We start from the raw sequence: 190,202 nt of genomic DNA, 5'->3' as shown, positions 1-190,202 counted from the left end.
GAGCGGTCGAGACAAAGCGACGAAGGAGCAAGTATCGACCACTCGGACGCGAGACTCGACGGGCCGCGAACCCCGCCGTGCCGAAGGCACGGCCAGCAACACCGTCCGATTTCCGCTAGCACGGGTTGGCGCGAGCTGACATTGTTGATTGCGTGACAATCACGGCATTGGACTTCGAGCGGTGCTATCGGGCGGTGTCGACGCGGGATTCGCGATTCGACGGTCAGTTCTTCACGGCGGTGCGAACCACCGGGATCTATTGCCGCCCTTCGTGCCCTGCCATTACACCCAAACGCTCCAATGTCACGTTCTTACCCACCGCGGCGGCCGCCCAGCACGCGGGATACCGCGCCTGCCGCCGCTGCCTGCCCGACGCCGCCCCGGGCTCCCCGCTGTGGAACACCCGCGCCGATCTCGCCGCCCGCGCCATGCGCCTCATCGGGGACGGGGTGATCGAACGCGGCGGCGTGCCCGCGTTGGCGGCCACCCTCGGCTATTCGCAGCGGCAACTCACCCGGGTACTGACCACCGAACTCGGCGCCGGACCGCTGGCGCTGGCCCGCGCGCATCGCGCGCACACCGCGCGCCTGCTCATCCAGACCACTTCGATGCCCATGTCGGACATCGCCTTCGCGGCCGGATTCGCCAGCATCCGGCAATTCAACGACACCGTGCGCGAGGTGTTCGCGGTCAGCCCGACCACCATGCGCACGGAGGCGCAGCGGGCCCGCCGCGACACCGCCGCGGTGCCCGCGACGAACGGTTCCCTGACCCTGCGGCTGCCATTCCGTGAGCCGATGGATCGTGCTTGGCTGGAATGGTTCCTGTCCTCGCATGTGGCACCGGGCATGGAACTGTGGGACGACCACGTCTACACCCGGACCCTGCGCACCCCGCACGGGCACGCCACCATACGGATGAGCTTCCAACGCGATCACGTACGCACCGAACTCGCCCTGCACGACATGCGCGATCTGGCCCCCACGGTGGCGCGGCTGCGTCACCTGCTCGACCTCGACGCCGACCCGGTCGGCATCGACGAGGTGCTGGGGGTGCTGCCGCGAAATGTCGACTCCGAACCGCTCGACGGCGAACAACTCCCCGACGCGGGCACCGCGCCTGCCACCGATGATCTGCCACCGGCGAGCGGGGCGCGGCGGCCGCTGTTCAGTCCCGGTATCCGGGTGCCCGGCTGCGTCGACGGTCACGAACTGTTGCTGCGCACCATGATCGGGCAGCAGATCTCGGTGGCGGCGGCGGCCACGCACACCGCCCGACTGGTCGAAGCGCTCGGGGAATCGGTGGAAGGCCCGGTGCCGCGCTTGTTCCCGACCGCGGCGGTGGTGGCCGAACGGGGCGCGGAGGTGCTGACCGGACCGGCCCGTCGCATCCGATCCATCGTCACCGCCGCCGCGGCGCTGGCCTCCGGCGAGCTGCACCTGCATCAGGGCCGCACCGCCGCCGACCTGCGGCGCGATCTGCTCGCCCTCGACGGTGTCGGTCCATGGACCGCCGACTACGTGACCATGCGGCTGCTGGCCGACCCGGATGTCCTGCTCGGCACCGATCTGGTGGTGCGCCAGGGCGCCGCCCAGCTCGGTGTCGACCTCGCCGACACCGCGCGCTGGGCGCCGTGGCGGTCGTATCTGTCCATGCACCTGTGGAAGGCCGCACTGGCCGGGCGCACGGTGCGCTGACTACCCGAGAAAGCGAGAACCACCATGTCCACCGCCACGCATACGGCGGATTACACCACCGTCGACACCCCGATCGGCCCCTTCACGGCCATCGCCGACGCCGCGGGAGCGATACTCGCCTCCGGCTGGACCAGCGACGCGGAGAATCTCCGCGGCCTGGTCCACCCGCGCCTGCGTCCCGCCGAACTGCGCGAACGTCCCGACCTCGGCGCGATCACGCGCGCGATCACCGAGTACCACCGGGGCGACTTCACCGCCATCGACCCGATCCCCGTCACCCAGCACTCCGGGGAATTCCTGCTGCACGCCTGGGGGGTACTCCGCAAGGTTCCCGCGGGCGACCCGGTCACCTACACCGAGTTCGCCGCTATCTCCGGCCGACCCGCCGCCACCCGCGCCGCCGCCAACGCCTGCGCCCGTAATGCGGCGGGTCTGTTCGTCCCTTGCCACCGAGTCCTGCGCATAGGCGGCGCACTGGGTGGCTTCCGCTGGGGACTCACGACCAAACGCTGGCTCCTCGAGCACGAACATGCCGCGTAACGGCGGCGCGGGCGCGAATCCGATCCATTCGGAACCGAGAGCGGAGGCTTTCGCATTCGGCGGGAGTCTCGGGCCGAAGTGTGCTGGCCAGGTGCCTGCGGTCAGGCGACGGTGGCGCGGACGTGGGAGCCGGTTCGACCTCGGATGACGTGGAGGCGGCTGGGAATGCGTTGGCGCATTTCGTCCACGTGGCTGACTATGCCGACGACTCGGCCGCCCGCGCGCAGTTCATCGAGGACGCCCATGACGGCGTCCAGCGTGTCGGCGTCGAGGCCGCCGAAGCCCTCGTCGATGAAAAGGGTGTCCAGGACCAGGCCGCCGGATTCGGCCGCGACGGTGTCGGCGAGGCCGAGGGCCAGGGACAGGGAGGCCATGAACGTCTCCCCGCCGGAGAGGGTCTTGGCGGGGCGGACCGCGCCGGTGTAGTCGTCGCGGATGTCGAGGCCGAGACCGCCGCGGCGGCCGTGTTTGCCCGCGCGGTCGGTGTGCACGAGTTCGTAGCGTCCGCCGGACATGCGACGCAGCCGTTGCGAACCCGCGACCGCCACCTCCTCGAGACGGGCGGCGAGCACGTAGGAGCGCAGCGACATGCGGCGGTTGTTCTCTCCGCGACCCGCGACCACTTCGGCCAGCGCGGCGAGTTCGTCGTGTGCGCGTTGCAGCGGCGCGATCACGTCGAGCGCCGCCCACAGCTGACCGCCCAGATCCTCGAGCAAGGTCACCCTGCGGATCGCCTCGGCGTGCGCGGCGACGGCGGCATCGCTCGCAGCGCGCGATTCGGCCACCCGGCGGTCGATCTCGGCGAGGTCCTCGGGTTCGGCGGTCGCGGCGGCCACTGTCTCCGGCTCGGCGAGCACCGCCTCGGCGCGCACCCGATCGTGGTCGGCGTCGCGCAACTCGGCCTCGATCTCGCTGCGGCGCCGCGCGGTCCGCGCCGCCGCCGTCACGACCTCGGCATGCGTGGTGAGTCGCGCGACCACTTCGTCCGCGGACCGCGGCGCACCTTCCGATTCCTCGATCTCGGCGAGCAAACCCGCTGCGCGCGCGAGACTTTCGACTCGCGCGGCCACCGCGACGACCTGTTCCCTTGCCGAATCCGCCTCGGTTCGGGCATTGCGGAACGCCGTCGCGCGGCGCACCAGCCCGTCGATACGGCGGCGGCGGTCGTCGATGGTGGCGTCGGCGCCCGCGGCCGTGCGCAGCCGTTCGGTGAGTTCGGCCAACCGGGCCTCGGCGGCGGCGATGCGGGCGGTGACCGTGCTGCGGCGGGAATCCGCGTCGCGCAGCTCGTCGTTGACGCGCGTCTGCTCGGTGCGCAGCCCGCCGAGTTCGTCGGTGTATACGCCCACCAGATCGGCGATCTCGACGGCGTCGGCATGCCGATCCGCGGCCGCGCGGCGACGATCGGCCAACTCCACCGGATCGGCATCACCGCCCGCCGCCTCGAAGGCCGCGATCTCTTGTTCCAGTCCGGCGACCTGATCGCGGACGCGGTCGCGAGCGCTCTCGGCCTTTCGCTCGGCCGCCACGGCCTCGTTCTCGGCGCGTTCGGACACCGACCGCTCCGTGGGCCGCGCTGGGTCGGGATGTTCGGCCGCACCGCACACCGCGCACGGTTGGCCGTCGACCAGCTGACCGGCCAACTCGGCCGCCATACCCGCCAGCCGGCGCTCCCGGAGTTCGAGCACCCGCTCCCTCGCGTCGTTGTGGACGGTGCGGGCCGATTCGAATTCCACGCGCGCGTGATCGAGCGCGGTACGGCGGCGGGTCAATTCGACCGCCGCGGTGGCGGCCCGTTCGAGCCGTTCGAGTTCGACGGTGAGCGCGGGCAGCCCGGCCGCCACATCGGCGGCTTCGCGGAGCCGGACCTCGGCGGCGGCGATGGTCGCGGGAAGTTCGTCGCGACGCCGGGTCAGCTCGGCGACCCGCACCGCGAGCCGCTGGTCCTCGTGGCGCAGATCCGCGAGTTCGTCGGTCAGGCGCGTGGCGGTGGCCGCGTCCCCGCGCACCTCCTCGAGCGCGCCGACGCGGGCGCTCCACTCCCGGATGGCCGCGTCGACATCGGCCTCGCCGCGCACCGCGTCGGATTCGGGGTCGAGCAGCTTGGCGCCGTGGAGGTCGGCGGCCTTCGGGTCCCGCAGCGCGTCGGCGAGTCCGGTGGCCGCCGTGCGCAATTCGTTGTCGCGACCCCGGCTCACCATGACCGCCGCCCTGGCCTCGTCGATCGCCTCGGCGACCGGCTGGGCACGGTGCGCCGCTTCGAGTTCGGCGACGAGGGCGGCGCGGTGGTCGGAGGTCGCGGTGTAGTGATCCAGGGCGGCGCGCGCCTGCCGCATGCGGGCGCGCACCTCGTGCAGGCGACGCTGCTTCTCCGCGTGCGCGAGGACCAGCGACGATTCCCGCTGCGCGCGCTCGGTTTCCGCGGCGGTCACGACCAGTTCGGATTTGGCGGCGGCGAGTAGATCCTGCGACCACACCACCGCGTCGGCCGGTTCCACGGTGTCGGTGACGCTGTGTCCGGCGGCCATCGCCACATTGTCGATGAGGCGCGTGATGGCCTCGGTGCGCAATTTCATCTCGGCGTCGGAGGCCCGGCGTTTGTCCGCCAGCCATTGTTCCGCGGTGCCGAACCGCTGTGTGTCGAAGAGCTTTTCGAGCAGCCGTTCGCGTTCCTCGTTCTCCGCGCGCAGGAAGCGCGCGAAATCGCCCTGCGGCAGCAACACCACCTGGAAGAACTGATCCGCGCTCATGCCGAGCAAGCGAATGATCTCGTCGCCGATATCGGTCAGCCGCGACAGATCGACCCCGCGCCCGTCCAGCCATTCCAGTGTGGCGGCGGGATTCTCCTTGACCCATCCGCTCTTGGCGCGCTTGCTCGGCCGCAGGAATTCCGGTGTGCGGTTCAGCCGCACCCGCCTGCCGCCCAGGGTGGCTTCGAGCACCACGCGCGGCGGGGTCTGCTCGTCGGCGTGATCGGAATGCAGACGTTTGCTCTCGCCTCGCGCGCCCGGCACGCTGCCGTAGAGGGCGAAGGCGATGGCGTCGAGCACGGTCGTCTTGCCCGCGCCGGTCTGGCCGTGCAGCAGGAAGAGCCCGTCGGCCCCGAGTTCGTCGAAATCGATCGCGGTGGTCTCGGCGAACGGCCCGAACGCCGTCATCTCCAGCCGGTGCAGTCTCATGCGGCGCTCCCCCGGTTCACGCGCTGAGATCCGCGGCGCGCGGCGGCCACTCGTCGGGCGGCGCGGCGGCGACCCGTTCCGATTCGCGTACGGCGGCGGCGAGCGCCTTGTCCAGCCAGGCGATCTCCCCCGGACTCGGTGTGCCGCGCACGTCGGCGAGGAAACTCTGTGCCACCTCGATATCGCGTCGACCGTGCACGCGTTCACGGTAGCGCAGCTCCGCATTGCCCTCCGGGCGTGACCATTCCACGTGCACGATATGCGGGAAGCGCTCACGCAGGACGCGCAGCGCGTCGACCGGGCGGGCGGTGTCGGTGAGGGTGGCCGAGACGTAGTGTTCCTCGGCGGCGGCGTGCACGGGATCGGCGAGCAGTTCCTCGAGTGTGCCGGTGAGCCTGCTCAAGCCGCGCACCACGGGCAGGTCGCGGCGGCGCACGTCGCGCAGTCCGCATTCGTCCAGATCGATGATCCACACGGCCTTGCGATGGGAGTTCTCGGCGAAGGAATACGGCAGCGGCGAACCGGAATAGCGCACCGACTCCGAGAGGGTCTGCGGCGAATGCAGATGTCCGAGTGCCACGTAGTCGATGCCGTCGAAGGCCGAGCGCGGGACCGTCTCGACGCCGCCGACCGAGATCGAGCGCTCCGAGCCGGTGGCCTCGGCGCCGACCACGAAGGCGTGCGCGAGCACCACCGCGCGCACCCCGTCGAGACGGGCGATATCGGCACGGATTCGCGCCATCGCCGCGGCGAGGATGTCGGCGTGCGAACGTGCCTGCGGCACATCGAGTTCGGCGCGGGTGATATCCGGTTCCAGATAGGGAATGCCGTAGAAGGCGACCTCGCCGTGCTCGTCGCGCAGCAGCACCGGCTCGTGCGCGCCCGCGACCGTGGTGCGCAGATGCAGCCCGCCCGCCGCCGCGAAACGCGCACCCGCGCCGAGCCGGGTGGGCGAATCGTGATTGCCGGAGGTGGCGACGATCACCGCGCCCGCGGCGCGAATGGCCTCGAATCCGCGATTGCACACCGCGATCGCGTCGGCGCTTGGAATCGAGCGGTCGTAGACATCGCCGGGGACGACGACGACGTCGACCGACTCCGCGCGCACCATATCGGCGATGGCGCGCAGCGCGTGCTCCTGGTCGGACAGCAGATCGACGCCGTGGAAGGTACGCCCGATGTGCCAATCCGAGGTGTGCAGCATCCGCATGGGCCGAAACCGTAGGCGCACCCACCGACAGAATTCAATTGCCCGGCCCCTCGTGTCGGATATGCCACCTTTGTCCCGGCGTGTTCGACGGCGTTTCGTCGCAGGCCCCGCGTGGGTCCGTGATCGGGTCGGCAGGTGACGGACCGGACATGCCAACGGCGCGAACGCCATTCGGGACAATGCCGCGATCGCCATTTGCCCGACCGCCGCCGGGCGCCCGTACGGGCGGGTATAGACCGACGTCACCGCGTATTCGCCCGGTAGGCGCCGACAGATAGCGGGCGCGTTCGGAACTGTCGGTGCCGTAGGGCACTATCTGCCCTATGACCGCACCGATGCTCGTCGCACTGATGCTGGTATTCGCCGCCGGAATCGCGCTCGGCCGGCTCGCCCACACCGCGCGCACCGGTCACCGGGCCGTCGCCGCGGAGGCCAGGCTGGCCGCGGCCGTCGACAACGAACGGCTGCTGCGCCAGTCGCTCGGCGCCGCGAACGAGGACGCGGCGCGCAGGCATTCCCACGCCGTCGGCGCCATCGTGGAACCGCTGCGCGAGGCGGTCGGCGCGCTGAGTCAGCACATCAGCCAGGTCGAGCACGATCGCATCGACGCCTATTCCGGTCTGCGCGAACAGGTCGCGGGCATACAACGCGCCTCCCACCAGTTGGCCGGCCAGACCGGGCAACTCGTAGCCGCGCTGCGCGCCCCGCAGGTGCGCGGGCGGTGGGGTGAGATCCAACTCGAGCGCGTGGTCGAACTGGCGGGCATGACCAAGCACTGCGACTTCGACACCCAGGTGACCAGGACCGCACCCGGCGACGGCGAGCGGGTCGGGCTGGTGCGTCCCGATATGGTGGTACGGCTCGCGGGCGGCCGCCAGATCGTGGTCGATGCCAAGGTGCCCTTCACCGCCTATCTCGACGCCGGTCTCACCGATGACCCCGACGCGCGCGCCGACCTGCTGCGCCGCCACGCGAAACATCTGCGTGCGCACGTCGACCAGCTCGCCGACAAGGCGTACTGGTCCTGCTTCGATCCTTCTCCCGAATTCGTGGTCCTGTTCGTGCCGGGCGATCCGTTCCTCGATGCCGCGCTGACCACCGACGCCGGCTTGCTGGAGTACGCGTTCGGCCGGAATGTGATCCCGGCGACGCCGACGACGCTCATCGCGCTGCTGCGCACGGTGGCGCTCGGATGGCGCCAAGAGGCCATATCCCGTGATATGGCGACGATTCAGCAATTGGGAAGGGAGCTTTACACCCGCCTCGCCCTGACCGGTAAGCACCTGGACAAGCTCGGTGCGCAGCTCGGTAAGACGGTCGACTCCTTCAATCAGACCGTCGCGTCGGTGGAATCGCGGGTGCTGGTCACCGCCCGCAAACTCCATGAACTCGAGGTCGCCCAACAGGAGGTGCCCGCCGTTCGCCGGGTCGATTCGTGGCCGCGCGCGGTGGGCTTCGCCGATGCCGAGGACCAGCCGCGCTGAACCCCGACCCGACCCGGTCCGCGGGCCGTGCCGTAACACCGGCCGGCGCGACGGCGGTTACTGTTCATTGCGTGGCTGCTTCCCAACGTGTGCGATCCCGGGTGCCCGCGCCGCAACGGTCGATCCTGCCCTCGGTGTCGGGCATCCCGGCCGGGGCCGCGGTCCTCATCGCTGTGGCCTGCACGTTTCTCGGGTTCCTTATCGACGCAGGCGGCGATGGCGCGGAACTGACCGGCACCTTCGCCGCGCTGTACGTCGCGGGTTGTGTCGCGGCGGTGCTCGCCGTTCGATATCGCGGGCTCTTCAGCACGATGGTGCTGCCGCCACTGCTGTTGTTCATCGCGGTTCCGCTGTCCTATCAGCTGCTCACCGGTCGCGCGTCGACCGGTCTCAAGGACATACTGCTGAATCTGGCGATTCCGCTGGTCGACCGGTTCCCGACGATGATATTGGCCACCGCCCTGGTACTTGGCATCGGCGGGCTGCGCATCTATCTGCACCGGCGCGCGAACGACGAAGAACGCGGCACCGAGGCCCGGCGCGGTTCGAGTTGGGGCCGCGACGCCACGGCCGAGCGGCCCCGCAAGGGCAGGACCGCGGCCAAGGCGGCGGCCCGATCCGCGGCGAAATCCGTGCGTCCCGAGGACGCGCCGCTCAAACGGCGACCCCGGCGTCCCAAGCCGGAACCCATTGTGGATCTGAGCGATCAGAAGACCGACAAGTACGAACCGCCACGTCCGGGTAGCAGGCGACCGACCGACGAGGTGGCCGACAAACCGCCGCGGGTCGCGGCCAAGGGCCGTCCGCGCGAGGGCCGCCCGGCCCCGAATCGGGCCGCGCGGCCCACCGCCGCCATGCCGAGGACCGAATCCGACGCGCCGCGGCAGAATCGCGGACGCGGCGAGACGCCGCAGCATCCGCGGCCCAATGCCCGCTACCGCGATCCGCAGCGCACCGAACGCCGCAAGCCGGAGAAGCGCTAGCCGCGCGCCGCGCGCAATTCGCGCGGCAGGGCGAAGACGAGGGTCTCGTTGGCCGTGGTCACCGGCTGTACATCCGCGAATCCGTGCTCGGCCAGCATATCGAGCACGCCGCGCACCAGGATCTCCGGCACCGACGCGCCCGAGGTGATGCCGACGGTGCGCACGCCTTCGAGCCAGGCCGGATCGACCTCGCGGGCGTAGTCGACCAGGTACGCCGCACGCGCGCCCGCGCCGAGCGCGACCTCGACCAGCCGCACCGAATTCGAGGAGTTGCGCGATCCGACCACGATCACCAGATCGCATTCCGGCGCCATCGCCTTCACCGCGACCTGGCGGTTCTGCGTGGCATAGCAGATGTCGTCGCTGGGCGGGTCCTGCAATGCCGGGAAGCGCTCGCGCAGCCGCTGGACGGTCTCCATTGTCTCGTCGACGCTCAGGGTGGTCTGCGACAGCCAGATGACCTTGTTCTCATCGCGCACGCTGACCTTGTCCACCGCGCCGGGACCGTCGACGAGTTGCACGTGCTCGGGCGCTTCGCCCGCGGTGCCCTCGACCTCCTCGTGCCCTTCGTGGCCGATGAGCAGGATGTCGAAGTCGTCGCGGGCGAAGCGTTTGGCCTCCTGGTGCACCTTCGTGACCAGCGGGCAGGTGGCATCGATGGTGTGCAGGTTCCGGGTGGCCGCCGAGGCGTGCACGGCGGGCGACACGCCGTGCGCCGAGAAGACCACGACCTGGCCCTCCGGCACCTCGTCGGTCTCGTCGACGAAGATCACGCCGCGCTCGCGCAATGTCTGCACGACGTGGCGGTTGTGCACGATCTCCTTGCGGACGTAGATGGGGGCGCCGTGCTTCTCGAGCGCCTTCTCCACGGTCTCGACCGCGCGATCCACGCCCGCGCAGTAGCCGCGTGGCTCGGCTAGCAGCACCCGTTTACCGCCATCGGCGTCGACGGTGCCCGACCCCGCCGAGCGGGTTATTCCGACGTTCAAGGGGATGGCCGAAGACATGCGCCCAGCTTACTTGCGTGTCGACGCCCGCAACCGCCCGGTGGGATACGCGAGAATCTGTCTGTGACACGTCGTCTTTGCATAACCACGCGTATCGGGCAGGCTAGGACCATGTTCCGACCTCCGTACCTGGCCCGGGTCGCAGCCGGCGCCGCCGTTTACGCCCTGGAAGAGACGCGCCGGCTACCAACGGCGGCGATGAACTTCCCGATCACGGCGATCAGTCAGCTGCTACAGACCTCCATGCACCTCCAGCAGTTCGTGACCAGCCTCGCTCTCAAGGGCGACGCGGTTTTCGACCGTCTGGGCAACACACGCGAAGCGCAGCCGGAATGGGCGACCTTCGATGAAGACCTTGACTCCGAGCAAATCCCCGGCACAGCCGACCGGCCCGCCGCGCGTACCAGCGCGTTCGACCTGTTCGAGGCGGCGGAGGCCGAGGCGAGAGCCGAGACCAACGGACACGCGGTAAGCGCGCCGTCCTTCGCCGCGGCGGAATCCGCCGCGACGGAGACGGACGTCACAGCCGCGGGCACCGAGCCGGCCGCCGCGGCGGAACCGGAGACCGACCAACCGCAAGCCATTGAACCGCAGTCCGGCGAACCGCAGGCCGAGGAGATCATCGAACCCGAGGTCGCGACCCGCTACGACTACGCGAATATGACCCTCGCCCAACTGCGCGCCCGGCTGCGCATGCTGACCATCGGCGACCTGACCGCGCTGCTGGACTACGAACGGCGCACCCGCGACCGCGCGCCGTTCGTCACCATGCTGACCAACCGGATCGCGACCGTCCGGTCCCAGTGACCCGGTCCGATTCGCGCGCACCGACGGGTCGGTCGGCATGTACCGGCCGATCCGGTGCGCACCTGTCCGACCGTGGGCGTATATCTGGCGTATGACTCAGGACGGCCCCGCCAACTCCGCCGAACATCCGTGGCCGGTGCGCACGGTCGCCCTCAAGGTCTCGCAGTGGATCGATCGGCTCGGCAGCGTGTGGGTCGAGGGGCAGATCACGCAGATGAATCTGCGCCCCGGCACCCGCACCGCCTTCCTGGTGCTGCGCGATCCGTCCGTGGATATGTCGCTGTCGGTGACCTGCGATCCCGAATTGATCCGCCGCTCACCCGCCCCTCTTCAGGAGGGCAGCCGGGTCGTGGTCTACGGCAAGCTGTCGTTCTTCGTCGGCCGCGGCACGATCTCCTTGCGCGTCATCGAGATTCGCCCGGTCGGCGTGGGCGAGCTGCTGGCCAGGATCGAACGGCTCAAGGCGCTGCTCGACGCCGAGGGACTGTTCGATCCGCGCCGTAAGCGGGCGCTGCCGTTCCTGCCCGGCACCATCGGACTGATCACCGGCCGGGCGAGCGCCGCCGAGCACGATGTGCTCACCGTGGCCAGGAATCGTTGGCCCGCGGTGCGTTTCGAGGTCCGCAATACCGCGGTGCAGGGGCCGACCGCGGTGCCGCAGATCATCGCGGCGCTGGAGGAACTCGATCGGGATCCGGTCGTCGAGGTGATCGTGCTCGCGCGCGGCGGCGGCAGCGTGGAGGATCTGCTGCCCTTCTCCGACGAGGCGCTGTGCCGCGCCGTCGCGGCGGCGACCACCCCGGTGGTGAGCGCCATCGGTCACGAACCCGACTGTCCGCTCAGCGATCTCGTCGCCGACGCGCGCGCGGCGACCCCGACCGACGCGGCCAAGCACATCGTGCCCGACGCCGCCGCCGAATTCGCGGGCGTGCGCGAACTGCGATCCCGCGCCGCCGCGGCGCTACGCGGCTGGGTCGAGCGCGAGACCCGGGCACTGGCCCAATTGCGTTCGCGCCCGGTGCTGGCCGATCCGCTGCGCGAGATCGGCCACCGCGCCGAGGAGGTCGAGCGATTGCGCGTCTCGGCGCGGCGATGCGCCGAACACCTGGTGGAGGGTGAGGCCACCCGCACGCGGCATCTGCGCGAGAAGCTCGTCGCGGTGGGTCCGGCCGCGACACTGGCGCGTGGCTACGCTGTGGTGCAACGGGTCGCGGGCCGGGAGCGGCATGTGGTGCGCACCATCGAGGACGCGCCCGCGGGCAGTCAGCTGCGAATCCGGGTGGCCGACGGCGCGGTGACAGCGGCCGCGCTCGGCGCGCAGCAGTTGGGCCGAAGCATCGTGGACCGGCAAAGCGATGTGGACCGGCAAAGCGATGTGGACCGAGCACATTCGCGCGAGGACAACAGCGGCGAAAGGAACCGACGGTGACCGAATCCGGCAATGATGCCGACAGCTATCTGGCCGAGATCCGCGACTTCGGCTACGAGCGCGCCCGCGACGAATTGGTCAACGTCGTGAAGATGCTCGAACAGGGCGGTATGGATCTCGATGACTCGCTGGCGCTGTGGGAGCGCGGCGAGGCACTGGCCACCCGCTGCGAACAGCATCTCGCGGGTGCGCGCAAGCGCGTCGAGGACGCGATATCCCGATCCGAAGCCGAGGAGCAGGTCTAGGAGGAGTACCGATGGGCATTCGTCGCGCCACCTTGGATATACACACCGACGATATGGAGCGCAGCCGGGAGTTCTACCGGCTGCTCGGCTTCGAGGAAGCCATGGACCTGGGATGGGCGGTGAGCATGGTCTCGCCGGACAATCCCACGGCCCAGGTGCTTCTGGTCGGCGCGGGCGCCGAGAGGGTCCGTCCCGATATGAGCGTCGAGGTCGACGATGTCGACGCGGTGCACGCGGATCTGGCGGCGACGGGCGCCGATATCGTCTACCCGCTGCGCGACGAGCCGTGGGGAGTGCGGCGCTTCTTCGTGCGCGATCCGAACGGGACCGTGGTCAATATCGTCGCCCACCGCTGACGGCGGGCGGACTCAGCGGCTCAGCGGCCGGGCCGAGGTGACCGCGCCGGCGAGAGTGGTGAACGCGGCGGCGTCGCCCGCGCCCTTGATCAGCACCCGGCTCTGCCCGAAGTCGGCGATCCAGGCCGTCTCCTCGGTCGGTTCGGCGTAGACCGTCCAACGCTGTTCGCCGACCTGCTGGACGCCGCTGGCGTAGCGCGAGCCGAGAACGTGGCGGGCCAGCATCTCCTCGGTGGCGCCGGTCTGCGTGAGCTGCATGTACGCACCCGCCGGGGTGATGTAGCCGACCGTACTCACCGGGCCGCCGCCCGGACCGGTGATGGTGTCGCGACTGCCGGAATTCGGTGTCCAATCCCCCGGCATCCCGGGATCGCGGACCGGGAACGGGAGGGTGCGCGCGTCCGCGATGAGCGCGGATCGCACGTCGAAATGCGGGATCTTGCCCGCGGTCGGCCCGGTGGCAGCGACACTGCACTGGCTGGCCAGTCCCGCGAAGACCACGGCTATCAGCACCAGCGGGATCAGCGAGAAGAACAGATCCTTGTAGTCGTGCAGTACGCGTGGCTTTTGGTAGGACACGCTCTCAGTATCCACTCGCCACCGTCTCGCGCCCTCGCCACCCCGGCCCATCTGGTGCGAGGTCCCGCGATCACCGAATGAGACAATCGTACGGAACGGAACTACGAGGGAGGCACCCGCCATGACGGCAACTTCGCCCGCACCCAGCCGCCGCGAGGCCCCGGACCGCAACCTTGCGCTCGAACTGGTCCGGGTGACCGAGGCGGGAGCCATGGCGGCAGGCCGCTGGGTCGGCCGCGGCGACAAGGAGGGCGGTGACGGCGCCGCCGTCGACGCCATGCGCGAACTGGTCAACTCGGTCTCCATGCGCGGCACCGTGGTGATCGGCGAGGGCGAGAAGGATGAAGCGCCCATGCTGTACAACGGCGAGGCGGTCGGCGACGGCACCGGTCCCGAAGTGGACTTCGCCGTCGACCCGATCGACGGCACCACGCTGATGTCGAAGGGCTCGCCCGGCGCGATCGCGGTGCTCGCGGTCGCCGAGCGCGGTTCCATGTTCGACCCGTCCGCGGTGTTCTACATGCACAAGATCGCGGTCGGCCCGGACGCCGCCGATGTGATCGATATCTCGGTCCCGATCGCCGAGAACATCGTCCGGGTCGCCAAGGCCAAGAAGCTATCGAAATCCGATCTCACCGTCTGCATCCTCGACCGGCCGCGGCACGCCGAGCTGATCCAGCAGGTCCGTGACGCGGGCGCGCGCATCCGGCTCATCTCCGACGGTGACGTGGCGGGCGCGATCGCCGCGGCCCGGCCGGATTCCGGCACCGACATCCTGGTCGGCATCGGCGGCACCCCCGAGGGCATCATCGCCGCGGCCGCCATGCGCTGTATGGGCGGGGTCCTCCAGGGCATGCTCGCCCCGAAGGACGACGAGGAGCGCCAGAAGGCGATCGATGCCGGTCACGATCTGGACCGGGTGCTGAGCACCGAGGATCTGGTGGCCGGTGACAATGTCTTCTTCTGCGCGACCGGCGTCACGGACGGCGATCTGCTGCGCGGCGTGCGCTACTACGGCGGCGGCGCGTCCACCCAGTCGATCGTCATGCGCTCGAAGTCGGGCACGGTCCGCATGATCGATGCCTACCACCGCCTGACCAAATTGCGCGAGTACTCCTCGGTCGATTTCATCGGCGACGAGGACGCGGTTCCCCCGCTGCCCTGATCGGGGCGGGCATGATCCGAGACGCGTATGCCACCGGCCGCGCGTCTCTTTCGTCTCCCCCATCCGCGGCCTGCGGCATGTGGTGTCCGGCTCCATGCGTGGCCCCCATCGGACACCGGTCGCATAGGGTCGAAACCATGACCGAGGAGACGCAGTACCGCATCGAGCACGACACAATGGGCGAGATCCGGGTCCCGCTGCACGCCCTGTGGCGAGCGCAGACCCAGCGCGCCGTGGAGAACTTCCCGATCAGCGGACGCGGTCTGGAACGAGCGCAGATCCGGGCGCTCGGACTGCTCAAGGCCGCGTGCGCCAAGGTGAACCGGGATCTCGGCCTGCTCGAGGCGACCAAGGCCGAGGCCATCATCGCCGCCGCGAACGAGATCGCGCAGGGCCGCCACGACGACCAGTTCCCGATCGACGTCTTCCAGACCGGTTCGGGCACCAGCTCGAATATGAACGCCAACGAGGTGATCGCCTCGATCGCCAAGGCCAACGGCGTGGAGGTGCACCCCAACGACGATGTGAACATGTCGCAGTCCTCCAACGACACCTTCCCCACCGCGACCCATCTGGCCGCCACCGAGGCCGTCATCAAGGATCTGGTGCCCGCGCTGGAACATCTGCGACTGGCGTTGCTGGACAAGGCGACCGCGTGGCGCACGGTGGTGAAATCGGGCCGCACCCACCTCATGGACGCCGTACCGGTCACTCTCGGTCAGGAATTCGGCGGCTACACCCGTCAGATCGCGGCGGGTATCGATCGCGCGATGGCGACCCTGCCGCGGCTGGGCGAGCTGGCCATCGGCGGCACCGCCGTCGGCACCGGACTCAACGCGCCCGACGGTTTCGGTGCGGCGGTTGTCGCCGAATTGCGCCGTGCCACCGATATCGACGCACTGACCGAGGCGCAGGACCATTTCGAGGCGCAGGCCGCGCGCGACGGTCTGGTGGAGGCGTCGGGCGCGCTGCGCACCATCGCGGTGAGCCTGACCAAGATCGCCAACGACATCCGCTGGATGGGTTCGGGTCCGCTGACCGGACTCGGTGAGCTCCGGCTCCCCGACCTGCAACCGGGCAGCTCCATCATGCCCGGCAAGGTGAATCCCGTGCTGCCCGAGGCGGTCACGCAGGTCGCGGCGCAGGTTATCGGCAATGACGCGACCGTCGCGTTCTCCGGTGCGAGCGGCGCGTTCGAGTTGAACGTCTACATTCCGGTGATGGCCCGCAACCTCCTCGAGTCGATCCGGTTGCTGGCCAATGTCTCTCGCCTGTTCGCCGACCGCTGCGTGCGCGGACTGGCCGCCAACGAGGAGCATCTGCGCGTACTCGCCGAATCCTCGCCCTCGATCGTGACGCCGCTGAATTCGGCCATCGGCTACGAGGAGGCCGCCGCGGTCGCCAAGGAAGCGCTGAAAGAGCGGAAGACCATCCGCCAGACCGTGATCGACCGCGGTCTCATCGGCGAACGGCTGAGCCTGGAGGAACTCGACCGGCGTCTCGACGTGCTCTCGATGGCCAAGGCCGAAGAGAAGGACTGACCCGAGCGGGTCGGCCGGCGCGTCGGGCGGGACGCGCCGGCCGGTCGATCAGTCGCGCAGATGCGCGAGTTCGGCGCGCGCCCGCTCGCCGTCCTCGCCGAGATCGGCGCGGTCGAAGACGTTCCAGCGCTTCAACAGCGGGGCGAAGACCAACTCGTTCTGCCGCGCCGGATCGTAGATGCCCGCCGCGGCGAGCACGTCGTCGCTGCTGCGGCCGTCGGCCAGTGTCACCGAGGGCACCGCGAAATCGGCCACGCTGTCGGCGATCGCGCGCATGGTCTGGTCGGGGGCGATACGGAATCCGGCGGCGACGAGGTCGGCGAAGAATTCCGACTGGAGTTCGTCGTCGGCCGCGATCCGTTCGGAGATGGCGGTGACCAGCCGGTTCTCGTCGAGCGCCGCGGTGTTGCGGTGGCGGATGGCGGCCGCGGCCTCCTCGAAGGCGCAGGTGGCCAGGACCGCGAGCAGATGCTGGGGCGGCCTGCGGAAGCCCTTGGTCATGTGATCCATCCGCAGCCGTTCCAGCTCGACCGGATCGACCGATCGGGTGACCATGAGGTAGTTGCGGATCATGATCTCGTGCCGGTTCTCCTCGGCCGTCCATCGGCCGACCCAGCGCCACCACGCGCCGGTGCGCAGGTACTTGCCGACCTCGCGGTGATACGACGGCAGGTTGTCGGCGACGAGAACGCTGACCGTCAAAGCCAGTCTGGCGACCTCGCTCAATTCGGATTGTTCGGGCGCCCAGTCGGTTCCGCCCAGAAATTCGAAATTACGGCCCGCGTCCCACGGCACGAAGTCGTGGGGCTGCCACCCGTCGGCCACCTGGGTGTGCCGACGCAGATTCAGTTCCACTTCGTCCGCGAGCGATTCGAGCAACTCGCGATCGGTCAACAGATTTTGCACACCACAACCTAGCTGTTGTGCCCGCGACGCGGGGAGGACGACAGATTTGCCGGACGGCGTCCGAGACCGGTGCATCCTCTCATACGGCCCCGGACGCCGAGCCCTTCAGGATGTCGGTGTCACGGTGATCTGCCCATCGACCCAGGTGATGGTGCCGCCGGTGAAGGTGGACTGCTTGCCCCCGGGGATATCGGTTTCGTCGGAGGTGGGATAGCCGAGTTTGCCGTTGGCGCCGCCGTTGTCCTCCCACGCCGTGCGGATCTCGCCCCAGACGATGTGCGGATCGCCGTCGGGCGCCTGGTAGATCGTGCCGCCGACGAAGTCCTGGTACTTCCCGCCCCCCGGGCCGACCTGCTCGGCCCCGAGCGGGACGCCGAGCATGCCGGTGGGACCCTCTGTCGCCGCGTACTTGTCGTAGATGTCGCCGGACACCGTGACCTCGGCGCCGCCCTGGGTGGCAATTCTGGTGGTCTCGGTGGCCGTGCCCGCGTGCGTCTCCTCGGTCGCCGATACGGGCGCGGAGGTGGTCCCGGAGGCGGCGGGCGCCATCTTCATGCTCGCGGACTCGGTCTCGGCCGCGCTCGCCGTATTCGACGCGGCATTCGAGTCGTTGTCGTCGTTGTCGCCGCATCCCGCGGTCACCAACAGGGCCGCGGTGAGCAGCGCCGTGGAATATCCAGCCGTTCGTCGAGCGAAGTGGTGCATTTCCATCCTCTCGCGCGTAGCCAAGGCCGTTCTCCAGCAAGAACCCGGCGAATCACATGAATTCGCCGGGTCACGAGCCGAACAGCTATCACGCGAACATTACCCGGTCAGATGTGGGATGAAACACACGCTGACCGTTTGCTGTCACCCGATTACGCGGTAGGTCCGTACTCCTCCAGCATCTCGGTGACCAGCGCCGCGATCGGCGAACGCTCGCTGCGGGTCAGGGTGATGTGAGCGAAGAGCGGATGCCCCTTGAGCTTCTCGATCACGGCCGCGACGCCGTCGTGCCTGCCCACGCGCAGATTGTCGCGCTGGGCCACATCGTGGGTGAGCACCACCCGCGAACCCGAGCCGAGCCGGCTCAGCACCGTGAGCAGCACATTGCGCTCCAGCGACTGCGCCTCGTCGACGATAACGAACGAATCGTGCAGCGACCGGCCGCGAATGTGGGTCAGCGGCAACACCTCCAGCATGTCGCGGCTGAGCACCTCCTCCATGACCTCCGCCGAGGCAAGCCCGTCGAGGGTGTCGAAGACGGCCTGAGCCCACGGGCCCATCTTCTCGCTCTCGCTGCCCGGCAGATAGCCGAGATCCTGACCGCCCACCGCGTACAGCGGCCGGAAGACCACGACCTTGCGCTGGGTGCGGCGTTCCAGCACCGCCTCGAGTCCCGCGGTCAACGCCAGCGCCGACTTGCCGGTACCCGCCTTGCCGCCCAGCGAGACGATGCCGACGCTCTCGTCGAGCAGCAGGTCGAGGGCGATGCGCTGTTCGGCGGAGCGGCCGTGCAGACCGAACGCCTCCCGCTCGCGCACCAGTTGCACGCGCTTGTCCGGGGTGACCCGGCCGAGCGCGCTGGAACTGCTGCCGAGCAGCCGAATGCCGGTGTGGCACGGCAGATCCCTGGCCTCGTCCAGGTCGATGACTGAGTCGGCGTAGATCTGGTCGACCTGGGCGGTCGCCACGTCGATCTCGACCATGCCCGACCAGCCCGAGGTGACCACGTCCTGGGCGTGGTACTCGTCGGCGCGCAGGCCGACCGCGCCCGCCTTGACGCGCAGCGGGATATCCTTCGACACCATCACGACGTCGCGGCCCTCCGCCGCGAGATTGAGCGCACAGGCCAGGATGCGAGAGTCGTTGGTGTCGGTGCGGAAACCGACCGGGAGTACCGCGGGATCGGTGTGGTTGAGTTCCACCTGCATCGTTCCGCCCTCGGTGCCGATCGGCACCTCCTGATCCAGCCTGCCGTAGCGCAGGCGCAGGTCATCGAGGTTGCGCAGGGCTTCCCGCGCGAACCAGCCCAGTTCGTGGTGGTGCCGTTTGGCTTCCAGTTCGCTGATCACGACCAGCGGTAACACGACGGCGTGCTCGCCGAAACGGGTGAACGCCCAGGGATCGGAGAGCAGGACCGAGGTGTCGATGACGTAAGTCCTGGGACCGGCGGCGACCGTACCTGTCGTGCGGGTATGCGCCGAGGGAGCGGAAACGGAGCGTGCAGCAGTCACGGTGGGCTCCTTTGCGTCCGTGCGGCACCCGCGCGGACGATCTCGCTGGACCGGTCCGTCCTGATGGGATCCGACGTAGTCAGATGCCACTAGGGCCGGGTGCCGGCCCCTTCGTACTGAATGGCTCAGTCACGGTCAGGACCTCCCGTACGAACCACAACGACGCGGTCCGCATCATCGAAACTACCTTCGACCACCGGGTCCGCGCTCGGGGACTGCGAGGCGTGTCGGTGAAGATCCCGTTAACGCGCATCGGCCCCCCTTGCCTCGTCGCGAGCCGCGGCGGCCCGTTAAAGTCGACGTCATGGCCGGTAACGAGGAACTGGACAAGCTGTCGTCCAAGGAGCTGCACGACCGTGCGGTGAAGCTGGCGGTGCGCCACGGTGACCTGAGATTCCTGTGGCGACTGCTCACCTCCATCCCCGCCGCGGAGGCCGCGGCGGGCAATATGGGCGAGAGCGAGGCCGATATCAAATGGGTCCTGCCCATGCTCGACGACTACGTCCACGCCGGTGACGGCGATATCGCCGAGGTGCTGCGCCCGGTCTACCTGGAGTATCTGACCGAGCACTCCTGAGCCGGAGTCAGAGCCGGTGCGCGCCCGAGCGGTCGAAGACCGCGCGGAACAGGCCGACCAGGGCGCCCTTGAAGAAGTTCTCGAACGAGAAGTGATCGTGCCACAGCACGATGCGGCCCTCGCGCAATCGGAAGGTGCCGGTCACCCAGAACGAGATCCGCACCGGGCCGAAGCGCAGGTGATCGGTGCGGTCGGTGAGCACGATATCGGCGCCGTCGGCGGCGATGTGGTGGATGTCGACGGCGAAGCCGAGTCCGTCGCGATCGAGACCGCGCAGCGCCCGGCCGACCCGATCGAGGCCGCGCACGTCGGGCAGTCCGGTGTTCTTCCAGACGATATCGGGATCGAGCAATCCCAGCGCCTCGCCGGTGGCGCCGAGTTCGAGCGCGGACAGGAATTCCCGCACCGTGGTGGTCGAGTCCTGCTTCAGTTCTTCGGTCATGGTCCGACGATAGGCCGATTCCCGGCGTGGCGGCGCTCGATGTGCACACCGATGCCGTCCAGTATCCGGTCGATGCCGTAGCGCAGCGCGCCGTCGCCGCCCGCCACCGAACCGGCCTCGGCGAAGGCCGCGCGCGCGGCGGGAAAACGCCGCGCCGCCACCGACGCCGGGTCCATGAGCTGCGCGGCGATTCGTTCCTGGAAGTCTTCGGGCGCGCCCGCGCGCACCTGTTGCACCAGCGCGCGGGCGTGGCCGGTCAGCAGCACGATGGTGTCCAGCTTCTCGGCGGCGCTCAGACCGCTGTCGGCGAGCAACCGCAGCGCGACTTCCATCCAGGCCATCTCGTTCGGGCCGATGGGTCGCGCGCCGATGGCGAGTTCGAGCCCCCACGGGTGAGCCTGGAAGCGTTCGTGAATGGTGTGGCACCACAGGCTGAGCCCCGCGCGCCAGGGTCGAGGATCGGCCGGGTCCGCGGTGATGTCGGGCGGAGCGCCGAGCCCGGTGTCGAGCATGAGCGCGGTCAGCTCGGCCTTGCCGGGCACGTACCGGTACAGCGACATCTTGGTGAATCCGAGGCGTTCGGCCAGGCGCTGCATGGACAGATTGGCCAGACCTTCGACGTCCGCGAGCTCGATGGCCGCGGCGACTATCCCCTCGAGCGTCAGCGCGGGTTTCGGGCCGCGCGTGGGTCGCTTGGGAGTGCCCCACAGCAGTTCGACGGTGGTGGGCGGTGGCATCGGAGAAACCTCCCTCGGCATCTTGACGTCGAAACTGTGTCTACCATACTCTAATTTGCGTCCATCGGATACAGATTACGTCGGACACAGAGCCGAGGAGCCCACTTGACCACCAAGAACGTCCTGATCAGCGGCGCGAGCATCGCCGGGCCCGCACTGGCCTACTGGCTGGATCGCTACGGATACGCGGTCACCGTCGTCGAACGCGCCCCCGCCCTGCGCACCGGCGGCCAGGCCGTCGACTTCAAGGGCGCGACACACCGCGCGGTGCTCGAGCGCATGGGTATCGCGGCCGAGGTGCACGCCCGGCGCACCGGCGCCACCGACACCGTCTTCGTCGACGAATCCGGGCGGCGGCTGGCCATGCTGTCCGGCGACTTCACCGGCGGCGACGTGGAGATCCTGCGCGGCGACCTGTCCCGCATCCTCTACGAGCGCACCGCCGCGACCTGCGAATACCTCTTCGACGACACGGTGCGCGCGCTCGCCGACACCGGCGAGGGCGTGCACGTCACCTTCGAACACGCCGCACCGCGCACGTTCGACCTCGTCATCGGGGCCGACGGCATCCATTCGCGAGTCCGCGCACTGGTGTTCGGACCGGAACGGGATTTCGTCACCCACCTCGGTCACTACTACTGCGTGGCGGGTGCGAGCCCGTGGAGCGGGCGCGACGGTGAACCGGCCACCCGGGCGTGCGCCACCGGCTACAACGCACCGGGCCGCCTCGCCGTCAGCGGCGGCCCGAAGGCGCAACAGCTCTACCTGTTCGCCGCGCCGCGACTCGACTACGCGCGCTCGGACGTCGCGGCCCAGCGCGAGATCGTCGCGCGGACCTTCGCCGGTCTGGGCTGGGAGGTGCCGCGCATGCTGGCCGAACTGGATTCCTTCGACGACTTCTACCTGGACTCGATAAGCCGGGTGGACATGTCGAAGACCGGATACACCAAGGGGCGGATCGCACTGCTCGGCGATGCCGCCTACGGCAACACCCTCGGCGGTTTCGGCACCGGACTCGCGGTGGTCGGCGCGTACGTCCTCGCGGGCGAACTGGCCCGCCACGACGGCGACCATGTGGCCGCCTTCGCCGAATACGACCGCGTCATGCGCCGCTACACCCGAATGGCGGGCCGCGGCAACGCGGGTCGCTTCCTCGCGCCCAAGACCCGACGCGGAATCGCGCTGCGCAACTGGCTGCTCGGCTCGCGACTGTGGACGCTGATGCTGAAGTACACCGACACCGCGAGCAACGACATCGAACTGCGCGACTACCCGACACCGTTCGCGCCGAGTCGAATCGGCGGTAGTTTCGATGGAACCGCTGCGAGCGGAAGTGCGTCTATAAGTTCAGACGGCACTGACGGAAGGGGCCCAGCATGAGGCGGCGACTGCCATGAGACCGACCGACGGCCGGGTCATCACGAATCCCGAGAACGCGCACAGCTTTTCGCACGCCGAGATCAAACAGGCGGCCGACCAGATGAATACGGACGCCCTATCCGGTCCGCTGGAGGCATGGGCGGCCATCGCGACCGCGGTGACAGACGCGGGCAAACGGTTCGAGGCGGCGATCCGTAGCGCCGTCTCCGAGCGGTGGGAGGGTGCCGCGGCCGATGCCGCCGTGCGCGGCATTCGCGAATTCACCGCCGCGGTCGCCGAACTCGGTGAATCACTGGCCCAGCAGTCGACGCCGCTGTCCGCGGCGGGCAGCGCCGCGTCCCGATTCAAGGCCGCGATTCCCGAGGTACCCGACTCCTCGACGGCCTCGACGTCGCCCGAAATCCGCAACAGCCGGGAGGAGCAGGCGCGCGACGATATGGTCACCTACTATATCCAGCCATACGGCATGACCGCGCCGGAGATCCCCACCCTGCCCGCGCCGGTACCGCTCACCGCCAACGGCTCCGGCGTCCCGGTGCCGACACCGGGCAACGCCGTGCCGGTCACCCCGATCCACGACGACCACGCCGCACCCTCGCCCCGCCCGGCCGCGCCCGGCGAATCCAGCGACGCGGGCACCCCCGCGCCCGGCGACACCCCCTCGGAATCCGGTGCGGCGAAACCCACCGCACCCGAAACCGGCGGCGACACATCGGAGAATCCGGCGGACGACGGCGCGGCCACACCGCCGCAGGCCACCACGCCCCAGCAGGCCGCCGTGCCCACCACTGCGTCCGCCTTCTCGAATACGCCGTCGTCGCATTCGAGCAGCCCGATCTCGTATTCATCCGCCGCCCAGGTCGTTCCGCAGAGCGCGCAGCCATCGTCCGGCGGCATCCAACCGGCCGCCGCATCCGCGGTCGGCGTCCCGGTGCGAGCCGATATCCCCGCCGCCACCGGTTCGTCCGCGCCCGCTCCGACGCAGGCGCCGCGCCCCGGTACGTCGGTACCCGCCCAACCCGCCGCGCAATCGGCCGCACCACCGCCCGCGGCGGCGCAGGCACGTCCAGGCGTCCCGGGCGGCACCGGGTACTCGGGCATGGTCCCGCCCGGTGCGCGCGGGCGCGGCGACGGCGACGGCGAACACCGCTCGCCGAAATATCTGCGATCCGAGGAGCACGCGGCGGAGCTGCTCGGCGAGGTGAAGCCGACGGTGCCGCCCGCATTGGGAGCCGAATGATGGCGCAATGGACGCTGTCCGCCGAACAGTTCGCCGCGGCCTGGTTCAGCACCGGACTCGACCGGATGCCGTTTCCGTTCCGCTTCACCAGCCGCTTCCACGGACTGCACGAATACCACGCCTATCAGCGACAATTCCGCTCCGAACTCGACCATCCCGATCACGCGCCGCTACAACGCGCGCTGCGGGTGCTCAGCACTCCGCACTGGCGGATCGAACTGTTCGGCATCGACTCGCGGCGCGGCGGCACGGAAATACGCGGCATCGGCTGCGCCGTAGGCGACAGTGGCGTTGTGGCGCTACAGAATCCGGCCGCCGATGGCGGCCGGGTCCGCATGCGTCGCTGCCGCGCCCAGCAGCTGCCCGCCGAATTGATCCGTCTGCTACCCGATCCAGCGGCGGGCGAGGCATCGGAGAAGAGTTATCTCCTCGACGATCTCACCACCGACCGGCCCGACCCGTTCGACAACGACCCGGCCCGCGCGGTGCAGGAACGCTACCGCCGCTTCTGGACTCAGCCCTGCGCCACGCGTGGAGTAGTGAGCGTCCTGGTCGGTCCGCGCAACAGCGACGCACTGCGCATCGGCCGACTGCGCTGGATCGATGCCGAGGACGGTCGCTACTGCGAGATGCCCGCCAATCGCGCGCTCATGATCCGCCCCGGCACCAGCGCCGACATCATCCGCTACGTGGATGACGCGATCGTCCGGGCCAGGGCGAGGATCAACTGAATTCGACCGCTCAGCCGAGCAGACGCCAGTCCTCGAGTCCGTCGTAGAGCGGCACGGCCCGCGCCAGGGCCGAAACCCGACCCCGCAGCGTCGCCGTGTCGGAGCCGCCCGCCAACGCGGTGCCGATGATGTCGGCGACCTCGGTGAACTCGGCCTCCCCGAATCCGCGGGTGGCCAACGCGGCGGTACCGATCCGCAGACCCGAGGTCACCATCGGCGGACGCGGGTCGAACGGCACCGCGTTGCGGTTGACCGTGATACCGATCTCGTGCAGCAGATCCTCACCCTGCTGACCGTCGAGCTGCGAATTGCGCAGGTCCACCAGCACCAGGTGCACATCGGTGCCGCCGGTGAGCACGCTTATGCCCTTATCGGTGACGTCGGCGGCGGTCAGCCGCTCGGCGAGGATCTTCGACCCCGCCAGGGTGCGTTCCTGCCGGTCACGGAATTCTGCGCCCGCCGCGATCTTGAACGCCACGGCCTTCGCGGCGATCGCGTGCATGAGCGGTCCACCCTGCTGACCGGGGAATACCGCGCTGTTGAGCTTCTTGGCGAATTCCTGCTTGGCCAGGATCAGACCCGAGCGGGGACCGCCGAGGGTCTTGTGCACGGTGGAGGACACCACATCGGCGTAGGGCACCGGCGACGGATGCAGACCGGCGGCGACCAGACCGGCGAAGTGCGCCATGTCCACCCACAGGTGCGCGCCGACCTCGTCGGCGATCGCGCGGAACGCCGCGAAATCCTGGTGCCGCGGATAGGCCGACCAGCCGGCCACGATCACCTTCGGCTTGGCCTCGAGTGCGATCGTGCGCACCTCGTCCATGTCGATGCGGTGGTCTTCCTTGCTCACACCGTAGGAGTGCACGTCGTAGAGCTTGCCGGAGAAGTTCAGCCGCATACCGTGGGTCAGGTGACCGCCGTGGGCGAGATCGAGTCCGAGCAGGGTGTCACCGGGCTCCATGAGGGCCATCAACACCGCGGCATTGGCCTGGGCGCCCGAATGCGGCTGCACATTGGCGAATTCGGCGCCGAACAGTTCCTTGGCGCGGTCGCGGGCCAAGGTCTCCACGACGTCGACGTTCTCGCAACCGCCGTAGTAGCGACGCCCCGGATACCCCTCGGCGTACTTGTTGGTCAGCACACTGCCTTGGGCCTGCAATACCGCGCGCGGCACGAAATTCTCCGAGGCGATCATCTCGAGGGTGTCGCGCTCACGGGCGAGTTCGCCCGCCATCGCGGCCGCGAGCTCGGGATCGAGCTCACCGAGGGACTGGGTATTGACAGAGGCGGTCGTCTGCGTCACGACCATCAGTCTATGGGCCGGTAACCCACCGTCGGGCAGCGGGCGGGAGTAGACGGCCGACCGGCCAGGTTACCCGTTGCGCGTGCCGCGCGCCGGACAACCGCCGATCCGGGTTCACGGGAGGGTGCGCAGCAGCGGCCCGACCGCGGTCTCCACGTCGGTGAGCGGGCGGGTCGACTTGAGCGCGCGCGATTGCACGATCGCGCCCTCCAGTGCGCTGAGCACGAATCCGGCCAGGGTGCGGGCGCGTTCGGTGGGCAGCCCGGACCGTCGCATCGCCGCGGTGAGCAGTTCGGTCCACTCGGCGAAGACCTCGCCCGCGGCGGCCTGGACCGCTGGTTCGGATTCGGCCAGTGCGGCACCGAGTATCGGGCAGCCCGCGGTGTAGTCGCTGTGCTCGAGCCCCGCCTTCCACCATCCGATCAGCGCGGACAGCCACTGCTGCGGGTCGCCGGTCGCGGTGGTCTTGGTGATCACCGCGGACATCCGCGCGCCCGCCACCCGGGTCGCCGCCTCGACCAGTTCCCCTTTGCCCGACGGGAAGTGCTGGTAGAGCGAGTTCCGCGAGGCCCGGCTGCGGTCGAGCAGCGCCGCGAGTCCGGCGCCGTGTACACCGTGTTCGCGGACGAGTTCGATCGCGCCGTCGATCAGGCGGTCGCGTGGTCCGGCGGTCATCTCTCCTCCATTCGACTCCCGGTCGGGTGCACGACCCGCTTGCATGAACCGATCGGTTCATGCTCCAATCATGACAGACGTGGACCGATCGGTTCACCGAAGGAAGGGTCGCGTCGTCGACGACCGGGGTCACCTCGTCGCCCACGGCACCACCACCTGCGTACTTCTTCGCTGACCCAAGGATCGGAATGCCATGAGCGACAACGCCACCCTGCGCAAATTCAGACGCGAACGGTTCATCGGCCGCTATCTGGTCAATCCCGCGGTCGGATTCCTCGACCGACTCGGCATTCGCTCCGCGCTCATCGCCGAACTCGAGACCGTCGGCGCCAGAACCGGACTGCCGCGCCGTGTGCCCGTCACGATCTCGATCGACACCGAGGGCGCGTGGATCATCTGTCAGCACGGCATGCGCTCGGGCTGGGCACGCAATATCACCGCCGATCCGCGTGTGCGGCTGCGACATGGCGACCGCGACTACACCGGCACCGCGGCCTTCGTCCCCGAGGACGACGTGGTGGCCCGCGCCAGAACCTTCGGCCGGAGCAGGATCAGCCGGTCGGCCACCGCGTGGGCGGTGAAGGCGCTGGAGACCGATCCGGTCTCCGTCCGCGTCACCTTCGTCTGATACGCGCGGGTGTCTCCCGCCCCGGATTCATGGGGCACGACGACGGGTAACGCCGACGCGCCGCGGACCGGTCTCACCCATGACACTGTCCAGCGTCCGTGAGGAACCACACATGCTCACTCCGGTATCTGTGCCGAGCAATCCGATCGAAGCCCTGCTACGCACCCTGTCGCTCGTCCTGTGCAGCCTGTCCTCGGGCGAAGGATGCGCGGTCATCCAGTAGCCGAGTTACTCCGCGAGGTGACCGCATTCGCACTCTCCTACCGCGCGGTTGTCCGCATATGACAAGATGGCCGCTCAGATGGACGGCACGGGTCCATGCTGACACTCGAGGATACGAAATGCTGCTCAACTTCATTGCCGCGTCGCCCTTCGAGGCGCTGCTCAAGGCACTGCTCCAGTCCGCCTGCACCCTGTCTTCCGGCGGCGCCGCCTGCTCGAACTGGTGAATTCGGACCGATAGCCGCACCGGCCCCGTCGCAGTCGCGGCGGGGCCGGTGTCGTTCGAGGATCACATGGCGCGGATCGCGCCGGGGGTGAGCGGTTCGTCGAGGAGACGGCCGAAACGCTCGGCCCGATCGGTCGCGTCGGCGGCCTTGTCCAGCCAGCCCCCGAGCAGGCGGTAGCCCTCCACGTAGGTGCTGATGTAGGCCCGCCACAGCGGCGAGGACAGGAATCGCAGTGACTGCCGGGCCCGTTCCGTAGTCAGCAGATTCCAACGCTGGAGGAATTCGGCCACCTCGGTCTCGTCGCGGTGGCGGTCGTGCAGCAACAGCGCGGCATCCTGGCGCACGCCGAGCAGTTTCGCCGAGGCGGCCGAAAGCCGCTGCGCACGGTCGCCGTCGAAGCGGAGGCCGAGGTCGGCGTAGATCTCCTGGGCCCAGTGACCCCAGTCGGGTCCGACGATGGAACGCAGCGCCAGATCCGCGAGACCCTCGGCCATCAGGCACTGCGGGGTGTTGACCAGGAACAGCGTCTGTTCGGCCTGCCCCGCGGCCACCAGTCCCGCCTCCTTGCGGCAGTGCTCGGTGTGATGTCCCGGATACGCCTCGTGCGCGATCAGATGCGGCAGGTTGGCCATGTACTGCCGCAGATCGGAGTTGATCGCGACCTTGGAGTGGTAATCGCCGAGGTAGTAGTTGAATCCGGACCACGGCTTGTCGCCGACCACTTCGTAGGTCACGTGTTCGCCCTCGGGCAGCGGATACCGTTCGCGCACAAGATCGCGCAGCGCGCCGGAGAACGCCTCGACACACGCCCGCAGGCGTTCCGGCGGTATCTCGTCGGCCTTGCGGTGCGCGCCGAGACGCTCGGCCAGCGGCCCGTCGCCCGGCAGCACCTCGTCCATCGCCCGGTGCGCATCGCGGTAATCCTCGGTGTCGCCGGGGGCGATCTCGACATCGAAGTAGGCGTACACCTCTTCGACGAAACCGATGGGCTCACCGGCGAATTTGCGACCCGAGCACGCCAGCGCCCGCAGGTGCGCGTCGAGGAATTCCGCGCGGCGCGGCGCGAGTCCGGCCCGCGGGAGTTCCGCGCGCAGGTCGGCGGCGCGACGGGCCAGTTCCCGCGGCTGCGGTGCGGGCGCGTTCTGCACCTCCCGTCGCAGCACCGGATCTCCGGTGTACGCGTCGACGAAACCTTCCTCCAGCCGATCGAAGGCCAAGCCGAGTCGCAGGTACTCGGTCACCAGTGGATGCGCTTCCATAGCCTTCACGTTAGTGGCACAACGCCGGGTATCGACTCGGTTACCTACGGGTAGCGATACCCCGCGTGCCGCATGCCCGGAAGGCGGAGGAGAATTCGCACATGCGGCGAGAGCAGGACCGGATCTCGAAGCGCCAACGCGGGTTGTGGGCGTGTTTGCCGAAATGGAGCGTCGGGTAAGTGGGACGAATGAGCGAGCCGAGCCCCTATGTGGAATTCGATCGAAAGCAGTGGCGAACGCTACGCAAATCGACGCCGCTGGTGCTCACCGAGGAAGAACTGATCGGGTTGCGCGGTCTCGGCGAACAGATAGATCTCGAGGAGGTCGCCGAGGTCTACCTGCCGTTGGCTCGACTCATCCACCTCCAGGTCGCGGCTCGCCAGCGACTTTTCGCGGCCACCGCGACATTCCTCGGAGAAAAGCATCCCGATCGGCAAGTGCCCTTCGTGATCGGCGTCGCGGGCAGTGTCGCGGTCGGAAAATCCACGACGGCGCGCGTGCTCCAGGCATTGTTGGCGCGCTGGGATCATCATCCGCGTGTGGATTTGGTCACAACGGATGGATTTCTTTATCCGACCGCGGAACTGAATCGGCGCGGCATAATGCACCGCAAAGGATTCCCGGAAAGCTACGACCGGCGGAAACTCCTGCGATTCGTCACGGAGGTCAAATCCGGCGCGGCCGAGGTGTGCGCACCGGTGTATTCGCATATCTCCTATGACATCGTGCCCGGCAAGATGCATTGCGTCCGCCAGCCCGACATTCTCATCGTCGAAGGGCTCAATGTCCTGCAAACCGGGCCGCGCCTCATGGTCTCGGATCTGTTCGACTTCTCCATCTACGTCGACGCGCGCATCGAGGATATCGAGAAGTGGTACGTGCAAAGGTTTCTCGCGCTGCGTGCGACCGCGTTCGCCGATCCCGACGCCCACTTCCACCACTACGCCGCGCTGGCCGACGAGCAGGCCAAGGTTGCGGCACAGGACATCTGGAACTCCACCAACCGGCCCAACCTGGTCGAGAACATACTGCCCACCCGCCCGCGCGCGACCCTGGTGCTGCGCAAGGACGCCGATCACGCCATCAACAGGCTGCGCCTACGCAAATTGTAAACTGTTGCGGCCCTGCCGAACCCATGCGACGAACCGGATTAGACGCCGAAGCGGCGGTGCCTGGCCGCGTAGTCGCGCAGCGCCCGCAGGAAGTCGACGCGGCGGAACTCCGGCCAATAGGCTTCGGTGAACCAGATCTCGGAGTAGGCGCTCTGCCACAGCAGGAAGCCCGACAGCCGCTGCTCGCCGGAGGTGCGGATCACCAGATCGGGATCGGGCTGGCCCGAGGTGTAGAGATGCTGGCCGATGGCGTTGACAGTGATGGACTGCACCAGATCCTCGCCGGTCTCCCCCGCGGCGATCTCCTGGCGCACCAGACTGCGCACGGCGTCGGCGATCTCTTGGCGCCCGCCGTAGCCGACCGCGACATTCACGTGCACGCCGTCGCGGCCGATGGTGCGTTCGGCCGCGGTGCGCAGCCGTTTGGCGATCAGTTCCGGGAAGCCGTCGAGCGTGCCGACGATGCGCACACTCCAGTTCTGCTCAGGAGCCGACAACTCCTCCACGACATCGGTGATGACCTCGAACAGCGTTTCCAGTTCTTCGGGATCGCGGCGCAGGTTCTCGGTCGACAGCAGGTAGACGGTGACCATCTCGATGCCCTCGTCGGCACACCAGCCGACTAGTTCGGCGATCTTCAGCGCGCCGACCCGATGACCGTGGCTCACGTCGGTGAACCCGTTCTCCCTGGCCCACCGCCGATTGCCGTCACACATCACCGCGACGTGCCGGGGATGTTGTTTACCGGACAGCTGCTTGGACAGCCGCGCCTCGTAGATGCGGTAAGGCAGACCACGCACCGGACTCGGAACCTCCACGGCGTCCAACAGTACGCCCCGAAAGCGCGAACACGGCATCGACCACGAATCGCGACGCGCCGGTCCGATTCCATAAACTTACGATAGCGTAGGTTACCGACCGGTCAATCAGGAGGTATTCCGTGTCCGAATCAGTCGGCGCCCCCGAAGCGGCGCCGATCGCGCCTTCCCCCGGTGACAGCGCCGTCGAACTGGTCGCCACCGCGCTCGGCAAACCACGGATGCGGGGCTGGATCCACACCTGGGCCGTAGGCGTCGCGGCCGTGGCGGTCACCGCGTTGGTGGCCGTCGCATCGACCGTCTCGGCGACCGCCGGCTGGTCGAGCCTGATCTACGGACTTACCGTCTGCGCCCTGTTCGGCGTCAGCGCCGTCTACCACCGGATCACCTGGCGTTCGCCGCGCGACCGTATCAGGATGAAGCGCGCCGATCACTCCATGATCTTCGTCTTCATCGCCGGTAGCTACACCCCCTTCGCCCTGATGGGCCTGCCGGGCAGTACGGGGCGCACCTTGCTCGCGGTGGTGTGGGCGGGAGCACTGGCGGGTGTCGCGCTCAAACTGCTGTGGCCGACCGCGCCGCGCTGGGTCGGGGTGCCGCTGTATCTGCTGCTCGGCTGGGCCGTGGTGCCGGTGGCCGGGCAACTGCACGCGCAGGTCGGCCTCGTGCCGCTGATCCTGCTCGCCGTCGGCGGCGTCATCTACAGCGTGGGCGCCATCCTCTACGCCACCAAATGGCCCAATCCGTGGCCGGAGGTCTTCGGTCACCACGAGTTCTTCCACGCCGCGACCGTGCTGGCCGCGCTGAGCCACTACATCGCCATCTGGTTGGTGGTCCTGCGCTGACCAGAGTCGAATAGCCGACCGCGACGCGACCCTCGTCCCGCGTTCGGCGGACAAAGGTCACATGATCGGCGTAATCCCCCTGCCCTACTCGCACGGGTTCTATGCTGGCGCTTCGAGTAATCGACGCCGCCCCCGGTCCGGCGCACCGAATCGCGGCGGCAACGCGGGAGGGAACGTAGGCACATCGTGATCGCCAAACTCACGCTCTGGGGCCTCAAGGCGCGTTGGGGTCTGGCCGTCGTCGTGATCACGGCCAATCTCAGCGGACTCGCCGTCATCGTCACCGAACTGTGGTTGAGCGGCTTCTTCGGCCGACTCGGCGCGAGCCGGCCGCACTCGCTCATCCAGATCGGCATCTACCCGACCATCGGATTCCTGTGCGGAATCGTCCTCGCCCTGCGCGAACGTAGTTCATATTTCGACTGGTTGGACAAGCAGCGCAGGCCAACGCCCGAAGAGGCTCGCCGGGTGCTGCGCTTGCCGGTCGCCATCACGGTGCGTGTGCTCGCCCTGTGGATACCCGGCGTCATCGTGGCCTCGTGGCTGTTCGCGCACATGACCGAGCACAACGACAGGGCCGTCACCGTCTCGATATTCGTCCTCGGCGCATTCCAGTCGGCGGCGGTGACCTTCCTCATCGTCGACCGCATGATCTGGCCCGCGATTCCCGAGGTCTCCGAGGTGCTCGGGGCGACGACACATTGGAGTGCCTCGGTACTGGTGCGCGTCATCGTCACGTGGGGCGTCTCGGGCGCGCTGCCGCTGGCCATGCTGATCGTGGTGCTCGCCGATCCCGCCGCGCGCGACCCCGACCGCATTCGCACCGCGCTCTACTTGTCCGCCGTCGGCATCGGCGTCGGCGCGCTGGCCACCACCTTCCTGGCCCGTTCGGTCGCGATCCCGCTGCGCACCCTGCGCCTGGCACTGGACCGCATCACCGACGGCGATCAGGAGGTCCGGGTTCCGGTGGGCAGCACCAGCGAGATCGGACTACTGGAGCATTCGGTCAACGAGCTGTCGATCACCCTGCGGGAACGCGAACGCATGCGCGATCTGTTCGGCCGCCATGTCGGCGCGGACGTCGCCGAACGCGCGCTCACCCGCGGCATGGACCTCACCGGCGACGTGCGCATGGTCTCCGCGCTGTTCGTCGACGTGACCGGCTCGGTGGCGCTGTCCAACGGCCTGGCACCGCACGATTTCGTGGCCAAGCTCAATCGTCTGCTCGCCATCGTGGTCGCCGCCACCGAGGACAACAACGGTCTGGTCAACAAATTCGAGGGCGACGCCGCCCTGTGCATATTCGGCGCGCCGATCGCCCTCGCCGACAACGCGACTCCCGCCCTGCGCGCCGCCCGCCGCATTCGTGACGAGGTCATCGCGGGCGGCGAGCTCGATATCGGCATCGGCGTGGCACGTGGGCGCGTCTTCGCGGGCGACGTCGGCACCGACACCCGCCTGGAGTTCACCGTCATCGGTGACGCCGTCAACGAGGCCGCCCGTCTCACCGCCAAGGCCAAGGCGGCTCCCCGCCGAATCCTGGTGAGCAGCACCGTCATCGACGCCGCCAATGCCGCCGAACGCGACCTGTGGACCCTCTACGACCGCATCCATCTGCGCGGCATGCCCACCCCCACCGCCTGCTGGACCGACACCGACCCCGCCGATCTCCCCCCGACCCCGCCCACCGAACGATCCGATCCACCCAGCCCGATCCCCGAAGTCCACTCCGCCGCAACCGATTCCACCGCCAGCCACTGACCGCGTCACGGGAACTTCTTCGCACGCGGACGCTACGGCGCCTGAGCAGGTCGACGAATACGGCGTGCGTGCCGGCGGGACACATGTCACGGATCATCGGGAGGTCGAGCCGTCGGCGCGCAGGTCAGTGGGCGAGGGCCGCGGTCAGGTCTCCGGGGGTGGTGACCGGAAGGTCGCAGACCGCGCCGCGGCAGACGTACGCGGCCGCTTCGTCGCCGACGGGTGGACGTTCGGACAGCAGCGGGACCGTGCCGGGAGCTGCCGCGATCACCACGGTTCCGCCGGGCGCGTTGACTCGCGCCGAATCGACCAGTTCTCTTGTCGCGGCGGATAGTTCGAGCGCGGGAGGAAGCGCGATGGCCACTTGGAGCGGGCCGCGCAGCGCGGCTTCGGCCACGGTCAGCCATTGCCCCGCCGAACGGGGTGCTCGGGCCAGCACTATCGCGCCGCGGCGCAGGGTTCGGTCGGCGAGAAGGCGATAGCGTTCGGCGTGCGCGGGGTCGCTCGCGGCGGCGGCCGTGAGCAGCGCTTCGGCGAGTGCGGAGGCGCCCGCGGGCGTCGCGCCGTCGATGGGGTCGCGGGGGCGAGTGACGAGCGTTTCCGCGTCGTCGGCGGTGTCGTACCAACTGCCGGGGGATTCGGGATCGGCGAAGTGGTCTATCGCGGCATCCAGGAGACGCTGGGCGTGTTCCAGCCAGACGAGGCCACCGGTGGCCTGGTGGAGGGCGAGCAGTCCCACCGCGAGCCAGGCGTAGTCCTCGAGGATGCCCGGTGCCGCGCCCACCGTGCCGCCGAGTGAGGCGCGGCGGACGCGGCCGTCGATCACGTGCGCGTCCAGCAGGAAACGCGCGCAGCGCACTGCGGCTTCGACCCACTCCGGTTGTGCCAGAGCGGTTCCCGCCTCGGCGAGCGCGGTAATGGCCATACCGTTCCAGGCCGTGACGACCTTGTCGTCACGCGCGGGCTGCGGCCTGACGTCGCGGGCCTCGGCCAGTGCCGCGCGCACCCGCGCGAGGCGGGCTTCGTCGTCGGGGTCGGTGTACCGGGTGAGCACCGACGCGCCCTGTTCGAAATTGCCCGCCGTGCTCACGCCGAAGACCTCCGCGGCCCAGGCACCGTCGACCGGGCCGAGGATGCCGGTCAGCTCCGCGGGCGTCCACACGTAGGTCGCGCCCTCGACACCCGGACCGTCGGGTTCGAGATGGGTGTCGGCGTCGAGCGCGGAAGCGAACCCGCCTTCCGCGGTGCCGAGATCGGTGAGCAGAAACCGCACCGTCTCCGCCGTGATCCGCGACGCGAGCGGTGCGACAGCGCGCCGCGCGAGATGGGCATAGCAGCGCAGCAATTGGGCATTGTCGTAGAGCATCTTCTCGAAATGCGGCACCACCCAGGCTGCATCGACCGAATAGCGTGCGAAACCACCGCGCAACTGGTCGTAGATGCCGCCGCGCGCCATCGCCTCGGCCGCGCGCCGCACCACCGCGGCCGTCTCCGGCGCACCGGTGCGCTCCCAATCACGCAACAGCCCCTCGAGCAGCGCCGAAGGCGGGAATTTCGGCGCGCCGCCGAATCCGCCGTGCTCGGCGTCCTCATCACCCAGCACCGCGGCGACCGCGTGATCGAGAAGTTCGGCGCTCACCTCGAATTCGGCGTCGGGCAGCCCCGCGGCCTGCGCGCGCAGCGACTCCGCCACCTGCGCGGAAACCTGGTTCACCTCCGAACGCCGGTCACGCCAGGTCTCGGCGACCGCGGTGAGCAACTGTGTGAACGATGGCATTCCGCCGCGCGGCACCTTCGGGAAGTAGGTGCCGCAGTAGAAGGGCTCGCCCTCGGGGGTGAGAAAGCAGGTCATCGGCCACCCGCCCTGCCCCGTCATCGCCACCGTCGCACTCATGTAGACCGAATCCAGGTCGGGCCGCTCCTCGCGATCGACCTTCACGCACACGTAGTGCTCGTTCATCAACGCCGCCGTGGCCTCATCCTCGAAAGACTCGTGCGCCATCACATGACACCAATGGCAACTCGCGTACCCCACCGACAGCAGAATCGGCACATCCCGCGCTGCCGCCTCTGCCAGCGCCTCCGCATCCCATTCCCGCCAGTGCACCGGGTTGTCGGCATGCTGCCGGAGGTAGGGCGAGGTCGCGCTGCCGAGTCGGTTCATCTCTCCAGCCTTCCATACGTGTCGACCGCCCCGATCAGTTCACGGTTCACCGAGGACTCCGCCACTGAGGTCTCCTCTACTCATATTTGCGCGGACCTCGCCGGGTCGGCGATCACGTCGTCCAGATCAGGCACAACCGCGCCCAGTTCCATCACTCCGGTGACCAAGCCATCAGCAAGCGAGGCACGGGCTGACGCTCCGGCCTCCGCCAGCGTGTGAAGCGCGGCGATCTGGTCGTCGATGGCGACCATAGCCACGCCCATTCGACGTTGTTCTTCGAAGGATGGCAGAGCGATCAGCTGGCGACCTAACGCCTCCTTGCTCAGGTTCGGCACCGTGGTGCCCGTCGCACGGGTGGCCAACTCTTGGAGAATCCTCGGACTGGACAGGTACGCCAGGCGAAGTTGTCGTTGTGCAGTGAAGGATCACCGAATTCCCAGCCCGTGACGGGAAACTCGGCAAAACGCTCGGTTCGGTTGTTGAAGGGTGGATTCGTCAGTACGAAGTCCGCGCGGACGCCCAAGCCGCCCGTGTCGTTCCACGGCGCTGGGTCACCTACGCGAAACTCGCCGAGCCGTCCTGCGATAGCTGACGAACGTCTTGGCCTCGCGGTCCCACAGCGGCACCCGCGACAAGGTCACCGCCGGACGCTGGATCGTCGAACGGACCCCGGCCCTGCTCCACCAGTACGGCCGCCTCGCCATCCGCTGGGAACGCCGCACCGACATCCACCACGAATTCCTCAACCTCGCAGCCGCCCTCATCTGCTGGCGACGACTCAGCAACCGAACCTGATACGAGCTCTAAAGTCTGCCCGGAATGTAATGGCTCCACGACGATTGCCGGTTGCCTGCACGGATGTCATCGATTCGTTGCCGCAACCGGTGGGCGTGCTCGACTGATGTTGTCGCTCGCCGGAGTGGGCCGGTTACCTGAACAAGGTCACGCATGTCCAGCAGTACCCGGTGCCCCGACCACTCCGACAAGTCGTAGCCGTACTCGTTGATGAAGTTCCGAACCCATGTCTCGTCACGTCCATACCGCACCGCGGCATGCCATGTCGGTATCAAGTCCACTTCTCGTGGGCCGATACTGACCCAGTCCCAATCTCCGAGAATCGATCGCGCTGAATTAAACCTGTTGTCCCACAAAAGATTTCCGGCCCAGGCGTCACCATGGATCAGCCCGATGCCTAATGGCCAATCTAGTTCGGACAGTTCCTTGCGGACCTCGTCAATTCGGCTCAGTAACCACGCACGTTCGTCCTCGCTGATGACGCCCACCGTGCTGTCCATATGTAGCGCTCCGTGCAGCGATTCCAACGGCGTCCACTGTTGAAGTTCGATGGGCGGCGTAGGCAAGTTGTGCAGCGATCGCAGGAGACGGCCAAGTTCCCTCGAGGTCAGCTCCGGGCTATCGGCCGCCTGTCGATAATACTGCCAGAATCCAACCGTGTACCCGTTGACCCGCACCGGTTCGACGCCGGGGAGCGGAGCCGTCGCGCCGAATTGATGCTTCGCGGTTAACCATTCGGTTACTGCGTAGGTCCGTCTCGGCCTATCGGCGTCCGCCTCGTTGGCGCTTACCCGTCCAACAGCTCCGTGACGCGGCAGGACATAGACAGCGTTGCTCGAGTGGTGGATCAGTTCCGCCCCAGTGGGATCGAGCCCGCAGACTTGGCATGCAGCGGATAGCGCGGCGTACTCCTCCAACGACATGCCAGCCCTATCCGACTAGTGCGACTGTGGATCGAAACTCGTTTTCGACCTGCTGAACGATAGCCAGATCAGCGTACGGTGCCAGGCGACGACGAACAATGTTGATCGACTCGATACCGCGAGCGCTGGTCAGGCCACGAGCAACAATCATCGTGTCCAGGAGCACCCGACATGCTTGCTCGACCTCCACACTTTGGCCCGCTGTGGCCTCGCCGGCTTCGGGTACGTACGAGGCCGCCAACGTCGCCGCTACCAACACTTGTCGACGCTCCATCCCCACAGAATCCGCCAGAACCACAGGTGCGCGTTGTTGCACATCCACAGCACGTCGCCCATCGTGCGCCACATACATGAACTCGGCCGACAACTGCCGCTCAGTGAAGAACCGAATCCAATCCGGCTCGTCATCCGGACGTGCACGGTTCAACCGCCGCTCTGCCTCGAGCATCGCTTGTACGCCAGCGGTCACGTCGCCATTCAACGCATGCGCACGCGCCAGCACAGCATTGCATCGAGCGGCACTGCTTGGTGAACCCGATTGCTCTGCCGCGCGTACCGCCGCCGCGCCGAACCACAGCGCATCCTTCGCACGGCTCAGGTAGTGCGCCTGCATCGACATGTCTGTGAGGATATGCGCCCCCAACGCGGCATTGCCGCTTACCTTCGCGAGCCGCAGAGCCTGCCGAAAGTACTTCTGTCCCAACCCCTGTCGAGCTGAATCAAAACACATAAAGCCGCTGAGGTCGCACAGTCGCGCCGCGACTGCGTACAGCTCGGACGCGGTACGACTGTCGTAAGAGCTACGCAGTGCCGGTCCGACTACGTCATCAAGAAACCGCGCCAGAGTCGCGCGTGCGTAGCCCCCGCCGAGATGGTGGTCCGCATTGGAGAACACGTCGCACATCGACCACATGACCTCGATATCGGCGGTGCCAACACGCCGATGGTTTTCGCCTGTGGCAAAGACCGGAACGGTCTCGTCCAACCATTCGCGAACAGGGTCGAACACGTCGCAGCCGACCCATGGTGCGTTAGGCTCGTCAGCTACCAACTGAATTATCGAATCCTTCTGTAGTGCTGGCGAATTCATGTCTACCCACATGCGTTCGAGAACACCGCCGGTCTCCAGGGCTTCGTCCATTCGCTGTGCGAAATCTCGTCCCGGACGTCGTTGAGCCTTCTCTATCTTGCCGATGAGCGAACCACTGTCGTGGCTGACAGCGCCGAGCTGGCTCAGCGACATCTTCCGCAACAGTCGCCAATGCCGCAGTTCCGCGCCGAAGAACTGTTGTGCCGACTCCATGGCGGCCAGCTCGCGCGGTTGTTGGGCCATCGGTTCATCCTCTTTGACCTGGTCGTGTGGGACCGGTTTCGACGCCGCCTCGGATGCGGACAGATTTTCTGTCCGCACCAAACATATCGATCTCCGTGCACCTGGTCACAGACTGAACCTGCGTCCGATGCCGACTCCTACCTACAACATTCGCAGCACTGAGGGGGCACGATGTTGAACCCAGATTTGTCGCTTGATGTCAGTGGCCCGCACCGTTCGCGGGACGAACGAGTGATCACCGAGTTGGCGCAGCGACGCGGCTATGCCCTGACCGGACTGGTCACCATCGGTGACGACACGTTCATGCCGACAGCCCTCATTGTCGGGACGGCACGCGGCAAGGGAGCGGCAGCGGTCATCGCGCCTGACATGGCCCACTTCAGCAGCCGCGTACGGGCTATCGCTCGAGCATGTGACCTGATCACGCCAACCAGGCTCTGGCCTGTACCAGCACCGACCGATTACAGGAGAGGTCATGAGTGAACAGGCTTCCCCGCTGCCGGGCGAGGCAGACGTTCATCTGAGCGTCTACCTGCATGGTGCACGGTTCGACTTCGCCGCCTGCCTCACCGCCGCACTCCTGTTCATTCAGGACTTCCGCGCCCACCACTGCCCAGATGCGGTACAGGTCATCCCCGGTGACACCGCTGAACTCACCAAGTTGCCCAATGAACGCCTCTATCTCGAGCCGTAGCCGCCCTCACCTCGACCGACCACAATCCCCGACCAAAGGCCAGCGGCGCACAATGATCGGTACATCGAATTCCTTTGCCCACCAACAGAAATCCGAGGCAAGCTACCTCGACGTTGCCGCCAACGACCACGGCCATGAGAAGGGGTTACTCGTTCAACGTGCCCTGGCTCGGGTTGCCGATGCCGCCCCGCACGTCGTCGAGATCGGCCCCGGTGGCGGCGCGGCCGTCACGTTCCTGGCATCCCAGCTGGAGGCCGAGCCCCACGATGTTCGTCTCACCCTCATCGAGGCACCTGGCATAACATCCCACACTCTCACCCAGGCCATCGACCGTTTCAATACTGTCGGTACGTGCGCACTGGTACGCGGGTGGGCACAAGACATCGCGACGCTGGTCAGCGAACCTGTCGATGTCATCAGCGCGTCGGCGCTGCTGCACGAGGTCTACTCCTACGGCGGTGCCTACAGCGGCCTTCACACGATGATCCGGACCTTCCCGAGTGTGCTGAAACCCTATGGATTCTTCGTCTACCGCGACGTGTACGCCGTCGACGCGCCCTCCCTGCACGAGCCCGCAGTCCAGTCCTACAGTGCCCCGTCGTGGTTGCAGTTCCTGCGCCTGTTCCTGCCGCACTACCTCCATCACGGCACCCACCCGTACCACCATCACGACGACGAAGTTGTCGTCCGCCAGAACTCCCGCATCGTCGCAGCACCAGAACTCGACCCCCGCGTCTGCGCCGTCATCCACGCCCCGATCGGGCTGTTCCGTGAAGCGCAACGCCACTACATCACGCTGCGTGACCATGTATGGCGTTCGGGCATTCTGGGATTCACGCCGATACTCGACGGCCAACTCTCGGGGGACTGGATCGATTTCCGCACCGGTCACAAGCGGGTGCACTTCGCATTCACCGATAGCGCGTGGATGTCGACCAACGACCGCGCCAACATCCAGGCAGTCAGCGAAACCTACGGCGACCATCACGTCATCGACGGCGACATCTTCGACGCGGTCACCGATGTCGCGCTGAACCTATTCCTCGCAGCCGTCGAACGCGGCAACGACGACTGCGGCCACATCTGGGGCAGCTGGCTCGAGCGCGAGGGCCGAGAAACCTACGCCTACCTCACCACCGACGAGCTACTGACAGCGTTCGCCGTCCAGTCCGCCGAGACCGACACGGGCATGCCTTCCGTTCTCATGCCGGTACAACCCACCGATGTCTTCGTCCGAGAACGCCACTACTACAACCGATTTCTCGGCAAGAACCTCGCCAACCCACTCAGCGACGCCAAGCAGATGGTGTTGTTCCAGAACATCCCCATCACCGACTCCGACGCCCTACAGCAGGGACTCGAAACCATCCGCCAACATTGCTCCAAACCCGGCCTTGCCCGCGTCCACACTGCCATCCACACGAGAGGATGATTCAACCCATGCACGTGATCGAGGTCGAGCGTAAACGCGAACTCCCCGACCCCAGTACCCTCCGCCAGCGGCTTGCCGAACTCGGCTACCACGAGGCCGGACACCTCACCGAAGTCGACACCTACTTCAGCCGCCCCGATGTCGACTACATGAAAACCGTTGAGTGCCTCCGTATTCGCCAGCGAGACGGGTTCGCCGAAATCACTTACAAGCCACCGTCGAATGCCGGCACCCACAGCGACACCGACGTGATCGCCAAACGCGAAACCAACGTATCTCTCAGTGGTCCTGACCAAGCCTCAGCGGCCAACCAACTGCTCGCCGCAATCGGCATGGTCGAACTCGTTCGCGTCGAGAAGGCGCGCACCATCTACGAGCACCCCGAACACGACGACATCATCGTCGCTATCGACGCCGTCACCCACGCCGGAACCTTCGTAGAAACCGAGGTCACCGCCGCAGACACCGACGCCGCCACCATCCATCTCGAAGAGGTCGAAACCGAACTCGGCATAGCCGATTACTTGGTCGTCGGCCTGCCCTACCGCGATCTGGTCATGGCCGCAGCCCACTGATAACAAACCTGAAGAGGACTTCCGCGCACTCACCCTCGTCACGAAGGCGGCAACTACCAAACCTCGGTGTCAGTTCCCGCAGACACCAAGGTTTTCGCAGATGGCGGTCCTGCGTCGTGCCGGATTCAGCTTCCCCGATCCTGGGTTCCGCACAATTCAGTTTGGATAGAGCCCCGATTCATGCTCTGAACTGCCCAGACATAGATGAACACGTCGAGAGACCGTGTCTCTAGGCGCGCGGATTCCCGCTGGTCAGGGTGCCGGGGTCAGTTCGACGATCTGCTTCGGGACCGGGACGTCGAGCCCAACGAAAATTGGTCGTTCTCGACGCGCATATCGCAGACTTCGATGCGTGTCAGGGGACTGACGATCAGTTCGTGGCCGCGCCAACAGAGCAATCACCTGACGCCCGCTCGTCTCGCCCCAGGCCGGACTACAGCGCCGGAAACCACGGCAGCTGTTTCATCCAGATCCACGGACTCGCCAGGTAGGCGCTCACGCCCGGCGGGTTCGCCTGAACGATCCGCGTCCATGTCCCCAGGCTTCGGGCGCTTCGATAGAGTTCGCCGGTGATAACCGGAGAACTGCGCACCAAGATCGACAGCCTCTGGGATGCCTTCTGGTCCGGCGGCATCTCCAACCCCCTCGAAGTAATCGAGCAGATCACCTACCTGATCTTCCTGCGGCGACTCGATGACATCCAGACCGCCAAGGAGCGCAAGGCGAACCGCACCGGTCGCCAGATCGACCAACCGATCTACATGGATGAGACCGATCCATTGCGGTGGTCGAAGCTGAAGAACCTCCACCCGGACCTGATGTTCCCCAAGTTCCGTGACGAGGTGTTCCCGTGGCTGCGGAATCTGAGCGGCGCGGACGCCAGTGACGAATCCACTTACGCCCACCACATGCGCGATGCCCGCTTCACGATTCCCACCCCGGGCTTGCTCGGCAAAGTGGTGGACCTGATGAACGACCTGCCACTCGACGCGGGCGACACCAAAGGCGACCTGTACGAGTACATGCTCGGCAAACTCGCCACCGCGGGTCATAACGGCCAGTTCCGCACACCCCGCCACATAATCGGTCTGATGGTGCGCATGTTGGCCCCCGGCCCCCACGACGAGGTATGCGACCCGGCCTGCGGCACAGCCGGATTTCTCGTCGGCGCGGCCGAATACATCGCCGCAACTCACCACGAGGATCTCCTCTCCCCGGCCACCCGTAAGCATTTCGACAAGGGCATGTTCCACGGCTTCGACTTCGACCGCACCATGCTGCGCATTGCCAGCATGAACATGCTCATGCACGGCGTCGACCAACCCGATATCCGTTACCGGGACTCACTCGCCGAGAGCTCAGCGAATGAGGCCGACAAGTACTCCGTGATCCTGGCCAACCCCCCTTTCGCCGGCAGCCTCGACTACGAGACCACCGCGAAGGATCTTCACGCCATCGTCAAAACCAAGAAGACCGAACTACTCTTCCTGGCCTTGTTCTTGCGCCTGCTCAAACCTGGCGGTCGTGCCGCTGTAATCGTCCCCGACGGCGTGCTGTTCGGTTCCACCAAGGCGCACAAGGAACTTCGCAAGATGCTAGTGGACGACCACAAGCTCGACGGCGTGGTCAAACTGCCCAGCGGAGTGTTCAAGCCCTACGCGGGCGTCTCCACCGCCATCCTGTTCTTCACCAAAACCAATAGCGGCGGAACCGATTCCGTCTGGTTCTACGAAGTCACCGCCGATGGCTTCAGCCTCGATGACAAGCGCACCCCGCTGCTGCCCGACACCAAACTCGGTGCGGCCCCCATCACCGCCCTCTCCGACGAAGAGCACACCAAGAACAACCTTCCCGACGTCCTGGCCCGCTGGGCGCTGCGCAACGGCAGCGAACACGACAGGCCCCGCACCGCCCAGAGTTTCTGCGTGCCCAAGGCAGACATCGCCGCCCAGGACTATGATCTTTCGCTCAACCGGTACAAGCAGATAGTCCACGAAGAGGTCGAGCACCGGCCGCCGATGGAGATCATCGAGGAGTTGACGCGGATCGAGACAGAGATCCAGCAGAGCATGTCGGAGTTGAAGGGGATACTGGGGTGAGCGCACCGATCGTGACACCACTCAGGGAAGTCATCGCCGAAGCACAGCCCGGGTTCGCGTGCGGTGACGAAGTTTCTGATGGCATATTTCAGATTCGTATGAACAATATTACCCGTGACGGACTGCTCGATACCAACAAAAAACGGTTGGTCCCCAGAAGTCACAAAGGTGTCCGAAAGGCACTCCTCCAAGATCGTGACATCCTGTTCAATGCCACCAATAGCCCGGATCTCGTCGGCAAAACTGCGCTCATCCGGAACCCATTAGAGCCAACGGTTTATAGCAATCATTTTTTACGATTGCGCGTAAACGGCGATATAGTCGACCCCTCCTACTTGCATAGATGGCTCAACTCCGAATTTCAACGCGGTGTATACAAGGCCATGTGCCGCCAATGGGTCAACCAAGCAACACTGAGCCGCGATGCACTCTTGAGCACCACAATCCCCATCCTTCCCCTAAAGGAACAGCAGCGGATTGCGGAGGTGCTGGATCGAGCGGATGCGCTGCGGTCGAAGCGGCGGCAGGCCATCACTCTCCTCAACGACCTCGCCCAATCCCTCTTCCTCGATATGTTCGGCGATCCAGTACAGAACCCGATGAACTGGGATCGAATGAACATTGGCCAAATCGGCAGAGTGATCACAGGAAATACTCCACCCAGAGCCGACGAGTCAAATTACGGACATACAATAGAATGGATCAAGTCGGACAATATAATTCCAACCCAGTTGTTTCTTTCCAAAGCCGCCGAAGGACTCTCCGAAGCAGGTGCCAAGCGGGCTCGTATTGCCGATTCAGGATCACTCTTGGTCACTTGCATCGCTGGAAGCCCTGCGAGCATTGGCAATGTTGCCATCGCGGATCGACAGGTGGCATTCAACCAACAGATCAACGCAATTACAAAGCCCGTTGCCAATAAATTCTTCCTTTTTATGCAGTTAGTTGTCGGAAAACGGCTGGTACAGGATCAATCCACCGGAGGGATGAAGGGCCTCGTCAGCAAGTCTCGATTCGAGTCGATATCGCTTATCTACCCACCTATGGATTTACAGAACGAGTTCGCCACCAGGTTCGGAGCGCTGCGTGACGTCATGGACCACCAGCGAGACCATTTGGCTACAGTAGAGACCCTCTTTGCCTCCCTCCAGTCCCGAGCCTTCCGCGGTGAGCTGTGGCAAGATGATCTCGATCACCGTGAGGGGGAGAGACTTCCGTGAGCAACTTCGCGTTCCTGCGGGCAGAGTGGCCGAATCTGTTCGAGGAGGCGGTGCGGGCCGAGCGGGTCGGGGTGGCCGATCCGCGGGTGGCTTGTATCTGTGCCCGCAGGACGCTGGAGTTGACGGTCGAGTGGTTGTACGACGCGGACTCCACGCTGAGGAAGCCGTACTACAACGACTTGAACGCCAAGATCAATGATCCGTCCATGGTGGCGCTGGTCGGCGTCGACATGCGCGCGAAGATGGAACTGATCCGTAGGGTCGGCAATGATGGCGTGCACGGCAAGAAGCCCGTTACCACGCAGTCCTCGATGGCGATTCTGGGTGAGCTGTTCCAGGTCCTGTATTGGGTGGCCCGGCGTTATGCCCGCAGCCCGACGAATCTCCCCTCGGCGGCATTGGGTTTCGACCCGAACCTGGTACCTCGACCGGTTTCCGCGGCCGTACAACGCAAGAAACAAGCCGAGATTCAGGCGATGCTGGCCGAATTCGAGCAGCAGCGCAAGGATCTCGCCGAGCAACGGGCGGCCAATGCCGATCTCGAAGCGGAGCTGACCGACTTACGGGCGCAGATCAAGACGGCCAAGCAGGCCAACCGGATAGTTCCCGACACGCACGACTACACCGAGGATATCACTCGGAAGTTGTATATCGACTTGCTGTTGGCCGAAGCCGGGTGGTTGCTCGACAAACTCGAGGATCGGGAGTATCCGGTCACCGGACTGCCGACGCCAAGTGGTAAGGGCCGCGTCGATTATGTGCTGTGGGACGACAATGGTAAGCCGCTGGGATTGGTCGAAGCCAAACGCGCATCGAAGGATCCGGATATCGCGGGCAAGGAGCAAGCCCGCCAGTACGCCGACGCACTGGAGCGGCAGACCGGTCAGCGTCCGATCATCTTCTACACCAATGGATTCGAGACCTGGATGTGGGATGACCTGCGCTATCCGCCGCGCCGGGTCCAGGGCTACTACACCAAGGACGAGCTGCGGCTGCTGATTCAGCGCCGCGCCGGCCGCAAGAAGCTCTCCGCTGAAACCATCAACGAGCAGATCGTCAACCGACACTACCAGACTCGCGCCATTCGCCGCATCGCGGGCAGCTTCGAGGCCGATAATCGACGCCAGGCTCTACTGGTGATGGCGACCGGAACAGGCAAGACCCGTACCGCCATCGCGCTGGTCGATCTGCTGGCCCGGGCGGGCTGGGTGAAGCGGGTGCTGTTCCTGGCCGACCGGCAGGTGCTGGTCAACCAGGCGGCCAAGGCGTTCAAGACCCACGCGCCAGGACTGACCACGGTGAACCTGCTGGACGACAAGAAGGCCGTCGGCCGGGTGTACGTGTGCACGTATCAGTCGATGATGGCGTTTGCCGACGAGACAGACTTCAACGGGATAAAGCGTTTCGGACCAGGCCATTTCGATCTGGTCATCGTCGACGAGGCGCACCGGTCGGTGTATCAGAAATACGGAACGCTCTTCACCTACTTCGATTCGCTGCTGGTCGGTTTGACCGCCACCCCGCGCGACGACATCGACCACAACACCTACCAGCTGTTCCACCTCGAGGACGGGGTGCCCACCGACAACTACGACCTCGACGAGGCCGTAGCCGACAAGAACCTGGTGCCGCCCACCGTCGTGGACGTGCCCCTGAAGTTCCCACGCCTGGGCATCAAGTACGACGAACTCTCCGCCGAGGAACAGGAACAGTGGGAGTCCACGGACTGGGCTGCCGATGACGGCGACGTCCCCGACATGATCGACGCCGACGATCTCAACAAGTTCCTGTTCAACGCCGACACCATCGACAAGATGCTCGAAACCGTGATGGAGTACGGGTTGAAGGTCGATACCGGCGAACACATCGGCAAGACCATCGTCTTCGCCCGTAATACGAAGCACGCCAAGCTTATCGCCGAGCGCTTCGACAACCTGTACCCGCATTTCCGGGGCGACTTCGCCACTGTCATCACCAGCCAGGCCGACAACGCGCAAAGCCTCATCGACAAGTTCGAGAAGCCGAACAGCGCGCCCTATCTCGCGATCTCGGTCGACATGCTCGACACCGGATTGGACGTGCCCGCCGTGGTGAACCTGGTGTTCGCGAAGCGGGTGCGGTCGAAGACCAAATTCTGGCAGATGCTCGGACGCGGAACCCGGCTGTGCGAGAACCTTTTCGGTCCGGGACAGCATAAGACCGGATTCGTGGTGTTCGACCTGGGCCAGAACGTCGAATACTTCAACCAGAACCTCCCCACCACAACGGGCCGAGCGACACTCTCGCTGCGCGAGAAGCTGTTCCGGCAACGTGCCAACCTGCTGTTGGAGTTGGACCAGCTGGAGCATCCCGGCGATACGCCCGCTGAGATCCCGACAGGTGAACCGGAAAGCACCGGCGACGTGCGCTGGCAGTTCGCGCAGACGCTACACCAGCAGGTGGCCGGAATGAACCCTGACAGCATCGAAGTACGCCACAAGTTGCGACAGGTGGAAGCCTTCGTCGATCCCGCCGCCTGGCAGCGGATCACTCCGCAGAAGCGCAACGACCTCGATGAAATCGCCGGACTGCCTACCGAGTTCGTCGAAGATGGCAACAGCGCACAGGCCAAACGCTTCGACTACCTCATGCTGCGGTTGGAGTACGCATGCCTCACTGGCGAGCCCAGCTTCGCGGCGCTACAGGAGCAGGTGCGCGACATCGCCACCGAATTGCTCAGCCCGGACTTGCAGAACATACCCGCAGTAGCGAAACATCACGACTTCCTCGAAGATATCTGCTCTGACGCCTGGTGGGAGGATGTCACCCTGCCGATGCTCGAGACCCTCCGCCGCCGCCTGCGCACCTTGGTCGCCAACATCAAGCCGACCCGGCGCAGCCCCGTTTACACCGACTTCACCGATGAGCTCGGTCAACTACACATCCAGGAACTCACCGCGCTGAGCGGCATTCGTGGCAAGGCCCGATTCGAAGCAAAGGTCCGCGCCTACCTCGCAGAGCATGTCGACCAGATCGCGATACAGAAGCTGCGCCGCAACCGGCAGATCACCACCATGGATGTCGCTTTCCTGGAGAATATTTTCCTGGCGGAAGGATTCGGCACAGCCGAGGATGTGGAGCAGGCCAAGTCCGAGCATGACGGGCAGCTGGGCCTGTTCGTACGCGCGATCGCGGGACTCGATGAAGAAGCCGCCATCGCCGCGTTCGATAAATTCCAGGAGAGTCGCACGCTCTCGGCGAATCAGCTCGACTTCATCAAACTGTTGATCAAGTCGATCACGATGAACGGCATCGTCGAAATCGGCGCGCTCTACGATCCCCCGTTCAGCAGGATGGCCCCCCGTGGCCCCGAGGAGTTGTTCTCCGACAAGGACCTCGACGCGATGCAAGAGGTACTCACCCACCTACGCACCACCGCCATTCCCATCGACGCGCAGACTGCCTGACCGATTCTCGCCTCGGCACAGCCGAAAGCAGCAGCGCACATGTGGCCCAGCCCGCATGGTGATCTGCCCACCCCGCGCCTCGCGAGCCTCGGCAATGTCGAGGAACATCGTGTCCGCTGGCTGAGATAGACCGGCTACCGCGAGCACAGCGGCACGTTCCACGGGTTCGACTTCAAAGCGCACCAGCCGCCTCGTCCGCTGAACGTTTGTCCCTCCGGCTACGGGAGGGTAGAGGATCGGGGCATCCCGAGACAGGAGGTCCTCCATGAAGCTCGATCTGGCGAAGAGCGACAAGCACTACTACTCCGCGCCGACACAACCCGTGCGGCGCACCTTCGACACCTACGGGTATGCGACGGTGACCGGAATGGGGGCGCCGATGGGGGTCGAGTACGGCGAGGCCGTTTCGGCGCTCTATCGGGCGGTGTACGGGGCGAAGAAGGTGGCCAAGGCGGCGGGGGCCGACTTCGTGGTGCCGAAATTGGAGGGGTTGTGGTGGGTGGAGTCGGACGAGCCGCCGCTGACCGTGCCGCGCGAGCAGTGGCACTGGACCATGATGATCCGTCTGCCCGACACCGTCACCGCGGACATGATCACGGGTGTGACCTATGAGCGGTTCACCGAGGGTGACGCGATCCAGGCCATGCACGTGGGGCCATATGCCACCGAGCCGGAGACCCTGGCGCGCATGGACGCCTTCATGCGCGCCGAGGGCCTCACCATGAACGGCCGCCATCACGAGATCTATCTCTCCGACCCGCGCAAGGCGAAGCCGGAGACGATGAAAACGATCCTGCGCCATCCGGTTCGGCCGATCGCCGACTGAACCGGAGCGGTGTCAGTTCCAGGTGCGGCCCACGTAGGCCATCAGCTTGCGGTGCGCGGGTGCGTCCGCGTCGACCGGCAGCGCGGCGCCGAACAGGCCGGGCTGCCGGAACGGTTCGACACCGCCGGTCTCGTGCATGACCTCGAGCAGTTCGGCGCTCAGCGCATCGTCGGCGAGATCGGGACGGTCCAGCGCGAGCGCGATGTCGATGCCGTGTACGACCACCTCGGTGAGGTGGACCAGCGCGGCCTGGGGCGCGGACACCTCGCCGAAGCGCAGGCGCACCGTCGCCTCGGGCACGTCGAGGCGATGCCATGCGGCACGGTCGATTTCGGCGGCCGCGGCGAAGGCGGCCTGCGGATCGGCGCCGAGCCAGTCGTCGTCGTGTGCCCCGACCGGGTCGGTGCCCGCCAACTCGGCGGCGAACAGCCGCATACCGCCCACGGTGTGATTGAGCACCTTCCGCACATCCCATCCGGCGCACGGCGTGGCCGCCGACAATCGGTCCGGCTCGACCGCGTCGACAATCTTGCTCGTCATATCGATGGCGCGGTCGATCCGCCCGATCACAGTCTGCATGGGAGTCCTTCACTGGAGTGGGTACTGCATTCGTAGCACGCGGGGGTGACAACCGGCGCGGTACGCTACTGACGAGTACCCTTTGTCACCATTGCCGAAAACGCTTGCGCGTGAGGCGGAGTCCCGATATGTCGACTCGATTCCGCGACCGATTCATTCCAATTGTCCGAATCCGCCCGAGCCGGACGTCATCGGCCGGTAACGACGGAAATCCGCGGCCCCCAATGTCATTATCGAGTGGGGGGCCGAACACCCGCCATTCTCACGTCGTTCAGCGGCCGTTCGCGGAATCCCCGGGTTCGGCCCGACGGGCGATCCCGGGTTCGGTGCCATCGTCGGCTTCCTGATCGGGTTCGGGATGCTCCGGCTCGAAGGTCGCGGGCAGGTTCTTCAGGTGCCGGTTCATCGATCGCACCAGCAACACGGTGCCGACGAGCAGCAGCAGGATGATCGCCAGACCCAGCGGCGACGCCTTGCCGAACTCGGGACCCGTCGGCGTGCCGGGGGTCTGCGCGAGAATCTCGAGAATCACCGGCGGTCGTCCTCGATCCCGGCGAACAGGTCGTTCTCCGGCAGTGCGGTGGTCACGCGGGTCTTGGCGAGTTCGAACTCCTCGGTCGGCCACAGCCGCTGCTGGAATTCGATCGGTATCGCGAAGAACGCGCCGTTCGGATCGATCTGGGTGGCGTGTGCGCGCAGTGCGTCGTCGCGCTGGGGGAAGTACTTGCCGCATTCGATCTGGGTGGTGACCCGCATCATCTTGTCCCCGCGATGGTCGGCGTACTGCCGCATGCGGTCCAGCCATTCCTGGAGCGGGAAGGGCTCACCCATGCGCTCGTACTCGGCGGAGAACGTCTCGAGCCGCTTCAGGCTGAAGCCGTGGTCGTAGTAGAGCTTGAGTGGCGTCCACGGCTCGCCCGCGTCGGGGAAGCGCGTCGGATCACCCGCCGCCTCGAAGGCCGCCACCGACACTTCGTGGCAGCGGATGTGATCGGGATGCGGATAGCCGCCGTTCTCGTCGTAGGTGGTGATGACATGCGGTTTGAACTCGCGGACCACCCGGACCAGCGCCTCGGTGGACTCCTCCAGCGGCACCAGCGCGAAGCAGCCCTCCGGCAGCGGCGGCGGCGGATCGCCCTCGGGCAACCCGGAATCCACGAATCCGAGCCAGGTCTGGCGCACGCCGAGCGCGCGGGCGGCGGCCGCCATCTCCTCGCGCCGGACCTCCTCTATGCGCTCGAGCACACCGGGGGTGTCCATCGCGGGATTGAGGATGCTGCCCCGCTCGCCGCCGGTCAACGTCACGACCAGGACATCGTGTCCCTCGTCCGCGTACCTGGCGGCGGTCGCCGCGCCCTTGCTTGATTCGTCGTCGGGGTGGGCGTGCACCGCCATGAGGCGAAGGCCACTCACGTCTTGTTCACCATCGCTCTCGGTCGCGGGTGTCCGGTCTTCGTCTCTTATAGTTCCATCCGACCCACTTTTGTTCCGACGTGCCCCCCGGGAGTGCCGAGCCCCATGAATCAGATCCCGTGAATCAGCCCGAACCGGAGTCGAGCGGCACTGTCTCCGCCGATGCCGCCGCCCGGCGCGCGGATCGATACGGGACCCGCGGACCGGGCGCCGGGCCACGCGCGGACCGGCGGTGGATTCCGGCGGTGATCGGCGCGATCGTGCTGCTCGCGGGCCTCGGCGTCGCCTACGTCGGCTTCCGTAATTACGGTCCCGACGCCATCGACGCCGAACAGCTCGGATACACCGTCGTCGACGATTCCACCCTCTCGATCCGCATGAAGGTCACCCGCGACGATCCGACGCGCCCGGCCGTATGTTTCGTTCGGGCGATGGATCGCGATGGCGCGGAGGTGGGTCGGCGGGAGGTTCTGATCGCCCCGTCGCCGAGCGGCACGGTCGAACTCACCACCGTCGTGCGGTCCTCCACCCGGCCTTCGGCGGGCAATATCTACGGATGCAGCGACCGGATTCCCGAGTATCTCCGGGCGGGTTGACGGCCCGGACAAAGGTCACGAATCGACGGCGAGCCGGTCGGCAAAATTAACTCCGACCTGCGTATTTGTGAATCATGCTAAAATGGGGAGATACACGGTTCCGGGGCCCGGAGCCGTGTTTGCTGCATTGGCGGCCAGCGCTGTGAGTTCCGGGTTTTCGGGTTTGCCCGGGGCGCCTGTCGGGGTTCGAAGAACTTCCCAGGATCGCTCTAGCCGTCGGCTGATGCGTGCCCGCCTACGGGTAACGCGCATCGGTATGGAATCCCGGTGCGCCGGGAACAACTACTAGGGAGTGATCGAGATGACCGAGACGCAAGTGACCTGGCTGACCCCGGAGTCGCACGACAGGCTCAAGGGCGAACTCGACGCGCTCATTGCCAATCGTCCCGTCATCGCTGCGGAGATCAACGAACGCCGGGAAGAGGGCGACCTCAAGGAGAACGGCGGCTACCACGCCGCGCGCGAGGAGCAGGGCCAGCAGGAGGCGCGCATTCGTCAGCTCCAGGAGCTGCTGAACAACGCGAAGGTCGGTGTGGCCCCCACCAAATCCGGCGTCGCGCTGCCGGGTTCGGTGGTGAAGGTCTACTACGACGGTGACGAGTCCGACACCGAGACCTTCCTGATCGCGACCCGCGAAGAGGGCCTCAACGACTCGAAGCTCGAAACCTACTCGCCGAACTCCCCGCTCGGTGGCGCGCTGATCGACGCCAAGGTCGGCGAGACGCGCGAATACACCTTGCCCAACGGCAATACGATGAAGGTCACGCTGATCAGTGCGGAGCCCTATCACAGCTGATCCCTTCGTCACGAAACCCGGCTCGAGCGGCCGCCCCGGCGACGGGAGCGGCCGCTCCTCGCGTTCAGCTCGCCAACGCCTGCTCGATATCGGTGAGCAGATCGCTGACATCCTCGATGCCGACCGAGAGCCGTACCAGATCCGCGGGCACCTCGAGCACCGATCCCTCGGTGGAGGCATGGGTCATGGCGCCCGGGTGCTCGATGAGCGACTCGACCCCGCCCAGCGATTCGGCGAGGGTGAAAACCTTGGTGCGCGAGCAGAATTCGTGTGCGGCGGCACGCCCGCCGTGCAGTCGGACCGAGATCATGCCGCCGAATCGGCGCATCTGCTTGTCGGCGACGACATGGCCCGGATGATCGGGCAGACCCGGATAGATGACCTGTGAGATCGCCGGATGCCGGGTAAGGAATTCGGCGAGGGTCTCGGCATTGTCGCAATGGCGTTCCATGCGCAGCGCCAAGGTCTTGGTGCCCCGCAGGGTGAGGAAGGCGTCGAACGGTCCCGGCACCGCACCCGCGCCGTTCTGGAGAAATCCGAATGCCGCGTCCAGTTCGGGATCGTTGGTGACCAGTACGCCGCCGACGACATCGGAATGTCCGCCGAGATATTTGGTAGTCGAATGGGTGACGACATCCGCGCCGAGCAGCAGCGGCTGTTGCAGGTACGGGGTGGCGAATGTGTTGTCGACCACGAGTTTCGCGCCCGCGGCGTGCGCCACATCGGCCAGCGCCGGAATATCGCCGATGTTCAGCAGCGGATTGGTGGGCGTCTCGACCCAGATCAGTTTGGTGTTCGGTCGGATGGCGGCGCGCATCTCGTCCACGTCGAAGACGTGCGCGGGGGAATGTTCTATACCCCACTGACCGAAGACCTTGTCGATCAACCGGAAGGTGCCGCCGTAGGCGTCATCGGGAATGACGATGTGATCGCCGGGGCGCAGGATCGCGCGCAGCGCGCAGTCGGTGGCGGCCATGCCGGAGGCGAACGCGCGGCCGTACGCCCCCGATTCGAGGGCGGCGAGGTTCGCCTCGAGCGCGGTGCGGGTCGGATTGCCGGTGCGGGCGTATTCGAAGCCGCCGCGCAGGCCACCCACCCCGTCCTGGGCGAAGGTCGAACTCGCGTAGATGGGCACGTTCACCGCGCCGGTCTGCGGATCCGGCTCGAATCCGGCGTGTACGGCCCGTGTGGAGAATCCCAGCTCGGTCATGGCCCCAGCCTAAATGCCGTCGATCCCGGGCAATCGCGCGCCGTACCGGAAACCACGGTATCGGCGCCGATGCCGGAGCGACGTCGGCGATCGCGATGACGCGCGCGACCGCGCATCTAGGCTGAAGCCCATGCTGACCGTCGACGAACTCTTCGCCATCGATGACATGCTCTCCGCCGAGGAACAAGAGATCAGGGATACCGTCGCCGCCTTCGCGGCGCGGCGGCTGCGACCGCATATCACGGAGTGGTTCGAGGCGGGCACGCTGCCCGCTCGCGAACTCGCACCGGAACTCGGCGCACTGGGTCTGCTCGGTATGCATCTCGACGGCTACGGCTGCGCGGGCATGTCGGCCACCAGTTACGGTCTGGCCTGTCAGGAATTGGAGGCCGTGGACTCCGGCGTGCGCAGCATGGTCTCGGTGCAGGGGTCGCTGGCAATGACCGCGATCCACCTGTTCGGCTCCGAGGAACAGAAACAGCGGTGGCTACCGGACATGGCCGCGGGCCGGACACTGGGCTGTTTCGGTCTGACCGAACCCGATTTCGGTTCCAATCCCGGCGGTATGCGCACCCGCGCCGTGCGCGACGGCGGTGACTGGGTGCTCAACGGCGCGAAGATGTGGATAACCAACGGTTCGGTCGCGGATGTCGCGGTGGTGTGGGCCCGCGCCGAAGACCGAATCCGTGGCTTCCTGGTCCCGACCGATACGCCCGGGTTCACCGCGCGGGAGATGACACGCAAACTCTCGCTGCGCGCGTCGGTGACCGCCGAACTCGATCTCGATGACGTGCGACTGCCCGCCGAGGCGGTGCTGCCGCAATCCTCGGGTCTGAGTTCACCGCTCGCGTGTCTGAGCGAGGCCCGATTCGGCATCGTGTTCGGCGCGCTCGGCGCGGCCCGGGACTGTCTGGCCGCGACCGTCGACTACGCCCGCACCCGCGAGATCTTCGACAAACCGCTGGCCGCCTACCAGCTCACCCAGGCCAAACTCGCGGATATGGCCCTCGAACTCGGCAAGGGTCAACTGCTCGCCTTGCGGATCGGCAGGCTCAAGGATCGGCACGAGGTGCGGCCGGAGCAGATCAGCGCGGGCAAGCTCAACAGCACCCGCGAGGCCATCGCCATCGCCCGCGAATGCCGGACGATCCTCGGCGCGAACGGCATCACACTGGACTATCCGGTATTGCGGCACGCCAACAACCTGGAATCGGTGCTGACCTACGAGGGCACCGCCGAAGTGCATCAACTCGTCCTCGGCCGGGCGCTCACCGGCGCCAACGCCTTCCGCTGACCGGACAGCCCGGTCGCGACCAGGCCGAGCACCAGCACCGCACCGACCGCGGCCGGCACCGTCGCGAGAATCGGCCACGTCACCGAAGTCGAAACGCCGACTCGATCGAGGGCGACGGCCGAACCGGCTCCCCAGATCGCCAGCGCGGTCAGCCTGCCGAGCTTCGCGAGAGATTTGCCGATCCGCGACAGCGCGGCGACCGAACAGAACTCCGGCCGCCGTCGGATATGCGAGTCTCAGTGCCCGATCGAACCGGTGCTCAGGAAGCCGAGCAGATCGTGGCGGGTGATGACGCCGACGGGCTTGCCGTCATCGACCACCATGAGCGCGTCGGTGTCCGAGAGCGCCTTGGTCGCCGCGGAGATCGGCTCACCGGCGCCGATGAGCGGGAACGACGGACTCATGTGCTGTGCCACCGAGTCGGTGAGCTGGGCGCGACCCTCGAAGACCGCGGACAGCAGATCCCGCTCGGTGACGCTGCCCGCCACCTCACCCGCCATGACCGGCGGCTCCGCGCCGACCACCGGCATCTGCGACACGCCGTACTCGCGCAGGATCTCGATGGCGTCGCGCAGGGTCTCCGACGGGTGGGTGTGCACCAGGTCCGGCAGCTCACCGGATTTGCCGCGCAGGACATCGCCCACCAGCGGTTCGACAGTACTGCCGTCGAGGCCACTCGGCAGGAAGCCGTAGGAGCTCATCCACTGGTCGTTGAAGATCTTGGAGAGGTAGCCGCGTCCGCCATCGGGCAGCAGGACCACGACCACCGAGTCGGGGTCGCGGCGCGCGACCTCGATCGCGGCCACCACCGCCATACCGCACGATCCGCCGACCAGCAGTCCCTCTTCGCGCGCCAGCCGCCGCGTCATCTCGAAGGAGTCGGCGTCGGAGACCGCGATGATCTCGTCGGGCACACCGGGGTCGTAGGCCGAGGGCCAGAAGTCCTCGCCCACCCCCTCCACCAGGTAGGGCCTGCCGGTGCCGCCGGAGTACACCGAGCCTTCCGGGTCCGCGCCGACGATGCGCACCGAACCGCCGGACACCTCCTCGAGGTAGCGGCCGGTGCCGGTGATGGTGCCGCCGGTGCCGACACCGGCGACGAAATGGGTGATCTTGCCCTCCGTGTCGCGCCAGATCTCAGGACCGGTGGTCTCGTAGTGGCTGTCCGGGCCTGCGGGGTTGGAGTACTGGTCCGGCTTCCACGCGCCGTCGATCTCGCGCACGAGGCGGTCGGAGACGCTGTAGTAGCTGTCGGGATGATCGGGCGGCACCGCCGTCGGGCAGACCACCACCTCGGCGCCGTAGGCGCGCAGCACATTGCGCTTGTCCTCGGAGACCTTGTCCGGGCACACGAAGACGCATTTGTAGCCGCGCTGTTGCGCGACCAACGCGAGTCCGACGCCGGTATTGCCGGAGGTCGGCTCGACGATGGTGCCACCCGGCCGCAGGGCTCCCGACTTCTCGGCGGCGTCGATCATCTTCACCGCGATCCGGTCCTTGGAGCTGCCGCCGGGGTTGAGGTATTCGATCTTGGCCGCGACCAAACCGGCGTTCGGACCGACCACCGAGTTCAATCGGACCAGGGGTGTGTTGCCGATGAGGTCCACGACGTGATCCGCGATGCGCATAGCCCCATCGTTGCAGAAGCCCACGCGGCGGTCGCGTCGACGGGTGCCGTCGCGGTCGGGACGCGCCGCGACGACATCCACGGCCGCGGACTCGCCCCCAACCGCGGTCCGCCCGCATAGGATCGGGAAACATGAAGCAGCCCAACATCGCCCGTGCGGCGACAGTGCTCGCGGGTACGGCGGCGGCGGTCGCGCTCGCCGCCGGTGCGCAGGCAGACGCGGCCACCGTGCACTTCGCCGACGTTCCCACCCTCGCCCACGGCGGCGCCTGCTGGACCAGCATCCAGACCTGGGCCGACACCAGTACGGATTGGCCGGGACGCGCCATCCTGAACGTGCGGGCCACCCCGGTGCGTGGCGTCGGGCCGGGCGACTACCCGTTCGCGCCGCTGTGCGAGGTGCCGACGGTGGTGTCGTGGCGCAATCTCGACACGGGTGCGACCGGCCGCTACGACAACAATGTCGTCACCGGTATCTACGGGAGCATCCAGTACTCACTGTTCCAGGACACCGGCCCCGGCCGCATCGAGGTGACCGTCAGCACTGATACCGCGAATATTCCGGCACGCGGAACCTTCGACGTCCCCGCCTGAGCTCTCCGCACATCCCATCCGAGCCCGTACTATTTACAGTCGTGGCACCTCGGATGAACCGGCGCACCGCCGCGGTGACAGGGCTGGCCACCCTGCTGGCCGGGTCCGGCGCGGGCACCGCGTCGTGGGCCGCCTACCGACTGCTCATGGCCCAGGCCGGCGTCGCGCGCGGCGCGATCGGGCGCGACACCTCCAAACCGCCGCAGGCCGACGGCGTCTTCACCGCAGGCTGCGCGGCCCCGGAAGCGTGGCGCCCCGGAAAACCGGTCGACGTCCACCTCATGGTCTTCGGCGACTCGACCGCGGCCGGGCTCGGCTGCACCGACTGTGAGGAGGTCCCCGGTGTGCGCATCGCCCGCGGTCTCGCCGAGGAAACCGGGCTGCGGGTGCGATTGAGCACCAAGGCCATCTCCGGTGCGACCTCGAAGGGCCTGGCGGGGCAGGTGGACGCCATGTTCGTCGCGGGTCCACCGCCGGACGCCGCGGTGATCTTCATCGGGGCCAACGACATCACCAAGAAGCATTCGATCTCGGCCTCGGCGAATCGGCTCGGGGCCGCCGTCGCGCGACTGCGGGCCGCGGGCAGTGTCGTCGTGGTCGGCACCTGCCCGGATCTGGGCACGGTGATGGCGATACCGCAGCCGTTGCGCACCATCGTGCACAACTGGAGCGCCCGGCTGGCGAAGGCGCAGATGTCGGTCACCCACGCCGCGGGCGGGCATCCGGTGTCCATGCGCGATCTCGGTACGGAATTTCTCACCGCGCCCGACCGGCTGTTCGCCGAGGACGGTTTCCATCCCTCGGCCGACGGATATCAACTCGCGGCGGCCCACGTGCTGCCGGTCCTGGTGACGGCGCTCGCTCAGCGCAGAGCCGAGTCACCGCAGGCCCGCTCGGCCCAACGTCGGGGTATCACCGCCCGGTTGCGTGGACTCGTGGAATCACCGGGGTGGCGACTGCGCCGCTCGGCGGATTCGGTACACATAGAAGTGCCAGTACAAAACTGAGCACGGAGTACACAAGGAGCCCTCATGCCCGAGGCAGTTATCGTTTCCACCGCTCGCTCCCCGATAGGCCGGGCCGCAAAGGGTTCGCTGGTCGATATCCGACCCGACGATCTCACCACGCAAATCGTGCGCGCGGCGCTCGACAAGGTTCCGGCGCTCGATCCCACCCAGATCGATGACCTGATCCTCGGCTGCGGTTCGCCCGCGGGCGAGCAGGGCTTCAATCTGGGCCGTGTCGTCGCCGTCGAGCTCGGCTACGACTTCGTGCCCGGTACCACCGTGCACCGCTACTGCGCGTCGTCGTTGCAGTCCACCCGGATGGCCTTCCACGCCATCAAGGCCGGTGAGGGCGACGTGTTCATCTCCGCGGGTGTGGAGACGGTTTCCCGCTACAAGAACGGTTCGGCCGATAGCTGGCCCAACACCAAGAACGCGCTGTTCGCCGACGCCGAGGCCAGGACCGCGGCCACCGCGGAGGGCGGCAAGGGCATCTGGCACGACCCCCGCGAGGACGGGCTGGTCCCGGACGTGTACATCGCCATGGGCCAGACCGCGGAGAATGTCGCCTCCTACGCGGGCATCTCCCGCGAGGACCAAGATCACTGGGGCGTGCGCTCGCAGAACCGCGCCGAGGAGGCCATCAAGGCGGGCTTCTTCGAACGCGAGATCACCCCGATCACGCTGCCGGACGGCACCGTGATCAGCACCGACGACGGCCCGCGCGCGGGTGTCACCTACGAGAAGGTCAGCCAGCTCAAGCCGGTCTTCCGCCCGGACGGCACCATCACAGCGGGCAACTGCTGCCCGCTCAACGACGGCGCCGCGGCGCTGGTCATCATGAGCGACACCAAGGCCGAGGAACTCGGCCTGACCCCGCTGGCGCGCATCGTCTCCACCGGTGTGTCCGGTCTGTCGCCGGAGATCATGGGCCTCGGCCCGATCGAGGCCGTGAAGCGGGCGCTGGCGCTGGCGGGCAAGACCGTCGACGATATCGACCTGTTCGAGATCAACGAGGCGTTCGCGGTGCAGGTGCTCGGCTCCGCGCGGGAGCTGAAGATCGACGAGGACAAGCTGAACGTCTCCGGCGGCGCGATCGCGCTGGGCCACCCGTTCGGCATGACCGGCGCCCGCATCACCACCACGCTGATCAACAACCTCCGTACCTACGACAAGCAGTTCGGTGTGGAGACCATGTGCGTCGGTGGCGGCCAGGGCATGGCGATGGTGCTCGAGCGGCTCAGCTGATCGCCCTGTTCCCGGTTCCCATGGCGTCGCCACAGGGCCGGGAACGGTGTACGGACAAGACGAAGGGGCGGTCGCCGTGGCGACCGCCCCTTCGTGATCGGGTCTCGATCAATCGTTGTTGAAGTAGCTCAGCAGTCGCAGGATCTCGACGTAGAGCCAGACCAGGGTGACCGTCAGGCCGAGCGCCACGCCCCAGGCCGCCTTCTCCGGCGCCTGCGCGCGGATCAGCTGATCGGCGGCGTCGAAGTCGAGCAGGAAGCTGAACGCGGCGATGGCGATGCAGACCAGGCTGAACACGATGGCGAGTGCGCCGCCGTCGCGCAGGCCGAGACCGCCGGAGATGAAGAAGCTCGCGATCAGGTTGCCGACCGCGAGCACCAGCACGCCGATGAGGGCGCCGACCACCATGCGCGTGAAACGCGGCGTGACCCGGATCGCTCCGGTCTTGTAGACCACGAGCATGCCCGCGAACACGCCGAAGGTGCCGAGTACGGCCTGGGCGATCAGCGCGCTGCCGCCGACCCCGCCGAATTCGACATTGGTGAACATGAACGACAGCGCACCGAGGAACAGACCCTCGGCGACCGCGTAGGACAACACGATGGCCGGGTTGTCCATCTTGTTGGCGAAGGTGGCGATCAGCACCAGCACCAGGCCGACCAGGCCGCCGACGATGACGAACACCGGGGCGAGTGCGGTATTGGCGTTGGTGAGGCCGTAGGAGATGATCGCCGAGATGGCGAGCACGGCCAGAGTGATGCCGGTCTTGGTGACGACATCGTCGATGGTCATGGCCCGGGTGGCGGTGGCGGGCTGATACGGCTGCTGATAGGGCTGCGGCTGTCCGTACTGGTTGCCGAACTGACCGGCGCCCGTCACCCCCGATCCGAAGTTGGCGTAGCCGCCGACGCCCTCCTGCCGTGGCAAGTTTCTGAAGACCGGATTGCTGGAGCTCCGCAAAGCACGCCTCCTGTTCGAGTGCCGATGCAACGGATGCTACCGGCAAAGTTCGTCCAGTTCAGTCTGGGGACTGACCGTTATGCACCATTCAACGTACGGACAAGGACCGTTGGTTCCGCATACGGGCGCGAACTTCGTCACCCGCGTTGGATGTCGTGCAGACCCCGCACCGAACGGGTCACCGTGAACTTGCGATTGCAGCCGACCACGTCGGTCTGGCCGACCATCCGCTCCACCACGCCCCGGTAGTTCAGATGGGAGTTGTACACCGTCCACAGCTCACCGCCGGGACGCAGCACCCGGCCGGTCTCGGCGAACATCTTGATGGCCGAGCCGGTGTGCACGGCCGCGCCGACGTGGAAGGGCGGATTGCAGAGCACGAGATCGGCGCTGTTGTCCGCGGCCGAACTCATGGCGTCGTCGCGCACCACGCGCACCCGGTCGCCGACATCGTTGGCGGCGGCGGTCGCCAACGCCGAGGCCACCGCGGCCGCGGACTGATCGGTGCCGACGACCCGGATGCCGGGCCTGGCCTTGGCCAGCGCCACGGCCAGGATGCCGGTACCGCAGCCGAGGTCGATGGCGTCGCGGGCATCCGGTTTCATCCGCGTGAGGTGCTGGAGCAGGAATCGGGTGCCGATATCGAGGCGCGAACCCGAGAAGGCCGCACCGTGCGCGACCACCTCGAGGTCGAAGTCCTCGAGCCGATCGCGCATCGGGAACTGCGGTTCGCCCGTGGGCTTCGGTCCCGCGACCAGCAGCGTGCGCGACTTCTGCCGTCCACGGCTGGCCCGCACCTCTGAAAAGAACTGGGCGAGGGTGTCGTTCATCGACTTGGTCAGGTACTTGTCGCGCCCGCCCGCGACCACCGTGACTCCCGGATGGGCGTATCGCGCGATGGCCTCGGCGATCTCGGCCAGTCCCGCCAGTGCGCGCGGCAGCCGGAGCAGCACCACTTCGACATCATCGAGCAATTGTTCGGAGAGCGGATAGGCGGTGTAGCGATCGGCCAGCCCGAGCGCGCGCGCGTTGTTGGCGAGGGCCAATTCGCCGGTCAGCAGGTCCTGATGGACGCGCACCTCGCGCAGATCGTGCGCGACGACGGAGCCGAGGGTCAAGGCGCCGTACGCGTCCCCGATAACCGCAACTCTTCCGCTACCCGCGGCGGCGGTGGCTTCCCCGGCGACGTCGAGGATCAGCCGATCGGCGGCATCGACGGCATAGAGGTTCAGCGCCTCCACATCCGGATACCGGCGCAGCCGGGCTAGTACGTCCTCGACATCTCCCACGGCTCAAGTGTGCTAGATCGTTGCCCGATAGTCGCGACTGGCCCGGAATTTCTCATCGATTCCGGTCGCGACACACCGGGAGACACACGGGCGCAACGACTTTCGCACGGTCCGCGCGAGACACGCGCGGCACCGATCCGCCGACTCCGCGAGCGAGCCCGACCGCACGTCGCCGGCCGCGCCGGAAGGCGCGCGGGACCGCGGGATTCGCGTCCACGACGGCATCGAGCGTCCGGTCACCGAGGCCCGCCGCCACCCCGCGCGATAGCTACAGGTTACGGCCGTATTCGGGTACTCAGGGTACCGCCGCACGCATACTCCGGGGCTATCGCCGGTTCGGCGACACCGCGACCCGCCCAGCCGATACTCCCTGGTCGAAACACCTTGGCCGACAGACAGATTGTCGACCCCGGTGAGCAAGACCACACTCCCACTGTTCGAGGATACGATCCGTCATCCGAAACCCCGCCGGACGGGACGGCTTCCCGTACCGCCGAATGAGTCCGAAGCGATACCGAATTCGCTAGGTAGCATCTTTTTGGCAAACATATCTACCGGTCGGTTTATGCCGAATCACCGTGCCGCCGCGAGTTCCTGAGTTCCCGGCATTCCGTCAGTAACATCGATCACATGCGTACCAGGACTGTGCTGACACTCGCCGTCACCGCGGCGCTGCTCGCAGGCTGCGGCGACGACAGCGATTCGACGCCGTCCGGCACTTCCGCGACCAGTACCACCAGCACCTTCGCCGAATCGCCCGCCCAACTCCCGGTCGACGCGCTACCCAAGCGCGGCGCGCCATCTCGGGACGCCGGCGTCACGGTGACGGACGTCCGTATCGGCGCGCAACCCGGATTCGACCGGGTCGTCTACGAACTCGGCGGTACGGGCACTCCGGGCTGGATCGTGCAGTACGCCGACCGCGCGGTCCAGGACGGCAGCGGCAAGGTCATCGATATCGCGGGCCGCTCGATCCTCGAGGTCGAGATCACCGGATCGGCCTATCCGTTCGACAGCGGCGTGACGCCATACTCGGGTGCCGATCCCGTCGTGAATCCGGCCGTTCCCGCCGTTACCGGGGTCTATCGCACCCTCGTCTTCGAGGGCACGACCCAATCGTTCATCGGCCTCGACGCCGACCGTCCGGCCTTCTCGGTGACCGCGTTGAGCGCACCGACCCGCCTGGTCATCGATATCGCCCGCCCCTGACATCGCCCGAAACCCGGACCCGACCGCACACCGTAGGCGGCCGCGAGAGATCATGCCGTCGTTCGGTATCGATCCGAGCACGCCGAGCTGCCGCACCGGGGTAGAGCAAGTACGGTCGGAGGTCCGATTCGGCGTCGCGAATCGGATGCACAGCGGGAAGAAGGGCGAACCGATATGCGACGACTGGAACGAGTGGGACTGGCCGCGGCCGCGGGCGCCGCCGTCACCGGCATCCTCCTCGTCGGCGCCTGCTCACGGCAGGTCAGCGGCATGGCAGAGGTCAACCGCACGGATCTGGCCGCCTACAACTCCGATGTCACGGCCTCCTCTGTCGCCGCGTCGAGTTCGCGGGCCGCCGCCGCGCACGCCGCCACCGAATCGGCCTGCGATGCCTTCTTCGCGGCCAACGAGAGCTCGGTGGCCGGGTTCAACGCCTATATCGAGGCAGGCAACAAGAACGCGCCGGACGCCAATGCCAAGGCCGACGCCGCGGTCACCACGCTGCGCGCCGGCGCGCAGACGGTCGACCGGGCGATCACCAGCCAGGTGAACACCGATATCGCGCAGAAGCTGCACGCCTACCGCGACGACACCAACGCGCTCGCGGGCACACTGGAGCGACGCGCCGACGTGGACACCCTCAACGCCGCTATCGACAAGTTCAACGCCACCAAGAACACCGCGCGCGACTCCTGCCGCGCGTTCTGAGACCTCAGACGGCCAGATCCGCCCGCACCGGCGAACTCGCCGAAAGCGCCGTGTGGCCGTCCAGGAAATAGACCAGCACCCAGTTCCTGCGGGCGCGGCGGTCGATGACGTCGAAATAGCGCCGTCCCTCGGCGGTGTGCTCCCAGGCGCCGAAATCGCCGAGGACGAAGATCCGGTCGCAGCCCTGACGCACCGCGGCCCGCACCGACGCCAAGGCGTGACTCGTATTGCCGTGCAGGTCACCTGTCATCAGAACACTCCCCATCCCCCATGCTCGCAGCCGGGGGCGCCCGCGGCATCCGCACAACTACCCGGTTGGGTAGGTGGTCCCGCGCCCGCGGACGGGAGATTTGGCCGAAAATACCGATCGAATGTCCGGGTATCTCTCTCGGCGCCGATCGAACTCCGGGAAAGCTGAGATGCGGAACACACTTCGGCGGAAGGACGGTTATGAGCGGTAAGTCCCACCACTACGACGTGCTGGTGATCGGTTCGGGATTCGGCGGCAGCGTCACCGCGCTGCGCCTGACCGAGAAGGGTTACCGGGTCGGGGTGCTGGAGACGGGCCGCCGCTTCGCCGACGGCGAATTCGCCAAGAACTCCTGGCATATGCGCCAGTACCTGTGGGCGCCGAAATTCGGCTGCTACGGCATCCAGCGCATGACCCTGCTCAACGACACCTTCATCATGAGCGGATCGGGCGTCGGCGGCGGATCGCTGGTGTACGCCAATACTCTCTACGAACCCCCGGAGACCTTCTACCGCGACAAGCAGTGGGCCCATATCACCGACTGGCGCGAGGAACTTGCGCCGCACTACGACCAGGCCTCCCGCATGCTCGGCGTCACCACCAATCCGGCGACCACGCCGTCGGACCGGGTGCTCATGGCCGTCGCGGAGGATATGGGCATCGGCGACACCTACCGCCGCACCCCGGTCGGTGTTCTGTTCGCGGACAAGGACTCCCGGCCCGGACAACAGGTCGCCGACCCTTACTTCGGTGGCGAGGGCCCCGAGCGCGCGACCTGCACGCACTGTGGCGAGTGCATGACCGGATGCCGCCATGGCGCCAAGAACACGCTGGTCAAGAATTATCTGTACCTGGCGGAGAAGGCCGGGGCCACGGTCCATCCCCTGACGACCGCGGTCACCGTGCGCCAACTGCCCACCGGCGGCTACGCGGTCGACACCGTGCGCACCGGACGCTGGATCCGCAAACGGCCCACCACTTTCACCGCCGACCAAGTCGTGTTCTCCGCCGCCGCGCTCGGCACCCAGCAATTGCTGCACAACCTCAAGGACGACGGCATCCTGCCGAACATCTCCGATCGACTCGGCGAACTGTCGCGCACCAACTCCGAGGCCGTCCTCGCGGCCAAGGCGCGCGGCAAGGACACCGATTTCACCAAGGGCGTGGCGATCACCTCCTCCATCCACCCCGACGCCAGCACCCACATCGAACCCGTGCGCTACGGCAAGGGCAGCAATGCGCTGAGTCTGCTCACCACAGTGCTGGTCGACGGCGCGGACGGCAAACGGCGCTGGGTGCTCGGCCTGCGCGAACTGTGGCGGCAGCGGCGCGATCTCATCACCATCCACAATCCGCGGCACTGGTCCGAACGCATGATCGGCCTGCTGGTGATGCAGAACGTCGACAACTCCATCGTCACCTACAACAAGCGCGGACTGTTCGGTCGCCGCATGACCACCCGCCACGGTGACGGCGCCGCGCCGCCCGCCTGGATTCCCGTCGGCAACGACGTGACCCGCCGGGTCGCCGCCAAGATCGACGGCATTCCGCAGGGCAGCTGGACCGAGATGGTGAACATCCCCATCACGGGGCACTTCATCGGCGGTTGCCCGATCGGCGACTCGCCCGCGACCGGTGTCGTCGACCCTTACCAGCGCCTGTACGGCTACGAGGGTCTGCATGTGGTGGACGGCTCAACCATTTCGGCGAATCTCGGCGTCAACCCGTCGCTCACCATCACCGCGCAGGCCGAACGCGCGATGTCGCTGTGGCCCAACAAAGGTGAGACCGACCCGCGACCCGCACTCGGCGCCGCCTACAGACGGCTCGAGCCCATCGCGCCCAAGAATCCGGTGGTCCCGCAGGCCGCGCCCGCCGCACTGCGCCTGCCCATCACCCCCGTCTGATCCGGCGTGTTCGCCCGTGGCTGACCAGTGACGGTGGCGCGCGGGCGGAATCCGCGCCACACTCGAGGCCATGACCCGGAACTCGTTCGGAGCGCGCGCGGGCCGGGGCGGTGCGCGGTGACGGCACTGTCGCGCGGTGAGAACCGCCCCGCGCCCGGTGACCGGCTGACGGTCACCGTCACCTGTTCCGCGCCCGTCGACGTGTCCGCCCTGCTGCTCGGCGCAAACGGCAAAGTGCGCTCCGACGCCGATTTCATCTTCTTCAACCAGCCCGCGGGCCCCGGGGTGACCTACCGGCACGGACGGGGCGCGGGCGATGCCGTCGACGTGGTGACCGGCGCGCTGCCCGCCGACGTCGACAAGGTCGTCGTCACCGCGAGTCTGGACGGCAGCGGGCCGCCCACCTTCGCCGCTGTGGGTTCGTTGCTGGCCACCATCGGATCGCTCTCGGGGACACTCACTTTCCCCATGACCGGGCTGAGCACCGAGACCGCCGTGGTGTGCGTCGAGATCTACCGGCGCGGCGGGGCATGGAAGGTGCGCGCGGTCGGTCAGGGGTACGACAACGGACTCGCGGGCATCGCCACGGCGTTCGGCGTGGATGTCGAGGCCGAACCGGAGCCGACGCAGGCACGGTACTCGCCGCCCGCGCCACCGCGGCAGCCCGCGCCGGGAAACTACGCACAGCCCGGATATCCGCCCTCGCCCCCCGGTTACCCGGCCGCGGCAGCCTATTCACCGCCCGCCCCGACGTCAGCACCACAGCAAGGAGCACGGCCGATGCAGAGCGACCTGTTCAACCCGAACTTCGCCGAGGCCAATGGCGTCGGCATCCAGAAGCAGGGCGGCAAGATGATCAAGGTCGCCGTGAACGGCGAGACGATGGCGCGGGCGGGGGCGATGGTCGCCTACCAGGGCGAGTTGCACTTCCAGGCGCTCGGGTCGGGCGGTATCGGGCGCGCGATCCAGGCGCGGCTCACCGGTGAGGGCGTGCCGCTGATGAAGGTCTCCGGCCGCGGCGATCTGTTCCTCGCCAATAACGCCGCCGATGTGCACACCATCGACCTCGACGGCAGCGACGGCCTCACCATCAACGGCTCCAATGTCCTGGCCTTCGACCCGACCCTGCGCTACGACATCAGGCGGGTGCAGGGCGCGGCCGGATACGCCAGCAACGCGGGTCTGTTCAACTGTGTGTTCACCGGTGTGGGCCGCATCGCGATCACCACGCACGGCACCCCGGTCGTGCTCGATGTCGACCAGCCCACCTACGCCGATCCGCAGGCCGCGGTGGCGTGGTCGTCCAGTTTGCAGACCGGAATGAAGCGCAACGACTCCTTCGGACTCGGACGGCTCATCGGCCGCAGCACCGGAGAGGGTGTGACACTGGCGTTCTCCGGCCGCGGCTTCGTCATCGTGCAGCCCTCCGAACTGCCCCCCGGCGGTCTCGTCGGCGGCACCGGCGGCGGGGAACAGGCGGGCCAGCGGGGCGGCGGGGTATTCGGCGGCATACTCGGCTGAAAGCCCGGGTCCGGCGCGGCGGCACGTATTCCTCGGCGCTCGGACCGCGCCGTTGTGCGCGAAGGTTGCGCCGGAAACCGACAACCGCCCGCCTCGCCCATTGTCGGTCCGCCTTGGTAGAAAGTCGTGACGATCACGGGCACTGCCGGAAGGGGCGGGCAAATCACATGACCATCGGCGACCATCTCCAGGAGTTCGGCGGGTTGCCCGCCTACACCTTCCCGGATGCCGAGACCGAAGAGAAGAAGGCGGTCACGCTGCCCGCGGCGGACGCGGTCGCGTGGCGGCTGAGCGTGGAACACTACGACGGCCAGGAGACCTGGGGCGAATGCTTCACCCGGTTCCTGTACGCCGTCGACACCGCGAACGTGACGGCCCTGATCGTGGGCACCTGGAAGGACGTGTACGACACCGGGCCCGACGAGGTCGTCGAGGCGCTGTGCTCGGCCGCGGACCGGCTGCCCGCCCTGCGCGCGCTGTTCCTCGGCGACATCGTCATGGAGGAATGCGAAATCTCCTGGATCAACCAGGGTCTGGTCACCCCGCTGCTCGAAGCCTTTCCCGGTCTGGAGGTCTTCGGGGTGCGCGGCGGGCAGAACCTGCGGTTCCCGGCATTGCGGCACGAGAAACTGAAGTCACTCATCGTGGAAAGCGGCGGCCTGCCCGCCGATGTCGTGCGCGGTATCGCGGCGAGCGATCTGCCCGCGCTCGAACACCTGGACCTGTGGCTCGGCACCTCCGAATACGGCGGTGACAGCGAGGTGGCCGATCTCGCGCCGATCCTGTCCGGTGACCGGCTGCCCGCGCTCGAACATCTGGCCCTGCGCAACAGCGAGACCCAGGACGACATCTGCGCCGCGCTGGCCGGGGCGCCGGTGGTCGCCCGGTTGAAGAGTCTGGACGTGTCGATGGGCGTGCTCACCGACGACGGTGTGGCGGCGCTGCTTTCCGGTCAGCCGCTCAGTCACCTGAACGTGCTGGACATGCACTACAACTACCTGTCCGAGGGTATGCGTGGTCGTCTGCGCGAGACGCTGGAACCCGCGGGCGTTCGTCTCGAACTCGACGCAGGCGACGCCGAAGAGGACAGCGGCGACGACGACGCCACCGTCTGGCGATACGTCGCGGTCGGCGAGTGAGTGAGCCGTGTTCGAATCCGCACCGTCTCCACATCCGCCGCGCTGGGTGATCGTCGGTAACGGCGAGAACCGGCGCGTCGCACTGTTCCTCGACGCCGCCCGCGCCGCGGGCGCGGCCACCGTGCGCGTGGTCGAATGGCTGGACGTACTGCGCGCGGGCGGCCACGATTTCGCCGACGACGAGATCGTGCGTCTGGATTCTCCCGGTGAGAACGCCGAGGTGGACCGACTCTTGCGCGCCCAGACCGACCCGACGCGGGTGGAGGGTTCGGCGCGCTGGTACGCGCGCTTCCTCGACGCGGTACGGACATTGCGCGGCGGATTCCGCCTCGACGACACCGAGGATCTCGCCGCGCTGTTCGACAAGCGACGCTGCCACGAGCGATTGACGCGGGCGGGCGTTCCGGTGCCCGCCTCGCCGACCTCGGGCGGTGCCGTGCCGGTACGAGGCTGGACCGACATCCGCGAACAGTTGCGCGAGATGCCGCGTCTGTTCGTCAAACCCGCACACGGATCGTCGGCCTCGGGCGTACTGGCGATCGAATCCACCCGCTCCGGTCTGCTGCGCGCGACCACGTCGGTGGAGATCGCACACGACGGCGCATTGCACAATTCGCTGCGCGTGCGCCGCTACACCGGGGAACGCGAGATCGCGACGATCGTCGACCGCCTCGCACCCGACGGTCTGCATCTGGAACGGTGGATTCCCAAGGTCTGTCTCGGCGGTCGGTCCGCCGATCTGCGCGTGGTGGTGATCGGCGGTCGCGCGACCCATGTGGTGGTCAGAACCAGTCGCGGGCCGCTCACGAATCTGCATCTCGGCGGCGCGCGCGGCGATCTCGCGGCCTTCCGCGCCGCCGTGGGCGAGCACTGGAGCACCGCTCTGTCGATCTGCGAACAAGCGGCGGCCTGCTTCCCTGCGACCCTGTGCGTCGGGGTGGACCTGCTGCCCGCGGTCGGGTGGCGACGTTTCGCGGTCGGCGAGGTCAACGCCTTCGGCGATCTGCTGCCCGGACTCACCGGACTTCCCGAGGCGCCCGCCGCCGGACTCGACACCCACACCGCACAGGTCATCGCCGCGGCGAGCCGGTATCACGTTGCCCAGCAATCCTTTCCGCGTGAGTTGGCCGGTGCGCTACGCGGAGCGCCGCTGTGACCGCAGCGGCGCCCCGGCTGGATATGAACACCGTGGTCGGCAGCGACGATCTGCTGCTGCTCACCCTCGACACCCTGCGCTACGACGTGGCGGTCGAATCGGCCGCGGCGGGCCGGCTGCCGAATCTGACCGCCAACCTGCCCGGCGGCGTGTGGGAGAAACGCCATGCCCCTGGCAATTTCACCTACGCCGCACATCACGCCATCTTCGCGGGTTTCCTGCCGACCCCCGCCGCGCCGGGTCCGCATCCGCGCCTGTTCGCGGCCCGTTTCGCGGGCAGTGAGACCACCGCCGACGGCACCTTCGTCTTCGACGAACCCGACCTGGTGACCGCGCTGGCCGCGCGCGGCTATCACACGGTCTGCGTTGGCGGCGTCGGCTTCTTCAACAAGCGCGGCGCGCTCGGCAATGTATTGCCGGGTCTGTTCGCCGAAAGTCATTGGGAGTCGGAGTTCTCCGTGGCCTCGCCCACCTCCTTCGAGGCTCAGGTGGCCCGCGCCGAACGGGTGGTGTCCGAACTGCCCGCCCAACGGCGGCTTTTCCTGTTCGTCAATGCCTCGGCATTGCACCAGCCGAATTGGTTCCACCTGCCCGGCGCGATCCGCGAGGCGGGCGACAGCCGCGAAACCCACGCCGCCGCATTGGAATACATCGATCGCCACGTAGGCCGGCTGTTCGACGCGATGCGTTCGCGGCGGCGCTGTCTCGCCATCGTGTGCTCCGATCACGGCACCGCCTACGGCGACGACGGCTATACCGGTCACCGGCTCGGCCACGAGGCCGTGTGGACCGTGCCCTACGGCCACTTCTTCCTGGAGCCGCCCGCATGACCGGCGCCATCGCCCGGCCACGGCCGTATCAGAACTACGTATACGCCTATCCGCACAAGACCGCCTATCACCCGCTGCGACCACGGCCCGCGCTGGCCGATCTGTGGGCGGGCGAATCGCGGCGGGCGCTGTCGCTGTACTCGCACATCCCGTTCTGCGAGGTCCGCTGCGGCTTCTGCAATCTGTTCACCCGCGTCGGCGCGCCCGATGGCCTCACCGGCCGCTATCTCGACGCGCTGACCCGACAGGCCGAGGCCGTGCGCGCGGCACTCGGCGACGCCGAACCGCCGCACTTCGCCACCGCGGCCTTCGGCGGCGGCACCCCCACCTTCCTCGAACCGGAGGAGCTGATCCGGCTCTGCGATATCGCCGAGGCCGTCATGGGCGCGGACCTGCGCGCGATCCCGCTGTCGGTGGAGGCATCGCCCGCCACCGCCACCGCCGATCGGCTCGCGGTCCTGGCCGAACGCGGCGCGACCCGGCTGAGTCTGGGGGTGCAGAGTTTCCTCGAGGAGGAGGCGCGCGCCGCCGTGCGTCCGCAGCGCCGCGCCGATACCGAAGCCGCTCTCGGACGAATTCGCGACGCGGGGATTCCGGTGCTCAATATCGATCTCATCTACGGCATCGACGGTCAGACCGCCGCGACCTGGCGGCAGTCCCTCGATGCCGCGCTGGCGTGGCGCCCCGAGGAACTCTACCTCTACCCGCTCTACGTGCGCCCGCTCACCGGACTCGACCGCAACGCCGATCACGTTGCGGCCGAACGAGAGTGGGACGGGCAGCGGATGCGCCGCTATGCCGAGGGCCGTGATCGTCTGCTGGCCGAGGGCTACGAGCAGGTCTCCATGCGCATGTTCCGCCGCACCGACGCGCCACCACGAGGTCCCGACGACTACGCCTGCCAGACCGACGGCATGATCGGACTCGGCTGCGGCGCCCGCTCCTACACCTCGGGCACCCACTACTCCTTCGACTACGCCGTCGCCCCGCGCGAGGTCCGCGCCATCGTCGACGCCTACACGGCCACCACCGACTTCACCCGCGCCGCCTATGGTCGGCATATCGACGGTGACGAGGCCGAGCGGCGCTACCTGCTGCAATCACTGCTCCAGGCAGAGGGTTTCGCGGTCGCCGACTACCGACGGCGGTTCGGCCACACCCCCGCCGAGGGTTTCCCCGCCGAACTCGGGACCCTCGCCGACCGCGGCTGGCTCGCCGAGCCGTACACCGACCATCTGCGCCTCACCCCCGAAGGTCTGGCCTACTCCGACGCCATCGGCCCCGAATTCTTCTCCCCGGCGGTTCGCGCCGCCATGTCCGCCTACGAACACCGGTGACCGGCGGTGGATCTCACCATTCTCTACCGCGGTCCGCTGGCCTCCTGCGACTACGACTGCCCGTACTGCCCGTTCGCCAAGCGCCGCGACTCCACCGCCGAACTCCGGGCCGACCGCACCGCCCTCGAACGGTTCACCGACTGGACACGCGGACAAACCGGTGACCGGCTCTCGATCCTGTTCACCCCGTGGGGCGAAGGGCTGGTGCGCTCCTGGTATCGCCGCGCCCTGGTGGAGTTGTCGCACCGGCCGCAGGTCCGCCGGGTCGCCATCCAGACCAACCTGAGCTGCCGCACCGACTGGCTCGCCGACGCCGACCCGGACACCGTGGCCCTCTGGTGCACCTACCATCCCGGCCAAACGCCCTACGACCGCTTCCTGCGCAAAACCATCCGCCTCCACGAGTCGGGCATCCGCTTCAGCGTTGGCATGGTCGGGCTCCCGCATCACCTCCCGCACGCCCGCCGCCTGCGCGCCGACCTGCCCGCCCATGTCTATCTGTGGATAAACGCCGCCGAGGGGTACACCTACACCGACACCGAAGCCGCCGACTGGACCGCCATCGACCCGCTGTTCCCCTACAGCCGCCACCCCCACCCTTCCGCGGGTCTGTCCTGCCGCACCGGCTCCTCGGTCATCTCGGTCGACGGCGAGGGCACCGTCCGCCGCTGTCATTTCGTCCCCACGCCCCTCGGCAACCTCTACGACGACACCTACCGCGCGTCCCTAACCCCTCGCTCCTGCCCGCTCACCACGTGCGACTGCCACATAGGTTATGTCCACCTCGAATCCCTCCCCCTCTACGACGTATTCGCAGGGGGTGTCCTGGAGCGCATTCCATCGGAGATTCCGAGCAGCCGACTGCGCGCCGACATCGCCCCGGTCACCGGGTGATCCTCCCCATTTCGACCCGAATCGCGCTCGTATCGACGGCCGGTCACGGGGGAAAACCGGCGACCGGTTGTCTCGAGGCGGACGAAAGCGGACGACCGTCAGAGCGTGCGCGGTACAAACGGACTTATCGCCCCAGCAAACCGGTGAGGATCGGACGTCCTCCCTGTTCACGAGTGCCCCCAGTCGGACTCGAACCGACACTGGGCGGATTTTAAGTCCGCTGCCTCTGCCAATTGGGCTATAGGGGCGTGCGGGTCAGCCTACCGACTCGTACGGCTGTACCGGAATCCCGATAGGCCCCCGGGGGTCGAAACGGCCGATCGGGTCAATCGGGGGTTCGCGGTGTGTCTTCGGAGGTCAAGGCGGACAAAGGGATCGAACGGGAGGAGTCGGCGGCGGCGCGGTTCGGCGTCGAGAGGGCGGATGGACAGGCGCGCGGGGCCGCGACGCGAGGGGGCGAGACGCCTGCGGGCACGGCGCGGACAGGGTGTCACGGACCCACCGATTCGCACCCGAAACGCCGAAAGATGCGTACGGTGCGCGGCGTGTCGGCTGCCGCCGGGAGGCTCCGGCGGGACCTCCGCGAGATTCGGCTACTATCTAGCAACCCGCCTCGGGTGATGGTTGCCCGAAGCGGCGTCGACGGTGTGCCGAGAGGTCACGGCAGCGGAGGGGACTGCCGTGACCGTGCCTGCGACCTGCCGACCACCGAATGACGGCGGCCGTAGGCGAAGTAGACGACGAATCCGATCGCCATCCACACCAGGAAGCGCAGCCAGGTCTCCACCGAGAGATTGAGCATCAACCACAGGCAGGCCAGGACGCCGAGGATGGGAACGAGCGGCGCGAAGGGAACCCGGAAACCGCGCGGCAGGTCGGGACGGGTGCGGCGCAGGATCACCACGCCTATGGACACCAGCACGAAGGCGAAGAGGGTGCCGATATTGACCATCTCCTCGAGCGTGCCGAAATCGATGAATCCGGCGAGCACGGCGCAGCACACGCCGACGAGGACCGTGAGCCGTACGGGTGTCCCGGCGCGACCGGTACGGGCCAGCCCGCGCGGCAGCAGGCCGTCACGGGACATGGCGAACAGCACGCGGGTCTGCCCGAGATAGAGCACCATGACGACGGTGGTCAGACCGGCCAGCGCGCCGACGGAGATGATGTTCTTGGCCCAGTCCGCGCCGTTGAGCGCGAAGGCGGTGGCCAGGGTGGCGTCATCGCCCGCGAGGTCGGTGTAGGGCACCATGGCGGTGAGCACCAGCGAGACCGCGACATAGAGCACGGTCACGATGAGCAGCGACCCGATGATGCCGCGCGGCACATTGCGCTGCGGATCCTTGGTCTCCTCGGCGGTGGTGGCCACGACATCGAATCCGATGAACGCGAAGAACACCAGACTGGCCGCGGCGAGCAGCCCGTACCAGCCGAAGGTGCTGTGGCCCGCGCCCGTCAGATACGAGAACAGCGACTGATGGATGCCCTCGTCGACCGCACCCGCCCGGGACGGCGGAATGTAGGGGCTCAGATTCGAGCTGTCGAAATAGCGCAGACCCACGACCAGCACGACCGCGATGACACCGAGTTTGATGGCGACCGCGATGGCCGAGACTCGCGAGGAGAGTTTGGTGCCGACCGCGAGCAGTGTGCCGAGGATCGCCAACAGCAGCACGGCTCCCCAGTCGAAGGTGACACCGCCGATGTCGACCACCGCCGCGCCGCGCCCCATGACATCACCGAGGTATTGCGACCAGCCCTTCGCCACCACCGAGGCGGCGAGGGCGAATTCGAGGATGAGGTCCCAGCCGATGATCCAGGCGGCGAGTTCGCCGAAGGTCGCGTAGGAGTAGGTGTAGGCACTGCCCGCGACGGGAACTGTCGAGGCGAATTCCGCATAGCACAGCGCGGTCAGACCGCAGGCGATGGCGGCGAAGACGAAGGCGAGCGATACCGAGGGCCCCGCGACATTGCCCGCGGTGCGCGCGGTCAGTGTGAATATGCCCGCGCCGACAACCACGGCGACGCCGAATACCGTCAGATCCCAGGCGGTCAGATCCTTGCGGAGCCTGGAGTCCGGTTCATCGATATCGCGAATGGACTGTTCCACCGATTTGGTGCGGAACAGGCCGCGTCGTACGGATGAGCTGTAGGTCGCCACGCTGCACTCCTTTTCCCACGGTCGCCGGGTATCTACCGGGTGTCCTTGGTGGATGCCCGCCACATACGACTTACCCAGGGCGCGAGCACGGCAACAATCACGACGGCGGCAATCGCGCCACCGGACCGGCGCTGCCGGAGTAGGCGAACCCGGGATGGACGCGCCATCGGTCACCGAGCGGTAGCGATGGCGCCCGGGGATGTCGAGCATTCCGTAGTACGAGGGTGTTCCCGGAATTCGGCCCCGAACGGATTCGCCGATCCGATGGAATGGTCGGACAGGGTCCGACCGGAACAGGGCAGGTCGGCGACCGCGCGGTGCGACATATCTCCGACAGTGACACAGGTCGCAACCGTGCGGCAAACAACTCGCCGACGAACGCGCGCGGCGACTAGCGCCCGATCGGTCCCACGAACGGCAGCACCACCGCGCAACTCGCGGGTCCGGCGGCTATGGGATCGAGGGCGTCGAGCACCGCGCGCACCGCGACCGGATCGGCGGTCAGTTCGTAGTGCTCGGTGTAGTCGGTGGCGCACAGATCCTGAAGGACGACGTTGTGCACGTTCGGACCGTCCAGCATGCCGGTCGAGTACGGTGTGGCGATTTCGTCGTAGCGGGTGACGATGGTGGTGAACCGGATATCCGGGGCGATGGCCGGATCGGGGTTGAGGGTACTCAGGAACGGCGAGCCGTAGGACACCTGACAGGGTCCGCAGCGGCTGGTGATCAATGCGTCGACGGCGGGTTGTTCGAGCAGTCCCGTGAACATGGACTGGATACCGCTGAGAGTGGTGCCGTGCAGCGGTGCGCCCATCGCCACGTAATCGTCGATCTTCGGGATGCCGCCCAGATGGTTCAGGTAGTAGAACGGAACCGCGCCGCCCATGGAATGGCCGACGATGTCCACCTTGGCCGCCCCGGTCACGGTCAGTACCCGATCGATGAACGCGCCCATCTGCGCCGCGCTCTCCTCGACCGGCGTGATCGCGCCGATCGGCCCAAGCGGCCCGGTGCCGTAGGTGGTGGTGAAGACGCAGAATCCGGCCGCGTTCAGAACCGGTGCGAGCGTATTCCAGGTGATGGTGTCATTGCTCAGCCCGTGGAACAGCACAACCGGATTCGGATGGGCCGCCGAGGGGCGGCACGACCAGTCGTTGGCTCCGGGCGGCGGCGTCCCCGGGGCCGCCAGTTGCGCGCCGACCCCGCCCAGGTAGCTGAAGGAAGGGGCCGCCGCCGGTTCGTCGGCGGCGGCGATCCGCGTGGCCGCACCGGCCGAAAGGACAAGGGCGGCAAAGACTCCGATCAGACGCATCGACCAACACGGCATGATTCTCCTCATCGACATCCACGGGGGTCGGCACTCGATCCGCGAGCTATGACCGACCGGTCGGTCACAGAGTACCCCGGGTGTCCCCCGCCGCCAAGACATCGGGGAAGATCGGATCATGCCCAAACCGCCCGAACCCGGTCGCGCCGCCCTTCTCGACGCGGGCGCGCGCGTCGCCGAGGACAGGGGGCTGCGCGGGCTGTCGGTCAATGCGGTGGTCGAGGCCGCGGGCATGGCGAAAGGCACCTTCTACCATCACTTCCCGGATCGGCGCAGCTATGTCATCGCGTTGCACCGCCGCTACCACGACACCCTCGCCGAGCTGATCGGCGCGCACATCGCCGATATTCCGCCGGGCGCGGCGCGAGTGCGGGTCGGGGTAGCGGCCTATCTCGACGCCTGTCTGCGGACTCGCGGCACCAAGGCATTCCTCGCCCAGTCGCGCACCGACACCGATCTGCTCGATGAGGTGCACGACCGCAATCAGCAGTTCGCCCGGCTCATCGAACCCGATCTGCGCGCGATGGGCTGGACCGATCCGCACGCGGTCGCGCTGCTGCTGGTCGCCATGGTCGCCGAGACCGCGCTCGCCGAACTCTACGGCGAGGGTCCGCGCCCGGATCTGCGCGCGGCAGTCATCGCCCTGGTCGAGCGCGCGCGAGAGTGAGCCGGATCAGGCGATCGACATGGCGATACCGTCGAGGATGTCGTGCTCGCTGACGATGAGCGCGGAAATATCGGCGCGGCGGGCCAATTCGTAGGCCAGCACCTCGGTAATCACCGCGCCGCCGCCGATGACGTCCACCCGGCCCGGATGCATCGGCCCGAGCGCGGCGCGCTGATCGTGGTCCATCGCGAGCAGCCGATCGCACACCGCCCGCACCTGATCCAGGGTGAGGCTGGTGAGATGCACACGCTCGGAATCGTATTCGGGCAGGTCGAGCGCCACCGCCGCCAGCGTCGTCATCGTGCCCGCGACGCCGACCCAGGTGTGCGCGTCCTCGACCGGCACCTTGGCGAACGCCTCGGCCAGCCGCTCTGTGGCGAATTCCCTTGCGGCGGCGATCTGTTCGGGAGTCGGCGGATTGCCGGGCAGACAGCGCTCGGTGATCCGTACGCATCCGATATCGGCCGAGAACGCGGCCCGCACACCGTCCGCGTCGCCGAAGACCAGTTCGGTGGAGCCGCCGCCCAGATCGACCACAACGAAAGGTCCTGCTGCGCCCGCCAATTCACCGATGGCACCGCTGAACGACAGCCGCGCCTCCTCGTCGCCGGTGATGACCTCGGCCTCCGCACCCGGAACGACGGTGCCGAGTTCGGCGCGCGCCATACCGAAGAAGTCCTCGCGGTTGGCGGCGTCACGGGTGGCGGAGGTGGCGACCATGCGCACCCGGTCCACCTCGGCCTCGCGCATCAGCGCGGCGTAGTCGGCCAGCGCGACGCGGGTGCGCTCGATCGCCTCGGGCGCCAGCGCGCCCGTGGCGTCGACGCCCTGACCGAGCCGCACGATACGCATTTCGCGATGCACGTCGGTGAGGCGGCCGTCGGGCCGGACGTCGGCGATCAGGAGCCGGATCGAATTGGTACCGCAATCGACCGCCGCGACCCGAAGTCCGGCGCGGTCATCCGTCGACGCACCGCTCATGAGTGCTCCTTCGTCCGTTCGTAGGTCGGCCAGTCGGCCGGAATCGCCGTGCCGCGCAATCCGTTGTCGGCCGCGAGCGCCACCGCTTCGTCTCCGAACGGATTGACCCCCGGCCCCTTCGCCAGGGCGTGCGCGATCAGCACGTGCAGGCATTTCACCCGATCCGGCATGCCGCCGCCGGTGAATTCGGTGCCGAGCGACTCGATCTCGTCGCGTTCGGCGAGATAACTCTCGTGCGCGGCGCGATAGGAGGCCGCCAGCTCCGTATCCGCGCCGAGACGTTCGGTCATCTCCCGCATCACCCCGGCCGACTCCTGACGGCTCGCTTCGGCGGTCAGCCGCGGGTCGGTGAGGTAGTACAGCGTGGGGAACGGGGTGCCGTCCGGCAATCGAGGCGCCGTCTTCACCACCGCGGGCAACCCGTCCGGTGTGCGGTAGGCGACGGCGAGCACTCCGCGCGGGGCGCGGCCGAGTTGCTCGGCGATGATCTCCAGATCACGGTCTGTCGGTGCGGTCACCTTGGTCCTTCCGGGGCCTGCGTCGGGGCGGTCGCGGGTGTCGGCGCGGGCGAGGGACCGGGCTGCGGCTGGGAGATCGACTCCCACAGCTGCGTGTACCAGGGATCGGGTGTCTTCGACCGGGTCGGCGCCGCGGGCCGCGGGGGCTCCTCGATCCCGGGCACCTGCACGATATAGGGCGTCTCCCCCGGCATCACCAGCCGCAGTCGATCACGGGCCTCGGCCCGGATGAAGGCCGGATCCTGCTGCTGGGCGCGCCGATCGCGCAGTCTGGCCAGATCGGCCTCGAGTTCGCGACGCTGTTCGGCCAACTGCGCCGCCTCGGCGCGCTGCGCGAAATACGTGCGCATCGGCACGGCCAGGGTGAGGGCCAGGGCGCACACGACGACCGCAAGAATGACGGCCTTACCGGTGGACAGGCCGAGAATGGTCTTGTCGTGGCGGTCGCCGGACTTCCTTGCCGCGATCTTGCGGGGCTTGGCGCCGCGTTCGGCCTCCGCCCGGCGGCGAGTGACGCGTTTGGCCGCCGCGGGTCTGGCGGCGGTCTCGGTATCGGCGCCCGCTCGCGGACGCGATCCGGCGATCCGGGAGGTGCGGCGCTCACCGCGCCCGCCCGGACCGGCGCCGCGCCCGCGTCGTTCGGTCATGCCGACTCCCGGTCACCGGTGCGCGCGGATCCGGCGCGGCGACCTCGGCCGCCGCGGATCCGCCGACCCGCGCGCACCGCGAGACTCACCCCTCGAACGCGAAGCGCGGGAACGCGACGTCCCCGGCGTACCGGGCGGAATCGCCCAGCGCGTCCTCGATGCGCAGCAACTGGTTGTACTTGGCGACCCGCTCGCTGCGGGCGGGAGCGCCGGTCTTGATCTGGCCGCTGCCGACAGCCACCGCCAGATCGGCGATGGTGGTGTCCTCGGTCTCGCCGGAACGGTGCGACATCATCGTCTTGTAGCCGTTACGGTGCGCGAGTTCGACCGCGTCCAGTGTCTCGGTCAGTGTGCCGATCTGGTTGACCTTCACCAGCAGCGCGTTGGCCGCGCCCTTGGCGATGCCCTCCTCGAGGCGCTCCGGGTTGGTGACGAACAGGTCGTCGCCGACGAGTTGCACCTTGTCACCGATCTGGTCGGTGAGCGCGACCCAGCCGTCCCAGTCGTCCTCCGACAGCGGGTCCTCGATGGACACCAGCGGGTAGGCGGTGAGCAGTTCGGCGTAGAACTGCGCCATATCGGCGGCGGTCCGGTCGGCGCCCTCGAACTTGTAACCGGTTCCGGCGGTGTAGAACTCGGTTGCCGCGACATCGAGCGCGAGCGCGACGTCGGTGCCGAGCTTCAGACCGGTCTTGTCGATGGCGACGCTGATCAGGTCGAGCGCCTCCTTGGTGCCCGCCACGTCGGGAGCGAAACCGCCCTCGTCGCCGAGTCCGGTGGCCAGGCCCTTGGACTTCAGCACCGCCTTGAGCGAGTGATATACCTCGGCGCCCCAGCGCAGCGATTCCTTGAATGTCGGCGCACCGATCGGCGCGACCATGAATTCCTGCACGTCCACACCGGTGTCGGCGTGCGCGCCACCGTTGAGGATGTTCATCATCGGAACCGGCAGGACGTGGGCGTTCGGTCCGCCCAGGTAGCGGAACAGCTCCAGACCCGAGGACTCCGCCGCCGCGCGGGCCACCGCGAGCGAGACGCCGAGCAGCGCGTTCGCGCCGAGGCGCGACTTGTCGGGAGTGCCGTCGAGATCCAGCAGCACCTGGTCGACGGTGCGCTGTTCGACCGCGTCGAGCCCGATGACGGCGGGGGCGATCTCGTCGAGGACGCCCTCGACGGCCTTCTGCACTCCCTTTCCCAGGTACCGGTCGCCGCCGTCACGTAGTTCGACGGCCTCGTGCTCACCGGTGGAGGCACCGGAGGGCACGGCCGCCCTGGTCAAGGTGCCGTCGTCGAGGGCGATCTCGACCTCGACAGTGGGGTTGCCGCGAGAATCCAGGATCTCGCGTGCGCCGACCTGCTCGATGATGGCCACGAAAACGACACTCCTTCGCTGCTGGCACGGTGGGTCTCACGGGGTGGGCCGTGCGGTGCCGAGCCTAGCGCAGGACGGACCGGCACAGGCTCCGGCACGGCCGGTCCCGGTCACCGCGCGGGCGGTGCGGGCGCCGGATCACGCGCGGCGACCTACGCTGTAGGCCGCCGCGCGATCGCGGACGGTGAGCAGGTATGCGGTCGAGCGGTTGTAGGTGAGCAGGGCCTGCTGCCAGCCGCGCTCGGAAGTGAGATCACCACCGCTCGCGCACAGGTACCGGGCCGCGGTCAGTGCCGCGTCATCGATGTTCTGCGGATCGGCGACGCCGTCGCCATTGGCGTCCACACCCCAGCGCCGCCAGGTCTCGGGAATGAATTGCAGCGGGCCGACCGCACGGTCGAATTCGGTGTCGCTGTCGAGAGCCCCGCCGTCGGTGTCGCGGATGAGTGCGACTCCCGTTGCGCCGTCGAGCGCGATGCCGATGATCGGCGGGCGCACGACCCCGTCGCCCGCCAGCGTCGAATCGCCGTGCGTGCCGTGACGGCTCTCCACGCTGGCGATGCCCGCGAGCGTCGTCCACGCGATACCGCAGTCCGGTCTCGACCGCGCCATGACCGCGGCCGCGTAGCCGTATGCCTCGAGCGCGACCGAGGAGATCCCGGTACTCGACTGCTCACTCGCCCAACCGCGCAATTGCACGGCGGTACGACCCGGGCCGTCCAGATCGATGACGGGCAGCACTGCGCCGGGTCCGGGCGGGATTCCCGGCGGAATCGGCGGCAACGACGGACCCCCACCGCATCCGGCCAAGACCAGGCTCACCAGGACGGCGGCCACCGCGCCGGACTTCTTCGACAACACGATTCCATCATCCAGATCCGCCGAGCGCGCCGCCGATTCGCGAGCGCCGACCCGCCGGTCTCGCCGGGTCGCGGCGCCTTTCGTCCCATGGGTCGCGGAAACCAATTGGCATGTCTTATTTCACGACTCGCTTAGGTAAGGCTTGCTTAACGCGGGCGGACCCATTAGCTTCGCAGATCGGATCGTCACCCGTTCCCGACCCGACCCGAAGAAGGGATCCTTGGTGAAAAGCGTTCTCTCCGAACGTAGCAAGCTTCACCCGCTGGATATCGAACGACGTGAACTGCCCGCCGAGGCCGGGTACGCGGTGCGCGCGCTGGCACACGAAATCTGTACCGAACTGGATGCCGCGCCCGCGCGACCGGATCGCGCGCGCACGCTGACCGATCCCGTTCTGGTCGAACGGATCGACGCCCGCGCCCGCGAACTGCCCGCCGAGGTACGCCGGGCGCTGCGCCCGCCCGCCGGACCCGCGGGAGCGGCGATCGTGACCGGGCTGCCGATCACCGACGCGGAATTCGGCCCGACACCGTCGGATTGGCGCGAAGCGGCGGGCTGGAGCTGCGATCCGGCGCGGCGCGCGCGCTCCTTCGAATTCGACATCGTGACGCTGCTGCTCGGGCGCTGCGCCGGTGAACCCTTCGGCTGGCGTGGACAGCAGGACGGGCGGCTGGTCAACAACATCGTGCCCGCCCGCGGCCACGAGGCGGAGCAGTCCGGGGCGAGCAGCGAGACGCTGCTGTGTCCGCACACCGAGGACGCCTTCCACCCGGCCCGGTCGAATCTGCTGATGCTGGTTTGTCTGCGCAATACCGACGGTGTCGGCACCACCGTCTCCTCGGTGCGCCGCGTCGAGCTGACCGGCGAACAGCTGCGCCTGCTCGCCGCGCCGACCCTGCCGATCCTGCCCGACGTGTCCTATGGCGGCGGCCATGAGCGTTTCGACGCCATCCCGGTTCCCACGGTGTGGAGCGAAAGCGGATACAGCACAGCTGATCTGACCCTGCGCTACGATCCGGCATACACTCCGCTCGATGACGCGGGCGTCGAATTCCGGCGTGCCTACGCTCATCTCACCATGGAACTCGAAAGGGTTTGCGTAACAGCGACACTCGACCCGGGCGAGTTGCTGCTGATCGACAACGACGTGGCCGTGCACGGCCGGGTGCCGTTCACCGCGCGCTACGACGGCACCGACCGCTGGCTCAAGCGTGTCAATATCCGCCTGCCCGAACGGCGCCGCCGAGCGGCCGAATCCGACGAGAATGGATATGGGCAACAGATCGTTGCCCCTTTCCCGGTCGCAGTGAATCGGCGGCCGACCGGGGCGGGAGCAGGGCGGGAAACCACAGCAGATGAACGAGGAACCGTTGCACAGCCGTGACCGCGCCACGCCCCTGCGGGTACTGAGCCGCAGCGATCTCGCCGATCTGCCCATCACGCCCGCGGCCGTGGTACGCGCGGTCGAGGACGCCTACCTGGCCTTCGCGGCGGGCGAGTCGGACAATCCCCGCAAACTCAGCGTCGCCGACCCGCGCGGCTGGTCGGTGGCCTACGCCATGCTTGGCCGTGACGGCCGCCGCCGCGTCGTGGCGATGAAGACCTCGTACAAGTTCGATCCCGATCACGATCGCAGCACCAAGCGCTACTACACGACGATCACCCTCTACGACGACACCACCGGCGCGCCCATAGCCATGATGGACTGCGCCCGGGTCGGCGCGCTGCGCACACCCGCGGTGTCGGCGCTGCTTGTGCGCGAGACCATGCGCCCCGGGGCGCGGCGCGTGCTGCTCATCGGCACCGGAACCCAGGGCCGCAACGCGTTGCCGCATCTGCTGGCCGCCGCACCGCAACTGCGCGAACTCATGGTCTACGGCACCCATACCGAGGGGCTGGCGGCGGTGCGCAGCATGCTCGCCGCGCACGATCCGCACGCCGTGCTCGAGACCGTGTCCGATCCGCGCGCCGCCGCGGCCACGGCCGACGTGGTGCTCGCGACCGCGGGTCCCGGCACCGAGGTCGCGCTCGAATCCGCCGATCTCGCACCGGGTTCGGTGGCGGTGCTGGTCGGCTACGGGCTCGCGCCGTCGACGCTGATCGATGCCGATCGGGTCGTCGCGACCAGCGCCGAGCAGATGCGGTTGACCGGCACGGATATGGCGGGCCCGGACGGCACGCTGCGCGGGGTCGACGCGGAACTGCCGCAGATCCTGAGCCGCCGCGCGGTCGGGCGGCGCACGGATGACGAGCGCGTCTTCGTCTACAACAGCGGACTCGTGCTCACCGATGTCGCGGTGGCGCACGCCCTCGCCGAACGGGCCATCGCCGAAGGACGCGGCACGGAGGTCCCGCTGTGGGACTGAGCGGACCGGACGCGATTCGGTCCCGGCTCGACACGCCGAGCACCGAATCCCCGCCCGGCGAACGGGCGAACAGCGCCACCGCCCTGCCCGCGCACCGCGACCCGTGGGAGCGGCGACTGCTCGACCACCCGGAACTGCTCGGCGATATCGCCTTCGCGATCGGCGGGCCGTTCCACGTCATGTATCCCGCTCGCGTCGAACGCAATATCCACGGTTTCCACGAGGTCATGCGGGCGGCGCGAGTCGCAGGCGACATCTACTACGGCAAGAAGGCCAACAAATCCCCGTGCGTGATCAGGGCGTGCGCGAACGCCGGTGCGGGGGTGGACGTCTCGAGTACCGGTGAGTTCGCCGCCGCGCTCGCCCACGGCATTCGCGGCACCGAGCTCATGGTCACCGGACCGGCCAAATCCGAGGACCTGCTGTGGCTGGCACTGCGCCACGGCGCCAAGCTGGCCGTGGACAGCGTGGCCGAACTCGACCGGATCACCGCGCTCGCGCAGACGGCGGGCCGGGCCCGGGTGCTGCTGCGCGTGCTGCCGACGGCGTCGGCGAGCCGGTTCGGGCTCGACGCCGAGGAACTCGCGGTGGCGATGGCCATCTTGGATCGCGAGGGCGGTCCGGTCGCGTTGACGGGCTTCAGTTTCCATCTGTCCGGCTACGACCCGGTCGCGCGCGCCGACTTCGCCGCCGAACTCGTCGATCGCTGCCTCGAGGCCAGGGCGCTCGGCCATGAGGCCTCGGTCATCTCCATCGGCGGCGGTTTCGCCGTCGACTACGTGCCCGCGCGGGAATGGCGTGCCTTCACCGAGGGCGTCACCCGCGACTGGTTCCACGCGGGCAAGCGATTCGACTCCTATTACCCCTACCACTGCGCCGAGCCGGGCCCCGACATGCTTGCGGCGATCCTGCGTCACGGCGACCTCGCGGGCCGCTTGCGCGACAACGGCATCCGGTTGGCGATCGAACCCGGTCGCGCGCTGCTCGATCGCGCCGGATCGACCGTGTTCCGGGTGCGCGACGCCAAGACTCGCGTCGCACACGGCGCACCGTATCGCCTGCTCACCGTGGACGGCACCAGCCTGAGCCTGTCCGAACAGTGGTTCGACAGCGAATACCTGCCCGATCCGGTGCTGTGGCCGCGACGTCCGGGCGATCCGACGCCGACCAGCGTCGGCGCCGCCACCTGTCTCGAATCGGACATGCTGAGTTGGCGCCGAATCCCGCTGCCGCGCGCCGCGGCGGTAGGTGACCTGCTGGTGTATCCGAATACCGCCGGATACCAGATGGATTCCAACGAATCCGCCTTTCACGAGCTGCCGATTCCGCCGAAGGTCGTGCTGTACGACGCCGACGGCGACCGGCTGCGCTGGAGACTCGACGCCGGATAAACGGCGCCGCAGTAGGCCGCACCGCGCGATCGGCCCCGCGCCGCGGCCACGACCGCTCACGACCGAGGAGATACCCATGCCGCTCGTCAACCGCGTGACGGACCTGATCGGCCGCACCCCGCTGTTCGAACTCGCGACCACCGCCACGGGCACCCGGTTGCTGCTCAAGTTGGAGCAGTTCAACCCCACGGGCGCGGCCAAGATCCGTATGGCGCGCGAAATGGTCCTCGATGCCGAACGTCGAGGTTTGCTGCGCACCGGCGGACATATCATCGAATCCACTTCAGGGAATACCGGACTCGGTCTGGCGGTAGTAGCCGCCGAACGTGGGTATCGCTTCACCGCGGTGGTCGATCGTCACGCGTGCAAGGACAAGCTGCGGGCGATGCGAGCGATGGGCGCCGAACTGGTCTTCGTAGCCGACGAGGGTAATGACGAGTTGGCGACCTCGGCGCGCGAGGACCTGGCCGCGGCGATGGCCGCCGAGCGATCCGACGCGTATTTCACCGAACAGCACAACAACCCGGCCAATGCGGTGGGCTATTATTCGGTAGCTGAAGAATTGCTAGAAGATGTGGGGCGGGTCGACATCCTGCTATCGTCGGTCGGCACGGGCGGCTCGCTGTTCGGCACCGCGACCCGGCTGCGCCAACTGGGATGCGTTCCGCGCGTCATCGGGGTGGAGCCGGTGGGTTCCATCGCCTTCGGCGGTCCGGGCGGCCCGTACTGGCAGTCCGGCACCGGCACCCCGCCCGGCGCCACCATCGGCACCGCGGTCGACTACTCACTGCTCGACGAAGGGGCCAAGGTGTCCGATATCGACGCCTTCGCCGCCGCCCGCGCGGTCGCCGCCGAACTCGGGCTGATGATCGGCGGTTCGGCGGGCGGCTCGGTGTACGCGGGACTCACCCGCCTCGAACAGTTCCCGCCCGGATCGACCGTGGTCACCATCGTCTGCGACGGCGGCGAGAAATATCTCGACACCGTATTCGACGACGCCTGGATGTCGGCGCGCGACCTGCTGGCCCCCGAGGTGGAGGCCGAGGTCGCCCGGCTGCTGCGGCGCTACTCGCCCGCCTCGAACAGTTCCGGCTTGGTCGAGGCGCGATGATATGTCCCGGTGCGCCAAACCGAAGGCGCTCGAGTGGAGAGGCGCGATGAAGCCCCTGACGATCCGCGTCGCGACGCACCGCGCCGCCCGCCGCGCGGTGGGAGCGGACCGATGAACCTGCCGAACCTTCGCATCGGCGGGACGGGCGGGCGAGCCGACGGACGGCGGCTCACCGCCCTCGCCGCACCGATCGTCCTGACCCAACTCGCCCAGATCGCGGTGTCCACCACCAATATCGCGCTCATGGGCACTCTCGGGGTGCGGCAGGTCGCCGCGGGCGGACTGGCCATCGTGCTGTTCAACCAGGTCCGCACCATGTGCGTCGGACTGGTCACCGGCACCGGCAACCAGATCGCGGGTGCGGTCGGCGCCGCGGGCAAGCGCGGCGAATCCGCCGACGACGAGGTCCGCGCGGTGGTGCGCTCGAGCTTCCTCATCGCCACCCTGGCCGGGCTGCTCGGCGGCATGATCCTCATCGGCCTCGGCTGGTCGCTGCGGTGGCTCGGCCAGGACGCGGGCGTACTCGCCGACGCGCGCCCCCTGATGGTCGCCCTCGCTCCCGGTCTGCTGCCGTGCCTGTGGTTCCAGGTGCTGCGCCAGTACACCGTCGGCATGCAGCGCCCGCAAGCCCTGCTCATGGTGACCCTCGGATCGGTGGCGCTGAATCCGGCACTGGCGCTTGCCTTCATGCACGGCTGGGCGGGTCTGCCCGCCCTCGGGCTGACCGGCATCGGCATGGCGACCACCCTGGTATTCCTGCTCGGTTTCGGCGCGCTCTACCTCATGGTGCGCCGCGACGAGGAACTCGGCCGCGCCCTGGCGCTGCGCCCCTGGCCCGTACACCTGTCGACGGTCCGATCGGAACTGAGGCTCGGCACGCCGATCGCGCTCACCTACGGCTCGGAAGCGGGCATGTTCTCGGTGCTCGCGCTCGTGATGGGCGGTTTCGGACCGGCGGCCCTGGCCGCGCACAATGTGGTCTACCAGATCATCTACATCGTCTTCCAGGTCGCCATCGGCATCTCGCACGGCGCGTCCATCCTGGTCAGCCATGCGGTGGCACGCGACGAATTCGGCCGAGCGCGCACGGTGGCATGGCTGGCGCTGCGCCACGCCGCGATCGTGGCGGCGGTCACCGGCGTGGTCTACGTCGTCGCGCCGGATATGGTGCTGCGGCCGTTCCTCGAGCCGGGCGACACCGCGACCATCGAGATCGCGCACACCCTGCTGCTGATCGGCATCGTGCTGCAATTCTTCGACGCCGCGCAGAACATCGGCACCGGACTACTGCGGGGTCTGAAGGCCACCAAGGCGGGACTTCGCCTGTCGCTGGTCGGCTACTGGGTCGTCGGCCTGCCCGCGGCCCTGCTGCTCGCCTTCCCGCTCGGCCTCGGCGCGGCGGGCGTCTGGTGGGGTCTGACCGCCGGTCTCGCGACCACCGCGGTGCTCATGGTCCGCCGCTACTTCGCCCTGCTCGACCGCAGGGAACGACAACTGCCCGGATTGCTGCCCGAATCCGTCACCACACCGGGTTGATTCCACTTCGGAACGAATCGCGCCGCGCCGATCGGTCGAACCGATCGGCGCGGCGTCGTCTCCGGCACAGGTCAGATGTGCACGCCGTAGTCGCGGGCGATACCCGCCAACCCGGAGGCGTAGCCCTGACCGATGGCGCGGAACTTCCATTCCGGCCCGTGGCGGTACAGCTCGCCGAAGACCATCGCCGTCTCGGTCGAGGCGTCCTCGGTGAGGTCGTAGCGTGCCAGTTCGGCGCCGGTCGTGGCGTCGATCACGCGAATGAAGGCGTTGCGGATCTGCCCGAACGACTGTCCGCGGGCGTCGGCGTCGTGGATCGACACCGGGAAGAAGATATTCGTGATCGTCGGCGGCGTGGCGGCCAGATCGACATTGATCGTCTCGTCGTCTCCCTCGCCCTCACCGGTCAGGTTGTCACCGGTGTGCTCGATGGTGCCTTCCGGCGAGCGCAGATTGTTGTAGAACACGAAATGCTGATCGGACAGCACTTTCAGATTCGGTCCGGTGGCGAGCGCGCTCGCATCGAGGTCGTAATCCGCCCCGGTGGTGGTGCGCACGTCCCAGCCGAGTCCCACCGAAACCTTGGTCAGGTTCGGGGCCTGCTTCGACAGCGAAACATTTCCGCCCTTGGCCAGTGTGACGCTCATGATCCCCTTCCGTTCGGCGCGGTCGCGCCGCCTTTCAGCACGATTATTATCGTAGTCCCGATTTTTGTTGCGCCGGTTTTCAATCGGTACCCGACCGTTGCGAAACCGACTCGCGGAGAATTCTCTGCCCGATCCCGCACGGCCGCCACTCTGCCCGCCATCGCTTCCCGAATACCGTGATCCCCGGTCGACATAGCAGGCTCGCATGGAAGCTGGTCCGCCGCGCGGTGACGGCACGTTCGCGATCGGACGAATCCCGAATCGCTCACGCCCAGTGGGCGCGCCAGTCCTGCGAGGTCAGGGGCAGACGCGCGCCGCGCGCGGCCTCGGCGGCGTCCTCGGCGGCTCGAACGCGCGTGGCGAAGGTCAGTGCGGCCTTGCGAAGGCGCTCCTCGGCGCTGTCCGGGCCGCCGAGACGCACCACGCGCAGTTCCTCGCCGATCAGATCCTCGGGCAACCCAGCCTTGGTCGCGCGGCCTATCACCTTCTCGGCCAACGCGAGCGCGGGCTGGGCCATGGCGATACCGTCCAGACAGGAGCGCCGGGCCTTCTCCGCCGATTTGCGCTCCTCCCACGCCGCCTCCTGCGCGGCGATCTTCTCCGCGAGCGTGGCCGCCGGGTCGATGCGCGAATCCCCAAGGTGCGGACTGCGATTGACCAGTTTCGTGACCAGTGCGGCGGCCACGTCACCGACGGTGAACTCACCGGCGGCCTCGGCGATCCTGGCGTGGAACAGGACTTGGAGCAGCAGGTCGCCGAGTTCCTCCCGAATGGTCTCGGCGTCGCCTGCCTGGATGGCGTCGAGCAGCTCGTAGGTCTCCTCCAGCAGGTAGGGTCGCAGCGAATCGTGGGTCTGAGTGACCTCCCAGCCGCCGAATTCCCACAGCCGGTTCATCACGTCCACGGCCTCGGCGAGGGCGTGCGCGGTCACCGCGACCGGGTCGCGATCGGTGTCGGTCAATTCGCCGACACCTCGGTGGCGACCCGCAGATCCACCGCGCCCCCGGCCTTCCCGTCCAGCGCCAGCAACAGATCAGCGACGTACTGCAACAACTGCACGTCGCGCACCCGATCGGCTCCGACGCTGTCGTGCACCCGGGGCAGCGGCAACTGCACCACACCGCTGGCGGCCTTGTATCCCGCGCTCGGGTAGATGCGCTTGAGCCGCAGCTGTTTGGAATCGGGCAGGTTCAGCAGCGGCGATACCTTCAATGTCGTTCCGGTGACCGCGATCTCGGTGACACCGTACTCGCGCGCCAGCAGCCGCAGCTTCGCCACCGACACCAGGCGCCCGACCTCGACCGGCAGCGGCCCGTATCGGTCGACCAGTTCCTCGACAACCGCGGCCAGCGCCGAATCATCCTGCGCAGCGGCCAATTTGCGGTATGCCTCCAGCCGCAGGCGATCGCTGGCGATGTAGTCCGGCGGGATGTGCGCGTCCACCGGCAGGTCGATGCGGACCTCTTTGACCTCCTCGGTGGTGATGGGCTTTCCGTCGGCGGCGGCCCGATACGCCTCGACCGCCTCGCCCACCAGCCGCACGTACAGGTCGAAGCCGACGCCCGCCACGTGCCCGGACTGTTCGGCGCCGAGAACGTTACCGGCGCCGCGGATCTCGAGATCCTTCATGGCCACGGCCATACCCGCGCCGAGGTCGGAATTCTGGGCGATGGTCGCCAACCGGTCGTAGGCGGTCTCGGTGAGCGGCTTCTCCGGCGGATACAGGAAGTAGGCGTATCCGCGTTCCCGGCTGCGACCGACCCGGCCGCGCAGCTGATGCAGCTGGGACAGGCCGAGCGCGTCGGCGCGCTCCACGACGAGGGTGTTGGCATTGGAGATGTCGAGACCGGTCTCGATGATCGTCGTGCACACCAGCACGTCGAATTCGCGCTGCCAGAAGCCCTGCACGGTCTGTTCGAGCATGTCCTCGTTCATCTGGCCGTGCGCGACCACCACCCGCGCCTCCGGAACCAGATCGCGAATCCGCTTGGCGGCCTTGTCGATCGAGGACACCCGGTTGTGCACGTAGAACACCTGGCCGTCGCGCAGCAGTTCGCGCCGGATGGCGGCGGTGACCTGCTTGTCGTTATAGCCGCCGACATAGGTGAGCACCGGGTGGCGTTCCTCCGGCGGGGTGAGGATCGTCGACATCTCACGGATGCCCGCGAGGCTCATCTCCAGGGTGCGCGGAATCGGCGTCGCCGACATGGTGAGCACGTCGACGTGCGTGCGCAGCGCCTTGATGTGTTCCTTGTGCTCGACGCCGAAGCGCTGCTCCTCGTCCACGATCACCAGACCGAGGTCCTTCCAGCGCACCCCCGTCTGTAGGAGCCGGTGCGTGCCGACCACGATGTCCACCGACCCGTCTGCCATACCCGCGAGCACCTCGCGCGATTCGGCCGGGTCGGTGAACCGCGACAGTCCCTTCACGGTGACCGGGAATCCGGCCACCCGCTCGGTGAAGGTCTGGAGATGCTGTTGGGCCAGCAGGGTCGTCGGCACCAGCACGACCACCTGTTTGCCGTCCTGGACCGCCTTGAACGCCGCGCGCACCGCGATCTCGGTCTTGCCGTAGCCGACATCGCCGCAGACCACGCGGTCCATCGGCACCGGTTTCTCCATATCGGATTTGACCTCGGCGATGGCCGTCATCTGGTCGACGGTCTCGGTGAAGGCGAACGCGTCCTCCATCTCCTGCTGCCACGGGGTATCCGCGCCGAACGCGTGTCCGGGCGCCGCCTGCCGGGCGGCATAGAGCTGCACCAGTTCACCCGCGATCTCACGAACGGCCTTGCGGGCCTTGCGTTTGGTGTTCGCCCAGTCCGAGCCGCCGAGTTTGGACAGGCTCGGCATCTCCCCGCCGACATAGCGCGAGAGCTGATCCAGCGACTCCATCGGCACGAACAGCCTGTCGCCCGGCTGACCGCGCTTACCCGGCGCGTACTCGATGACCAGGTACTCCCGGCGCGCGCCGCCCACCGTGCGCTCGATCATCTCCACGAATTTGCCGATGCCGTGCTGGTCGTGCACGACCATATCGCCCGCGTTGAGGGCCAGCGGGTCGACCTGATTGCGCCGCTTGGCGGGCAGCCGTTTGCCCTCGGCGGGCGCGGTGACGCGATTGCCGGTGAGATCGGATTCGGCGACCACGACGAGTCCGGCGTCGTCGAAGACGAGTCCGTCGTGCAGCGAACCGCAGAGCACCCCCACCACACCCGGCTCGGGTTCGGCGCCCGGCGCGAGCACCCCCGCCGGAACGTCGGCGTCGGCGAGCCGCTCCAGAATGCGCGCGGCCGTACCGTGACCGGCTACCACGACGACCGCGCGAGCGCCGGTGGCGACGTGGGCGCGCAGCGAGGCGAAGATGGTCGCCACCAGTTCGTCGGACCCGCGCGCGGCCGGACCCGCCAGCATCGGCAACACGACCTCGGCCGGGTCACCCGAGGTCAGAGGGCTCAAGGTCCACCAGGGCAGGCCCTCGCGGTCGGCGCTTTCACGTATATCGGAGAGTCCGCGATAGCCGGAGGCGGCCAGATCGAGCCCGTGCCCGCCGAGCGGCGCCGCGCCGCCGAAGGACGCCGCCGTCCACGACGCCTCCAGGAACTCCTCGCCGGTGCGCACCAGGTCGGCGGCACGCGTGCGGATCTTCTCCGGATCGCACAGCAGCAGATGCGCGCCCCGCGGCAGCACCTCGGTCAGCAGCCGCAGCTCACCCGGTTGCAGAACCGGCAGCAACGCCTCCATCCCGTCCACCGGAATACCCTCGGCCAGCTTCTCCAGCATCTCGACCAGCGCCGCGTCCGCGGCGTTGTCCGCCGCCACGGCCGCCGCCCGGTCACGTACCGCGTCGGTCAGCAGCAACTCCCGACACGGCGGCGCGGCCACCACATCCACCGCGACATCGGTGAGCGAGCGCTGGTCGGCGACCGAGAACGGCCGCAGCTCGGTGATCTCATCACCCCAGAACTCCACGCGCACCGGATGATCCGCGGTGGGCGGAAACAGATCGAGAATCCCGCCCCGCACGGCGAACTCGCCACGCTTACCCACCATGTCCACCCGCGTATACGCGAATTCCACCAGCCGCGTGAGCAATTCGTCGAAATCGAACTCCGCGCCGACGCGCAGCACGATCGGCGCGATATCCCCCAGCCCCGCCGCCATTGGCTGCATCAGCGACCGCACGGTGGTCACGACCACCCGGAGCGGATCCGGGAAAACGGGGTCACGCGGATGAGCCAGACGCCGCAGCACCTCGAGCCTGCGCCCGACCGTATCGGCCCCCGGGGAGAGCCGTTCGTGCGGCAAGGTCTCCCACGAGGGGAATTGCGCGACGCCGCCCCCCAGCATCTCGGTCAGCTCGACCGCGAGATCGTCGGCCTCCCGCCCCGTAGCCGTGACCACCACCAACGGCTGTTTCGCCGCCACCGTGGCGGCCACGAACGGCCGCGCCGCCACCGGCGCGACCAGTTCGACCGAGGACTTGCCCACCAGGTCGGAGACGGTCCGCAAGCCGATGTCGGAGCCGGCCACCGTGGCCAGTCCCGCGAGAGGTGGACGGTGGGACGACATCGACTACTCCTGCGACGAGGCGGTGGTTTGATCAGCCAATCGAGTCTAAACACCGGCCGCGACCCGACCGCCGCCCCCACCATCGGTACCCCGGCCACCCACCCCGGCCCCAAGCGCGAACCAACACCGAAAGATCACCCCAGCCGCACCGGCCGATCCTCCCGCAACCCGACAGCGACCCCCACGAACCCGCCGCGCCAGAAGCAAGACCACAGCCACAATTCGCAGCCCCCTCGCGTCCGAGCAGCCGAGACAAAGCAACGAAGGCGCGAGTAACGACCACTCGGACGCGAGACATAAGGGGCCGCGAACCCCGCCGTGCCGAAGGCACGGCCAGAGATCCAGTTCGCGGCCGTCTCGCGTCCGAGTGGTCGAAACGATGCGACGAAGGAGCAAGTATCGGCCGCTCGGACGCGAGACCCAAAGGGCCGCGAACCCGCGGCGCCGGAGGCGCCGCCAGTATTACGGCACGTATCTGCGGAGCCTTCGGGCTGCGAATTCCCGGAAGTACGAGAGCTTCTCCCCGGGGACGAGGGACGGTAGCAGGAAATACCAGGCCCGTTCCATGCGGGTCGCCATCTGGTCGATCGACTCGGTGCCGACCGCCACGATGTGCACGCCCGCGGTGATCTCCTGGAGCAGCAGACCGATCACATCGGGATCGAGGTCGGCTTCCAGATCTCCTTGTGCGATGGCGCGTTCGGCGAGCAACCGGTAGGTGTCACCCCATGTCTTGGCGATGTTCTCGCCCTGGGCGCCCTTGAAATCGCCGATTTGATGGGTGAGCTTGAGCATCGCTCCGACCATCGGATCATTCATGGATAGGTCCGCGACCACGTAGGTGATCCCGATGCACGCTTCGAGCGCGGGTACCCGTGGATCGAAGAATCCCTGGCACGATCCGACCAAGCGTTCGTTGCCCTGGTCGACCACCGCACGGGCGAGTTCTTCCTTCGACCCGAAGTGAAAGTACAAGGCGCCCTTGGTCACGTTCGATTGCGCGATGATCTCGCTCAGGCTCGCGTTCGCATATCCCAAGCGCAGAAAGACATCGGCAGCGCCCGCGAGGACGGAGTCGCGCGTGATCTCCGCGCGCGCTTGCCTAGCCATCAGATCCGCCTGTCATTTCCTGAAACCAGCCATCCTGAAGTAGACCGACATCCCGAAGTAAGACCGACACACCGCCCGAACAGCACCCAGAGGATGCGTGAACGGTACCATCAGGCGGTCGTGCGTTAACCAATTCGAGCATTCGGCCGGGCCTCCATCGCAATTCGCTGGTTAACAATCTCGGTCAATCGGTGGCGGCCGTCGGCCATTCCGAGCTGAGTTGCGGGTCCGCTTCGAGGTGGCTGAGCCCGTTCCAGCACAGATTCACCAGATGTGCCGCGACAACCTCTTTCGACGGTGTGCGCGCATCCAGCCACCAGGTCGCGGCGGTGGAGACCGTACCGACCAGACCTTGGGCGTAGAGCGTGGCGAGGCCGGTGTCGAGGCCGCGGCGGCCGAAGTCGCCCGCGAGGATGTGGGCGACCTGGTTGACGGCCTCGTTGAGCAGGCTCGAGTAGCGCCCGTCGTCGGTGGCGACGGGCTGGTCGCGCACCAGGATTCGGAATCCGTCGGTGCGTTCCTCGATATAGGTGAGCAGGGCCAGCACGACCTGTTCCAGGCGCACCCGGGACCGGTTGCGTGTGAGCGAGGAGGTGATCATGTCGAGCAGCATCGACATCTCGCGGTCGACGACGACGGCGTAGAGGCCTTCCTTGCCGCCGAAGTGTTCGTACACCACGGGTTTGGAGACCTGGGCGCGTTGCGCGATCTCCTCGATCGAGGTGGCTTCATAGCCGCGCTCGGCGAACAGCGCGCGTCCGATTTCGATCAGTTGCCTGCGTCGCTGGGTGCCGGTCATCCGCGGCCGCGGCGGTGTCGCGCCCTTGCGTGCGCGCTCGCTCGCGGGCGGGTCGGCCGACTCGACTCCGGTGTCGGGGTCGGGCCTGCTCCGCGCCGGTCCGGGCGAGTTACCCATGTGCCTTCGGGGTCGGTCGCGGCTCGGGGAAGTGTGTTGCGCGCATATGTGCCTCCCTGCACGGACGGTACCGTTCCGAGACAACTGTTCCGGACAGCTCCTGGCGGCGCCTCGCCACCCCGTCCACTCACCGGCGAGGCAATCGATCTCACGTGGTCGGTCGGCGGGAAACCGGCTCGTGGGCGTACTAGCTCGACGTGGGGCGGGGTCTCGTGCGAGGATTCATGCCGTGCCGTGCGCACAGCGGCGGGTTGCGCCAGATCCGCCGGTGTGACGATCCGCCGTAGTGTAATGGCAGCACCTCTGATTTTGGTTCAGATAGTTCAGGTTCGAGTCCTGGCGGCGGAGCACATCGGCACGATGGCCTATCGTTGGCCGCGCACATCGCTGACCTCAGCACAGCGCTGACCGAATACGAAGCCGCCAACACGATGAACAGGCAGCCGAGGGAGATCCATGCCACAGCAGACCGCCGTCGTCGTTCTCGCCGCCGGAGCCGGGACGCGAATGCGGTCGAAGACACCCAAGGTGTTGCATTCGCTGGCCGGTCGGAGCATGCTCGCGCACGCGTTGCACGCGGCGAACGAGATCGACCCCGCGTATCTCATCACCGTGGTTGGCCACGATCGCGAACAAGTGGGCGCCGCCGTTGACGCGGTGGCCGCCGATCTGAGCCGCGAGATCACGCCCGCGCTTCAGGAGCGGCAACTCGGCACCGGCCACGCCGTGCAGTGCGCGTTGCAGACGCTGCCCGCGGATTTCTCCGGCGATCTGCTGGTGACTTCGGCCGACGTGCCGCTGCTCGACGGGCATACCCTGAGCGCGCTGCTGGACGAGCACCGCAGCTATCCCGAGCGTTCGGCGGTGACCGTGCTGACCTTCGTCCCGGAGGACGCCAACGGCTACGGCCGGATCGTGCGCGATGCCGACGGCGGTGTGGTCGAGATCGTCGAGCACGCCGACGCGACGCCGGCGCAGGCCGCGATCACCGAGGTCAACTCCGGTGTCTACGCCTTCGACGCGCGGGTGCTGCGCACCATGATCGGGCGGCTCTCGACCGCCAACGCCCAGCACGAGCTGTATCTGACCGATGTGTTGCGGCTGGCTCGGGAGGCGGGCCATCCGGTGCACGGCGCGCGCCTGGTGGATGCGGCCAAGGTCACGGGAGTCAACGATCGCGTGCAGTTGGCGCAGGCCACGCGCACGCTCAATCGCTACATCCTCGAGCGCCACATGCGTGCGGGTGTGACGGTGATCGATCCGGCGAGCACCTGGGTCGACGCGGGGGTGCAGATCGGCCGGGACGCGGTGCTGCGTCCGGGGGTCCAGTTGTTGGGCACGACGGTCATCGGCGAGGACGCCGAGGTGGGGCCGGATTGCACGCTCACCGACGTGCTCGTCGGCGACGGGGCGAAGGTGGTGCGCACGCACGGCGAGGGCGCCTCGATCGGTCCCGGTGCGACCATCGGCCCGTTCGCGTATCTGCGGCCGGGCACCGTGGTGGGCGAATCGGGCAAGTTGGGCGCGTTCGTGGAGACGAAGAACGCCTCCATCGGCGCGCACTCGAAGGTGCCTCATCTCACATATGTGGGTGACGCGACCATCGGTGAACACAGCAACATCGGCGCGTCCAGCGTGTTCGTCAACTACGACGGGGTGCGCAAGCACCACACCGTCGTCGGCTCGCACGTGCGCACCGGCAGCGACACCATGTTCGTCGCGCCGGTGACCGTGGGTGATGGGGCGTATACGGCTGCGGGTACTGTACTGCGCAGAAGCGTTCCGCCCGGCGCACTCGCGGTGTCCGGCGGGCCGCAGAAGAACATCGAGGGCTGGGTGCAGCGCCACCGTCCGGGGACGGATGCGGCGCGGGCGGCGGCGGCAGCGTTGTCGACGGCCGACGAACTATCGGGTCGGGTAACAGAGCAAAAGGATGGCAAACAGTAGTGACCGCGTCATGGATCGACAACCAGAAGAACCTGATGCTCTTCTCGGGACGCGCTCATCCTGAGCTGGCCGAACAGGTCGCGAAGGAACTCGACGTCCACGTCACCCCGCAGACCGCGCGCGACTTCGCCAACGGCGAGATCTTCGTCCGCTTCGAGGAATCCGTCCGAGGATCGGATGCCTTTGTCCTGCAAAGCTTTCCGGCCCCGTTGAACCAGTGGCTGATGGAACAGCTGATCATGATCGACGCGCTCAAGCGCGGTTCGGCCAAACGGATCACCGCGGTTCTGCCCTTCTACCCCTACGCCCGCCAGGACAAGAAGCACCGCGGCCGCGAGCCCATCTCTGCCCGCCTGGTCGCCGATCTGCTCAAGACCGCGGGCGCTGACCGCATCATCACCGTCGACCTGCACACCGACCAGATCCAGGGCTTCTTCGACGGACCGGTCGACCACATGCACGCGCAGTTGCAGCTGGCCGAGTACATCCGCACCAACTACAGCCTCGAGCACATCACGGTGGTCTCCCCCGACGCCGGTCGCGTGCGCGTCGCCGAGAAGTGGGCCGACTCGCTCGGCGGCTCCCCGCTGGCGTTCATCCACAAGACCCGCGACCCGATGGTGCCGAACCAGATCAAGGCCAATCGCGTGGTCGGTGAGGTCGAGGGTCGCACCTGCATCCTGATCGACGACATGATCGACACCGGTGGCACCATCGCGGGCGCGGTCAACGTGCTGAAGGCGGCGGGCGCGGGCGACGTGGTCATCGCCGCGACCCACGGCGTGCTCAGCGATCCGGCCGCCGAGCGGCTCGCGAACTGCGGCGCCAAGGAGGTCGTGGTGACCAACACCCTTCCGCTGACCGAGGAGAAGAAGTTCCCGCAGCTCACGGTGTTGTCCATCGCGCCGCTGCTGGCACGTACGATCCGCGAGGTCTTCGAGAACGGATCGGTCACCGGCCTGTTCAACGGCAACGCCTGAGCGTCCGAGCGCGCGGCGGCCCTGTCGTAGCGGTGATCGGATCGCCGGATCGAGCGGTGACTTCTGCCAGCGCTGCGACTGCGAGCGAATTCGGGGAATACTCGAACTATGGACCGTGAATCACTCGATATGGATATGGGCGACGACGATCAGGCCGACGAGATCCGCGAGTACGAGCGTGCCGTCGAGAATCCACCCCGCGACCTGCGCATTCCCTACCGCGAGAACGAAGACGACGGCCGACTCGGCATCGATGACGAACTCCGCCAGGAGTGGACCCCCGCCGCGCAACGCGCCGAGGACGCCAAGGAGGACGACCGTCCCGCCGAAGTGGCGGCCATGGAGATCGTCGACGACACCGACCTGTAGACCGGACGCCGCGTTGTCGGCACGCACCGATACGGCCGGTGTCGCGAACACCGGCCGTATCGGGGTACGACCTGCCGTCCGACGGGCCGGTTCGACCGCACGCGGGCCGAGCTGTGATCCACTTGGCGATGTGCTCACCACCGACCCGCACCGAGAATTCGCGCGATGACCACACCGTCCGCTCCGGGTGACAGCCCGCCGCCGGATCCTCCGATGCTGACCGTCGTCGCGTTCGTGTGCGCGGCACTGGCGCTGCTGCTGTGTCCGATTCTGTTCGGGCCCGCGGGGATCGTGTTCGGACTGCTCGCCGATCGCAAGCACGAGAAGTACGGCAGGTGGGCGGCGCTGCTGTCCGCGGTGGGGTTGATTCTGGGGCTGATCCTCAGTCTGATCGTCTACAACCGTTGAGTCATCCCAGGTGCATGGCGGTGGCGGCGCGGCGGAGCTTGCCCGACGACGTCTTCGGCAGCGCGCCGGGACCGAGGATCGTCACGCTACGCGGACGCGCACCGACCTCGGCGAACACCTCGTGCACGATCTCGCGCTCGATGCGCTTGACCGCGTCGGGGTCGCGGTGGTCGTTGGACTCCACCACCACCGCGAAACTCTCCCGCTTCTGCCCGGCGTCCAGACGCACGGCGACGGCGTTGCCCGCACGCACGCCGCGCACCCGCATGGCGGCCCGTTCGATATCGGTCGGGTAGATATTGCGTCCGCCCATGATGATGACGTCCTTCATCCGGCCGCACACCACGATCAGACCGTCCTCGGTGAAGTAGCCGATATCACCGGTGTCGAGCCAGCCGTCGGCGTCACAGGCGGGACGGAAGCCGTCCACGGTCACGTATCCGGCGGTGACCGCCGGGCCGCGCAATTCGATCACACCCACCGACCTGGTCGGCAGCGGTTGGCGCTCGGGGTCGACGACCCGGCCCTCTAGGTGGTCGACGAGGTAGCCGAGGGTCGGCAGACGCCGGGTCGAGACGTGCCCGGCGTGCTCCTCCGACACCGGCACCGCCTTGCCGAGCGCCTCGAGCAGATCGGCGTCGACGACGTCGAGGACCATGCCGAGTCCGGGATCGGGCACCGACACCGCGAGCGTGGTCTCGGCCATGCCGTAGACGGGGGTGAGCGCCATCGGGCTGAGGCCGAAGCGCTCACCGGCCGCGGCGAGCCGGTCCATGGTGTCGGGATCGACCGGCTCGGCGCCGTTCCACATGTAGCGGACACTGCTGAGGTCGAGTGCGCCCTCGGGCGCCTGCGCCAGACGGCGGGCAAGCAGCGAGTAAGCGAAATTCGGTGCGGCGGTGACGGTTCCACGATACTTGCCGATGAGTTCGGCCCACAGCAGCGGCCGGGTGAGGAAGTCCAGCGGGGTCACGCACACAACTTCGGCGCCGAATTGCATGGGCACGCTGAGGAATCCGACCATGCCCATATCGTGGAACAGCGGCAGCCAGCTGATCATCACGTCGTGGTCGAGCCGGAATTTCACGCGGTCGAACATGGCGTAGGCGTTGACCCAGAAATTCCCGTGCGTGATCCGCACCGCCTTCGGCGAGCCGGTGGAACCGGAGGTGAGCTGTTGCAGGGCGATGTCTGCCTCGCCGGTGGGCACCGGATCGATAGCGGGTCCCTCGCCCAGCAGATCGATGCGAACGACGATGATCCCGCGCTCGCGCAGCAACGGTTCGGCCGCCTCGAACGGTGCGCCGAGGACCACGGCTTTCGCCTCGATCATGTGCAATACGGTCTCGGTGTCGCGCGCCCACGCCATCAGGTCGGTGCGCGGGGTCGGCTGATGCAGCATGGTGATGGACGCGCCGCGCATCCAGATGGCCTGGCACGCGGGCGCGATATCGGCGGGCATACCGGCCAGCACGCCCACCGCGTCACCGTGGCCGATTCCGGCCTCGGCGAGTCCGCCCGCCATGTGACGGGCGATATCGTGTATCTCACCCCAGGTCCGTCGAACCGGTGACGTGGGCTCCCCGGTGACCAGACCGCGCGTGCTTGACCGCGCCGTCGCGTACATCTCGTCGGTGAACCTGCTCATATCCGATTCCTCCGTGCCGACCGTTTGCCGGGCCCTACGCCTCCGACCTGTTCAATAATCCCGCTGATCAGGGCCGCTGTTAACCGGTTGCGTAGGACTGCGGAGAATCGGCGGTACGACCCGCCCGGTACGCCGAGGTCTTCGACGCGAAGCTCTCAGCCGTGAGCGACGACAACGATCAGCGCGCGTTTCCGGTCGGGGGTCGAAGACGGGGCGGAAGAGGTATTCGGGTGAGGTCTTCGGCGATGACGAGGTCTCCGTCGTAGTGGCGGGCGGCTTCGGCACGGTGACCGTCGAGGGTGCGGTAGCGCTGGGAGAAATGGGTCAGGACGAGGGTGCGGGCGCCCGCTTCGGCGGCCACCCGGGCGGCTTGGCCCGCGGTGAGGTGGCCGTATTCGGCCGCCAGCTCGGACTCGGCGTCGAGGAATGTCGCTTCGATGACGAGAAGGTCTACGCCGGAAGCCAATTCGTGGACGCCGTCGCAGAGTCGGGTGTCCATGACGAAGGCCATCCGCTGGCCGGGGCGGGGTTCGGTGACCTCGTCGAGGGTGATGGTGCGGCCCTGGTGAACCACCGTGCCGACGCTTTGCAGTTCGCCGACGGCGGGACCGCGTAATCCCAACGCGCGCAGGCGTTCCGGCACGATGCGGTGGCCGTCCGGCTCGGCGATCCGGTAGCCGAACGCCTCAACCGGGTGGGAGAGCGGCACCGCGGTGAGGGTGAACGGCGCTCCGGTCGCCTCCACCGGGCCGGACGCGGCGATGGGATGTGTCCGCAGTTCGACGGTGCGGTTGTAGACGGTGGCATTGCACAATCGCTGGAAGTACACCTCACCCGAGGCGGGGTAGTACACGTCCACCGGATGGGGCACCCGGTCCAGATTGATCCGCTGGACGATTCCGGGCAGGCCGAGACAGTGGTCACCGTGGAAGTGGGTGAGCGCGACGCGGGTGATGTCGGTGGCCGAGACGCCGGCGTATGCCATCTGCCGCTGGGTGCCCTCACCCGGGTCGAACAGCACCCCCTCCCGATCCCACCGCAGCAGGTAGCCGTTGTGATTGCGAAGTTTGGTCGGCACCTGACTCGCCGTGCCGAGGACGATGAGCTCACGCTGGGACATGTTGGTTGCGACCCGTTCCGCTACAGGGCCGCGACGGCCGCGAGGAATCGATCGAGTTCGTCGAATTCGACGAAGCAGTGCGGCGAAGCCCGCACCACCGAGTCCAGCCCGCGCGAGGTCATGTCGAGCAGGGTGGAACCGGCGTGACTGACGGTCACGGTGATGTCGTCGGCCGCAAGCCGGTCGCGCACCGATACCGAGTCGACGCCGTCGACGGTGAAGGACACGATGCCACTGTGCCGGATACCCAGGTCGCGCACGGTCACCCCGGGTATCTGCGGCAACTCCTTGCGCAGATGTTCGGCGCGCGCGGCGATGGCGGCGTAGACCTCCTCCGGCCCGAGGTCGAGCAGGTAGCGCACGGCGGCGCCGAGGCCGAGACGGGCCGCGACATCACATTCCCAGAACTCGAAGCGGGTGGCGTCGGGCGCGAGTTCGAATTCGTCCGGTCCTGTCCACGCGGCGCTGTGCAGGTCGAGCCGTTGCGGCGACATGGTCCGTGCGAGTTCGGGACGCACGTAGAGGAATCCGGTGCCGCGAGGTCCGCGCAACCATTTGCGTCCGGTGACCGAGAGCGCGTCGACATCGAGTTCGACCACGTCGATGGGGATCTGTCCCGCCGACTGACAGGCGTCCAGCAGCACGAGCGCACCCACCGAACGCGCGATCCTGGTCGCTTCGGCGGCCGGGTTGACCAGTCCACCGTTGGTCGGCGCGTGCAGCACCGATACCAGCGCGACCCGTTCGTCGACCATCGCCGCGAGTGCGTCGAGGTCGATCTGTCCGCTGTGGTCACTCGGTATGCGTTCCACCCGCGCGCCCGTCGCACGGGCCCGCTGGAGCACCGCGATGGCGTTGCCGGCGTAGTCGGACTCCGAAATGAGGATGCGGTCGCCCGCGGCCAGCGGGACCGAGTAGAAGAAGTCGGTCCAGGAACGGGTGGCGCTGTCGCTGAGCGCGATGCTGCCGGGCGGCGCGTTGAGCAGTTCGCCGATGGCCGTCTTCACCGCGGCGAGGTCGTCGAGTCGCTCGGCCGCGGCGCGATAGCCGCCTATTTCGGCCTCGCGCCGCAGATGCCCGACGACGGTGTCGACCACGGCGCGCGGTGGCAGCGAGGAGCCCGCGCTGTCGAGGAAAACCATGCGCGGATCCGAGTCGTAACCTGGGGTATCGGCTCGCACGCGCGTCACGTCCAGCATGGCATCGACCCTAGCGTGTCGTGATCATCGATACCCCGGCCCAGTGCGCCGATCCGTTCGGCTGCCGGTTTTTGTCGGACCCCCTCGCTAGGCTGGTTTGGTCCGGTGCGTGCGCAAGCGCCCCTGACCGCTGCAACTACAGGACCGCTGCAACTACAGGACCGCTGCAACTACAGGACCGCTGCGACACGAGTACGCGAAACACACAATCAGGCGACAGGCAAGATGACCATCGAACGCGCGGGACGCATCCGGCCGTTCGAACCCGACAGTACGACCCACTCGAGACGAGCTATTCGGCGTTGGTGCCACGGACCGCTGTCCGGGGCGCGAACCCACGGTGGAGGTTGACATGGCGGTCACGCTCGAACATCCGGAATCGGCAGATACGGCCGCGTCGTCGGAGGGACTGTCCTCGCGTGCCGCGGCCGAGGCATATGTGGGGGGCGTCTGTTTCAAACTCGGTCCACCGACTCTGATCGGCGCGGAAATCGAGTGGCTCACGGTGCAGACCGGGCCTTCCGCGCAGGGTGCTTCCCCGGGCGCGGCCCCTCGCCCGCATCCCGCCGCCTTGGCCGCGGCACTCGGACCGTACGCACCGCGATCCATCGCCCCGGATTCACCGGAGCTGGCCCTGCCGGGAGGAAGCCGGGTCACCGCCGAACCCGGCGGCCAGATCGAACTCTCCAGCGCCGCCCTTCCCACCGCCGCCGACCTGTGCGAACGCCTCGCCCGGGACACGCGCCTGCTGCGTGACCTGATGGCCACCCGCTCGATTCGCATGATTTCCGGCGCCGCCGACGCCGAGCGTCCGCCCGAACGTCTCCTGCCGCTCCCGCGCTACCGGGCCATGGAGAACTCCTTCGACGGTATCGGCCCCTTCGGCAAGCTGATGATGTGCAATACCGCCGCCACCCAGGTCAGTGTGGACGCGGGCGCCGACGCGGCGGAGGTGGCCGCCCGCTGGCAGGCCGCGCACGTGATGGGTCCGGCGCTGGTCGCCGCGTTCGCCTGTTCCCCGGTCCTGTGCGGTGCGCCCGCGGGCGAGTGGGCCTCGCAACGTATGCGCACGTGGTTGCGGCTGGACAACGCGCGCACCCGCCCGCCCGCCGAGGACTGGTCCGACCCCATCGCCGCCTACGCCCGCTGGGCACTGGACGTGCCGCTGTTGTGTGTGCGCCGCGCCGAATCGAGCGCGGATTGGACGCCGCCACCGTGCGCCACCTTCTCCGACTGGCTGACCGGCGCACTCGACGACGAGGTAGGCCGCAGACCGGATTTCGCCGATCTCGACTATCACCTGACCACCCTGTTCCCGCCGGTCCGCGCCTCGGGACATCTGGAGATCCGCTATCTCGACGCCCAGCCGGACGAGGTCTGGGCCGTCCCGGTCCACGCGATCGACGCACTGCTTTCCACTCCGCGCGTCGTGGCGGAGGCGACCGAGCTCGCCGACCCCGTGGCGGGCCGGTGGCTGGAGGCGGCAAGGCACGGACTCGCGGATCCGCAGATGCGCGCCGTCGCCGCCGATCTACTCGACCTGGCTGCCGCGCACGCCCCGACCGAACGGGCCGCGGCCGAGTTGGACGGCGCCGCGCGACGCTGTCGAGGTGGACACACCCCGACCGGAACGCGGGCGTGAACCGGACAGCGTCCGGGTCCCGCACGGCCCGCACCCGGACGATTCGCCCCTGCGCGCCGCCGATCCCGCTCGGAAACGATTCATACGGAACGACTCTCGGAGAGCACACGTGACAACTCGGTACCCCGCCACCGACAACGCCGATACGCAACGATTACGCGAGCACATCGCCACCGTGCTCACCAGGGCGCGCGCCCGCACCGCCGCGCTCACCGACGCCGTCGACGACGCGGATCTGGTGGCGCAGCATTCGCGGTTGATGAGCCCGCTGGTCTGGGATCTCGCCCATATCGGCAATCAGGAGGAGCTGTGGCTGGTGCGCGATGTCGGCGGCCGCGAGCCGGTGCGCGCCGACATCGATGAGCTATACGACGCCTTCAAACACGCCAGGGCGAACCGCCCGGCGCTGCCGCTGCTGAATCCGACGCAGGCGCGCGACTACGTCGGTACGGTCCGCGACAAGGTCTTGGACGTGCTCGACCACAGTCCGCTGCGCGGAACCGCGCTGGTCGAAGGCGGATTCGCCTTCGGCATGATCGCCCAGCACGAACAGCAGCACGACGAGACGATGCTGGCGACCCACCAATTGCGTGCGGGCGCACCGGTACTGTCCGCGCCGCCCGCGCCGCGGGCCGCCGCGCCGGTGACCGGTGAGGTGATCGTTCCCGCGGGTGAATTCACCATGGGCACCTCCGACGATCCGTGGGCGCTCGACAACGAACGCCCCGCCCATCGGGTCCGACTGCCCGCCTTCGCCATCGACGCCGCACCGGTAACCAACGAGCAGTACGCGGCCTTCGTCGCGGACGGCGGTTATTCGCGTCAGGAACTGTGGTCCGAACGCGGGTGGGCGCACCGGTGCGAGGCCGAGCTGGTCGCGCCCCGGTTCTGGGAGCGCGATCCGGCCGGGAACTGGTGGCGGCGGGTCTTCGGCGTGATGACCCCGCTGCGCCCGCGACAACCGGTGGTGCACGTGTGCTGGTTCGAGGCCGAGGCGTATGCCAACTGGACGGGTAAGCGTCTGCCCACCGAGGCGGAGTGGGAGAAGGCCGCCCGCTTCGATCCGGCGACCGGTTCCACCCGGAAGTACCCCTGGGGCGATGCCGAACCGGATGCCGAGATCGCCAATCTGGGCCAACGCCATCTCGAACCCGCCGAGGTCGGCGCCTATCCGAAGGGTGCGTCGCCCGCGGGTGTGCACCAACTCATCGGCGACGTGTGGGAGTGGACCGCCTCGGGTTTCGAACCGTATCCGGGGTTCCGCGCCTTCCCCTACGCCGAATACTCGGATGTGTTCTTCGGCGGCGACTACCGGGTGCTGCGCGGCGGCTCCTTCGGCACCGATCCGGTGGCCTGTCGCGGCACCTTCCGCAATTGGGACCATCCGATCCGACGGCAGATCTTCGCGGGCTTCCGCCTGGCCCGCGACCTGCGTCCCGAGGAACGTTGATGCGCGCACGAGCGCGGGCGGCGGTGTGCCGTTCGATCGGGGCACGCTGATGTGCCGACATCTCGGCTATGTCGGACCGCCGGTCCGCGTGGGCGACATGCTCACCCTTGGCACGCACTCGCTGCGCACCCAGGCATGGGCGCCGCGGGATATGCGCGGCGGGGGCGTCATCAATGCCGACGGTTTCGGGGTCGCGTGGTGGCGCGAGGTCGATGACGCGATCACCGTGAGCCGCTATCGCAACCCGGCCCCCATCTGGACCGATCCCGCGGTGGAAGAGGTTCTCCCGCAACTGGAATCGTGGGCGGTCCTCGGTGCGGTGCGTTCGGCCACGGTGGGTATGCCGGTCGAGCGGTCGGCTTGCGCACCGTTCACGCACGGCCGCTGGGCGTTCAGCCTCAACGGCGTGGTGCGGGACTGGCGCAGGACGCTCGGCGCGGTCGCGGCCGAATTCCTCGGCACGGCGGAGGAACTCGGCGCGGGCGGACTGTTCGCGCCCGCGCGTCTGCTGGAGGCCGAGGCCGCGACCGACGCCGCGACACTGTGGGTGCTGTTGCGCGGCCTGCTCGCCACCGACCATGCGGACGACGATCGTGCCACGGCCCCGGCCGCCCTGCACCTGCTGCTCGCGGCCGTACTCGCGCACGCACCGGGGTCGCGGCTGAACCTGCTGCTCGGCGACGGCGCGCAACTATGGGCCACCACCTGGGATCACGCGCTGTCGGCCCTGGTCACCGACACCTTCGCCATCCTGTGCTCCGAACCCTTCGACAACGATCCGCGCTGGCAGTCGATTCCCGATCGCAGCCTGGTCACCGCACGACCGAATCATCTTGCCGTCGAACCGCTTCCCGAACCGGAAAGGCTCGTTTCATGACCGCACCGACCGTGGAGACCCACCTCTCCGAGGCCGACCTGACCGCCGCGCTGCGCTCCGACGCCGAAAGGGGCCTCACCGCCGAGCCGAAGTCGTTGCCGCCCAAGTGGTTCTACGATGCCCGCGGCAGCGAACTATTCGAGCGGATCACCGAGTTGCCCGAGTACTACCCCACCCGCACCGAGCGCGCGCTGCTCGAGCGGGTGGTCGGCGAGATCGCCCGTGCCGCGCACGCCGAGGTCCTGGTGGAACTCGGCGCAGGCTCGGCCGCGAAGACGCGACTGCTGCTGACCGCCCTCACCTCCGAAGGTCCATTGAAAACCTATGTGCCGCAGGATGTCTCCTCGGGCGCCCTGCGCGACGCCGCCGATCGGGTCGCCGCCGAATTCCCCACATTGGCCGTGCACGGCGTGGTCAGCGACTTCACCGACACCTTGCAGAACCTGCCGCGCGGCGGCAGGCGCATGATCGCCTTCCTCGGCGGCACCATCGGCAACCTGATCCCCGCCGAACGCGCCGAATTCCTCGCGGGCATCCACGATGTCCTCGAACCCGGCGAGCGACTGCTCCTCGGCGCGGGTCTGGTCATCGCACCCGACATCCTCGTCCCCGCCTACGACGACGCCGCGGGCGTGACGGCCGAGTTCAACCGAAATGTCCTGCATGTACTCAACAGCCGCCTCGACGCCGACTTCGCACCCGACAAGTTCGACCACGTCGCCCGCTGGGACCCCGACCACGAGTGGATCGAAATGCGCTTAGCCGCCACCGAGGACATGACCGTCCACGTCCGTGCACTCGACCTCACCGTGGAGTTCGCCCGCGGCGAGCAGATGCTCACCGAGATCTCGGCGAAATTCCGCGTCGAGGGCCTGCGCGCCGAACTCGGCGCCGCGGGATTCGAGACCGAACGGGTGTGGACCGATAAGGACGACAGGTTCGCGCTCGTTCTCGCGGGTCGACTGTGATCGAACACCCCTCGCGCGAGTACGCGGCGGAGGCGCCTCCGGTCTCCGTCGCGAAGCGGTGACGCCGGGTACTACCGCGATATCACGCGGTCGGTGATACCACGGCGGTGAGCCAGTCGATGAAGGGGCGCATCGACTGCCAGGTCGCGCGGACCTCGGCGGCGGCGCGTTCGGTCGGCAGCCAGGCCGGCGCGCCGTACTCCCTGTGACAGGTGATCGATTTGTGGCGGAGCAGATCGATGCGGGGATGGTCCGCTTCGTACCCCTTCGGTTTGGTCTTCAGCTTCTCCCCGCCGATGGTGAAACCCGACGCGGCGAGTCTCGCGATGATCGCCGCCAACTCGGCACCGCGCACCTCGTCGTCGATGGTGGTCCGCAATTGCGCCACCTGTGCGGGCGTTCCCGAGTAGAAGCCGCCGCCGACGAACAATCCCGCCGCGCTGATCTGCACGTACCACCCGGTGCCCGGCGCGGTGCTCACCACGGCGCCCTGCGCGGTCTTGTAGGGCGCCTTGTCCTTGGAGAAACGCACGTCACGGTGGGGCCGGAAAATCTTGGCCGTTCCGAATTCCTCCTCGAGCTGCGTCGTCAACGCGACCATCGGCGCCTTCACCGACTGCTCGTATACCTCTTTGTGCGCGGTCCAGAACGTCTTCGAGTTGTCGGCCTCGAGATCCTCGTAGAAATCCAGTCCCGCCAGCGGGAAGCCGGTGAATCCGCTCATGGTCCGAACCTACGCCGAACCACCGACACGGGCGGCGCGTCCCCCCGACGAACGCCGCGAGTCAGGAGAGCTCGTCGAGCCACGGATGTCGCGGGTGCACGATCGCCAGCCACTGCGCCAACCGCTCCAGACGCACCGAATCCATGGCGGGCAACACGCGCCGAAAGTCGCCTTCGTCCTTGTCCCGCCGCGCCTTGGCCTTGAACAGCAGGCAGACCTCGGGGCAAGCGTAAGGTATGCCGTCATCGGTGCGCAGGATCAATTCGTCGTAGGCGAGCGTGATCGACGGCTCCCTGCGGCACACCCATCGGTCACCGACATGCGGCTCCCGGAAGACGTCGAGGCGATACCGCCCGCTACACGGGTCACGCAGCCAGGTCTGATGATGTTGCGCCCCATCCGGCCACGACCAGACCCGCCCGTCGCCCACCACGTCCCACTCGTACCCCGGAAACGCGGCGGCGACCTCGTCGAATCTCTCCCGTGGAACCCCTATCTCGAGGTCCGAATGCGCCCGCGCGTCCCCACCGGTGAACAGATCCAGCGCCCAGCCGGCAGCCACATACCAAGGCGCGGCGACCCCCGCCATACTCCGCGTGAGCTCACCCGGAGTCCACGCCTCCCACAGCCGCTCGGCCTCCTCGGCCGACATCTCCCGCCCGTCCACCCCGACCTCCCATTCCGCACAGGGATGATCAGTGTATGCGGTTCTGGGCGGGTTCGAGACCGACCTTCAGCAGGAGTTCGACGGCGTCGGCGGCCTGCTCGACGATCACCGGTACCTCTTTGCGTTCCGGGGCCGCGAAGGGTTTGAGGACGTAGTCGGCGGGGTCCTGGCGACCGGGTGGACGGCCTATGCCCAGGCGGACGCGGAGGTAGTCCTTGGTGGCGAGCGCGCTGGAGATCGAGCGCAGGCCATTGTGGCCGCCTTCACCGCCGCCGCGCTTGAGTTTGATCTCGCCGAAGGGGAGATCGAGTTCGTCGTGGACGACGATGACCTCGGTGGCGGGGACGGAGAAGAATTTCGCAAGTGCCGCGACCGGGCGGCCGGAGACGTTCATGAACGACCGGGGCTTGGCGATGAGCACCTGGCGGCCGTCGAGGCGCGCCTGGAGCAGGTCGGCGCCGGATTTCTTGTGCACGGTGAAACGGCCGCCGACGCGCTCGGCGAGCGCGTCGGCGACCATGAAGCCGATATTGTGCCGGGTGCGTTCGTATTCGGAACCGGGATTGCCCAGTCCGACCACGAGCGCGGGGCCGGTCACGGAGTCCGTCATGAAGACGAAGGTTATTCGGCGGCCTCGGCGGCCTCGGCCGCACCCTCGGCCTCGGCGGCGGGAGCGACGATGATGTTGACGACCAGGGTCGCCGCGTCGGCGGCCAGCGACACGCCCTTGGGCAGCGTGATGTCGCCCGCGGCGAACTGGGTGCCCGCCTCCGCGCCCTCGATCGAGACCTCGATGGCCTCGGGCAGGTTCAGCGCGTCGGCCTCGATGGAGATGGTGGTGGCTTCCTGAGTGACCAAAGTGCCCGGGGCGGCGTCACCGGTCACGGTGACGGGCACGTCGGCGGTGACCCGCTCACCGCGCTTGACCACGAGCAGGTCGGCGTGCTCGATGTAGCGGCGGATCGGGTGCACCACAACGGATTTGGTGAGCGCGAGCTGCTTCTTCCCGTCGATGACGAGGCTCAGCACCGCATTGGTGCCGTGCTCGCGCAGGATGGCGGCGAACGCCTGGGCGTTCAGCGACAGATGCTGAGGGTCGGACTGGTGGCCGTACAGCACGGCGGGAACATTGCCTGCACGACGGGTGCGGCGGGCGGCGCCTTTACCGAACTCGGTGCGTACGGCGGCTTCGAGTACGTTGACGTCGGACATGACTGGCTCTACTCCTACGGCTCATCCGGGCTGGTCGCTCACCAGTGGCTATCGGCAGCTGTTGCCGAAACCCTGGCGCGGTGGTCTACTCGTCAGGCGAAGACCGAACGGGGACGGCCGGAAAGCCGAGCCGCGTCGATCACGGTGAACGCAATTACGTCTGCGGTCACCCTCGCCGAGACAACCCCGACACCATACCCCAATCGCGCGGCCCGCTTTGAATCGGGTGGTCAGCGCCGCGCCGAATCCGGCCGTTACCTCGTCACGTAGGCTGGACCGGTTGTCGATCCGGTCGTCTGTGAAAGGTTGTTTCCCGTGACCGCCCCTGAGGATGTCGTCGCTCCCACGCCGCGCGGGCTGTCCGCCGAGATCGCCCGCAGACGCACCTTCGCGGTGATCTCCCATCCCGACGCGGGCAAGTCCACGCTCACCGAGGCATTGGCCCTGCACGCGCGGATGATCTCCGAGGCGGGCGCGATCCACGGCAAAGCCGGACGCAAGTCGACGGTCTCGGACTGGATGGAGATGGAGAAGGCCAGGGGCATCTCGGTCAGCTCCACCGCCTTGCAGTTCAACTACCGGGCAGCCGGCTCCGATGTCGACACCGTGATCAACCTTGTCGACACACCGGGCCACTCGGATTTCTCCGAGGACACCTACCGGGTGCTGACGGCGGTCGACGCCGCGGTCATGCTGATCGACGCGGCCAAGGGCCTGGAACCGCAGACACTGAAGCTGTTCCAGGTGTGCAGGCACCGCGGCATACCGGTCATCACCGTCATCAACAAATGGGACCGGCCGGGCCGTGCCCCGCTGGAACTGCTCGACGAGATCAGCGAGCGCATCGGCCTGACCCCGACCCCGCTGTTCCTGCCGGTCGGCATCGCGGGTGATTTCCGCGGCCTGCTTCGCCGCGGCGAGGGCGGCGAGGCCACCGAATACATCCACTTCACCCGCACGGCGGGCGGCGCGACCATCGCGCCGGAGGAATCGCTGACCCCGGATCAGGCACAGGCCCGCGAGGGCGACGCGTGGGCCACCGCGGCCGAGGAGAGCGAATTGCTCTCCGCCATCGGCCAGGACCACGATCAGGAACTGTTCCTGGCGGGCCAGACCTCGCCGGTCATCTACGCCTCGGCCATGCTGAACTTCGGCGTGCGGCAACTGCTGGAGACCCTCGTTGGTCTGGCACCGGCGCCCGCGGCGCGCACCGACGTCGACGGCAGGCCGCGCGAGACGACCGCGCCGTTCAGCGCGGTGGTGTTCAAGGTGCAGGCGGGTATGGACGCCGCGCACCGCGACCGGCTGGCGTTCATGCGGATCGTCTCCGGCGAATTCGAGCGCGGCATGGTGGTGACCCACGCCCAGACCGGCAGACCGTTCGCGACGAAATACGCGCTGACCGTATTCGGCCGGGAACGTTCCACGGTCGACACCGCCTATCCGGGCGATGTCGTCGGCCTGGTGAACGCGACCGCGCTGGCGCCCGGCCACACCCTGTTCGTGGACAAGAAGGTCGAGTTCCCGCCGATCCCGTCCTTCGCGCCGGAGCATTTCGCCGCGCTGCGCGCCCAGAGCGCGGGCAAGTACAAGCAGTTCCGCAAGGCCATCGATCAGCTCGATTCCGAGGGCGTGGTACAGGTACTGCGCAATGACGCCCGCGGTGACGCCTCCCCGGTACTCGCCGCGGTCGGGCCCATGCAGTTCGAGGTGGTCACCGCGCGCATGATGGCGGAGTTCAACGTGGAGACCACGATGGATTTCCTCGCCTATTCACTGGCGCGGCGCACCGATGCCGCATCCGCGCCCGAACTCGATCGTCAGCGCGGGGTCGAGGTGTTCACCCGCAGCGACGGGGTGCTGCTCGCGCTGTTCAGCGACAAATGGCGTTTGCAGTACATCGAGAAGGAACATCCGGGTCTTACCCTGGAACCGCTGGTGGCGACGGCGGACTGACTCACTTCGCGTCGGATTCGCGGCGCAGTGGTGAGGTGCCGGGGTCCATCTCCACGGGGGCGATGCCGTCCTCGCGCGCGATCAGACCCCACCGGCTCGAGGTCAGCCGCAGGCTCGGCAGGTCGCTGAGGGAGAGCACCACTTCGTAGGTGCGTTCGTAGCCGGTGTGTGAGATGCGCCAGTTGCCGTCGTCGCAGCGCACGTATCGATCGTGGTAGAAGGCCGCGCCGCGCAGCAGCATATTGTGCGCCGGGATGAGCACGGTGTCGGCGAGGTACCAGGTGCCGGTGGCGGTGTCTCCGTGGACGTCGATCTCGGGGTGGTCGCAGCGGTGTTCGGTGATGACGTGCGGCCCGAGGGTATTGCGCATGAAGGCCAGGAACGCGTCCCGCGATTCGAATTGGAGATATTCGCTGTAGGTGGCGGTGGCGTCCGGGACCATGGTGTCGGCGAACTCGTCCCACGATTTGGTGTCGAGGGCCCGCAGATAGCGGAATTTGAGCCTGCTGATGGCCGAGATGTCGTCAAGGCTCCGGTCGTCGCGGCGCGGCGGGCTGGAATGCACCCGCGGATCGGTCTCGGCGGTCTTCGAGCCGCCGTCCGGCACGGTCGGGCCGACCTCGAGCCGGTCATCCCGATCATCTTCGCGCTGCTGTTCGGCGGTGTTCGCAGTCGGGTCGCTGAGCCCATGCCCGCCGCTTCCCTGCTCCATAGCTCAACAATCCCACTCGAAGCCGCCACACTTCAGAAATGCCGGAGATTTGTATCAGATCGCTATAACCAGTCCCGGATTTTCCGTCCGTGCGGCGATTCCGCGATCAACTTCCGATGGTGAAACAGGTGCGGCAGAAATCCTCGCCGAATTCGGTCAGGCGCAGACTCTTGCGGACGATTTTCGGCGCTCGACCGGCCTTCTTCAGCGCGGCCTCGACCACCGGCTGCACCTCGAGCACCATATAGCGGCTCAGGACGACCGGATCGTCGGAGGTCAGGGTGAGGCCGAGGCGGTTGAGGTTGATCAGGTAGGGACGCGCCCGGTCGGGATAGCGCACGCCTGCCTGTTCCGGCACCGAGGTCAGATCACCCTGGACGAGTTCGGATCCGATGCCGAGCGGGCGGTTGGTGCGCACGTCCACCGCGGGCTGCGGACCGTTGAGCGCCATGAAGCGCAGGATGCGAGCCTCGTCGGGGGCGAGTTCGTCCAGGATCCGGTCGTAGGCCGGGTGCACGTCCTCGGTGAAGTAGACGTCGGCGGAGCGGGCCAGCAGCGCGTCGCCGCGGCGGCGCAGTTCCTGGGTGGTGGCCGAATACAGATGCGTGCCGATCGCCACCGGTTGCTGCCCGCTCGCGCCGTTCGCGGGAGTCGGTACGTAGCTGACGATTTCGCGGACCGAGCCCTCGGTGACGCCGAGCGCGCTGCGGGCGATGGAACGCAGGGCGTTACCGGTGCGCTCGGCGATATCGGCCGAGGACTCGCCGTCGAGCGCGGCCTTGGTGATCTCCCTGGTCACCTCGTAGGAGGTGTTGACCGCCCACTGACTGCCACGCACCGCCGTGCCCGCCGCGAGCCCGGCCGCACGGAACACACCGCGGATCAGCCGGGCCTCATTGCTGATCTGGCGCTGCTCCACCTCCGAGCTGCGTTCCACGGAGCGGGTACCGGCTCGGGTGATGTCCTGTCCGGCCCTGTCGTCTGTCACGTCTACTCCGATGTATTGCCATATTGTGTCGATGAACGAGTCTGCCCACAGATTATTGCCCGCCAGCCTTCCAGGTTCGCCGAATCACGCCTCGCTCGGGCTGTCCGCCGCGCGTCCGCGCGGTCGGCCTCCCGGATAGCCGACGGGGGGTCGGTGTGACGATGGCCATTCTCGCCGCGATCCCCCGGTCACCGCGACATTGCCGACGCTCATTGTGACCGATATCTCGGGCCGCGGCGGTGTGGCGCATGGCGCCCGGGCCCGCGCGACCCGCGGGCTCACAATGGGGTCCGCGCCCCGGCGGGGTGCTAGTTTGGGGTGCCGGTGAGGCGGCGGTCACCGGTGTATCGGCAGGAGGATGTCGTGTTGGAGAGCGTATTCGGAATCCATCCGACGATCCTTCTCGAGCTTGTGACGATTCCGCTTTTCACAGGGGTGATCGGTTACGTCACCAACTGGACCGGCATCCTCATGTTGTTCAGGCCGATCGCCTTCCACGGAATCCGGTTACCGGGTCTGCGTGCCCTGTTCCCGTTCCTGCCGAAACGAATTCAGGTGCTTCCGCTGCTCAGCTATGACGGGCGTATCGGCTGGCAGGGCATCGTTCCATCCCGCGCCGACAAAATGGCGAGCATTGCCGTCGACAAAGGGCTCGCCAAGCTCGGCAGCGTCGCGGACTTCTATCGCGAACTCGAGCCGGACAAACTCGCCGAACATCTGGCGAGTATCGCCGACGCACAGATCAAGGACATTGTCGAGGAAATTCTGCGACGCGAGCATCCACAACTCTGGTACAACCTGCCGACCCAGGTGCGCGAGATGGTCCACGCGCGTGTTCGCCAGCAACTTCCCGAGATTCTGCGGGAACTCACGGATGAACTCGGCGCGAATATCGATCAACTCATCGACGTCAAGCAAATGGTTATCCGCTACTTCCAGGCCCGACCGCACCTGCTCAATACGCTGTTCCAGGTGCTCGGTGCGAAGGAACTGCGGTTCATGCAGAACTTCGGCTTCTACTTCGGCGCGCCCATGGGCGCCGTGCTGGTCGCCATCCTGCACCTGACCGACTGGTCCACGCTGGTGGTGCTACCGGTCGGCGGCGTGATCATCGGCTGGGTGGTCAACTGGGTCGGCCTGAACATGATCTTCGCGCCCGCCTACCCCAAGTGGTGGTGCCCGTGGCGGCAGGGTCTGCTCATCAAACGCCAGGACGAGATCACTGCCGGCTACGCCGAACTGGTGTCGAGTCAGGTCATCACGGTCGCCAATATCGGCGACGAACTGCTGAACGGCCCCCGCTCCGACCGCACCATGCAGATGCTGGAGGACACCCTTCGCCCCGCCGCCGATCGGGCGCTCGGCCCGGCGCGTTCGGCGGTCAAGTTCGTGCTGGGCAGCCGCGAATACGACACGCTGCAATCGACCCTGACCACCGAGGCCATGTCGATCGCGCCGATCGCCTTCGCCGATCCCGAGTTCAACATCCGCCAGGGCAAGCAGATCAACGACTACATCGCCAGACAGATGGCGGTGCTCTCGCCGAACGACTTCGTCGACATGCTGCGTTCGGCCATCAAACAGGATGAATGGCTTCTTTTTCTGCATGGCGGCGTATTGGGTCTCTTCGCCGGATACGCTCACATACTGATCTTCGGAACGGGAGTGGCGACGACATGGCTGTGACGGATGCGGACGGCGACAGCGGGGCCGACGGGTCTTTCGAGGTGACGACCTCGCCCCGGGCGACCGACGCCGACGCGGATGAATCCGGCGAGCCGCGGCCCTCGGCCGACGACATCGCGCGCCGCTCCGCCGCGGCCGTGGACAGACGGCGCCTGCCCACCGCATTGGACACCGTGCGCGCCGTCACCGGGGTCGCCAAGGTCGCGGTGACGGCCGCGGGCGCGGTGACCGTGTGGAGCGTCGACACCGCCTTCGGCGTCAGCGCGGCCGTGCTGCGCGGCAGTATCGCGGGCGCGCCGACCCGTTCGGTCCTCGCCGATGCCGAGGCCGAATTCCGGGAGGCGTTGCGCCGCGCGCTCGGTCTGCCCGCCGCGGGCACGTCTGCCGACGCCGCCGGCGTGCCGACACTACGGGAACAGGGCGCGGCGCTGCTGCGGCTGTCGGCCAGTCCGCACGGCGAGGCACACGACATCCACCCCGCCTTCGCGCGCATGCTAGCCGACCTGACCCCCGACGAAGCTCGTATCCTGCGCTTCTTGCACCTCGACGGCGCCCAGCCCACCATCGACATCCGAACCGGGCGCCCGCGCGGACTCGGGGCCGAACGGGTCGTCTCAGGACTCAACCTCATCGGCGAACACGCCGGACTGCGCTTTCCCAACCGGGTTCCGCAGTACCTGCCGAACCTGCGCAGGCTTGGTCTGATCGAATTCACCCGGGAACCGGTGGGGAATCCGAATCGCTATCAGATCCTCGAAGCCCAGTCACCGGTGCGCGAGGTGCTCAAACGCTCCGGCTTCGGCACCAAGGTGTACTACCGCAGCATCGCGCTCACCGATTTCGGCGCCGATTTCGTGCGCACCTGCCTGCCGGTGGTCGTCCAGGACGGCCGCGCCTCCGGCACGCACTGAGCACCGCTCAGGCCCCTTCGGCGAGTTCCATCCAGCGTTCCTCGGCCGTCTCCTTCTCGCTGAGCACCTGCTTGAGCTCCGCGCCGAGCGTGAGGAGCTTGCCGGGATCGGTGGCGGCATCGGCCAGCGCGGCGTGCAATTTCTGTTCGCGCTCGGTGAGCTTGTCGATGGCGCGCTCGAGTTTGGCGAGTTCCTTGCGCGCGGCGCGGTAGGCGGCGGCGTCGGTGGCGGGCGCCGCGGACTCGGTGGCGTCGGCCCTGGCCGCGACGGGTTTCGTGGCGGGCGCGGCGGTCTGGGCGGCGCGTTTGGTCAGGTACTCGTCGATGCCGCCGGGCAGGTTCGTGAGTTTGCCGTCGCCGAACAGCGCCCAGGTGGAATCGGCGATGCGCTCGATGAGATAGCGGTCGTGACTGATGACGACCAGCGTGCCCGCCCAATTGTCGAGCAGATCCTCCAACTGCTGGAGGGTGTCGATATCGAGGTCGTTGGTCGGCTCGTCGAGCAGCAGCACATTCGGTTCCGCCATGAGGATGCGGGTCAGTTGCAGGCGGCGGCGCTCGCCGCCGGACAAGTCGCCGACCGGGGTGCGCTGGCGCGCCGGGGTGAACCCGAGCCGCTCGGCCAACTGACCAGCCGATATCTCCTTGTCGCCCAACATTATTCGCTGCGCTACCTGCTGAACGGCCTCGAGCACGCGCATATCGGTGGGCAGATCGTCGAGTTCCTGACGCAGCCAGCCGATCCGCACCGTCTGTCCCTGGATTCGCTTGCCCGCCGCGAGCGGCGCGTCGCCCGCCAGCGCGCGCAACAGCGTCGTCTTGCCCGAACCGTTCACACCGACGAGGCCGACCCGCTCGCCGGGCGCGAGTCGCCAGGTCAGGTCGCGGACCAACTCCCGGCCGTCGGGTGTGGTGAGGGTGACGTCCTCGAGTTCGACCACCACGCGACCGAGCCGCTTGCGGGCGAAAGCCGCCAGTGACACGCTGTCGCGCGGCGGCGGCACATCGGCGATCAGCGCCTCGGCGGCCTCGACGCGGTAGCGCGGCTTGGACGTGCGCGCCCGCGCGCCGCGCCGCAGCCAGGCCAGTTCCTTGCGGGCCAGATTCTGGCGGCGCGCCTCGGTGGCGTCGGCCTGACGGGCGCGTTCGGCACGGGCGAAGATCCAGTCGCCGTATCCGCCCTCGTAACTCTCGACCTTGCCGCCAACGACCTCCCAGGTGTCGGTGGCGACGGTGTCGAGGAACCAGCGATCGTGGGTGACGACCACCAGCGCGCTGCGCCTGCCGAGCAGATGCCGGGCCAGCCACTGCACGCCCTCGACGTCGAGGTGGTTGGTCGGCTCGTCGAGCACCAGCAGATCGAGTTCGCGCACCAGCGCCGCGGCCAGGGCGACGCGACGCCGTTCACCGCCGGAGAGATTGTCCACCGAGGTATCCATGCCCAGGCCCTCGATGCCGATGCCCTCGAGCACCGACCGAATGCGCGGATCGGATGCCCACTCGTGTTCGGCCAGGTCCGGCCGCTCCTCGGCCAATCCGGCCAGCACCACCGCGCCGACGGTCGCGCCCGCGGGCAGGACGCCGCGCTGGGTCACCACGGCCATCCGCAATCCGCCGACCCGGCTCACCCGACCCGAATCGGGTTCCTCGAGTCCGGTCAGCACCTCGAGCAACGTGGTCTTGCCGCCGCCGTTGAGGCCGACTACACCGATCCGCTCACCCGCGTGCACGCCGAGTGAAACGGTGTCGAGCAGCGGTCTGACGCCGAAGCTCTTGGAGACCTGTTCGAGGTTGATCAGGTTGGACATGGATCCTTCCGAGGGTCGCGCAGGCACAGATTGCGCGGACAGCGCGGTGCTTGCCCGAGCAAGCCTAACGCGCCCGCCGGACCCGCGATTCAGCGCTTGGCCTGGGCCTCGCCGCCGATGATGCGCGCGCCGGGCACCGGACCGCTCGCGGTGCGTACGCTGCGCGCCACGCCCGCGCCCGCCAGCTCGGCCGCGACCGCGATGGCCGATTCCTCGCTCTCGCAGAGGAAGGCGCAGGTTGGTCCCGACCCGGAGACGAGTCCGGCGAGCGCGCCCGCCCCGACGCCCGCGCGCAGCGTGCGGCGCAATTCCGGCTTCAGCGACAGGGCCGCGGCCTGCATGTCGTTACCGAGCAGTGGGGCAAGCTGTTTGGGGTCGCCCGAGGCCAGCGCCTGCATGAGGCGCTGGGGTTGGCCCAGCCGGGGCCGATCGCCGTGTTCGCGCAGCCGATCCAGTTCGGCGAAGACCGCCGGGGTGGACAGTCCCCCTTTGGCCAGGGCGAGGACCCAGTGAAAGGTATTGCGCGACAGCACCGGCAGCAGCCGCTCGCCGCGTCCGGTGCCGAGCGCCGTGCCGCCGTGCAGGGCGAAGGGCACATCGCTGCCCAATTCCGCTGCGATCGTGGCCAACTCGTCACGGTTGAGACCGATATCCCACAGCTCGTTGAGTCCGACCAGCGCGGCGGCCGCGTCGGCGCTGCCGCCCGCCATACCGCCCGCCACCGGGATGCCCTTGGCGATGGCGATCTCGACCAGCGGCGCGCGGCCCGCCAGATGCGCCAGGCGCACGGCCGCTTTCCACACCAGATTGGCGCGATCGGTGGGGACCTCGGCCGCGCCCTCGCCGCTGACCTTGACGCTCAGCGCGCTCGCCGGGGCAATCTGCACGTCGTCGCACAGCGAAAGCGCCTGGAATACCGTTGTCAGATCGTGGTAGCCGTCCGCGCGCAGATCGCCGACTCCGAGGTGCAGATTCACCTTCGACGGCGCGCGCACGGTGACGGGACTTGGCACTACTGACAACACGATGCTCAAGCCTAACCGGTGGATACGACAGTCGCGCCCTCCGATATGCGCCATTCACCTGTTCGGCGCGATTCGTTACGACGCCGCACCCGACCGCTTGCCACACATACCCCATAGGGGTATGTTTGAAGTGTCCGGCGAACTCCGGGCGCATGAGATCCACGAACGAAGGAGTCGACGATGGTGACCACCACCTACACCGTCAAAGGAATGACCTGCGGCCACTGCGCCAGTTCGGTGAAGAAGGAGATCGGCCGCATCGACGGGGTGACCGAGGTCGACGTGGATCTGGCCACCGGCGCGGTCCGCGTGGACAGCACGGCGCCGCTCGTCGATGCCGATATCGCGGCCGCGGTGGACGAGGCGGGCTACGAAGTCGCCGTGTGAGGCCGGCCCGTCCCGCGCCTCGGCTGCGGGCACACTCGGCGTCGCGCCCGAATCGGCGTCCCGATGGTCGGTCGCCCCGACCGATCGGGACGCCGAGCGTGCCGGACGGCAGATGTACGGTCTCGGAATTCGTGGCAGTCACCGACCGACCGACATTTCGTAACCCGTCCCGCAAGCCGTTGGCGCACGTACTCCGCTACATGAAGCTGTCGACGTTGTCGGCGAGCGCCCGCGCGAGCGCCAAGGCCTTCGCTTCGACATCCGATTCTTGTAGCCGTGCCGAACTCCCGACATTGGAGTGGTTCAGCCGCACGCGCATGATCGCGTTCTCGATACGGAAGTCGACCTCGGCCCTGGCATCCGTATCCGAGGTCGTCTTCGAACCGTATGCCTCGTCTCCGAGATTATGGATGATCTCGACCGGTGCGGCATGCTCGTCGCGATAGCTCACGAAGAGACGCTTCGCGTCTTCGATGGGATCCACGCCACTCCAGGTATCCCCCTTGTACACCCCGATCGTGATGAACACCGTGCTGGCCGAAGGACTGCTGCCGTCCACGGCCGGTCGCCGTTCGTCGGCGACGTAAGCGCCGTAGCAGGTGAGAAACTCGACCGACTCCGGCGCAACCGGCCGCTCGCTACGGAACTCGATCTTCGGATCGTAGAGATTTCCGGCGAAGTCCGACACCGCCTGTTTGCTTGCGGCGCCGACGGCGCCGCAGTCTGCGGGTGGTCGCTCGAACGGCGGTTCCTTTTCCCGCGATGGCGATGTCGTCGTCTGGCAACCCGCGACGACCAGACAACACATCAATGCCGTTCCGAGTAGCCGCACCAGCGTCACGCCGGGCCTCATGAGGGGGTGCCCCAACCGGGACCGGTCGGATTCCGTGGTTGCCATCCGGGAAGCGTCAACGCGGCCGGGGCGATTGCGGCGGGCACTTCCACCATGTGTCCGGGTCGTAGTGGTTGTAATGGCTCCGGACCGCCATCACCGTGCCTCCGAGTCGGAACCCGCCGGTGCCGCATGCTGTTCGGAATTCCCGATGGTTCGCATCAATCCCCCGATTGGTCTGGCCGCGTCGATCTCGCGGGTGAGCCGACTGTAGCGAAGATCAACGGCCGGCGCATCCGAGCCGGTCGCCCACTCCGCCCTCGAGAGGAGAGTCCACAACCCGTGGAAGTATTCACAGATTCATCCACATGCGGTGATCGGCATCACAGATATGGCGGACACCGTCCGGCGAATCGCCGATCGGGCGCGAACACCCACCGAGATCATCGGCCTGACCTGCACTTTCATCGCCAGACCCGACCCCGGGCACGCCGATGGACCCAGCGGGCGGCAGCGGGAAAGCGAACACCACCGGGGCGAAAGAAAAAGGTGACTATTCACAATGGCTTTCGGTGGCGCCGCCGTTACCCCCAGCATGATTCACAGGCGGATTCCCTGTGCCACAAGGGAAACCGCCCGGTCCGATTCGTGGAGGCGCCCAGCCGGGATCGGCATTCCAGCTACCGGTCGGCACCACCCGTGGTTGCCGCCGAGGCCCGGTCCGCCGATGCGCAGGCGCGGTCGCCGATACTAGCGTCCCGGCGACCGGTCCCGCAAATCCGCTGACGGCAATGACTTTCGTTTCCGCGACCGGCGGAGCGGAACTCAGCCGATGTCAGCCAGCCGGACGAACGCCGCGGTATCAAGGGTTTCACCGCGAGCCGTCGGATCTATACCCGCGGCCAGGAGTCGGCGTTCGGCCTCCGCCGCGGACCCCGCCCATCCCGCCAGCGCGGCGCGCAAGGTCTTGCGGCGCTGTGCGAACGCGGCGTCGACCACCTCGAACACCCGACGCCGGTGCACGTCGTCGGTCGGCCAAGGCGCGCGCTCGTACCGCTCGACACGGACCAAACCGGATTCCACCCGCGGCACCGGCCAGAACACCTGAGTGCCTACCGCGCCCGCCCGGCGCACCGTGCCGAAGAAGCCCGCTTTGACGCTCGGCACCCCGTACACGCGGCTACCCGGTTCGGCGGCAAGGCGATCGGCGACCTCGGCCTGCACCATCACCAATGAGGTTCTCAGCGATGGGATTTCGGCGAGCAGGTGCAACAGCACCGGGACCGCCACGTTGTAGGGCAGATTCGCGACCAGCGCGGTCGGCGTCGCGGGCAGTTCGGATCCGCTGACCCGCAGCGCGTCCGCCTCGACCACACGCAGCCGGTCGGCCAGGTCCGGCGCGCGGTCGGCGACGGTGACCGGTAGGTGGCGCGCCAGCACCGGGTCGATCTCCACGGCTACCACCGAGTCGACCACGTCCAGCAGCGCGAGGGTCAGCGATCCGAGTCCGGGGCCGACCTCGAGCACCGTATCGGCGCGGCCGACACCCGCCGCGGCGACGATGCGGCGCACCGTATTGGCATCGTGAACGAAATTCTGTCCGAGCTGTTTGGTCGGCCGGATGCCGAACCGTTCGGCCAATGTCCGCACCTCGGCGGGACCGAGCAGTGCGGCGTCACCCCTGGCGGCGGTATCGGGTTCGGACACCGGAAGAACCTACCAAGCAGGACGTGCCGGTCAGCCGCCGATACCGAGCCTCGCGGTGCACGCGGGCCACGCACCCCAACCCTGACGGGCCCGGGTGACCTCGGCGATGGCGATCTGCTCCTCGCGGGTCGCCAGATCGGCGCGCGGGGCGTAGCGCAGTCCGCCCTGGCGCTCCCAGGTGCTTTGGTCGAACTGGATGCCGCCGTAGTAGCCGTTGCCGGTGTTGATCGCCCAGTTGCCGGTGGACTCGCAGCGGGCCAGCGCGTCCCAGATCGCGCCGTCGCGCACCGGGGGCACCTCGGTGCCGGGCTTGGCGCCCTTGCGGATCGTCTTCGGCTGCGCGGGGGTGGTGACCGTGTTCGCGATCGGCTCGCGGGCGATCTCCCGGCCGTTGAGCATGGTGACCGCGAAGGTGACGTCCTGGACGCCGGGCGATCCCGGACTCTCCACCACGCTGCGGCTCATATTCATGGTGACGTCCTCGATGACGTTCTCCGGCGGGTCGAGCGGCATCGTCTCCACGCGCTTCTCGACCCGCTTGCGGGTGACCACCACTTTGACACCGTCGGTGAGCGGCGTGTCAGGACCGGGTTCGACGGTGTCCTGCTCGATGAGCGGAATGCCCGCGACCTTCAGGAACTCGCCGACCGTCGGCGCGGCCAGCCGGACGTCGACGACATTGCCGATGCCGTCGAGCAGATGCACGGTGCGCGCGGTGGACACGTGCAGGGCCGCTCCCACCAGGGGAATCCGCTGATCGCGCGCGGGTGAGACGAAGGTGTCGGCGGGGACCTTCAGCTGTTCGAGCGCCTCGCCCGCGGTGATGCCGGTGGTCCACACCTTCTGGGGCTTGCCGTCCACGGTCAGCGTGATCTCGCGAGCCCGGTTGAACACGATGGTGGCGCCGTCGACGAGTGCGGTGGCCGGTTTGGGCAGCACCAGATCGCGGTCGGTGACGTAGAAACCGGCGGCGCGCAGCACGCCGGCGACATTGCGCGACATGGTGGTCGTGGTCGATCTCTCACCGTCGACCACGACCGTGACCGTCTTGCGGTTCACGATGGCCATCGCCGCACCCACGATCAACGTCATCAGCAGCGCCGCGACCGCCGCGTAGAGCAGCGGCGATCGGGACTGGTTGATACGCACGAAGGGGGACATGATCACAGTACGATAACGATGGGGCCGCTACCCGACAACCCGTGCGCCGAAACTCCCGGCAGCGTGTATCACGATCGAATCTCGATATCGCAGGTAAATCACAAATACGCCACCATTGAGTGATCTATCCCACATTTTGTGCAGCTCGGTTTCCACTCGATCGAACCCGGGGCAAATGTCAGATTCCGTACACCCGTCGCGCATTGGCGGTGGTGAGCCGCGCGAGTTCCGCCGGGTCCTGGCCTCGCAGGTGCGCGAGCGCGCGCACGGTATACGGCAGGCAATAAGGCTCGTTGGGCGCGCCGCGGAACGGATGCGGGGTCAGATAGGGCGCGTCGGTCTCCACCAGGATCTGCTCGTCGGGCACCACCTGGGCGGCCTCGCGCAGCTCGTGCGCGTTCTTGAAGCTGACCGTGCCGGAGAAGCTCAGCACATACCCCTCGGCCACGCAGGACAGCGCCATATTCGTGTCCGAGGAGAAGCAGTGGAAGATCACCTTCGACGGCGCGCCCTCGTCGAGCAGGACCGTGAGCAGATCGTGGTCGGCCTCGCGATTGTGGATCATCAGCGGTTTGCCGACCCGTTTGGCCAGATCGATATGCCAGCGGAAACCCTCGATCTGGGTCTCGATATCCGCGCAACCCTCCAGCTTTCCCGGCCAGTAGTAGTCAAGGCCGGTCTCGCCCACCGCGACAACGCGCGGATCGGCCGCCAGCCGCTCCAACTCCGCCTTCGCGGTGTCGTCCAGCGCGTTCGCGCGGGTGGGATGCAGCGCGACGGCCGCGTGCACCCGCGAATCCCAGTGCGCCGCGCGCACCGCCCACCGGGCCGCGTCCAGATCGTCGGCGACGGTGACCACCGTGCCCACGCCGACCGAGGCCGCGCGGTCCACGATCGCCGCGACCGAATCGGCGTCGCTCGCGCCGCAGGCGTCCAGGTGGGTGTGCGCGTCGACCAGCGGCGCGAGCGGTTGGGGCAGATCCGGTGCGGCACGCTTGGCGCTCATCGGCGCGTCCCCGGGGTCGGCACAGCCCACACGGGCATATTCGTTCGAGCGACTCGATGCACGCGCATTACAGTAGACACACCATGAGCGCAGCCGACCGCACAGCACCCACTGGTGCCGAGGCACCAGCCTTCTACATCACCACGGCCATCGCGTACCCCAACGGCGCGCCGCACATCGGGCATGCCTACGAGTACATCTCCTCCGATGCCATCGCCCGGTTCAAGCGGCTCGACGGGTACGACGTGTTCTTCATGACCGGCACCGACGAGCACGGGCAGAAGATGCAGCAGACCGCGGCCGCCGAGGGTCTGCCGGTCGAGGAGCTGGCCGCGCGCAACTCCGACGTGTTCGAGGCGATGGACAAGAGCCTCGACATCTCGTTCGATCGCTTCATCCGCACCACCGACGAGGACCACCGGGCCGCGAGCGAGGCCATCTGGGAGCGGATGCTCGCCAACGGCGACATCTACCTCGGCAATTACTCCGGCTGGTATTCGGTGCGCGACGAGGCGTTCTACACCGACGAGGAGACCACCGTCCTCGAGGACGGCACCCGGATCTCCACCGAGTCGAAGACGCCGGTGGTGTGGACCGAGGAGTCCAACTACTTCTTCCGGCTCTCGGAGTACCAGGACCGACTGCTCGCGCTCTACGAGGAGCGTCCCGAATTCATCGCGCCCGCCACGCGGCGCAATGAGATCGTCAGCTATGTCAAGGCGGGGCTGAAGGATCTGTCCATCTCGCGCACCACCTTCGACTGGGGCGTCCCGGTGCCGGGCCATCCCGACCACGTGATGTACGTCTGGGTCGACGCGCTCACCAACTACCTCACCGGCGTCGGCTTCCCCGCGACGGAATCCGCGGCGTTCGGCAAGTTCTGGCCCGCGGACCTGCACATCATCGGCAAGGACATCACCCGCTTCCACACCGTCTACTGGCCCGCGTTCCTCATGTCGGCCGGTCTGGCGCTGCCGAAACGCGTTTTCGTGCACGGCTTCCTGTACAACAAGGGCGAGAAGATGTCGAAGTCGGTCGGCAATGTGGTCGACCCGCTCGCACTCGTGGAGACCTACGGACTCGACGCGCTGCGGTTCTTCCTGCTGCGCGAGATCTCCTACGGTCAGGACGGCAGTTACAGCCACGAGGCCATCGTCGGACGCATCAACGCCGATCTGGCCAATGAATTCGGCAATCTGGTGCAGCGCAGTCTCACGATGGTGCACAAGAACTGCGGCGCGGCGGTGCCGACGCCCGGGGAATTCACCGCCGAGGATCGCGCGCTGCTCGATCGCGCGGCGGGTCTGCTGGAACGCTGCCGGGCCGAATTCGAGGTCCAGCAGATACATCTGGCGCTGGAAGCGCTGTGGCTCACCCTCGGCGAGACCAACAAGTACTTCTCGGCGCAACAACCGTGGGCGCTGCGGAAATCCGGCACCGAGGCCGATCTGGCGCGCATGGCGACCGTACTGTACGTGACGCTCGAGGTCGTGCGCATCGTCGCGATCCTGGTGCAGCCGGTCATGCCCGGTTCGGCGGCCAAGATCCTGGATCTGCTCGCCCAGCGCGGCCGCGACTTCGCCGATATCGCGACACCGCTGGTCGCGGGCACGCCGCTGCCCGCGCCCGAACCGGTCTATCCGCGCTACGTGGAGCCCAAAGAGGCGTGAGGGCGCCGGGTCCCGGCCGCGAGCCGGACCCGGCACGCTCGCTACTTCCAGCGATCGAGCAGCCGGTTGGCCTCCTCCGCCAGCGCGAACTGAAGGTAGGGACCGAAGCTGATCCGCGCCACGCCCTGACCGGCCAGCGTCGCCTTGTCCGAGACCGCGGGCAGTCCGATCGCGTTGACCGGCAGCGGCAATTCGGAGGTCAGGCGGCGCATATCCGCGTCGGAATGCCTGCCCACCGGGTACAGCACATCGGCGCCCGCCTCGGCGGCCAGCCGCAGCCGGGCGATGGCCCGGTCGACACGATCGGATTCGTCGCCGTCCTGGCGCAGGAAAAGGTCGGTGCGCGCGTTGACGACCACGTGCACGCTCGCCGCGTCGGCGAACTCGCGCAGCCCGCGCACGAAATCCGCGTGCTCCTGCGGGGTGCGCAGCCGCTTGCCCTCGCTGTGCACGGTGTCCTCGATATTCAGTCCGACCGCGCCCGCCTCGAGCAACCCTTCGATGAGCTGGGCCGGTTCCAGTCCGTAGCCGGATTCGATATCGACCGACACCGGGACCGATACCGCGTCGGTGACCTGGCGGACCCGGGTCAGCAGTTCCAGGAAGGTCATACCCTCGCCGTCGCTGCGGCCCACCGAGTCCGCGACCGGGTGGCTGCCCATCGTGAGCCCCGAAAAGCCCGCGGCCACCGAGAGATTCGCCGACCAGGCGTCCCAGACCGTCGGCAGGACGACCGGGTCACCTGGGCGGTGCAGTTCCAGAAGTGCCTTGGCCTTGTTCTCCAAAGAGGTCATGCCACGATCATTCCCTAATCCGCCGCGCGGGCGGCGAGTACCGCGTCGTACAGCTCCCGCCGCGACACCCCCGTACGGGCCGCCACCTCGGCGCAGGCGTCCTTGAGCCGCATACCCTCGGCGGTGCGACCTTCGACCGCACCGACCAGGTCGGCGGGGTCCGCGGACTTCGGTTCCGCGCCCGCGAGCACGACGGTGATCTCCCCGCGCGCACCGTCCACGGCCCAGGCCGCGAGTTCGGTGAGGGTCCCGCGCACGACCTCCTCATAGGTTTTGGTGAGTTCACGGCATACGGCCGCCCGGCGATCGGGTCCGAGCACCTCGACGGCGTCGGCCAGGCATTCCGCGAGCCGGTGCGGTGCCTCGAAGAAGACACAGGCGCGCGTCTCGGTCGCAAGGGAGGCCAGCCAGGTGCGGCGCTGACCCGATTTGCGCGGCGCGAACCCGTCGAAGCAGAACCGTTCCACCGGCAGCGCGGACAGCGCCAGCGCGGTGGTCACCGCCGACGGACCAGGCAGACAGGTGACCGGCAGGTCGCGGGCCGCGCACGCCGCCACCAGGCGGTAACCGGGATCGCTGACCGACGGCATGCCCGCATCGGTGACAAGCAGGACGGTGCGCCCGTCGGCGATATCGTCCAGCAGGGCCGGAATCCGCGCGGTCTCGACGTGGTCGTAGAAGCTCACCACCCGGCCGGTGATCTCGACCCCGAGCGCCTTGGCCAGCGCGCGCGTGCGGCGGGTGTCCTCGGCGGCCACGACATCAGCGGTGGCCAGCGCCTGGCACAGGCGCCGGGATGCGTCGCCGATATCGCCCATCGGGGTCGCCGCGAGCACCAGTCCGCCGCGCGCACCCCGGTCCGCCGTCGATTCCGCCGCCACCGCACTCCATCCGCCGTGTCGTCCGGCATTCGCCGGATTCGATAGGCAGCCTAGTGCGCGCCGTTCACCCGACGGCAGGCTCACCGCCGCGCGATCGGGTCCTCGGACCGCATACCATCGGGGCGTGACCCAGGTGACCTCCCGCGCGACCGCACCGTTCGGGACCGTGTCTTCGTGGTCGAGTCCCGCTCCGCTGCGCCCGTCCCCGGATTTCGGCCCCACCGACACGCTGCGCGGCTGGCTCGTCACCGCATTCCTGACCGCCATCGCCGCAGTGACCCGATTCATGCTGCTCGACTACCCCACCGACGCGCGGACCCCGGTGTTCGACGAGAAGCACTACGCGCCGCAGGCATGGCAGATGGTCACCGGCGGCGGGGTTGAGGACAATCCCGGTTACGGTCTGGTGGTCCACCCGCCGGTCGGCAAGCAGATGATCGCCATCGGGGAGGCGATATTCGGCTACAACGGCTGGGGGTGGCGGTTCACCGCGGCGCTCGCGGGCACGGTCCTGGTGCTGCTGGTGATCAGAATCGTGCGCCGGATGGCGCGCTCCACGCTGGTCGGCGCCTTCGCGGGCATTCTGCTCATCGCCGACGGCGTGACCTTCGTGTCCTCGCGCATCGGCATGCTCGACATCTTCATGGCGCTGTTCGTCACCGCGGCCTTCGGATGTCTGATCGTCGACCGCGACGATGTGCGCCGCCGCATGGCCAGGGTCGATCTGGAGGGCCGTATCGGCCTGACCTCCTTCGGGCCGCGGCTCGGGGTGCGCTGGTGGCGTTTCGGCGCGGGCATCCTGCTCGGACTCGCCTGCGGCACCAAATGGTCGGGCATCTACTTCGTCATGGCCTTCGGACTGCTCTGCGTCTTCTTCGATGTCGCGGCGCGGCGGGCGTACGCGGTGCGCAAACCGTTCTCCGGCGCCGCGATCCGCGACCTCGGTCCCGCGCTCTACGCGCTGGTGGTCGTTCCCGTCGCGGTCTACCTCGCGACCTACTGGGCCTGGTTCGCCGGCGAGACCGGGGTGTACCGCTATATGGCGGGCAATCCTTCCGCCCCCAAGGACCCGATCGGCACCGGCGGATTCTGGTCCTACTTGGTGCCCGACGCCATGCGCTCGCTGTGGTATTACAGCGCCCGATCGATGGAATTCCACACCGAGCTGACCAATTCGGCGGGCAACCACCACCCGTGGGAGTCCAAACCGTGGACCTGGCCGATGGGTCTGCGGCCGATGCTCTACTACTACGCCGACGGCAATGTGCGCGGCTGCGGCGCCTCGCAGTGCGTCAAGGCGGTGATGCTGGTCGGCACGCCCGCCATCTGGTGGCTCGCGCTGCCGGTCCTCGGCTGGATGCTGTGGCGCGCGGTCACCCGGCGGGACTGGCGCTACGCCGCGGTCCTGACCGGCTACGCCGCCGGGCTGTTGCCCTGGTTCCTCACCCTGGACCGGCAGATGTACTACTTCTACGCGGTCCCGCTGGCCCCATTCCTGGTGATGGGCGTCGCGCTCGCGCTCGGCGACATACTCGGCCCCGGCGAGGGTTTCGCCCAGCGACGAAGTCCCACGGGCACCTTCCTGCCCGCGCTGCCGAGTGAACGCCGCGGACTCGGGCTGCTGCTGGTCTGCCTCTATCTGGGACTGGTCATCGTCAACTTCGTGTATCTGTGGCCGATACTCACCGCATTGCCGATCAGTGTCGGCAGTTGGCAGAACCATCTGTGGCTGCCGAGCTGGCGCTGAGGCTCAGCCGGCCGCCAGCGCCGATCTGACGTAGCGCAGCGCCGTCTCGTCGTCGAGGCCGAGCCGTCGTATCGCGGTCACGTAGTCGGTGGCGGCGCGTCCGGCGGCGTCGATGGTCGGATCGCCGGAGGAGGCGATGAACGTGCCCTGTCTGCCGCGGGTCTCGAGCACACCGTCGGCCTCGAGTTCGCGATAGGCGCGGGCCACCGTGTTCGGAGCGAGACCGAGATCGGCCGCCAGCGCGCGCACGGTCGGGATCTTCGTGCCCGCGGTCAGCTGGCCCGCGCGCACCCTGGCGACGATGCCCTGTCGCAGCTGTTCGTACGGCGGGACCGACGACTCGTGGTTGATGGTGACCGGGAACATGGCGGGTCACATGTCATCCCGCGCGAGCGGGCAGGACAGGCATCGCGGGCCGCCGCGACCGGACCCCAGTTCGGAGCCGGGTATGGTCAGCACCTCGACGCCCGCCTCCCGCAGCCGGGCATTGGTCATCTCGTTGCGCTCGTAGGCGACGACCACGCCCGGCGCGAGGGCGAGGGTGTTGTTGCCGTCGTCCCACTGTTCGCGTTCGGCGGTGACCCCGTCCAGGCCGGTGTCGATGACGCGCAACTTGCCGATGCCCATGGCCTCGGCGGCCGCGGGCAGGAAGGGATCGGGTCCGCGCATGCTCACCCCGCCCGCGCCGCTGCGGCCGCCGTAATCGTCCTCGCGGCGAATCGTGAACGCGCTCAGCGAGTCGCGCACCGCCGAGTACATGACCACGGCGTCGGTGTCGACCATCGTGCACACCGTGTCCAGATGCATGGTCGCGCGACTCTGGGCGATCTGCGAGACCAGCACGGTGTGCGCGAGCTCGTCGTCGAACAGGCTGCGCGCCAGTGCCTCCGCACCCGCGGGCGAGGTGCGCTCACCGACCCCGACCGCCACCACGCCGGGGGCGAGCAGCAGCACGTCACCGCCTTCGATAGGCGCGGTATGCGATTCGTAGGCCCGGCGCACGCCGAGAAAACGCGGATGGAAGGCGTAGATCAGATCGGTGAGCGAGGTCTCCCGCATCCGGGCGGGCAACGCGAGGGAGGTGATGGCGACTCTCGGCCCGACCCAGAACGAGGAATCCCTGGTGAAAAGCAGGTTCGGCAGTGGATCGATGACGAAGTCGCCGCCGTGGTGCATTCTGCGCACCAGCGAGGCGGCATCGGCTTCGAAGGGCAGTTCATCGAAGGTCATCCCGGCCATGAGCACATCGGCCAGTTCCCGGGCGGGCACGCCGCGCAGGAAGGCCGCGAGTTCGTCGGCGAGGGCGTGGCCGAGCCGGCGCGCGTCCACCGCGGCCGAGATGCCCTGTATCCGCGCGGCCCCGCTCACCGCGAGCGTCTCGGCGAGCAGATCCGACAGCAGCAGCACCTCGACACCGCGTTCGCGCAGCACGCCCGAGAAGGTGTCGTGTTCCTGCTGGGCCCGCTCGACCCAGGGAATGCCGTCGAACAGCAGCTGGTCGTTGTTGCGCGGGGTCAGCCGACGCAATTCGTCGCCGGGACGGTGCAGCAACACCGCACGCAGCGTCGCGACCTCCGAGGTCACCCCGAGGCGCGCGGCCTCGCGCCCCTGTTGCACAGCGTCTGCTCCCATGACAAGACCGTAGTTCGCCGATAGCCATCGGGCACGCAATTCACTGCCCCGAATGCCAGGGTGTCCGAATTTCGCCCCCGGTCACAGAACCTGAAGTATTGTTGAGGTGAATGGAGGAGAGTGCATGTCGAATGCCGATTGGCGAGCGAAGGAATTGACCCCCGGCCAACTATCCGAGCGTAGCGGAGTGGCCGTCTCCGCGTTGCACTTCTACGAACGCGAGGGGCTGATCACATCCCGCCGTACCAGCGGCAATCAGCGCCGCTACGCGCGCGAGACACTGCGCAGGGTCGCCTTCATCAGAATCTCCCAGCGGGTCGGCATACCGCTCAGCGAGATTCGCGCCGCGCTCGACAAACTCCCCGAGGGCCGCACCCCGACCCGCCGCGACTGGGAAACGCTGTCGACCACGTGGCGCGGCGATCTCGACGACCGCATCAATCAGCTGATTCGCCTGCGCGACAATCTCACCGGCTGCATCGGCTGCGGCTGCCTGTCACTCGGCAGCTGCAAACTCGTCAACGAACACGACCGCCTCGGCATCGACGGTCCCGGCGCGCGCGTGCTCGACACCCATCTCAACTGTCCTTCGAAACCAGCAGCCTGCTGAACCGTTCACTCATCCGGCGGATGACGAATTCGTAGGGATAGGCGAATTTCCGCGCCCACCAATATCCGAACCGGATATCGAATGAGCTGTAGATGATGAACCGGTTGCGTTCGACACCGCGCAGAATGGCCTGCGCCACCCGCTCGGGCGCCACGGCGTGCCGGGTGAAACGGCTGGTGATCCGCTGGACCCGCGGATCGTCCTTGTCCACCCCCACGAGATCGAAACTCTGCACCAGCGGCGTGTTCACCGCGCCCGGCGCCACCAGATGCACCGAGATCCCGTGCGGGCGCAGATCGAATCGAAGCACCTCCGATACACCCCTGATCCCGAACTTCGCCGCGCTGTAGGCCGCGTGCCAGGGCAGCGCCAGCAGTCCGGCCGCCGAGGACACGTTCACCAACGCACCGCCCCGGCCCGCGCGCACCATCGGCGGCACGAAGTTCTCGATGACGTGGATGGGACCCATCAGGTTGATGTCGACCATGCGCCGCCAGTGCCGGTGCTCGAGATTCTCGACCGTCCCCCAGGTCGAGGTTCCGGCGACGTTCATGACGATGTCGAGGACTCCGTGTTCGGCGTGCACATCGGCGGCGAACGCGGTGACCGCGGGATGGTCGGTGATGTCGAAAGCCCGGGTGACCAGCACCGTTCCCCCCGCGGCACGGATATCGGCCGCCGTGCGCTCGAGACCGTCGGCATCGATGTCGGTGAGGATCAGCAGCGCACCGCGCGCGGCGGCGGCGCGCGCGGTGGCCCGGCCGATACCGCTGGCCGCTCCGGTCACCAGTACCTTCGCGTCCCGTACCGTCTTCCGCCCGAATGCGCCCACCGAACCAGCTCCCACCGTCGAATCCCGCCTGTCGAAACGATCAGGGCGCAGCGTACTCGGCCCGCGCTCAGCGGCCCAGCACCTCCAGCATGCCCGCGACCGCACGCGGCCAGGTGAACTGTTCGGCGCGAGTGCGGGCGGCGCGGCGGCGGTGCGCGGTCGGGCGCGCCAGCACATCGGTGACGGCGTCGGCGAACGCCGATGGATGGTCGGCCGCGACCGCACCGCACTCGGCGGTCACGATATCCACCAGGGCCGAAGACCGGCTCGCCACCACCGGCGTGCCCGCCGCCAGCGCCTCCAGCGCGGCAAGCCCGAAGGTCTCGTGCGGTCCGGGCGCGAGGGAGACATCGGCCGTGGCGAGCAGTTTCGCGACCATGGTTCGCTCGGTGATGAATCCGGTGAAGTGCACCGCGGGCGTACCGTCGGACAGCGGTGGAAGTGTCCGCGCGCGGCGTTCGAGCGCATCGCGGCGCGGACCGTCCCCGGCCACGACCAGACGCGCCTGTACCCCCGACTTGCGCAGCTCGCCGATCGCCTCGATGCTGCGATCGACCCGCTTCTCCACCGACAGCCGCCCGCAGTGCACCAGCAGCGGCCCGCCCGGCACACCAAGATCCGCGCGTAGTCGGTCGTCGTGGCGGCGCGGGCTGAACAGGTCGAGGTCGACGCCGAGCGGGACCAGTTCCACATTCGGCGCGTCGATGCGCTGGAATTCGGCTCGCGCGAACTCGGTCGTGCACACGACGATGTCGTAGTCGGCGGCGGTGCGCCGATTGGCGACATCGGCGAAGCGCCGCGCGGCACGCTTCGGCATGATCTGGCCGAGCAGTCGGTCGAGCCGCTCGTGCGAGATCATCACACTCGCCACGTCGCGCCGCCGGGCCCAGCGACCGAAGCCGCGCAAGGTCAGCCGATCGGAGACCTCGAGCACGTCCGGCCGTATGCCCGCCAGCACGTCGGCGACCCGCCGCGGGTCGGCCGCGCGATACCCGCCCGTCCACGGGATCGCGAGTGCGGGCAGCGTTATCCGTAACACGCCGGTGTCGAGCACCTGTTCCTCGCGACGTGGTCCCGGCACGATGAGGACCACCTCGTGCCCCGCCGCCGCATAGCCCTCGCCGAGGTGATGCAGAGCGGTGCGCAGCCCGCCGGACCGCGGACCGTAGAAGTTCGCAAGTTGCACGATGCGCACCCGCCGATCGTGCAGCGACCCCGGTTACCGCCGGGTCCCTAGCGATCAACAGCGGGTGAACAGCAGTGAAAGAACCGGGGAAACCGGGGCGGAATCCCGGTCAGCGGGCGGTTTGGGTCCGGCCAACCCGTGGCAGATCCAGGTCGAGCGGAATGCGTCCGAGCCCAAGATGTTCCTCGACCTCGTCCGAGGGCATGGGCCGGGCGATGAGGAAGCCCTGCGCGCGGTAACAGCCGAGTCCGACCAGCGTGCGCGCGGCCACGGCGGTCTCCACACCCTCCCCGACCACGCCGAGACCGAAGGACCCCGCGAGGCTGATGATGGATTTCACGATCGCCAGATCGTCGGTGCTCGCACCGAGACGCTGCACGAAGCCGCGGTCGATCTTCACCGCGTCGACCGGCAGCGCCTTCAGATGCGAAAGCGAACTGTAGCCGGTGCCGAAATCGTCGATGGCGATCTGCACGCCCATACGCTTGAGGCCGCGCAGCGTGACCTGCGTACGGGCCAGATCCTGCACCACGACGTGTTCGGTGATCTCCAGGCACACCGAACTGCCGTCGATGTCGAACAACCGCAAGATGTCCTCGATGCGCTCCACGAAATCCAGGCTGACCAACTGCACCGGCGAGACGTTGATGCGCATGACCACATTGCCCGCGAGCCCGCGGCGGCGCCATTCGGCGAACTGCGCGCACGCCGACCTGATCACCCAGCGGCCGAGTTCACCGGCCAGATTGGTGGCCTCGGCGACGCTGACGAAGGCGGCGGGCGGCAGCAGACCCCGGGTCGGGTGCATCCAGCGCACCAGGGCCTCGAGCGCGACGATCCGCCCGGTGCGCAGATCGACCTCGGGCTGGTAATGCAGCAGCAGCGAGCCGTCGGAGACCGCGCCGCGCAGGTTCAGCTCGACGTCGTCCTGCAATTCGAATTGGGCGCGCATGGCGTCGGTGAACACCGCGACCCCGTTGCCGCCGCCGGACTTGGCCGACAGCAGCGCGTGATCGGCGCGGCGCAGCACATCGGCCACGGTGGTCTCCCCGGGAATCCCGACCGCGACCCCGACGCTGGCGCCGCGGCTGACGGACTCCCCGCCCACGGTGACCCGGCGCCCGATCAGCGCCTGGATGCGAGCGGCCTCGTATTCGGCGGCGACCGCGTCCATCGGTTTGGCGGGCACGATGACGAATTCGTCGCCGCCGAGCCGGGCGATCATGTCGTTCGGGTCGAGATGTTCGCGCAGCCGCGAGGACAGGGTGCGGATGAAGTTGTCGCCCGCGGTGTGGCCGAGGAAGTCGTTGAGCGCCTTGAGACGGTCCAGGTCGAGGAAGAAGGCGGCCACCGGCCCCGGGGCGCCCGCTTGGAGGCGTTCCTCCATGTGCTCGAGCAGCGCGCGGCGATTCGCCAGTCCGGTGAGGTCGTCGTGCAGGGCGATGTAGCGCAGGCGCTCCTCGGCGACCACGCGCGCGTGCAATTGCGCGAACAGTGCCGCGATGGCCTTGAGCACGTTGAGTTCGCGCGTGCTCCACTCCCGGTCGCCCTCCTTGACGAAGCCGAGCACACCGGTCGACTCACCGCGCGAGAGCAGCGGCACCGCGGCCGAGGTGACCTGCGGAATGCCCGATCCGCGCCGCACCGTCTCCTGGTAGTCGGCGAATTCGGGAGTCGGGCGCGCGACCATCGGCTCGACGGCGTATTCGAGCTGTCGGAAAACGCCGTCGGCGTTCTCGAAGTAGATGATGCCGAGCGGATCGGGATCGGGGATGTCGCGGCGATGCGGCCACTCCGCGACCAGTACGGTCGCTCGACGTTCGCGGTCGGTATGCCGGACGTAGCTGAAATCGACGTCGAAGTACTCCACCAGTTTCGCGAGGACACGCTCGGTCGCCGCCACCATCGTCGTGGCGTCGACACCCATCAGCTCGGTGGCGACCTGGGTCACCAGTGAGTCGAGTGTCCGCCGAGGCACCTTGTCTCCGATCGCGCTAGCTACGGGTGTCAACGCCCGGCACCGGACGCCGCCTGCTCCGCACCGTGGCAGCGGCCGCGTAACTCAGGCGCAGAACCAATGCCATGGTCTCATGCCCGGGCACTCCCAGTAGGTTCAGGAAACGGCTCTGAAGTGACGCTAGTGTATCCGCGTAGTCCGGGGAAATCGCGTCCAGTTCGCCAGAACTTTGCGCGTAGAGGTATACCGGCGATATCGGCTGCACCGCGAGACCGCGGCGCTGCGCCTCGATCCACACCCGCTGCACGGCCGCGCCACCCCGCGCGTAGCAGGCCAGACCCGGCTCGGCGGGCATCGTCACGGCGAGTACGGCCGAGGCCGAGCGCACCCGGTCGCGGATATAGGAACCCAGTGCCGCACCGCCGTCCCACGACCGCACCTGTGCCATCACGTCGGCGCGCCGCGCGATTTCGAGGCCCGCCAATTCGGTGGGGGTGGCCTCGAGGCCGCGCACATCGATGCCGACCGTCAGATCCGCGCCCGACCAGCGCAGTTCCGCCACCATATCGGCGTGCAGGCGGGGCGTGAGGTAGCGCACCCGATCGGATTCGGCGAGCAGTTCGGCGGCCGCGGCGAGGTCGCCCGCGTCGGTGATCGCGCGCGCGAACGCGCCCTCCCGGCCCGCGGACGCGGCGAGCGCGGACAGTACGTCCGCGGGCAGGGCGGCCCCGGTGCCGACACGGCGGTTCGTCTCCCGGGTCAGGACGGCGGGGTAGTCGGCGGCCGCGTCCGCATCGGCTCCCGCGCCGAGTCGCACCACACCGGTCAACGGAACCCCGTCCTCCGATTCACGAAGTTCCACCCCATCCAGCAAACCATGAGCAGCCGCGGCGGCCCGTGCGGCGTATAGCGCCGCACCCACGGCGACCGCACTGCCGCGCAGGCCGATATCCATCGCCGAGGAGTGCGCAGGGTCGAGTTCGATCGAGATACGGTCGGATTCGGCGCGCAGCCGCCACGGCTGGACATTGCCGCCCGACGGCGCACGCTGGGCGGCCTGCATGATCAGGCCGATCGGATCGCCCGCGGGCGCCGGTTCGGGTTCGACCTCCCAGTCCGGGTCCTGTTCCGGGGTCGGTTCGGCCAGATCGTCCAGATGCCGGTCCATATCGATGCGGACCCGGCCCGAGGACAGCTTCTGCCCCAGGCCGATGCGGCGGGCCGCGGCGACCACGCTCGCCGATCCGTACATGACATCGCTGCCGAGTTGCGGCCAGCTCGCCAGCGTCTCGCCGACCTCGACCATGCTGGCCGCCAGACGGGGCGAGAGCGCGTCCGCGCCGAACAGCCGCACCACGAACGGCGCTTTCTCCTTGGCCGTGAGACCGCGCAGGTCCGCGGCCCGCAACTCGCCGAGCAGGCCGTGGAACGGCGGCCTGTCCGGTTCCAGGTCGAAGCGTTCGACATCGAGCAGGCCGCGGTCGCTGGTCTCCATCAGCAGCGGCATCGCCCGGCGGGCGGCGGCCTCGCGGATCACGAGTTTCATGTCGAGCGAGTCGCATTCCTCCACGACGATCGACAGCCCGTCCATGAACGCGCCAACCGATTCCTCGTCGACGCCCGCCTCGAAGATCTCCACGGGCAGGTACGGGTCGAGCTCGGCCACCTTGCGCGCGGTGACCACCGCCTTGTTCACGCCGATGTCGAAGACCGTGCCCGGAACCCGATTCAGATTCGACAGCTCGATGCTGTCGAGATCGGCCAGCCGCAGCATCCCGCCGACCCCTTCGAGCGCGAGCACGGCCGCCACCGCGTGTCCGGTGCTCTGCCCCACGATGCCGATACGCAACTCGCGCAATCGATCCTGTTCGTCGCGGGTCAGTTTGTTGCGATTGCGGTCGAGGCGAACCGCGCGGTGGATCCGCGGACCCGGCAACCCGACCAGTGCGCGCCGCCACGGATAGTGCACCCAGCGATCCGATTCGGGCCCGACCGGCGCTGGGGCGCCATTTCCGAGCCGCCGGTATTCCTCGCGCAAATCATGCCGCAGATCGATGACCTCGATATCCGGCCGCCGCCGCAATTCGGCCAGCGCACGGGCGTCTTCCGGGTTGTCCTCATCGAGGATCAGCGGTCGATACGCCTGCGCGCGGCTGCCTTCACCACCCATGTTCGGGCCGGTCCCCCGTTCCGGTGACGGGCCGGGTTCGCGTGGTGTCGACCAACCCGAGTTCGCGTTGTTCGGCCGCGATGAGTTCTCGCTGTGATTGCTCGGCAATTGTCTGGTACGCCTCGATATCCCACCAGAGCGCGACCGTCGCATAACGCTCGTCGGGATACGGCGCGGCCGGAATGTGCTCGGCCACCACGGCGCCCGCGGCCCGGTGCCGTTCCACAGTGAAGGTGGCGACGGTGGCGAGTCCGTAGCGGGCGCCCAACATGCGCAGTGCGTGCGGAACGGTGCGCGAGATGGTCGCGCTCAGCGCGTGCCGGTCCGTCGCGCTTCGAGCCACCCACGCGCCCTTGGCCTCGATGACACCGGCGGGAATGCGCTCGGCGACCATGCGGCGCAGATCGTCGGCGCCCGGGTGCGGCCCCCAGTCGGCAACCCCGCGCACCTCGTCGACGTCGGCGTAGGGCCCGTGCATCCGCACACCGGCGACCGCGACCCCGGACGGATCGACTCCGAGGAAGAACAACGCGGTGCCGCGACCGTCGCCGATGCGGTCGTACTCGAGCGCGGCCTCGACGCCGTAGTGACGGTAATTCTCCAGCGCACCGCGCAAATACAGATCCCACAACACGGGGTGGTCGGCGGCGGTGGTGACGAAGAACGTACAACCGGATTGCTCGTCCCGGAACCGCGGAATTCCCCCGCCGTGAGAGTCCCCCGGAACGACTGCAATCGCTTCGACAGTCATCGGTTTTCCTACTCCGTAGCTCCGCACTCGCGCACGGTGTCTTGCTCCATTCGACGAAACCGCTCCGACGGGCGCAGCCGTCTGGCGCAGTTGCCTAGGGCAGTATCCGCCATCTGGCCGGAATTCTCCAGGCGTCCCGCTAATCTTCCGAAAACACCGTGGTTCGCCCCCAATCACCGCAGGCCAGAGCCATTGAATTTGCCAAGCCACGTATCGTGGAGACCAGTCGGTTCTTTGTTGGGCTATTTTTCAGCTATCAGACCAGGATGGAAATGAAGAGTTCCACCGACTCCGGGCCGCGCCAGACCTCGACTTCCTCCCGGTAGGCGCGGGTTATCTCGGCCGAGGCGGTCGCGTCGTCCACCTGCGCCCAGACGTCCTCGACCGGATCGTGATAGTCCCCATTGGGCGCGAAACGGGCGTAGACCCCCTTCGGCACCCGAACCAGCAGATCGCCGACCGGCACGTCGGCGGGCGCGGAGTACTCGAAGCACACCATCGCGTTGTAGTTGCCCGCCGGGTCGGGGACGTAGACCGTGTACATCGGATAGTCCGCGCCCGGACGGTCGCGCAGCCGGTCCTTCAGGAACTCGATCAGATCGCTGTTGCTGACCTTGAAACTGGGCCGCACCCGCGGCACGACAAGTCCGCCGTAGATCGCTTCGTTGCGAACGACGATCGCATAACTCATGGTCGCGCCTCACCCGCACTCGACATCGTGGTGGCCGGGACCCGCGTGTCCCCGATCGTCATCGCGAATCCACCGCCAGATAGAGCTCGATCTTGTACGCGTGCGGATAACACTCGAAATCACCGGTATAGGTTCTTTTGATCTGGTTGTGCTCCTCGGCGTAGGCGATCTGGGTCCACAGGTCGGTCATCACCTGCGGGAAATTACCCACCGAAGAGAAGCGCGCATAGGTGCCGGGCCGCAACCGCGCGACCAGATGACCGCGGGTCACTTCCTCGAAGCTCGCGCACTGATAGCCGACGATCTGGGTGTGATAGGTGCCGAGCTCGCCGCTGTAGTCGGTATACGCGCTGGCCAGCGGGCCGCCGAGTTCTTGATGTAGTACCGCGGCCCACGCCGCTTCGAGGTCGTGGTCACGCAGTTCGCCGAGCGCACGCTTCGGGCTGCGCACCGGGAGTCCGGCAACCCACGTCTCGTCTCGCTCGACAATTTCAAACTGCATGAATGGACTCTTTCGAGGTGAATCCGGGGGCGTCGCCCGCATCCGGTCGGCTAGAAACGCCATGCTATCAACACCGCCGGGATGGAAACGATCACACTTGGGCCGCGCGGCGCATCGGCGACGCGCGCACTGAACTGGACAAATGTCCGTCAAGGGGGATTACGCGTCCGGTTGGACGGGTCGGATGAGACAGGTCAGGAAACGCGGGCGACCCTGCGGCAGCCGAATGCACGACAGCTCCACCGCGCACCATCCGCCCGCCAAGGTCAGCAGCCGGACCACCAGCCGCGCCGACTCCACGCGATATTCCGTGAGCTCGGTCAACGCCCGCAGATACGTCTCCAGGTCGTCGGGATGCACCAGATGGGTGGTCGAGAGCGTGAACTCGCCGTCACCGACGGGATCGGTGTCGCGCGACGCGGGATGGTGGCGCCAGGCGATGTCGGGCAGCGGCGGGGTCAGCCACTCGATGATCTGCATGGTTCTGATATCGATGAGCGCGGCGCTGCTGCCGAGCAGCGCGGCCGCCGCGTCACGACGATAGGTCGGCGCTATCAGTCCGGGCTCGCGCGCGGGCTCGACCTGTAACAGCAGCCCGCGCAGCGCCGCGGGGGCGTGATAGCGGAAGAAGCCGAAGACCCTGACACTGCGATCGTCGGCGGTGAGCACCTGCATGGTGCCCTGCCATTCGACACCGGGCCGCGCGTCCAGGGCGGTCGCCATCAGCCGGTCGCGATCCTCGCATTCGATGACCCGGGACAGGAACCACGCCGCGTGCAGCAGTGGATGCCCCGCGGGCAGGACGACCCCGCCCGCCCCGTGACTCATCACCGTCCACCGCGCTCCGTCCCAGACGAACACGTCGATACCCGGCGGGTCGTCGCGCGGTCCCGCGCCGACCCACAGCCGCGCGGCCAGCGGTCTCCCGCCCGGACCCGACACCGGTTCCGCGACGACATACTGCGTTTCGCCGCGCACGAGAACCTCGCGGGCGCACCGGTCGTTGCCGTCGATCGCCTGGGCGAGCACCGAACTCACCACCGCCGACAGCGAACTCGGTCGCACCAGCCGGTGCAACGAGCGTTCGCGGGCCATACCCTCCTCCGGCACATGCCGAATGGCCCGATCCGGTTCCGCGGCGTCGATCAGATACCACATAAGTCCCACCCCTCGTCTCGGTCTGCCCTACCCCTCGACCTGTCCCCGCCCGGACGGCTCGTTCCCCTGCGCGCCCGTCGCGTCCGACTCTACGGCCATCGCCGAATTCGGTCGCGGGCGACCGTACCGCCGGCGGGCGCGTGAATCACGCTCGCGGCGAGTCCGTCTCGGCGGCGGGATCGGCCCCGGTGAGCTGCTGCCGTTCGGCGTCGGCGGCGAACGCGCGAAGTTTGCCACGGAATTCGGCCAGTTCCTCCGGGTCCCAGCCGATGGCGCAGGCCAACTGACGCGGCACGCTGCGGGCGCGGGCGCGCAGCGCGCTACCGGATTCGGTGAGTTCGACCCGCACCGACCGCTCGTCCTCGGGCGAGCGGCCTCGGGTCAGCATGCCGGCCGACTCTAGCCGCTTGAGCAGCGGAGACAGCGTGCCCGAGTCGAGTTCCAGCGCCGCGCCGAGATCCTTGACCGACATCCGGCCGTGCTCCCACAGCACCAGCATGACCAGGTACTGCGGATAGGTCAGGCCAAGGCTGTCGAGCAGCGGCCGGTAGAGTCGGGTCACGGCTCGGGAGGCGGCATACAGTGCGAAGCACACCTGGTTGTCGAGTCGGAGCTCCTCGATCGGGGCCTTCTCGTGGTCGGTCATCGCCGCACCTCCTCTCCAAACGGTAGCGAGCAATTCAATTGCACACAATAATCGCTGGTGTGACACCCATCGCCGAATAACCCGAAACTTGCCGTCGCGCGAGAATCCCCATCCGCCATGCCCGTCTCGTCCCGTTTACCCGATTCGTTTACGATCCCGGCCTCGTGAGAACAAGCGCGACCATCGAATCGCGAAGACAGAGATATGCCTGGGGCGCGGTGACCGCGCTCGGAGTGGTCGCGGGCTACGCCGCGGTGCTCCTCGCGAACGCGCGCCACTTCTACACCGACGACACCGAGGCGCAGTACGTCCCCATGTGGGTCATGCTCGGAAACCAACTGCGCCAGGGTCGTTTTCCCGCACTTGTGCCGTGGGAGTGGATGGCGGGCAACTATTCGCTCGAGGAGGCCGGCCTCTACAACCCGCCGCAACTGCTGGTCCATTTCCTCGCGCCGTCGATGGACGATGTCGCGCTCTACGCGACCCTGGTGAAACTGGTCTTCTCGATCATCGCCGGACTCGGCGTCTACCGGATCTGCCTGGCCTACGGCGCCCGCGCGCCATGGTCGGCGGTGGCGGGCGTGGCCTTCCCGCTCAGCGGCTGGTTCCTGTTCTTCGACCAGGCCAGCTGGATGACCTCGCACACCGCCACCGCGTGGCTGGTGAACGCCTGGGCCTCGGCGGTGCTCTACGCGCGCGGACGCGGCGGTCCGATTCCGCTGTTCGTATTCCTCTACCTGACGCTGACCGTGCAGTACGCCTTCCCCGCGGTGGAGGCGGCGCTGATGATCGTGGCCGTCGCCGCGGGCGAATACCTGCACCAGCGCGACCCGCTGCCCCCGGCGCGGGTGCTGCTGGCCGCGGGCTGCGCCGCGCTCGCCGCGCTCGTCGCCAATCTGCCGGGCATCCTGTCCTCGCAGGTCACCTGGCGGGGCAATGCCAAGATCCACAACGACCCGTTCCTCACCGTGCCGTGGTCGGAATCGCTCAACGCCAGTCTGCCGAGCACCACGCCCGCGTTCACGGCGTGGTGGGGCCATGTGCAGCCGCTGCCGATGGTCTACATCGCCTGGTTCCTGATTCCCGCGCTGGCCTTCGTCGCATGGCGCGCGGCGGCCGAATCCGCCCGCGAATTCAGCGGTATCGCCTTCTTCGCCGTGGCGGTCCTGATGTGGACCGCGGGCCCCGGGGCGATCGGCCCGCTGCGCTGGCCCGCGCGGGTACTGCCCATGCTCGCCATCGCACTGCTGGTCCTGGTGTGTGTATTGCTCAGTCGCCATGGAGTTTTCGAGTCCTCGCGGCGGCGCGCGGCCGCCGCGGCCACGCTCGTCGGCCTGTTGTTCATCCGTTCCTTCTCCGCCGCACCGCAACTGGTGCTGCGGCATCTGCTCGCCGTCGCGGCGGTGCTCGCGCTCGGCGCGGCGGCGATCTGGCTCGCGCGCCATCGCGGCATCACCGCGGCCTGCGTGCTGACCCTGGCGGCGATGTTCCCGATCGCCTTCGTCCAGGTCCATACCGCGCCGCCGACGCCACTGTCCTACAACTTCCCCGAACGGCGTTCGACCATGATGGCGGCCTTTCCCGATTTCGACGGCCGCACACTGCAACTCGCCGACCGGGCGTTGTTGCTGCCGGAGGACAAGAGTGTGTCGGGCGCCTACGGATCGTTGGCGATCGGCAACTACGCCAAGAACCTCGGCCTCGAATACGTCAACGGCTACACCCCCATCGGGCACGCGGCGTTCGCGGGCCTGCTGTGCATGGCCTGGGACGGCAGCACCTGCGCCGACGCCTACCGCCGCGCCTTCGAGGTCGAGGCAGGCACCGGTCGCACGATCGTCGACCTCATGAAGGTCGACCGGGTGGTGCTGCACGCGGCACAGTATCCGAACGTGCGCGACCAGGCCGCGCCCGCGGGCTGGCGCTGGGCCGACTATCCGGGCCACGAACGCTACATCCGCGTCCTCGAACGCGTGGGCGGGCCGATCTCCGACCGCAACGGCATGATCGCCGACACCGAGGGTGTCATCGCCACGGCGACGGCGAACGACACCTTCGACACCACCGCCCGGGTGACCTCACCCGCGGGCGGGCGGGTCGTGCTGTCCCGCCTGAACTGGCCCGGTCATCGAATCACGCTGAACGGCAAGGAGATACCGTTCACCACGGTCGCCAAGACGTTCATCGCCGTCGACATACCCGCGAACACCGAGAACGCCGAACTCGTACTCAGCTGGCGGCCGCCGGGGTGGGAGGTCGCCATCGCGGGCGCCGCGACGGGACTGATGGGTATCGGCTTGCTGCACTGGAGCTATCTACGTCAGCGCCGCCGCGACCTCGGCAACCCGCCGCCGGTCAACGGCGATCCGCTGGGCGGCGCGTCCGACCGGCCGCTGGTGGCGAGCGGCTGAAAGGCTCTGCGGCGCGGTCACCTTCCCCGTGCGCTTCATCGGCGCCACCGCCGTGCACCCCGCGCGCCATCCGCCGGACCGACAACCACCCGCCGATCAGAATCGCGAAGTAGCAGAGGACATAGGCATTCATCAGCAGGGGCGCGATCGGCCACGACGGCGGCAGCAGGAACACCCCGATGGAGACCCAGGTCGCGCTCCAGTGATAGGCCCACGCGGCCGTCGAGAGATACAGCGCACCCCCGATCGCCCACCATATCGGCCGGTACTGCGCGCGATGGACGAGGTAGACCAGCAGCGGCACGAACCACACCCAGTGGTGGCCCCACGAATACGGCGACACCGCGCACGCCGTCAGACCCGTCAAGATCACCGCGAGCAGCCGCTCACCGTGCCGGTACAGCGCCGCGGTCACCGCCAGGCTCGCGGCGACCACCGCGCAGGCCAGGATCACCCACAGCCACACCGGCGCGGGTCGCCCGAGCAGATGCGCCACCGCGCCGCGCAGGGACTGATTAGCCGGATGGGTGTCGTCGGCGATCCGGCTGGACTGGAAGAACGTCGATGTCCAGTACTGCCGCGAGTCCGCGGGCAGCACCACCCAGCTCACCGCGACCGTGGCGAGGAACACCGTGCCCGCCGTCGCCACCGAACGCCACTGCCGCATGGCGGCGAACTGCACGACGAAGTAGTTCGGCACGAGTTTGATGCCCGCCGCGATACCGACGCCGACCCCGCGACCGCGCGCGCCCTCGGGCCGCGACCAGTCCCACAACACCAGCAACATGAGGACGAGATTGATCTGGCCGTAATACAGGGTGGTGCGCACCGGTTCCAGGAACAGGCAGGTCAGGGTCAGCAGCACGCTGACGGCGAACAGGCGGCGCGAGAGCCGGTAACCCAGAATCCGCCAGCTACGGAGTACACAGGCCAGCAGCGCGGTCACGTTGACCGTCAGCCAGGTGTTCGTGACCGCCGACCACGGCACGCGTTCGATCGGCAGGAAGGCCAGCGCCGAGAACGGGGTGTAGGTGTAGAGCAGCCCGTAGAACGTGGGTTCGGTGTACAGCGGGCGATCATGCAGAATCCGCCAGGCGCCGTCGCGGTAGACGTGCACGTCGAGACCGCCGACGAGGATCCCCGACTTGTCCAGCCACGGATCGACGGTGGCGAACAATAAGATCAGTGCGAGCACCGCGCTCGTCGCCAGCACGAAATACGTTGGCCTGGTTCCAGGGAATTCCAGTGGCCGCGATTCACGCACGAATACTGAACTTGCCTGGAGCTCGAATCTCAAACCTGCCGTGCGGATTCGAGCGACGTCGGCAATGTCACATTCCGGCCGACGACCGGGACGACCAGCGCGTTCGCGCCGAAAACCGGGCGAGCGGTCCGGGCGCGGCGCATCAGACCACGTCGCGGCCGAGTTCGGGAAAACTGCGGCGCAGATTGTCCAGACATCGGCGCACCTCGCGCAGTTCCCGACGCAACAACTGCGACTCGGTTGTCGCACGAGGCGTACCGCGGCTCGTCACGCCCATGGCGCGAATCGCGGTGTCGAGTGTTTCGGCTTCGGCCAGGAGCAGGTCGTAGAAGACCCGCGCCTGCTCCACATCGGATAGATCGCGCACCCGGCCCCTCATCATCACGCAGCATCCCGCAGGCACCCCGAGTTCGGCGCACCGCGTTTCTCAACCTTCATGGTTACGCCAAGGTGAATGATCGTCAAACGAAAGCGGACCGACACGACCTGCGCGGGCGACTCGACCCGAGCCCCGACGGCAACCGATCGCCGTCGCCGCCGCGTGGTCCGGTACCCGTCCGTACCCGGTGGAGCCCGTGACGCCGCCACGACCGCCCGCTAGCCTTGAGCCCACCGCGCACCGGAGCCATCGCCGACGTCGCCGAAATGCTGGAGGTATCTTGCGCCCCCTTGGCCGATTCCTGGTCCTCGTCCTCGCCCTGAGCGGATGCCTCGCGCTGACCGGCCCGCTCGCCACCGCCGATCCGGTGCGCATCGATGACGCCACCGGCCGCAAGATCGACGAGGCACTGGCACTGCGGGCGGCCTCCCCCGGACTCGGCAAGGCCGACCTCGTGGAACTGCTGTCGCGCCAATTCCTCGGCACCCCCTACGGCGCCGATATGCTCATCGGCTCGGCCGACCGGCCGGAGCAGCTGGTCATCGACATGCGTCGGGTCGACTGCTTCACCTACCTCGATTACGTTGCCGCCCTGAGCGATTCGACCGATCGCGACAGCTTCGCGCGCAACCTCGTCCGCACCCGCTATATCGACGGCCGAGTGGAGTTCACCCAGCGCAGGCACTTCTTCACCGACTGGGCCCACACCCGGCCCGCCAACGCCGTCGACGTCACCGCAGCGGTCGGCCCGCGCGCGGCGACGGTCACCAAGGACCTCAACGCCAAGGCGGACGGCACCACCTACCTGCCCGGCCTGCCCGTGGTGCGCCGCGAGATCACCTACATCCCCAGCGACTCCGTGGACGAGAGCGTGATCGCGCGACTGCGCAACGGCGACTACATCGGCGCCTACACCGACGCCGCCGGCCTCGACGTCACCCATGTCGGCATCTTCGCCGCGACCCCCTCGGGCCCGGTCCTGCGCAACGCCTCCTCCCTTTCGCAGAACAACAAGGTGGTCGATTCCCCACTTCTCGACTACGTGCGGACCGTCCCCGGAATCGTGGTCCTGCGAGCGCCCTGACCATCCCCCGAAACCCGTGCACGGCGACCGGTGAGCTCCCGATCTTCCGGGGTGTGCGGCCCGCCCCGAGAATCGCCCGCGACAGCCCGGATCGAACCGGGGATCGGATGCCGGGAACAGTGTCCGCGCCCGACGGGTTGAGGGATGTGTGACGGTCATCCCCGAAAGCCATAAGGATCTACTCACCCGCCCCTTGTTCGGACATCTGGCCACCATTCGGCCCGACGGCACCGCCCAGTCCAATCCGGTCTGGTACGTCTGGGACGGCGAGGTCGTCAAGTTCACCTTCTCGACGAAGCAGCAGAAGCACCGCAACGTCCTCGCCAATCCCCATGTGGCACTGTCGATCCAGGATCCCGACGACCCCTACCGATATCTCGAGGTGCGCGGCCTCGTCGACGACGTCGAACCCGACCCGCACGGCGGAGAGTTCTTCATGCAGCTCAACGCCCGCTACAACGGACCGTTCACCGAATCGCTCTACCCGGCCGACGGCGGCATCTACACCATGCGCCCGACCGGCACGAGCAAGCAGGGCGGATAACGAGCGAACCTCGGCCGATCGACTCGATCCGGTCACCGGCGACCCCTGCCGTGGCGATTCGGTTCATACCGGCATTCGCATGGTCACCGGATCGGTTGTCGGGGATTTCGACGGGATGGACGATGTGGCTGCCGCCGGGCCGTTCGTCGTCGAGGATGAGTTCGCCCAAGCCGACCTTCCGCTGGATCTTCTTCATCCAGCTCGGCGCCCACCAGCAGAGGTCACCGAGCAGCTTCATCGTCGCGGGCACGACGAGCATGCGCAGCACGGTGGCGTCGATGAGCAGCGCGGCGATCATGCCGTAGGCGATGTACTGCATCAGCACCAGATCCGAGAAGGCGAATGCGCCGGTGACGACGAGCAGGATCAGCGCGGCGGCTGTGATGATGCGGCCGGTACGCGCTGTCCCGACGCGGACCGCGTCGGTGGTGGTGGCCCCCTTCGCGCGTGCTTCGACCATCCGAGAGAGCAGGAAGACCTCGTAGTCGGTGGACAGACCGTAGATGAGGGCGACGATCAACACCAGCACGTTCGCCTGGATGGGCTGCGGGGTGAAGTTCATCAGTCCGGCGCCGTGGCCGTCGATGAAGATCCAGGTCAGGATGCCAAGGGTCGAGCCGAGCCCGAGCGCGCTCGTAATCGCCGCCTTGATCGGCAGGACCAGCGAGCCGAAGGTCAGGAACATCAACAGTGTCGTGACGAGCAGGACCAGTCCGATCATCAGCGGCAACCGGTCCTCCAGCGCGTCGAGGCTGTCCTTCTGAACAGCGGGCACGCCGCCGACGAACATGCTCACCCCGTCGGGGGTACGGATCGACCGCAGGTAGTCGATGGTGGCATCGGCCCGACCGGAGTCTGCCAGCAGTGCCTTGGTCCGGTAGACGTTCGGCCGCGTGGTGGATCGCTGTGGCACGTCGAAGGTCCCGGATAGTCCCGGCGCGTCGTTCGCCTGTCTCCATACCGCACCGACAGCAATGCTGTCGGCGGAGACGAAGACCAGTTCGATCGGGTCGGACCTGCGACCGGGGAACGACTTGTCGATCTGCTGCTGTGCGAGACGAGTCTTGTTGTCCGGGGGCAGGTATCGCTCGCTGTATCCGCCGAAGGCCAGATCACGCACGGGCAGGATCAACAGCAGCAGGAGAAGGCACAAGGTCCCACCGACCTTCAGAGGATGCCGCATCACCCAACACGTGGTCCTGCCCCAGAAGCTTCTCTCGACCTCCACCGCCGTCCTGGTTCTACGCAATCCCTTGAAGCCCAACATGTCCACTCGCGGGCCGAGGACGGCCAGCATCGCGGGCAAGATCGTGACCGCGGTCAGCGCCGCGAGTGACACGGCGGAAATAGCGCCGTAGGCAATCGATTTGAGGAAACCCTGGGGAAAGAGCAACATGCTACCGGCACTGGCGACGATCATCGTCGCGGAGAACACCACCGTGCGCCCGGCGGTCACCACCGTGCGCCGTACCGCCGCGGGGGTGTCGTAACCCTCGGCGAGCTCCTCCCGGAAGCGACTGACGACGAACAGGCCGTAGTCGATGGCCAAGCCCAGACCGATCATCGAAATCACCGGCGCAACAAATGAATTGACCTCCGTATAGTTCGTAACGACGCGGATGATCCCGTTCGCCCCGATCATCGTCAGCCCGCCCACGATCAAGGGCAACGCGGCAGCGACCAAGCCGCCGAAGACGACGAACAGCAGCACCGCCACCATCGGGAAGGCCAGGACCTCCATTCGCCGGATGTCGTCGGCCATGGTGTCGTTGAGCGTGCCTGCCACCGGTCTCAGGCCACCGACCTGAACAACCACACCGGGGATGTCGAAGTCGTCCTCGACCTCGCGGTAGTTGCGGAGCATGTCGTCGTCATTGTCGCCGCGGATGGCGATCGTCGCCACGGCGTACTTCTTGTCGGGTGTGGCGAATTGCGGCCCGCTGGCTCTGCCGGTTTCGGTACGCCAATACGCGCCGTTGACTCCGATGATCTGTCCGGGATGTCGGCGCGGGAGGCTGTCGAGGTTGTCGACGATCCTGCGACCGAATTCGGGATCATCGATGTCCGTTCCGGGCGGTGCGGTGTAGAGCACGACCACGTCGACATCGTGGTTCTGCGCGAATGCCGCACCGATCAGTCGCGCGGCGTGCGTGGAGTCCGACCCGGGATCGTCGAGCCCCCCGGAACCGAGATGATCCTCCAAACCGAAACCGTAAGCGCCCAGCGCGAGCAATCCGGCTATGACAGTACCGAGCACAGCGAACCGTAGTCGGTACGCCAGTTCGCCCCAGCACGCGAACACTATTCGACCCCGTTTCCGTTTTCAGTGCGTCGGTCGAGATGTGGCCCGTGCGTCGTGCCAGAGGCCCAGGTCGAAGTACAGCGTGGTCATCGAATCCCACGCGACAGACCAGCGCTGCTTCGGCCCTTGACATTTCCAGACGGCAACCATGCGGTCGATGCCGGGGATGCCGATGGGATCGTCGACTTGCGCCACCCGCTCCACCCGGTCGAAACGGGTTCGCAAGTCGGGCTCGGCGGTGTCGAGCCCGACGTAGATCACCGTGGTCGCCGAGTCCGGCGGCGGGCCGAAGAATCCGAAACCACGGCTCGGACTGTAGGTGGCGGGCAGGTCGTACTGTCCGCCGAACTCCTCGATAGCTCCCGCCTGCCAATACCCTTGGGCGACGATGACGGCATGCGCCTTCTCCTCGGGCGTCAGGGTGTCGTATCCGAGGTCGACGGCGGAAACCAGGCGCGTCCAATTGGTGGTTCCGAAAAACGCCGACCGGAAGCCGAGGTCGATGGCGTTCTCGGAGGGGGTGCGCCAGCTGGGAGGCAGAGGTAGGACGGTGAGCGAGGCGATGAACGTCAGCACCGTGACCACGACGATCGGAATCATCGCCAGATTCATCCACCGTTTCCGGTCGTACTGCCACAGACCGACGGCGCCGAGGGCGAACATGGCCGGAAAGAAACCCGTGGGATAGTAGGGCCGACCGTGAGTGATGATGACAAACGTGGTCATGATCACCAGCGCGACCGCGATGAAGCGATACGGTCGCAGCGACTGCCGCTTGAACACGCCCCAGAATCCGACCGCGATCAGCAATGAGCCGAGTATGCCCGCCAAACCGAGCCACTGCGGAACGAAACCGATCGGACCGTAGCCCGTGGCGTCCTGCTCCGCACCGATGATCGTGCCCATGGCCAGCTGTGGCCAATTGTGCCGTGACTGCCAGTAGAGAATCGGGACCGAGGACGCGGCGAGGATGCCGGTCGACACCCACAGCGCGGGGCGACGCAGTATTTCCCGGGGCCCGCACAGGACGACGGCGAGGCCGAGGCACGCCCAGACCAGCGGGATCATCCATTTCACCTGCATATCCAGGGCGGCAACCAGTCCCGCCATGACGATCAGCCGGTCCTGACGAGTACGAACCCAACGGATGAACAGCCACGTGATCACCGCCGTGAGCGTGGCGTCGAAGGAGAACGTACTCAAGGCGACCTGAGTGGCCAGCAGGTAGGACGTCGCGTAGGTGCCCGCCGCGAGGAGCTGTACGCGGCGGCCGCCCCGGAGTTCGTAGGCGATCAGCGCCGCCACCACGACCGCACCCACGCCCATCACGACGGCCGGAAACCGCAGTGCCGTTATCGATCCCGGTGCGAGCAGGTCCGCGATCCGGGCGAACAGGGGCACCACCACGCCCTGGTCCGCGTAGGTGTAGTCGAGTCGTCGTCCGGCGGAGAGGAAATAGAGTTCGTCGCCGAAGAAATCGTAGCGCCCCGCCGTGACGGTCAGCGCTATCATGGAAATCGAGGCCATCAGCGCCACACCACGAAATGCGAACTGCGGATGGATATCCGCTATAACTTTCGGTTCGGTGCGCACCGCAACGACCGCTGTCATGAACTGCCCCCAAGAATTTACGACAGACGTGCCGACGCCGCCGCACGGCGTCGGCACGCCTGTTCGCTGATGAACCGATTCCCCCAGGCAGCTGACATTGGTGCGCGGGCCGTCGCGGTCGTGCTCGGATTGTGTAACTTCACGAAATGCTAGCTTTGCATCGCCAGAACCCGCAAATGCACCGAGCGACACCGCGGTAGCCGACAGCTGTTGGTCCGAGCAATCGGTCGGCGATTGGACGGAGCGACCGATGCGACCGGGTGACGAATTGCGGAAGACCCCCACTACTTGCCGGTAGATATTCATCTGCCGTTCTACCGCGGGCTGCGACGGACCCGACTCCAGCCGGGCGGTGTTGCGCACACCGAGATTCCCGCGCAACCATGAAATCCGTTGGTGCAGTGGTTTTTTGCCGACCAGCGGCGCACTGCCTGCCAACGGACGCGAAATGACGAAGGCCCGGTCCGCATGGACCGGGCCTTCGTATCGGTTGGCCCCGAAGCTCAACAACCCGAACCGGCCGATAATCGAGAGGCCGTCAATTCGGATCACACAGTTAGGACACAGCGAATTCGAATCACACACTTCCGCGGCGTTCACCACGAAGCCTGCAAACTGGCTTGGGTGAACCGCGGGAAGGTCCAACGCTCGGGTTGAGGGTCTGCGGGTTCGGGCGAACGACGCCGCCGCAATCCGCCGCCTGCCCCCGAAGTGCTCCGCGACCCGTACCGACCCTCGTACCCGACGCCTTACCTCACGCGGATATGTTCTCGCCCGGAGCGGACGCCTGGAGAAGGCCGTATGCGAATCTCAGCCGGAAGGGCTCGCCGCTCGCCACATGTCGGGCTGTCACGACCTTGTAAGACGGCCCCCAGGATTCGAATTCTTCGATGCGATCGAATAATTCGGGGAGCTCGCCTTCCAGGATTTCCCACGGATTCAAAATCGGATCCGATGAACGATCATCCCGACGAATGAATTCAATCGTATCGAACATATCGCCGGTCGGATCGAAGGAAACGATATACAGGTAGCCCTTCCAGACGGACAACGAGAACGCGAAACTGCCCTCCCCGCGTTGGCTCGGCACCCGAACCCGGTCCAATATGGGAAGGATATTGCTCGCGGACCCGCCTTCGCCTATCCAGAGCGCCCGGTGGACGTCGGCGGACCTCGCGAGCATGTCCTCCTTCGAGGAGCCGAGATCGTTCAGCGCGGCGGTCAGGAGCGACTCGGGCGCATCCATGGTCTTCAGCAGATGCAGCTGGAAATCAGCCGATCCCAAATTACTCATCGACATCGGATCTCTATCTCCGTTCTCACCTGTGGTACGAACTGCCCGGACTGTAGAGGTCGACATCGGCTTCGTGTTGCTTGGCGCCGGGGCCGGGATAGACCTCGATTCTCGCCCCTCGGACAGATCCATCCGGCGATACGAGTAGTCGCCCGCTGCGCACCGTGAAACGGACAGCACGATGCCCTCGCGATTCTCGTGGAAGCCGATGTCGCCGCACCGGGATGCGACCGCAGTCGAATGACGGATGTTCGGCATCCTCGCAATGGCGAAAGTGGAGTGCGAGTCCGATGGTCGCGGCCGCAGGCGCCGGGACACGGACCCGTGAGAGGCCGGGCTCGTCGGAGCGCCTGCCACACCATTGACCCAGGAGGTTCGCATGCCCACATTGACGGTCGGCCAAGAGAACGGCCATGACATCGAGATCTACTTCGAGGACCACGGAACGGGCCAGCCGGTCGTGCTGATCCATGGCTTCCCGCTGGACGGCCGCTCATGGGATAAGCAGGCCCGTGCATTGCTGGGCGCTGGATACCGGGTGGTCTCTTACGACCGCCGCGGTTTCGGGATGTCGAGCCACACGACCATCGGGTTCGACTACGACACGTTCGCCGACGATCTCGCCGCGCTGCTGGACCACCTCGATCTGCGGGATGCGGTCCTCGTCGGCTTCTCCATGGGAACGGGTGAGGTTACCCGGTACCTGGCGCGGCACGGCTCCGAGCGCGTCACCAAGGCGGTCTTGATGGCAGCGGTCCCGCCTTTCCTGCTGCGGACCGATGAGAACCCCGAGGGTGTCGCGGGCTCGGTTTTCGAAGGTATCAAGACGGCTATCGCCGATGACCGCCCCGCGTACTTCAAACAATTCCTCGATGACTTCTTCAACGTCGACGTCCTCGGCGGAACCCGCATCAGCGATCAGGCATGGCAGGCGGCCTTCGTGATGGCGCTGCAGGCGGGGGCGTTCGCGACCTACGCGGCCGTCGACTCGTGGCTGACTGACTTCCGTGCGGATCTGGGCACGATCGACGTTCCCGTGCTATTGATCCACGGCGACGCCGACCGGATCCTGCCCTACGCCGCCACAGCGGCGCGACTGCCTGGGATGATCCCGGATCTGAAGGTGGTCACGGTCGCCGGCGGTCCGCACAACATCGCATGGACCCATCCCGAGGTTGTGAACCCGGCGTTGCTGGAGTTCCTGAAGTCCTGACTGTGCACGGGGGGATCGGTGACCGCCGGTCTCTCCGCTCGGCCCCACTTCTTTCGCTACCAGGCGGATCCTGACACGATGTGCAGGGTGAGGCCGAAAGACGGGGGTTGGCACGGTCGCCGGGAACAGCGTACGGGTGCGGCGGACCTGGTCGGTCGCGACGACGAGGTGGCCGCTGTCGTGCAGTTCCTCGACAGCGCGGCGCGAGACGGCGCGGCGCTGATGATCACCGGCGAGCCGGGAATGGGCAAGACGGCGATGCTCGACGTGGCCTTGGACAGGGCCGCGGCGGAATTCGACGCTCGCATTCTGCGGGCCTACGGGGCGGAGTTCGAGGCCGAATTGAGCTACGCCGGACTGCATCAGCTGCTGTTGCCGGTCTCGCCGGAGCTCGCCGATCTGCCGGAGCCCAACCGGGCAGCACTGCAGATAGCTCTGGGCATGGACGACGGCCCAGCGCCGGACCGTCTGCTGCTGACCACCGCGGTATTGACGTTGCTTCAGCGGCTCGCACGTTCGGCCTTCGTCCTGGTCGTGGTCGACGACCTGCAATGGCTCGACCGCGCCAGCGCAGGCGTCCTCGGTCTCGTGGCTCGACGGCTGGCCGGTTTCCGCATCGGACTATTGCTGACACAGCGTTCCGGTGACGAAAGCTTCTTCGACCGTACGGCGATAACCGAACTCACCCTTGCCCCGCTGGATGCGGAGTCCGCCCGCGATCTGGTCCACTCGCTGCACCCGCGCCTGCATCAGTCGGTGCGAGAGCGGATCGTCGAGCAGGGCGGCGGCAATCCGCTCGCTCTCATCGAACTTCCCCGCACCCTCACCTCGGAACAGGAGTCGGGAGCCGACTTCCTGCCCACCACGCTGCCGCTGACCGATCGGCTTCGGCGTCTGTTCACCGCGCGGGTATCGTCGCTGCCGACCCCGACCAGGCGACTGCTACTGCTGGCGGCGCTCGACCGGGGCGCCGGAGCCGCGCTGATGGATGTCATCGCGGCCTCCGACCCGGACCTCGCGCCGGCCGAGGCGAGCGGCCTCGTCACCGTCGACCGACGCGGCCGGCGTGTATTGTTCGGTCACCCGCTCGTGCGCGCCGCGGTGGTCGATTTGGCATCGCCGCCGCAACGGCGAGCGGCCCATCGGCGTCTGGCGCAACTCACGACGCAGCCCGAGGCACGTGCGCTGCATCTGGCCGAGGCGGCACTCGGCCCGGATGACACCATTGCCGAAGACTTGGTCCGCGTCGCGGATATCGCGCTGGCCCGCGGCGATTCCGTGCAGTCGATTTCACTGCTGTTGCGCGCCGCCGACCTGACGGCCAGGCCGATCGAACGGGCTCGGCGCCTGACCGAGGCGGCCTACATCGGCGCGCATGTCACCGGCGCGCTGGCTGGTGCGGGCGTTCTGCTCGCCCGCGCGCGGGGCGAACATCCGGGCGTGTCCGACACGCTGGGGACCGCGGCGGCGGCCGCCACTCAACTGTTGAACTCCGACGGCGATATCGACACCGCGCACCGACTGCTGGTCGGCGCGCTCGACAGCACTCCGATCGACCGGGCGAACCCACGCAGCGCGGAGGCCGTGCTGGAGACGTTGATGACTGTCTGCTCATTCGGTGGGCGGGCGCAGTTGTGGACGGTCTTCGACGACGCTGTCGCCCGCTTCGCGCCGCTGCTGTCGCGGGAGCTGCGGATCCAGGCGGTGACGTTCGCCGACCCCGTGCGTTCCACCCCGGCCGATCTTCGGTCACTCGATGCGATGGTCGCCGATCTCGACGAAGAGGCGAACCCACTGCGGATCGTCGATCTCGCCCGTGCGGGTTGGTACGTCGGCCGGGTACCCCGCGACGCCCTCCAGCGTGTGGTCGCGGCCGGCCACTCCGGGGAGACGATCGCCCTCGCCGCCAACGCGTTGGTAATGCTGGGTGTCGACTCGTTCTTCGGCGGACGCTGGGACGAGACGCGCGCCTACGCTGACGAGGCGATCTCGCTATGCGAAGACAACGGGTACGCACTGTTGCTGTGGGGCGCGCTGCTACCGCGGATGCTGCTCGCGGCAGCACGTGCGGACATGTCCTACCTCGCTGTCGCTCATGGCCGGATGCGGCAGTGGGCACTGCCGCGCAACGCGCTGGCGGTACGGACCTTCACCGCCTACGTCGATGGTCTGGCCGCGCTCAGCCAGGCCCGCTACGGTGACGCGCTCGACGCGTATTCGGCCGTCAGTGAACCGGGAACGTTTCCACCGCACGAGCAGGTGACGCCGTGGATGGTCATGGACCTCGTCGAGGCGGCGGTGCGCAGTGGTGCGAGCGATTCGGCGCGGGCGCATGTGCGCGCGGCCGCGGACGCCGGTATCCCGGAGCTGTCCCCGCACTCGCGGTTCCTTTACCGGGCGGCGACGGCACTGGCGTGCGACGACAACGCCTTTCCTGATCCGTACGAGGCGCTGCTGACCGATCCATCGTCGGCCCGCTGGCCGTTCGCGCTGGCCCGGGTCGAACTCGCCTATGGAGAACGACTGCGGCGTGGGCGTGCCTTGCGGGCAGCTCGTCCACATCTCGAAAGTGCCCGGGAACGCTTCACCGCGCTCGCCGCGACTCCATGGGCCGAGCGGGCGGAGATGATGTTGCGGGCCACCGGCCCGACCCGCCGGGGGGCCATTGACGGTCGCGGCGCGGAGCTGACACCGCAGGAGTTACAGATCGCCCGCCTGGCCGCCTCTGGTCTGAGCAACCGGCAGATCGGCGACCAGCTGTTCCTTTCCCCACGCACGGTGGGCACCCACCTCTACCGCGTCTTCCCGAAGCTCGGCATCAGTTCCCGGGCCGCCTTGCGCGATGCCCTGGTCGCGCTCGGACAGTAGCGGTCGGCGGGTCGAGCACGGCCCCACTGCGCCTCGTTGTGACGTCGATCGACTGATGTAACGCGCCTCGGCCTGCGCGAGCATGGGTCGGTGGGGTGACTCGCCTGCGGCGAGATCGCCGCCTACTGGGCACCGACTGCGCGAAGGAACCGAAGATGACCGATGTACTCGAGATCACCACGTTCAGCCTGGCATCGGGCAGAACAGTGGAAGACTTCGTGGCCGCCAACAGCGACATCAACGAGTATCTCAAACGCAGGCCCGGGTTCCGGTGGCGCCGGATCCTACGGCGCGGCGACGGCTCGATCATCGACATCGTCGCCTACGACAGCCTCGCGCATGCCCGTGCCGGCGCGGCCGGAATCACCGGCGAAATGGCCGACTCCCCGGTCCACGCGACCATCGACCACAGCACTGTGGACTGGCAGCTGACGACCCTCATACAGCACATCGACTAAAGATCAATGGAGGTATCGAAAGCGATGAGTTCGGAAACGATGCGCGCGGCAGTGCTCGAGGCGTTCGGCTCGCCGCCGGTGCCGCAGACGGTCAAGCGGCCGATCCTCGGGCCGGACCGCGTTCTCGTCAAGGTGGCTGCGAGCGGGGTCAATCCGCTGGACATCAAGATCAGCGATGGCGCTGCCGCGCACGCACAAGTATCCGTACCGGCCATCCTGGGAATCGATGTCGCAGGTGTGGTCGTCGACGTCGCGCCGGGTGTGCGTGGTTTCGCCGCCGGAGACGAGGTATACGGCATGACCGGAGGCATCGGTGCGGAGCCGGGCTCGTTGGCGGAGTACGTCGCCGCCGACCCGGTGCTGCTCGCCCACAAGCCGCGACGCCTGACGATGCACGAAGCGGCGGCGCTTCCGCTGGTCGCGATCACCGCGTGGGAGGCGCTCGTCGACCGTGCCGACGTTGCGGCCGGCGACCTGGTTCTGGTGCACGGGGGCGCGGGTGGCGTGGGGCACGTCGCGGTCCAACTCGCGATCGCACGCGGCGCGACCGTCTATGCGACGGGGTCCGGCGGCAGTCTGCAAATAATCCGTTCGCTGGGCGCAACCCCCATCGACTACACCACCACGACCGTCGAGCAGTATGTGCGGACCGCGACCGGCGGTGCGGGGTTCGACATCGTCCTCGACACCACGGGTGGAGATACCCTCGACGCCTCGTTCGCCGCCGTCCGCCGTTACACCGGCCGCGTCGTGAGCATCTTGGGCTGGGGCAGCCACAGCCTCGCGCCGCTCAGTTTCCGCGGTGCCAGCTATTCCGGGGTGTTCACCCTGTTGCCGCTCCTGACCGGCGAAGGCAGGGCGCACCACGGCGAGATACTCACCGCCGTTGCCGAGCTTGTCGATCAAGGCTCTATCACGCCAATTGTCGACCCGACGTCCTACACCCTGGCCGAAGTTGCGCAAGCGCACCGTTCGGTCGCCGAGGGCACGAGGACCGGCAAGGTCGTCATCACCGTCCCGAAGTAATCCGACAGTACAGACCGGTGCGAGCGGCGCGGTGCCGCTCTCGGCCACCAGTTCGGCACGGATCCCGCGCGCGGCCGGGCGATCCGCGTTGGCGGCGAAATCGACATCACCGCCACGTAATTCGAGGACGCACTCCTTGTGCCTGCGTCCGCACGGCATTGAGCAGCACCGGGCCGCTAACGCCGAGGCATGTCCCCCGAGCAGACCGATGGCGCCACCGGAACATTGGGAGCCGTGTGACCGGCGCACGGTTAGCGAGATCCTTCGTCGGCATCAGGTGCCGGCGCGTCATGGCTGTGACCCGGGGAAATGGGAATTGGGATGTGGGCCTGACGTGCCACAACCCGAACGCGCCGACGGTCGAAGGCCCGGCGATCCGTACCGCGTCAGGACGGGCAGGGCGGAGCCATCAGCACATGAGCGTTTCGGGGCTATGCCGACGGTCGCGAGGTGTACTCGGCCCAGCGATCGACGGCCTGTTCGAGATCGAGTGCCGCGACCTCGGCGGCAGCCATACCGGCCGTGTGGATCAATCGCTGTGCGAGCCAGTCGGGGACGGGTTCGCGCACCGGTGCCGTTGGCACGCCGAAGGATTCGAAGTTTCGGCCGAGTCGCTCGACCACCGCGCCGAGCTTGCCGAATTCCGGTAGTCGACCGGCAGCCGCGACGCTCCGAGCCGTAGCTTCCGCGTACACCTCGGAGTCGGCGCGCGCCCCGATCGGCCAGATCTCACAGATCTCGACGGTCTGTGCATCGGTGACCCTGTACACGATCCGCCAAGTATTGCGACCGACGACAAGTTTGCGGAATCCCGTCAATTCGCCGCCGAGCGGATAACCGGCCTGCGGTGAATCCAGCAGCAGGAGAACCTTCTTCAGAATTTTGGGCGCCGCGTCGGGACCGAGTTTTCGAAGATCATCGATCGCCGCATCGGTGAACAGAACCTCGACCACCGGCTACTCGTCGTCGAGTTCGGCCAGTGACTGCCGCGTGTGCCCGAAGGCGTCGAGCACGTCATCGAGCGACGTGCGGTTCCCGCCGTCGGTCGCAGCCCGTGCGAGCACCAGCGCAAGGTCACGCAGATCGGACTCCGCCCGATCCAATTCAGCGAGCCGATCCATACCGACCACGGCGGCCACCGGCCGACGATGGCGGGTGACCACCAAGTCGGTACCACTCTCGGCATCCGCGACCAAGCCTGCGACGCCTCGCTGCGCGGCGTCGGAAACACTCAGCTCACGGCTGTTGTGCAGAATGGACATCCCACAACTGTACAGAAATCTAGCTAGATTCTCCCGGCGTTCTTGACGACCGACTTCAGACGTTCACCACGATGACTACCCCCACAGATCATTGACCTGCGACCCCGAGCGCTCGGGCCGGACTCGAACGGGAAATGACCTCGTGGGTGCACTGGCACAACACCGGGCGTCTGCACTCGGCGATCGGCTACCTACCGCCGGTCGAAGAGGCGGCCTGAACCCGAGTCTCTACCGGATCCAGGACGGTTCACTGCACGTCGTTCTGGCTGCCGCCATACGAGTCCGAACTCCGGATCGGGCCAGGCGACATCCACGCGCATTCCTCGCCCAGGCGCAACCGGCAAGGCTACGATATCGCTATGTCCCGCCTCAATCGCATCACCTCCGATCCGCAGATCTGCCACGGTCAGCCGGTGGTGCGGGGACTGCGGATACCCGTGCAGAACATCCTGGAGATGATGGCATCCGGGATGAGCGCCGAGGAAATCCTGGAGGATTATCCAGATCTGGAGTCCGACGACCTGCTCGCGGCGTTGGAATTCGGCGCCCTGGCAGCAGGCGGACATACCGTAGTCTCCGTCAGCGCAGCGTGAAGTTCCTGTCGTGACTTCGCTGTCGGTGGCGGCGTCTGACGCCGCCGATGCGGCGACATCACCTCTCGTTTCTGGGGGTGGCCGGTCACTGTTCGAGATTTCCGCGCCGACACGATCCGATCCCGTCGGGACTGAGTGCAGCCTGAGTGCATTCCGATATCATCGACTTCATGGCGACCATCAAGACATCGAAGACCCAGAAGGCGCGTAGGGCGACCACCAAAGATGCGGCGCCCAGCAAAGCGACACCGACCAACCTGAATGTTCGCAACCTCGATCCCGCCATCAAGGCAACCATCCAACGCCGGGCCACTCGTCACGGTCGGTCGATGGAAGCCGAGGTGCGAGACATCCTCACTCGCGCCGCCACCGAGGACGACACCCCGACAACCAACCCTCTGTCCGGGGCCGCCCTCTTCACCCGGCTCGCCGAGCTTCGACAGACCCTTGATGGTGACGTGCCGGAAATCGATGTACGCCACGAGAATTCGAAGCAATGATCATTCTCGACACCAATGTCATCGCCGCGGCGATGACACCAGAGAAGTATCCGATCGTCGCCGCCTGGCTGGTCACCCAGCCGACCGTCTACACGACTTCCGTTACGGTCATGGAGACCCTCAACGGCATCTACACGCTCGACACGGGCAAGAAGCGCGCCGCCCTCGATGTCGCGGCCGATGCCGTGTTCGCACCCCTCCAGGCAGCCGGGCGGGTACTGACGTTCGACTACGCCGCCGCATTCTACTACGCGACATTGATGGTGAAGCGCCCCAAACCTGCGGCCGGGGAAGTCCTCGACGCACAGATCGCGGCTATCGCCCTGGCCCACGACGCGACCCTGGCAACCCAGAACGTGAAGGACTTCGCAGGCAAAGGCGTGAAGTTGCTCGACCCATCCACTGGCACACACCACGGATAGACACACCTCGATACGAACGCGCCTCGACACCTCGACATCGAGTCGACCACCAGTAAGAGGAGAACAGACCATCCCCGAGCTGAGCTTTCAACACCTGGGACACCATGATCACCCATGACCGACGCCCGTGGACGACTGACCATCACCAGTGTTCGCGCAACACCACACAACAGCAAAGCCGCAGGTCCATGACCTGCGGCTTCGCTGGAAAGTGGAGCTAAGGGGAATCGAACCCCTGACCTTCTCGATGCGAACGAGACGCGCTACCAACTGCGCTATAGCCCCGCGGGCTCCCGGAGGGAACCGCGCCGGGTAACTGTAGCAAAGGTTCCCTCCGGACTCCGAATCGGCAGGTCAGCGATGGTTTTGTCAGGCGCCTGCGGCGCGGCGGAGTTCGCTTTCGGTGGCTCGGCGCAGGGCGCGGGCCGTGGCGGGGTCGAAGGGGTCAAGGTGGTGGAAGGCGGGGTCCTCGTCGTCGGGTTCGAGGAGGGTGGAGCGGCGGCGCAGGGAGCGGGCGGTTTCGCGGTCCATGTCGCGGCGGGCCTGCTGCTGGGCGCGGCGGGACCGTTCGACGGCGTGATCCTCGATATCACGGCCGCGGGAAAGGCGGGCGGAGCGGCGACGGCGGATGTCCTCTTCCATCCGTACCTGCTTGCGCAGATACGCCAGATAGGTCGCCAGGATGGCGACGCTGAGACCGCAGGCCCACCACAGCAGGGGGCTGAGGACCAGGCCGAGGGCGCCGCACAGAATAGCGGTGAGGACGAGACCGAGTACGGCGCGCTGGCGGAACGTGTAGCGCGCGGCGCGGGCGATGGCGTCGGCTTCGGGGTCGTAGCCGCCGCGACCGCGTCGGGTCGGCACGAAATCCGAATCGCCGCCGTATTCGGGGGCGCCGGTGAATTCGGCGTCCTCGTAGTCCTGTTCGTCGCTGTATTCCGGCTCGCTGGTATGCGGATCGTCGACGCGCGCGGGGGCCGCCGACCGGGCAGGCGGAATGCGTGCCGCGGTCGATTCGAGATACTCGTCGGCCACGTCGTCATCATCGGCCGGATTGTCGGAATTCGCAGCGAATCCGTCGGTTGCCGCGTCGGCGTGGTCCGAATCGTTGTGGTCGGCGGCGATATTCGCCGCGTCGGCGTCGAACGATGTGTCGGCGGGGTCGTGCTCGGGTGATTCGGCGAGTTCGGCGGCGGCGATGTCCCCGTCGGCTTCCACGGTGTCGGACAGGCTTCCGCCCGTCTCGAGTTCGGGCAGCGGCCCGAGTTGCTGGTCGGCCTCGGTGACTTGTTCGTCGGCCGGTGTGCTCATCCGGTCCTCCGCATCATCGCTGTGTAAGAGCTTTCTCTGCGCTCGGGTCGGCCGATAGTCCGGATCGCTGTCATGTCCGGCGGCCGGTCCTTTCCTCATGCGCCGCTTGGAACCTCCGCGGTGCAGGACGCGGGTTGCCAACGCCACGTCGGTCGTCTGCCGAATCCGGGGATGCCGGTCGGCGAGTATCGGGAACAGGACGAAGACCCAGAGCACGACGAGGCCGATCCACAGAATCGAATTCGGCATATCGTCTCAGCACCTCCGTCCCCGTCTGAATTGCCCGTTCGGCCCGCGAAATTCCCGCACCGTGTCCCCACCGCCGTGCGTTCGCTCAGTGCAAAACGGACGGACCAGAGTCCGGTCGCCGGTCGCCCCGCAGGCGCCATGCCGGAAGCGCGGAACGCACCTCCGACGTCCGTAGGTTAATTCCGCGTCGTGGGACTGTCCGGCAGGCGCGCCGTGCACACAAGTCACACTGGTAACAAAATTCCCATGATCACGACATGCGAGGGCACGGCGTGTCACTTTCATCGGAATGCGGCCCCTACGGGAGGGTGACCCGGCCGTCGCGGACCAGTCGATCGACCACGGTTCCTTGGATCTCCTCCACCGTGATCCCGACCAGGACGTGATCGCGCCAGGCGCCGTCGACGTCCAGATATCGCTGCAACAGCCCCTCTTCACGGAATCCGACATTGCGCAAGACGGCTTGACTCGCGAGGTTCTCCGGCCGCACCGTCGCCTCGACCCGGTGCAGGCCGACGGAGCCGAAACAGTGGTCGAGTCCGAGCGCGAGCGCGGCCGTGGCGACACCCTGGCCGCCGAGATCCTTGGCCACCCAATACCCGATCCACGCCGAGCGCAACGCGCCGCGCACGATATTGCCTACGGTGAGCTGCCCGCTGAAATGTCCGTCCACCTCGATCACCAACGGGATCATCGCCCCGCGGCGCGCCTCGGCCTTGAGACTCGACCACAGCGACGGCCAGTTGCTCGCGTGATTGCGCGCCTCCCACGTCCCGCGCCCGGTCGGCTCCCACGGCTCCAGATGTTCCCTGTCGCGCAAGCGAATCCGACTCCACGCCGAGGCATCGCGCAAGCGCACCGGACGCAGCGTGACCCGGCCGGCGGCGACCGTCACCGGACCGAGATGCGCGGGCCATCCGGGATGCTGCGTCACCCGGAAAACGTTCATGGTGTCCACGCCTCAGCCACGCTGTGCGAGAAAGGCGACTCTGACCTCGTCGCCGGTGCGGATCTCGGTGTCGTCGGTATCGATGACGATCAGACTGTTCGCCTCGGCGAGCGTGGCAAGCAGATGCGAGGATGCCCCCGCCGCGCCGCCGAGCGGCTGCACGAGGTAGTCACCGGTGGCCTCGTCGCGCATCAGCTGGGCGCGCAGGAAACCCTTGCGTCCGGCCATCGAGCTGATGGGCGTGATGGTCCTGGCCCGGATGATACGGCGCATGGGATGCCTGCGCCCAAGGGCAATACGAATCAACGGTCGCACCATCACCTCGAAAACTACAAGCGCGCCAACGGGATTCGATGGCAGCAGAAAGGTCGGCACCTCGTCGCGACCCAACCGGCCGAAGCCCTGGACCGAACCCGGATGCATTGCGACCCTGGCTATCTCCAACTCCCCGAGACCTTCGAGAGCCTCCCTGACCTGCTCGGAGGCCCATCCCCCGACCGCGCCCGCGATCACCACGACCTCCGAGCGCACCAACTGCCCCTCAACGACATCGCGCAACCGGCGCGGATCGTCGCTGACGATGCCGACGCGATTCACGTCCGCGCCCGCGTCGCGCGCGGCGGCGGCCAGGGCATAGGAGTTCACGTCGTATACCTGCCCCGGGCCGGGCGTCCGGTCGATGTCGATGAGTTCGCCGCCCACCGAGATCACCGACAGGCGCGGGCGCGGATGGACGAGCACCTTGTCCTGGCCGACGGCGGCGAGCAGACCGACCTGCGCGGGTCCGATGATGGTGCCCGCGCGCACGGCGATATCGCCGGGCTGCACATCGTCACCGATGCGGCGCACGTAGTCGCCCGACCGCACCGGCTCGTAGACCTTGATCCTGGCCCGGCCGCCGTCGGTGAAGTCCAGCGGCAGTACGGCATCGGCCAAAGTTGGCAGCGGCGCGCCGGTGTCGACGCGCACCGTCTGACGCGGTTGCAGACGGATGGGCTGACGTGAACCCGCCACGACCTCGCCGACGACCGGCAAGGTGAGATCGACGAGTTCGCCCTCCTCGTTGCGGATATCCGACCCGGCGGCGGCGACATCGACGCTGCGCACCGCGTAGCCGTCGATGGCGGCCTGATCGAATCCGGGCAGCGGACGCTCGGTGACCACGTCCTCGGCACACAGCAGCCCCTGTGCCTCGGAGATCGCGACCCGGACCGGCCGAGGCGCGACCGCCGCCGCGGTCACCTTGATCTGCTGATCCTCAACCGAGCGCATCCAGCCCTTCCCTGATCCTGTCCACACACCTCACGGTTCTCGCCGCCGCGCCGCGGGCACCGCTCGATCCGCGCCGGTGGCCCACCGCGCCCGGCGGTGAATCACCATTCGTACCCGACGATTCACCGCGGGCGAAACCGCGACCCTCAGTCGTAGGTCGTCAGCTGCGGATCCCAGTCGGGACCGAGCCGATGCTGCAACCACTCCCGCAGTGCCGGGCCGTATTCCTCCCGTTCCAGGGCGAAATCGACCGCAGCACGAAGATAACCGCCCGGGTTGCCCAAATCGTGGCGCGACCCACGGTGCACCACCACATGGACCGGATGCCCCTCCGCGATCAGCAGCGCGATGGCGTCGGTGAGTTGCAGTTCACCGCCCGCGCCGGGCTCGATACGCCGCAGCGCGTCGAAGATGGCGCGGTCCAACAGGTATCGCCCCGCGGCCGCGTAGGTGGAGGGCGCGTCCTGGAGCGCGGGCTTCTCGACCATGCCGTTGACCCGCATGACATTCGGGTTCACCGCATCCGGCACCGTCGCCACGTCGAAGACACCGTAGGCGCTGACCTGGTCCTTCGGCACGTCGATGGCGCACAGCACGGAGCCGCCGCGTTTGCGGCGCACCCGGCTCATCACATCGAGCACACCGCACGGGAGCACGAGATCGTCGGGCAGCAGCACCGCGATCGCGTCCTCGTCGTCGTCGAGTACGCCCTCGGCTTGGGCGACCGCGTGACCGAGCCCGAGCGGCTCCTCCTGGACCACCGAGGTCACCGCGAGCAGCGCGGGCGCCTTGCGCACCTTCTCCAGCAGGTGGAATTTGCCGCGTTCGGCGAGGGTGCTTTCCAGCACCAGGTCCTCGACGAAATGCGCGACCACGCCGTCTTTGCCCGGTGAGGTGACGATCACCAGCCGCTCGGCACCGGAGTCGGCGGCCTCGGCCGCGACCAGCTCGATACCCGGGGTGTCGACCACGGGCAGCAATTCCTTGGGCACCGTCTTCGTCGCGGGCAGGAATCGTGTTCCCAGTCCGGCCGCGGGGACGACGGCGGTGCGGAAACACGAAACCGGCGCGTCGGCCGCGGTCTGTCCGGCCTTTGCTGTCATACGTCTACCCTATCCATCCAGTACTCGGCCCATCGCCGTCGCGACGACCCGGCATCCCGGTGAGCTTATGGTTATCAGCATGGAGATGCCCGGTGAGCGCCATAAAAATGCGTGGCGCTCCGAAATTCTCGCCCGGCGATCCGCACTGAGCGCCGAGGCACACGCCCGGGAGGCCGTCGCCCTGGCCGAGGCAGTCGGCAAACTCGAGGTTTCGGAGTGGGTCTGCGCCTATGTCCCGGTGCGCGGCGAACCGGGGTCGACGGACATGCTCGACGCGGTGCGCGAGGCCGGAGCGCGGGTACTGCTTCCGGTCATCGCGGCGCCCGGCCCGCTGGAGTGGGCCGAGTACACCGGCGTGGACCGGCTGCGACCCGCGCGCTGGGGTCTGTGGGAGCCGAACGGGCCGTCACTTCCGCCGGAGGCGATCGCGCGCGCGGGACTGCTGTTGATCCCGGCGCTCGCGGTGGACCGCCGCGGTGTCCGGCTCGGGCGCGGTGCCGGACATTACGACCGTTCCCTCGGCGCGGTGACGCCGGGGGCGCGGCTGATGGCAGTGGTGCGCGACGACGAACTCCTGGACCGATTGCCGGAGGAAGCGCACGACATCCGCTTGGGCTGGGCGCTGACGCCCTTCGGCGGGGAGCAGCGGCTCGGGCTCGATCCGCGCACGGAATGAACTGCCGATTGGCGATGTTGGCACTGTCAGCGGTAGAGTGCTAATTCGACGAACCCTGCGGAGGATGCTGTGCCAACTTACTCGTATGCGTGCACCCAGTGTGACAACCGCTTCGACATCGTTCAGTCCTTCTCCGACGAGGCACTGACGGTGTGCGAGAACTGCTCGGGCAAGCTGCGCAAGCTGTTCAACTCGGTCGGCATCGTCTTCAAGGGCAGCGGCTTCTACCGCACCGACAGCCGCGGCGGCACGTCCGCCGCGAGCGAGCCCGCCAAGTCGGACAGTTCGAACGGCTCCACGTCGTCGAGTTCGGATTCGGGCTCCTCGAGCGGATCGGCGAGCTCCGGTAGCGCCGCGAGCAGCACCGCGGGCAGCACCGCGGTCGCCAGCTGATTTCGTCGCGCCCGGACCGGGCGCGCGTTCTGTCCACAGCCCGCGTGTTGTGCACAAACGGCCCTTAGGCCCGATTCCCACGGTGGCCGCGCCCATAGGCTGCGGCCATGATCCGATCGCGCACCGACCTCGGCCGAGGCAGCCCATTGCGGGCGGCACTGGACAACCGGCCGCCCTGGGCCGACCAATTGCTGGTCCGTAGGCTGCTGGCCGCCGCGCTCACCGTCACCGCGATCGTGCTGTCGCTGCGCGGCGATCCCGATACCCGACATGTCGACGTCGTGGTCGCCGCCCGCGATCTCACGCCCGGCACATCGCTGTCCGCCGCCGACTTGCGAATGGCCCCGCGCGAATCCGGCGGATTACCCGATGGCACCGTGCGTGCGCCCGGACAGCTGCTCGGCGCGACGCTGACCGGGGCCATGCGCGCGGGCGAGATATTCACCGACCTGCGGACCGTCGGCCCGCGATTGGCCGCGGCGGCGGTCGGCGCCCGCGACGCGCGAATCGTGCCATTGCGCCTCGCCGACACCGCCGTGGCCGCCATCCTGCGCGCGGGCGACCGGGTCGACGTGATCGCCGCCGAGGAGACCGCGGGTCCCGGCGCCGGACCCGCGCGCACGCTGGCCACCGACGCCGCCGTGGTACTCGTCTCGGCCCCGGGTGAGCGAAGAACCTCGGCCGAACGGGTGGTGCTGGTCGCGATGGATTCCGATCATGCCGTCGCGGTCGCCGCCGCGTCCTTGCACACGGCGCTCACCGTCGTCTTCCACTGAGCGCCTTCGTGGGAGCGTCGCCTCTCCCAAATGACCTCGAATTGGGTCACTGAATATTTGCCATTCGGATTGAACCGGCAGCCGTCATCATTACCACGTAATGCGGTGAGTCGGCTCCATCCATGGGAGACAGCAGCAATGCTCGAAAGTTTCGAGAATTACCTGTCGCACGAAAATGTCGCCCACCTGCCGGTAGCCGTGGTCATCGGCGCCTCGTTCGTCGCCATTGTCAGCGCATTCACGAATGGGGTAATAAATCCGATCCTGGCCGCATCCGGCGGACAAATGAATTCGGCATGGGTCTCCAGTTTGTTGCCGAAAAATCGGCGACATCCATTCAGGCGGCTCCGGCCATTACCGTGGCCCTCAATTTCATCCTCGCGCTCATCCAACCCGCGGCCCACGCCGAGAAGCACACCGCCGCGGGGCGAGGAGAAGCACGGCGATTCCGACGTGCCGATCAGGCTCCGTGATCCGCTCCCGGGCGCGGCGAGCGGCGGCGGTGAACCGGCGCCGCGGTCCCCGAACACACAGCGGGCCCGTCGCGGTGGCGACGGGCCCGTTGTGACGGTGGTCGGTGACGATCAGCCGAGGCTGAACGGCTGACCCCACAGGGTGACCCAGGTGACGACGTTCTCGGTCTCGACCTCGACGCTGACGAAGGCGCGAGCCTGCGCGTAGCCGCCACAGCCGCTCAGGCCGATGGTGGAGTCCGCCCAGGTGACCGAGCCGCTCGAACCACTGAACTTGTTGCGCTTCTTGTGGCTTTCGCTACCGAAGTCATCGGCCTCTTCGAGGTCGAGGATGTAGAACGACTTGGCCTGGCCGGGGCCGAGGGACAGGTCGCCGCCGGAGCTGGCGCCGATGCCGGGCTTGACGTTCTCGCCGTCGCTCCAGTCCAGCGAGCCCTCGACGCCGCCGGTGGCGCCGCCGCCCGCGATGTTCACCTGGCAGCCGACGGTATAGCCCGGGAAGATCTTGCCGCCCACATCCGCACCGGTGCCGGACAGTTCGACCTGGGCGCTACCGGAGACCCACGCATTGCGGTGCACCGGAGTGGAACCCATGGATGGGCTGATGTTGGCGGACTCGCCGACCAGGCGGACCGTCACCACGGTGCCGTCGGAGAGCGTCTTGACGATTTCGCCACCGGGCAGCGGGACGAAGGTGTCGGCGTTGGCAGCGCCGGTGGAGAACAGGCCGAGGGCGACGGTGGCTGCGGCGCCGACACCGGCCATCCGTGCCAGGTTCTTACGGTTGATCATTTTGTATGTACCCCTCGAGGGTTGAATTCGCTTCAGCGAGAAGAATGTTCGTGATCAGGTGTGCGACGTACGACTCCGCGCGGTCGCCGGGGGCGGCGCGTTCGAACTCACACACACGGTGCGGTGTCCGAAGAGAAGACGTCAGCCGATGCTGAACGGCATCCCGTAGAGGGTGGTCTTCGAGTAGTGGTCACCGACGATCTCTACAACGGTGTACGACCGCGCCTGGGCGTAGCCGGCGCAGCCCTGGATCTCGATCTCGGCGTCCTGGTACTCCACCGAGTAGACGCCGGGCTTCAGGATGTCCTTGTAGTCGATCTGCACGAACTTCACTTCGCCGGGGCCGAGCTGCAAGCCGATGGAGCCGCCGAGGCTGCCGCCGTCGAGGTTGATACCGCCGGACACGCCCGCGGAGATCGCGTCGTCGGCAATGCTCACCTGGCAACCGACGAGGTAGCCGGTACTCAGCTGGGACGCACCGTGAGTCGACGAATTGTTGGTGCCCGGACCGCCCGCGGGGCCGTTGTTGGGGCCGACCTCGCCTTCGGGGGTGACGGTGACATCGGCGGTAGCGTTACCCGAGACCCAGACGACGCGTCCCGCGCCGTTGGCGGCCATGGACGGCGAAACCAAGGCGTGTTCCCCGGTGCGGGTGATGGTCACGCCGGGACCAACCTTCTGACCGTCCGGCAACGGCACGAAGGTGTCGGCATTGGCAGCGCCGGTCGAAAGCAGGCCCATGGCAACGGCCGCTGCGGCGCCGACGCCCGCGACGCGGGCACCGCGACGCAGACCGTTGGTGCGGTTCTCGCTCATACTTCCCCTCATCAGGTTCAAACAGTCAACCTCGACCATCGAGGTGGACATTGGTCCTCTCAGGCCCAGCTCAGTTTGTCGCCCCTTTGTTGCCGATATGTAACCGGCTGTTATTTCGGCGCAACGGCACGAGCTGGCAATCGGAACCGAGCCCGGATTCCGCCGAGTCGACCACGTACGTGGCGCCTCGGGCCCGTGGATCCAGTGTTGAGTGGCTCAGGCGAAGAGTAAACCGTCGGTAACAGCCTGGCAACGCGGGCTTCCGTAAAGATCGAATGTGATGAGAATCACTGCGCTGCGGTATAGACATGGATCGACACGCGGAAACAATTGGTGCGAAATGTGGGATTCGCCCATTGGAAAGATTCGGTTCACAAGAAATCCATCCGGTGATTACTATCGAAAACCGCATCAGATGGTGTGAAACACGGGTCGAGTTCGAATATCGCCGGTAGAGCTACGGGCGGCCTACGTACGCTTCTATGGCGTAGATCCGTAGCTGGGCGGCTCAACCGTGATGGGGCGGCACCTGCGATCGGTACCAGTCGTCGTCGGCGGCGCCGCGCCCGGTGGCCGGATCGCGCTCGTCGGAGGTCGTCTCGGGCAGCGCGTCACCGAAGATGTCGGCCAGACGCGCCGCATCCCTCGCCCGGCGCTGCGCCGGGCGAGGGTCGTCGGAGGATTCGGCGGCGGAAATCTACTCCACCAAACCCGAGAGTTCGCCGATCGCCTTGCTGGCGAGCGGCCCGAGCGTCGCCATGCCGTCGCGGACGGCCGCCCGGGTGCCCGGCAGGTTCACCACCAGGGTGCTGCCCGATACGCCGGCGAGACCGCGCGAGAGCCCGGCGTCCAGCGATCCGGCCACCCGCCCGGAGGCGCGCAGCGCCTCGCTGATGCCGGGCAGTTCGCGATCGAGCACCTGCGAGGTCGCCTCTGGCGTCACGTCACGCGGCGACATGCCGGTGCCACCCACCGAGATGACCAGGTCGACGCCACCGATCACCGCGGTGTTGAGCGCGTTGCGAATCTCGACCTCGTCGGCCTGCACCGAGACCGAGGCGTCGACGAGGAAACCCGCCTCGGTGAGCAGCTCGGTGACCAGCGGGCCGAGCGAATCCTCACCTCCATGCGCCGTTCGATCGTCGACGACCACAACAAGTGCACGCCCCGCCACAGGAGCATCGATTTCCATGGTGCTCACCGTAGCGCCTGCGCCGAGCAGATCGACCGCGGCGCTGGTCAACCCCGGTTCGAACAGTGCGGTGTCGGCGAGTTCGAAGATCGTCGGCGGGCGCCGTCCGTTCCGCGTCACCGCGTACCGTCCGCGGGCGACAGGGTCACCTCGACGGTCTTGGCGTTGTTGCCCTGCGCGTCGGTGTAGGTGACCTTGACCTTGTCGCCGGGCTGATGCGAGCGGACCGCGGCGATCAGCGCATTGCCGGAGTCGATGGGCCGGTCGTCGAGCCGGGTGATCACCGCGCCCTCGGGAATGCCCGCCTTGGCGGCCGGACCGTCCGGCGTGGACTCGAGCACCCGGGCCGCGGTGTCCTGCGGCCGCAGTTTGATGCCGATCTGCGCGTAGGTGGCGCGGCCGCTCTTGATGAGTTCGTCGGCGACGCGGCGGGCCTGATCCACGGGAATGGCGAAGCCCAGGCCGATGGAACCGCTCTGCGAACCGCTGCTTTCGCCCGCGCCGAGACTGGCGATGGCGGTGTTGATGCCGATGAGTTTGCCGCTGCCGTCGACCAGCGCGCCACCGGAGTTGCCCGGGTTGATCGCGGCGTCGGTCTGGATCGCGTCGATGACCGGATTCACCTGACTTGTCGCGCTCTCCCCCTGGGTGGAGACCGGCCGGTTGAGCGCGGAGACGATACCGGTGGTCACGGTGCCCGCGAGTCCGAGCGGAGATCCGATGGCGATCACCGGCTGGCCGACTTGGAGCCCAGCGGAGGCGCCGAGTTCGATCGGGGTGAGCCCGTTCTTGCCCTGCACCCGGATGACCGCGAGGTCGGAGACCGGGTCGGCGCCGACCAGGGTGGCGGGCGCGGTGGTGCCGTCGGAGAAGACGACCTCCATCTTGCTGCCGACGCCGCCGCCCGCCGCGACATGGTTGTTGGTCAGGATCAGGCCGTCGGAGGACAGGACTACCCCGGAGCCTTCGCCCTCGGCGCGATTGCCTGCCACCTTGATCATGACCACGCTCGGCAGCACCTTCTGCGCGACCGCCTGGGTGGAGCCGGCGGGGGCGTTCGAGACATTGCTGACGTTGGGCTTGGGCGCGTCGAGCGCGTTGGTGACCGGAGCGCGGCCACCGTCACCACCCGCGACCACCGCGCCGACCGCACCGCCGACACCACCGCTGACCAGCGCCAGCGCCACGACACCCGCGATCAGCCCGGTGCGCACCGGGCGACGCGGCGGTTGCGCGGCGCCGAAGGCCACGCCGGACCCCGATTCCGGCGGCGGCGGATATGCCGGGCCGGAGAAGCCCTGGTCCGCACCGTGCGCGGCGAAGGTGCGGGTATGGACATGCTGCGGTGCGGTGTGCCCGCTGGCCGCCTGCGGTGCATCGGGCATTGGCCGGCCCCAGATTGCCTGCTCACCGGTCTGCGATTGGGGTGCGGCCGGGATCTGCCGGGTCGGATGGTGGCCCGCACCAGTGCCCGAGCCCCCCGGCTCCCCTTGGCGATTCTGGAAATCCTCGGTCATGGTTTCTCATTTCTCCTCAACGTCTGTCCCAAGCTTGGCGACGACGGCTTAGAGCGGACTGAGACCGCGCTTTCAGTTCTCCGAGATGTGGCCACGCTACCCGGGCGCGTCCGCCGCGGTGTCGACCGGGACGGCCGCCTCACCGGGCAGCACCATGCGCATGAGAGTGCCGCCGCGGGCCGAGGTGTCCAGGGTGATGGTGCCGCCGTGTTTGGTGACGACCTGCTTCACGATCGCGAGACCGAGTCCTGAGCCGGGCATCGAACGGGCGGCCGTGGTCCGGTAGAACCGTTCGAAGACCAATTCGCGTTCGCCCGCCGGAATGCCGGGACCGGCGTCGTCGACCGACAATTCGAGCAGTCCGCGGCCGGTCTCGCGCATGGTCACGAAGACCTGCGCGCCCGCCGGACTCCATTTGGCCGCGTTGTCGAGGATATTGAGCACCGCGCGTTCGAGGCCCGCGTCGTGGCCGTAGACGAACCACGGACGCAGTTCGGCGACGAAATCGATGCCCGCGCGCCTGCGGCGCACCCGCTCCAGCGCGCGCTCGGTCACCTCACCGAGGTCGACCCGCTCGTAGATGGCCTCGGGCGCGTCCTCGCGGGCCAGGTCGACCAGATCCCCGACCAGTGTCGACAGTTCCTCGATCTGGGCCATCACGTCGCTGCGCAATTCGGCCATGTCCTCGTCGGGCACCCGCGGCGCGCCGGGCCGGCTCGAGGCGATGAGCAATTCCATGTTGGTGCGCAGCGAGGTCAGCGGCGTGCGCAATTCGTGGCCCGCGTCGGCGATGAGTCTGCTCTGGCGGTCGCGCGATTCGGCCAGCGCCCGCAGCATCGCATTGAAACTCTCGGTGAGTCTGGCCAGTTCGTCGTCGCCGGTGACCGGGATGGGGGTCAGGTCGTCGGTGCGCGCGATGCGCTCGGTGGCGGCGGTCAGGCGCGCGACCGGGCGCAGACTGGTGCGCCCGACCGCGGTGCCCATCGCGGCGGCGGCGATGACCCCGCAGCCGCCGACCACGAACAGCAGCCACGAAAGCCGGTCGAGGACTTCGCGGGTCGGTTCCAGTCGCTGGGAGATGACCAGGGTCGGCCCGGTCTTGGTGCTCACCGCGAGCACGCGCTGATTGTCGGCGGTGCGCAGCGACGAGACGCGCTCGCCCCGCGCGACGGCGAGTTCCGGTTCGCCGACCGGCGGTGTGGTGCGCTGCGGCGGGACGTAGGGCGGGTATTCGGGTCCGTAGATCAGCGCGATGCCGCTGTCGGTGTAGAAGGCCGCGGCGACCATGACGTTGAGGGTGTTGAACCCGTAGGCGTTGCTGGCGATGATCGCGTTGGCGCGGTCGTGCAACTGCTGATCGACATCGGCGTACAGCGCGCGCGCCACCAGGGCGTAGGCGGCGATGGATGTCACCGCGACCGCGACCGCGACCAGTGACGCGGCCAGCAGCGTGACCCGCCAGCGCAGCGACACCGACCGGGTGAGCGGCATGGGCGGGCGCATATCCGCGGGTTCGGACAGGCGCGGGCCGAGCGTGGCGATCGTGGATCGCCGGGGAACGCTTCGTCCCATGATCACGGAGGAGTTTCGCGTAGGACGTATCCGACACCGCGAACGGTGTGGATCAATCGGGGCTCGCCCTCGGCCTCGGTTTTGCGGCGCAGATAACCGATATAGACCTCGAGCGCATTGCCGGAGGTCGGGAAGTCGTATCCCCAGACCTCTTCCAGGATGCGGCTGCGGGTCAACACCCGGCGCGGATTGGCCATCAGCATTTCCAGCAGTGAGAACTCGGTTCGAGTGAGACTGATGGAACGTTCGCCGCGGGAAACCTCGCGGGTGACCGGATCGAGGGACAGATCCGCGAACTGCATGGCCTCTGAGGTCTCGCTCGGATCGGAGGCGCGGCGGCGCAGCAGCGCCCGCAGGCGCGCGAGCAATTCTTCGAGGGCGAAGGGTTTGGGCAGATAGTCGTCGGCGCCCGCGTCGAGCCCGGCGACGCGCTCGGAGACCGAATCGCGTGCTGTCAAAACCAGAATCGGCAGATCGTCGCCGGTGCTGCGCAGCCGACGGCACACTTCGAGACCGTCGAGGCGCGGCATCATGACATCGAGTACGAGGGCGTCGGGCCGCTGCGCGGTGGCCTTCTCCAGTGCGTCGACGCCGTCGACGGCGAGGTCGACGGAGTAGCCGTTGAAGGTCAACGAACGGCGCAGCGATTCGCGGACGGCCCGATCGTCGTCGACTACCAGAATGCGCATGCCACCAGTTTGACCGCACCGACTGAGAGCGCACTGAGAGGCGCACTTGCGACACGCCGTACCGGGATCCGCGGTGCGCGGAAGACCGGTCTACCGGCGGTGACCAGCGCATTTCTAATGAATCGTCCGATTCACGCCATCCGGGAAACCGGATTGTGTACGAAACACGTTCTGCTCAGCCATATTCGAGGCTTATCAACGGGGGTGCCCCAGATTGCCCTTGCCCAGCTAGCACGGTATGTTCCCTGCGGTAAAAAGAAGACCTCGAGTTGGTTCTCAGCAGGTTCATCCCATACTTATGTTGAACAGCCACAAGCCACCGGGGACCCCGCGCGGAGTGGAGGCGACGGAAGCGGATGGAATCATCACCGCGTTCCAGGCAATTCAGGCTGTCCAACTGGTCTGTCACCCGCAAGGTCGGCGTGGTACTGCTGCTACCGGTTGTACTGGCCTCGACGTTCGCGGTGTTGCGGATCAACGACGAGCTCGCCATGATTTCGCAGCTCGACGGCGCCGCCGCGCAGGCTCGGCTGCTGCGCCCGATGCTGGGATACGGCGCCGCCGCCGAACAGCTCGCGGTGACCGCAGTCACCTCGGGGGCGTCAAGTCCTGATATCGACAATGTCGGCGCCAAGTTCGATCAGGCCGCCGCCGATCTGGAAACCACGCTGCGCACGCTCGAGCCCAGCAATGTCACCAAGGAACTGACCGCCTCGCTGGCGGCGGGCCGCAACCTGCGCAACGGATTGCGCAGCAGTTCCCCCGTCACCATCGCCGAACAAGTCGGCGAGGTCGGCACCCGCATCATCAACGCGACCTCGGTATCGAGTTCGATCGAGGAAATCGTCATCCAGCGCTACTTCCTGCAACTGGGCCTGATGGCGAACGCCAGCCGCCTGCTGACGCAGGAATACATCATGGTCTCGACCCTGGACGCCGCGGGCAACAATCAGGCCGTCAAAGCCAATCTGCTGACGACTCTCGGCGCCGAGATCGTCGTCGTGAACATCTACGCGCAGCTGAGTCCTGATTCGGCGGCCAACGCCAGCGCCCTGATCGAAGCCGTGCAGACCCGCATCGGCGCGTTCGCCCAGAACGCCAATGCCTCGGACAATCCGGTGATCCAGGGCGCGCTCGACTCCAGCGTCACCGGCTACCGCGACGCCAAGTCCGCGCTGCTCGACCTGATCGACGTCAAACTCGCCGACCGGACCGCCGAACTGCGCAGCGTGGTGCTGCGCGATATCGCGATCGTGGTCGCCACCCTGCTCGCCGGTCTGGTGCTCGCCCTCGCGGTCGCTCGCTCGCTGGTCGTGCCGATTCGCCGACTGCGCCACGGCGCGCTCCAGGTCGCCCACGTCGACCTGCCCAACGAGATCGAGGTGGTGCGTTCCGGCGGAAGCACACCGGACACCAGCCAGATCGATATCGACACCACCGAGGAGATAGGCCAGCTGGCCCGCGCCGTGGACGACATCCACCTCGCCGCGCTCCACCTCGCCGGTGAACAGGCCCGTCTGCGATTGCAGATCGGCAGCATGTTCGAAACCCTCTCGCGCCGCAGCCAGTCCCTCGTCGAGCAGCAGCTCACCCTCATCGAGGAGCTCGAACACGACGAGGACGACTCCGATCGGCTCCAGAGCCTGTTCCGCCTCGACCACCTCGCCACCCGTATGCGCCGCAACGGCGACAACCTGCTGGTGCTCGCCGGTACCGCGCTGCGCCGCGGGCATCTGCCGCCGGTGCCGCTATCGGACATGCTGTGGAGCGCGGTCTCCCAGGTCGAGGACTACCAGCGCGTCGAGATCGGCACCGCGCCCGACGGCATCGTGCCCGGTGAACCCGCCGTCGACATCGAGCACCTGCTCGCCGAACTCATCGACAACGCGCTGCGCTACTCGCCGCCGACCACTCCGGTCGCGGTGTCGGTGGCCCGCGCGGTCGACGGCGGCTACCTGATCGAGATCATCGACCGCGGTCTCGGCATGTCCAACGAGGACCTCAAGACCACCAACGACCATCTCGCCTCCGGTGGTGAGGTCACCGTCGAAACCGCCCGCCGCATGGGCCTGTTCGTCGTCGGCCGTCTCGCCAAGCGCCACAACATCACGGTCAACCTGCGCCGCACCTCGGCCATGGCACAGCAGCCCGGCATCACCGCGAGCGTGCACCTACCCGGAACGCTCGTGTCCCCGGTGCCGATGTCACCCGAGAACGGTCCGCAGCACAACCCGCCCCTGCAACTGGCCTCCCCCGCGGCCACCGCGCCGCAGCCGCGGATGCTGGTCCCGGTGCCGAGCCCCGCACTGCCCGAGCACACCTCCTCCTACGAGGTGAGCAGTTCGCCCACCTCCTCGCTGCCGCAGCGCAGGCCCGCCATCCGGGTCGCGGCGCCCGCGGATCGCGAGAACACCTCCGGCTCCAGCCCGGTCATCGACATCGAGGCGACCGATCCCGGTCGCCTGTCGCGGCCCTTCAGGGACGACCGTGCGCGCCCGGCCGAGCCGCCCGCGCTGTCGTCCTCGGACTCGTACCAGTCGCGTTCGGCCGAGCCCGCGCACGTCGACGTCTGGGCCGAGACCTCGACCTACGCACCCGTGTCCGCCCCGCGAGCCATCGAACCAGAACCGATTTCCACCGCGGTGTCCCCCACAACCACCGCCACCGGTTTGCGTCCGGTCACCACCGAGTCGCCGACCCCGATCTATCAACGCATGGTCTCCGAATGGCTGGTCGAGCCTTCTTCCTCGAGCCCCGAGGACGCCGAAGAGGTCACCCCCTGGACTTCCCCGGCCGACGCGGGTTGGGCCGCGGCCGCCGAGGCGAGCAACCCGACGACGTCGGGACGCACCTCGGGCGGTCTGCCCATCCGCCAACCCGGCGCCCAATTGGTTCCCGGCGGGCTCTCGCCCGTCGAGGAGGCCAACACCCGGAATCCGGAAGAAATTCGTAACAGCCTGACCAGGCATCTCAGCGGGGTCCGCAGTGGACGGGCCGACGCCCAGTACAACGATGGAGGGCTTGCATGAGCGACAAATCAGGTACCACTACGGACGAGAACCTCAACTGGCTGGTCACCCGGTTCACCCGGGATGTTCCCGGCGTGACCCACGCCGTGCTCGTCTCCGCCGACGGTCTGCTCCAGGCCACCAGCCCGCATCTGCCCTCGGACCGCGCCGAACAGCTCGCCGCGGTGACCGCGGGTCTGGCGAGTCTGTCGACGGGTGCGGCGCAGTTGTTCAACGGCGGCAAGGTCATGCAGTCGATCGTCGACATGCAGCGGGGTTATCTGCTGGTGATGACGGTCGGCAACGGCTCGCACCTGGCCGTGCTGGCGAACAAGACGCACGATATCGGCCGCATCGGATACGAGATGGCACTGCTCGTGGACCGGGTCGGGTCCGTGGTCTCGGCCACCGCCCGTACGGCTGTCTGAGAGTGCGATGTCCAATCCTTCCGGCGGGGGGCCGGGAACACCCCCGACCCGCGTCCGCCCATACGCGCTGACTTCCGGACGTACCGAGCCGGCGGTCGACCTTCCCTTGGAGGCGGTCATCGAGACCATCTCCTACACTGCACATTTCGAATGGCCGGTCGGCGATCTGCGCACCGATATCGTGCGGCTCGGAACCGCGCGACTCTCGGTCGCCGAGATCTCGGCCAAATTGCAGCGACCCCTGGGCCTGGTCCGGGTCGTCATCGGTGATCTGGTGGTCGCAGGCACGCTGCGGGTGCATTCGACGCTGAGCGACCAGGCGAGCTATGACGAGCGCCGAATACTGATGGAGAGGACATTGCGTGGACTCCGCGCCCTATAACGCCCAGCCGTACGGCTCGGCCCCGATGGACAACCGCACCGCCTCGACGAAAATCGTTGTCGCAGGCGGTTTCGGCGCGGGCAAGACGACCTTCGTCGGCGCGGTTTCCGAAATCGTCCCGCTGCGCACCGAGGCGATGGTGACCGGCTTCTCCGACGGCATCGATGATCTCGCGGCCACACCGGGTAAGCAGACCACCACCGTCGCCATGGATTTCGGCCGCATCGTGCTGCCGGGCAACCTGGTGCTGTACCTGTTCGGCACACCGGGCCAGCGCCGATTCTGGTTCATGTGGGACGACCTGATCCGGGGCGCCATCGGCGCGGTGGTGCTGGTCGACACCCGTCGCATCGAGGACAGCTTCGCCGCGGTCGACTTCTTCGAGGCCCGCGGCCTGCCGTTCCTGGTGGCGGTCAACCGTTTCCCCGACGCTCCGCGCTTTCCGGTCGGCGAACTGCGCGAGGCGCTGTCGGTGCGCTCCGGCGTGCCGATCGTCGACATCGACGCGCGCAATGCGATGGAGGTGCGTCAATCGCTCGCCGCGGTCACCGAATACGCCATTCAGCGCCTCGCCGAGCTGCAACGCGAACAGCCCGTCGGCCAGGGGTAGTAGAGGAACCACGCGTGAGCTATTTCGCAATGGGCTACTGGGTGCTCGGTCTTTCGGTGCTTGTCGCGGCCGCGGGCGCGCTGGTCGGGTTCACGTGCATCAGGCAGTCGAAGAAGTCCGTCACCGCCCGCTTCCGCACGGTGTGGCTGACCGCGGCGGCGGTGTCGATCGGCGCGGTCGGCGTCTGGTTGGCCATATTCGTCTCGATGCTCGGCGTCAACGGTCCCGGCGGCGCGGTGTTCCGCTACGACATCACGCGTCTGCTCGGCGCGGCGGTGCTGGCCGGGCTCGCGATCTTCGCCGGTCTGATCTTCCTCGGCGACCGGTTGCAGTGGCCCAGGCTGATCGGCAGCGCGCTCGCGATGTCGGCGGGATTGGCGCTGACGATGTACGTCGGCATGGACGCCATCCAGGTCCGCGGCTCGGTGGAGCTGAAGTGGGCGCCGATCATCGGGTCGATCGCCCTGCTGACCTGCCTGTCGCTCATCACGCTGTGGTTCGTCCTGCACGCGTGGCCGCTGTCCGCGCTGGCGGGCGGCGCGCTGGTGTTCGGACTGGCCGTCATCGGCGCGCACTACCTGTGGTTGGCGGGGATCGATATCCGTGTGGATTCCCGGATCTCGGTGCCCGACGGCGAGGACCTGTTCACCTTCCTGGTTCCGATGTTCGTCGTGGGCATGCTCTCGCTGGCGGTGCCGATCACCGCGGTCCTGATCGCCCCGGATCGGCGCGGCGTGGCGACCATCCCTCCCGCCGCGCGAACACCCGAAGCGGGATTGCTGAGCTGATCCGACGCGAGCCGCGGCGATTCGCCGCGGCTCGAATTATGCTGGGCGACCGGCGGTCCGGTACGTGACGCGGGCGCCCGCCGATGTGATGCCGTACGGGAGGAGCCGGACGTGACGCCGGAGCAAGAGGCAGTGCTGCGCGATATCCAGGTCCAATTGCGCGGTCCCGGTCTCACGGGCTGGCCGCAACTCGGCGCGGGCGCCGACGGCCATGATCGCACTCTCGTCGAGGGTGTCGCCGCCGCACTGCGGCGCATCGAGGAGCTGGAGGACCAGGCCGCGGCACTGCGCGCCCAGGTGGGTGAATTGCGCACGGAGATCAGCGAATTGGAGGTCACCACGGCCGACCTCGCGAACGAGGTGCGCAGGCTGGAAGAGCGCCGCCTGCCGTGGCCGCTGTCGCTGATCGAAGGTCCTGCGGATTTCCTTGGCGCGCAATGGAATCGACTGGAAGCGCTACTGCCGGAACTTCCGGGACTCGGCCAAGCCGACCCCGGCGCGCCGAGTGCGGGCCGGGCGGATTCCCTCACCGATCGAGCGAAGGAGCGGTAGGCGCGGATCGCCGTTGTCTACGCTCGAATGTGCCCGCGGACACCGTATTCGGCGGATATTTCGGCCCGAACGACCGAGACTTTGGCGATGAGCGGGTTCTCCCGGAACCGGGAGAACCCGCCCTCTCGCATGAGGGTACCGGCGTGTGAGATCGATTTCATCACTTCCCGAAGACTTTTCCGGACCGCAAAATCAAACTCGCAGTATGTATTCGGTTCGGCAGTTACCGGCACGCAAGCGGTAACTTCAGAATAGCCCCATATGAATCACGCCATGCTGGTAACTGTTTGATTGCCATAGAGATCAACCGTGACACGCCCGAGCCACCGACACCCCGATGCGAATTCCCGCCCCGGGCCGAGTGCCTGGGTCGAATCACGGCCGAGGCGGGTGACCGGCGCGCGCGGTTGCGGAGTGTTCCGCGACCCCGCGGCGACAGCCTCGGCGGCGACCGCACGCACAGCACTGCGACGACTGCCGTGAGATGCCGGTCCGGTAGGATTGCGCAACCGGGACGCCACGGACGGATGTCCGCGCGGCCACCTCATCAGGAAGTCCGGGCTCTCGCGTGTGCGCGTGCGCGAGATGGCCCACCGAGGTGAACTACCCGGTGTGCACAAGTCGAGCTGGTAGACCTACCGATCCGGCAGAAGGAATTGCTTATATGGCAGTCAAGCGAGCACCGTCGAAGAAGGTCCGCGCCGAACAGGCCCGTCGCCCGAAGAAGAACCCACTGATCGCCGCGGGGATCGAGAAGGTCGACTACAAAGACGTGAACCTGCTGCGCACCTTCATCTCCGATCGCGGCAAGATTCGCAGCCGCCGGGTGACGGGGCTCACCCCGCAGCAGCAGCGTCAGGTCGCGGTAGCGGTGAAGAACGCGCGCGAGATGGCCCTGCTCCCCTTTACCAGCCGGTAACCAGCCAACCGCGCAACCCCTCGATCCCGAACGGCGCGAGCCGGGGTACCTCACCCCGGCTCGCGCCGTTTGTCATATACGGACACCCGCGAGTTGCCGACAACGCCCGTACCCTCCGGTAGCCAATGTCGAGCTATCGATGACAAGGGTTGCGATGGCGCGAATTCGCGGAAAACTTTCCTTTTAAAAGCGGTGTTCATTCCCGGGACATACCCGCGTCATCTCGGCCAACCGAATGTTCGGCTATCGATTGGCAATCGCTTGCTACCAGCCACTTCAGGTCGCTGAAGACGTGCAATGTCAATACCGCATCAAAAAACGTGACCTTCGTCACAGTCCCTTGTTATACAGGCGTTATAGCCATGTGATCTGATTCGAGAAATGAATGGCAGTGATACATTGATTCATACATAAATGACTGATTTCACCTCTCGGGGGTGGTAAAAATGACGGCATTATTTGCCGGAATGTCGACGATCGGAACCTACCGGCCCGATCGAATTGTTTCCAATTCCGAATTGATCTCCGACCTGGGGGTCGACGAAGAATGGATATTAACCCGAACCGGAATTTCCGAGAGGCGATTCGCGGATTCCCATGAAACCGTGATTTCGATGGCGATCGCCGCCGCGGAATCCGCACTGGCCGCGGCGAAAACGCCCGCCCGCAACGTCGATGCCGTCATCCTCGCGACATCCACCTATACCGATCAGACTCCGGCCGCCGCCCCCACCGTCGCCGCGGCACTCGGCTGTGACCGGCCCGCCGCATTCGACCTCAGCGCCGGATGCTCCGGCTACGCGCACGGCATCGGCCAGGCAACCGCGCTCGTCAATGCCGATCAGGCGGACACGGTGCTGGTCATCGGCTCCGAGAAGCTCAGTCAATTCCTCGACATGACCGAGCGCGCGGTGGCTCCCATCTTCGGCGACGGCGCGGGCGCCGCCCTGATCACCCGTACCGCCGAGGCGGGCGGTATCCGCAAGACCGTCTGGGGCAGCGACGGCGGCAATGCCCGGCTCATCCGGCAGCAGACCCCGTGGGAGGAACTGTGCGAGGCGCCGACGCGCGTCGGATTGCCGGTTATCCACATGGAGGGCACCGAAGTATTCCGCTGGGCGACCACGACGGTCCCCAAAATAGTTTCCGAGATTGCCGCGGCGGCCGGTATTCCCTTGACCGATGTGGAGGTATTCGTGCCGCATCAGGCCAATCTCCGAATCATCGACGGCGTCGCTCGCAAACTCGGCTGGAACAATGAATCCGTTGTCGTCGCGGACGATGTCCGGCATGCCGGGAACACCTCCGCGGCGGCACTTCCACTGGCCATCGACGATCTGGTGAAATCAGGTCGCGCAAAACCCGGACAATTGGCATTACAAGTGTCGTTCGGGGCAGGCCTCTCATACGCCGGACAGGTCTTCGACCTACCGAAGGTCGCCTGATCGGTTATTTACCGCTCCTTGAAAGTTGTGCGCGATGGCCACTTTGTTTTCCAGCTATGACGAGCCCCTCGGACCCCGTTCCGATCGTTATTTCGGTGAGGGCTACAAGAAGGTCTGTCCGGACCTGAACTCGATCCGTATCGCCCGATCCACCCGACCCGGCGCCAAGCACACCGGGATGGCCAGTCTCAGTTATCCCGCGGCGTGGTCTCGCAAGGAACACAGCGAACTCGTACCGCATGTCAGCAGCGTCGACACGATCGTGTTGGCTACCTCACTCTGTGACGCGGCGATCTCCCACGCCCGCGACCTGCGGCCCGCCGAGGCCGCGCGCATCTGGGTGCGGCACGCCTCGGTCCGCTCCGGCACGAATCCGCACGTGGATCTGGACAATATTCCGGTCACCGCCACGATCACCGGTACGACGGAGTCCGAGGACGAGGAATGTGAGACGACCTTCGCGTTCCGGGTCGGCAACCTGACCGGCACGCTGACAATGGCGCACCCGGCAGGCACCGGCGCGCTCGACCTTCCCGGATTCGACAATGTCGGCGCCCTGCGCGATGTGCACGGGCGGGGACCGCACTATTTCCTCGACGGCGTCAAGGACCACACGCTCACCGCCACGGATATCGTCATCGACGACGACGCGACCAGAATCACCGGCAGGCACGAGATCAGTGTCGGCGTGGAAGGCGGATACGTCGGCGCGGAATCCGCGTACTGGAATTCGGTCTCCCCGATCGATGTGATCGTCGGCGCCGCGCAGTTGTCCCAGATCCTGCTCTACCAGATGGATTCCCTGGATCGCGCGAGCAGCAACACCCTGTGGATGCGCAAATTGGAATTCTGCACCGACAGCCCGCGCAGGCCCACCTCCGAGGTCTTCGACGGCACCGTCGAGGTGCGCCGGGCGCCGGTGATCGATCGCGGCGGTAAGCGATGGCGCAGCGCCGATCTACTGATCAAGGAGTTCCAAGGTCTGACCGGCTCCTGCCTGCTGGCCCATCAGCTTCCCGAATAACGGGATAGCGCAACAGATTCGGGTCGTCATGCGCATCGTCGAAACCACAATCGTCCTCGAGCGCGCAGTCCGCGAGCGCGGCGAGGGCCGGATCGTCGGCGACGTGCCCGGGGGCATTCATCGCGAGCAGCGCGTTCAACAGCATGCCACGCGCGATGAATTCCCGGGCCCGCGCGGGCGAGCACCCGGTTCCGCGCACCAGCATCGCGTACAACTCGGCGACGAATCGCCTTGCGGCGGCAGCAATCTGGTGATGTCCGGCGGCGGCGCTGAAGCCTTGCAGCAGGACCACCAATACCTCGCGATCGTCGACCAGCTGTTCGTAGACCGCCCCGAGTCGCACCCAGACCCCCGGCGACGCGTTCGCCCGCGGATCGTCGAGGACCTCGCCGAAGGCGCGCAGCAGCGTATCGGCGGCCCGGTCGAAAACCTCATGGAAGAGTTCGGCTTTGCTGCCGAACATCCGCACGACGTACGGCTGGGACACCCCCGCCTCGAGCGCGACCAGATCCGTGCTGGTCCCCGCGTATCCACCGCGCGAAAACGCACGCGCCGCCGCCTCGAGAATCATCTCCCGGCGCTCGGCGGCGCTGAGTCTGGCCATATTGACAAGTTATCACCCGATTACTAGATTTTCCATCAGCTCACGGCCGGTTGCGAAGCTCGAATTCGTTTGGCTCCTGGCCGATTCGGTGCATACGAGCACCCTCGATGCAAGGATCGCGATGAAGGACACACCCGCGCTGCGATTGGCGATCACCGGCGCGCCGCGAACGGGTAAGACCACCGTGTGCACGGCGTTATCATTGGTCACCGGACTCGACTACGCCACGATCTCGAATCACCTGGCCGCGCCCACCGGCGAGCGCAGGCTGGCATACACCGTCGAGGCTCCGGTCCGGGCCTTCGAACAGCGCATAGACACCGAATCCCGTCTGACCGGCTTCATTTCCGACGGTTCGGTACTGCACGAATGGGCGGCGGCCGAGGCGCTGCGCCGCACCAGACGACTCTCGCATTGGATCCGCAATCCGCGTGATCTACCGTATCGGGTGTTCGAACAGCGGTTTCTCGGCGCACTCGCCGATATCGTGAACCGCCGGGCCCGCAGCACCTATCACGGATTCGTCCATCTCCGCCTCGACCAGGACAACACCGACGACGACGTCGACACCTTCCGCATCACCACCGACCAACTCCTACGCGACGCCATACACGATTCGGCGCTGCCGTATGTGGTCACCGCGGGAAGTATCGAAGACATCGTCACCAGTGTGGCCGGAATGTTTCAGCTGCCGCTGCTGATGCCGGTCACCGACGCGGTCACCGCAGCGTTGCACGCCGCGTAGGAAACCCGCCACCGACACAGACCGAAGGACCCGCTCCCCCATGGCAACCAACCGCTTCGACGCGCCACCGCAACGATCCGACAGTCCCATGTGGACGCTCGTGGTCGTCGCGCTCGCCACCTTCATGTTGATGCTCGACCTCACCGTCGTCAACGTCGCGCTGCCCGATATCCGCGCCGCGTTCGATTCGTCCTTCTCCTCGCTGCAATGGATCCTGGACGCGTACGCGCTCGGACTGGCCGCCGTGCTGCTGGCGGCGGGTTCGCTGGCCGACCGGCTGGGGCGCAAGAAGGTCTTCGACGCCGGTCTGGTGATCTTCGTCCTGTCCTCGCTGGCCTGCGGACTGGCCCAGAACGACATCACGCTCATCGTGGCGCGATTCGTCCAGGGCCTCGGCGGCGCCATCCTGTTCGCCGTCGGACCGGCCCTGCTCGGCAATGAATTCCGCGGCAAGGACCGGGGTATGGCCTTCGGCGTCTTCGGTGGCGTCGCCGGTCTCGCCATCGCCTTCGGCCCGCTCATCGGCGGCGGGCTCACCCAGAGCTGGGGCTGGCGCTGGATCTTCCTGGTCAACATTCCGGTGACCGTCGTCGCGCTGGTCATCGGCTACCTGAAGATGCGCGAATCCCGCAGCGACACACCGCCGCCGCTGGACTGGCCCGGCATGCTGACCTTCTCCGGCGGCCTGTTCCTGCTCGTCCTCGGCTTCATGCGCGGACAGCAGGACGGCTGGGGCAGTGCGCGCATCATCGGCTGCTTCGTTCTCGCGGTATTGCTGCTCGCGGTGTTCGCCGCCCTCCAGATCACCCGTCCCGGCCGGGCGATGTTCGACCTGAGCCTGTTCCGCAGCCGCACCTTCAACGGTCTGTCGATCGTGACCGCGCTGTGCGCGCTTTCGGTGATGCCCGCGCTGTTCCTGCTGATCTCCTATGTGCAGAACCTGCTCGGCTATTCGGCCTTCGCCAGCGGCGTGCGCTTCCTGCCGCTGACCCTGCTGCTGTTCGTCGCCGCGGCCGTCGCGGGCAGTCTGGTCGTCAAACTGCCCCCCGCCGCGCTGGTCGGCGCCTCACAGCTGTTGATCGCGGCGGGTCTGGCCGCCGTCCTGCTCGTCGACGTCGGCTCCAGCTGGACCGCGCTGATTCCCGGCATGGTGCTGATCGGCCTCGGCATGGGCATCTTCAATCCGCCCCGCGCGGCCTTCTCCATCGCGGTGACGACGCCGGACAAGGCGGGCATGGCCTCCGGCGTCAACGAGACCTTCCAGCAGGCGGGCCTCGCGATCGGCATCGCGGCGGTCGGCGCCTTCTTCCAGAACCGGGTGAGCAGTTCGTTCGGTGAATCCGAGGCCGCGCGCGCCGCATTCGGCGACAAGGTCGCCGAGGCCGGTGACGCGGTCGCCGCGGGCGGCCCGCACTCGGTGCTGACCGCGGTGCCGGAATCGGCCGCGGGCGCGGTGCGCGCGGCGGCCGAATCGGCGTTCGTCGGCGGCCTGCACAACGCGATGGTCCTCGCGGCGCTGGTCGCGGCGGTCTCGGGCGTCACCGCCCTGCTGACCCTGCGGCGCGGCGATCTGGACCAGGCCGCGCTGGAGACTCCCGGCGTGCCGACCGAGGTCGTCGCACCGGAGACCGCGCGGACCGGCGTGTAGCACCGTATCCACCAGGCGAAAGGGCGCGAACATGTATCTGGTCGGCGGACAGCGTCGCGATCACATCCGGCTCGCGATCTCGGGCACCTACGGCACCGGGAAGAGCACGACGACCGAGGCGCTGTCGCTGGCCACCGGCATACCGCGCACGCACGCCATGACCGCGCGGCAGCTGCTGATGGACATCGCGCCGGGCAAGACGCTCAACGAGCTCAACTCGGTCGAACTGCTCCAGCTCGGACTGCGGCGGTTCGAGGAGCGGCTGAACAACGAGTCGGGGACGGAATCGTTCGTCTCCGATGGTTCGGTGGTCCACGAATGGGTGTACGGCACCGCGCGATTGCAGATCGGCATCAACCCGGGCGCGGGACTGCTGACCAGAACGGTCAAGACGTTCTCGGGATTCGGCCGCAAGGCACCGGTGAGCGAGTACATCGAACTATTCGGCGAGATCGTCAAGGCCCGCGCCGCGCATCTCTACGACGCCTATATCCATCTGCCGGTGGAGTTCCCGCTGCCCGCCGACGGCCACCGGCCGGTGTCCGAACCGTTCCGCAAGCTCTCCGACGACACCCTGCTGTCGGTCATCCGTGGACTCGGCGTGCACTACGAAGTGGTGGGCGGCACCGTGCAGGAGCGGATCTCGAAGATCATCGAACTGTTCGACCTCGACACGGTGATGCCTGTCGAGGAGGCGATCGCGGAGGCGCACAGCCGGGTCGGCAAGACCATCAGCGCCATCGAACAGGACGCGCGTTACAAGGCCGCGCAGCGCAAGAAGTCGATCAAGAGCCGACTCGGCTACGCGTTGCGCTACTGATACCGCATGTGGGTCCCGGTCGCCGCCGAAACTGGCGTATTCGGCCGTGACCCGCACAGCGAAGACGTGGGACCCCGAGAGTCAGTTCCGGGGTCCCACGTCGTTTCTCGTCCCGCCGCGGCGGTTACGGGATGGTCAGCACCTGGCCGACATCGATGAGATCCGGGTTGGCGATGCCGCTGGCATCGGCGATCTCCTGGTAGCGGTTGCCGTCACCGTAGAACCGCTCGGCGATGGCCCACAGCGTGTCGCCGGGCTCGACGACGTAGGTCCGCGCCGCGGGCGGCGGGGGCGGCACGTCCTCGACGGCCGGGGCGGCGATGTCCTCGGCCACCGGCTCCGGTGCGGGCTCGGCGACCGGCTCCGGGGCGGGCAGCGGCGTGTCGGTGTCGGTGCCCGACGCCCACACCGCACCGCCGTCGGGCGCGTAGAGCACCACATTGCGGTCGGCCTGCACGACGAGCCGGTCCACGGCCGCACCGTCGGTCTCGGTCGACCACGCCGCGCCGTCGTCCTTGTACAGCACGAAGTTGCCGTCGGTCTGGAGGGTGGCCCGCCGCACGCCCTGATCGTGAGTCAGCGTGGACCACACGACATTTCCGCCCGGTTCCGACAGCACCAGATTGCCGTCCTGCTGCAAGGTGAGGGTGTAAGCACCACCGGTGAGGGACTGACCCAGTCCCAGTTCTTCGCCTACGCGCAGCGTGTCGCCCACAACGTTCCTTTCGAAGAGTTCTACTGTGCAGAGCATTCGATTGCGACGCGCGCCGGACAATCCGGGCGCGCGCCGCCAGCCGACGATACTGCCCCGAATCGCCGTGCGAAAGGTCTGCGCGCAGGGTTCGCGGAACGTTCACTGTCTCGCTGTCACCGCCGTGTTCGATTGCCACACAGGAGATCACGAACCGGTCACGGGGTTGCTGCGACAACCTCCCGCGCTCAACTATGGTGGTGCGCATGGACCGGACACCGAGTGCGCGAACCGCGGCCGCCATCGCCGCCCTCATCCTCGGGCTGAGCGTAGCCGGCTGCGGCGACGATGGCGCGCGGCCGCCCGCCTCGCCGTCCGCCGCCAACAGCACGCCCACTCGCGACCCGGCCGCGAGCGACGGCCGGGTCTTCACCGCCGACCCGACAATCGTTGGCGCGCATCCGATTCCATTCACCATGTGGACCCCGGTCGGTGCGGACCGGATCGCGGTCGGCTTTCAGACCGGGTCGCCGGAATGCTACGGAGTCGACGCCTCGGTGCGCGAGACCGACAAGACCGTGGTGGTCGAACTGCGCGCGGGTACCCGGGCCGACGCGGTGGGCCGCATGTGCACCATGATCGCCGTCTTCGGCACGCTCGAGGTGCCGCTGAAGTCGCCGGTCGGTGACCGGATGGTGCTCAGCGCGGTCTGAGTCCGCGAAATAACCAGCCGCGCAGCGAGAGACGCCACCCGTCGGGCACGGATGGCGTCTCGCTCGTCGAACCGCGGATCAGTGGGCGAAGTGCCGCGCGCCGGTCAGGTACAGGGTTACGCCCGCCTCGCGCGCGAGATCGATCGTCTCCTGGTCACGCACCGAACCGCCCGGCTGCACGATGGCGCGCACACCGGCCTGGATGAGCTGCTGCGGACCGTCCGGGAACGGGAAGAAGGCATCCGAGGCCGCGACCGATCCCTTGGCCCGGTCGCCTGCCCGCTGGACCGCGAGGTGCACCGCGTCGACCCGGTTGACCTGCCCCATGCCGACGCCGACGGACGCGCCGTCGTCGGCGAGCAGAATCGCGTTGGATTTCACGGCACGGCATGCGCGCCAAGCGAATTCGAGGTCGGCGATGGTCTCGGCATCGGCGGCGTCACCGGCGACCAGCGTCCAGTTGGCCGGATCGTCGCCATCGGCGTCGATGACGTCGCGCTGCTGCAACAGGACTCCGCCGCTGATCGGGCGAAGTTCCACACCCGCGCGCCGCGGCGGCTCGGCCACCAGGATGCGCACGTTCTTCTTGCGCTGCAACACTTCCACCGCACCGTCGGCATAGGAAGGCGCCACGATCACCTCGGTGAATATCTCGGCGACCTGCTGGGCCATCTCCACGGTGACCTCGCGATTCGCCGCGATGACCCCGCCGAAGGCGCTCACCGGATCGCAGGCGTGCGCCTTGCGATGGGCCTCGGCGATATCCGCGCCGACGGCGATACCGCACGGATTGGCGTGCTTGATGATCGCGACCGCGGGCGCGTCGTGATCATAGGCGGCGCGCCAGGCGGCGTCGGCGTCGGTGTAATTGTTGTAGGACATCTCCTTGCCGTGCAGCCGTCGGGCCTGGGCCAGGCCCGACGGGCCGTCGGCGGCGATGTAGAGGGCCGCGGACTGATGCGGATTCTCGCCGTAGCGCAGCACTTCCGCGCGCTGCCACGCCCCGCCGATCCAAGCCGGGAACGGCGAAGCCGACGGCTGCTCCTCGACGGCGGGCGCCAGCACGCCGGTCATCCAGCTCGCCACCGCGACGTCGTATCCGGCGGTGTGCTGGAATGCCTTGGCCGCCAGTGCGGTTCGCTCCGCGAGGGTGAAGCCGCCGGAGCGGATCGCCGCGAGCGCCGGTGCGTAGTCGTCGGTGTCGACCACGACCGCCACCGACGGGTGGTTCTTGGCCGCGGCGCGCACCATCGACGGCCCGCCGATATCGATCTGCTCGACGCATTCGTCCGGGGACGCGCCACTGGCGACCGTCTGGGTGAACGGGTAGAGATTCACCACGACGAGCTGGAACGCCTCGACGCCGAGTTCGATGAGCTGCTCGATATGTTCGGGCTTGCGGGTGTCGGCGAGAATGCCCGCGTGCACCCGGGGATGCAGCGTCTTGACCCGGCCGTCGAGGGTCTCGGGGAATCCGGTCAGATCCTCGACCCTGGTGACCGGGATACCCGCGTCGGCGATCTTCGCCGCGGTGGAACCGGTCGAGACCACCTCGATGCCCGCGGCGTGCAGCCCGGTCGCGAACTCGATGAGCCCGTTCTTGTCGTACACGCTGACCAGGGCCCGGCTGATCGACTTGCGCT

174 protein-coding genes, 3 tRNA genes and 2 pseudogenes (1 of these 179 only partly in view) are annotated in these 190,202 nt (G+C 67.5%); 92 read left to right on the top strand and 87 right to left on the bottom strand.

Going from position 1 to position 190,202, the window contains the following annotated elements; genetic code table 11:
* Positions 1–152: 152 nt before the first annotated feature.
* Together APZ21_RS28150 and APZ21_RS28145 are read left to right on the top strand one after the other, a co-directional pair.
* Positions 153–1,697, top strand: a complete 1,545-nt coding sequence (locus APZ21_RS28150) for a DNA-3-methyladenine glycosylase 2 family protein (RefSeq protein ID WP_054816271.1) — start codon at positions 153–155, stop codon at positions 1,695–1,697.
* Positions 1,698–1,721: 24 nt separating this feature from the next.
* The gene (locus APZ21_RS28145; protein ID WP_054816270.1) at positions 1,722–2,237 is read left to right on the top strand and encodes a methylated-DNA--[protein]-cysteine S-methyltransferase; all 516 of its coding nucleotides are present in this window, start codon (positions 1,722–1,724) and stop codon (positions 2,235–2,237) included.
* A gap of 101 nt (positions 2,238–2,338) precedes the next feature.
* On the opposite strand, the gene APZ21_RS28140 is transcribed toward APZ21_RS28145, so the two are convergent.
* Positions 2,339–5,416, bottom strand: coding sequence for an AAA family ATPase (locus tag APZ21_RS28140; RefSeq protein WP_054816269.1), 3,078 nt, complete (start codon positions 5,414–5,416; stop codon positions 2,339–2,341).
* A gap of 16 nt (positions 5,417–5,432) precedes the next feature.
* A complete protein-coding gene (locus APZ21_RS28135) occupies positions 5,433–6,626 on the bottom strand; it encodes an exonuclease SbcCD subunit D (RefSeq protein WP_054816268.1) in 1,194 nt (397 codons plus the stop codon).
* Between the two features lie 323 nt (positions 6,627–6,949).
* Here APZ21_RS28135 and APZ21_RS28130 point away from each other — a divergent pair, with 323 nt between their 5' ends.
* Both APZ21_RS28130 and APZ21_RS28125 read left to right on the top strand, forming a co-directional pair.
* Positions 6,950–8,110 (top strand): DNA recombination protein RmuC, encoded by a 1,161-nt coding sequence (locus APZ21_RS28130; RefSeq protein ID WP_054816267.1) that lies wholly within the window; start codon positions 6,950–6,952, stop codon positions 8,108–8,110.
* 71 nt (positions 8,111–8,181) lie between these two features.
* Complete coding sequence (locus APZ21_RS28125; protein WP_204249164.1) at positions 8,182–9,093, top strand: DUF6542 domain-containing protein; 912 nt, start codon at positions 8,182–8,184, stop codon at positions 9,091–9,093.
* On the opposite strand, the gene APZ21_RS28120 is transcribed toward APZ21_RS28125, so the two are convergent.
* Positions 9,090–10,100 carry a 4-hydroxy-3-methylbut-2-enyl diphosphate reductase gene (locus APZ21_RS28120; RefSeq protein WP_054816265.1) on the bottom strand — a complete coding sequence of 337 codons (1,011 nt, stop codon included), beginning with the start codon at positions 10,098–10,100 and terminating at the stop codon, positions 9,090–9,092. The genes APZ21_RS28125 and APZ21_RS28120 overlap by 4 nt on opposite strands.
* A 111-nt stretch (positions 10,101–10,211) precedes the next feature.
* Between APZ21_RS28120 and APZ21_RS28115 the strand changes: the two genes are divergently transcribed.
* From APZ21_RS28115 to APZ21_RS28100, 4 genes are all read left to right on the top strand, one after another.
* The gene (locus tag APZ21_RS28115; protein WP_054816264.1) at positions 10,212–10,907 is read left to right on the top strand and encodes a lipid droplet-associated protein; all 696 of its coding nucleotides are present in this window, start codon (positions 10,212–10,214) and stop codon (positions 10,905–10,907) included.
* A 91-nt stretch (positions 10,908–10,998) separates the two neighbouring features.
* The gene (gene xseA, locus APZ21_RS28110) at positions 10,999–12,336 is read left to right on the top strand and encodes an exodeoxyribonuclease VII large subunit (RefSeq protein ID WP_054816263.1); all 1,338 of its coding nucleotides are present in this window, start codon (positions 10,999–11,001) and stop codon (positions 12,334–12,336) included.
* Positions 12,333–12,581, top strand: coding sequence for an exodeoxyribonuclease VII small subunit (locus tag APZ21_RS28105; RefSeq protein WP_054816262.1), 249 nt, complete (start codon positions 12,333–12,335; stop codon positions 12,579–12,581). The genes xseA and APZ21_RS28105 overlap by 4 nt, the downstream gene beginning before the upstream one ends.
* Positions 12,582–12,592: 11 nt before the next feature.
* Complete coding sequence (locus tag APZ21_RS28100) at positions 12,593–12,937, top strand: VOC family protein (protein ID WP_054816261.1); 345 nt, start codon at positions 12,593–12,595, stop codon at positions 12,935–12,937.
* Positions 12,938–12,949: 12 nt separating this feature from the next.
* Here APZ21_RS28100 and APZ21_RS28095 read toward each other — a convergent pair whose 3' ends face one another.
* Positions 12,950–13,516 carry a DUF4245 domain-containing protein gene (locus APZ21_RS28095; protein ID WP_054816309.1) on the bottom strand — a complete coding sequence of 189 codons (567 nt, stop codon included), beginning with the start codon at positions 13,514–13,516 and terminating at the stop codon, positions 12,950–12,952.
* A gap of 121 nt (positions 13,517–13,637) precedes the next feature.
* Between APZ21_RS28095 and glpX the strand changes: the two genes are divergently transcribed.
* Both glpX and APZ21_RS28085 read left to right on the top strand, forming a co-directional pair.
* Complete coding sequence (gene glpX / locus APZ21_RS28090; protein ID WP_054816260.1) at positions 13,638–14,681, top strand: class II fructose-bisphosphatase; 1,044 nt, start codon at positions 13,638–13,640, stop codon at positions 14,679–14,681.
* A 137-nt stretch (positions 14,682–14,818) separates the two neighbouring features.
* Entirely contained in the window at positions 14,819–16,222 is a 1,404-nt protein-coding gene (locus tag APZ21_RS28085; RefSeq protein WP_054816259.1) for a class II fumarate hydratase, read from the top strand.
* 48 nt (positions 16,223–16,270) lie between these two features.
* Here APZ21_RS28085 and APZ21_RS28080 read toward each other — a convergent pair whose 3' ends face one another.
* The 3 genes from APZ21_RS28080 to APZ21_RS28070 all read right to left on the bottom strand — a co-directional run bounded on the left by APZ21_RS28080 (position 16,271) and on the right by APZ21_RS28070 (position 19,344).
* Positions 16,271–17,128, bottom strand: coding sequence for an acyl-ACP desaturase (locus tag APZ21_RS28080; RefSeq protein ID WP_054816258.1), 858 nt, complete (start codon positions 17,126–17,128; stop codon positions 16,271–16,273).
* A gap of 105 nt (positions 17,129–17,233) precedes the next feature.
* Entirely contained in the window at positions 17,234–17,833 is a 600-nt protein-coding gene (locus APZ21_RS28075; protein ID WP_054816308.1) for an LGFP repeat-containing protein, read from the bottom strand.
* Positions 17,834–17,985: 152 nt separating this feature from the next.
* On the bottom strand, positions 17,986–19,344 hold the full coding sequence (locus tag APZ21_RS28070) for a PhoH family protein (RefSeq protein ID WP_054816257.1): 1,359 nt from the start codon (positions 19,342–19,344) through the stop codon (positions 17,986–17,988).
* 304 nt (positions 19,345–19,648) lie between these two features.
* Between APZ21_RS28070 and APZ21_RS28065 the strand changes: the two genes are divergently transcribed.
* Positions 19,649–19,921 carry a hypothetical protein gene (locus tag APZ21_RS28065; RefSeq protein WP_054816256.1) on the top strand — a complete coding sequence of 91 codons (273 nt, stop codon included), beginning with the start codon at positions 19,649–19,651 and terminating at the stop codon, positions 19,919–19,921.
* 7 nt (positions 19,922–19,928) lie between these two features.
* Here the strand turns inward: APZ21_RS28065 and APZ21_RS28060 are convergent, their stop codons facing one another.
* Together APZ21_RS28060 and APZ21_RS28055 are read right to left on the bottom strand one after the other, a co-directional pair.
* On the bottom strand, positions 19,929–20,363 hold the full coding sequence (locus APZ21_RS28060) for a limonene-1,2-epoxide hydrolase family protein (RefSeq protein WP_054816255.1): 435 nt from the start codon (positions 20,361–20,363) through the stop codon (positions 19,929–19,931).
* Complete coding sequence (locus tag APZ21_RS28055) at positions 20,360–21,100, bottom strand: TetR/AcrR family transcriptional regulator (protein ID WP_054816254.1); 741 nt, start codon at positions 21,098–21,100, stop codon at positions 20,360–20,362. The genes APZ21_RS28060 and APZ21_RS28055 overlap by 4 nt, the downstream gene beginning before the upstream one ends.
* 105 nt (positions 21,101–21,205) lie before the next feature.
* Here APZ21_RS28055 and APZ21_RS28050 point away from each other — a divergent pair, with 105 nt between their 5' ends.
* The 3 genes from APZ21_RS28050 to APZ21_RS28040 are packed head-to-tail and all read left to right on the top strand — an operon-like array spanning position 21,206 to position 24,451.
* Positions 21,206–22,480: an FAD-dependent monooxygenase gene (locus APZ21_RS28050; protein ID WP_082393507.1), complete on the top strand. Its 1,275-nt coding sequence runs from the start codon at positions 21,206–21,208 to the stop codon at positions 22,478–22,480.
* A 13-nt stretch (positions 22,481–22,493) separates the two neighbouring features.
* Positions 22,494–23,720 (top strand): hypothetical protein, encoded by a 1,227-nt coding sequence (locus APZ21_RS28045; RefSeq protein ID WP_054816253.1) that lies wholly within the window; start codon positions 22,494–22,496, stop codon positions 23,718–23,720.
* Entirely contained in the window at positions 23,717–24,451 is a 735-nt protein-coding gene (locus APZ21_RS28040; protein ID WP_082393506.1) for an ESX secretion-associated protein EspG, read from the top strand. Before APZ21_RS28045 ends, APZ21_RS28040 begins: the two co-directional genes overlap by 4 nt.
* Before the next feature lie 10 nt (positions 24,452–24,461).
* On the opposite strand, the gene glyA is transcribed toward APZ21_RS28040, so the two are convergent.
* A complete protein-coding gene (gene glyA / locus APZ21_RS28035) occupies positions 24,462–25,763 on the bottom strand; it encodes a serine hydroxymethyltransferase (RefSeq protein WP_054816251.1) in 1,302 nt (433 codons plus the stop codon).
* Between the two features lie 108 nt (positions 25,764–25,871).
* Positions 25,872–26,432 (bottom strand): TetR/AcrR family transcriptional regulator, encoded by a 561-nt coding sequence (locus APZ21_RS28030; RefSeq protein WP_054816250.1) that lies wholly within the window; start codon positions 26,430–26,432, stop codon positions 25,872–25,874.
* A 193-nt stretch (positions 26,433–26,625) separates the two neighbouring features.
* Here APZ21_RS28030 and APZ21_RS28025 point away from each other — a divergent pair, with 193 nt between their 5' ends.
* Positions 26,626–27,060 (top strand): nitroreductase/quinone reductase family protein, encoded by a 435-nt coding sequence (locus APZ21_RS28025; protein WP_054816249.1) that lies wholly within the window; start codon positions 26,626–26,628, stop codon positions 27,058–27,060.
* Positions 27,061–27,571: 511 nt separating this feature from the next.
* Here APZ21_RS28025 and APZ21_RS28020 read toward each other — a convergent pair.
* Positions 27,572–28,768, bottom strand: coding sequence for a hypothetical protein (locus tag APZ21_RS28020; protein ID WP_054816248.1), 1,197 nt, complete (start codon positions 28,766–28,768; stop codon positions 27,572–27,574).
* Between the two features lie 179 nt (positions 28,769–28,947).
* Here APZ21_RS28020 and coaA point away from each other — a divergent pair, with 179 nt between their 5' ends.
* The gene (gene coaA / locus APZ21_RS28015) at positions 28,948–29,880 is read left to right on the top strand and encodes a type I pantothenate kinase (protein WP_054816247.1); all 933 of its coding nucleotides are present in this window, start codon (positions 28,948–28,950) and stop codon (positions 29,878–29,880) included.
* A gap of 38 nt (positions 29,881–29,918) precedes the next feature.
* On the opposite strand, the gene APZ21_RS28010 is transcribed toward coaA, so the two are convergent.
* A complete protein-coding gene (locus tag APZ21_RS28010; RefSeq protein ID WP_054816246.1) occupies positions 29,919–30,737 on the bottom strand; it encodes an isoprenyl transferase in 819 nt (272 codons plus the stop codon).
* 182 nt (positions 30,738–30,919) lie between these two features.
* Between APZ21_RS28010 and trhA the strand changes: the two genes are divergently transcribed.
* Entirely contained in the window at positions 30,920–31,543 is a 624-nt protein-coding gene (trhA, locus tag APZ21_RS28005; protein WP_054816307.1) for a PAQR family membrane homeostasis protein TrhA, read from the top strand.
* A gap of 186 nt (positions 31,544–31,729) precedes the next feature.
* A complete protein-coding gene (locus tag APZ21_RS28000; RefSeq protein WP_082393505.1) occupies positions 31,730–33,304 on the top strand; it encodes an adenylate/guanylate cyclase domain-containing protein in 1,575 nt (524 codons plus the stop codon).
* Between the two features lie 124 nt (positions 33,305–33,428).
* Here APZ21_RS28000 and APZ21_RS27995 read toward each other — a convergent pair whose 3' ends face one another.
* Both APZ21_RS27995 and APZ21_RS34455 read right to left on the bottom strand, forming a co-directional pair.
* Positions 33,429–35,468 carry a thioredoxin domain-containing protein gene (locus APZ21_RS27995; RefSeq protein ID WP_054816245.1) on the bottom strand — a complete coding sequence of 680 codons (2,040 nt, stop codon included), beginning with the start codon at positions 35,466–35,468 and terminating at the stop codon, positions 33,429–33,431.
* Positions 35,469–35,548: 80 nt separating this feature from the next.
* Positions 35,549–35,830 (bottom strand): restriction endonuclease subunit S, encoded by a 282-nt coding sequence (locus tag APZ21_RS34455; RefSeq protein WP_156371372.1) that lies wholly within the window; start codon positions 35,828–35,830, stop codon positions 35,549–35,551.
* Between the two features lie 238 nt (positions 35,831–36,068).
* On the opposite strand from APZ21_RS34455, the gene APZ21_RS27985 reads away from it, so the two are divergent.
* Positions 36,069–36,263 carry a hypothetical protein gene (locus tag APZ21_RS27985; RefSeq protein WP_054816243.1) on the top strand — a complete coding sequence of 65 codons (195 nt, stop codon included), beginning with the start codon at positions 36,069–36,071 and terminating at the stop codon, positions 36,261–36,263.
* Positions 36,264–36,271: 8 nt separating this feature from the next.
* Here APZ21_RS27985 and APZ21_RS33395 read toward each other — a convergent pair whose 3' ends face one another.
* The gene (locus APZ21_RS33395; protein ID WP_082393504.1) at positions 36,272–37,186 is read right to left on the bottom strand and encodes an aminoglycoside phosphotransferase family protein; all 915 of its coding nucleotides are present in this window, start codon (positions 37,184–37,186) and stop codon (positions 36,272–36,274) included.
* Positions 37,187–37,193: 7 nt separating this feature from the next.
* The gene (locus tag APZ21_RS27980; protein WP_054816242.1) at positions 37,194–38,519 is read right to left on the bottom strand and encodes a helix-turn-helix domain-containing protein; all 1,326 of its coding nucleotides are present in this window, start codon (positions 38,517–38,519) and stop codon (positions 37,194–37,196) included.
* A 475-nt stretch (positions 38,520–38,994) separates the two neighbouring features.
* Here APZ21_RS27980 and APZ21_RS27975 point away from each other — a divergent pair, with 475 nt between their 5' ends.
* The 7 genes from APZ21_RS27975 (at position 38,995) to APZ21_RS27945 (ending at position 48,811) form a co-directional block, all read left to right on the top strand.
* On the top strand, positions 38,995–39,213 hold the full coding sequence (locus APZ21_RS27975; protein WP_054816241.1) for a hypothetical protein: 219 nt from the start codon (positions 38,995–38,997) through the stop codon (positions 39,211–39,213).
* A 52-nt stretch (positions 39,214–39,265) separates the two neighbouring features.
* Positions 39,266–40,645 carry a hypothetical protein gene (locus tag APZ21_RS27970; RefSeq protein WP_054816240.1) on the top strand — a complete coding sequence of 460 codons (1,380 nt, stop codon included), beginning with the start codon at positions 39,266–39,268 and terminating at the stop codon, positions 40,643–40,645.
* Positions 40,646–40,653: 8 nt separating this feature from the next.
* Positions 40,654–41,220 (top strand): class IV adenylate cyclase, encoded by a 567-nt coding sequence (cyaB, locus tag APZ21_RS27965; protein ID WP_156371371.1) that lies wholly within the window; start codon positions 40,654–40,656, stop codon positions 41,218–41,220.
* Between the two features lie 569 nt (positions 41,221–41,789).
* Entirely contained in the window at positions 41,790–43,319 is a 1,530-nt protein-coding gene (locus APZ21_RS27960) for a type I restriction-modification system subunit M (RefSeq protein WP_054816238.1), read from the top strand.
* The gene (locus APZ21_RS33390) at positions 43,316–44,539 is read left to right on the top strand and encodes a restriction endonuclease subunit S (RefSeq protein ID WP_156371370.1); all 1,224 of its coding nucleotides are present in this window, start codon (positions 43,316–43,318) and stop codon (positions 44,537–44,539) included. The genes APZ21_RS27960 and APZ21_RS33390 overlap by 4 nt, the downstream gene beginning before the upstream one ends.
* Positions 44,536–47,985: a DEAD/DEAH box helicase family protein gene (locus APZ21_RS27950; RefSeq protein WP_054816236.1), complete on the top strand. Its 3,450-nt coding sequence runs from the start codon at positions 44,536–44,538 to the stop codon at positions 47,983–47,985. The genes APZ21_RS33390 and APZ21_RS27950 overlap by 4 nt, the downstream gene beginning before the upstream one ends.
* Positions 47,986–48,250: 265 nt before the next feature.
* Positions 48,251–48,811 carry a GyrI-like domain-containing protein gene (locus tag APZ21_RS27945; protein WP_054816235.1) on the top strand — a complete coding sequence of 187 codons (561 nt, stop codon included), beginning with the start codon at positions 48,251–48,253 and terminating at the stop codon, positions 48,809–48,811.
* Between the two features lie 12 nt (positions 48,812–48,823).
* Here APZ21_RS27945 and APZ21_RS27940 read toward each other — a convergent pair whose 3' ends face one another.
* From APZ21_RS27940 to mca, 3 genes are all read right to left on the bottom strand, one after another.
* The gene (locus APZ21_RS27940) at positions 48,824–49,390 is read right to left on the bottom strand and encodes a TIGR03086 family metal-binding protein (RefSeq protein WP_054816234.1); all 567 of its coding nucleotides are present in this window, start codon (positions 49,388–49,390) and stop codon (positions 48,824–48,826) included.
* Between the two features lie 271 nt (positions 49,391–49,661).
* On the bottom strand, positions 49,662–49,922 hold the full coding sequence (locus tag APZ21_RS27935; protein ID WP_054816233.1) for a hypothetical protein: 261 nt from the start codon (positions 49,920–49,922) through the stop codon (positions 49,662–49,664).
* On the bottom strand, positions 49,919–50,803 hold the full coding sequence (gene mca / locus APZ21_RS27930; RefSeq protein ID WP_239476840.1) for a mycothiol conjugate amidase Mca: 885 nt from the start codon (positions 50,801–50,803) through the stop codon (positions 49,919–49,921). Before mca ends, APZ21_RS27935 begins: the two co-directional genes overlap by 4 nt.
* A 119-nt stretch (positions 50,804–50,922) precedes the next feature.
* Between mca and APZ21_RS27925 the strand changes: the two genes are divergently transcribed.
* Entirely contained in the window at positions 50,923–51,399 is a 477-nt protein-coding gene (locus APZ21_RS27925) for a DUF4307 domain-containing protein (RefSeq protein ID WP_054816305.1), read from the top strand.
* A 301-nt stretch (positions 51,400–51,700) separates the two neighbouring features.
* Complete coding sequence (gene greA / locus APZ21_RS27920) at positions 51,701–52,195, top strand: transcription elongation factor GreA (RefSeq protein ID WP_054816232.1); 495 nt, start codon at positions 51,701–51,703, stop codon at positions 52,193–52,195.
* Positions 52,196–52,259: 64 nt separating this feature from the next.
* On the opposite strand, the gene APZ21_RS27915 is transcribed toward greA, so the two are convergent.
* Positions 52,260–53,405: a cystathionine gamma-synthase gene (locus tag APZ21_RS27915; RefSeq protein WP_054816231.1), complete on the bottom strand. Its 1,146-nt coding sequence runs from the start codon at positions 53,403–53,405 to the stop codon at positions 52,260–52,262.
* A gap of 130 nt (positions 53,406–53,535) precedes the next feature.
* Between APZ21_RS27915 and APZ21_RS27910 the strand changes: the two genes are divergently transcribed.
* Positions 53,536–54,699, top strand: a complete 1,164-nt coding sequence (locus tag APZ21_RS27910) for an acyl-CoA dehydrogenase family protein (RefSeq protein ID WP_054816230.1) — start codon at positions 53,536–53,538, stop codon at positions 54,697–54,699.
* 236 nt (positions 54,700–54,935) lie between these two features.
* Here the strand turns inward: APZ21_RS27910 and APZ21_RS27905 are convergent, their stop codons facing one another.
* Positions 54,936–56,327: a cystathionine beta-synthase gene (locus tag APZ21_RS27905; RefSeq protein ID WP_054816304.1), complete on the bottom strand. Its 1,392-nt coding sequence runs from the start codon at positions 56,325–56,327 to the stop codon at positions 54,936–54,938.
* 131 nt (positions 56,328–56,458) lie between these two features.
* Here APZ21_RS27905 and APZ21_RS27900 point away from each other — a divergent pair, with 131 nt between their 5' ends.
* From APZ21_RS27900 to APZ21_RS27890, 3 genes are read left to right on the top strand one after another with little or no spacing between them, the layout of a single operon-like run.
* Positions 56,459–56,920 (top strand): hypothetical protein, encoded by a 462-nt coding sequence (locus tag APZ21_RS27900; protein ID WP_054816229.1) that lies wholly within the window; start codon positions 56,459–56,461, stop codon positions 56,918–56,920.
* Positions 56,921–56,973: 53 nt separating this feature from the next.
* Positions 56,974–57,927, top strand: coding sequence for an SGNH/GDSL hydrolase family protein (locus APZ21_RS27895; protein ID WP_054816228.1), 954 nt, complete (start codon positions 56,974–56,976; stop codon positions 57,925–57,927).
* 24 nt (positions 57,928–57,951) lie between these two features.
* Positions 57,952–59,172 carry an acetyl-CoA C-acetyltransferase gene (locus APZ21_RS27890; RefSeq protein ID WP_054816227.1) on the top strand — a complete coding sequence of 407 codons (1,221 nt, stop codon included), beginning with the start codon at positions 57,952–57,954 and terminating at the stop codon, positions 59,170–59,172.
* A gap of 108 nt (positions 59,173–59,280) precedes the next feature.
* Here the strand turns inward: APZ21_RS27890 and APZ21_RS27885 are convergent, their stop codons facing one another.
* Positions 59,281–60,132 (bottom strand): Bax inhibitor-1/YccA family protein, encoded by an 852-nt coding sequence (locus APZ21_RS27885; protein ID WP_054816226.1) that lies wholly within the window; start codon positions 60,130–60,132, stop codon positions 59,281–59,283.
* A 137-nt stretch (positions 60,133–60,269) separates the two neighbouring features.
* Positions 60,270–61,421 carry a class I SAM-dependent methyltransferase gene (locus APZ21_RS27880; RefSeq protein ID WP_054816225.1) on the bottom strand — a complete coding sequence of 384 codons (1,152 nt, stop codon included), beginning with the start codon at positions 61,419–61,421 and terminating at the stop codon, positions 60,270–60,272.
* A 630-nt stretch (positions 61,422–62,051) separates the two neighbouring features.
* On the opposite strand from APZ21_RS27880, the gene APZ21_RS27870 reads away from it, so the two are divergent.
* Together APZ21_RS27870 and APZ21_RS27865 are read left to right on the top strand one after the other, a co-directional pair.
* Positions 62,052–62,630: an AMIN-like domain-containing (lipo)protein gene (locus tag APZ21_RS27870; RefSeq protein ID WP_054816223.1), complete on the top strand. Its 579-nt coding sequence runs from the start codon at positions 62,052–62,054 to the stop codon at positions 62,628–62,630.
* Between the two features lie 174 nt (positions 62,631–62,804).
* Entirely contained in the window at positions 62,805–63,338 is a 534-nt protein-coding gene (locus APZ21_RS27865; RefSeq protein ID WP_054816222.1) for a hypothetical protein, read from the top strand.
* Between the two features lie 4 nt (positions 63,339–63,342).
* On the opposite strand, the gene APZ21_RS27860 is transcribed toward APZ21_RS27865, so the two are convergent.
* Positions 63,343–63,588 carry a hypothetical protein gene (locus tag APZ21_RS27860; RefSeq protein ID WP_156371369.1) on the bottom strand — a complete coding sequence of 82 codons (246 nt, stop codon included), beginning with the start codon at positions 63,586–63,588 and terminating at the stop codon, positions 63,343–63,345.
* 200 nt (positions 63,589–63,788) lie between these two features.
* Between APZ21_RS27860 and APZ21_RS27855 the strand changes: the two genes are divergently transcribed.
* The 7 genes from APZ21_RS27855 to APZ21_RS27825 all read left to right on the top strand — a co-directional run bounded on the left by APZ21_RS27855 (position 63,789) and on the right by APZ21_RS27825 (position 72,372).
* On the top strand, positions 63,789–65,495 hold the full coding sequence (locus APZ21_RS27855; RefSeq protein ID WP_054816220.1) for a GMC oxidoreductase: 1,707 nt from the start codon (positions 63,789–63,791) through the stop codon (positions 65,493–65,495).
* Between the two features lie 117 nt (positions 65,496–65,612).
* Positions 65,613–67,016: an AIM24 family protein gene (locus tag APZ21_RS27850; RefSeq protein ID WP_054816219.1), complete on the top strand. Its 1,404-nt coding sequence runs from the start codon at positions 65,613–65,615 to the stop codon at positions 67,014–67,016.
* A gap of 167 nt (positions 67,017–67,183) precedes the next feature.
* Positions 67,184–68,155: an STM4015 family protein gene (locus tag APZ21_RS27845; protein WP_054816218.1), complete on the top strand. Its 972-nt coding sequence runs from the start codon at positions 67,184–67,186 to the stop codon at positions 68,153–68,155.
* Between the two features lie 7 nt (positions 68,156–68,162).
* The gene (locus APZ21_RS27840) at positions 68,163–69,311 is read left to right on the top strand and encodes an STM4014 family protein (RefSeq protein WP_054816217.1); all 1,149 of its coding nucleotides are present in this window, start codon (positions 68,163–68,165) and stop codon (positions 69,309–69,311) included.
* On the top strand, positions 69,308–70,141 hold the full coding sequence (locus tag APZ21_RS27835; RefSeq protein ID WP_239476839.1) for an STM4013/SEN3800 family hydrolase: 834 nt from the start codon (positions 69,308–69,310) through the stop codon (positions 70,139–70,141). The genes APZ21_RS27840 and APZ21_RS27835 overlap by 4 nt, the downstream gene beginning before the upstream one ends.
* On the top strand, positions 70,138–71,478 hold the full coding sequence (locus tag APZ21_RS27830; RefSeq protein WP_054816216.1) for an STM4012 family radical SAM protein: 1,341 nt from the start codon (positions 70,138–70,140) through the stop codon (positions 71,476–71,478). Before APZ21_RS27835 ends, APZ21_RS27830 begins: the two co-directional genes overlap by 4 nt.
* A gap of 6 nt (positions 71,479–71,484) precedes the next feature.
* Entirely contained in the window at positions 71,485–72,372 is an 888-nt protein-coding gene (locus APZ21_RS27825) for an STM4011 family radical SAM protein (RefSeq protein ID WP_054816215.1), read from the top strand.
* Positions 72,373–72,546: 174 nt separating this feature from the next.
* On the opposite strand, the gene APZ21_RS27820 is transcribed toward APZ21_RS27825, so the two are convergent.
* The 3 genes from APZ21_RS27820 to APZ21_RS27810 all read right to left on the bottom strand — a co-directional run bounded on the left by APZ21_RS27820 (position 72,547) and on the right by APZ21_RS27810 (position 75,845).
* Positions 72,547–72,620, bottom strand: a tRNA-Leu gene (locus APZ21_RS27820).
* A gap of 410 nt (positions 72,621–73,030) precedes the next feature.
* Positions 73,031–74,533, bottom strand: a complete 1,503-nt coding sequence (locus APZ21_RS27815) for an amino acid permease (protein WP_054816214.1) — start codon at positions 74,531–74,533, stop codon at positions 73,031–73,033.
* A gap of 391 nt (positions 74,534–74,924) precedes the next feature.
* Complete coding sequence (locus tag APZ21_RS27810; RefSeq protein WP_156371368.1) at positions 74,925–75,845, bottom strand: esterase/lipase family protein; 921 nt, start codon at positions 75,843–75,845, stop codon at positions 74,925–74,927.
* Positions 75,846–75,978: 133 nt separating this feature from the next.
* Between APZ21_RS27810 and APZ21_RS27805 the strand changes: the two genes are divergently transcribed.
* Entirely contained in the window at positions 75,979–76,527 is a 549-nt protein-coding gene (locus APZ21_RS27805) for a TetR/AcrR family transcriptional regulator (protein ID WP_054816212.1), read from the top strand.
* Between the two features lie 6 nt (positions 76,528–76,533).
* Here APZ21_RS27805 and APZ21_RS27800 read toward each other — a convergent pair whose 3' ends face one another.
* The 5 genes from APZ21_RS27800 to APZ21_RS27780 form a co-directional block, all read right to left on the bottom strand.
* The gene (locus APZ21_RS27800; protein WP_054816211.1) at positions 76,534–77,508 is read right to left on the bottom strand and encodes a Ppx/GppA phosphatase family protein; all 975 of its coding nucleotides are present in this window, start codon (positions 77,506–77,508) and stop codon (positions 76,534–76,536) included.
* Positions 77,505–78,026 carry a DUF501 domain-containing protein gene (locus APZ21_RS27795; RefSeq protein ID WP_054816210.1) on the bottom strand — a complete coding sequence of 174 codons (522 nt, stop codon included), beginning with the start codon at positions 78,024–78,026 and terminating at the stop codon, positions 77,505–77,507. Before APZ21_RS27795 ends, APZ21_RS27800 begins: the two co-directional genes overlap by 4 nt.
* Positions 78,023–78,673, bottom strand: a complete 651-nt coding sequence (locus APZ21_RS27790) for an FtsB family cell division protein (RefSeq protein ID WP_054816209.1) — start codon at positions 78,671–78,673, stop codon at positions 78,023–78,025. Before APZ21_RS27790 ends, APZ21_RS27795 begins: the two co-directional genes overlap by 4 nt.
* Positions 78,674–78,758: 85 nt before the next feature.
* Positions 78,759–80,045 (bottom strand): phosphopyruvate hydratase, encoded by a 1,287-nt coding sequence (eno, locus tag APZ21_RS27785; protein ID WP_054816208.1) that lies wholly within the window; start codon positions 80,043–80,045, stop codon positions 78,759–78,761.
* A gap of 138 nt (positions 80,046–80,183) precedes the next feature.
* On the bottom strand, positions 80,184–80,903 hold the full coding sequence (locus APZ21_RS27780; RefSeq protein WP_082393516.1) for a lytic transglycosylase domain-containing protein: 720 nt from the start codon (positions 80,901–80,903) through the stop codon (positions 80,184–80,186).
* Between the two features lie 226 nt (positions 80,904–81,129).
* Between APZ21_RS27780 and APZ21_RS27775 the strand changes: the two genes are divergently transcribed.
* The 5 genes from APZ21_RS27775 (at position 81,130) to APZ21_RS27755 (ending at position 87,310) form a co-directional block, all read left to right on the top strand.
* Positions 81,130–82,290: a TauD/TfdA family dioxygenase gene (locus APZ21_RS27775; RefSeq protein WP_054816301.1), complete on the top strand. Its 1,161-nt coding sequence runs from the start codon at positions 81,130–81,132 to the stop codon at positions 82,288–82,290.
* Entirely contained in the window at positions 82,262–83,272 is a 1,011-nt protein-coding gene (locus tag APZ21_RS27770; protein ID WP_054816207.1) for an ornithine cyclodeaminase, read from the top strand. Before APZ21_RS27775 ends, APZ21_RS27770 begins: the two co-directional genes overlap by 29 nt.
* Entirely contained in the window at positions 83,263–84,663 is a 1,401-nt protein-coding gene (locus APZ21_RS27765) for an alanine racemase (RefSeq protein WP_307588165.1), read from the top strand. Before APZ21_RS27770 ends, APZ21_RS27765 begins: the two co-directional genes overlap by 10 nt.
* 76 nt (positions 84,664–84,739) lie before the next feature.
* Complete coding sequence (locus tag APZ21_RS27760) at positions 84,740–85,774, top strand: PLP-dependent cysteine synthase family protein (RefSeq protein WP_054816206.1); 1,035 nt, start codon at positions 84,740–84,742, stop codon at positions 85,772–85,774.
* A 111-nt stretch (positions 85,775–85,885) separates the two neighbouring features.
* Positions 85,886–87,310, top strand: coding sequence for an MATE family efflux transporter (locus APZ21_RS27755; RefSeq protein ID WP_054816205.1), 1,425 nt, complete (start codon positions 85,886–85,888; stop codon positions 87,308–87,310).
* Between the two features lie 71 nt (positions 87,311–87,381).
* On the opposite strand, the gene APZ21_RS27750 is transcribed toward APZ21_RS27755, so the two are convergent.
* The 5 genes from APZ21_RS27750 to APZ21_RS27730 all read right to left on the bottom strand — a co-directional run bounded on the left by APZ21_RS27750 (position 87,382) and on the right by APZ21_RS27730 (position 94,438).
* Complete coding sequence (locus APZ21_RS27750) at positions 87,382–87,957, bottom strand: TerD family protein (RefSeq protein ID WP_054816204.1); 576 nt, start codon at positions 87,955–87,957, stop codon at positions 87,382–87,384.
* Positions 87,958–88,222: 265 nt separating this feature from the next.
* Positions 88,223–88,852 carry a nucleoside triphosphate pyrophosphohydrolase gene (locus APZ21_RS27745; protein ID WP_082393514.1) on the bottom strand — a complete coding sequence of 210 codons (630 nt, stop codon included), beginning with the start codon at positions 88,850–88,852 and terminating at the stop codon, positions 88,223–88,225.
* Positions 88,853–88,914: 62 nt separating this feature from the next.
* Positions 88,915–92,529: a transcription-repair coupling factor gene (gene mfd / locus APZ21_RS27740; protein WP_054816202.1), complete on the bottom strand. Its 3,615-nt coding sequence runs from the start codon at positions 92,527–92,529 to the stop codon at positions 88,915–88,917.
* A gap of 462 nt (positions 92,530–92,991) precedes the next feature.
* Positions 92,992–93,639, bottom strand: a complete 648-nt coding sequence (locus APZ21_RS27735; protein WP_054816201.1) for a TetR/AcrR family transcriptional regulator — start codon at positions 93,637–93,639, stop codon at positions 92,992–92,994.
* 184 nt (positions 93,640–93,823) lie between these two features.
* A complete protein-coding gene (locus APZ21_RS27730) occupies positions 93,824–94,438 on the bottom strand; it encodes a TetR/AcrR family transcriptional regulator (RefSeq protein ID WP_054816299.1) in 615 nt (204 codons plus the stop codon).
* Between the two features lie 394 nt (positions 94,439–94,832).
* On the opposite strand from APZ21_RS27730, the gene APZ21_RS27725 reads away from it, so the two are divergent.
* The 5 genes from APZ21_RS27725 (at position 94,833) to APZ21_RS27705 (ending at position 98,259) form a co-directional block, all read left to right on the top strand.
* A tRNA-Gln gene (locus APZ21_RS27725) sits at positions 94,833–94,903 on the top strand.
* Positions 94,904–95,011: 108 nt separating this feature from the next.
* Positions 95,012–96,502, top strand: coding sequence for a bifunctional UDP-N-acetylglucosamine diphosphorylase/glucosamine-1-phosphate N-acetyltransferase GlmU (gene glmU, locus APZ21_RS27720; protein ID WP_054816200.1), 1,491 nt, complete (start codon positions 95,012–95,014; stop codon positions 96,500–96,502).
* The gene (locus APZ21_RS27715) at positions 96,502–97,482 is read left to right on the top strand and encodes a ribose-phosphate diphosphokinase (protein ID WP_054816199.1); all 981 of its coding nucleotides are present in this window, start codon (positions 96,502–96,504) and stop codon (positions 97,480–97,482) included. The genes glmU and APZ21_RS27715 overlap by 1 nt, the downstream gene beginning before the upstream one ends.
* Before the next feature lie 108 nt (positions 97,483–97,590).
* On the top strand, positions 97,591–97,851 hold the full coding sequence (locus APZ21_RS27710; protein WP_054816198.1) for a hypothetical protein: 261 nt from the start codon (positions 97,591–97,593) through the stop codon (positions 97,849–97,851).
* A 165-nt stretch (positions 97,852–98,016) separates the two neighbouring features.
* Complete coding sequence (locus APZ21_RS27705; protein ID WP_054816197.1) at positions 98,017–98,259, top strand: hypothetical protein; 243 nt, start codon at positions 98,017–98,019, stop codon at positions 98,257–98,259.
* 1 nt (position 98,260) lies between these two features.
* On the opposite strand, the gene APZ21_RS27700 is transcribed toward APZ21_RS27705, so the two are convergent.
* The 3 genes from APZ21_RS27700 to APZ21_RS27690 all read right to left on the bottom strand — a co-directional run bounded on the left by APZ21_RS27700 (position 98,261) and on the right by APZ21_RS27690 (position 102,226).
* On the bottom strand, positions 98,261–99,907 hold the full coding sequence (locus tag APZ21_RS27700) for a fatty acyl-AMP ligase (protein WP_054816196.1): 1,647 nt from the start codon (positions 99,905–99,907) through the stop codon (positions 98,261–98,263).
* A gap of 178 nt (positions 99,908–100,085) precedes the next feature.
* Positions 100,086–101,027, bottom strand: coding sequence for a ribonuclease Z (locus tag APZ21_RS27695; RefSeq protein WP_054816195.1), 942 nt, complete (start codon positions 101,025–101,027; stop codon positions 100,086–100,088).
* A 20-nt stretch (positions 101,028–101,047) separates the two neighbouring features.
* On the bottom strand, positions 101,048–102,226 hold the full coding sequence (locus tag APZ21_RS27690) for an aminotransferase class V-fold PLP-dependent enzyme (protein ID WP_054816194.1): 1,179 nt from the start codon (positions 102,224–102,226) through the stop codon (positions 101,048–101,050).
* Positions 102,227–102,578: 352 nt separating this feature from the next.
* On the opposite strand from APZ21_RS27690, the gene egtA reads away from it, so the two are divergent.
* From egtA to egtD, 4 genes are all read left to right on the top strand, one after another.
* Positions 102,579–103,868, top strand: a complete 1,290-nt coding sequence (gene egtA / locus APZ21_RS27685; protein ID WP_054816193.1) for an ergothioneine biosynthesis glutamate--cysteine ligase EgtA — start codon at positions 102,579–102,581, stop codon at positions 103,866–103,868.
* Positions 103,869–103,977: 109 nt separating this feature from the next.
* A complete protein-coding gene (gene egtB, locus APZ21_RS27680; RefSeq protein WP_054816298.1) occupies positions 103,978–105,318 on the top strand; it encodes an ergothioneine biosynthesis protein EgtB in 1,341 nt (446 codons plus the stop codon).
* 49 nt (positions 105,319–105,367) lie between these two features.
* Complete coding sequence (egtC, locus tag APZ21_RS27675) at positions 105,368–106,195, top strand: ergothioneine biosynthesis protein EgtC (RefSeq protein WP_054816192.1); 828 nt, start codon at positions 105,368–105,370, stop codon at positions 106,193–106,195.
* Complete coding sequence (egtD, locus tag APZ21_RS27670) at positions 106,192–107,163, top strand: L-histidine N(alpha)-methyltransferase (protein ID WP_054816191.1); 972 nt, start codon at positions 106,192–106,194, stop codon at positions 107,161–107,163. Before egtC ends, egtD begins: the two co-directional genes overlap by 4 nt.
* Before the next feature lie 82 nt (positions 107,164–107,245).
* Here egtD and APZ21_RS27665 read toward each other — a convergent pair whose 3' ends face one another.
* From APZ21_RS27665 to APZ21_RS27650, 4 genes are all read right to left on the bottom strand, one after another.
* Positions 107,246–107,887 carry a DUF2461 domain-containing protein gene (locus APZ21_RS27665; protein ID WP_054816190.1) on the bottom strand — a complete coding sequence of 214 codons (642 nt, stop codon included), beginning with the start codon at positions 107,885–107,887 and terminating at the stop codon, positions 107,246–107,248.
* A gap of 61 nt (positions 107,888–107,948) precedes the next feature.
* A complete protein-coding gene (locus APZ21_RS27660; RefSeq protein WP_239476838.1) occupies positions 107,949–108,554 on the bottom strand; it encodes a hypothetical protein in 606 nt (201 codons plus the stop codon).
* A gap of 28 nt (positions 108,555–108,582) precedes the next feature.
* On the bottom strand, positions 108,583–109,164 hold the full coding sequence (pth, locus tag APZ21_RS27655; protein WP_054816189.1) for an aminoacyl-tRNA hydrolase: 582 nt from the start codon (positions 109,162–109,164) through the stop codon (positions 108,583–108,585).
* Positions 109,165–109,175: 11 nt separating this feature from the next.
* Positions 109,176–109,766, bottom strand: coding sequence for a 50S ribosomal protein L25/general stress protein Ctc (locus tag APZ21_RS27650; protein ID WP_054816188.1), 591 nt, complete (start codon positions 109,764–109,766; stop codon positions 109,176–109,178).
* 315 nt (positions 109,767–110,081) lie between these two features.
* Here APZ21_RS27650 and APZ21_RS27645 point away from each other — a divergent pair, with 315 nt between their 5' ends.
* On the top strand, positions 110,082–111,722 hold the full coding sequence (locus tag APZ21_RS27645) for a peptide chain release factor 3 (protein WP_054816187.1): 1,641 nt from the start codon (positions 110,082–110,084) through the stop codon (positions 111,720–111,722).
* Between the two features lies 1 nt (position 111,723).
* On the opposite strand, the gene APZ21_RS27640 is transcribed toward APZ21_RS27645, so the two are convergent.
* Together APZ21_RS27640 and APZ21_RS33385 are read right to left on the bottom strand one after the other, a co-directional pair.
* Complete coding sequence (locus tag APZ21_RS27640; RefSeq protein ID WP_054816296.1) at positions 111,724–112,287, bottom strand: nuclear transport factor 2 family protein; 564 nt, start codon at positions 112,285–112,287, stop codon at positions 111,724–111,726.
* Between the two features lie 253 nt (positions 112,288–112,540).
* The gene (locus tag APZ21_RS33385) at positions 112,541–113,422 is read right to left on the bottom strand and encodes an Abi-alpha family protein (protein WP_082393501.1); all 882 of its coding nucleotides are present in this window, start codon (positions 113,420–113,422) and stop codon (positions 112,541–112,543) included.
* A gap of 363 nt (positions 113,423–113,785) precedes the next feature.
* On the opposite strand from APZ21_RS33385, the gene APZ21_RS27630 reads away from it, so the two are divergent.
* Positions 113,786–115,108 (top strand): hypothetical protein, encoded by a 1,323-nt coding sequence (locus tag APZ21_RS27630; protein WP_082393513.1) that lies wholly within the window; start codon positions 113,786–113,788, stop codon positions 115,106–115,108.
* Positions 115,099–116,019, top strand: a complete 921-nt coding sequence (locus tag APZ21_RS27625; RefSeq protein ID WP_082393500.1) for an Abi-alpha family protein — start codon at positions 115,099–115,101, stop codon at positions 116,017–116,019. The genes APZ21_RS27630 and APZ21_RS27625 overlap by 10 nt, the downstream gene beginning before the upstream one ends.
* A gap of 7 nt (positions 116,020–116,026) precedes the next feature.
* Here APZ21_RS27625 and APZ21_RS27620 read toward each other — a convergent pair whose 3' ends face one another.
* Together APZ21_RS27620 and APZ21_RS27615 are read right to left on the bottom strand one after the other, a co-directional pair.
* Complete coding sequence (locus APZ21_RS27620) at positions 116,027–117,826, bottom strand: ABC-F family ATP-binding cassette domain-containing protein (RefSeq protein ID WP_054816186.1); 1,800 nt, start codon at positions 117,824–117,826, stop codon at positions 116,027–116,029.
* An 89-nt stretch (positions 117,827–117,915) separates the two neighbouring features.
* On the bottom strand, positions 117,916–118,851 hold the full coding sequence (locus tag APZ21_RS27615) for a 4-(cytidine 5'-diphospho)-2-C-methyl-D-erythritol kinase (RefSeq protein WP_054816292.1): 936 nt from the start codon (positions 118,849–118,851) through the stop codon (positions 117,916–117,918).
* Between the two features lie 180 nt (positions 118,852–119,031).
* Here APZ21_RS27615 and APZ21_RS27610 point away from each other — a divergent pair, with 180 nt between their 5' ends.
* Positions 119,032–119,238, top strand: a complete 207-nt coding sequence (locus APZ21_RS27610) for a heavy-metal-associated domain-containing protein (protein ID WP_054816185.1) — start codon at positions 119,032–119,034, stop codon at positions 119,236–119,238.
* A gap of 196 nt (positions 119,239–119,434) precedes the next feature.
* On the opposite strand, the gene APZ21_RS27605 is transcribed toward APZ21_RS27610, so the two are convergent.
* From APZ21_RS27605 to APZ21_RS27590, 4 genes are all read right to left on the bottom strand, one after another.
* Positions 119,435–120,079 (bottom strand): hypothetical protein, encoded by a 645-nt coding sequence (locus tag APZ21_RS27605; protein ID WP_156371367.1) that lies wholly within the window; start codon positions 120,077–120,079, stop codon positions 119,435–119,437.
* Positions 120,080–120,895: 816 nt separating this feature from the next.
* A complete protein-coding gene (gene rsmA / locus APZ21_RS27600; RefSeq protein WP_054816183.1) occupies positions 120,896–121,777 on the bottom strand; it encodes a 16S rRNA (adenine(1518)-N(6)/adenine(1519)-N(6))-dimethyltransferase RsmA in 882 nt (293 codons plus the stop codon).
* 30 nt (positions 121,778–121,807) lie between these two features.
* Complete coding sequence (locus APZ21_RS27595; protein WP_054816291.1) at positions 121,808–122,938, bottom strand: resuscitation-promoting factor; 1,131 nt, start codon at positions 122,936–122,938, stop codon at positions 121,808–121,810.
* A 178-nt stretch (positions 122,939–123,116) separates the two neighbouring features.
* On the bottom strand, positions 123,117–123,944 hold the full coding sequence (locus APZ21_RS27590) for a TatD family hydrolase (RefSeq protein ID WP_054816290.1): 828 nt from the start codon (positions 123,942–123,944) through the stop codon (positions 123,117–123,119).
* A gap of 83 nt (positions 123,945–124,027) precedes the next feature.
* On the opposite strand from APZ21_RS27590, the gene metG reads away from it, so the two are divergent.
* Positions 124,028–125,614 carry a methionine--tRNA ligase gene (metG, locus tag APZ21_RS27585; RefSeq protein ID WP_054816182.1) on the top strand — a complete coding sequence of 529 codons (1,587 nt, stop codon included), beginning with the start codon at positions 124,028–124,030 and terminating at the stop codon, positions 125,612–125,614.
* Positions 125,615–125,655: 41 nt separating this feature from the next.
* Here the strand turns inward: metG and APZ21_RS27580 are convergent, their stop codons facing one another.
* Both APZ21_RS27580 and rsmI read right to left on the bottom strand, forming a co-directional pair.
* Positions 125,656–126,408 (bottom strand): isocitrate lyase/PEP mutase family protein, encoded by a 753-nt coding sequence (locus tag APZ21_RS27580; protein WP_054816181.1) that lies wholly within the window; start codon positions 126,406–126,408, stop codon positions 125,656–125,658.
* A 14-nt stretch (positions 126,409–126,422) separates the two neighbouring features.
* Positions 126,423–127,289: a 16S rRNA (cytidine(1402)-2'-O)-methyltransferase gene (gene rsmI, locus APZ21_RS27575; protein ID WP_275426231.1), complete on the bottom strand. Its 867-nt coding sequence runs from the start codon at positions 127,287–127,289 to the stop codon at positions 126,423–126,425.
* A gap of 124 nt (positions 127,290–127,413) precedes the next feature.
* Between rsmI and APZ21_RS27570 the strand changes: the two genes are divergently transcribed.
* Positions 127,414–129,036 carry a dolichyl-phosphate-mannose--protein mannosyltransferase gene (locus APZ21_RS27570; protein ID WP_082393499.1) on the top strand — a complete coding sequence of 541 codons (1,623 nt, stop codon included), beginning with the start codon at positions 127,414–127,416 and terminating at the stop codon, positions 129,034–129,036.
* 3 nt (positions 129,037–129,039) lie between these two features.
* Here APZ21_RS27570 and APZ21_RS27565 read toward each other — a convergent pair whose 3' ends face one another.
* Positions 129,040–129,402 carry a GntR family transcriptional regulator gene (locus APZ21_RS27565; protein WP_054816180.1) on the bottom strand — a complete coding sequence of 121 codons (363 nt, stop codon included), beginning with the start codon at positions 129,400–129,402 and terminating at the stop codon, positions 129,040–129,042.
* A gap of 6 nt (positions 129,403–129,408) precedes the next feature.
* Positions 129,409–130,668: an arginine deiminase gene (gene arcA, locus APZ21_RS27560; protein WP_054816179.1), complete on the bottom strand. Its 1,260-nt coding sequence runs from the start codon at positions 130,666–130,668 to the stop codon at positions 129,409–129,411.
* Positions 130,669–130,792: 124 nt separating this feature from the next.
* Here arcA and soxR point away from each other — a divergent pair, with 124 nt between their 5' ends.
* Positions 130,793–131,278, top strand: a complete 486-nt coding sequence (gene soxR, locus APZ21_RS27555; RefSeq protein ID WP_054816178.1) for a redox-sensitive transcriptional activator SoxR — start codon at positions 130,793–130,795, stop codon at positions 131,276–131,278.
* Here the strand turns inward: soxR and APZ21_RS27550 are convergent.
* The 9 genes from APZ21_RS27550 to APZ21_RS27510 form a co-directional block, all read right to left on the bottom strand.
* Positions 131,247–132,065, bottom strand: coding sequence for an SDR family oxidoreductase (locus APZ21_RS27550; RefSeq protein ID WP_371852338.1), 819 nt, complete (start codon positions 132,063–132,065; stop codon positions 131,247–131,249). The two genes, soxR and APZ21_RS27550, sit on opposite strands and share 32 nt — an antisense overlap.
* 112 nt (positions 132,066–132,177) lie before the next feature.
* Positions 132,178–133,305 (bottom strand): glycosyltransferase, encoded by a 1,128-nt coding sequence (locus APZ21_RS27545; RefSeq protein ID WP_054816176.1) that lies wholly within the window; start codon positions 133,303–133,305, stop codon positions 132,178–132,180.
* A gap of 100 nt (positions 133,306–133,405) precedes the next feature.
* Complete coding sequence (locus tag APZ21_RS27540; RefSeq protein ID WP_054816287.1) at positions 133,406–135,223, bottom strand: putative bifunctional diguanylate cyclase/phosphodiesterase; 1,818 nt, start codon at positions 135,221–135,223, stop codon at positions 133,406–133,408.
* Positions 135,224–135,290: 67 nt separating this feature from the next.
* The gene (locus APZ21_RS27535; protein ID WP_054816175.1) at positions 135,291–137,423 is read right to left on the bottom strand and encodes an Rv1355c family protein; all 2,133 of its coding nucleotides are present in this window, start codon (positions 137,421–137,423) and stop codon (positions 135,291–135,293) included.
* Complete coding sequence (locus APZ21_RS27530) at positions 137,413–138,174, bottom strand: hypothetical protein (RefSeq protein ID WP_156371366.1); 762 nt, start codon at positions 138,172–138,174, stop codon at positions 137,413–137,415. The genes APZ21_RS27535 and APZ21_RS27530 overlap by 11 nt, the downstream gene beginning before the upstream one ends.
* Before the next feature lie 256 nt (positions 138,175–138,430).
* Positions 138,431–138,865: an effector binding domain-containing protein gene (locus APZ21_RS27525; protein WP_054816173.1), complete on the bottom strand. Its 435-nt coding sequence runs from the start codon at positions 138,863–138,865 to the stop codon at positions 138,431–138,433.
* A gap of 58 nt (positions 138,866–138,923) precedes the next feature.
* A complete protein-coding gene (locus APZ21_RS27520; protein ID WP_054816172.1) occupies positions 138,924–139,367 on the bottom strand; it encodes a GyrI-like domain-containing protein in 444 nt (147 codons plus the stop codon).
* Between the two features lie 159 nt (positions 139,368–139,526).
* Entirely contained in the window at positions 139,527–140,525 is a 999-nt protein-coding gene (locus tag APZ21_RS27515) for a hypothetical protein (protein WP_054816171.1), read from the bottom strand.
* Between the two features lie 145 nt (positions 140,526–140,670).
* Complete coding sequence (locus APZ21_RS27510) at positions 140,671–141,171, bottom strand: MarR family winged helix-turn-helix transcriptional regulator (RefSeq protein WP_054816170.1); 501 nt, start codon at positions 141,169–141,171, stop codon at positions 140,671–140,673.
* A 164-nt stretch (positions 141,172–141,335) separates the two neighbouring features.
* On the opposite strand from APZ21_RS27510, the gene APZ21_RS27505 reads away from it, so the two are divergent.
* Positions 141,336–143,582: a YfhO family protein gene (locus APZ21_RS27505; RefSeq protein ID WP_239476837.1), complete on the top strand. Its 2,247-nt coding sequence runs from the start codon at positions 141,336–141,338 to the stop codon at positions 143,580–143,582.
* Here APZ21_RS27505 and APZ21_RS27500 read toward each other — a convergent pair.
* Both APZ21_RS27500 and APZ21_RS27495 read right to left on the bottom strand, forming a co-directional pair.
* Positions 143,527–144,846 carry a glycosyltransferase 87 family protein gene (locus APZ21_RS27500; RefSeq protein ID WP_239476836.1) on the bottom strand — a complete coding sequence of 440 codons (1,320 nt, stop codon included), beginning with the start codon at positions 144,844–144,846 and terminating at the stop codon, positions 143,527–143,529. The two genes, APZ21_RS27505 and APZ21_RS27500, sit on opposite strands and share 56 nt — an antisense overlap.
* A 142-nt stretch (positions 144,847–144,988) precedes the next feature.
* Positions 144,989–145,213: a hypothetical protein gene (locus APZ21_RS27495; protein WP_156371365.1), complete on the bottom strand. Its 225-nt coding sequence runs from the start codon at positions 145,211–145,213 to the stop codon at positions 144,989–144,991.
* 292 nt (positions 145,214–145,505) lie between these two features.
* Between APZ21_RS27495 and APZ21_RS27490 the strand changes: the two genes are divergently transcribed.
* Complete coding sequence (locus APZ21_RS27490; RefSeq protein ID WP_054816168.1) at positions 145,506–146,309, top strand: DUF1460 domain-containing protein; 804 nt, start codon at positions 145,506–145,508, stop codon at positions 146,307–146,309.
* Positions 146,310–146,457: 148 nt separating this feature from the next.
* Positions 146,458–146,853: a PPOX class F420-dependent oxidoreductase gene (locus tag APZ21_RS27485; RefSeq protein ID WP_054816167.1), complete on the top strand. Its 396-nt coding sequence runs from the start codon at positions 146,458–146,460 to the stop codon at positions 146,851–146,853.
* Here the strand turns inward: APZ21_RS27485 and APZ21_RS27480 are convergent.
* The 3 genes from APZ21_RS27480 to APZ21_RS27470 all read right to left on the bottom strand — a co-directional run bounded on the left by APZ21_RS27480 (position 146,777) and on the right by APZ21_RS27470 (position 152,318).
* A complete protein-coding gene (locus tag APZ21_RS27480; RefSeq protein WP_082393497.1) occupies positions 146,777–149,155 on the bottom strand; it encodes an MMPL family transporter in 2,379 nt (792 codons plus the stop codon). The two genes, APZ21_RS27485 and APZ21_RS27480, sit on opposite strands and share 77 nt — an antisense overlap.
* A gap of 21 nt (positions 149,156–149,176) precedes the next feature.
* A complete protein-coding gene (locus APZ21_RS27475) occupies positions 149,177–151,411 on the bottom strand; it encodes an ArnT family glycosyltransferase (RefSeq protein ID WP_156371364.1) in 2,235 nt (744 codons plus the stop codon).
* A gap of 109 nt (positions 151,412–151,520) precedes the next feature.
* A complete protein-coding gene (locus tag APZ21_RS27470) occupies positions 151,521–152,318 on the bottom strand; it encodes a hypothetical protein (RefSeq protein WP_156371363.1) in 798 nt (265 codons plus the stop codon).
* Between the two features lie 121 nt (positions 152,319–152,439).
* On the opposite strand from APZ21_RS27470, the gene APZ21_RS27465 reads away from it, so the two are divergent.
* From APZ21_RS27465 to APZ21_RS27450, 4 genes are all read left to right on the top strand, one after another.
* A complete protein-coding gene (locus APZ21_RS27465) occupies positions 152,440–153,273 on the top strand; it encodes an alpha/beta fold hydrolase (protein ID WP_054816164.1) in 834 nt (277 codons plus the stop codon).
* An 87-nt stretch (positions 153,274–153,360) separates the two neighbouring features.
* Positions 153,361–156,141 carry a helix-turn-helix transcriptional regulator gene (locus APZ21_RS27460; protein WP_054816163.1) on the top strand — a complete coding sequence of 927 codons (2,781 nt, stop codon included), beginning with the start codon at positions 153,361–153,363 and terminating at the stop codon, positions 156,139–156,141.
* A gap of 155 nt (positions 156,142–156,296) precedes the next feature.
* Positions 156,297–156,599: a hypothetical protein gene (locus APZ21_RS27455; RefSeq protein WP_054816285.1), complete on the top strand. Its 303-nt coding sequence runs from the start codon at positions 156,297–156,299 to the stop codon at positions 156,597–156,599.
* A 39-nt stretch (positions 156,600–156,638) separates the two neighbouring features.
* On the top strand, positions 156,639–157,625 hold the full coding sequence (locus tag APZ21_RS27450) for a zinc-dependent alcohol dehydrogenase family protein (RefSeq protein ID WP_054816284.1): 987 nt from the start codon (positions 156,639–156,641) through the stop codon (positions 157,623–157,625).
* Between the two features lie 431 nt (positions 157,626–158,056).
* Here the strand turns inward: APZ21_RS27450 and APZ21_RS27445 are convergent, their stop codons facing one another.
* Both APZ21_RS27445 and APZ21_RS27440 read right to left on the bottom strand, forming a co-directional pair.
* Complete coding sequence (locus tag APZ21_RS27445; protein WP_054816162.1) at positions 158,057–158,578, bottom strand: type II toxin-antitoxin system RelE family toxin; 522 nt, start codon at positions 158,576–158,578, stop codon at positions 158,057–158,059.
* Between the two features lie 3 nt (positions 158,579–158,581).
* Positions 158,582–158,887, bottom strand: coding sequence for a type II toxin-antitoxin system Phd/YefM family antitoxin (locus APZ21_RS27440; protein ID WP_054816161.1), 306 nt, complete (start codon positions 158,885–158,887; stop codon positions 158,582–158,584).
* 359 nt (positions 158,888–159,246) lie between these two features.
* Here APZ21_RS27440 and APZ21_RS27435 point away from each other — a divergent pair, with 359 nt between their 5' ends.
* The 3 genes from APZ21_RS27435 (at position 159,247) to APZ21_RS27425 (ending at position 160,402) form a co-directional block, all read left to right on the top strand.
* Positions 159,247–159,480, top strand: coding sequence for a DUF433 domain-containing protein (locus tag APZ21_RS27435; protein ID WP_054816160.1), 234 nt, complete (start codon positions 159,247–159,249; stop codon positions 159,478–159,480).
* Positions 159,481–159,650: 170 nt separating this feature from the next.
* Entirely contained in the window at positions 159,651–159,980 is a 330-nt protein-coding gene (locus tag APZ21_RS27430) for a FitA-like ribbon-helix-helix domain-containing protein (protein WP_156371362.1), read from the top strand.
* A complete protein-coding gene (locus tag APZ21_RS27425) occupies positions 159,977–160,402 on the top strand; it encodes a PIN domain-containing protein (protein WP_054816158.1) in 426 nt (141 codons plus the stop codon). The genes APZ21_RS27430 and APZ21_RS27425 overlap by 4 nt, the downstream gene beginning before the upstream one ends.
* 212 nt (positions 160,403–160,614) lie before the next feature.
* Here the strand turns inward: APZ21_RS27425 and APZ21_RS27420 are convergent.
* From APZ21_RS27420 to APZ21_RS27400, 5 genes are all read right to left on the bottom strand, one after another.
* A tRNA-Ala gene (locus APZ21_RS27420) sits at positions 160,615–160,687 on the bottom strand.
* Positions 160,688–160,771: 84 nt separating this feature from the next.
* Positions 160,772–161,962 (bottom strand): divisome protein SepX/GlpR, encoded by a 1,191-nt coding sequence (gene sepX / locus APZ21_RS27415; RefSeq protein WP_054816157.1) that lies wholly within the window; start codon positions 161,960–161,962, stop codon positions 160,772–160,774.
* A gap of 298 nt (positions 161,963–162,260) precedes the next feature.
* Positions 162,261–162,911 carry a GNAT family N-acetyltransferase gene (locus tag APZ21_RS27410; protein WP_054816283.1) on the bottom strand — a complete coding sequence of 217 codons (651 nt, stop codon included), beginning with the start codon at positions 162,909–162,911 and terminating at the stop codon, positions 162,261–162,263.
* Positions 162,912–162,923: 12 nt separating this feature from the next.
* Positions 162,924–164,183 (bottom strand): molybdotransferase-like divisome protein Glp, encoded by a 1,260-nt coding sequence (gene glp / locus APZ21_RS27405; protein WP_054816156.1) that lies wholly within the window; start codon positions 164,181–164,183, stop codon positions 162,924–162,926.
* A 146-nt stretch (positions 164,184–164,329) separates the two neighbouring features.
* Positions 164,330–165,286, bottom strand: a complete 957-nt coding sequence (locus APZ21_RS27400; RefSeq protein WP_054816155.1) for a UTP--glucose-1-phosphate uridylyltransferase — start codon at positions 165,284–165,286, stop codon at positions 164,330–164,332.
* Between the two features lie 79 nt (positions 165,287–165,365).
* Between APZ21_RS27400 and APZ21_RS27395 the strand changes: the two genes are divergently transcribed.
* The 5 genes and pseudogenes from APZ21_RS27395 (at position 165,366) to APZ21_RS35825 (ending at position 167,604) form a co-directional block, all read left to right on the top strand.
* Positions 165,366–165,962, top strand: coding sequence for a 5-formyltetrahydrofolate cyclo-ligase (locus APZ21_RS27395; RefSeq protein WP_063125228.1), 597 nt, complete (start codon positions 165,366–165,368; stop codon positions 165,960–165,962).
* 69 nt (positions 165,963–166,031) lie between these two features.
* Complete coding sequence (locus APZ21_RS33380) at positions 166,032–166,355, top strand: FmdB family zinc ribbon protein (protein ID WP_082393494.1); 324 nt, start codon at positions 166,032–166,034, stop codon at positions 166,353–166,355.
* 107 nt (positions 166,356–166,462) lie between these two features.
* A complete protein-coding gene (locus APZ21_RS27390) occupies positions 166,463–167,131 on the top strand; it encodes an SAF domain-containing protein (protein ID WP_054816153.1) in 669 nt (222 codons plus the stop codon).
* Between the two features lie 30 nt (positions 167,132–167,161).
* Positions 167,162–167,410 (top strand): annotated as a pseudogene (locus tag APZ21_RS36505) (MscL family protein); the annotation flags it as partial.
* 17 nt (positions 167,411–167,427) lie between these two features.
* Positions 167,428–167,604 carry a hypothetical protein gene (locus APZ21_RS35825; RefSeq protein WP_239476835.1) on the top strand — a complete coding sequence of 59 codons (177 nt, stop codon included), beginning with the start codon at positions 167,428–167,430 and terminating at the stop codon, positions 167,602–167,604.
* A 111-nt stretch (positions 167,605–167,715) separates the two neighbouring features.
* Here the strand turns inward: APZ21_RS35825 and APZ21_RS27385 are convergent, their stop codons facing one another.
* The 6 genes from APZ21_RS27385 to APZ21_RS27360 form a co-directional block, all read right to left on the bottom strand.
* Positions 167,716–168,396, bottom strand: a complete 681-nt coding sequence (locus tag APZ21_RS27385) for an MspA family porin (protein ID WP_054816152.1) — start codon at positions 168,394–168,396, stop codon at positions 167,716–167,718.
* Positions 168,397–168,537: 141 nt separating this feature from the next.
* The gene (locus tag APZ21_RS27380; protein WP_054816151.1) at positions 168,538–169,212 is read right to left on the bottom strand and encodes an MspA family porin; all 675 of its coding nucleotides are present in this window, start codon (positions 169,210–169,212) and stop codon (positions 168,538–168,540) included.
* Between the two features lie 697 nt (positions 169,213–169,909).
* Positions 169,910–170,404: a MogA/MoaB family molybdenum cofactor biosynthesis protein gene (locus APZ21_RS27375; RefSeq protein WP_204249165.1), complete on the bottom strand. Its 495-nt coding sequence runs from the start codon at positions 170,402–170,404 to the stop codon at positions 169,910–169,912.
* A gap of 116 nt (positions 170,405–170,520) precedes the next feature.
* A complete protein-coding gene (locus tag APZ21_RS27370) occupies positions 170,521–171,921 on the bottom strand; it encodes a S1C family serine protease (RefSeq protein ID WP_169812127.1) in 1,401 nt (466 codons plus the stop codon).
* Between the two features lie 96 nt (positions 171,922–172,017).
* Positions 172,018–173,493, bottom strand: coding sequence for an ATP-binding protein (locus APZ21_RS27365; RefSeq protein WP_054816150.1), 1,476 nt, complete (start codon positions 173,491–173,493; stop codon positions 172,018–172,020).
* 2 nt (positions 173,494–173,495) lie between these two features.
* Positions 173,496–174,182 carry a response regulator transcription factor gene (locus APZ21_RS27360; RefSeq protein ID WP_054816149.1) on the bottom strand — a complete coding sequence of 229 codons (687 nt, stop codon included), beginning with the start codon at positions 174,180–174,182 and terminating at the stop codon, positions 173,496–173,498.
* A 356-nt stretch (positions 174,183–174,538) separates the two neighbouring features.
* Between APZ21_RS27360 and APZ21_RS27355 the strand changes: the two genes are divergently transcribed.
* The 10 genes and pseudogenes from APZ21_RS27355 to APZ21_RS27315 all read left to right on the top strand — a co-directional run bounded on the left by APZ21_RS27355 (position 174,539) and on the right by APZ21_RS27315 (position 183,338).
* Positions 174,539–177,211 carry an ATP-binding protein gene (locus APZ21_RS27355; RefSeq protein ID WP_054816148.1) on the top strand — a complete coding sequence of 891 codons (2,673 nt, stop codon included), beginning with the start codon at positions 174,539–174,541 and terminating at the stop codon, positions 177,209–177,211.
* Positions 177,208–177,618 (top strand): roadblock/LC7 domain-containing protein, encoded by a 411-nt coding sequence (locus APZ21_RS27350; RefSeq protein ID WP_054816147.1) that lies wholly within the window; start codon positions 177,208–177,210, stop codon positions 177,616–177,618. The genes APZ21_RS27355 and APZ21_RS27350 overlap by 4 nt, the downstream gene beginning before the upstream one ends.
* A 7-nt stretch (positions 177,619–177,625) precedes the next feature.
* Positions 177,626–178,000, top strand: a complete 375-nt coding sequence (locus APZ21_RS27345; RefSeq protein WP_054816146.1) for a DUF742 domain-containing protein — start codon at positions 177,626–177,628, stop codon at positions 177,998–178,000.
* Between the two features lie 25 nt (positions 178,001–178,025).
* Positions 178,026–178,610, top strand: a complete 585-nt coding sequence (locus tag APZ21_RS27340; protein WP_054816145.1) for a GTP-binding protein — start codon at positions 178,026–178,028, stop codon at positions 178,608–178,610.
* A gap of 14 nt (positions 178,611–178,624) precedes the next feature.
* Positions 178,625–179,398, top strand: a complete 774-nt coding sequence (locus APZ21_RS27335) for an MHYT domain-containing protein (RefSeq protein ID WP_082393491.1) — start codon at positions 178,625–178,627, stop codon at positions 179,396–179,398.
* A gap of 111 nt (positions 179,399–179,509) precedes the next feature.
* A complete protein-coding gene (locus APZ21_RS27330) occupies positions 179,510–179,950 on the top strand; it encodes a hypothetical protein (protein ID WP_156371361.1) in 441 nt (146 codons plus the stop codon).
* Positions 179,951–180,397: 447 nt separating this feature from the next.
* A pseudogene (locus APZ21_RS33365) lies at positions 180,398–180,583 on the top strand (uS14 family ribosomal protein); the annotation flags it as partial.
* 31 nt (positions 180,584–180,614) lie between these two features.
* Positions 180,615–180,869 (top strand): 30S ribosomal protein S18, encoded by a 255-nt coding sequence (gene rpsR / locus APZ21_RS27325; RefSeq protein WP_040738992.1) that lies wholly within the window; start codon positions 180,615–180,617, stop codon positions 180,867–180,869.
* 467 nt (positions 180,870–181,336) lie between these two features.
* Entirely contained in the window at positions 181,337–182,314 is a 978-nt protein-coding gene (locus APZ21_RS27320) for a beta-ketoacyl-ACP synthase 3 (RefSeq protein ID WP_239476834.1), read from the top strand.
* Between the two features lie 34 nt (positions 182,315–182,348).
* The gene (locus tag APZ21_RS27315; RefSeq protein ID WP_054816141.1) at positions 182,349–183,338 is read left to right on the top strand and encodes an AvrD family protein; all 990 of its coding nucleotides are present in this window, start codon (positions 182,349–182,351) and stop codon (positions 183,336–183,338) included.
* Here the strand turns inward: APZ21_RS27315 and APZ21_RS27310 are convergent.
* Positions 183,280–183,909 (bottom strand): TetR/AcrR family transcriptional regulator, encoded by a 630-nt coding sequence (locus APZ21_RS27310; RefSeq protein ID WP_239476833.1) that lies wholly within the window; start codon positions 183,907–183,909, stop codon positions 183,280–183,282. The two genes, APZ21_RS27315 and APZ21_RS27310, sit on opposite strands and share 59 nt — an antisense overlap.
* 154 nt (positions 183,910–184,063) lie before the next feature.
* Here APZ21_RS27310 and APZ21_RS27305 point away from each other — a divergent pair, with 154 nt between their 5' ends.
* From APZ21_RS27305 to APZ21_RS27295, 3 genes are read left to right on the top strand one after another with little or no spacing between them, the layout of a single operon-like run.
* A complete protein-coding gene (locus APZ21_RS27305) occupies positions 184,064–184,687 on the top strand; it encodes an adenylate kinase family protein (RefSeq protein ID WP_054816140.1) in 624 nt (207 codons plus the stop codon).
* A gap of 40 nt (positions 184,688–184,727) precedes the next feature.
* Complete coding sequence (locus tag APZ21_RS27300; protein ID WP_054816139.1) at positions 184,728–186,335, top strand: MFS transporter; 1,608 nt, start codon at positions 184,728–184,730, stop codon at positions 186,333–186,335.
* Positions 186,336–186,366: 31 nt separating this feature from the next.
* Positions 186,367–187,155: an AAA family ATPase gene (locus APZ21_RS27295; protein ID WP_054816138.1), complete on the top strand. Its 789-nt coding sequence runs from the start codon at positions 186,367–186,369 to the stop codon at positions 187,153–187,155.
* 124 nt (positions 187,156–187,279) lie between these two features.
* Here the strand turns inward: APZ21_RS27295 and APZ21_RS27290 are convergent, their stop codons facing one another.
* Entirely contained in the window at positions 187,280–187,870 is a 591-nt protein-coding gene (locus APZ21_RS27290) for a LysM peptidoglycan-binding domain-containing protein (RefSeq protein ID WP_054816137.1), read from the bottom strand.
* A gap of 242 nt (positions 187,871–188,112) precedes the next feature.
* Between APZ21_RS27290 and APZ21_RS27285 the strand changes: the two genes are divergently transcribed.
* Positions 188,113–188,559 (top strand): hypothetical protein, encoded by a 447-nt coding sequence (locus APZ21_RS27285; RefSeq protein ID WP_054816280.1) that lies wholly within the window; start codon positions 188,113–188,115, stop codon positions 188,557–188,559.
* A gap of 78 nt (positions 188,560–188,637) precedes the next feature.
* Here the strand turns inward: APZ21_RS27285 and purH are convergent, their stop codons facing one another.
* On the bottom strand, positions 188,638–190,202 hold the 3' portion of the coding sequence (gene purH / locus APZ21_RS27280; protein WP_239476832.1) for a bifunctional phosphoribosylaminoimidazolecarboxamide formyltransferase/IMP cyclohydrolase. It continues 28 nt past the right edge of the window; the window shows 1,565 of its 1,593 coding nt (coding positions 29–1,593); the start codon falls outside the window, past its right edge; it ends in the stop codon at positions 188,638–188,640.

Source organism: Nocardia arizonensis (assembly GCF_001310275.1).
GTDB lineage: Bacteria > Actinomycetota > Actinomycetes > Mycobacteriales > Mycobacteriaceae > Nocardia > Nocardia arizonensis.
The sequence above is the reverse complement of the archived record's forward strand: the minus strand, read 5'-3'. Positions and strand labels throughout refer to the sequence as shown.

Bases quoted from the DNA above. Each gene is read 5' to 3' on its own strand.
- APZ21_RS28145 (WP_054816270.1), top strand. From the start codon at position 1,722: ATGTCCACCGCCACGCATACGGCGGATTACACCACCGTCGACACCCCG.
- APZ21_RS28140 (WP_054816269.1), bottom strand. From the start codon at position 5,416: ATGAGACTGCACCGGCTGGAGATGACGGCGTTCGGGCCGTTCGCCGAG.
- APZ21_RS28135 (WP_054816268.1), bottom strand. From the start codon at position 6,626: ATGCGGATGCTGCACACCTCGGATTGGCACATCGGGCGTACCTTCCAC.
- APZ21_RS28130 (WP_054816267.1), top strand. From the start codon at position 6,950: ATGACCGCACCGATGCTCGTCGCACTGATGCTGGTATTCGCCGCCGGA.
- APZ21_RS28120 (WP_054816265.1), bottom strand. From the start codon at position 10,100: ATGTCTTCGGCCATCCCCTTGAACGTCGGAATAACCCGCTCGGCGGGG.
- APZ21_RS28115 (WP_054816264.1), top strand. From the start codon at position 10,212: ATGTTCCGACCTCCGTACCTGGCCCGGGTCGCAGCCGGCGCCGCCGTT.
- xseA (WP_054816263.1), top strand. From the start codon at position 10,999: ATGACTCAGGACGGCCCCGCCAACTCCGCCGAACATCCGTGGCCGGTG.
- APZ21_RS28100 (WP_054816261.1), top strand. From the start codon at position 12,593: ATGGGCATTCGTCGCGCCACCTTGGATATACACACCGACGATATGGAG.
- glpX (WP_054816260.1), top strand. From the start codon at position 13,638: ATGACGGCAACTTCGCCCGCACCCAGCCGCCGCGAGGCCCCGGACCGC.
- APZ21_RS28085 (WP_054816259.1), top strand. From the start codon at position 14,819: ATGACCGAGGAGACGCAGTACCGCATCGAGCACGACACAATGGGCGAG.
- APZ21_RS28075 (WP_054816308.1), bottom strand. From the start codon at position 17,833: ATGCACCACTTCGCTCGACGAACGGCTGGATATTCCACGGCGCTGCTC.
- APZ21_RS28065 (WP_054816256.1), top strand. From the start codon at position 19,649: ATGGCCGGTAACGAGGAACTGGACAAGCTGTCGTCCAAGGAGCTGCAC.
- APZ21_RS28060 (WP_054816255.1), bottom strand. From the start codon at position 20,363: ATGACCGAAGAACTGAAGCAGGACTCGACCACCACGGTGCGGGAATTC.
- APZ21_RS28055 (WP_054816254.1), bottom strand. From the start codon at position 21,100: ATGCCACCGCCCACCACCGTCGAACTGCTGTGGGGCACTCCCAAGCGA.
- APZ21_RS28045 (WP_054816253.1), top strand. From the start codon at position 22,494: ATGAGACCGACCGACGGCCGGGTCATCACGAATCCCGAGAACGCGCAC.
- APZ21_RS28040 (WP_082393506.1), top strand. From the start codon at position 23,717: ATGATGGCGCAATGGACGCTGTCCGCCGAACAGTTCGCCGCGGCCTGG.
- glyA (WP_054816251.1), bottom strand. From the start codon at position 25,763: ATGGTCGTGACGCAGACGACCGCCTCTGTCAATACCCAGTCCCTCGGT.
- APZ21_RS28030 (WP_054816250.1), bottom strand. From the start codon at position 26,432: ATGACCGCCGGACCACGCGACCGCCTGATCGACGGCGCGATCGAACTC.
- APZ21_RS28025 (WP_054816249.1), top strand. From the start codon at position 26,626: ATGAGCGACAACGCCACCCTGCGCAAATTCAGACGCGAACGGTTCATC.
- APZ21_RS28020 (WP_054816248.1), bottom strand. From the start codon at position 28,768: ATGGAAGCGCATCCACTGGTGACCGAGTACCTGCGACTCGGCTTGGCC.
- APZ21_RS28010 (WP_054816246.1), bottom strand. From the start codon at position 30,737: ATGCCGTGTTCGCGCTTTCGGGGCGTACTGTTGGACGCCGTGGAGGTT.
- trhA (WP_054816307.1), top strand. From the start codon at position 30,920: ATGCGGGGCTGGATCCACACCTGGGCCGTAGGCGTCGCGGCCGTGGCG.
- APZ21_RS27995 (WP_054816245.1), bottom strand. From the start codon at position 35,468: ATGAACCGACTCGGCAGCGCGACCTCGCCCTACCTCCGGCAGCATGCC.
- APZ21_RS33395 (WP_082393504.1), bottom strand. From the start codon at position 37,186: ATGTCGTTGGAGGAGTACGCCGCGCTATCCGCTGCATGCCAAGTCTGC.
- APZ21_RS27980 (WP_054816242.1), bottom strand. From the start codon at position 38,519: ATGGCCCAACAACCGCGCGAGCTGGCCGCCATGGAGTCGGCACAACAG.
- APZ21_RS27975 (WP_054816241.1), top strand. From the start codon at position 38,995: ATGAGTGAACAGGCTTCCCCGCTGCCGGGCGAGGCAGACGTTCATCTG.
- APZ21_RS27970 (WP_054816240.1), top strand. From the start codon at position 39,266: ATGATCGGTACATCGAATTCCTTTGCCCACCAACAGAAATCCGAGGCA.
- cyaB (WP_156371371.1), top strand. From the start codon at position 40,654: ATGCACGTGATCGAGGTCGAGCGTAAACGCGAACTCCCCGACCCCAGT.
- APZ21_RS27945 (WP_054816235.1), top strand. From the start codon at position 48,251: ATGAAGCTCGATCTGGCGAAGAGCGACAAGCACTACTACTCCGCGCCG.
- APZ21_RS27940 (WP_054816234.1), bottom strand. From the start codon at position 49,390: ATGCAGACTGTGATCGGGCGGATCGACCGCGCCATCGATATGACGAGC.
- greA (WP_054816232.1), top strand. From the start codon at position 51,701: ATGACCGAGACGCAAGTGACCTGGCTGACCCCGGAGTCGCACGACAGG.
- APZ21_RS27915 (WP_054816231.1), bottom strand. From the start codon at position 53,405: ATGACCGAGCTGGGATTCTCCACACGGGCCGTACACGCCGGATTCGAG.
- APZ21_RS27910 (WP_054816230.1), top strand. From the start codon at position 53,536: ATGCTGACCGTCGACGAACTCTTCGCCATCGATGACATGCTCTCCGCC.
- APZ21_RS27905 (WP_054816304.1), bottom strand. From the start codon at position 56,327: ATGCGCATCGCGGATCACGTCGTGGACCTCATCGGCAACACACCCCTG.
- APZ21_RS27900 (WP_054816229.1), top strand. From the start codon at position 56,459: ATGAAGCAGCCCAACATCGCCCGTGCGGCGACAGTGCTCGCGGGTACG.
- APZ21_RS27895 (WP_054816228.1), top strand. From the start codon at position 56,974: ATGAACCGGCGCACCGCCGCGGTGACAGGGCTGGCCACCCTGCTGGCC.
- APZ21_RS27890 (WP_054816227.1), top strand. From the start codon at position 57,952: ATGCCCGAGGCAGTTATCGTTTCCACCGCTCGCTCCCCGATAGGCCGG.
- APZ21_RS27870 (WP_054816223.1), top strand. From the start codon at position 62,052: ATGCGTACCAGGACTGTGCTGACACTCGCCGTCACCGCGGCGCTGCTC.
- APZ21_RS27865 (WP_054816222.1), top strand. From the start codon at position 62,805: ATGCGACGACTGGAACGAGTGGGACTGGCCGCGGCCGCGGGCGCCGCC.
- APZ21_RS27860 (WP_156371369.1), bottom strand. From the start codon at position 63,588: ATGACAGGTGACCTGCACGGCAATACGAGTCACGCCTTGGCGTCGGTG.
- APZ21_RS27855 (WP_054816220.1), top strand. From the start codon at position 63,789: ATGAGCGGTAAGTCCCACCACTACGACGTGCTGGTGATCGGTTCGGGA.
- APZ21_RS27845 (WP_054816218.1), top strand. From the start codon at position 67,184: ATGACCATCGGCGACCATCTCCAGGAGTTCGGCGGGTTGCCCGCCTAC.
- APZ21_RS27830 (WP_054816216.1), top strand. From the start codon at position 70,138: ATGACCGGCGCCATCGCCCGGCCACGGCCGTATCAGAACTACGTATAC.
- APZ21_RS27810 (WP_156371368.1), bottom strand. From the start codon at position 75,845: ATGCGTCTGATCGGAGTCTTTGCCGCCCTTGTCCTTTCGGCCGGTGCG.
- APZ21_RS27805 (WP_054816212.1), top strand. From the start codon at position 75,979: ATGCCCAAACCGCCCGAACCCGGTCGCGCCGCCCTTCTCGACGCGGGC.
- APZ21_RS27800 (WP_054816211.1), bottom strand. From the start codon at position 77,508: ATGAGCGGTGCGTCGACGGATGACCGCGCCGGACTTCGGGTCGCGGCG.
- APZ21_RS27790 (WP_054816209.1), bottom strand. From the start codon at position 78,673: ATGACCGAACGACGCGGGCGCGGCGCCGGTCCGGGCGGGCGCGGTGAG.
- APZ21_RS27770 (WP_054816207.1), top strand. From the start codon at position 82,262: ATGAACGAGGAACCGTTGCACAGCCGTGACCGCGCCACGCCCCTGCGG.
- APZ21_RS27760 (WP_054816206.1), top strand. From the start codon at position 84,740: ATGCCGCTCGTCAACCGCGTGACGGACCTGATCGGCCGCACCCCGCTG.
- APZ21_RS27755 (WP_054816205.1), top strand. From the start codon at position 85,886: ATGAACCTGCCGAACCTTCGCATCGGCGGGACGGGCGGGCGAGCCGAC.
- APZ21_RS27750 (WP_054816204.1), bottom strand. From the start codon at position 87,957: ATGAGCGTCACACTGGCCAAGGGCGGAAATGTTTCGCTGTCGAAGCAG.
- APZ21_RS27745 (WP_082393514.1), bottom strand. From the start codon at position 88,852: ATGAACCGGCTGTGGGAATTCGGCGGCTGGGAGGTCACTCAGACCCAC.
- mfd (WP_054816202.1), bottom strand. From the start codon at position 92,529: ATGTCGTCCCACCGTCCACCTCTCGCGGGACTGGCCACGGTGGCCGGC.
- APZ21_RS27735 (WP_054816201.1), bottom strand. From the start codon at position 93,639: ATGGCTAGGCAAGCGCGCGCGGAGATCACGCGCGACTCCGTCCTCGCG.
- APZ21_RS27730 (WP_054816299.1), bottom strand. From the start codon at position 94,438: ATGACCGGCACCCAGCGACGCAGGCAACTGATCGAAATCGGACGCGCG.
- glmU (WP_054816200.1), top strand. From the start codon at position 95,012: ATGCCACAGCAGACCGCCGTCGTCGTTCTCGCCGCCGGAGCCGGGACG.
- APZ21_RS27710 (WP_054816198.1), top strand. From the start codon at position 97,591: ATGGACCGTGAATCACTCGATATGGATATGGGCGACGACGATCAGGCC.
- APZ21_RS27705 (WP_054816197.1), top strand. From the start codon at position 98,017: ATGACCACACCGTCCGCTCCGGGTGACAGCCCGCCGCCGGATCCTCCG.
- APZ21_RS27700 (WP_054816196.1), bottom strand. From the start codon at position 99,907: ATGAGCAGGTTCACCGACGAGATGTACGCGACGGCGCGGTCAAGCACG.
- APZ21_RS27695 (WP_054816195.1), bottom strand. From the start codon at position 101,027: ATGTCCCAGCGTGAGCTCATCGTCCTCGGCACGGCGAGTCAGGTGCCG.
- APZ21_RS27690 (WP_054816194.1), bottom strand. From the start codon at position 102,226: ATGCTGGACGTGACGCGCGTGCGAGCCGATACCCCAGGTTACGACTCG.
- egtA (WP_054816193.1), top strand. From the start codon at position 102,579: ATGGCGGTCACGCTCGAACATCCGGAATCGGCAGATACGGCCGCGTCG.
- egtC (WP_054816192.1), top strand. From the start codon at position 105,368: ATGTGCCGACATCTCGGCTATGTCGGACCGCCGGTCCGCGTGGGCGAC.
- egtD (WP_054816191.1), top strand. From the start codon at position 106,192: ATGACCGCACCGACCGTGGAGACCCACCTCTCCGAGGCCGACCTGACC.
- APZ21_RS27665 (WP_054816190.1), bottom strand. From the start codon at position 107,887: ATGAGCGGATTCACCGGCTTCCCGCTGGCGGGACTGGATTTCTACGAG.
- pth (WP_054816189.1), bottom strand. From the start codon at position 109,164: ATGACGGACTCCGTGACCGGCCCCGCGCTCGTGGTCGGACTGGGCAAT.
- APZ21_RS27650 (WP_054816188.1), bottom strand. From the start codon at position 109,766: ATGTCCGACGTCAACGTACTCGAAGCCGCCGTACGCACCGAGTTCGGT.
- APZ21_RS27625 (WP_082393500.1), top strand. From the start codon at position 115,099: ATGGCTGTGACGGATGCGGACGGCGACAGCGGGGCCGACGGGTCTTTC.
- APZ21_RS27620 (WP_054816186.1), bottom strand. From the start codon at position 117,826: ATGTCCAACCTGATCAACCTCGAACAGGTCTCCAAGAGCTTCGGCGTC.
- APZ21_RS27610 (WP_054816185.1), top strand. From the start codon at position 119,032: ATGGTGACCACCACCTACACCGTCAAAGGAATGACCTGCGGCCACTGC.
- APZ21_RS27595 (WP_054816291.1), bottom strand. From the start codon at position 122,938: ATGTCCCCCTTCGTGCGTATCAACCAGTCCCGATCGCCGCTGCTCTAC.
- APZ21_RS27590 (WP_054816290.1), bottom strand. From the start codon at position 123,944: ATGAGCGCCAAGCGTGCCGCACCGGATCTGCCCCAACCGCTCGCGCCG.
- metG (WP_054816182.1), top strand. From the start codon at position 124,028: ATGAGCGCAGCCGACCGCACAGCACCCACTGGTGCCGAGGCACCAGCC.
- APZ21_RS27580 (WP_054816181.1), bottom strand. From the start codon at position 126,408: ATGACCTCTTTGGAGAACAAGGCCAAGGCACTTCTGGAACTGCACCGC.
- APZ21_RS27565 (WP_054816180.1), bottom strand. From the start codon at position 129,402: ATGTTCCCGGTCACCATCAACCACGAGTCGTCGGTCCCGCCGTACGAA.
- arcA (WP_054816179.1), bottom strand. From the start codon at position 130,668: ATGGGAGCAGACGCTGTGCAACAGGGGCGCGAGGCCGCGCGCCTCGGG.
- soxR (WP_054816178.1), top strand. From the start codon at position 130,793: ATGTCGAATGCCGATTGGCGAGCGAAGGAATTGACCCCCGGCCAACTA.
- APZ21_RS27540 (WP_054816287.1), bottom strand. From the start codon at position 135,223: ATGGGTGTCGACGCCACGACGATGGTGGCGGCGACCGAGCGTGTCCTC.
- APZ21_RS27535 (WP_054816175.1), bottom strand. From the start codon at position 137,423: ATGGGTGGTGAAGGCAGCCGCGCGCAGGCGTATCGACCGCTGATCCTC.
- APZ21_RS27530 (WP_156371366.1), bottom strand. From the start codon at position 138,174: ATGACTGTCGAAGCGATTGCAGTCGTTCCGGGGGACTCTCACGGCGGG.
- APZ21_RS27525 (WP_054816173.1), bottom strand. From the start codon at position 138,865: ATGAGTTATGCGATCGTCGTTCGCAACGAAGCGATCTACGGCGGACTT.
- APZ21_RS27520 (WP_054816172.1), bottom strand. From the start codon at position 139,367: ATGCAGTTTGAAATTGTCGAGCGAGACGAGACGTGGGTTGCCGGACTC.
- APZ21_RS27515 (WP_054816171.1), bottom strand. From the start codon at position 140,525: ATGTGGTATCTGATCGACGCCGCGGAACCGGATCGGGCCATTCGGCAT.
- APZ21_RS27510 (WP_054816170.1), bottom strand. From the start codon at position 141,171: ATGACCGACCACGAGAAGGCCCCGATCGAGGAGCTCCGACTCGACAAC.
- APZ21_RS27470 (WP_156371363.1), bottom strand. From the start codon at position 152,318: ATGCCGAACATCCGTCATTCGACTGCGGTCGCATCCCGGTGCGGCGAC.
- APZ21_RS27465 (WP_054816164.1), top strand. From the start codon at position 152,440: ATGCCCACATTGACGGTCGGCCAAGAGAACGGCCATGACATCGAGATC.
- APZ21_RS27455 (WP_054816285.1), top strand. From the start codon at position 156,297: ATGACCGATGTACTCGAGATCACCACGTTCAGCCTGGCATCGGGCAGA.
- APZ21_RS27450 (WP_054816284.1), top strand. From the start codon at position 156,639: ATGCGCGCGGCAGTGCTCGAGGCGTTCGGCTCGCCGCCGGTGCCGCAG.
- APZ21_RS27440 (WP_054816161.1), bottom strand. From the start codon at position 158,887: ATGTCCATTCTGCACAACAGCCGTGAGCTGAGTGTTTCCGACGCCGCG.
- APZ21_RS27435 (WP_054816160.1), top strand. From the start codon at position 159,247: ATGTCCCGCCTCAATCGCATCACCTCCGATCCGCAGATCTGCCACGGT.
- APZ21_RS27430 (WP_156371362.1), top strand. From the start codon at position 159,651: ATGGCGACCATCAAGACATCGAAGACCCAGAAGGCGCGTAGGGCGACC.
- APZ21_RS27425 (WP_054816158.1), top strand. From the start codon at position 159,977: ATGATCATTCTCGACACCAATGTCATCGCCGCGGCGATGACACCAGAG.
- sepX (WP_054816157.1), bottom strand. From the start codon at position 161,962: ATGCCGAATTCGATTCTGTGGATCGGCCTCGTCGTGCTCTGGGTCTTC.
- APZ21_RS27410 (WP_054816283.1), bottom strand. From the start codon at position 162,911: ATGAACGTTTTCCGGGTGACGCAGCATCCCGGATGGCCCGCGCATCTC.
- glp (WP_054816156.1), bottom strand. From the start codon at position 164,183: ATGCGCTCGGTTGAGGATCAGCAGATCAAGGTGACCGCGGCGGCGGTC.
- APZ21_RS27400 (WP_054816155.1), bottom strand. From the start codon at position 165,286: ATGACAGCAAAGGCCGGACAGACCGCGGCCGACGCGCCGGTTTCGTGT.
- APZ21_RS27395 (WP_063125228.1), top strand. From the start codon at position 165,366: ATGGAGATGCCCGGTGAGCGCCATAAAAATGCGTGGCGCTCCGAAATT.
- APZ21_RS27390 (WP_054816153.1), top strand. From the start codon at position 166,463: ATGATCCGATCGCGCACCGACCTCGGCCGAGGCAGCCCATTGCGGGCG.
- APZ21_RS35825 (WP_239476835.1), top strand. From the start codon at position 167,428: ATGGGTCTCCAGTTTGTTGCCGAAAAATCGGCGACATCCATTCAGGCG.
- APZ21_RS27385 (WP_054816152.1), bottom strand. From the start codon at position 168,396: ATGATCAACCGTAAGAACCTGGCACGGATGGCCGGTGTCGGCGCCGCA.
- APZ21_RS27380 (WP_054816151.1), bottom strand. From the start codon at position 169,212: ATGAGCGAGAACCGCACCAACGGTCTGCGTCGCGGTGCCCGCGTCGCG.
- APZ21_RS27375 (WP_204249165.1), bottom strand. From the start codon at position 170,404: ATGGAAATCGATGCTCCTGTGGCGGGGCGTGCACTTGTTGTGGTCGTC.
- APZ21_RS27370 (WP_169812127.1), bottom strand. From the start codon at position 171,921: ATGACCGAGGATTTCCAGAATCGCCAAGGGGAGCCGGGGGGCTCGGGC.
- APZ21_RS27365 (WP_054816150.1), bottom strand. From the start codon at position 173,493: ATGGGACGAAGCGTTCCCCGGCGATCCACGATCGCCACGCTCGGCCCG.
- APZ21_RS27360 (WP_054816149.1), bottom strand. From the start codon at position 174,182: ATGCGCATTCTGGTAGTCGACGACGATCGGGCCGTCCGCGAATCGCTG.
- APZ21_RS27355 (WP_054816148.1), top strand. From the start codon at position 174,539: ATGGAATCATCACCGCGTTCCAGGCAATTCAGGCTGTCCAACTGGTCT.
- APZ21_RS27350 (WP_054816147.1), top strand. From the start codon at position 177,208: ATGAGCGACAAATCAGGTACCACTACGGACGAGAACCTCAACTGGCTG.
- APZ21_RS27345 (WP_054816146.1), top strand. From the start codon at position 177,626: ATGTCCAATCCTTCCGGCGGGGGGCCGGGAACACCCCCGACCCGCGTC.
- APZ21_RS27340 (WP_054816145.1), top strand. From the start codon at position 178,026: ATGGACAACCGCACCGCCTCGACGAAAATCGTTGTCGCAGGCGGTTTC.
- rpsR (WP_040738992.1), top strand. From the start codon at position 180,615: ATGGCAGTCAAGCGAGCACCGTCGAAGAAGGTCCGCGCCGAACAGGCC.
- APZ21_RS27320 (WP_239476834.1), top strand. From the start codon at position 181,337: ATGTCGACGATCGGAACCTACCGGCCCGATCGAATTGTTTCCAATTCC.
- APZ21_RS27315 (WP_054816141.1), top strand. From the start codon at position 182,349: ATGGCCACTTTGTTTTCCAGCTATGACGAGCCCCTCGGACCCCGTTCC.
- APZ21_RS27310 (WP_239476833.1), bottom strand. From the start codon at position 183,909: ATGATTCTCGAGGCGGCGGCGCGTGCGTTTTCGCGCGGTGGATACGCG.
- APZ21_RS27305 (WP_054816140.1), top strand. From the start codon at position 184,064: ATGAAGGACACACCCGCGCTGCGATTGGCGATCACCGGCGCGCCGCGA.
- APZ21_RS27300 (WP_054816139.1), top strand. From the start codon at position 184,728: ATGGCAACCAACCGCTTCGACGCGCCACCGCAACGATCCGACAGTCCC.
- APZ21_RS27295 (WP_054816138.1), top strand. From the start codon at position 186,367: ATGTATCTGGTCGGCGGACAGCGTCGCGATCACATCCGGCTCGCGATC.
- APZ21_RS27285 (WP_054816280.1), top strand. From the start codon at position 188,113: ATGGACCGGACACCGAGTGCGCGAACCGCGGCCGCCATCGCCGCCCTC.